This window comes from Marinobacter sp. LQ44 (assembly GCF_001447155.2).
Classification (GTDB): Bacteria; Pseudomonadota; Gammaproteobacteria; order Pseudomonadales; family Oleiphilaceae; genus Marinobacter.
Window position 1 is genome coordinate 2,689,902 of record NZ_CP014754.1, and the last position, 230,686, is coordinate 2,920,587.

203 protein-coding genes, 7 pseudogenes and 1 riboswitch are annotated in these 230,686 nt (G+C 56.9%); of the genes and pseudogenes, 100 read left to right on the plus strand and 110 right to left on the minus strand.

The annotated features are described in order from the left end of the window. Positions 1–31: 31 nt before the first annotated feature. From ASQ50_RS12340 to mnmH, 4 genes are all read right to left on the minus strand, one after another. Positions 32–1,327 carry an FAD-dependent monooxygenase gene (locus ASQ50_RS12340; protein WP_058091556.1) on the minus strand — a complete coding sequence of 432 codons (1,296 nt, stop codon included), beginning with the start codon at positions 1,325–1,327 and terminating at the stop codon, positions 32–34. A 77-nt stretch (positions 1,328–1,404) separates the two neighbouring features. After that, a complete protein-coding gene (locus ASQ50_RS12345; protein ID WP_058091555.1) occupies positions 1,405–1,962 on the minus strand; it encodes an aminoacyl-tRNA deacylase in 558 nt (185 codons plus the stop codon). A gap of 160 nt (positions 1,963–2,122) precedes the next feature. Then, positions 2,123–2,956 carry a mechanosensitive ion channel family protein gene (locus ASQ50_RS12350; protein ID WP_058091554.1) on the minus strand — a complete coding sequence of 278 codons (834 nt, stop codon included), beginning with the start codon at positions 2,954–2,956 and terminating at the stop codon, positions 2,123–2,125. Between the two features lie 135 nt (positions 2,957–3,091). Beyond that, complete coding sequence (mnmH, locus tag ASQ50_RS12355) at positions 3,092–4,201, minus strand: tRNA 2-selenouridine(34) synthase MnmH (RefSeq protein ID WP_058091553.1); 1,110 nt, start codon at positions 4,199–4,201, stop codon at positions 3,092–3,094. A gap of 106 nt (positions 4,202–4,307) precedes the next feature. Between mnmH and ASQ50_RS12360 the strand changes: the two genes are divergently transcribed. Next, positions 4,308–4,967, plus strand: coding sequence for a 50S ribosomal protein L11 methyltransferase (locus tag ASQ50_RS12360; protein ID WP_058091552.1), 660 nt, complete (start codon positions 4,308–4,310; stop codon positions 4,965–4,967). A 472-nt stretch (positions 4,968–5,439) separates the two neighbouring features. Here ASQ50_RS12360 and ASQ50_RS12365 read toward each other — a convergent pair whose 3' ends face one another. Further along, positions 5,440–5,844, minus strand: coding sequence for a VanZ family protein (locus tag ASQ50_RS12365; protein WP_058091551.1), 405 nt, complete (start codon positions 5,842–5,844; stop codon positions 5,440–5,442). A 95-nt stretch (positions 5,845–5,939) separates the two neighbouring features. On the opposite strand from ASQ50_RS12365, the gene cysZ reads away from it, so the two are divergent. The 5 genes from cysZ to ASQ50_RS12390 all read left to right on the plus strand — a co-directional run bounded on the left by cysZ (position 5,940) and on the right by ASQ50_RS12390 (position 13,017). After that, positions 5,940–6,689, plus strand: a complete 750-nt coding sequence (gene cysZ, locus ASQ50_RS12370; RefSeq protein ID WP_058091550.1) for a sulfate transporter CysZ — start codon at positions 5,940–5,942, stop codon at positions 6,687–6,689. Positions 6,690–6,707: 18 nt separating this feature from the next. After that, complete coding sequence (rapA, locus tag ASQ50_RS12375) at positions 6,708–9,569, plus strand: RNA polymerase-associated protein RapA (RefSeq protein WP_058091549.1); 2,862 nt, start codon at positions 6,708–6,710, stop codon at positions 9,567–9,569. Positions 9,570–9,706: 137 nt separating this feature from the next. Continuing rightward, on the plus strand, positions 9,707–12,154 hold the full coding sequence (locus ASQ50_RS12380; protein ID WP_197492685.1) for an acyl-CoA dehydrogenase: 2,448 nt from the start codon (positions 9,707–9,709) through the stop codon (positions 12,152–12,154). 14 nt (positions 12,155–12,168) lie between these two features. After that, the gene (gene crcB, locus ASQ50_RS12385) at positions 12,169–12,549 is read left to right on the plus strand and encodes a fluoride efflux transporter CrcB (RefSeq protein ID WP_058091547.1); all 381 of its coding nucleotides are present in this window, start codon (positions 12,169–12,171) and stop codon (positions 12,547–12,549) included. Between the two features lie 261 nt (positions 12,550–12,810). Beyond that, positions 12,811–13,017, plus strand: a complete 207-nt coding sequence (locus tag ASQ50_RS12390) for a cold-shock protein (RefSeq protein ID WP_008172950.1) — start codon at positions 12,811–12,813, stop codon at positions 13,015–13,017. Between the two features lie 90 nt (positions 13,018–13,107). Here ASQ50_RS12390 and ASQ50_RS12395 read toward each other — a convergent pair whose 3' ends face one another. Next, positions 13,108–13,911, minus strand: coding sequence for a dienelactone hydrolase family protein (locus ASQ50_RS12395; protein ID WP_058091546.1), 804 nt, complete (start codon positions 13,909–13,911; stop codon positions 13,108–13,110). Positions 13,912–14,155: 244 nt separating this feature from the next. On the opposite strand from ASQ50_RS12395, the gene ASQ50_RS12400 reads away from it, so the two are divergent. Together ASQ50_RS12400 and ASQ50_RS12405 are read left to right on the plus strand one after the other, a co-directional pair. Further along, a complete protein-coding gene (locus ASQ50_RS12400) occupies positions 14,156–14,767 on the plus strand; it encodes a Yip1 family protein (RefSeq protein ID WP_058091545.1) in 612 nt (203 codons plus the stop codon). 218 nt (positions 14,768–14,985) lie between these two features. Further along, a complete protein-coding gene (locus tag ASQ50_RS12405) occupies positions 14,986–16,728 on the plus strand; it encodes an alkaline phosphatase D family protein (RefSeq protein WP_058091544.1) in 1,743 nt (580 codons plus the stop codon). 38 nt (positions 16,729–16,766) lie between these two features. Here the strand turns inward: ASQ50_RS12405 and ASQ50_RS12410 are convergent, their stop codons facing one another. Continuing rightward, positions 16,767–19,532, minus strand: coding sequence for a cation-transporting P-type ATPase (locus ASQ50_RS12410; RefSeq protein ID WP_058091543.1), 2,766 nt, complete (start codon positions 19,530–19,532; stop codon positions 16,767–16,769). Positions 19,533–19,551: 19 nt separating this feature from the next. Further along, positions 19,552–21,972, minus strand: a complete 2,421-nt coding sequence (locus ASQ50_RS12415) for a xylulose 5-phosphate 3-epimerase (RefSeq protein WP_058091542.1) — start codon at positions 21,970–21,972, stop codon at positions 19,552–19,554. A 194-nt stretch (positions 21,973–22,166) separates the two neighbouring features. Here ASQ50_RS12415 and ASQ50_RS12420 point away from each other — a divergent pair, with 194 nt between their 5' ends. Next, positions 22,167–22,457 carry a type VI secretion system PAAR protein gene (locus ASQ50_RS12420; protein WP_058091541.1) on the plus strand — a complete coding sequence of 97 codons (291 nt, stop codon included), beginning with the start codon at positions 22,167–22,169 and terminating at the stop codon, positions 22,455–22,457. Here ASQ50_RS12420 and ASQ50_RS12425 read toward each other — a convergent pair. Next, positions 22,444–25,056: an EAL domain-containing protein gene (locus ASQ50_RS12425; RefSeq protein WP_058091540.1), complete on the minus strand. Its 2,613-nt coding sequence runs from the start codon at positions 25,054–25,056 to the stop codon at positions 22,444–22,446. The genes ASQ50_RS12420 and ASQ50_RS12425 overlap by 14 nt on opposite strands. A 225-nt stretch (positions 25,057–25,281) precedes the next feature. Here ASQ50_RS12425 and pbpG point away from each other — a divergent pair, with 225 nt between their 5' ends. Then, positions 25,282–26,214 carry a D-alanyl-D-alanine endopeptidase gene (pbpG, locus tag ASQ50_RS12430; protein ID WP_227513158.1) on the plus strand — a complete coding sequence of 311 codons (933 nt, stop codon included), beginning with the start codon at positions 25,282–25,284 and terminating at the stop codon, positions 26,212–26,214. 16 nt (positions 26,215–26,230) lie between these two features. Then, entirely contained in the window at positions 26,231–26,719 is a 489-nt protein-coding gene (locus ASQ50_RS12435) for an asparaginase domain-containing protein (protein ID WP_058091539.1), read from the plus strand. Here ASQ50_RS12435 and ASQ50_RS12440 read toward each other — a convergent pair. The 4 genes from ASQ50_RS12440 to ASQ50_RS12455 all read right to left on the minus strand — a co-directional run bounded on the left by ASQ50_RS12440 (position 26,716) and on the right by ASQ50_RS12455 (position 30,591). After that, on the minus strand, positions 26,716–27,417 hold the full coding sequence (locus tag ASQ50_RS12440; RefSeq protein ID WP_058091538.1) for a pseudouridine synthase: 702 nt from the start codon (positions 27,415–27,417) through the stop codon (positions 26,716–26,718). The genes ASQ50_RS12435 and ASQ50_RS12440 overlap by 4 nt on opposite strands. After that, a complete protein-coding gene (locus ASQ50_RS12445) occupies positions 27,417–28,445 on the minus strand; it encodes a metal-dependent hydrolase (protein ID WP_058091537.1) in 1,029 nt (342 codons plus the stop codon). The genes ASQ50_RS12440 and ASQ50_RS12445 overlap by 1 nt, the downstream gene beginning before the upstream one ends. 113 nt (positions 28,446–28,558) lie before the next feature. Beyond that, positions 28,559–29,296 carry a THxN family PEP-CTERM protein gene (locus ASQ50_RS12450; RefSeq protein WP_058091536.1) on the minus strand — a complete coding sequence of 246 codons (738 nt, stop codon included), beginning with the start codon at positions 29,294–29,296 and terminating at the stop codon, positions 28,559–28,561. Between the two features lie 158 nt (positions 29,297–29,454). Continuing rightward, positions 29,455–30,591: a lytic murein transglycosylase gene (locus ASQ50_RS12455; RefSeq protein WP_412535739.1), complete on the minus strand. Its 1,137-nt coding sequence runs from the start codon at positions 30,589–30,591 to the stop codon at positions 29,455–29,457. Between the two features lie 313 nt (positions 30,592–30,904). Between ASQ50_RS12455 and ASQ50_RS12460 the strand changes: the two genes are divergently transcribed. Further along, positions 30,905–31,798, plus strand: coding sequence for a response regulator (locus ASQ50_RS12460; RefSeq protein WP_058091534.1), 894 nt, complete (start codon positions 30,905–30,907; stop codon positions 31,796–31,798). Positions 31,799–31,819: 21 nt separating this feature from the next. On the opposite strand, the gene phoR is transcribed toward ASQ50_RS12460, so the two are convergent. The 5 genes from phoR to ASQ50_RS12485 form a co-directional block, all read right to left on the minus strand. After that, entirely contained in the window at positions 31,820–33,139 is a 1,320-nt protein-coding gene (gene phoR, locus ASQ50_RS12465; protein WP_058091533.1) for a phosphate regulon sensor histidine kinase PhoR, read from the minus strand. Positions 33,140–33,191: 52 nt separating this feature from the next. Then, on the minus strand, positions 33,192–33,884 hold the full coding sequence (gene phoB, locus ASQ50_RS12470) for a phosphate regulon transcriptional regulator PhoB (RefSeq protein WP_058091532.1): 693 nt from the start codon (positions 33,882–33,884) through the stop codon (positions 33,192–33,194). 104 nt (positions 33,885–33,988) lie between these two features. Next, positions 33,989–34,873, minus strand: coding sequence for a 4-hydroxybenzoate octaprenyltransferase (gene ubiA, locus ASQ50_RS12475; RefSeq protein ID WP_058091531.1), 885 nt, complete (start codon positions 34,871–34,873; stop codon positions 33,989–33,991). Positions 34,874–34,951: 78 nt separating this feature from the next. After that, positions 34,952–35,506 carry a chorismate--pyruvate lyase family protein gene (locus tag ASQ50_RS12480; RefSeq protein ID WP_058091530.1) on the minus strand — a complete coding sequence of 185 codons (555 nt, stop codon included), beginning with the start codon at positions 35,504–35,506 and terminating at the stop codon, positions 34,952–34,954. Further along, positions 35,487–36,044 (minus strand): hypoxanthine-guanine phosphoribosyltransferase, encoded by a 558-nt coding sequence (locus ASQ50_RS12485; protein WP_058091529.1) that lies wholly within the window; start codon positions 36,042–36,044, stop codon positions 35,487–35,489. The genes ASQ50_RS12480 and ASQ50_RS12485 overlap by 20 nt, the downstream gene beginning before the upstream one ends. A gap of 267 nt (positions 36,045–36,311) precedes the next feature. Here ASQ50_RS12485 and ASQ50_RS12490 point away from each other — a divergent pair, with 267 nt between their 5' ends. The 3 genes from ASQ50_RS12490 to tesB all read left to right on the plus strand — a co-directional run bounded on the left by ASQ50_RS12490 (position 36,312) and on the right by tesB (position 38,635). Next, positions 36,312–36,479, plus strand: coding sequence for a rubredoxin (locus ASQ50_RS12490; RefSeq protein WP_008173532.1), 168 nt, complete (start codon positions 36,312–36,314; stop codon positions 36,477–36,479). Positions 36,480–36,495: 16 nt separating this feature from the next. Then, the gene (locus ASQ50_RS12495; RefSeq protein WP_058091528.1) at positions 36,496–37,653 is read left to right on the plus strand and encodes an NAD(P)/FAD-dependent oxidoreductase; all 1,158 of its coding nucleotides are present in this window, start codon (positions 36,496–36,498) and stop codon (positions 37,651–37,653) included. A gap of 121 nt (positions 37,654–37,774) precedes the next feature. Next, entirely contained in the window at positions 37,775–38,635 is an 861-nt protein-coding gene (gene tesB, locus ASQ50_RS12500; protein WP_058091527.1) for an acyl-CoA thioesterase II, read from the plus strand. Here the strand turns inward: tesB and ASQ50_RS12505 are convergent. The 3 genes from ASQ50_RS12505 to ASQ50_RS12515 form a co-directional block, all read right to left on the minus strand. Next, the gene (locus ASQ50_RS12505) at positions 38,602–41,148 is read right to left on the minus strand and encodes an EAL domain-containing protein (protein WP_058091526.1); all 2,547 of its coding nucleotides are present in this window, start codon (positions 41,146–41,148) and stop codon (positions 38,602–38,604) included. The two genes, tesB and ASQ50_RS12505, sit on opposite strands and share 34 nt — an antisense overlap. Positions 41,149–41,256: 108 nt before the next feature. Beyond that, on the minus strand, positions 41,257–41,703 hold the full coding sequence (locus ASQ50_RS12510; RefSeq protein ID WP_058091525.1) for a flavodoxin: 447 nt from the start codon (positions 41,701–41,703) through the stop codon (positions 41,257–41,259). A gap of 76 nt (positions 41,704–41,779) precedes the next feature. After that, complete coding sequence (locus ASQ50_RS12515; RefSeq protein WP_058091524.1) at positions 41,780–42,883, minus strand: GGDEF domain-containing protein; 1,104 nt, start codon at positions 42,881–42,883, stop codon at positions 41,780–41,782. 200 nt (positions 42,884–43,083) lie between these two features. On the opposite strand from ASQ50_RS12515, the gene ASQ50_RS12520 reads away from it, so the two are divergent. The 3 genes from ASQ50_RS12520 (at position 43,084) to ASQ50_RS12530 (ending at position 46,488) form a co-directional block, all read left to right on the plus strand. Further along, positions 43,084–44,649: an inorganic phosphate transporter gene (locus tag ASQ50_RS12520; RefSeq protein WP_058091523.1), complete on the plus strand. Its 1,566-nt coding sequence runs from the start codon at positions 43,084–43,086 to the stop codon at positions 44,647–44,649. Between the two features lie 107 nt (positions 44,650–44,756). Then, positions 44,757–45,023: a hypothetical protein gene (locus ASQ50_RS12525; protein ID WP_058091522.1), complete on the plus strand. Its 267-nt coding sequence runs from the start codon at positions 44,757–44,759 to the stop codon at positions 45,021–45,023. A gap of 118 nt (positions 45,024–45,141) precedes the next feature. Continuing rightward, on the plus strand, positions 45,142–46,488 hold the full coding sequence (locus ASQ50_RS12530; protein WP_058091521.1) for an HD-GYP domain-containing protein: 1,347 nt from the start codon (positions 45,142–45,144) through the stop codon (positions 46,486–46,488). 7 nt (positions 46,489–46,495) lie between these two features. Here ASQ50_RS12530 and panP read toward each other — a convergent pair whose 3' ends face one another. From panP to ASQ50_RS12550, 4 genes are all read right to left on the minus strand, one after another. Further along, entirely contained in the window at positions 46,496–48,175 is a 1,680-nt protein-coding gene (gene panP / locus ASQ50_RS12535; protein ID WP_058091520.1) for a pyridoxal-dependent aspartate 1-decarboxylase PanP, read from the minus strand. Between the two features lie 196 nt (positions 48,176–48,371). Then, positions 48,372–48,719 (minus strand): DUF503 domain-containing protein, encoded by a 348-nt coding sequence (locus tag ASQ50_RS12540; RefSeq protein ID WP_058091519.1) that lies wholly within the window; start codon positions 48,717–48,719, stop codon positions 48,372–48,374. 203 nt (positions 48,720–48,922) lie between these two features. After that, complete coding sequence (locus ASQ50_RS12545) at positions 48,923–50,614, minus strand: isovaleryl-CoA dehydrogenase (RefSeq protein ID WP_058091518.1); 1,692 nt, start codon at positions 50,612–50,614, stop codon at positions 48,923–48,925. Between the two features lie 2 nt (positions 50,615–50,616). Then, a complete protein-coding gene (locus ASQ50_RS12550; protein WP_058091517.1) occupies positions 50,617–51,246 on the minus strand; it encodes a TetR/AcrR family transcriptional regulator in 630 nt (209 codons plus the stop codon). A gap of 272 nt (positions 51,247–51,518) precedes the next feature. Here ASQ50_RS12550 and ASQ50_RS12555 point away from each other — a divergent pair, with 272 nt between their 5' ends. The 4 genes from ASQ50_RS12555 to ASQ50_RS12570 all read left to right on the plus strand — a co-directional run bounded on the left by ASQ50_RS12555 (position 51,519) and on the right by ASQ50_RS12570 (position 56,468). Continuing rightward, positions 51,519–51,740 (plus strand): hypothetical protein, encoded by a 222-nt coding sequence (locus ASQ50_RS12555; protein ID WP_058091516.1) that lies wholly within the window; start codon positions 51,519–51,521, stop codon positions 51,738–51,740. 168 nt (positions 51,741–51,908) lie between these two features. Then, positions 51,909–52,940: a porphobilinogen synthase gene (gene hemB / locus ASQ50_RS12560; protein WP_171039992.1), complete on the plus strand. Its 1,032-nt coding sequence runs from the start codon at positions 51,909–51,911 to the stop codon at positions 52,938–52,940. 43 nt (positions 52,941–52,983) lie between these two features. Continuing rightward, positions 52,984–55,125 (plus strand): polyphosphate kinase 1, encoded by a 2,142-nt coding sequence (gene ppk1 / locus ASQ50_RS12565; RefSeq protein WP_058091515.1) that lies wholly within the window; start codon positions 52,984–52,986, stop codon positions 55,123–55,125. 50 nt (positions 55,126–55,175) lie between these two features. Continuing rightward, the gene (locus tag ASQ50_RS12570; protein WP_058091514.1) at positions 55,176–56,468 is read left to right on the plus strand and encodes a DUF945 family protein; all 1,293 of its coding nucleotides are present in this window, start codon (positions 55,176–55,178) and stop codon (positions 56,466–56,468) included. Positions 56,469–56,473: 5 nt separating this feature from the next. On the opposite strand, the gene coaD is transcribed toward ASQ50_RS12570, so the two are convergent. From coaD to ASQ50_RS12590, 4 genes are all read right to left on the minus strand, one after another. Then, entirely contained in the window at positions 56,474–56,956 is a 483-nt protein-coding gene (gene coaD, locus ASQ50_RS12575) for a pantetheine-phosphate adenylyltransferase (RefSeq protein ID WP_058091513.1), read from the minus strand. A gap of 291 nt (positions 56,957–57,247) precedes the next feature. Then, entirely contained in the window at positions 57,248–58,846 is a 1,599-nt protein-coding gene (locus ASQ50_RS12580) for a GMC family oxidoreductase (RefSeq protein ID WP_058091512.1), read from the minus strand. Positions 58,847–58,872: 26 nt separating this feature from the next. Further along, positions 58,873–59,508 (minus strand): hypothetical protein, encoded by a 636-nt coding sequence (locus ASQ50_RS12585; RefSeq protein ID WP_058091511.1) that lies wholly within the window; start codon positions 59,506–59,508, stop codon positions 58,873–58,875. 183 nt (positions 59,509–59,691) lie between these two features. Continuing rightward, positions 59,692–61,137, minus strand: coding sequence for a coniferyl aldehyde dehydrogenase (locus ASQ50_RS12590; RefSeq protein WP_058091510.1), 1,446 nt, complete (start codon positions 61,135–61,137; stop codon positions 59,692–59,694). Between the two features lie 177 nt (positions 61,138–61,314). On the opposite strand from ASQ50_RS12590, the gene ASQ50_RS12595 reads away from it, so the two are divergent. Then, a complete protein-coding gene (locus ASQ50_RS12595) occupies positions 61,315–62,025 on the plus strand; it encodes a TetR/AcrR family transcriptional regulator (RefSeq protein WP_058091509.1) in 711 nt (236 codons plus the stop codon). A 143-nt stretch (positions 62,026–62,168) separates the two neighbouring features. Here the strand turns inward: ASQ50_RS12595 and yihA are convergent, their stop codons facing one another. Continuing rightward, the gene (gene yihA, locus ASQ50_RS12600) at positions 62,169–62,807 is read right to left on the minus strand and encodes a ribosome biogenesis GTP-binding protein YihA/YsxC (RefSeq protein ID WP_058091508.1); all 639 of its coding nucleotides are present in this window, start codon (positions 62,805–62,807) and stop codon (positions 62,169–62,171) included. A 182-nt stretch (positions 62,808–62,989) separates the two neighbouring features. Here yihA and ASQ50_RS12605 point away from each other — a divergent pair, with 182 nt between their 5' ends. The 3 genes from ASQ50_RS12605 (at position 62,990) to ASQ50_RS12615 (ending at position 65,302) form a co-directional block, all read left to right on the plus strand. Beyond that, positions 62,990–63,598, plus strand: coding sequence for a c-type cytochrome (locus ASQ50_RS12605; RefSeq protein ID WP_058091507.1), 609 nt, complete (start codon positions 62,990–62,992; stop codon positions 63,596–63,598). A gap of 157 nt (positions 63,599–63,755) precedes the next feature. After that, entirely contained in the window at positions 63,756–64,391 is a 636-nt protein-coding gene (locus ASQ50_RS12610; protein ID WP_058091506.1) for a thiol:disulfide interchange protein DsbA/DsbL, read from the plus strand. Between the two features lie 50 nt (positions 64,392–64,441). Continuing rightward, positions 64,442–65,302, plus strand: a complete 861-nt coding sequence (locus ASQ50_RS12615) for an endonuclease/exonuclease/phosphatase family protein (RefSeq protein WP_058091505.1) — start codon at positions 64,442–64,444, stop codon at positions 65,300–65,302. A 91-nt stretch (positions 65,303–65,393) separates the two neighbouring features. Here ASQ50_RS12615 and rpmG read toward each other — a convergent pair whose 3' ends face one another. The 3 genes from rpmG to radC form a co-directional block, all read right to left on the minus strand. Continuing rightward, positions 65,394–65,549 (minus strand): 50S ribosomal protein L33, encoded by a 156-nt coding sequence (gene rpmG, locus ASQ50_RS12620; protein ID WP_008173465.1) that lies wholly within the window; start codon positions 65,547–65,549, stop codon positions 65,394–65,396. Between the two features lie 11 nt (positions 65,550–65,560). After that, positions 65,561–65,797 (minus strand): 50S ribosomal protein L28, encoded by a 237-nt coding sequence (rpmB, locus tag ASQ50_RS12625; protein ID WP_058091504.1) that lies wholly within the window; start codon positions 65,795–65,797, stop codon positions 65,561–65,563. A gap of 218 nt (positions 65,798–66,015) precedes the next feature. Next, the gene (gene radC, locus ASQ50_RS12630; RefSeq protein WP_058091503.1) at positions 66,016–66,690 is read right to left on the minus strand and encodes a RadC family protein; all 675 of its coding nucleotides are present in this window, start codon (positions 66,688–66,690) and stop codon (positions 66,016–66,018) included. Positions 66,691–66,864: 174 nt separating this feature from the next. Here radC and coaBC point away from each other — a divergent pair, with 174 nt between their 5' ends. The 7 genes from coaBC to argA all read left to right on the plus strand — a co-directional run bounded on the left by coaBC (position 66,865) and on the right by argA (position 75,996). Continuing rightward, a complete protein-coding gene (gene coaBC, locus ASQ50_RS12635) occupies positions 66,865–68,079 on the plus strand; it encodes a bifunctional phosphopantothenoylcysteine decarboxylase/phosphopantothenate--cysteine ligase CoaBC (RefSeq protein ID WP_058091502.1) in 1,215 nt (404 codons plus the stop codon). Beyond that, a complete protein-coding gene (gene dut, locus ASQ50_RS12640; protein WP_058091501.1) occupies positions 68,076–68,537 on the plus strand; it encodes a dUTP diphosphatase in 462 nt (153 codons plus the stop codon). Before coaBC ends, dut begins: the two co-directional genes overlap by 4 nt. 97 nt (positions 68,538–68,634) lie before the next feature. Next, on the plus strand, positions 68,635–71,274 hold the full coding sequence (locus ASQ50_RS21740) for a phosphomannomutase/phosphoglucomutase (RefSeq protein ID WP_058091500.1): 2,640 nt from the start codon (positions 68,635–68,637) through the stop codon (positions 71,272–71,274). A 39-nt stretch (positions 71,275–71,313) separates the two neighbouring features. After that, the gene (gene argB, locus ASQ50_RS12650; RefSeq protein WP_058091499.1) at positions 71,314–72,210 is read left to right on the plus strand and encodes an acetylglutamate kinase; all 897 of its coding nucleotides are present in this window, start codon (positions 71,314–71,316) and stop codon (positions 72,208–72,210) included. Between the two features lie 24 nt (positions 72,211–72,234). After that, positions 72,235–73,479, plus strand: a complete 1,245-nt coding sequence (locus ASQ50_RS12655) for a hypothetical protein (protein WP_058091498.1) — start codon at positions 72,235–72,237, stop codon at positions 73,477–73,479. A 22-nt stretch (positions 73,480–73,501) separates the two neighbouring features. Beyond that, a complete protein-coding gene (gene argE, locus ASQ50_RS12660) occupies positions 73,502–74,671 on the plus strand; it encodes an acetylornithine deacetylase (RefSeq protein ID WP_058091497.1) in 1,170 nt (389 codons plus the stop codon). Between the two features lie 17 nt (positions 74,672–74,688). Further along, positions 74,689–75,996 (plus strand): amino-acid N-acetyltransferase, encoded by a 1,308-nt coding sequence (gene argA / locus ASQ50_RS12665; protein WP_058091645.1) that lies wholly within the window; start codon positions 74,689–74,691, stop codon positions 75,994–75,996. On the opposite strand, the gene ASQ50_RS12670 is transcribed toward argA, so the two are convergent. Next, positions 75,970–77,040 carry an aminopeptidase gene (locus tag ASQ50_RS12670; RefSeq protein ID WP_058091496.1) on the minus strand — a complete coding sequence of 357 codons (1,071 nt, stop codon included), beginning with the start codon at positions 77,038–77,040 and terminating at the stop codon, positions 75,970–75,972. The genes argA and ASQ50_RS12670 overlap by 27 nt on opposite strands. Before the next feature lie 193 nt (positions 77,041–77,233). On the opposite strand from ASQ50_RS12670, the gene ASQ50_RS12675 reads away from it, so the two are divergent. Continuing rightward, positions 77,234–80,986, plus strand: a complete 3,753-nt coding sequence (locus tag ASQ50_RS12675) for a DUF1631 family protein (protein WP_058091495.1) — start codon at positions 77,234–77,236, stop codon at positions 80,984–80,986. 18 nt (positions 80,987–81,004) lie between these two features. Beyond that, positions 81,005–81,871, plus strand: coding sequence for a phosphoribulokinase (locus tag ASQ50_RS12680; protein ID WP_058091494.1), 867 nt, complete (start codon positions 81,005–81,007; stop codon positions 81,869–81,871). A 3-nt stretch (positions 81,872–81,874) separates the two neighbouring features. Here ASQ50_RS12680 and ASQ50_RS12685 read toward each other — a convergent pair whose 3' ends face one another. The 3 genes from ASQ50_RS12685 to ASQ50_RS12695 all read right to left on the minus strand — a co-directional run bounded on the left by ASQ50_RS12685 (position 81,875) and on the right by ASQ50_RS12695 (position 84,227). Next, the gene (locus ASQ50_RS12685; protein ID WP_058091493.1) at positions 81,875–82,735 is read right to left on the minus strand and encodes a pirin family protein; all 861 of its coding nucleotides are present in this window, start codon (positions 82,733–82,735) and stop codon (positions 81,875–81,877) included. Positions 82,736–82,868: 133 nt separating this feature from the next. Then, the gene (gene speD, locus ASQ50_RS12690; protein WP_058091492.1) at positions 82,869–83,660 is read right to left on the minus strand and encodes an adenosylmethionine decarboxylase; all 792 of its coding nucleotides are present in this window, start codon (positions 83,658–83,660) and stop codon (positions 82,869–82,871) included. A gap of 144 nt (positions 83,661–83,804) precedes the next feature. Beyond that, positions 83,805–84,227, minus strand: coding sequence for an OsmC family protein (locus ASQ50_RS12695; RefSeq protein ID WP_058091644.1), 423 nt, complete (start codon positions 84,225–84,227; stop codon positions 83,805–83,807). A gap of 280 nt (positions 84,228–84,507) precedes the next feature. Here ASQ50_RS12695 and crp point away from each other — a divergent pair, with 280 nt between their 5' ends. Next, positions 84,508–85,149, plus strand: a complete 642-nt coding sequence (gene crp, locus ASQ50_RS12700) for a cAMP-activated global transcriptional regulator CRP (RefSeq protein ID WP_007153756.1) — start codon at positions 84,508–84,510, stop codon at positions 85,147–85,149. Positions 85,150–85,223: 74 nt separating this feature from the next. On the opposite strand, the gene ASQ50_RS12705 is transcribed toward crp, so the two are convergent. From ASQ50_RS12705 to ASQ50_RS12715, 3 genes are all read right to left on the minus strand, one after another. Next, the gene (locus tag ASQ50_RS12705; RefSeq protein WP_156510008.1) at positions 85,224–86,105 is read right to left on the minus strand and encodes an alpha/beta fold hydrolase; all 882 of its coding nucleotides are present in this window, start codon (positions 86,103–86,105) and stop codon (positions 85,224–85,226) included. Between the two features lie 100 nt (positions 86,106–86,205). After that, on the minus strand, positions 86,206–87,141 hold the full coding sequence (locus tag ASQ50_RS12710; RefSeq protein WP_058091490.1) for an alpha/beta fold hydrolase: 936 nt from the start codon (positions 87,139–87,141) through the stop codon (positions 86,206–86,208). Between the two features lie 66 nt (positions 87,142–87,207). Next, positions 87,208–87,945 carry a glutathione S-transferase family protein gene (locus tag ASQ50_RS12715; RefSeq protein ID WP_058091489.1) on the minus strand — a complete coding sequence of 246 codons (738 nt, stop codon included), beginning with the start codon at positions 87,943–87,945 and terminating at the stop codon, positions 87,208–87,210. A 109-nt stretch (positions 87,946–88,054) separates the two neighbouring features. Here ASQ50_RS12715 and ASQ50_RS12720 point away from each other — a divergent pair, with 109 nt between their 5' ends. Both ASQ50_RS12720 and ASQ50_RS12725 read left to right on the plus strand, forming a co-directional pair. Beyond that, the gene (locus tag ASQ50_RS12720) at positions 88,055–88,495 is read left to right on the plus strand and encodes an META domain-containing protein (RefSeq protein ID WP_058091488.1); all 441 of its coding nucleotides are present in this window, start codon (positions 88,055–88,057) and stop codon (positions 88,493–88,495) included. A 403-nt stretch (positions 88,496–88,898) separates the two neighbouring features. After that, positions 88,899–89,876, plus strand: coding sequence for an META domain-containing protein (locus tag ASQ50_RS12725; RefSeq protein ID WP_058091487.1), 978 nt, complete (start codon positions 88,899–88,901; stop codon positions 89,874–89,876). A 34-nt stretch (positions 89,877–89,910) separates the two neighbouring features. Here the strand turns inward: ASQ50_RS12725 and ASQ50_RS12730 are convergent, their stop codons facing one another. Further along, positions 89,911–90,321: a hypothetical protein gene (locus ASQ50_RS12730; RefSeq protein WP_058091486.1), complete on the minus strand. Its 411-nt coding sequence runs from the start codon at positions 90,319–90,321 to the stop codon at positions 89,911–89,913. 151 nt (positions 90,322–90,472) lie between these two features. Here ASQ50_RS12730 and ASQ50_RS12735 point away from each other — a divergent pair, with 151 nt between their 5' ends. From ASQ50_RS12735 to ASQ50_RS12750, 4 genes are all read left to right on the plus strand, one after another. Next, complete coding sequence (locus ASQ50_RS12735; protein ID WP_058091485.1) at positions 90,473–91,573, plus strand: M14 family zinc carboxypeptidase; 1,101 nt, start codon at positions 90,473–90,475, stop codon at positions 91,571–91,573. 1 nt (position 91,574) lies between these two features. Continuing rightward, positions 91,575–92,312, plus strand: a complete 738-nt coding sequence (locus ASQ50_RS12740; RefSeq protein ID WP_058091484.1) for an alpha/beta fold hydrolase — start codon at positions 91,575–91,577, stop codon at positions 92,310–92,312. 74 nt (positions 92,313–92,386) lie between these two features. Next, positions 92,387–93,004, plus strand: a complete 618-nt coding sequence (locus ASQ50_RS12745) for a glutathione S-transferase family protein (RefSeq protein ID WP_058091483.1) — start codon at positions 92,387–92,389, stop codon at positions 93,002–93,004. Between the two features lie 19 nt (positions 93,005–93,023). Continuing rightward, the gene (locus ASQ50_RS12750; protein WP_058091482.1) at positions 93,024–93,623 is read left to right on the plus strand and encodes a DUF4202 domain-containing protein; all 600 of its coding nucleotides are present in this window, start codon (positions 93,024–93,026) and stop codon (positions 93,621–93,623) included. Between the two features lie 19 nt (positions 93,624–93,642). On the opposite strand, the gene soxZ is transcribed toward ASQ50_RS12750, so the two are convergent. The 4 genes from soxZ to ASQ50_RS12770 are packed head-to-tail and all read right to left on the minus strand — an operon-like array spanning position 93,643 to position 97,205. Next, a complete protein-coding gene (gene soxZ, locus ASQ50_RS12755) occupies positions 93,643–94,419 on the minus strand; it encodes a thiosulfate oxidation carrier complex protein SoxZ (RefSeq protein ID WP_068351661.1) in 777 nt (258 codons plus the stop codon). A gap of 37 nt (positions 94,420–94,456) precedes the next feature. Further along, on the minus strand, positions 94,457–95,521 hold the full coding sequence (locus ASQ50_RS12760; RefSeq protein ID WP_058091480.1) for a YeeE/YedE family protein: 1,065 nt from the start codon (positions 95,519–95,521) through the stop codon (positions 94,457–94,459). A 9-nt stretch (positions 95,522–95,530) separates the two neighbouring features. Next, positions 95,531–96,853, minus strand: a complete 1,323-nt coding sequence (locus ASQ50_RS12765; RefSeq protein ID WP_058091479.1) for an FCSD flavin-binding domain-containing protein — start codon at positions 96,851–96,853, stop codon at positions 95,531–95,533. Between the two features lie 28 nt (positions 96,854–96,881). Continuing rightward, positions 96,882–97,205 (minus strand): c-type cytochrome, encoded by a 324-nt coding sequence (locus tag ASQ50_RS12770; protein ID WP_058091478.1) that lies wholly within the window; start codon positions 97,203–97,205, stop codon positions 96,882–96,884. Positions 97,206–97,429: 224 nt separating this feature from the next. Here ASQ50_RS12770 and ASQ50_RS12775 point away from each other — a divergent pair, with 224 nt between their 5' ends. The 7 genes from ASQ50_RS12775 to ASQ50_RS12805 all read left to right on the plus strand — a co-directional run bounded on the left by ASQ50_RS12775 (position 97,430) and on the right by ASQ50_RS12805 (position 104,860). Further along, positions 97,430–98,134: a response regulator transcription factor gene (locus ASQ50_RS12775; protein ID WP_058091477.1), complete on the plus strand. Its 705-nt coding sequence runs from the start codon at positions 97,430–97,432 to the stop codon at positions 98,132–98,134. Continuing rightward, positions 98,131–99,465, plus strand: coding sequence for a sensor histidine kinase (locus tag ASQ50_RS12780; RefSeq protein ID WP_058091476.1), 1,335 nt, complete (start codon positions 98,131–98,133; stop codon positions 99,463–99,465). Before ASQ50_RS12775 ends, ASQ50_RS12780 begins: the two co-directional genes overlap by 4 nt. Positions 99,466–99,553: 88 nt before the next feature. Then, positions 99,554–101,527, plus strand: a complete 1,974-nt coding sequence (locus ASQ50_RS12785; protein WP_058091475.1) for a TonB-dependent receptor domain-containing protein — start codon at positions 99,554–99,556, stop codon at positions 101,525–101,527. Between the two features lie 8 nt (positions 101,528–101,535). After that, positions 101,536–102,684, plus strand: a complete 1,149-nt coding sequence (locus ASQ50_RS12790; RefSeq protein ID WP_058091474.1) for an ABC transporter substrate-binding protein — start codon at positions 101,536–101,538, stop codon at positions 102,682–102,684. Continuing rightward, complete coding sequence (locus ASQ50_RS12795) at positions 102,681–103,775, plus strand: FecCD family ABC transporter permease (protein ID WP_058091473.1); 1,095 nt, start codon at positions 102,681–102,683, stop codon at positions 103,773–103,775. The genes ASQ50_RS12790 and ASQ50_RS12795 overlap by 4 nt, the downstream gene beginning before the upstream one ends. Further along, positions 103,772–104,557: an ABC transporter ATP-binding protein gene (locus ASQ50_RS12800; RefSeq protein WP_058091472.1), complete on the plus strand. Its 786-nt coding sequence runs from the start codon at positions 103,772–103,774 to the stop codon at positions 104,555–104,557. Before ASQ50_RS12795 ends, ASQ50_RS12800 begins: the two co-directional genes overlap by 4 nt. 24 nt (positions 104,558–104,581) lie before the next feature. Then, positions 104,582–104,860 (plus strand): DUF2218 domain-containing protein, encoded by a 279-nt coding sequence (locus tag ASQ50_RS12805; protein WP_058091471.1) that lies wholly within the window; start codon positions 104,582–104,584, stop codon positions 104,858–104,860. A 136-nt stretch (positions 104,861–104,996) separates the two neighbouring features. Here the strand turns inward: ASQ50_RS12805 and trpC are convergent, their stop codons facing one another. From trpC to rpe, 6 genes are all read right to left on the minus strand, one after another. Next, positions 104,997–105,809 carry an indole-3-glycerol phosphate synthase TrpC gene (gene trpC / locus ASQ50_RS12810; RefSeq protein ID WP_058091470.1) on the minus strand — a complete coding sequence of 271 codons (813 nt, stop codon included), beginning with the start codon at positions 105,807–105,809 and terminating at the stop codon, positions 104,997–104,999. Positions 105,810–105,973: 164 nt separating this feature from the next. Beyond that, entirely contained in the window at positions 105,974–107,002 is a 1,029-nt protein-coding gene (trpD, locus tag ASQ50_RS12815; protein ID WP_058091469.1) for an anthranilate phosphoribosyltransferase, read from the minus strand. A gap of 17 nt (positions 107,003–107,019) precedes the next feature. Beyond that, the gene (locus ASQ50_RS12820; protein ID WP_058091468.1) at positions 107,020–107,598 is read right to left on the minus strand and encodes an aminodeoxychorismate/anthranilate synthase component II; all 579 of its coding nucleotides are present in this window, start codon (positions 107,596–107,598) and stop codon (positions 107,020–107,022) included. A 16-nt stretch (positions 107,599–107,614) separates the two neighbouring features. Then, a complete protein-coding gene (gene trpE / locus ASQ50_RS12825) occupies positions 107,615–109,102 on the minus strand; it encodes an anthranilate synthase component I (protein ID WP_058091467.1) in 1,488 nt (495 codons plus the stop codon). 236 nt (positions 109,103–109,338) lie between these two features. Next, on the minus strand, positions 109,339–110,028 hold the full coding sequence (locus ASQ50_RS12830; protein ID WP_058091466.1) for a phosphoglycolate phosphatase: 690 nt from the start codon (positions 110,026–110,028) through the stop codon (positions 109,339–109,341). Continuing rightward, on the minus strand, positions 110,025–110,711 hold the full coding sequence (rpe, locus tag ASQ50_RS12835; protein WP_058091465.1) for a ribulose-phosphate 3-epimerase: 687 nt from the start codon (positions 110,709–110,711) through the stop codon (positions 110,025–110,027). Before rpe ends, ASQ50_RS12830 begins: the two co-directional genes overlap by 4 nt. 95 nt (positions 110,712–110,806) lie before the next feature. Here rpe and ASQ50_RS12840 point away from each other — a divergent pair, with 95 nt between their 5' ends. Further along, positions 110,807–111,730 (plus strand): DUF3530 family protein, encoded by a 924-nt coding sequence (locus ASQ50_RS12840; RefSeq protein ID WP_082888485.1) that lies wholly within the window; start codon positions 110,807–110,809, stop codon positions 111,728–111,730. Positions 111,731–111,755: 25 nt separating this feature from the next. On the opposite strand, the gene ASQ50_RS12845 is transcribed toward ASQ50_RS12840, so the two are convergent. From ASQ50_RS12845 to ASQ50_RS12855, 3 genes are read right to left on the minus strand one after another with little or no spacing between them, the layout of a single operon-like run. Next, positions 111,756–112,511 carry a DnaJ domain-containing protein gene (locus tag ASQ50_RS12845; protein WP_058091463.1) on the minus strand — a complete coding sequence of 252 codons (756 nt, stop codon included), beginning with the start codon at positions 112,509–112,511 and terminating at the stop codon, positions 111,756–111,758. Then, the gene (gene murU, locus ASQ50_RS12850; protein ID WP_058091462.1) at positions 112,508–113,200 is read right to left on the minus strand and encodes an N-acetylmuramate alpha-1-phosphate uridylyltransferase MurU; all 693 of its coding nucleotides are present in this window, start codon (positions 113,198–113,200) and stop codon (positions 112,508–112,510) included. Before murU ends, ASQ50_RS12845 begins: the two co-directional genes overlap by 4 nt. After that, positions 113,197–114,243 carry an aminoglycoside phosphotransferase family protein gene (locus ASQ50_RS12855; protein ID WP_058091461.1) on the minus strand — a complete coding sequence of 349 codons (1,047 nt, stop codon included), beginning with the start codon at positions 114,241–114,243 and terminating at the stop codon, positions 113,197–113,199. Before ASQ50_RS12855 ends, murU begins: the two co-directional genes overlap by 4 nt. A 237-nt stretch (positions 114,244–114,480) precedes the next feature. On the opposite strand from ASQ50_RS12855, the gene ASQ50_RS12860 reads away from it, so the two are divergent. The 9 genes from ASQ50_RS12860 to slmA all read left to right on the plus strand — a co-directional run bounded on the left by ASQ50_RS12860 (position 114,481) and on the right by slmA (position 123,020). After that, entirely contained in the window at positions 114,481–116,802 is a 2,322-nt protein-coding gene (locus ASQ50_RS12860) for an LPS-assembly protein LptD (protein ID WP_058091643.1), read from the plus strand. 69 nt (positions 116,803–116,871) lie between these two features. Next, positions 116,872–118,215 (plus strand): peptidylprolyl isomerase, encoded by a 1,344-nt coding sequence (locus ASQ50_RS12865; protein ID WP_058091460.1) that lies wholly within the window; start codon positions 116,872–116,874, stop codon positions 118,213–118,215. Then, positions 118,212–119,222 carry a 4-hydroxythreonine-4-phosphate dehydrogenase PdxA gene (gene pdxA / locus ASQ50_RS12870; RefSeq protein ID WP_058091459.1) on the plus strand — a complete coding sequence of 337 codons (1,011 nt, stop codon included), beginning with the start codon at positions 118,212–118,214 and terminating at the stop codon, positions 119,220–119,222. The genes ASQ50_RS12865 and pdxA overlap by 4 nt, the downstream gene beginning before the upstream one ends. Further along, entirely contained in the window at positions 119,219–120,052 is an 834-nt protein-coding gene (gene rsmA, locus ASQ50_RS12875; protein ID WP_058091458.1) for a 16S rRNA (adenine(1518)-N(6)/adenine(1519)-N(6))-dimethyltransferase RsmA, read from the plus strand. Before pdxA ends, rsmA begins: the two co-directional genes overlap by 4 nt. Further along, complete coding sequence (locus tag ASQ50_RS12880) at positions 120,045–120,848, plus strand: symmetrical bis(5'-nucleosyl)-tetraphosphatase (protein WP_058091457.1); 804 nt, start codon at positions 120,045–120,047, stop codon at positions 120,846–120,848. The genes rsmA and ASQ50_RS12880 overlap by 8 nt, the downstream gene beginning before the upstream one ends. 31 nt (positions 120,849–120,879) lie before the next feature. Then, positions 120,880–121,233 carry a DUF423 domain-containing protein gene (locus ASQ50_RS12885; RefSeq protein ID WP_058091642.1) on the plus strand — a complete coding sequence of 118 codons (354 nt, stop codon included), beginning with the start codon at positions 120,880–120,882 and terminating at the stop codon, positions 121,231–121,233. 17 nt (positions 121,234–121,250) lie between these two features. Continuing rightward, positions 121,251–121,451, plus strand: coding sequence for a sulfur carrier protein ThiS (gene thiS / locus ASQ50_RS12890; RefSeq protein WP_058091456.1), 201 nt, complete (start codon positions 121,251–121,253; stop codon positions 121,449–121,451). A gap of 51 nt (positions 121,452–121,502) precedes the next feature. After that, complete coding sequence (locus ASQ50_RS12895; RefSeq protein ID WP_058091455.1) at positions 121,503–122,312, plus strand: thiazole synthase; 810 nt, start codon at positions 121,503–121,505, stop codon at positions 122,310–122,312. Between the two features lie 120 nt (positions 122,313–122,432). Next, positions 122,433–123,020: a nucleoid occlusion factor SlmA gene (gene slmA, locus ASQ50_RS12900; protein WP_058091641.1), complete on the plus strand. Its 588-nt coding sequence runs from the start codon at positions 122,433–122,435 to the stop codon at positions 123,018–123,020. Positions 123,021–123,460: 440 nt separating this feature from the next. Here slmA and ASQ50_RS12905 read toward each other — a convergent pair whose 3' ends face one another. From ASQ50_RS12905 to ASQ50_RS12915, 3 genes are all read right to left on the minus strand, one after another. Continuing rightward, on the minus strand, positions 123,461–124,285 hold the full coding sequence (locus ASQ50_RS12905; RefSeq protein ID WP_058091454.1) for an inositol monophosphatase family protein: 825 nt from the start codon (positions 124,283–124,285) through the stop codon (positions 123,461–123,463). Between the two features lie 48 nt (positions 124,286–124,333). Further along, positions 124,334–125,629 (minus strand): pyridoxal phosphate-dependent aminotransferase, encoded by a 1,296-nt coding sequence (locus ASQ50_RS12910; RefSeq protein ID WP_058091453.1) that lies wholly within the window; start codon positions 125,627–125,629, stop codon positions 124,334–124,336. Positions 125,630–125,759: 130 nt separating this feature from the next. Continuing rightward, complete coding sequence (locus ASQ50_RS12915) at positions 125,760–127,076, minus strand: substrate-binding domain-containing protein (RefSeq protein WP_082888486.1); 1,317 nt, start codon at positions 127,074–127,076, stop codon at positions 125,760–125,762. 207 nt (positions 127,077–127,283) lie between these two features. On the opposite strand from ASQ50_RS12915, the gene ASQ50_RS12920 reads away from it, so the two are divergent. Beyond that, positions 127,284–127,946 carry a response regulator transcription factor gene (locus ASQ50_RS12920; protein WP_058091452.1) on the plus strand — a complete coding sequence of 221 codons (663 nt, stop codon included), beginning with the start codon at positions 127,284–127,286 and terminating at the stop codon, positions 127,944–127,946. Here ASQ50_RS12920 and ASQ50_RS12925 read toward each other — a convergent pair. The 4 genes and pseudogenes from ASQ50_RS12925 to ASQ50_RS12940 form a co-directional block, all read right to left on the minus strand. After that, the gene (locus tag ASQ50_RS12925; protein WP_058091451.1) at positions 127,915–128,343 is read right to left on the minus strand and encodes a sensor histidine kinase; all 429 of its coding nucleotides are present in this window, start codon (positions 128,341–128,343) and stop codon (positions 127,915–127,917) included. The two genes, ASQ50_RS12920 and ASQ50_RS12925, sit on opposite strands and share 32 nt — an antisense overlap. After that, positions 128,343–128,855, minus strand: coding sequence for a hypothetical protein (locus ASQ50_RS21215; RefSeq protein WP_058091450.1), 513 nt, complete (start codon positions 128,853–128,855; stop codon positions 128,343–128,345). Before ASQ50_RS21215 ends, ASQ50_RS12925 begins: the two co-directional genes overlap by 1 nt. Before the next feature lie 7 nt (positions 128,856–128,862). Beyond that, positions 128,863–129,426 (minus strand): annotated as a pseudogene (locus ASQ50_RS12935) (triacylglycerol lipase); the annotation flags it as partial. A gap of 25 nt (positions 129,427–129,451) precedes the next feature. Continuing rightward, positions 129,452–129,763, minus strand: a complete 312-nt coding sequence (locus tag ASQ50_RS12940; RefSeq protein WP_058091449.1) for a DUF3301 domain-containing protein — start codon at positions 129,761–129,763, stop codon at positions 129,452–129,454. Positions 129,764–130,059: 296 nt separating this feature from the next. Between ASQ50_RS12940 and ASQ50_RS21455 the strand changes: the two genes are divergently transcribed. The 3 genes from ASQ50_RS21455 to ASQ50_RS12950 all read left to right on the plus strand — a co-directional run bounded on the left by ASQ50_RS21455 (position 130,060) and on the right by ASQ50_RS12950 (position 132,087). Further along, the gene (locus ASQ50_RS21455) at positions 130,060–130,500 is read left to right on the plus strand and encodes a PAS domain-containing protein (RefSeq protein ID WP_227513161.1); all 441 of its coding nucleotides are present in this window, start codon (positions 130,060–130,062) and stop codon (positions 130,498–130,500) included. Position 130,501: 1 nt separating this feature from the next. Next, entirely contained in the window at positions 130,502–131,629 is a 1,128-nt protein-coding gene (locus ASQ50_RS12945) for a putative bifunctional diguanylate cyclase/phosphodiesterase (protein ID WP_264754052.1), read from the plus strand. 122 nt (positions 131,630–131,751) lie between these two features. After that, positions 131,752–132,087, plus strand: a complete 336-nt coding sequence (locus tag ASQ50_RS12950; RefSeq protein ID WP_412535680.1) for an NnrS family protein — start codon at positions 131,752–131,754, stop codon at positions 132,085–132,087. A gap of 4 nt (positions 132,088–132,091) precedes the next feature. Here the strand turns inward: ASQ50_RS12950 and ASQ50_RS21220 are convergent, their stop codons facing one another. The 14 genes from ASQ50_RS21220 to ASQ50_RS21225 form a co-directional block, all read right to left on the minus strand. Then, positions 132,092–132,538, minus strand: a complete 447-nt coding sequence (locus ASQ50_RS21220; RefSeq protein ID WP_197492686.1) for a hypothetical protein — start codon at positions 132,536–132,538, stop codon at positions 132,092–132,094. Further along, the gene (locus tag ASQ50_RS20825; protein WP_264754053.1) at positions 132,480–132,815 is read right to left on the minus strand and encodes a hypothetical protein; all 336 of its coding nucleotides are present in this window, start codon (positions 132,813–132,815) and stop codon (positions 132,480–132,482) included. Before ASQ50_RS20825 ends, ASQ50_RS21220 begins: the two co-directional genes overlap by 59 nt. 113 nt (positions 132,816–132,928) lie before the next feature. Beyond that, positions 132,929–135,055, minus strand: a complete 2,127-nt coding sequence (locus tag ASQ50_RS12960) for a TonB-dependent receptor (protein ID WP_058091448.1) — start codon at positions 135,053–135,055, stop codon at positions 132,929–132,931. 117 nt (positions 135,056–135,172) lie between these two features. Then, entirely contained in the window at positions 135,173–135,787 is a 615-nt protein-coding gene (locus ASQ50_RS12965) for an ATP-binding cassette domain-containing protein (RefSeq protein ID WP_058091447.1), read from the minus strand. Next, positions 135,787–136,551, minus strand: a complete 765-nt coding sequence (locus ASQ50_RS12970; RefSeq protein WP_017679329.1) for an ATP-binding cassette domain-containing protein — start codon at positions 136,549–136,551, stop codon at positions 135,787–135,789. The genes ASQ50_RS12965 and ASQ50_RS12970 overlap by 1 nt, the downstream gene beginning before the upstream one ends. Continuing rightward, positions 136,544–137,356 (minus strand): alpha-D-ribose 1-methylphosphonate 5-phosphate C-P-lyase PhnJ, encoded by an 813-nt coding sequence (locus ASQ50_RS12975; RefSeq protein ID WP_047234949.1) that lies wholly within the window; start codon positions 137,354–137,356, stop codon positions 136,544–136,546. The genes ASQ50_RS12970 and ASQ50_RS12975 overlap by 8 nt, the downstream gene beginning before the upstream one ends. Further along, a complete protein-coding gene (locus ASQ50_RS12980) occupies positions 137,353–138,477 on the minus strand; it encodes a carbon-phosphorus lyase complex subunit PhnI (protein WP_227513162.1) in 1,125 nt (374 codons plus the stop codon). The genes ASQ50_RS12975 and ASQ50_RS12980 overlap by 4 nt, the downstream gene beginning before the upstream one ends. Next, entirely contained in the window at positions 138,399–138,953 is a 555-nt protein-coding gene (locus tag ASQ50_RS12985) for a phosphonate C-P lyase system protein PhnH (RefSeq protein WP_227513163.1), read from the minus strand. The genes ASQ50_RS12980 and ASQ50_RS12985 overlap by 79 nt, the downstream gene beginning before the upstream one ends. Positions 138,954–138,961: 8 nt before the next feature. Continuing rightward, on the minus strand, positions 138,962–139,399 hold the full coding sequence (phnG, locus tag ASQ50_RS12990; protein WP_017679333.1) for a phosphonate C-P lyase system protein PhnG: 438 nt from the start codon (positions 139,397–139,399) through the stop codon (positions 138,962–138,964). A gap of 5 nt (positions 139,400–139,404) precedes the next feature. After that, positions 139,405–139,923, minus strand: coding sequence for a hypothetical protein (locus tag ASQ50_RS12995; protein WP_017679334.1), 519 nt, complete (start codon positions 139,921–139,923; stop codon positions 139,405–139,407). Continuing rightward, positions 139,920–140,774 (minus strand): ABC transporter ATP-binding protein, encoded by an 855-nt coding sequence (locus ASQ50_RS13000; protein WP_058091444.1) that lies wholly within the window; start codon positions 140,772–140,774, stop codon positions 139,920–139,922. The genes ASQ50_RS12995 and ASQ50_RS13000 overlap by 4 nt, the downstream gene beginning before the upstream one ends. Then, on the minus strand, positions 140,774–141,823 hold the full coding sequence (locus ASQ50_RS13005) for a FecCD family ABC transporter permease (protein ID WP_082888488.1): 1,050 nt from the start codon (positions 141,821–141,823) through the stop codon (positions 140,774–140,776). Before ASQ50_RS13005 ends, ASQ50_RS13000 begins: the two co-directional genes overlap by 1 nt. Continuing rightward, positions 141,820–142,923 carry an ABC transporter substrate-binding protein gene (locus ASQ50_RS13010; RefSeq protein ID WP_058091638.1) on the minus strand — a complete coding sequence of 368 codons (1,104 nt, stop codon included), beginning with the start codon at positions 142,921–142,923 and terminating at the stop codon, positions 141,820–141,822. The genes ASQ50_RS13005 and ASQ50_RS13010 overlap by 4 nt, the downstream gene beginning before the upstream one ends. Positions 142,924–143,071: 148 nt before the next feature. Continuing rightward, positions 143,072–144,403, minus strand: coding sequence for a hypothetical protein (locus ASQ50_RS21225; protein WP_197492687.1), 1,332 nt, complete (start codon positions 144,401–144,403; stop codon positions 143,072–143,074). 104 nt (positions 144,404–144,507) lie between these two features. Between ASQ50_RS21225 and ASQ50_RS13020 the strand changes: the two genes are divergently transcribed. Beyond that, positions 144,508–145,428 (plus strand): LysR family transcriptional regulator, encoded by a 921-nt coding sequence (locus tag ASQ50_RS13020; protein WP_058091443.1) that lies wholly within the window; start codon positions 144,508–144,510, stop codon positions 145,426–145,428. Between the two features lie 393 nt (positions 145,429–145,821). Beyond that, positions 145,822–146,307 (plus strand): respiratory nitrate reductase subunit gamma, encoded by a 486-nt coding sequence (narI, locus tag ASQ50_RS13025; RefSeq protein WP_197492688.1) that lies wholly within the window; start codon positions 145,822–145,824, stop codon positions 146,305–146,307. Between the two features lie 166 nt (positions 146,308–146,473). Here the strand turns inward: narI and ASQ50_RS13030 are convergent, their stop codons facing one another. Then, positions 146,474–147,799 (minus strand): IS1182 family transposase, encoded by a 1,326-nt coding sequence (locus ASQ50_RS13030; RefSeq protein ID WP_068351502.1) that lies wholly within the window; start codon positions 147,797–147,799, stop codon positions 146,474–146,476. 127 nt (positions 147,800–147,926) lie between these two features. On the opposite strand from ASQ50_RS13030, the gene ASQ50_RS13035 reads away from it, so the two are divergent. After that, positions 147,927–148,886, plus strand: coding sequence for an AraC family transcriptional regulator (locus ASQ50_RS13035; protein WP_058092604.1), 960 nt, complete (start codon positions 147,927–147,929; stop codon positions 148,884–148,886). Positions 148,887–148,944: 58 nt separating this feature from the next. Here ASQ50_RS13035 and ASQ50_RS13040 read toward each other — a convergent pair whose 3' ends face one another. Both ASQ50_RS13040 and ASQ50_RS13045 read right to left on the minus strand, forming a co-directional pair. Continuing rightward, complete coding sequence (locus ASQ50_RS13040; protein ID WP_058092603.1) at positions 148,945–152,040, minus strand: efflux RND transporter permease subunit; 3,096 nt, start codon at positions 152,038–152,040, stop codon at positions 148,945–148,947. Then, on the minus strand, positions 152,040–153,137 hold the full coding sequence (locus tag ASQ50_RS13045; protein WP_058092602.1) for an efflux RND transporter periplasmic adaptor subunit: 1,098 nt from the start codon (positions 153,135–153,137) through the stop codon (positions 152,040–152,042). Before ASQ50_RS13045 ends, ASQ50_RS13040 begins: the two co-directional genes overlap by 1 nt. Positions 153,138–153,469: 332 nt before the next feature. Here ASQ50_RS13045 and ASQ50_RS13050 point away from each other — a divergent pair, with 332 nt between their 5' ends. Beyond that, positions 153,470–153,970: a DnaJ domain-containing protein gene (locus tag ASQ50_RS13050; RefSeq protein WP_058092601.1), complete on the plus strand. Its 501-nt coding sequence runs from the start codon at positions 153,470–153,472 to the stop codon at positions 153,968–153,970. Here ASQ50_RS13050 and ASQ50_RS13055 read toward each other — a convergent pair whose 3' ends face one another. After that, a complete protein-coding gene (locus ASQ50_RS13055; RefSeq protein ID WP_058092600.1) occupies positions 153,971–154,756 on the minus strand; it encodes a secretin N-terminal domain-containing protein in 786 nt (261 codons plus the stop codon). Positions 154,757–155,119: 363 nt separating this feature from the next. On the opposite strand from ASQ50_RS13055, the gene ASQ50_RS13060 reads away from it, so the two are divergent. Then, on the plus strand, positions 155,120–156,172 hold the full coding sequence (locus ASQ50_RS13060; protein WP_058092599.1) for a 3-deoxy-7-phosphoheptulonate synthase: 1,053 nt from the start codon (positions 155,120–155,122) through the stop codon (positions 156,170–156,172). Here ASQ50_RS13060 and ASQ50_RS13065 read toward each other — a convergent pair. Continuing rightward, positions 156,117–156,788 carry a LysE family translocator gene (locus ASQ50_RS13065; RefSeq protein ID WP_058092598.1) on the minus strand — a complete coding sequence of 224 codons (672 nt, stop codon included), beginning with the start codon at positions 156,786–156,788 and terminating at the stop codon, positions 156,117–156,119. The genes ASQ50_RS13060 and ASQ50_RS13065 overlap by 56 nt on opposite strands. 163 nt (positions 156,789–156,951) lie before the next feature. Between ASQ50_RS13065 and ASQ50_RS13070 the strand changes: the two genes are divergently transcribed. Beyond that, the gene (locus ASQ50_RS13070) at positions 156,952–158,391 is read left to right on the plus strand and encodes a dihydrolipoyl dehydrogenase (RefSeq protein ID WP_058092597.1); all 1,440 of its coding nucleotides are present in this window, start codon (positions 156,952–156,954) and stop codon (positions 158,389–158,391) included. A gap of 51 nt (positions 158,392–158,442) precedes the next feature. Here the strand turns inward: ASQ50_RS13070 and ASQ50_RS13075 are convergent, their stop codons facing one another. After that, positions 158,443–158,718: a DUF2061 domain-containing protein gene (locus ASQ50_RS13075; RefSeq protein ID WP_058092596.1), complete on the minus strand. Its 276-nt coding sequence runs from the start codon at positions 158,716–158,718 to the stop codon at positions 158,443–158,445. 230 nt (positions 158,719–158,948) lie between these two features. Here ASQ50_RS13075 and ASQ50_RS13080 point away from each other — a divergent pair, with 230 nt between their 5' ends. Together ASQ50_RS13080 and ASQ50_RS13085 are read left to right on the plus strand one after the other, a co-directional pair. Beyond that, on the plus strand, positions 158,949–159,422 hold the full coding sequence (locus tag ASQ50_RS13080) for a Dps family protein (protein WP_058092595.1): 474 nt from the start codon (positions 158,949–158,951) through the stop codon (positions 159,420–159,422). Positions 159,423–159,531: 109 nt separating this feature from the next. Next, entirely contained in the window at positions 159,532–160,746 is a 1,215-nt protein-coding gene (locus tag ASQ50_RS13085) for an IS256 family transposase (RefSeq protein ID WP_068351672.1), read from the plus strand. A gap of 52 nt (positions 160,747–160,798) precedes the next feature. Here the strand turns inward: ASQ50_RS13085 and ASQ50_RS13090 are convergent, their stop codons facing one another. The 5 genes from ASQ50_RS13090 to ASQ50_RS13110 form a co-directional block, all read right to left on the minus strand. Continuing rightward, positions 160,799–161,761, minus strand: coding sequence for an IS30 family transposase (locus ASQ50_RS13090; RefSeq protein ID WP_068351505.1), 963 nt, complete (start codon positions 161,759–161,761; stop codon positions 160,799–160,801). A 66-nt stretch (positions 161,762–161,827) separates the two neighbouring features. Next, on the minus strand, positions 161,828–162,625 hold the full coding sequence (locus tag ASQ50_RS13095; RefSeq protein ID WP_058092647.1) for a hypothetical protein: 798 nt from the start codon (positions 162,623–162,625) through the stop codon (positions 161,828–161,830). 358 nt (positions 162,626–162,983) lie between these two features. Then, positions 162,984–164,162 (minus strand): hypothetical protein, encoded by a 1,179-nt coding sequence (locus ASQ50_RS13100; protein ID WP_058092646.1) that lies wholly within the window; start codon positions 164,160–164,162, stop codon positions 162,984–162,986. Positions 164,163–164,260: 98 nt separating this feature from the next. Further along, positions 164,261–164,434, minus strand: coding sequence for a TonB-dependent receptor (locus ASQ50_RS21230; protein ID WP_197061332.1), 174 nt, complete (start codon positions 164,432–164,434; stop codon positions 164,261–164,263). 232 nt (positions 164,435–164,666) lie between these two features. After that, positions 164,667–165,752, minus strand: a complete 1,086-nt coding sequence (locus ASQ50_RS13110; protein ID WP_068351508.1) for an OprO/OprP family phosphate-selective porin — start codon at positions 165,750–165,752, stop codon at positions 164,667–164,669. A gap of 409 nt (positions 165,753–166,161) precedes the next feature. Between ASQ50_RS13110 and ASQ50_RS13115 the strand changes: the two genes are divergently transcribed. Genes ASQ50_RS13115 through ASQ50_RS13125 form a run of 3 tightly spaced genes read left to right on the plus strand, consistent with a single transcriptional unit; the run spans position 166,162 to position 171,800 of the window. Beyond that, positions 166,162–167,301 carry a TolC family protein gene (locus ASQ50_RS13115; RefSeq protein ID WP_227513165.1) on the plus strand — a complete coding sequence of 380 codons (1,140 nt, stop codon included), beginning with the start codon at positions 166,162–166,164 and terminating at the stop codon, positions 167,299–167,301. Positions 167,302–167,322: 21 nt separating this feature from the next. Next, positions 167,323–168,588, plus strand: a complete 1,266-nt coding sequence (locus ASQ50_RS13120) for an efflux RND transporter periplasmic adaptor subunit (protein ID WP_068351511.1) — start codon at positions 167,323–167,325, stop codon at positions 168,586–168,588. A gap of 14 nt (positions 168,589–168,602) precedes the next feature. Then, complete coding sequence (locus ASQ50_RS13125; protein WP_068351513.1) at positions 168,603–171,800, plus strand: efflux RND transporter permease subunit; 3,198 nt, start codon at positions 168,603–168,605, stop codon at positions 171,798–171,800. 53 nt (positions 171,801–171,853) lie between these two features. Here the strand turns inward: ASQ50_RS13125 and ASQ50_RS13130 are convergent, their stop codons facing one another. The 4 genes and pseudogenes from ASQ50_RS13130 to ASQ50_RS13150 all read right to left on the minus strand — a co-directional run bounded on the left by ASQ50_RS13130 (position 171,854) and on the right by ASQ50_RS13150 (position 177,477). Next, positions 171,854–173,242 (minus strand): sensor histidine kinase, encoded by a 1,389-nt coding sequence (locus tag ASQ50_RS13130; protein ID WP_227513166.1) that lies wholly within the window; start codon positions 173,240–173,242, stop codon positions 171,854–171,856. Continuing rightward, positions 173,202–173,873 (minus strand): response regulator transcription factor, encoded by a 672-nt coding sequence (locus tag ASQ50_RS13135; RefSeq protein WP_058092622.1) that lies wholly within the window; start codon positions 173,871–173,873, stop codon positions 173,202–173,204. Before ASQ50_RS13135 ends, ASQ50_RS13130 begins: the two co-directional genes overlap by 41 nt. A 152-nt stretch (positions 173,874–174,025) precedes the next feature. Further along, positions 174,026–175,578: pseudogene (locus tag ASQ50_RS13140) on the minus strand (IS3 family transposase). 597 nt (positions 175,579–176,175) lie between these two features. Further along, positions 176,176–177,477, minus strand: a complete 1,302-nt coding sequence (locus ASQ50_RS13150) for an IS1380 family transposase (protein WP_058092932.1) — start codon at positions 177,475–177,477, stop codon at positions 176,176–176,178. A 79-nt stretch (positions 177,478–177,556) separates the two neighbouring features. Here ASQ50_RS13150 and ASQ50_RS13155 point away from each other — a divergent pair, with 79 nt between their 5' ends. Next, a complete protein-coding gene (locus ASQ50_RS13155; protein WP_068351516.1) occupies positions 177,557–178,759 on the plus strand; it encodes a TolC family protein in 1,203 nt (400 codons plus the stop codon). A 78-nt stretch (positions 178,760–178,837) separates the two neighbouring features. On the opposite strand, the gene istB is transcribed toward ASQ50_RS13155, so the two are convergent. The 7 genes and pseudogenes from istB to ASQ50_RS13190 all read right to left on the minus strand — a co-directional run bounded on the left by istB (position 178,838) and on the right by ASQ50_RS13190 (position 187,412). Next, entirely contained in the window at positions 178,838–179,578 is a 741-nt protein-coding gene (gene istB, locus ASQ50_RS13160; protein WP_058092796.1) for an IS21-like element helper ATPase IstB, read from the minus strand. Positions 179,579–179,587: 9 nt separating this feature from the next. After that, a pseudogene (locus ASQ50_RS13165) lies at positions 179,588–180,493 on the minus strand (Mu transposase domain-containing protein); the annotation flags it as partial. 87 nt (positions 180,494–180,580) lie between these two features. Beyond that, positions 180,581–181,597, minus strand: coding sequence for a tyrosine-type recombinase/integrase (locus tag ASQ50_RS13170; protein ID WP_058092803.1), 1,017 nt, complete (start codon positions 181,595–181,597; stop codon positions 180,581–180,583). Continuing rightward, entirely contained in the window at positions 181,594–182,583 is a 990-nt protein-coding gene (locus ASQ50_RS13175; RefSeq protein WP_058092802.1) for a tyrosine-type recombinase/integrase, read from the minus strand. Before ASQ50_RS13175 ends, ASQ50_RS13170 begins: the two co-directional genes overlap by 4 nt. Continuing rightward, complete coding sequence (locus ASQ50_RS13180) at positions 182,580–183,842, minus strand: site-specific integrase (protein WP_068351350.1); 1,263 nt, start codon at positions 183,840–183,842, stop codon at positions 182,580–182,582. Before ASQ50_RS13180 ends, ASQ50_RS13175 begins: the two co-directional genes overlap by 4 nt. 165 nt (positions 183,843–184,007) lie before the next feature. Then, positions 184,008–184,646, minus strand: a pseudogene (gene istA, locus ASQ50_RS13185) (IS21 family transposase); the annotation flags it as partial. Between the two features lie 882 nt (positions 184,647–185,528). Next, complete coding sequence (locus ASQ50_RS13190; protein WP_058091440.1) at positions 185,529–187,412, minus strand: sigma-54-dependent Fis family transcriptional regulator; 1,884 nt, start codon at positions 187,410–187,412, stop codon at positions 185,529–185,531. 209 nt (positions 187,413–187,621) lie between these two features. Between ASQ50_RS13190 and ASQ50_RS13195 the strand changes: the two genes are divergently transcribed. The 4 genes from ASQ50_RS13195 to ASQ50_RS13210 all read left to right on the plus strand — a co-directional run bounded on the left by ASQ50_RS13195 (position 187,622) and on the right by ASQ50_RS13210 (position 193,256). Beyond that, positions 187,622–188,545 carry a transporter gene (locus tag ASQ50_RS13195; protein ID WP_082888489.1) on the plus strand — a complete coding sequence of 308 codons (924 nt, stop codon included), beginning with the start codon at positions 187,622–187,624 and terminating at the stop codon, positions 188,543–188,545. A gap of 39 nt (positions 188,546–188,584) precedes the next feature. Continuing rightward, a complete protein-coding gene (locus tag ASQ50_RS13200; protein WP_082040488.1) occupies positions 188,585–190,696 on the plus strand; it encodes a PQQ-dependent dehydrogenase, methanol/ethanol family in 2,112 nt (703 codons plus the stop codon). Between the two features lie 14 nt (positions 190,697–190,710). Further along, positions 190,711–192,225: an aldehyde dehydrogenase family protein gene (locus ASQ50_RS13205; protein WP_058091439.1), complete on the plus strand. Its 1,515-nt coding sequence runs from the start codon at positions 190,711–190,713 to the stop codon at positions 192,223–192,225. A 254-nt stretch (positions 192,226–192,479) separates the two neighbouring features. Continuing rightward, entirely contained in the window at positions 192,480–193,256 is a 777-nt protein-coding gene (locus ASQ50_RS13210; RefSeq protein WP_052479352.1) for a LuxR C-terminal-related transcriptional regulator, read from the plus strand. Between the two features lie 483 nt (positions 193,257–193,739). On the opposite strand, the gene ASQ50_RS13215 is transcribed toward ASQ50_RS13210, so the two are convergent. The 8 genes from ASQ50_RS13215 to ASQ50_RS20570 all read right to left on the minus strand — a co-directional run bounded on the left by ASQ50_RS13215 (position 193,740) and on the right by ASQ50_RS20570 (position 202,730). Further along, on the minus strand, positions 193,740–195,920 hold the full coding sequence (locus ASQ50_RS13215; RefSeq protein WP_058091438.1) for an ATP-dependent DNA helicase: 2,181 nt from the start codon (positions 195,918–195,920) through the stop codon (positions 193,740–193,742). Continuing rightward, entirely contained in the window at positions 195,917–196,351 is a 435-nt protein-coding gene (locus tag ASQ50_RS13220; protein WP_058091437.1) for a VPA1267 family protein, read from the minus strand. The genes ASQ50_RS13215 and ASQ50_RS13220 overlap by 4 nt, the downstream gene beginning before the upstream one ends. Before the next feature lie 2 nt (positions 196,352–196,353). Continuing rightward, a complete protein-coding gene (locus ASQ50_RS13225) occupies positions 196,354–196,977 on the minus strand; it encodes a hypothetical protein (RefSeq protein ID WP_058091436.1) in 624 nt (207 codons plus the stop codon). After that, positions 196,977–197,144 (minus strand): hypothetical protein, encoded by a 168-nt coding sequence (locus ASQ50_RS21040; protein WP_156510009.1) that lies wholly within the window; start codon positions 197,142–197,144, stop codon positions 196,977–196,979. Before ASQ50_RS21040 ends, ASQ50_RS13225 begins: the two co-directional genes overlap by 1 nt. Then, positions 197,141–198,967, minus strand: a complete 1,827-nt coding sequence (locus tag ASQ50_RS13230; RefSeq protein WP_058091435.1) for a site-specific integrase — start codon at positions 198,965–198,967, stop codon at positions 197,141–197,143. The genes ASQ50_RS21040 and ASQ50_RS13230 overlap by 4 nt, the downstream gene beginning before the upstream one ends. Next, positions 198,964–200,385, minus strand: coding sequence for a hypothetical protein (locus tag ASQ50_RS13235; RefSeq protein WP_058091434.1), 1,422 nt, complete (start codon positions 200,383–200,385; stop codon positions 198,964–198,966). Before ASQ50_RS13235 ends, ASQ50_RS13230 begins: the two co-directional genes overlap by 4 nt. Positions 200,386–201,140: 755 nt before the next feature. Next, entirely contained in the window at positions 201,141–202,151 is a 1,011-nt protein-coding gene (locus ASQ50_RS20565; protein WP_197492689.1) for a tyrosine-type recombinase/integrase, read from the minus strand. Positions 202,152–202,337: 186 nt separating this feature from the next. Then, positions 202,338–202,730, minus strand: a complete 393-nt coding sequence (locus ASQ50_RS20570; RefSeq protein ID WP_197492690.1) for a hypothetical protein — start codon at positions 202,728–202,730, stop codon at positions 202,338–202,340. 162 nt (positions 202,731–202,892) lie between these two features. On the opposite strand from ASQ50_RS20570, the gene ASQ50_RS21650 reads away from it, so the two are divergent. Together ASQ50_RS21650 and ASQ50_RS21045 are read left to right on the plus strand one after the other, a co-directional pair. After that, positions 202,893–203,021, plus strand: a complete 129-nt coding sequence (locus ASQ50_RS21650; RefSeq protein ID WP_264754018.1) for a hypothetical protein — start codon at positions 202,893–202,895, stop codon at positions 203,019–203,021. 311 nt (positions 203,022–203,332) lie between these two features. Then, positions 203,333–203,659 carry a hypothetical protein gene (locus tag ASQ50_RS21045; RefSeq protein WP_156510011.1) on the plus strand — a complete coding sequence of 109 codons (327 nt, stop codon included), beginning with the start codon at positions 203,333–203,335 and terminating at the stop codon, positions 203,657–203,659. 142 nt (positions 203,660–203,801) lie between these two features. Here ASQ50_RS21045 and ASQ50_RS21050 read toward each other — a convergent pair whose 3' ends face one another. Further along, on the minus strand, positions 203,802–203,948 hold the full coding sequence (locus ASQ50_RS21050; RefSeq protein WP_227507720.1) for a tyrosine-type recombinase/integrase: 147 nt from the start codon (positions 203,946–203,948) through the stop codon (positions 203,802–203,804). 179 nt (positions 203,949–204,127) lie between these two features. Beyond that, positions 204,128–204,769 (minus strand): annotated as a pseudogene (locus tag ASQ50_RS21055) (IS3 family transposase); the annotation flags it as partial. Positions 204,770–205,726: 957 nt separating this feature from the next. Here ASQ50_RS21055 and ASQ50_RS13250 point away from each other — a divergent pair. From ASQ50_RS13250 to ASQ50_RS13290, 9 genes are all read left to right on the plus strand, one after another. After that, positions 205,727–206,872: an acyl-CoA dehydrogenase family protein gene (locus tag ASQ50_RS13250; protein ID WP_053114414.1), complete on the plus strand. Its 1,146-nt coding sequence runs from the start codon at positions 205,727–205,729 to the stop codon at positions 206,870–206,872. Positions 206,873–206,910: 38 nt separating this feature from the next. After that, entirely contained in the window at positions 206,911–207,699 is a 789-nt protein-coding gene (locus ASQ50_RS13255; RefSeq protein WP_058091432.1) for an enoyl-CoA hydratase/isomerase family protein, read from the plus strand. A 39-nt stretch (positions 207,700–207,738) separates the two neighbouring features. Continuing rightward, positions 207,739–208,515 carry an SDR family NAD(P)-dependent oxidoreductase gene (locus tag ASQ50_RS13260; protein WP_053114417.1) on the plus strand — a complete coding sequence of 259 codons (777 nt, stop codon included), beginning with the start codon at positions 207,739–207,741 and terminating at the stop codon, positions 208,513–208,515. A 92-nt stretch (positions 208,516–208,607) separates the two neighbouring features. Beyond that, positions 208,608–209,669, plus strand: coding sequence for an MBL fold metallo-hydrolase (locus ASQ50_RS13265; RefSeq protein WP_058091431.1), 1,062 nt, complete (start codon positions 208,608–208,610; stop codon positions 209,667–209,669). 80 nt (positions 209,670–209,749) lie between these two features. Further along, positions 209,750–211,312, plus strand: coding sequence for a class I adenylate-forming enzyme family protein (locus ASQ50_RS13270; RefSeq protein ID WP_058091430.1), 1,563 nt, complete (start codon positions 209,750–209,752; stop codon positions 211,310–211,312). An 82-nt stretch (positions 211,313–211,394) separates the two neighbouring features. After that, positions 211,395–212,633 (plus strand): thiolase family protein, encoded by a 1,239-nt coding sequence (locus ASQ50_RS13275; RefSeq protein WP_058091429.1) that lies wholly within the window; start codon positions 211,395–211,397, stop codon positions 212,631–212,633. Positions 212,634–213,004: 371 nt separating this feature from the next. Next, positions 213,005–213,916 (plus strand): IS630 family transposase, encoded by a 912-nt coding sequence (locus ASQ50_RS13280; protein WP_197492691.1) that lies wholly within the window; start codon positions 213,005–213,007, stop codon positions 213,914–213,916. A 42-nt stretch (positions 213,917–213,958) separates the two neighbouring features. After that, on the plus strand, positions 213,959–216,757 hold the full coding sequence (locus ASQ50_RS13285; RefSeq protein WP_082888491.1) for a LuxR C-terminal-related transcriptional regulator: 2,799 nt from the start codon (positions 213,959–213,961) through the stop codon (positions 216,755–216,757). 139 nt (positions 216,758–216,896) lie between these two features. Beyond that, positions 216,897–218,030: a CaiB/BaiF CoA transferase family protein gene (locus ASQ50_RS13290; RefSeq protein ID WP_058091427.1), complete on the plus strand. Its 1,134-nt coding sequence runs from the start codon at positions 216,897–216,899 to the stop codon at positions 218,028–218,030. Positions 218,031–218,100: 70 nt separating this feature from the next. Here the strand turns inward: ASQ50_RS13290 and ASQ50_RS21235 are convergent. Together ASQ50_RS21235 and ASQ50_RS21815 are read right to left on the minus strand one after the other, a co-directional pair. Continuing rightward, positions 218,101–218,255, minus strand: a pseudogene (locus ASQ50_RS21235) (transposase domain-containing protein); the annotation flags it as partial. Positions 218,256–218,439: 184 nt separating this feature from the next. Beyond that, positions 218,440–218,553: pseudogene (locus ASQ50_RS21815) on the minus strand (transposase); the annotation flags it as partial. Positions 218,554–219,006: 453 nt separating this feature from the next. On the opposite strand from ASQ50_RS21815, the gene ASQ50_RS21460 reads away from it, so the two are divergent. From ASQ50_RS21460 to ASQ50_RS13335, 10 genes are all read left to right on the plus strand, one after another. Beyond that, positions 219,007–219,276, plus strand: coding sequence for an ATP-binding protein (locus ASQ50_RS21460; protein WP_058091426.1), 270 nt, complete (start codon positions 219,007–219,009; stop codon positions 219,274–219,276). A gap of 106 nt (positions 219,277–219,382) precedes the next feature. Beyond that, positions 219,383–220,189: an ABC transporter ATP-binding protein gene (locus ASQ50_RS13300; protein WP_058091441.1), complete on the plus strand. Its 807-nt coding sequence runs from the start codon at positions 219,383–219,385 to the stop codon at positions 220,187–220,189. Further along, complete coding sequence (locus ASQ50_RS13305) at positions 220,186–220,908, plus strand: ABC transporter ATP-binding protein (RefSeq protein WP_058091425.1); 723 nt, start codon at positions 220,186–220,188, stop codon at positions 220,906–220,908. The genes ASQ50_RS13300 and ASQ50_RS13305 overlap by 4 nt, the downstream gene beginning before the upstream one ends. Positions 220,909–221,008: 100 nt before the next feature. Next, positions 221,009–222,226 (plus strand): ABC transporter substrate-binding protein, encoded by a 1,218-nt coding sequence (locus tag ASQ50_RS13310; RefSeq protein ID WP_058091424.1) that lies wholly within the window; start codon positions 221,009–221,011, stop codon positions 222,224–222,226. Between the two features lie 104 nt (positions 222,227–222,330). Next, positions 222,331–223,218: a branched-chain amino acid ABC transporter permease gene (locus ASQ50_RS13315; protein WP_058091423.1), complete on the plus strand. Its 888-nt coding sequence runs from the start codon at positions 222,331–222,333 to the stop codon at positions 223,216–223,218. A gap of 2 nt (positions 223,219–223,220) precedes the next feature. Next, the gene (locus ASQ50_RS13320) at positions 223,221–224,216 is read left to right on the plus strand and encodes a branched-chain amino acid ABC transporter permease (protein WP_058091422.1); all 996 of its coding nucleotides are present in this window, start codon (positions 223,221–223,223) and stop codon (positions 224,214–224,216) included. Between the two features lie 414 nt (positions 224,217–224,630). Beyond that, a complete protein-coding gene (locus ASQ50_RS13325) occupies positions 224,631–225,779 on the plus strand; it encodes a DcaP family trimeric outer membrane transporter (RefSeq protein ID WP_058091421.1) in 1,149 nt (382 codons plus the stop codon). Between the two features lie 537 nt (positions 225,780–226,316). Continuing rightward, positions 226,317–227,501: a lipid-transfer protein gene (locus ASQ50_RS13330; protein WP_058091420.1), complete on the plus strand. Its 1,185-nt coding sequence runs from the start codon at positions 226,317–226,319 to the stop codon at positions 227,499–227,501. A gap of 173 nt (positions 227,502–227,674) precedes the next feature. Then, positions 227,675–228,310, plus strand: a complete 636-nt coding sequence (locus ASQ50_RS20585) for a hypothetical protein (RefSeq protein ID WP_197492692.1) — start codon at positions 227,675–227,677, stop codon at positions 228,308–228,310. A 746-nt stretch (positions 228,311–229,056) separates the two neighbouring features. Further along, on the plus strand, positions 229,057–229,389 hold the full coding sequence (locus ASQ50_RS13335) for a YnfA family protein (RefSeq protein WP_058091419.1): 333 nt from the start codon (positions 229,057–229,059) through the stop codon (positions 229,387–229,389). A gap of 297 nt (positions 229,390–229,686) precedes the next feature. Here the strand turns inward: ASQ50_RS13335 and ASQ50_RS13340 are convergent, their stop codons facing one another. After that, positions 229,687–230,244: a manganese efflux pump MntP family protein gene (locus tag ASQ50_RS13340; RefSeq protein WP_058091418.1), complete on the minus strand. Its 558-nt coding sequence runs from the start codon at positions 230,242–230,244 to the stop codon at positions 229,687–229,689. A gap of 8 nt (positions 230,245–230,252) precedes the next feature. Further along, positions 230,253–230,421, minus strand: a riboswitch (yybP-ykoY riboswitch). Positions 230,422–230,686 lie beyond the last annotated feature (265 nt).

Genomic DNA, 230,686 nt, shown 5'->3' on the forward strand with positions numbered 1-230,686 from the left:
TTTCGATTGTCCTTGGGGTTATTGTTCGGTGTTAAAGCTGATTCAGACCCGGAATCCGGGAAGTAATCTGCCTGACCACCGCCGGCAGCTCTTCATCCAGGCCCATGGCGTAGCGAGCTACACCGTTGCGGGCGAAGGGCAAAGCGCGGACGGCGCCCAGGCCCAGGTTGCGAGCCAGGTGTACTGGCGGGATGGTGTTGCTGAACAGGTGGTAGAACAGGTCCATGGCCAGCATCATGCGGCGGTTGGCGGGTCGGCGTTGCTTTTCATAAAGTGCCAACCAGCGTTCACCGGCCAGGTCATCGCCGCTGCGGCGAGCTTCTTTCAGCAGGCCCTGTAGGCATTGGGCGTCCTGAAAGCCGAGATTTACCCCCTGGCCGGCCAGGGGGTTGATGGTGTGGGCGGAGTCGCCGGCCAGCACCACGCGGTTCTGGAAATAGTGCCTGGCGTGCTGTCGGGCGATGGGGAAGCTGGCTTTGGCGTCGATGTGGGTCAGCGGCGGCAGGCGCGCCGGGAAAGCCCTTTGAATTTCCGCCATCAGGGTGCTGTTGTCCATGGCCTTCAGTTCGGCAAGGCGGGCTGGGCTGTCGTACCACACCAGTGATCCCCAGGTTTCGCCGGGGTGTTGCTCACCTGCATTGTGTAACGGCAGGAAGGCTCTGGGGCCGCTGGGGTAAAAGCCCTGCCAGGTAATGTCCTCGGGCTGGCCCAGGTAGCGGACCGACATCACCATGGCTTGTTGTTCGTACTGGTCACGGGTCACGCCAATGCCGGCCAGTTCCCGCACTCTGGACATGGCGCCGTCGGCCCCGACAATCAGTTGGGCGCTCAGTTCTGTACCATCGTCCAGGGTGATCGTTGCACGCTCGGCATTCTGTGACAGTGCCTTGAGCCCCTGGCCGGTAATCAGCGTGACGTTGGGCTCGTCCTGTAAGGTTTGCCACAGGGCGTTCTGGGTGATGCTGTTTTCGACGGTATGGCCCAGATGGCTTGCGCCGAGATCGGCCGCACTGAATTCCACTTCGGTCAACGAGCCGGGCAGCAGACGGCTGAGTGGGTGCGGGGTCTCGTCCCACACCGCCAGGCGGCGATAGGGTGTGGCGCGCATGGCCTGAATGCGGCGCCAGGCGCCCAGGCTTTGCAGATAGCGCTCGCTGCCGGCACTGAGCGCTGATACCCGGATATCGGGGCTGGCATCCGCGTCAAAGTCCGAGGGCTCGGCCTTGTCAATCAGGCCGACCGTGATGCCCTGCTGGCCAAGGCCATTGGCAAGGGCGGCGCCGACCATGCCGGCGCCAACGATGATGATGTCAAATGCTTGGGTCATATCCGGTTCCTGTCTGATGGCATCAGTTTACGCGATGCCACGGGCCAGACAAGCGACCGGGATCAATCCGCCGGGTTTCAGTACCCTGCGAGTCTGGAGACGGTCATTTCCTCAGTGGTTTCCGGCCGTTGACGGCCTTTCCTCAGCCAGGCCGGTTTCTGGGCGCCTGGTCGGGTGAAGCCCTGGTTGATCACCATGGGGTGGACCAGTTGCAGGAAATCTGCGGTTTTCATGTGAATGGATTCGGTGTGGGTGCCGGCGGCGAAGGCCAGTTCCGGCTGCTCCGTCAGCACTTCGGCGCAATAGACCGTCATGCCGAACAGGTTGCCGAACGGTGGCATGGCGCCCACCTCGCACTCGGGAAATCGGTCCTGGAATTCCTGTTCGTCGGCAAGATCCACGAAATCGGTGTCCAGCACTCGGGAGAGTCGATCCCAGCGCACCCGCCAGGTAGCGGGCATCACCAGCATGGCCATTTTGCCATCGAGTTCGATGATGACGGTTTTAACAACCCGGTCGCCGGCAATCTTGACGTGATGAGCCAGCTGCTGGGCCGTGAAGGCAGGGGGATGGGAGAGGCACATGTATTCCACACCTGCCTCGTCCAGGAACTCTGTTAACTGCTTCACCGGCATAGTCACAACCTCCTGACAGCATGGTCGGTGTTGTGGAGCCATCCGCCTTCCCGGGCCTGGCCCCGATGGCAAGAGGGGCGGGTGCCCCTTCTTACCGTCAGCTTAGCCCAGGTTGAGCTGTTTGCGAGTATCCATCTGTATGTGTGTGTAACCGTTCGCGTCATTCGGCCTTGTACATGTGTACATCGCGCTGAGGGAACGGAATGGTGATACCTTCTGCGTCAAAGGCCTTTTTCACCTTCTCTTGCATGTCCCAGTAGTACGGCCAGAGGTCGTCAGTGGCCACCCAGGCACGGAACATGAGGTCGACAGAGCTGTCACCGAGGGCGCCAACACAAATTCGCGGTGCCGGGTCTTTCAGCGAGCGCTCATCTTCGTCAAACAGGCGTTGAAGAATGGCTTTGGCCTTGTCGATGTCGTCGTCATAGTGAATGCCGAAGGTCATGTCGCAGCGGCGTTTGTCATAGATGCTGACGTTAACCAGCGTTGCGTTGGACAGGCTGCCATTAGGGATGACGATACGGCGGTTGTCGAAGGTGTTTACCACGGTGTAGAGAATCTGGATTTCCGCCACGGCGCCAAGGTAGCCCTGGGCTTCAATGGTGTCGCCCACCTTGAAGGGCTTGAAGATCAGGATCAGTACACCACCGGCAAAGTTCGCCAGGCTGCCTTGCAGCGCCAGGCCAATGGCCAGACCGGCGGCACCGATAACCGCGATGAACGACGTGGTCGCAATGCCGATCATGGAGGCGACCGAAATCAGCAGCATGATCTTGAGCACGGCGCCAATCAGGCCGCACAGGAATTTGTTCAGGGTGGGGTCTTTTTGGCCCAGTTTCTTGTCAAGAACCGAAACAAAACGGTTGATCAGCCACATACCCACGATCAGGGTTATGATGGCCAGCAACACCTTGGGGGCATAGGCTATGGTCAGGGCGACTGCCTGATCCATCCATTGGGTAGCCTGCCCGTCGGCACTGAAGAGGTCTTCCATAGGGGAACTCCTTGTTCGTTAGTGTTTTTGAGGTGTAACTGCCTGGACAATCGATTGCCGCAAGGGAATCTGACTCTACGCAGTATAGAGCACAAATGGATTAAACCTGCATTGCGTAGAGATGTTGTAATCGCTTTATTTCAGGAGCTTGTGGTGGTTTCTGGCGTAGTCGCGAATGGTTTCCGGATTGCCGCATACAAGAATCCGCCCCTGTTTCTGGTTGAGCTGGTAGTCGTACATCGGGTCGTAGTAGTCGTTGAGCAGAGTTTCGATCCAGGCATGGTGGTCGTCCAGGGCGCCGTTCGCCTGCTGCTGGTCGAGCGCGTGGATCATCAGGTCTCGGAGCTGCTGGTAGCGTTCACCACCCAGGCGCCGGCGTATCCGGTCCAGGGCGCTGAGCAGGTAATCCCGGAAGTTGAGCCAGCCGGCCTCTTCACCGTCTCTTGAAATGTAGTCCTGCAGCATGGCCTCTACGTAGTCGGCGCGAATGATCGCAACCCGCTCTTCCATGGGTTGTTCCAGAATCATCAACGGCGATTCCGCCATTCGTGCCCGCAGGGGCTCCGGCAGGGCGCAGCGGCCGATCAGTCGGCTTTCATCTTCCAGGTAGATTGAGCCACCAGTCAGATGATGCGCCTTCAGCATGGCAACCGCCACACGGTTCTCGAAGTCTATCTGGGAAGGCTGCGGCGTAACCTGTCGGCCAAAACTGGAGCCTCTGTGGTTGGCCAGACCTTCAAGGTCGACCGGATTGGGCAGGCCAAGCAGGACGCGGGTCTTGCCAGTGCCGGTGCGTCCGCTGAGAATCCGGTAATCACCGTTGGCAATCAGTTGGTCCAGGCTGTCGATCAGGAAACGCCGAAGCGCCTTGTAGCCACCCTTCACCAGGGGGTAGTCAATGCCTGCGTCTTTGATCCATTGCTGGGTCAGCCGTGAGCGTAGCCCGCCACGAAAGCAGAAAAGGTATCCCTCGGGGTGTCTGGCGATGAAGCGGTTCCAGGCTTCTATGCGCTGCGCCTTGATGTCGCCTGAGACCAGCTGATGGCCCAGCTTAATGGCTTCGTCCTGACCTTTCTCCTTGTAGCAGATACCCACCCGGTGCCGTTCTTCATCGTTCATCAGCGGTGCATTTTCAGCACAGGGAAAACTGCCTTTGGCAAACTCCACCGGTGCCCGCACATCCATTAACGGGATGTCGTTCAGGAACAGGTTGAGGTAGTCATCGGTGTCGGGTCTGCTGGCCATTTCCACGAGTCGCTGTTACTCAGAGTGAGGCGGCAGTATACCGGACTGTTGATATCCCGGCCAAAGGGTACAATGCCGCCTCGGAAACGGCCTGAAAGGACCACTGATGAATCCGGAAACACTCAATCTGCACCTGCGCAAAACCCTTAGTCGCGGCCGGGTGGCCCAATCGGCGCCGGCCGGCTGCCCGAGTTTGCCGCTTTACCTGTTTGATCCGTCTGTGCTTGAGGGGCCAATAAGTCATGACGAAGCTCAGGCGGTCGTGGCGGAGCCGGCCTATTGGTCGTTTTGCTGGGCCAGTGGCCAGGTGTTGGCCCAGTGGATTCTGGACCACCCGATGCTGGTGGCGGGCAAGACGGTGCTGGATTTCGGCTCCGGATCAGGTGTGGTCGCGGTAGCGGCAGCCCGGGCGGGGGCCGCGCGGGCCATTGCCTGCGATATTGATCCGGCAGCGCTGGATGCTGCTGCAGCCAACGCCAAGTTGAACGGCGTGCAGGTGGAGCTGTGCGCAGACTGGGCGCAGCGGCCCGGGCATCTGGACCTGATCACCGCGGCTGATGTGTTGTACGACCCGGGAAACCGGCCGTTGCTGGAGGCCTTTCGTGCGTCCGCTGAACAGGTGTTGCTGGCAGACTCCAGAATCAGGAACCTGGCCAATCCGGCCTATAAAAAGCAGGCAGTGATTGAGGCCAGAACCTGGCCGGATCTGAATGAATTCGAGGAGTTCAACAAGGTGCGCATTTATTTCGCGCGGGGCAGGGTGTAGCCGCAAGCCATCAGGCGTGGCAGAAAAAATAAAGGGCAACCCTCGGGCTGCCCTTTGCAGGTACTGAACCGCCATCCTGAGCAGTTCAGATTCGGAACAGGTTGGCGCCTCCGTGCGCGGTGGGCAACTGCCTTGTTGCCAGTCCTTGCGTCCGTTCCCTGGTGCCGGCGTCCGAGCCAGCCATCCAATTCGTTATCCCTTAAGCGAGGCGTCCCTGTGTCCTTGCCTCTCCCCACAATCCATGCAGGGGTGCGTCCGGTGCGTCGTCCTTTTCCCTGTCATCCTTGATGTTGAACATCATACCAATCCCACCTTTACAGACGTGTGAACTGTGCACGATTTGTTGAATACGAAACTGCGGGCATCAATATTTTTTGTTCAAAATCATTAACATAGATTAATTTTCTGGGTGAGCGCTCGCGTCTGCGCACGCTACGCGGCTACATGTTCTTACATGCTTGTAGGAAATGTCTCACACAGAGTCGGGCGAATTTCTCAAATCCACTTCGCCGGCATTGCGGATGCCCGGCCAGGGCAGCATGCCGATTGCAATGCCCAGGGCATCCGCCAGAACATCGGCCAGGGAAAAATCCCGATAGGGGAGGTTGGCCTGGACCGCTTCGAGCGCCAGGCCGAAGCCCAGCAGGGCAGGGGCGTACCAGAATGCACTCAGGCGAGGCCAGGCCAGCCGGGTGACAATGGTCAATTCAATAAACGCAATAATGTGGTTGACCTTGTCGTTGGCGGCTGCAGGGATGGGGTAGCTGGAGCTGGTTGTGGCCAGGTACAGGATGGCGGCCACCGAGATCAGCAAGACTGCCTGCCAGAGCCGGCGCATGCGCAGAAGGGTAGAGACGGTTTGCTGAAATGGGAGCATCAAGTCATCCGGGTGTGGTTGCAGGCTGTGGGAACGATCCTGACATGATATGCTTTGCGCCCCGTTTTTGTCATGGCAGCGGAGGATCATCGGTGATGCTCAAGGGTAACTTTTTCAGAGGACTGGGTTATCTGGGTGAAGGTTTCAGGCTGATCCGCCTGCCGGGCCTGCGCCTGTTTGTCATCATTCCCCTTGTGCTCAACATCCTCCTGTTTGGTGTGATGTTCTATTTCATGGCGGAGCTGTTTTCAGTCTTGATCGCCGGGGCCATGGCCTGGCTGCCGGATTGGGCCTGGTTGCAGGCACTGGACTGGCTGTTCTGGTTACTTTACGGCGTCGTGATTCTGCTGATGCTGGCCTACGGTTTCGTGATTGTTGCCAATCTTATCGGCTCGCCGTTCTACGGTTATCTGGCCGAACTTACCGAAAAGCACCTGACCGGCCAGGAAGTCAATCCGGACGAAGGCTGGGCGGCGCTGCTGAAGGATACCCCGCGAATTCTCTGGCGCGAGGTCCAGAAGATCGCCTATTACCTTCCCCGCGCCCTGGGCCTGTTCATCATAGGCCTGATTCCGGTCGTCAACCTGGTGGCGGCCTTACTCTGGTTCCTGTTCAACAGCTGGATGATGGCGTTGCAGTACGTGGATTATCCGGCTGACAACCATAAAGTCAGTTTTGCCCGTCTGCGCCGGGATCTTGCGGCCCAGCGGCTGTCAGCAATGGGTTTCGGCTTGCCGGTGGCCCTGGCGGCCATGGTGCCGGTGCTTAATCTGGTGGTGGTGCCGGCGGCAGTGTGCGGCGCAACCGCCTACTGGGTGCGGGAAAATACATCGAATCAACAGTAACTTGCTTGCGGAGGTTTCTTGGAAACATCGGAATTTGTCATCGGTCAGCGTTGGGTGAGCCACAGCGATACCGCTTTGGGTTTGGGTATCGTTACCGACATCTCGGGGCGCAGAGTTACCCTGGGGTTTCCGGCGGCCGATGAAGAGCGCACCTATGCCATCGATAATGCGCCTTTGTCGCGCATTGTCTATCAGCTGGGTGAGGAGATAGAGACCTATGACGGCGAGCGTTACATTGTTCGGGCCGTTGAGGATCTCCACGGTGTTCTGATGTACCACGCCGATGATGGCGAAAATATCCAGCAGATCTCCGAGGTAAAGCTGGCCGGTTCGGTCAATTTTTCGGCCCCGCACCAGCGCCTGTTCGCCGGTCAGTTTGACCGAAACGGCGCTTTCCGGTTGCGGGTGTCTACCCTTCAGCACCTGGACCGCCTGCGGGCCTCCCCGGCCCAGGGATTAATTGGTGCGCGCACCCAGCATCTGCCGCACCAGCTGTACATTGCCCATGAAGTGGCGCGCCGCCATGCCCCCAGAGTGTTGCTGGCCGATGAGGTGGGGCTGGGCAAAACCATAGAGGCTGGCCTGATCCTGCACTATCAGCTGCACACCGGCCGGGCCCGAAGGGCGCTGATTGTGGTGCCGGATTCGCTGATTCACCAGTGGCTGGTGGAAATGCTGCGCCGCTTCAACCTGCGTTTTTCTATTGTGGATCGTCGCCGCTACGACGACATCAAGGCCCAGGAAGACGATGTGGACGCGCTGGTAAACCACATCTTCGGTGACGACGACAGCGTCAACCCGTTCGAGGCAGACCAGCTGGTGTTGTGCAGTCTCGATTTTCTGGTTGAAAGCGAACAGGCCCGCAACCATGCCCTGGCGGCGGGTTGGGATCTGATGGTGGTAGACGAAGCCCACCACCTGGCCTGGTCGCCGGAGCAGGCCAGCCCGGAATATCAGGTGGTTGAAAGCCTGTCTGAGGCCAGCAAAGGCCTGCTGCTGCTGACGGCCACACCGGAGCAGGTGGGTGTGGCCAGCCATTTCGCCCGTTTGCGGTTGCTGGACCCCGCACGGTTTCACTCCCTGGACGCGTTCCGGGAGGAGGAACAGCAGTACGAGACGATCAACAAAGTGGTGCGCCGGCTGCTTGAAACCCCAGGCCAAATTAGCCCTGAAGACGAAACGGCCCTTGCCGGCTGGCTGGGTGATGAACTGGAGGAGCTTCTGGCCCGGGATGATGCGCATCAGGCGGTGATCGATGCGCTGCTGGACCGGCACGGCACTGGCCGGGTGCTGTTCCGCAACACCCGGGCAGCGATTCAGGGCTTCCCGGAGCGCCAGCCGCTGCCGGAACCTCTGCCGTGTCCTGCCCTTTACGATGACTGCCGTTACGGCGATGTTGGCCTGGCGCCTGAACAGACAGTGCCGGAAGAACAATGGCTGGCGGACGATCCGAGAGTGGCCTGGCTGGAGAAAAAACTGGCCAGCCTGCGACCAGCCAAAGTGGTGGTGATCTGCGCCCGGGCTGATACCGCTATGGCGCTGGAGCATTACTTGCAGCTGCGGGCCGGCATTCGCAGTGCCGCCTTCCACGAGCACCTGAGCCTGCTGGAGCGGGATCGTGCCGCCGCCTATTTTGCCGACAGCGAGCAGGGCGCCCAGGCGCTGATCTGCTCGGAAATCGGCAGTGAAGGCCGCAACTTCCAGTTTGCCCATCACCTGGTTTTGTTTGATTTGCCCGCCAACGCGGACCTGCTGGAACAGCGAATTGGCCGGCTGGACCGTATCGGTCAGAACGAAGCCATCCGGATTCACATACCCTACTTGCAGGGCACCAGTCAGGAAGTGCAGTACCGCTGGTTCCAGGAAGGGCTCAATGCCTTTGCCGAGAGCTGTGCCGTCGGTGTGGCGGTTCACGACCAGGTGGGTGACGAGTGGCAGAAAGCGCTGGAGGGCGATGACACCGTTCTGGAACCCATGCTGGCGAGCAGCGCCGAGGAAACTGCGCGGCTGAAAACCCTGCTGCACAATGGCCGGGATGCCCTGATTGAGCTCAACTCCTGCCGCCGGGATGAAGCCGAAGCCTTGATTGCCAGTATCGAACAGGAGGAAAGCTCGGCCCAGGTCCGTGATTACATGGTGCAGGCGTTCGATATTCTGGGTGTGGATATTGAAGACCACAGTGAGCATGCCGATGTGCTCAAGCCTGGCGAACAATACCAGGCTGGCCATGTTGCCGAGCTGCCGGAGGACGGCCTGACCGTCACCTGGGAGCGTGAACAGGCCCTGCAGCGGGAAGACATGGCGTTCATGAGCTGGGAGCACCCGATGGTGACCGGCGTGATGGATTCTGTCACCAGCTCGGGCCTGGGCAAGGCCGCGCTGGCCAATCTGTCCGTGAAGGCGCTGCCGCCCGGCACCCTGCTGCTGGAAGCCTTGTTTGCCGTACACTGCCCGGCGCCGGAGTCCCTGCAGTTGACCCGCTACCTGCCGGTTTCGCCGCTGCGCCTGGTGGTGGATGTGAATGGCCGGGACCTGTCCAACGCGTTACCTCATGATCGCCTGAATGAGCTGTGCTCCAACATTCGCCGGCGCACGGCACAGGCCATCGTGCCAAAGATTCGGGCCGAGGTGGAAACCATGGTGGACCACGTTGAGCGACTGGCAGAGCCGCATCTGGCGCAGCTGCAGGCGCAAGCCCTGGCGCAGGTTGAGGCGGGCTTTGTTCCCGAGGTGCGCCGGCTGGAGGCATTGCAGCGGGTAAACCCGGCCATTCGCAGTGAGGAAATCGATTTTCTGCGCGACCAGCTGGATGCTGCCCGGGAAGCGGTGGGCCACGCCAGTCTTGCGCTGGAAGGTATTCGGGTGATTGTAACCTCCTGAAGTGGACTAACTGGCTGAGTTGCGGGCGTTATCTGGCAACATGGCATCTGATAGAGTAAGTTGAACGTAACGAAGTGTTATAAGGCTTTGGTTATTGTCCAAAGACTCCAATCCACGGAAGACAGAGAGAACCTGTGATGACGTTGATACTGTTTCTGATCGCACTGGGCGGCCTGCTGTTTGTATTGCGCCGCGAATCCGGTGCAAAGCCTGCTATTGGTGTTATGGCGGTGGTGGGTGTGATCGCCCTTTTCTCGGGCTCTGGCTGGCTCGCGCTGGTGTTATTTGTCGGTGCTGCCATAACCGCAATGGCGGGACTGCCGCAGTTCCGGATCAACTGGCTTACCCCGCGGGTGTTCGCCATGTTCAAGAAGGTGGCGCCCAAGGTCTCGGAGACAGAAAAGGTGGCGCTGGAGGCTGGCACCGTCGGCTGGGACGGCGAGCTGTTTACCGGTCGCCCGGACTGGCATTACCTGCTGATTAACCGTCATACCGGGTTGAGCGACGAAGAACAGGCATTCGTTGATAATCAATGTACCCAGGCGATCTCCATGTGCAATGCCTGGGATCTGGCGGTGGAGCGGGCTGACCTGCCGAAAGAACTGTGGGACTTCCTCAAGAAAGAGAAGTTCTTTGGCATGATCATTCCGAAGGAATACGGTGGTCTGGAGTTCTCGGCCAAGGCTCAGACAGCAGTATTGCAGAAGCTGGCGGCCAACGAGATGTTGATGGTGACCGTAGGTGTTCCCAATTCCCTCGGCCCCGGCGAGTTGCTGGTCAAATACGGCACCGAAGAACAGAAAAACTACTATTTGCCACGCCTTGCCGATGGCCGTGAGGTGCCTTGCTTTGGTCTCACTGGCCCGCGGGCAGGCTCGGATGCAACGTCGCTGCCGGATACCGGCATCGTCTGCAAACAGAAAGTGGATGGCAAGGAAGTGCTGGGCATCCGCCTGAACTTCGAGAAACGCTGGATTACCCTGGCGCCGGTGGCCACCGTGGTGGGTCTGGCGTTCCGGATGTTTGACCCGGACGGTCTGCTGGGTGACACCAAAGACTACGGCATTACCTGTGCGCTGATTCCCCGGGACACCGACGGCATGGAAATCGGTCGTCGCCACTGCCCGATCGGTACTCCGTTCATGAACGGACCCATCAAGGGCAAAGATGTGTTTATCCCGCTGGATTACATCATCGGTGGCCAGGAAATGGCCGGCCAGGGCTGGCGTATGCTGGTTGAGTGCCTGTCTGTCGGCCGCTGCATCACCCTGCCGTCTGGTGCGGCTGGTGCTGCCGCCTACTCCGTGGGCACGGCTGGCGGTTTCACCCGCATTCGCCGTCAGTTCAATACGCCGGTGGCGGACATGGAGGGTGTGCAGGCGCCCCTGGCCCGCATTGCTGCGAAAACCTACATTGCCCAGTCGGCGGTGAACCATACCGCCAACATGATCGACCGGGGTGAAAAACCGGCGGTACCGTCGGCGATCCTCAAGTACCACCTGACCGAGTTCCAGCGTGAAATCCTGACCGACGCCATGGATGTTCACGGTGGTAAAACGGTTACCCTCGGCCCCCGTAACTATCTGGGGATCGGTTTCAGCGGTGCGGCGGTGTCAATCACCGTTGAAGGTGCCAACATTATGACCCGCAGCCTGATGATCTTCGGGCAGGGTGCGATCCGTTGCCATCCGTACGTCCTGAAAGAACTGGCCGCCAAGGATAATGACGACATCAAGGCGTTCGATGAGGCGTTCTTTGGCCATGCCGGCCTGATCTTTGGTAACGCCGCCCGTGCGTTCACCCAGGCCCTGGGCGTCGGCAAGGCCGATGTGCCGTTTGACAGCGCTTCGCGCAAGTATGCCCAGGCCCTGGCACGGTTCAGCTCCGCCTTTGGGCTGTGTGCCGATGCCGCCATGACCACACTTGGCGGTGAGCTGAAAATGCGTGAGCTGATCTCCGCCCGTCTCGGCGACATGCTGTCCAACCTCTATCTGGCATCGATGGTGCTGAAAAACTGGCATGAGACCCAGCCAGTGGAAGGCGAGAAAGAGCTGATGCAGTACAGCCTGGCATTTTTGCTACACCGTACTGAACAGGCCCTGGATGAGTTCCTGCAAAACCTGCTGAATCGACCGGTGGCCCTGGCCCTGCGGGCGGTAACCTTGCCGCTGGGATGTCGCTGGGATACGCCTCACGATGATCTGGCGCGCAAGCTGGCGCGGGCGATCTCTACCGATACGCCCATCCGCAACAAGCTGATGGCGGGTGCCTGGACCACCGATGGCGAAGGTACCGTGGAAAATCCGGTAGCCCGCTACAACGGTCTGCTCAAGGATTACGACAAGGCCGAGCAGCTCTACCGCAAAGCCACCAAGGCCTATGCCAAGGGTGAACTGCCGATGACGGCATTGCACCCGGAAGAGCGCTTTGAAGCGGCTCTGGAAGCGGGTATCTATACCAAGGAAGAGGCGGATTTCATGCGTCAGTATGAGCAGGTGGTGCTGGAGATGCTCACCGTGGATGATTTCCCGTTTGATGAGTTTGCCCGAAACAAGGAGACCCTGATTGACCACAACCCGGCCTGACGGAGCAGGATGAGATGTGGCTTTCAGTGGTTGCAGTCAGCGTTGGCGCCGTGATCGGCGCCAACCTTCGATGGGCGCTCGGCTTATGGCTGAATGCCAGTTACCACGCGGTACCTTGGGGCACTCTGGTGGCCAATCTCAGTGGCGGCTGGCTGGTTGGCTTGTTGATTGGTTTTTTTACCCAGAGTAACGCCCTGGCGCCGGAATGGCGTTTGTTTGCCATCACCGGGTTGTGTGGTGCGCTGACCACCTTCTCGACTTTTTCGCTGGAAATGTTCGGTGCACTGCAGGAAGGCAAGTGGGCCATGGCACTCACCGGCATTGTCGCCCATGTGGTGGGGTCTATTCTTATGACTGCCCTGGGCTTTTATACCTTCAGCCTGATCAAGGGCTGAACAGTACGTAGGCGCCGCCGGAACTGGGTATGACTACCTACATAAATTATTGAAAAGCCCCTTGGCAAGCCGGGAATTCCAGAGTAGAGTGGTTCGTGTAGGAAAGATTAGCCAAGCAGTTCATGAATAAGACGTACCTCCGCAGTTAGTAGTGACCGTCCTGTTTTTGATCCCGCGAGTTCAGTTTTTCCGTCAAACGCTGATCAACACCATGAAGGTGTGTGGCAGCAGATAATATGATTGATTTCAGGAAGTTTAAGTATGTCTACTACTACCGGTACTGTTAAGTTCTTCAACGAAGCAAAAGGCTTTGGCTTTATCACTCGTGAAGGCGGCCCGGACGTATTTGTTCACTACAGCGCCATTCAGGGCTCTGGTTTCAAGACCCTGGCCGAAGGCCAGCAGGTCGAGTTCACCGTAACTCAGGGCCAGAAAGGTCCTCAGGCGGAGAACGTTGTTGCTCTGTAATCCTAACGGGATTCAGCAATAACCAAGAAAAAGGCAGCCCCGGCTGCCTTTTTTGTTGGCATTTCGGGCCGTTAACCCGGCCCGACCGGGTCAGCGAGCGAAAATCTCACTGTAGAATTGCATGGTGCCGTTCCAGGACCGGGCAGCAGCGGTTTCATCGTAGGCGATGGGCATCCCGAACTGTTCGGCAACCTTGTCTGCGCCAGGGTTGGTGAAAGAGTGGGTTACTCCGGGGAAGCTCACCAGTGTCAGGTCCACTTCCGCGTTCTGCATCTCCCGAACCAGGCTTGCTACCTGCTCTGAAGGCACCATCGGGTCGGCGCCACCGGTGTAAACCTGCACTTTGGCTTTTACCTTGCCAGCTTCTGCCTGAACCGGGCTGGACAGCGCGCCGTGGTAGCTGACCACCCCTGCCAGATCAACGCCAAGCCGAGCCATGTTCAATACCACGGCACCGCCGAAACAGTAACCCTGGGCGGCAATACGGCCGGCATCCACGCTTTCGTGGTTCTGCAGCAGTTCTTTTGCCTTCATGAAACGGGCTTTCACCTGATCTATGTTTTTGGTGGCTTCCTGCATGAATTCCTGGGCGGTATCCGGGTGTTCAGCCAGCTTGCCGTCACCGTACATGTCCAGGGCAAAGGCTGTGTAGCCTGCTGCAGCCAGCTTTTCTGCCTGCTCACGGGCGAAGGCGTTATGACCCCACCACTCGTGAACCACCAGAACGCCGGGCCGTTTGCCCTCTTCTTCATCATCCCAGGCCATGTAGCCGCTGAAGGTCTGGCCATCCACTTCATAGGTGACCGTTTCGGTGCGAAGTTCCGCGTTGGCACTGGCGCCGGCAATGGCCAGGGCGAGCGCCGTGAGTTGAGTTGTTTTTCTGATTCCAGGCATGTGGGTCATCTCCTTGTGTGGTGTTGGATTCCTTGTCATACGAGTGTTCAGACATACCCGATGAATACTGCCTACAGAACTAAATGATCTGAGAACACCGGATTCGCGAACAAAATGGCATCAGGTGCTGCTTTCAACCTGACCATTCTTGACTATAGTTAAGAACAGGAACGGTGATAAGTCTGAACTCGTTCAGGCACCGTATCCACCCATACCAATAACATCAATAACGAGGGGGTGGTCTATGCTCCTGTCACACGCGTTTGGTCTGTTTACCCACCCGGACCAAGAGTGGGCATCCATAAAGAAAGAACACGAACATCCAACCCGGCTGTATGTTGCCTATGTGGTTATTCTGGGAGCTATCGCGCCGATCTGTGCTTACATCTCAACCGCGCATTTCGGCTGGTCCGTCGGCAATGAGCGATTGATCAAGCTGACGGAAATCAGTGCGTTGCAGCTGAGCGTCCTGACATACATTGCCATGCTGGTGGGCGTCTTTGCCCTGGGCTACGCCATTAACTGGATGGCAAAAACCTACGGTGCCAAAGAGGAACACGTACCTTCTAACGGTATTGCCCTGGCGGCTTATTCCTGCACTCCGCTGTTCCTGGCTGGCTTTGCGCTGTTGTACCCGGTGCCATGGTTCAACGCGGCTGTGTTTCTGGCGGCAGCCTGTTACGGTGCCTGGCTGATGTATGACGGCCTGCCCATCGTGATGGGGATCGAGAAAGAGCGTGCGGTCATGTACGGCGGGGCCCTGCTGACCGTTGCCCTGGTGATTCTCGTTTCTACTCGTGTTGGCTCGGTCATTCTCTGGAACTTCGGTGTCGGCCCGGTGTTTGTCAGCGGGTAGTCGTAACCTGCCAATCATCTGCCATCAAAGGGGAGCTTCGGCTCCTCTTTTTTTGTGACCTGGTGCCTGCCTTCCCCTAGTTGTCGGCATTTGCCACAGGGATGTCGCAATCCGGCAACGCGGTTTTCATCTGAGCAGTCTAGCGTTTGGTCTGCGGTCGCGAATCGGGCGGCCGCCCACAACAGGACAAGCTCAGAATGAATAATAAGGGGAACAGAATGGCACGGTTAACACGCAGGGATTTTCTGAAAGCCTCGGCCTTGGGGATGGGAGCAGTAGTTGTCTCAACCGGATTGGCGGGTTGTGTGTTCGACAGCAGCGATAAGCGCAGCGTTGAGTTCACCCATGGTGTCGCCAGTGGCGACCCGTTGCAGGATAGCGTCATACTCTGGACGCGCGCGGTGCCGGATAGGGCGACCTCGGTAGAGGTGGGCTGGGAAATTGCCAGGGACGCCGAGTTTGATGAGATCGTACACTCCGGCACCGCCGAGGCCAGCGCAGAGCATGATTACACGGTGAAGGTGGATGCCCGGGGCCTATCCGATGGCCAGCGCTACTTCTATCGTTTCCGCTCCGCCAACAGCACATCGCCTGTTGGCACTACCCGAACCCTCCCTGAGGGCAGCATTGATCAAGTGAAGCTGGCTGTTGTCTCGTGCTCCAACTATCCGGCGGGCTATTTCAATGTCTATCGGGAGATTGCCACCCGACAGGATCTGGACGCCCTGGTTCATTTGGGAGACTACATCTACGAATACAGCAGTGAGGCCGACAGCTACGCAGCAGCAGATGCCGAGGCATTGGGGCGCACCTTCCCGGAGGCCAATAATCTGGAGTTGATTACTCTGCAGGATTACCGCCAACGCTACGGCATCTATCGCAAGGACGATGACCTTCAGGAATTGCACCGCGTTATGCCGTTCATCGTGGTATGGGACGACCATGAGGTCACCAACGACACCTGGCGCGAGGGTGCAGAGAACCACAATCCGGAGCTGGGAGAAGGCGATTTCGGCGAACGCAGGATTGCCGCCCTGCGGGCCTTCTTTGAGTGGATGCCGATCCGCCCGGTAATAGAGGGTAGTAACGAAACTATCTATCGGAGTTTCCGGTTTGGTGACCTGGTTGATCTGCATATGCTGGATACCCGCATTATTGGCCGTGACCAGCAGCTGGATTACATGAACTACCTCGGGGAGGGTGGCCTGGATGTAGATGCTTTCCGGGCGGCAGTAGGGGATCCGAACCGCACCCTTTTGGGCGCCGAACAGCGTTTGTGGTTGCAGTCGGCACTTGCGCAGGGCACGGCTACCTGGCAGGTGCTTGGCCAGCAGGTGCTGATGGGGCGCATGAACCTGCCCGCCGAGCTGCTGATGGCCATTGCGACACAGAATCTGGAAAACCTGCCGGCATCACTGGCCGAACTGGCAACGCTGAAAGCCCGGGCGCTGCAGGATGATCCCACACTTACCGAACAGGAGCTGGCGCGGCTTGAACTGGCAGTACCCTATAACCTGGATGCCTGGGACGGCTACCAGTACGAACGGGAAGTGGTTCTCGCCACCGCCCGGCAGCTGGACAGGAACCTGGTGGTGCTGGCCGGTGATACCCATAATGCCTGGGCCAACAACCTCCGGGATGTGGAAGGGCGACAGATAGGCGTGGAGTTTGCCACGGCCTCGGTGACCTCGCCTGGGCTTGAGGGATATCTGGGACTGCCGGCAGAGATGATTCCGCAAGCCGAACAAGGCATCGGGCTGCTGGTTGATGATCTGGACTACCTCGACATTAGCCAGAGGGGATATATGCTGGTGACGTTTACCCCGACAGAGGCGCGTTCAGAATGGCATTTTCTGGATACCGTGAAAAGCCGGAGCTATGAGAGCCTCAGTCAGGCCACGATCTCTCTGCGCACATTGCCTGGTTCCGAGGGGCGCCGCCTGGAGCAACCGGCAGGGTGATGTCACCAAGGGCCCGGGCAATGCCCGGGTCAGTTTAATCACGGTTGTCGCTCGCGCCCGAGGCCCGAGGAAAGGCGGGCGATAATCCACTTCTCCAGCTCTACCACCAAGAGCAGAAAAATCCCGAACGTCAGGCTCAGTAACAGGTTAGTTGCACCGGGCCCCGTGGTGCCAAACAGCAACTGTAAGGGCGGCGCATAGGCAAAGGCGGCTTGCAAAATCACCAGAATGCCGATGGCGATCCAGATAGGACGACTGCCAAACAGGCCGCGCCAGTTGAGCACCGAGGAATACAGGTGGCGCACATTGAACAGGTAGAAAATCTGCCCGGCTACAAGCGTCATGATGGCTGCCGTACGGGCCAGTTCAAGGTCCGCTCCCAGGCCGGTGAGCCAGTAGAAATGACCGAAAGTGCCTGCCCACAGCAATAGCCCGACAAACGGTATGCGCCATAGAAACCCACCGGACATCAGGGCCTGGCGAGAACTGCGGGGAGGGCGCGCCATGGTGCCGGGTTCGGTGGGTTCAAAGGCCAGAGCCATGGCCAGCGTGACAGCCGTCACCATATTGACCCAGAGTACCTGAACCGGAGTCAGTGGTAATGGCATCGCAAGCAGGACCGCCATGAAAATGGTCAGTCCCTGGCCCGCGTTGGTCGGCAACAGGTAAAGAATGGCTTTGCGAATATTGTCGTAAACCGTTCTGCCTTGTTCCACGGCGCGGGCGATGGTGGCGAAGTTGTCATCGGCAAGCACCATCTCGGAGGCCTCTTTGGCAGCTTCGGTGCCTTTCTTGCCCATAGCTACACCGACATCGGCCTGTTTCAGCGCTGGTGCGTCGTTTACGCCATCACCGGTCATGGCCACGACATCTTCATGGGCCTGGAGCGCACGGACCAGCCGCAGTTTGTGCTCCGGACTGGTGCGGGCAAAAATGGTTACCCGGGAAACGGCTTCGACCAGTTCTTGCTCCGATAGGGCCTCAAGCTGCTGCCCCGTCATTGCCGGTTCCTCCCCGGCGATTCCGAGTTGGCGGCCGATAGCCTGCGCGGTGCCACTGTGGTCGCCGGTGATCATCACGACCCGGATTCCCGCTGCCTGACACTGTGACACCGCCTCAATGGCTTCCTGCCTTGGGGGATCCATGATGCCGTACAAGCCCAGCAGTACAAGGTCAGACTCGACTTCGTGCCATTCCAGATGAGTCAGGTCACCTGGCACTTTTCGGCAGGCCACCGCCAGAACTCGCTGGCCTTCATCGGCGATAGCCTGCATCCGATCATGCCAGTAATCGTTGTCCAGTGGCTCCGGTTCAGTGGTGCCCATTTGTGTGGAGCACCTTTCCAGAACTCGTTCGGGTGCGCCTTTTAGAAAGATCCAGTTTCCCGTTCCATGTTCGTCGTCCCTGTTCAGGGTGGCCATGAACTTATGCTCTGAGGCAAACGGTATGCGATCCAGTTGGTGCCAACGATGGTTCAGGTCGTCAGGGTTCAGCCCTGCCTTGCGCGCGACTGCCACCAGAGCGCCTTCTGTCGGTTCTCCATTGAGTATCCAGTCGCCGGCCCTTTCTGAAATTTCGGCATCATTACAAAGAAGTCCTGCCCGTAACATCTGGATCACGGTCAGGTCGTCGTTTGGATCGAACGGCTTGCCGGATTCCTCAAATTCCCCGACGGGTTCGTAACCGACACCGCTGACGGTCAGGCTCCGGTGAGCCATTTCTACCGTCTCGACTTTCATCTCATTGCGGGTCAGCGTGCCGGTTTTGTCCGAGCAGATTGTGGTTACGGCACCGAGGGTTTCGACCGCGGGCAATCGTCGGATGATCGCGTTTCGGCGCGCCATTTCCTGCACGCCAATGGCAAGCGTGATGGTGAGGATAGCTGGCATCCCCTCTGGAATGGCCGCTACGGCCAGGCTGGCCGCCGCAAGGAACATCTCTGCGAGCTCGGTTTGGCGAACCCAGTAGCCGATAGCAAACGTCAGGGCTGATACCATCACGATCACAGCACTCAACCATCGTCCGAAGATGGCGACCTGGCGCAGCAAGGGTGTTGTGACAGCTTCTACCGACGCCATCAGCTCACTTATGCGGCCAATCTCTGTTTGCTGGCCGGTGCCCACCACAACGCCGTAGCCATTGCCGAAGGTGACCAGTGTGCTGGAGTAAGCCATATTCGCCCGATCCCCGAGGGGCAGTTTTTCCTCCAGTTCAGCCTCCTCTTTATCTGACGCTTCGGATTCACCGGTCAGGGCTGCTTCTTCGATTCTCAGGTCGGCACTTTCGATCAGGCGAATGTCCGCCGGTACACGATCGCCGGCCTTGAGTCTGACAATGTCGCCAGGCACAAGCATTTCGGCGGCAACTTCCTGGCGCTTGCCGTCACGAATGACCTGGGCGGTCGGTGATAACATGTTACGAATGGCGCCGAGGGCGCGCTCGGCTTTGCCTTCCTGGAAGAAACCGACCAGGGCATTGATCAGAACGACACCGAGAATGACACCGGTATCCACCCAGTGCCCAAGCAAGGCTGTTCCGACCGCAGCCAGAATCAGGATGTAGATCAGAATGTTGTGAAACTGACGTAAGAAGCGGATGAGTGGGCCAGGGCCATCGACCGCAGGCAGCCGGTTATAGCCATAACTGGCAAGGCGTTGGCTGGCCTCGGACTCCGCAAGGCCGCGATGATCGGTTTCAAGGGCGATCAGGGCCTCTTCAGACCCGATGCTATGCCAGGGACGATTCAAGTCAGTGGTGTGGCCTGGTGCTCCTGCCGATGATGGCTGAGTCGGAACTTCGCTCATGTGGGGTCCCTCCGGGTGCTCAGGGCAAGCCCCGGGTTATCACCGAAGGATCTCCGCGACCTTCCACGGCTGCCAGCTCTGCGCTGGACAGCCACTCGCCCGGTGGTTTGTCCATGACGTCGGCACAGGCCGCCAGGGCGTGGCCCCAGGAACACTGGTTGGCGAACAGCATGCCGGCTTCGTTCAGGGTGCCACCGCGGTTGATGTATCCCAATACCCGTGAATGGGCGGGCTGGGGGAACAGAGTGTGCAGGTGTCCCCGGAACACTTCCGGGCGCATGTGGGTGAGTGCCACTCGCCGCTGCATCCGGTGCGGGAACAGCCGTTCCCGCTCGAACTCGGTCAGGCAGGCGGCCGCTTCGAGGGGATCCCGGGGCTGGCGGAACCGGCCCGGTTCCTGCAAGTAGACCAGACGGAACGGCGTTCCGGTTTCCCGCAAACGTTCGCAGGCGCGAATGGCCTCTGATAGTTGATAGGCACCATTGGCAATCAGCAGCAGGGGCTCCTCACCGGCAGAGGTGTCTTCGTCGACCACCAAGGCGCCGTGCCTTGCCAGGCGCTCAGCCTCGTGAGCATTGAACACACAGGGCCGGTCACGCTTCGGGATAACCATGCAGCTGATTCTCCCGCGTTCGGTGAATACCGACGGCAGAACCGCGAGGGTGCTGTTGTAGTCGGCAGGGAAAAGCACCCGGGATACATCGCTCATCTCGCCAAGCAAAGCCTCACAGAACGTAGTGTCCTGATGGGACTGCTCGTTCTTGCCGTTTTCCCAGGTGTGGGAGGTGGCTATGATCGGGAAGCCAAGCCAGCGCGCGGGCCGGCCCACCTCTTTCTGATGCCTGGCAAAGATCAGCTCCTGCCGCACCGCCCCGAGCATTTTTACGCAGAAGGCCTCATAACTGGCAACCAGATTCAGGCCGGCTTTGTTGGCCAGGCAGGCAGAGACCACGGCCTCCTCGTTAAGGGCGGTGATGATATGGCCGTGAATGGATTCGTCATCGCTTTCCGGGTCGTTCACTCGATGCCTGAGGTCTTTGAGAACACCCGTCAGCCGATTACTCGCCAGTTCATCCGGATTGCCCACCCTGGGCCGAAGATCCGGATTGCTCCTGGTCAGTGCCCGGAAGAAGGCATCCACGGCCGTCATCGGTGATGACTTGTCCTGACTGTATGGCAATACCGGAACCTGGGGTTCACGTGGGTTGCGCAGTGCCAGGGGGTGATCCCGCTCAAGGGGGCGTTGTTGCTGGCGATGCTCGTTCAGCGCAGCAACGGCCCACTCAAGTTCTTCCGGAGGTACCCACAGGGGCTGGATGTGCTCGTTGAACAGGTCCCGGGCCCGGGTGTCCAGCCGCGGGTTGCCCGGCAGGGGCAGGTTGTGGGCAGAATTTTGACCGGCACCGTAGAATCCGAAACCCTTGGTGGTTTCGGCGATACCGTATGGGATGCGGACGGGGTAGCTGGCTTCACCACGGCTGGCGGCGTTGCCATGGGCCGCCAGTGTCCGCTCCATATCAAACAGGGTGCAAACAAATGCCGCAGGGTCTTTGCCATCGAAACGTGCCGGCTCAAATCCGTGTGCCTCAAGCAGTTCGGCGAAGCGTTCCAGCCCTTCCCGGGTGCCCAGCTCGGTGCGCTGTTCAATTCTTCGGCCATTGGCAATCATGATCGGCAGAACCTGCCCGCAATCGTCCGCCCGCCACCAGCGCGGAATCCAGTCGCTTCCTCTTTGTTCCTCTGCGGCGCCGTCCGAGAGGAAGGCCACCAGTGATTCGCCCGGCAGCGGCATGTGGGCATACTGCAGTTCGGCGAAGCCCAGGTAGCCGCCCTCCAGGATGCCCCCGGCGGTGTGCGGATTGACGTGACTGCCCAGGGGGGAGGCCATGGTGCCGTCGGGCTTCTGGCGGTAGCTGTAAAAATCCGAGGCAAGCCGCGACAAACCGTCCGGTGCCAGGTAGCGGGCCCGCTGTTCCGGATGCAGGTTACCCGTCAACACGTTGAGGGCGTCGACGGCGGCAACGCAATGGCCCTGGCCCATCAGCCAGCTCCGGGTTTGACCGGTCAGGTTGTTCAAGGCCAGGTAAGCAGCGTAGGCAGGCACCATATTGAGGGCGCCACCGGTATGGCCTTCGGGTGATGCTTTGAAATCCTGTGCAGCCAGTGGTGCCCCGGAGATGTCCACCCGGTTGCAGTAGGTCATGTGCACCACCAGCCAGAGCCCTGCGCTGGTGAGACGGTCCAGGTAGGCCAGTTTCTGGTAGACGGTATCGGTATCGGGCTGGAGGCCGTTCGCCACCAGTTTTTGGGCCAGAGCCTGAACCCTGGCTTCGGTGTCTTCCGAGTGGCGGATAACCCCATAGCCCTGCTGCCAGCGTTGGTAGGCTGCACTGTTGTATGCAGGAGCCGGCGATGGAGCTTGTACGTTGGGCGATGGCATGGTGCGGCCTCCATGGCTTTTGAGCTTGAGAGTGTTAAAGAAGTGTAAAACGCCCGGCCCGGGGATCCCTTGATTCAGGTCAGTCGTAATTGCATCTTTTCGGAAGCGTCACAAAGCCACGAGCGATGGGTTGGGTTATCGGTAGAAACGTTATAGGATGTTTCTTCCAAACTTGTCCTGAAAGGAATCAGACAATGAGCAAAGCTATCGTGCTGTTGGGAGATCTCGGTTCAGACCATCAGGGATTTCCGCCTACCCCGGTTCTCGCCGGTTCTCCGGATGTGCTTGTGGATGGCAAACCGGTTGCCCGCCTTGGCGACCCCCTGGCACCCCATTCCAAGCCCAAGCATTCCAACCACCCCAGAGTGATTGCCGAAGGGTCATCGTCGGTGATGATCAATGGCAAACCGGCTGCCATTACAGGTAGCGCTGTATCCTGCGGCGGGGTGACGATCGGCAGCGGCTCTGTGATTATCGGGGGCTGACCAGCGCTGCTCTGACCCTTTCGGGTCGTGCCCAGTAGTAGCCCTGGCCGTGCAGGCCGGGGAACTGCTGCAGCCACAGGGCAATGGCTTCATCTTCTACCCCTTCAACAACCACATCAAGGTCCAGCGCCTCGCCCAACTCCAGGGCTGCTCTCAGAATTTTCTGGCGGACCGGGTAAAGCAGTACGTCTTGCAGGAAACTGCGGTCAATCTTCAATTCATCCAGCGGGAAACTGGCCAGGTTGCCCAGGGATGAGTGCCCGGAACCGAAGTCGTCAAGGGCAATGCGGAACCCCATGCTACTGAGGGTGCGGATGGCGCGCCGGGCCACTTCCGGGTCGGCCATGGCGGCGGTTTCTGTGATTTCCAGAATGACCCGGTCCGGGCTGACCCCGTGCCGGCGGGTGATGGCGCCGGCTTCCTCATGGAACAATGGATGGGCAACGTCTTTGGCGGAGATGTTGACGGCAACACCGATGCTTTCCCCGTAGCGCTGCTGCAATGGGGCAAAATCCTGGCAGGCCTGGTCCAACACCCACAAGGTCACGGAGTGAATGATACCCACCTGTTCGGCCAGGGGAATCCAGTGATCCGGAGGAATTCGGCCGAACTCCGGATGTTGCCAGCGAATCAGCGCCTCAGCGGAACGCACCTTGCCATCCCGAATGCTCACCTTGGGCTGGTATTCCAGCCACATATCCCCACAGCGCAGGGCGTCTTCAACATCCAGCATCAGGATTTGCTGTTGGTACTGCCAGTCGGCAATGGCCGGGTCGTAGACCGCCATCGGGCGGGTTTCATCCAGTGATGCAAAACCGGCCGAGGAGAGCACACTGGCGGCATCGGTACCATGCTCAGGCGCATAGGCGACCCCCATCGATGCCGCCCAGGAGAACGAAAACCGCCCCTCGCGGAAATTCTCTGACAGCCAGTGACTGATGGTTTCCAGTAATTCGCGATCCTGTGCCGGATCACTGCCGCGATCCATGGCGAAGGCGTGGTTGACGGTGTCGAGTGTGGCGATGCCGTAGCCGTTGATCATGATCAACCGATCACCAAGGGTGCGCTTGAGGTAGCGGTTCAAACGGCGCAAGTATTGTTTGAGCAGGTCTTCGGCTGTCCGGTAGCCCAGGGCCTGTTCCAGTTCGTTGAATCGTGCCAGGCGGATGAGGCACAGGTTGTAAGGGGTTTGTTGGCAGTCGATGTTGCCCAGGGTTTCTTCCAGCATCGGTCGGTTCGGTTTGCCGGTGACCCGATGAGTTTTCAGTACCCGGTCGTAATCCCTTTCGATGCGGGCTCGCAGTTTCTGTTCCTCCTGCACCCGAATATCCGAGCTCAGGCGACGCTTGCGCTCTTCCAGCAGCAGGCGGCCAACACCGCTGGTCAGGATCAGCGATCCCGCGGCTGCCCCGAGAAAGAAGGCGGAATCGGTCAGCGGCGTGACCGGGAACCAGCCGATCGTCCTCAGTGAACTAATCACGGCGCCCAGCACAATGGCAAGCACCGACAATGCGTAATAGCGGGCGTAAACGTGTTTGCGCAGCTGGCTGAGGACCAGGGCCAGAATGAAGGCGCCACCGGCGGCGCTGATGATCAGAAAAACGTCCTGTCCCAGTAATGGCAGTGTTAACGGGGCGGCCAGCAAATGCAGCCCGGCTGCGATGCTGAAGCCCCGGAGAATTCTACGCCCCGTGCGGTGGATGGCCATGAAATGGGGGGTGAATTCGCACAGCGCGATCAGGCACAGGGACAGACTGACCGAGAGCAGTGAATTGAGCTCCGGCATGCCTGGCCAGAATAGCCAAAGCCCAAGCCCGTCCATAACCAACTGGCTGTAGATCACGCCAATCATCAGCACACTGAGCCAGGCAAGTCCGGGGCGCTTCAGTTTGGCGACGATGCTCAGGTTGAGCAAAAGGGCGAACACCAGCAATCCGGTAACAAACGATTTCCACGCGGTGCTGAAGGTGCCCTCGCTGACAACCTCATTGCCTCCGGCAACAGACAGCGGCAACATCACCGGGCCGCTGTTTCTCACCTCCATCAGCAACACCGTTTCGCCGGGCTGAAGGGTGACCGGCCAGATCCACTGGGGCAGGGCCACGTAGCGGTTATCAAACGGGTATTGGTCGCCCATTACCGGGAGCGTCTCGATGGTACCGTCCGGATGAATCAGCGCCGGCTGGAGGTGATCCAGATAGGGCGCCGGTACCACCAGTTGGCTGTTGACCGGTTCCTGTCCCTCGGTTGTCAGTGTCATCCGGAAGGTGGCGGGCATTCTCGGATAGCCGATGCCGGCACGGTCTATTGACAGTGGTTCCCAGGCCCCGGAGTGCCAGCGTTGCTGCTCCAGTACCTCGGCCAGTGGGGCGAGCAGGTAGTGGGACTGCGGGTGCAGTCTGACCTGAGCAGCGCTGCCGATGGTCGCCGTCAGGGTCTGTTCGGGAGTGGCGGACGGTACACTGAGGAGCGCAGCGGTTAGACCGTAGCCGGCGGCCAGGAACAGGATAAGAAAGGGAAACCAGCGGTTCAGTGATTGCAAAAAAGGCAGCCTGGTCAGCGGGGCGCGGCTGGTCTGGTTCGCGGGTTCGGAATCCATTCGGTGAACATCCTGGCAACGTGATCGGCTGAAATTACCTAAAATTACAACCGTTAACGAATTGTAACAATATGAATTTCAACAAATTTTAATGTATTTGATCGTATTTTGCATTTGCTGTTTAAAACGCATGATTAAAATGAGACCTGCGCAACAGATGGCTGGCGCTGGTATAGTAGGTGTTTCGGCGAGGCGACAGGATAAGGTTCGGGAGTGCAACGCAGTATGATGTTCATCAAGCGGTTATTCATTGTGCCGGTGCTGCTGGCGGTCATGTTTTTGCTGTCTGCAAGCCCGGCGCTGGCGACGGGTCAGGGGATGCCAGCACTGGCATCGGTCAATGCCGCCGCCGCCATTGCCGGAGAAGACGCGCTGTTGTTTGGTAAAAATGCTGATCGGCCGGTTCCGATTGCGTCAATCACCAAGCTGATGACCGCCCTGGTGGTTGTAGAATCCGGACAGGACATGAATGAATGGCTGACCTTCGAAGAGCGCCACGTGCCCGCAGCGGCCAATGCCTGGACCCGTATTCGGGTAGGCTCGCGATTGAAGCGCGGTGACGTGCTGAGAATTGCCCTGATGTCGTCGGAGAATTTTGCCGCCTACACCCTGGCGCGATCCTATCCCGATGGTTTCGACGGCTTTGTTGCCGCAATGAACGCCAAGGCCGCCGAACTGGGTATGGATAACACCCGGTTTGTTGATCCCACTGGTCTGTCTATCGAGAACGTATCGAGCGCCTCAGATCTGGTGCGTCTGGCCAATGCGGCACTGGCGTACCCGCTGATCGGCGAATACTCGACCACCGGCTATTACCGTGCTGAATTCAGGGGTCCCAGGTACAGCTTGTCGTTTGGAAACACCAATGCCTTGGTGCACCGCCAAAGCTGGGGGGTGGGGCTGAGCAAGACGGGTTACCTGACGGACGCCGGCCGGTGCCTGATCATGGTTTCGGACATGGACAGCAAGCCGGTGATTACGGTACTGCTGGATTCGTTGGGCACCCGATCGCCGATGGGCGATGCCGGCCGCATCAAACGCTGGCTGGCGAGTGGCGACCCCGGGTCTGTAGCCGCTGCGGCCAAACGCTACGAGCAGGAGAAAAACGCTGCCTTGGCGGCGACTGAGGGAAGCCAGACCGCGCGTATCAACCAATAACAGGGTTCAGGTGACGATGATCCAGATACTGACGACCGGCGGTACCATCGACAAGGTGTACTTTGACGCCAACAGCAAGTTTGAAATTGGTGAGAGCCTGCTCCCGGAGTTGCTCAGAGAATCCAATATTCATGAGGGCTATAGGATTCGCGAGCTGATGCGCAAGGACAGCCTGGAACTCACTGACGATGACCGGGCGACCATTCTGGAGGCTGTTCGAATCTCGGACTGCTCCAGAATCCTGATTACCCATGGTACCGATACCATGGCCCAAACCGCCCAGGTGCTGAAGCCGCTGGCGGATCGCACCATCGTGCTGACCGGTGCCATGCAGCCCGCCCGTATGCGCCGAACCGATGCCATCTTCAACATCGGTTTTGCCTGGGCGGCGACGCAGCTTCTGCCACCGGGAGTCTATATCGCCATGAACGGTGAGGTTTTTGAGGCCGGTGCAGTGCGCAAAAACCTCGAGGCCCAGAAATTCGAACGTATCGCCGCTGATTAATCGGGTTCGACCACAGACTGTATTTCCTGCGCGGTCAATGAGCGGTAGTGCCCGGGTGCCAGACCCGGATCGAGAACAATATCGCCAATCCTCTGCCGGTGCAGTGCCTTTACGTGGTTACCTACCGCTGCCAGCATGCGCTTTACCTGATGGTACTTGCCTTCCCGGATGGTCAGTTCGATCTCGGTGGCCGAGTGTTGCAGCACCCGGGCGGGTAGTGTCGGTTTGTGCTCGCCTTTCAGTTCAACACCTTGCTCAAGTGCCTGGCAGGCGTGTTTGTCCAGCGGTTCGGCCAGGGTGACCCGGTAGGTTTTCGGGCAAGCCCGGCGTGGTGACGTTATCTGATGAGACCATTGGCCGTCGCTGGTCAGAAGTAACAATCCGGTGGTGTCTTTGTCGAGCCGGCCAGCGATATGAACCTGTCGGGCCAGTTCAGGTGGCAGAAGATCAACAGCGGTAGGCTGGTTGCTGTCGTTGGTGGCACTGATAACCCCGGCCGGCTTGTTCATCATCAGGTACAGGCCACCGGGCAGGGCCAGCGCCTGGTTGTCCAATGTTACCTTTGCGTGCTCCGGAACCTGGCTGTTGGCACCCTTGGTCATTTTACCATCCACCGACACTCGCCCAGCTGAAATTGCTCGCTTGCTGTCCTTGCGGGAAAGCCCGCTGCTGTTGGCGACAAACTGATCCAGGCGCATCAGCAACCGTGTCCTTGCGGAGGTGCAGACAGGGTTGCCAGGCACAGCACCGGCGTTCGTCCTGTCAGTCTTGACCAGAGCAGCGGCAGGGCGTCCCGGTTAACCGATGGCCGCGGCAGGCGGCCGCTGGGGATGGGAGTAACACCGGATTCGGAGGTCTCCGCCAGAATGAAGGTAAAGGGGTGAGCACCGGGGATGCCCAGGCGAATGTCTGTGGCGGTGATCTGGTTGCCGGCTAGCCGGTAGTCCAGAAAGCCTCGGGTAAACCATTCAAGACGTCGGGCCTCCGGCAAGGAGGCAACCGATTGCGCCAGATCGGGCCGGCGGGGGAAATGCTCCAGATTCAGTTCATCGCTGCCATCGAGAAACCCGGTTACTATTTCAACCCTGTGTTCGTCAGTGATGGCAGTTACCCGCCATAAAATCGTGTTGAATGGCATCGGCTGAACCAGCAAGGATGCCTCGTTCATACCGACCTCCGCCAGAGCGGGTTGAACCCTGTCGGTGGTCCACTGCTGGGCAACCAGGGTCCAGCCCAGGTACAGGGTCGATAGCACCAGGCCGGTGGCAACGGCATTGGTTGCCGGGGGGCGAATCAGGAACACCAGGCAACCCGCCAACAAGGGCAGGGTATACAAAGGGTCAATGATAAAAATGCTGTTGAGGGCAACCGGGTCTCCCAGGGGCCAGAACAATTGGGTGCCATAGGTGGTAAAGGCATCCAGCAGCGGGTGAGTGACCAGAATCAAACCTACCAGGGCCAGCCACCGTTGATAGGAAAGCTGCGGTTTCCATCGCCACAAGCCCCAGGCAATCAGAAACGACAGCGGGATAAGGATAAACAGGGAATGGCTGAAGCCCCGGTGCTGGGTGAAATTGGCCACAGCGCTGCCGTAGTCGATGACCACGTCCAGGTCAGGCAGGGTGCCCAGCAATGCGCCGGTGAGCAGGGCAGAGCGACCGAGTGTCTTGCCGGCAACCGCACCGGCAATGGAGGCGCCGAGAGCGGCTTGGGTAATGGAATCCATGAATCTCCGCGACAATATCGTGAGGGATATGGCAGATATTATGCGCTGATTCCGGAATCAGATCACTGGTTGGGAGGAAAGACAGCGGCGGGCAGGCCGCCGGTGTGGGAGCATCAGACTTTACGGCGACGGGCCAGGCCAAGACCAGCCAGACCAAGGCCGAGTAAGGCGAGGGTGCCGGGCTCTGGCACGGAGCGAACGTTCAGTTTCGCCAGCAGGTTAACCGAGGTAGCCTTGCCTTCTGCGGTATAAATCTCATCAACGCCACCCTCAAAGCCCAGCAGGGTCAGCGAGTAGATGCTGGAGCCGAACTGGAACTCTGAACTTTCAATCATGTTGTCCAGGCGCACAATGTCATCAACGTCTTTGGTTGAACAACCGAAGATAAAGGACAGTGGGCCACAATAGACATTTGGCGTTTCGTTATGGGAAAACTGGAACGTGTAGGGGCCAGTGACATTGCCGTTATCCGGGGTTGTCGAGAAGGTTGCGTAAACATCCAGATCTACGGCAGTGATGCTGTCGCCGGTAATCCGGTTGTTGAAGTGGGTGAAGCTGCCAAGAACAAACGGGTCGCTGGAAGCAATGGTTTCAGGCAGGTTGGTGGCACCCTCAAACCCATACCCGCTTTGCGGCCCTTGTGAACATTCTTTCCACCAAAGTTTGCCGGAACAGGTAACCAGACCTTCACCCCAGCGCAAATTATCAGTTCCCACGCCCTGGATATTGCTGCCGCCAGTGGGGCTTCCCCAGGCACCGGATACGTTTTCCAGGTCAACCGGGAATGCTGCTGCTGTCGCCGCAAAGCCCATGGCTGCAGTTGCAACGAGTCCTTTCATCAATGTGTTCATGATCTTCACCTTGTTACCAGCTAATCAGTTTCTCCCGTTGGCTCCGGGAATCGCTGGAACATGTAGCCAGATCTGTGCCAGATGTATAACTGGCTGTTAATAAAGGATTAGTAGTCTGGCTAATGAAGAGTGTGTAAAAAAAGCCGACGCAATGGGCGTCAGCTTCCACTGGTCATGTTCAGTTTCTCGAGCAGGAGTTCCGACGGCATGCCGTCGGCAATCAGGCCCTGGGATTTCTGGAACTCGCGAATGGCCTTACGGGTGTTTGAGCCGAGGATGCCATCAGGGTTGCCGCTGGCAAAACCCTTGGTGTTGAGGTTCTCCTGAAGCTGGATGATCTGGTCACGGGACAGGGTGGGCTGATCTTCCGGCGGTGGATTCTGTAACCCGCCTGCGCCAGCAATTCGATCGGCCAGGTGGCCAACGGACACGGCATAGAACTCCGAACGGTTCCAGCCCATGATGACCCGGAAGTTGCTGTAAACCAGGAACGCCGGGCCCCGATGGCCGCTGGGCACCACCAGTGCCGCTTCAATTGGTTCGTTTGCCAGGGCGTTGCCAAAGGCATCTGTGATGCCCATACCACGCCATTCGGCCAATGGTAAACGGCGGCCATCGGACAGGCTGAAGTCAAAGTTGGCTGGCAGAAGGACCTCCCGGCCCCAGCGATACTCGCCGTCCCAGCCCATGGATTGGAGGAACTTACCCGCAGACATCATGGCATCCGGCAGGCTGTTCCAAAGGTCCCGGCGGCCGTCGCCATCGGCATCGACCGCATGTTGCAGGAACACAGTGGGCATGAACTGGACGTGGCCCATGGCGCCGGCCCAGGAGCCTTCCATCTGTTCCGCGGGAATGGCCCCTTCGTCAATGATTTTCAGGGCCGCAACGAACTGCTCGGTAAAAAAAGTGCTGCGGCGCTGGTCGCAGGCCAGGGTTGCCAGTGAGCTGGGCACCGGCATCTTGCCGAAGTAGCTGCCATAGTTAGTCTCAAGGCCCCAGAACGCCAGCAGGTAGGGCGCCGGGACTCCGGTTTCACGGGTAACCCGGTTGAGCAGATCCCGATGCGTTTCGAGTAACTCCCGGCCTTTGGTAATTCGGGACTCATTCACGCGGCGGTTGAGGTAATCGGCAAACGTGGTTGTAAACTCCGGTTGCCGGCGGTCGAGCTCAATCACGCGCTCAATATAGTTAACGTTGGCCAGCACGTCCCGGGCGGTAGCCTCGCTGACGCCGGCACCGACAGCCCTGGCCTCGAGGGTTTGTTTGCACTCGGCAAATTGCTCGTCGGTCATGACCGGTATGCTCTGGCCCTGAGCGCTAAAGGCCAGGGCCGATAGTGACAGGGCAGCCAGGGTACGGCGGATGTTCGGCCGTGTAATCAGATGAGCCACAGTAAACCTCTCGGGACGAAGGTAAGCGATCGATGTCGCCATGTTAGCCTGTTTTCCAGCCGGGAAAACACTGCATGAGGGCCTGGTGTGTGACAATTCTTTAATGCCTGATGGCATCTGTCGTGTTTGTCGTCTTTTTGTTGCGGGTGGGTCACGCTGAGCCCGTGATGTTCTATAGTTTACGGATGCACGCAAGCCCGGAGTGGATGGTTTTATGGCAACACTGAAAGCGCTGGTGGTGGACGACGCCAGTTTTGTGAGGGATCTGGTAAAACGCACCGTACGCCAGCGATTCCCGGTGATCGAGACTACCGATGCCCAGAATGGTCGCCGGGCCCAGTCGCTGATGTCCCGGAGCAATTTTGATCTGGTTCTGTGTGACTGGGAAATGCCCGAGATGTCCGGGCTGGAACTGCTGCAGTGGATGCGCCAGCAGCCTCAGTACGAGAAAGTGCCATTCATCATGATTACCAGCCGGGGCGATAAGGACCATGTGATTGAGGCGGTCAAGGAAGGGGTGTCCGAGTACCTGGGCAAGCCATTCAGTCCTGAGGGGTTGAGCAAGAAAATTATCAAGGTTATGGGGCGGCGCCTGAAAGACGCCATGGAGAAAGGCGGCAAATCCATGGAGGGGCCGGCGGATGCCTTCAAGGAATCAGCGGCGCTACTAACCCAGAAGCGGGATGCTCCTGAGCCTCGAAAAGAACCGGCCGCTGGTGCCGAGGAACAGGACAATCCGCTGTTGGCGGGAGGGCGTCGAGAAGCCACGTCCAGACCGGCCGCTCGCGGGCCCATGAGCCTGGCCTCGGTCAGGTTTTCCGACAGCACGCTGAAATCTGTGGTGAAAGATGTCAACTTGATGGAAGTTCGGGTGATTGCCAAGCGGGACCAGGAGTTTCCCGGCATCCTGGATCAGGCGGTGGTGGATATTGATATTGGCGACGGGCAGATGGCTCGCCTGAATGGCTATGTGCACCAGTTGCAGGCAGTCGACAAACGACAGGATACCGACTTTGTCAGCGTCACCATCCGGTTTGTCGACGAGGATCCGAAAAAACTGGAAGATCTGTCACGATTTGTGGCGCGATTCCGTGCAGGTAGCCGCTAGGTCGCCCTGGTGTCGGGCGAATCAGCGGTCGTTGGTTTCCGGAACCCGTTCCACCAGTCGTTCCCGGGGGAAGTGGCAAATGAATTCGCTGCCTTCGCCAACCTTACTGCGAATTTCGAGATTGCCGTCGTGGTTGATCAGTACATGCTTGACGATGGCCAGGCCCAGACCAGTCCCGCCGGTATCTTTGTGTCGGCTCGGGTCGGCCCGGTAAAAACGCTCGGTCAGTCGGGGAATATGAACCGGGTCAATACCGATGCCGGTGTCCTTTACCCGCAGGTGAGCGCCGTCCCGGTTGGTACTCCAGGAGACTTCAATGTTGCCGTTGGCCGGGGTGTATTTGACGGCATTGAAGATCAGGTTTGAAAAGGCGCTCCTTAGCTGACTCTCGTCGCCCCGTAACAGACGGTGGTCTGTGACCTCTACCAGAATTCTGTGATTTCTCTCGCCACTGAGCGCCCTGGCATCGTGGCAGATCTGCTCGATCAGCTGTTCGACATCGGTCAGGGCATCGTCGCTGGTGTGTTCCCCGGTCTCAATTTTTGACAGCAGGATCAAGTCGGTTATCAGGGCCTCCATGCGGGAGGACTGCGCCGCCATGGTGTTGATGGCCCGTCGCCACTTCGGGGGCAGTTCGTCACCGTGATCAACCAGGGTTTCCAGATATCCGCTGATGACGGTCAGCGGGGTACGCATTTCATGGGAGACGTTGCCGACAAAATCCCTGCGCATCTGTTCCAGTTGGTAAAGCCGGGTGACGTCCTTGGCGACGATCAGCCGGTCGTCATCGCCAAACAGGCTGATCTGGATCTGCAGGTGGATGTGGGGCCGGGCTGGTGAGTGGATTTCCAGTGGCTCCCGGTAATCCCGGGCGTCGAAGTAGGCTTTGAAGGTCGGGGTGCGAATCAGGTTGTGAATGTATTGCCCCTGGTCGGTGCTGCGCCGGAATCCGAGCAGGTATTCCGCCGAGCCGTTCCACCACTCCATGGCGCCCCGGGCGTCGGTCATGATGACCCCATCGCGCATGGCGTTGGTGGATTCCTGCACCCGGTTGATCCGGGCACGCAGCCGGTCCTGGGTTAGCAGGTGGCCCTGGTGAAGTTTGTGCAGGTTGTCAAAGATGTCACCCCAAAGGCCGATACTTTTGGGTGGCTCGCCGGTGGCGCTGGGGTTGGCCAGCCATTGGTAGAGGTGGCGTGCCTGGCCCAGCGTCCACAAGAGGTAGGCCATCAGTCCCGCAAGCAGGCCATACAATGGGTAGCCGAAATACCAGCCCACCAGGGTGGTGCCAGCAAGGCCGGCGATGATCAGCCGCAGATATCTTGACCAGTTGTGTTGCATCAAAGTCTGCCTTGTTGTGTGTCCGGCGCTGATGCGTGACGGCCGGTGTGGATCAGGCGGCCCGTGTTGAGAAGCGGTATCCGGTGCCCCGTACCGTCTGAATCAGGTGATCGTACTTGTCGCCGAGCGCCTTGCGCAAGCGCCGTATGTGCACGTCAACGGTGCGTTCTTCAACATACACATTGCCGCCCCAGACCTGGTCCAGCAACTGGGAGCGGGTATACACCCGTTCCTGGTGAGTCATGAAAAACTGCAACAGCCGGTATTCGGTGGGTCCCATGGTCAGTGCGCCCTCAGGGGAAGTGACCCGATGGCCGACCGGGTCCAGGGTCAGGCCCTCCACTTCAATAGGGCTGTCGACGCCGGCTGGCGTTGCGCGGCGGAGTACGGCCTTCAGACGTGCCACCAGTTCCCTTGGGCTGAAAGGCTTGGTGATGTAATCGTCGGCACCCACTTCAAGGCCCTGGATCTTGTTGTCTTCCTCAACCTTGGCGGTCAGCATGATGATCGGAATGTCCGCCGTGGCCTCTTCTTTTTTCAGCCTTCGAGCCAGTTCAACGCCACTGGTGCCAGGAAGCATCCAGTCCAGCAGAATCAGGTCGGGCTGTTTATCAACGATCAGGGCATGCGCTTCGCGGGCATCCGCTGCCTCTAGGTAGTCATAATCAGCCATTTCGAGCGCAACCGCGATCATCTCGCGGATAGGTGCTTCGTCATCGACGATCAGGACAGTTTTTCCAGTCATGAGCATTAACCTGTGTCAGACCCCGGGAGCAAAATGGCTCCCCAGTAATGTTGCTGGGTCATTACAACGCGTCTTTGTTACAAGTATATGACATGGCTGGATGGTCAGAGCATCAAATCCAGGGCCAGACCGGCGAACACCGCAAAGCCGGCCCAGTTGTTGTTGAGAAAGGCCCTGAAGCAGCCGTCCCGGGAGCGTTCCCGTGCCAGGTACTGGTGGTAGACAAACAGGCTGGCCATAGCAGTAACCCCCAGGTAGTAGAAGGTGCCGAGTTCGGCCTGGTTGCCCACCATGATCAGGATGACAATCACCATCGCCTGCAAGGCACCGATAATGACCCGGTCTGCCTCGCCAAACAGGATGGCGGTCGATTTGATCCCTACCTTGACGTCATCATCCCGGTCAACCATGGCGTAGAGGGTGTCGTAGGCGACAGTCCAGAGCACATTGGCGGTGAACAGCAGCCAGGTGAGCTGGCTCAGTTCATTGGCCTCGGCGGCCCAGGCCATGGGGATGGCCCAGGAGAAAGCGGCGCCCAGGAACAGCTGGGGCAGGTGGGTATAGCGTTTCATGAATGGGTAGATGAACGCCAGCAGGGCGCCACCGAATGACAGGTACAGGGTCAGCGAGTTGGTAAACAGCACGACCATCAGTAACGACACCAGGCACAGGCCGGCAAACAGCGCGACGGCTTCCCAGGCCCGGATGCGACCGGTAGTCAGGGGGCGGTCTTTGGTGCGTTTGACATGACGGTCCCAGTCTCGGTCAGCGAAGTCGTTGATGGCACAGCCTGCCGCCCGCATGAAGAACACACCCAGGGTGAAGATCACAATGTTGGCCAGGGACGGCATTCCGCCCGCGGCAAGCCAGAGTGCCCACCAGGTGGGCCAGAGTAACAGCAGGCTGCCAATAGGTCGGTCGATGCGCAGCAGCTTCGCGTAGTCGGCCAGACGGCTCTGGACGTGTTCTGGCAGGGCGTTCTGCAGCATGGCAAGGGTCTTCCATCGGTCGGGTGCGTGGGCAGTGGCTGATTATAGCCAGCCTGGCGGCGCCGGTTAAACCCGCGTTTACCGCTGGTAGAGTGTTGGCAGCAGGTACTCGCCCACCATCAGGGCCTCGTTGCCCCGGTGAAACAGGGAGCGCCGGGCCAATTGTGGTTGCTGGTCATCGGTGTTCTGGCACAGCCCGGTTTCCAGTGGGCCGCGCAGCCATTCAGGACGGCTGAAAAGATAGGCACCAAGAGGCTTGTTGCCGAGGTTACGAAGGCGTCGGCCCTTGCCTTCGAGGCAGGCCAGGGGAATGACGGTGCGGGCAAGAACCCAGGGTTGGCTATCGCCGCACAGGCGAACTTCCCTGATCCAGGCCCGCTGTCGGGGCGCGAGGCCGAGGCGCCGGGCTTCCTCAAGTGTTGGCACGGCGAAGCCCTCGTTGCAGACTTCCACGTGAAAGCGGTAACGGCACTGTTGTTGGAGCACCCGGGTAAACGAGCCCTCCACCTGGAGCCAGTGCCGAGCCGGGCCGTGCACCGCCGGATTGTGAAGCCCGGCGGCAGCAAGAGAACGGTACCAGCGCGTGGGGGGGATGATCGGCCCGTTGCGGTGGTCAGAGTCCTTTGACGGCATAGATTCCGGGCGCGTTGCGCCAGTATCCCTTGTAGTCCATGCCATAACCGAACAGGAATCGGTCTTCCACATACAGGCCGGTGAAGTCTGCTTTCAGGCCAGGGCGGGCCTTGCGATCATGCTCCTTGTCGACCAGAACTGCGGTCAGGACTTCTCGGGCACCATGAGCCAGGCAGTAATCCGCAATGGCGTAGAGGGTCGTACCCTCGTCGAGGATGTCGTCGACAATCAATACCGTGCGGCCTTTCATGTCGGCCTCAGGCTGGAGCTTCCATTCCAGGATGCCGCCGGTGGTTTCCTGGCGGTAGCGGGTTGCGTGCAGGTACTCCGCCTGAACCGGGAACAGAAGCCTGGGCAGCAGTTGTCCGGTCAGTATAAGACCGCCGTTCATCACACAGAACAGCAGTGGGTTGCTGTCTTTAAGGCGCTCGGTAATGGCAGTGGCCATCGTGTCGATGGCGGCGCTCACCTGCTGCTCATTCACCAGGCAGTCGGCTTCGGCCATGACCTGGTTCATGTCGGCGACGGTATCGGTCATAACGGTCGGATCCTGTCGTAAAACCGGCGATTATACCGAAGTGGGCCGATTGAAGGGAGGGGGTGGCACCAGTTAGCTATCTGTAGTTACAGCTATTGGCACAAATATACCGGGACGAGCGTCCGTGCTGGCATTGGTCATCGGCAATGGGGCGAGTATTATGGCCCTTTGCGGTTGTCTGGCCTGTCCGGACAAATCTTTTAAGTGATGCTTGATTGTTGCATTGTCAGACAATAATATTCCGCCAACATTGATGGGAGATATAGCATGAAGAAGTGGCAGTGTGTGGTTTGTGGCCTGATCTACGATGAGGCCGAGGGTTGGCCGGAAGATGGAATCGAGCCGGGTACAAAATGGGAAGACGTGCCCGAGGATTGGGTTTGCCCGGATTGCGGCGTTGGCAAAGAAGACTTCGAGATGATCGAAATCGGCTGATAAACGGAGCAGATGAATGACCAACCAGGCACCGATTGTGATTGTAGGCACCGGGTTGTCGGGCTATTCGCTGGTGCGCGAATTCCGCAAGCTGGACAAAGACACCCCGGTCGTCATGGTCACCGCCGATGATGGCGTAAGCTATTCCAAGCCGATGCTGTCTACCGGGTTTACCAAAGACAAAGACGCCCAGGGCCTGGCCCAGGCCGATACCGAAGCCATGGCTGAGCAGCTTGGGGTGGAAATACGCACCTACACCACCGTGACCGGCATAGACACCGGCAAGCACGAGTTGGTCCTGGGTGATGAACGGCTAGGTTACAGCAAGCTGGTGCTGGCCTGGGGGGCTGACGTTATCCGCCTCGGACTGGCCGGGAATGGCCTGGACCGCGTGCACTCCATCAACGACCTGCTGGACTACCGGGCATTCCGCAAAGCGCTGGAAGGCGGTAAGCGGGTAGCGATCATGGGGGCCGGGCTGATTGGTTGTGAGTTTGCCAACGATCTTCGCAATGGTGGTTATGAGGTCGACGTGGTTGCACCGGACGCCACGGTGATGCCCAGCCTTTTGCCGGAGCCGGCGGCTGAGGCTGTTCGCCATGAGCTGACGGAGCTCGGGGTTCGTTTCCACCTGGGAACCGTTGTCGAGCGGGTTGATGAGGACGGAGACGGCGTCCGGCTGACGCTGGGTAACGGTGAAACACTGCAGGCTGACCTGGTGATTTCGGCCGTCGGTTTGCGGCCGCGAACCGAGCTGGCGAAAGCCGCGGAGCTGGACACCGGGCGGGGTATACAGGTGAACCGTGCGCTGGAAACCTCTGCAGAGGATGTCTATGCCCTGGGCGACTGCGCCGAGGTGGACGGCCAGGTGCTGCTTTATGTTCTGCCTCTGATGGCCTGTGCCCGTGCGCTGGCGAAAACTCTTACGGGCGAACGCACCGAGGTCCGTTATGGCACCATGCCAATCATGGTCAAGACACCGTGCTGCCCGACAGCCGTATGCCCGCCACCGGTCGGCGCCGAAGGGAACTGGCAGATTGAACAGGAAGCCTCGGACGTGAAAGCGTTGTTCAAGTCGCCTGATGGCGAAACACTCGGTTTTGCAGTGACCGGACGCTTTGCCGTTGAAAAGCAGGCGCTGGCGCGGGAAGTGCCGCCTCTCCACCAGGATTGATCAGCCTGCCATCGGGGCCGTCCGGCCCCGATATTCTTCCTTGCCTTGTTGTTGTCGTTGCGAAATTTTGCTGTCTGGGGTAGAAAACCCGTTCGTGAGCTAACAAAACACAGGAGCAGGCATGCTAGAGGTAACCCGTAAGCTGGTGGAGCTGTTGGACTTGTCCCCCATCGGTGATGATCATTTTCAGGGTGAGAGCGAAGACCTGGGATTCCCCCATGTGTTTGGTGGTCAGGTGCTGGGGCAGGCCCTGATGGCAGCCAGTCGCACCGTAGAGGACCGGCTGTGTCATTCGCTGCACGCCTATTTTTTGCGCCCGGGCAACCACAGCATGCCGATTGATTACGAGGTGCAGCGGGTGCGTGATGGCGGTACTTTTTCGGTGCGTCGGGTGATTGCCCGCCAGGATGGCAAGGAAATTCTGACCGGCTCCATGTCGTTCCAGGTGGCCGAGCCCGGGCTGGATCACCAGTTGGAGATGCCTGAGGCACCGGAGCCTGATTCACTGCGGTCTGAGCAGGACTGGGGCAAGATGATTGCCGAAAAACTGCCGGAAAAGCTGCGGGATGTGATGACCAAGGATCGTCCGATTGAAATCCGCCCGGTCAATCCAATGAACCCGTTCAAGCCAGAGAAGCGCCCGCCCCATCGGCAGAACTGGTTCCGGGCGGCCGGCCCTCTGCCGGACGATCCGGTATTGCACCGGTGCCTGCTGACCTACGCTTCTGATTTCACCTTTCTCGGTACGTCGCTGAACCCCCATGGCCGAACGTTTATGAGCAAGGGGATGCAGGTGGCTAGTCTGGACCACGCTATCTGGTTTCACCGGGATTTCCGCATGGACGACTGGCTGCTGTACGATAAGGACAGCCCCAGCGCGTCTGGTGCCCGGGGCTTCAACCGGGGCAATTTCTTTACCCGGGACGGTGTTCTGGTGGCGTCAACGACTCAGGAAGCGCTGATTCGCGAGCGCCTGGGCTGACCGGACATCCAGTCAACCAACCCGTCAAAGGGCAGCGGTCTGGTCAGAATGTATCCCTGGATCAGGTCGCAGCCCATGTCTTCCAGCAGAGCCAGCGTTTCCTCGTCCTCAACTCCCTCCGCAACCACCGTGTAGCCCAGGCTGTGGCACATATCGATGGTAGTCCGCACGATCACCCGGTCTTCCTCCCGGTGTGACAACTCGGTGATCAGTGACCGGTCGATTTTGATCTCACTGGCTGGCAGCTGTTTGATGTAAGACAACGAGGAATAGCCCGAGCCGAAGTCGTCGATCGACAGGGGGATACCTGCCGCGTTCAGGGCATTCAGCGCCTTCAGAGAATTTACGGGGTCCTGCATCATGGAGGTTTCCGTTACCTCAAAGGTGATGGCCCCCATATGGGCATGAAAGCTCTGCATCAGGCGCTGAACAAATACCGCGAAATCCGGCTCCCGGAGGTTGTTGGGTGAGATATTCACCGCTATGCCTGCGTCGAAGCCCAGCTCCAGCAACCGGCTGCGCAGGTGCAGGGCTTCCTGCAGTACCCAGCGGGTCAGGGGTTTGATCAGTCCGCTTTGCTCCGCCAGGGCAATGAGCTGGTCAGGTGGGACCGGTTGTTCGCGGTCTGGCCAGCGGATCAGGGCTTCATATCCGACGATCTGGCCGGACTTGAGCGACAGCTTGGGTTGTAGATACAGCGCCAGCTTGTTGTTGTCGATGGCGTGTCGGAGTTCCGATACCAGGGTCAGTCGTTCCGCGCTGTAGGAATCCCGGGACGGCTTGTAGTAGGCAATCCCCCGGTCCCGGGCACGGTCAGAGCCTTCGGCAATCACGGCGCGACGGATCAGGGTGTTGGCGTCTGTACCGTGTTCGGGATAGATCGCGACCCCGAGTTGCGGCGCCAATGGTACCTGCATACCCAGGAAATCCACCGGGTAACGGACTTCCTCAATGCTGCGAAGCACAGCCCTGGTGGCAGCTTCCGCTTCGCTGGCATCAACCAGGAAGGCAAAGGTTTGCGGGTCCAGGCTGGCTAGGTAAAAGTTGCGGACGTCGCTCTGTTCAATGGCAATGGCGCCCGGTACATCTCGAATCACCGCATTGTAATGCTTGGACGCGAGCTCCAGGATGCGATCGCTGTTGCGATGGCCCAGGGTCTTGGTCACCGAATTCAGGTTGTTGAGGTGAATAATCACCACGCCATAGCGTTTGCGGTCGTTCGAGTGGGTGAGCTCACTCAGTTTCATTTCAAAGCTGCTGCGATTGGGCAGGCCTGTCAGTGGGTGATGCAGGGCCTGGTCCATCAGCCGAAGCTCGGCTGACCGCCGGGCTTCCAGTGCCCTTAACTCGGCTTCCCGGGCCAGAACCTTGTCCTGGCGTTCCCGGTAAATACGTACCGCCAGTGCCAGGCTTAGCAGAATGGCCTCCAGAGCGGAGCCTACTTGCATGCCGTAGGCGGTGATGAAGTTGGTAGGGATCAGGCCATACTTGTTGGCTGCGGTAATAGCACTGCCCAGGGTTAGAGCGCCCCAGGCCAGGGTGTAGTAGACCGCCTGGGGATTGCCGCGAACCCATTGGAGCGGCCCCACCACCGTCAGCAGCAGGCAGCTGGGAATGGCGAGTGCAACCGTCAGGCGGCTGCCGGTGCTGTAATCGGTGAAGAAGGTGATGACCGCCGTCAGAACATTGAGGGTAATGGTTAACAGAATCAGCCGGTCAAGCCCTGGGCTGGACCGTTTCAGCCTCAGGAACGAGCGTGAGAACAGTAGGGTGAAGACCATAGCAAACGGCACGGTCAGCAGCATGGCCCGGTTCTGTATAGCTGGGAGGTTTGGCCACAATAACTGATAGGTGATGCCGTTCAGGCTGCCCACAAGAATCAGGTAACCGAGGGTGGATAACACATAAAGTAGGTAGACCGGTTCCCTCAGTGCCAGAAACACAAACAGATTGAAGCAGATAACGGTAATCAGAATGCCGTAGTAACCGGCGTGCAGCTGGCTTTCGACAGAGGCCTTTTCAAAGTAGCTGCGGCTGTTCCAGAGCTTCAGGGGAATCTGCATGGCGCCCTGGGTCTCTACCCTCAGCAGGATCTGGTAATTGGCGTCAGGCTGAAGCTGAAACGGAAACAGGAAGTGAGGGTGTTGAACCGGTCGCTCCCGGAAGGGTTTCTGGTCGCCCGTGCTTTCATGGTGAACAATGTTGCTATCCCGGATCAGGTAAAAGTCGACATGATCCAGTTGCGGGTAGCTGATTTCCAGCAGGCTGATGAGTTCCGGGTTGCTGACCGGAAAGCGAAGCCAGATATGGTCTCGGATGTAGCCGAAATTGGGTGTTTTCTCCGGCAGTACCTGCCAATCGTCCGAGGCCATTGCTTGTTGGGGCGTGAGCTGAACGCCCGGCGCCAGGCGGAGATACTCCATCTCCGGAATATACGAAACGCTTGCCGGCTGCGCCTGAAGCGGCAGAGTTATCACCAGAAACAGCAGGGCCAGAAGCTTAGCCGGGTTCATCAGAGTCACAGGTTACCGTTATTGTCGTTATGCTGACGAGTATGGCCTGTCGCTGGAGGCGGCTCAAGCGTCGCGGCAGGGAGATTTGGTAACTTGTGTAAAGATTGGTCAAATACCGTTAACCCAGTTTTTGACCCAGGGGACCGCCTCGGTTTCGGGCTCCATGGTTTCCAGGGCATCAACCCTCAATGTTTCACCCACTTTGCGGGCACCGGTCTCGTAAAGAGCTTCTTCCATAAGGTCGCCGGCGCCGCAAAAGGTGTCTCCATAGGAGCTATCGCCCAGCACGATGACCCCGAACGGCCGGCCTGGTTGCTGGGGGAGTTGGTCCCGAAGGTCAACATAGAGCGTTAGAAGGTTGGCCGGAACTTCGCCTTGGCCCGTGGTGGAGGTGCAGACTAACAGGGCATCATCGTTGGAGGTTATGTCATCCAGGGTCGGATTTTCCAGGACCGCCACCTGGTGACCGTCGACTTCCAGTTCCTCGCGAATCTTGCGGGCTGTCAGCAGGGCGCCACCATAAACACTGCCAACCAGAACTCGAATTGCTGCCATGTCACCACCTATGCTTTGTCAGGACTTTGGCCCTTTGGCCAACCGGGGCTGATCATAGCGATGGTGTCCTGTGGGCTCAAGCCCGGGTTTCGGTTGCTTCCGGGGTGTCCTGGCTTCGTACCCGGGGTGCAATGCGGTTTCGGCCCGCGTCTTTGGCGTTGTACAACTGGATATCAGCCTGTTTTAGTAGCTCAGTTACTGAACCCGCCTTGGAAATGGAACAGACTCCGGCACTGATGGTGACCGGCAGGGTCTCGCCCTGATACTGGAACTGTGTACTGGCCACCTCCGCTCGAAGCCGCTCGGCCAGGGCCAGGGCCTGCAGCAGGCTGGTGTCTGGCAGCAGCAGGAGAAATTCTTCCCCGCCCCAGCGGGCCGCCAGGTCGGATTGCCGCACCACAGTATGGGTAAGGTCGGCGAACTGACGGAGCACCGAGTCGCCAGCGTTGTGGCCATGGTCGTCGTTGATGCGCTTGAACAGGTCCAGATCAATCAGCACCACAGAGAAATGGTGGCCCGCGCGTTTAAACCGGGAGAACTCGGTATTCAGCCGGTTCTGCATTTCCCGACGGTTGGCCAGCCCGGTCAGTTCGTCAGTTCGGGCCGCACGTTCATGGGCTTTTGCCAGGGCCAGAAGCCTGTTCCTGGCCCGCAGGCGCCCCGCTTCCAGTACAAAGCAGAAAATGGATTCAAAGGTCAGGGTGGCGAAAAAACGAATCTTGAAGTCGGTGGAATATTCCGCAGTCACCAGTGGCAGCCCGGGGAACTGGAAAACAATGATCGCCAGCAGATAACAGAACAGCAGAATGGCGGTGCCGCCTTTCAGACTGGTCAGGTAGAACAGCAAGGGCGGGAATACATAGAACCACAGCGGGCCGGTGTTGCCCTCGCCGCCGGATGCCAGCAGGTAGGCAAACAACAGGCCGACGGTGGTCAGCAGGCCGGCCTTCTGCACAACCCGGTCCCGCGTCCAGGCGTACCAGATCATGTTGAACGCAACAGGAACAATAAACAGCCAGAGCACCCAGGCATGAACCGGGTGCTCCGCATACCAGGCCTTGGTGCCAATGCCCGCCAGAAACACGACGGCCATCACGGACAGGCCATTGAGCAATCGGGAGATTTGCCGCTCTTCTTGTTCTCGGGAGCTGGCGTGGTCGGCTAGGGTGTCGTGGGTCATGGGCGCTTTTATCGTTTTTTGACGCTCTTTCCGGAAGTATGCGCCAAATTATATAGCATTTGCAGTCCCTCTTTACGGGAGTGTGACGCCTGCCTAGTGTGTCAGTTTTGTTTCAATTTTATGGCAAAAATTTTATAGTTTGCCCCCCCCGTGGCATGACTGCCCGATGTCCATTCAGCTCACAAGAGATGACATTGCTTATGGCCCGCTCCAGCAACTTTCTGGATACCCTGCTCACCAGCCCCGCCACGGAACGGTATCGGGTCGGGCTGAGCGTTCTGTTCCTGCTTATCGTCTGGCTTGTGGTTGGTTCCTTTAGCCAGGGCCTGCCCAATAATATGCTGTTGATGGCTGCTGCTGTTATTGGTGGGTACATGGCCATCAACATAGGTGCCAATGATGTCGCTAATAATGTCGGCCCGGCAGTTGGCTCCGGTGCCCTGTCGCTGGGTGCTGCGGTTTTGCTGGCGGCGGTGTTTGAGGCCGGTGGCGCGATCATTGCCGGTGGCGATGTGGTCTCAACCATCAAGGGTGGCATTATTGATCCCACCAGTCTCGATGACCCGCGCGCCTTTGTCTGGCTGATGACGGCAGCCCTGCTCGCAGGCGCCCTGTGGTTGAACCTGGCCACCTGGATGGGCGCGCCCGTGTCAACTACCCATTCAATTGTTGGTGGCGTTCTGGGGGCCGGTATTGCCGCTGGCGGCTGGGCCATCGCCGACTGGTCGGTGATGGGCAAGATCGCTGCCAGTTGGGTGATTTCCCCGGTGTTGGGTGGTGCCCTGGCGGCGTTGTTCCTGATTGTGATCAAAAAAACCGTGCTGTACCAGAAGAACCTGGTGTCAGCGGCCCGCACCTTCGTGCCCTGGCTGGTGGCCATCATGGCCTGGGCTTTTGGCACTTATCTGATGATCAAAGGTGTGAGCAAGCTGGTGAAGCTGGACTTCACCCAGTCCGCCTTGATTGGTCTGGCATTGGCGGCAGTGGTGTTTTTCACCATGAGAGCCCTGGTTGGCCGTAAGGCGGCGACGATGGAGAACAGCATCGATGGTGTGAATATGCTGTTCACCTGGCCGCTGATTTTCGCGGCAGCACTCCTGAGTTTTGCCCATGGCGCCAACGACGTGGCCAACGCTATTGGCCCGCTGGCGGCCATTAATGATGCCATCCAGGCTGGTGGCGGTGTGGTCACCTCGGCCAGCATCCCGCTTTGGGTGATGATGGTCGGTGCTCTGGGTCTTGCGGTGGGCCTGATGCTGTTTGGCCCGCGCCTGATCAAGACGGTTGGCAGCGAAATCACCGAGCTGGATAAAACCCGTGCGTTTTGTATTGCATTGTCCGCAGCACTTACCGTTATCCTTGCTTCCCAGTTGGGGCTGCCGGTCAGTTCCACCCATATTGCCATTGGTGGCGTATTCGGGGTTGGTTTCCTGAGGGAATACCTGAAATCCAACTATGCCACCCAGTTGCATAAGATCATGGAGCACCATGACCCGGCGGAGCAGGAGCGACTGAAGCCGTTCCTGGATGATTTCCGGAATGCGTCTGTCGAGGAAATGGAGAATCTGCTGAAGCAGGCCAAGCAAAAGAAGGATCAGGTGCCGCTGACCAAGTCTGAACGCAAGCGTCTGAAGAAGATCTACAAGGAGGAAATGGTCAAGCGCTCGCACCTGTTCCGGATTGCTGCGGCGTGGATCATCACTGTGCCGGCGTCTGCCCTGATGGCGGCGTTCCTGTTCTTCACCCTGCGTGGTTTGATGATCTGATGGTTTATGCGGGGCTGGTTACCGCCCCGCGGATTGGCCATACTATAGGCATCAGGCCCTGAGCGGGCCGGTTTGCTTTAACGCTATCCATAATCGGGGAGTCAGGAATGAGTTCATCTTCCGAGAGCCGTCAGGCCAAGATGATTGAAGAGTTGCGGGTGTTCATCAAGAAGGTGATGAGCGAGCCGACGATTGCGGTTAAATCCATGGATATTGCCCGTAAGTACAAGGGCCAGCCGAATTCAGATGAGTTGATCGCGCGTGAGATCAGTGCCAACACCACCATCCGGATTCCGGAGAACTGGAGTGAGGCGGACAAGATGTTCCTGGAGATCCTGCACGAGGTGCTGGATGACGAAGAGGCCCTGTACTGAAGGCTGTTCGCGGTTGTCGACGGCGTTAGCGGTTTGCAAGGTTTTACACGCGGATTTGTCCGTTTACGCTACACTCTCATTGGGTCATGGTCATACGCTGTAAAATCTGGTGGCGTTCATGGGAGAGACAATCGTCGAGCGGCAAGTTCCAGTCACTGATCTCGAGATCGGTATGCACGTCGTGCGGCTGGATCGCCCCTGGGAAGAAACCTCCTTCTTGTTGCAGGGTTTCATTGTAAAGTCCGAGTCCGACATATGGGCTCTGCGGGATCAATGCGACTTTGTCTACATTGAGGGTCGCGAAGTCAGTCCGGCAAGTGGCCCAAGTAAATCCGTAAGAAATCAGCCAAGCAAGCAAAGCAAGACCTCCTCTCTATTCAATTTTTTTGGCCGACATAAGGGCCGCCCTTCAACGGCGGATGCTCCCCGGGGAGGGGGCAAAAAACCTATCAGGGTGAACTACATCAACAAAGTGGCCCTTGGTGATGAGATTGGGCGAGCCAGTCAGTTCCATCGAGAGGCAAAAACGGTCGCGGACAGTATCATGTCAGGCCTGCGAGTGGGGCGGGCATTGGATCTCAATAGCGCCCGCAAGGTCGTCAACCAGTGTGTGGACAGTATTCTCAACAACACCGACGCCATGCTTTTGCTGACCAAGCTCAAAGAGCGTGATGATTACACTGCTGAGCATTGTATGAACGTGGCGATCCTGTCCGCAGCTTTCGGAAAACACCTGGGCCTGCTTGAAGGTGAAATTCGCACCTTGGGTCTTTGCGGTCTGTTGCACGATGTGGGCAAAGCGAGAGTCCCTTTGGACATCCTCCAAAAACCGGGCGCACTGACGCCGGATGAATTCGCCGCTATGCGGCGTCACGCGGATTATGGTCGGGATATCCTGATGTCGTCAGGACGTTCTCTGAATGCTGCTGTGGATGTGGCTTACAATCATCATGAGCGGCTGGATGGCAAAGGTTATCCGCGATCACTCAAGGCAGCGCAGATCCCCTATTTTGCGAAAATAGTCGCCATCATTGACACGTATGACGCCATCACCAGCAATCGAGTTTACGACACCTGTCGCTCCTCCATGACCGCTCTGGAAATCATTTACAAACACCGGGGCGCCCAATTCGATGGCGAGTTGGCAGAGGAGTTTATCCGATTTATTGGGATCTACCCACCGGGGTCGCTGGTAGAACTCCAGACCGGGGAGCTTGCCGTTGTCACCGAGGCCAACCCAAGAAACAGACTTCGCCCAAGGGTGCTTCTGGTAACCAGCCCCGACAAAAGCAGGCTTGCTGAACTCAAAGCATTAGATCTGGCCTTGGCTCTTGCCGATGAAAAGAACGCTCTTTACGCCATCAAACGCGAACTTCCGGACGGGAGCCACGGTATATTACTGAAAGAATTGATGGATGCCGGTTTGAAGCTGGCTTTGCCAGTGACGGAATCTGCCTCGGACTGACCATGGGTCAGCCATTAGCCCGTTTGTCTCTGTTATTTTGGGTCAGTACCGTGGCTGCCATCTGGTTCAGAACAGCCATTTCGTCGCTGATGCCGTTTTCCCACGACAGCTCTCGCTGCTCCTCAAGAATGTCCTCCAGAATATCCGGTGTTGTTAACGGGTTGGCCAGGACCACCCGGAAAACGATGCACGGGAAGTGGTAGTAGCGGGCCGGCTCCAGTCGGGTTCGGGAGACAAATGCCTTGCCTCTCTCCCGCTGGGTTTTCTGGATGAATTTTGTGATACGGTTCAGGCAGGTGTTCATTTTCTCTGCCTGCAGTTCGTCGGCCATGGCCAGTGCCTGGCGTACGTCTTCCGGACAATAACGGTAAGTCAGGATGTTCAGTTCCGGCCGGGTAACCAGTTCGAAATCCGGTTGTTCATCGATCATGTTGGCAAAGGTTTTGGCTTTGTCGATGCCCTGGTCGATGAGAATTTCGTAGCCTTCTCTTGCGAGGATTTTCAGGCCTGAGTGGATCAGCATGGCCATGCCCGGGCGGGAGCCTTCCAGGGTGGTGCTGCCGAGGTCCCGGGAACCTTTTCGGATGATGTACTGGGCGTGGTGTTCTACCGCGCTGGCGAGGCTGGGGTCTTTGAAGACCACCAGACCGGCGCCCATGGGTACGTAGAGCTGTTTGTGCGCGTCGAAGGTGACCGAGTCGGCTTTCTCGATGCCGCGCAGCAGGTGTTTGTGGGTGCGGGAGAACAGGGTTGGCCCGCCCCAGGCGGCGTCGACGTGGAAGTGGGCGCCGAATTCCCGGGCGATGTCGGCCATGGCGTCCAGCGGGTCGACGTTGCCGGTTTCGGTGGTGCCGGCCACGCCGCAGATAGCCATGACCTTGATTTTCTGCTTTTGCAGTTCCAGGCATTTGTCCCGCAGGGCATCGGGCTGGATACGGTTGAATTCGTCGGTTTCCACCGGCACCAGGGCATCCCGGCCCAGGCCGAGTACGTCGGCGGCTTTGCGCAGGGAATAGTGACCGCGCTTGGAGACAACGATGGCGGCGCCTTCGCAGCCATAGTACCTCAGTGCCCGGAACAGGCCTTCTTCGTGCAGGCCGCGGAAGCTGCCTTCGGCGGGGAAGGCGCGGTTGCGGGCGACCCACAGGGCGGTGAGGTTGGCGACGGTGCCGCCGGAGCACATGGCGCCCAGGGCGTGCCGGGGGTCGTGCATCCATTTTCGGTAGAAGGAGCCGTCCTGCTGGTACACCAGCCGGTGGATCATGCCCAGTACCTGGCGCTCCAGGGGGGTGAAGGCCTTCGAGGTTTCGGTTTTGACCAGGTTCTGGTTCAGGGCAATCATGATTTTTGACAGCGGCAGCATGAAGTAGGGCAGTGCCGAGGTCATGTGGCCGATGAATGCCGGTGAGGCGGTGTGAACCGAGTTGGCCACCAGTTTGTCGAGCAGGAACTGGGCCTGTTCGGAGACGAATACGGGCTTTTCCGGAATCACGGAGTCGGCGAAGTTTTTTTCGACATCGCTCAGGTCGCGTTCAACGGCGACGATGTGTTCCTGGAGGAAGCCGGCCAGGTTCCGGGAGATGTTCTGATCGATGCGGCTCAGGGTGGATTCCGGCGCCTCGGGCACCGTGAATACGCGATACATGGCCTCAACGGAGGCCTGGGCGGATTTTTTCTTTCCGGTCATAGAGCCACACACTTCTTTCAGTGGTTATCCGCAAGGTCGGTTCCGGAAACCCGGCGGACGAAGCCGGGCGTTGCCCGACACTCGTAGTATAGCCTGCGTGATTACAGGTCATGTATTCCCTGAGGGGCGGTAGTATAAGGCCTGAACAGCAATGACGCTATGCCCTGCGGGCGCTGGTGTTACGGCGCCGGGGCTATCAGAGGATTTCCCGGTGAACATCCAGGATGGCGGCGTCGATGCGCTCCTGGATGTCTTTTTCGACCTGGTCGAGGCGCTGGGTGATTTGCTGGGCGCTGGCGCCGAGGGCGGCGATGGTCCAGGTGGCGCAGTCCAGTGCTTCCTGGTCGGCGGTTTCGGCAACGGCCAGGTCGGGTTCTTTGCCCCAGATGGCTTTCATGGCGGTGAAGGCTTTGCGTTTGGCTTTGAGGTCTTCGCAGGCGTAGAGCTGGAAGTGCAGGGTGAGTACGCCTACGTGGGGGGTGATGTCCTGGTGCTGTTGTGGGTTTTTGCCTTCTTTGAGCAGTTTTCTCAGGGCTTCTGACATGTCTGGTTTGGCTCGTTTGGTGCAGGAACCGGTGAGGGTGGGCTGTTCAAAACACGCTGTGGATACGTCCTTGTACGCTCTGCTCCGCCATCCCTGGCTCCGCAAGGTTTTGAACAGCCCACCCTCACCGCTTCCCGAACGGTATACGGGGAGTCGCTTCAGCCGGTTGCTCTGGCTTTCGTGACAGGCTGTCTGGATTTTCCCTAGCCTACTACAGGTGTCGCCCGTTTGATAATCGCCGCCGGGTTGGTGCCGGAGGGCAGGTTGCCGTAGTTCATACCTCCGCTGGATTGCAGTCTTGAGGCGCAGAAGGCGTCGGCGACGTGTTTGTCGCCGAAGCGCAGTAGCAGGGAGCCTTGCAGGGTCAGGGCCAGGCGGTCGACGAGGTTGCGGGCGCGGTACTGGAAGTCGCTGATGTCGGCGAAGTCGTGTTGCAGTTGTGCCAGGTACTGGTCGAAGCGGCGGTCGGTGCCACGGGCTTCGGCGGCTTCTTTGAAGAAGGCGTCCAGGGTTTCGGGCTCTTTCTGCAGGGCGCGGAGGGTGTCCAGGCACTGGACGTTGCCGCTGCCTTCCCAGATGGCGTTGACCGGGGATTCCCGGAACAGCCGGGGCATGATGCAGTCTTCCATGACGCCGCTGCCGCCGATGCATTCCATGGCTTCGTAGGCGTGGTTGGGGGTGCGTTTGCAGATCCAGTATTTGCCGACGGGGGTGGCCAGGCGGGCCAGCAGGCGTTCGTGTTCTTTGTTCTGGTTGTCCATGGCCCGGGCTACGCGCATGGTGTAGGCGAGGGCGGCTTCGTTTTCGATGATCAGGTCGGCCAGGACGTTCTGCATCAGCGGCTGGTCGCTTAAGGTTGCGCCGAAGGCGCTGCGGTGGTGGCAGTGGTGGGTTGCCTGGGCCACGGCCTGGCGCATGCCGGCGGCGCTGCCGATCATGCAGTCGAAGCGGGTCATGGCGACCATTTCGATGATGGTGCGTACGCCGCGGCCTTCTTCACCGACCATCCAGGCCAGGGCGCCGCGGATTTCCACTTCGCTGGAGGCGTTGGCGACGTTGCCCATTTTGTTCTTGAGTTGCTGTACCTGCCAGGGGTTCTTGGTGCCATCCGGGCGCCACCGGGGCATCAGGAAGCAGGACAGGCCGCTGGTGGTCTGGGCCAGCACCAGGAAGGCGTCGCACATGGGGGCGGAGACGAACCATTTGTGACCAACCAGCTCATAGGGCTGGCCCGGGCCTTCCTGGCCGGTCGGGTAGGCCACGGTAGTATTGGCACGTACGTCACTGCCGCCCTGTTTCTCGGTCATGGCCATGCCGATGGTGACGGAGGTTTTGTCACCGTCTGGCACGTTGCGGCTGTCGTATTCGTTGGCCAGGATTTTCGGGGCCCAGAGTTTGGCCAGGTCAGGCTGGTTCTGGATCGACGGGATCGCTGCGAAAGTCATGGTGATCGGGCAACAGTGCGCCGCTTCTACCTGGGAGTGCAGGTAGTATTTGGCGGCGCGGGCGACGTGGGCGCCTTTGCCGGGGTTAGTCCAGGGCGAGCTGTGCAGGCCGTTCTCCAGGGCCACGCGCATGAGTTCGTGGTAGGCCGGGTGGAAGGTCACCTCATCTACCCGGTGGCCGTAGCGGTCGTGGGTGCGGAAGGAGGGCTTGTTGGCGTTGGCCTGATTACCAAGGTCAATGGTATCCGCCTGGCCGGCCCAGGCGCCGAACTGACTCAGGTCGTCGTTGGCGAAGCCGGCGCCCTCGCGCAGTACCGCCTCCCGCAGCGCGTTGTCCTGTTCGTAGAGGTTGTAGTTCTCCAGCGGCCGTGGCTGGTTGATCACCTCGTGGGTGGCCGACAGGTAGCGGTTGTCGGCGGTGGACTCGGTCTTGCGCTGCGGGCTGTTCATGGTTAGCTCCTGGTGCCGGTCAACCCCCGTATGCAGAAGCAGACGATGGTGTTGACCAGCTCATCTTCGTTGTTGTCTTGCCCCGGCGGTATGTCTGTCTGTGTTGGTGACAGAGGCCCCACCAGGGATTCTGATATCGCGCCCACCAGGCAGGTACTGGCGAGCCGTGCGTTTTGGTCCGGTATGCAGCCTTCGGCTATGCCATCCCGGATCGCCTGTTCAAACAGGCTGGCGTAAGCCTTTCGGTAAACCAGTCGCTCTTCTTCTACCTTCGGATCCACCGGTTCGGCGATCAGGGCCCAGGCCTTCATGGGGCCTTTGAGGGCCCTCTGGGCAAATTTCCTCAAGGCGTTGTCTAGGCGTTCAACGGCGTTTCCGGATACGTTGAGCGCTTCGGCCACCTTGTCGACTTCCCGCTGGGTGGCCAACCGGAAGATTTCGGCAAAAAGGTCCTCGCGGGACTCGAAATGCCGATAGATGGTGCCGGTGGCAACGCCGGCCAGGCCAGCAATCCGGGTGATACGGGCGCTTCGGAAGCCGCCTTCAGCGACACATTCCCAGGTGCGCTCGATGATGTTCTGGCGTGCCCGGGCTTTCCGTTCGCGCATCTTTTCGGTTTCACGATAGGCCATGCCGGCTCCTTACAAGTAGTGAATCACGGTTCATTCTTTGTGTCAATTTGCGGTTGTTTGTTTTGTCATGCAAGACATCTTTAAAATCATGGGCTTGAAATTGGATACAAAAAGTTACAAAAAAGTGGTTGTCAGGAAATAGCGTCGTCACCAAAACCGGATTATAAAGACGCCAAGACGGGGCCGCAGGCGGCCGGCGGTCGAGACGGGGTGCTGTCAGGCGCAGAGCCAACAGTGCTTGTAGTTCTGTTTTCGTTGATGGAGAAAATACCATGAGTGAATTCGACGAAAGCAATCTGGAGCAGTCCGGTAACTGGACCAGCGACAGTGATGATAACCATTCCATTGCCGGCAGGGCACGGGTCAGGGCCCAGTTGCAGGCTGATATCGAAGCATTCCTGCAAAGTGGCGGTCGGATACAGGAAGTGGACACCACGTTCCGTGCGGACTCCCCACGCAAGGTGGAAGTAGGGTTTAACAACCGATCCGTCTGATTCCCTTCATTGGCGGGCGGCGACTGCCATCCTGAGGCAGGGCCGTCCGTTTTTTGTCACTGGATTGTCATCGGTCAACGGCACACTGGGCTCAAACCTGCAATGCGTGGCCTCTGGGGTGTATGATGTCATCACTTTCCAAGGCCATCCATATTCAGGAGGTTATCCGTGTCCAAACAGCGCCCGCCGATTTCAAGCCGAGCCTATCCGTCGACTCGTTTGCGCCGTAATCGCGCCAGCGATTTTTCCCGCCGTCTGGTTCGTGAAAGCCAGCTGTCGCCTGATAACCTGATCTACCCGGTGTTTGTGCTTGAAGGCGAGAACCAGCGTGAGGCGGTGCCGTCCATGCCGGGGGTGGAGCGCCTGAGCGTCGATCTTCTGGTGGAGCAGGCTGCGGAACTGGTGGAGCTGGGCATTCCAGCGGTGGCGCTGTTTCCGGTCGTCCCTGCTGAGAGGAAGAATCTGTCTGGCTCGGGTGCCTGGGATTCGGACGGCCTGGCTCAGCGGGCGGTTCGTGCCCTGAAGAAAGCTCAGCCGGAACTGGGCGTGATCACCGACGTTGCCCTGGACCCGTTCACCACCCATGGTCAGGATGGCATTATTGATCACAACGGTTATGTGTTGAACGATGTCACCGTTGAAGCTCTGGTGAACCAGGCGTTGTCCCATGCCGATGCCGGGGCTGACGTGGTTGCCCCTTCAGATATGATGGACGGTCGCGTGGCGGCTATCCGCGATGCCCTGGAAGGCGCCGGTTATGTGAATACCCGGATTCTGGCCTACTCTGCCAAGTATGCCTCCAGCTATTACGGCCCGTTCCGGGATGCGGTCGGTTCTGCCGCCAACCTGGGCAAGGCTGATAAGGCGACCTATCAGATGGATCCGGCCAACAGTGACGAAGCCATTCATGAAGTGGCGATGGATCTGGCCGAGGGTGCCGATATGGTCATGATCAAACCGGGCATGCCCTACCTGGATATTGTGCACCGGGTGAAAACCGAACTGCAGGTGCCAACGTTTGTCTACCAGGTGAGTGGTGAGTACGCCATGCATATGGCCGCTGCGCAGAACGGCTGGCTGGATGGCGATGCGGTGATGATGGAGAGCCTGATGGCCATGCGCCGTGCCGGTGCTGACGGCATCCTGACCTATTTTGCAGTGCGCGCGGCGAGACTGATGAGGGATCGTTCGCGGGCATAGAGGGGCTTGAAGGCGCCCGAAATAACCATGGATATATAGAGTAATGACAACCGAGAATGCGCAAACCGCAGAGATCAGTGACCTGAGTGTGCCTGCGCCGGTAGATGTACCGCCGGTGGGCGAAGACATCAATCTGGACGCCAGTGAAAACTATTTCAACCGCGAGCTGAGCCAGCTTCAGTTCAACTACCGGGTGTTGAAACAGGCGCTGGATACCACTCATCCGCTGATCAACCGGTTGATCTTCTGCTGCATTTTCAGCAGCAACATGGACGAGTTCTTTGAAATCCGGGTGGCGGGCCTGCGCCAGCAAATGAAGTACGGCCGGGAGACCGTGGGCGTGGACGGCATGCAGCCAGACCAGGTGCTGGCAGAGATCAGCCGGGTGGCCCACGACTACATCCACGAGCAGTACGACATCATCAATAAGGTGCTCATTCCCGAGCTGGAAAAGGAGAACATTCACTTTGTCCGGCGCCGTGAGTGGACGCCGGCCCAGGCAGAGTGGGTGCGGAACTACTTCGAGGAAGAGATATTACCGGTGGTCAGCCCCATCGGGCTGGACCCGTCGCACCCGTTCCCTCGCCTGGTGAACAAGAGCCTCAACTTCATCGTTGAACTCGATGGCAAAGACGCCTTCGGTCGGGAAACCGGCATGGCCATTGTGCCCGCACCCCGCTCCCTGCCTCGCCTGGTTCGGCTGCCGGATGACGTCTGTGACGGCGGCGACAACCTGGTGTTTCTGTCGTCCATGATTCACGCCCATGCGGACGAGTTGTTCCCGGGCATGGAAGTGAAAGGCTGCTACCAGTTCCGGTTGACCCGTAACGCTGACCTTGAGCTGGAAGACGACCTGGAAGACCTGGCCTCGGCCCTGCGCGGCGAATTGTTGAGTCGCCGGTTTGGTGACGGAGTGCGTTTGGAGGTGGCCGACAACTGCCCGGAGGAGTTGGTGCAGTTTCTCTTGCGGGAGTTCGGTCTGACCGAGCGGGACTTGTATCAGGTGCATGGACCGGTCAATCTGACCCGTTTGATGGCCGTTGGCAGCCTGGTGGATCGCCTCGACCTGACCTATTCCAGTTTTTCCCCCTCGATTCCGCGCCAGATTCGCAGCAAGGAATCCATGTTTGATGCCATCCGCAAGCGGCCATTGCTGTTGTTGCATCCTTATGAAAACTTCAGCCCGGTAGTCGACCTGCTGCGTCAGGCGGCGAAAGATCCCCATGTGCTGGCGATCCGCCAGACCCTGTACCGTACCGGAGCCGACTCTGAAATTGTCGAGGCATTGGCGGATGCGGCCCGGCGGGGTAAGGAAGTGACCGCCGTTATCGAGCTGCGGGCCCGGTTCAGCGAGGCCGAGAACCTGGAGCTGGCAAGCCGTCTGCAGGAGGCGGGGGTGATTGTGGTCTACGGCGTGGTGGGCTACAAAACCCACGCCAAGATGATCCTGATTGTACGCCGGGAAGAAGGCCGGCTGCGCCGTTATGTGCACCTGGGTACCGGCAACTACCATGCCGGTAACGCCCGGCTGTACACCGATTACAGCTTCATGACCTGCGACGAATCCATCGGTGACGATGTCAACAAGCTGTTCCAGCAGCTGACGGGCATGGGCAAGGCATTGAAGATCAAGAAGCTGTTCCACGCCCCCTTCACCCTGCACAATCGCCTGATCAGTCTGATTGAGCGGGAAGCCGGGCTCGGTGAGAACGGGCGCATTATCTTCAAGTTCAACGCCCTGACCGAGCCGCAGGTGATCAAAGCCCTGTACCGGGCGTCCCAGGCCGGTGCCAGTATTGATCTGATCATTCGCGGTATCTGCTGCTTGCGTCCCCAGGTGCCGGGCCTGTCGGAGAATATCCGGGTGCGGTCCATCATCGGGCGCTTTCTTGAGCATACCCGGGTATATTACTTCGGCAACAACGGCAAACCCGACGTTTACTGTTCCAGCGCCGATGGTATGGAGCGGAACCTGCTGAGCCGGGTTGAGACCGCCTTCCCGATCGAAGAGCCGGCGCTGATCGAGCGGGTGACCGAGGATCTGGATACCTATCTTTCTGATAACTGCCAGTCCTGGGTATTGCAGTCTGATGGCAGTTATCTACAGAATCAGCCAGAAGAAGGAGAGGAGCGCCTGGCTTCGCAGCTGGTGTTGCTGGACCGGTTAACCTCTAAACCGAATTGATACGCTGGCCACCGGCCGGCAGGAAATAAAAACACAACAGGATTGGAACCTTGAATCTTAAACGTTGGACCATCGCCGGCACGGCGATACTGGTAGTGGCTGGCGTAGCCCCCTGGGGCGTGGGCTATCTGACTGAGCAACATTGGCAGGCTGCGACCGAGGAAGTCAACAATGCCCAGCCGTTCCTGCGCATGGAAACCGATCGTTACCGGCGCGGTGTGATGAGCTCCGAAGTCTCTGGTACCGCCACCTTTCTGGACCCTGCCACGGGCGAGAGTAACCGCATAGACTTTGAGGTTCAGGTTTCTCACGGCATTACTGGCAGCCACTTGAATTTCAGACCTACGGAAGGCTGGCAGCCGGAGGGGGCAGGCTGGTTCCCCAACGACGAACCAAAACTGACACTGGAAACCCGGGTTTGGGGTTCCGCCACGCTGGAATTGCAGGCCCCTGCTATCGAGATAAGCGAGCCACACGGTGGTGGTGTTTTGCGCAGCAGCGGTGGTCTGGCACGGATTGATGTTGGCCGTTTGGGTGAAAAAGCCGACATGCTGATGGTCTGGCCGGCGGTGGTGCTGTCCGGGCCGGAGATGAACGTCACCATTGAAAACGTGCACATGGAGCAGAGCCTTGCCTGGTTATCCGGTGATATCTGGACCGGCGCCGGTGCGGTCACGATTGATGCCTTGACCATGCAGGGTCCTCAGGTGCCGCCCATGGCGTTTAACGGTATCGCGCTGAGCAGTCATAGCGAGGCAGACCGAAAAGGCGAGCGACTGGATTCCTCGATTGCCCTGGCGCTGGACTCCGTTGTCTTTGATGACGGTACCTTCGGCCCGCACCGGATTGAGTTCGCTGTAGATGGTCTTGATGTTGCCAGCTGGAATGAGTTCAGTTCGGTGATGACCGACATGCAGCTGATGGCGGCGCAGGCCAGTCAATCCCCGCAGGCGGCGTTCGAGCAGCAGATGGCCCTGATGCAGCGGTTTAACGATTCGGTTCGCGGGCTAGCGGCCGCCGGATTTTCCGCAGGCATCCGGGAGTTGAGCCTGGATACGCCCGAAGGAGCTGTACAGGGAAGCCTGGACCTGTCCCACCCGGAGTTGTCTGAGAGTGAGCGGGCCAACATGCTGATGGTTATGCAGGGTTTAACCGGGGCGCTGGACTTCCGTATGCCGTTGGCCCTGGCTGAGAACTATCCGGCCGTGCGCATGCAGGTGGCACCCTTGATCAAACAGGGGTTGCTGGTGGATGCCGGCGACCAACTGGTCATGACTGGCCGCCTGCGGGATCTGGTTCTGGATATCAATGGCATCGAGATTCCGATGCCGCCACTGCTTTAATCCCTTCAGGACTTGCTGAACTTCTCTTTCAGGGCATTTGCCACTGCGGGGTCGACGAATTCGGAGATGTCGCCACCGAGCGAGGCGATTTCCCGGATCAGGGTCGACGAGATGTACGACAGGTGGTTGGCGGGTGTCAGGAATACGCTCTCCACTTCCGGGGCCAGGCGGCGGTTCATGTCGGCGAGCTGGAATTCGTACTCGAAGTCGGAGACTGCGCGCAGGCCGCGGAGTATGACGGTGGCGTTCTGCTCCCGCACGAAATCGGCGAGCAGGTTGCTGAAGCCGGTGACGCTGACGTTGGGGAGGTGGGCGGTGGCTTGCCGGACCAGTTCGCAGCGTTCTTCGAGGTTGAGCAGGGGCTGTTTCTTCGGGTTGTAGGCGACGGCGACGACGATTTCGTCGAACATGCGGCCGGCGCGTTCGATGAGGTCGGTGTGGCCGTTGGTGATGGGGTCGAAGGTGCCTGGGTAGATGACTTTTGGCATGCACAGCTCCTTTTGTTGATGGGCCGTAGGATAGCAGGAACCGTTTACATGCTGTAGTCCGCGTGGTGTACCGGGCCTTTTGCGAATGGTGCCTTGTTTCGGTGCTGGCGCCGGTCGGGGGTGGCCTCCCGGGAGACGCTACGAGCACTTCCCTGTGCGCTTCTTTCGGGCCGTCCATGGCCCTCAAGACTCCCGGGAGGACACCCCCGACCAGCGCTACCCAACTGAGTGCAGGTCTCCCCGGAATCTCTGGGAGTTTTCCACGTTTTCATCTTATTGCAGGAGCGAAGGCTAGCCTTGCTTTCTTAGCTTCTGCGCCAACCGGTTACTGTTCCTTGCCGCCAATGCATACACCGACAACTGCGGGTTCGCACCAATGCTGGTGGGGAAGATGGACGCGTCGTGGATGCTCAGGTTGGCTACCTGGTGGTGTTCGCCGAAGCCGTTGACCACGGAGTTTTTCGGGTCGGCGCCCATGCCGCAGCCGCCCATCTGGTGTGCGGTGAACAGGCGGGCGCGGTGGGGTTTCATGGGGAGTTGGTTGATGGCGTCTTTGGCCTGGGTCCAGCTGGTGTACCAGCCGGAGTCCAGGTGTACCGCCTGGACGGCTTCGGCGCCGGCGGCGAACTGGATTTCGGCCATGTCCAGGTAGGCCTGGCGGATGCCCTGCCAGAGGTAGTCGGTGATGGGGTAGTCCAGTACCGGGCTGCCGTCGTCCCGCAGGCTGACGGTGCCGCCGGGGCTGTCTTCGTGGAAGCCGTCGCGCAGCAGGGCGATGACGGATTGCATCCAGGGCAGTTGGCCGAGGTTGTCTTTCTGTTCCTGGCCGTGGCCGGGAACCACGCCGGCGGCCATGGCGGGGTGCAATGGAGGGACTTCCAGTTTGTAGCCGACCGGGCCATCGACGCCGTGTTTGAAGTTGAATTCATCGGAGTAGATGGACTGCGGCGCGCCGTAGAAGGGATCAACCTTGGCGGGCATGCGGGCGACGGTGGCGTTGACCGGGTGGATGAACGAGCGCTTGCCGACGCGTTTGTAAGGGTCCGGCAGTTCCGAGCGCAGCAGCAACCCGGGAGAACCGATGGCGCTGGCGGCGACTACGAAGTGCCGAGCTTTAAGGGTGACGGTAACGCCGGATGGCGTGACACCGTTCGGGCCCATGGCGCTGGCCTGCAGGTGGTCGATGCGGTCCTGGTTCATCACCAGCCGGTCGGCGCGCAGGCCGTGGAACAATTGGGCGTTGTTGTTCAGGGCGCCGGGGATGGTGGTCATCAGTGCGCCCTGCTTGGCGTTGGTGGGGCAACCGACGCCGCAGTAACCCAGGTTCCAGCAGCCTTTGACGTTCCGGGGGATCACCTGCCAGGAGTAGCCGAGCTTTTCACAACCTTGCTTGAGAATGTCGTTGTTCAGGTTCGGCGGTGTCATCCAGGGCGCCATGGTGTGGCGCTCTTCCCGGCCCTGGAACCAGGGGGCCATGGTGTCCGGGGCGAGGCCGCTCAGGCCGAGGTTCTGGCTCCAATAGTTCAGGGTTTCGTCTGGCGTGCGGAAACTGCTGGTCCAGTTCACGGTCGTCGAGCCGCCCACGCAGCGGCCCTGAAGAATGGCAATGGCGCCGTCTGCGGTGACCCGGCTCATGCCTTCCTGATACAGGCTGGCGTAGGACGTCAGCTCATCCATCTTGAAGTCTTTCTGGTAATACAGCCGGCCTTCTTCCACCAGAATCACCGACAGCCCCTGCCGGGCCAGAATCTCCGCCGTGGTGCCGCCACCGGCACCGGTGCCGATGACCACCACATCCGCTTCCACGGTTTGATCGGTGGTCAGTTTGCTGGCGTCAGTCACATTCCAGCCAGAAGCCAGACCCCGGGCGATAGGGTCGTTCATGGACATACTGCTCTCCGTAATCTGCGATGGGGTCAGGCGTTGTGGAACTGGGGCAGGGCATCAACCGCCCAGGCGGGTGGCCCGGGGTAGCCAGACAAGTGCCAGTGCGTGTCGTGGCCATAAAACGCCACGTTACTGATTTTGGTCAGGGCGATATAGCCGTTGTTCAGCAGACCAATCCGGCTATCCCGCCACCGATTGAGAAACGCCTCAGCACTCTCGGTAGTCACCGAGGGCCAATCCGACCACACCCGCGCCAGGGTTATCCGGGTGGGTGCGAAATTCAGCAGATCAAACAGCTTGCGCAGCTCCTTCTGGTTCGCCGGCCCAAACATCACAATGCCCTGATCAATCCGCTCGATGGTCCCGGCAATCGCATGTTGCCGCTGATTCGGCTCCTCCGGCAGCGCACCGGCAAACATCGCCGGTAACAGTGCTTCAAACAGGGCAATATCATCCCGGCTCAAAAACTCGAACTGGTAACTGGCGTCCATCCGGGAATCAACGGCACTTACCCGCCCGGCGGGGGCGGTAGCGCAGCCCGTGAGGCCGGCGGTCATGCTGACGGTGCTCAGGAAAATGGCGCCGCCGAGGCCGGTTTTCAGGAAACTGCGTCGGCTAAGTTCCGGCTGATGGTCTGGGTGGTATTCCGGGGAGGGTTTGGTCATTGTAGAGGCTTCTTTCGACGTTGTTGTTATAAGGCGGCAGGCACTTTGCCGGTGGCTGGGGTGTGGTGCGTCTTTCCAAGACTGTGCAAAACATGGATGTTTTGCTCAAGCCTACATGGAAGTATTCACGGCGTGTCTTGGAAAGACGCACCACACTCCAGCCCTGCACCAAGCAATCAGGCTTCAGCGAATAAACAGCTTATAAACCATCCGATGGGCCGCCGTTCCGTGCGGCGCATAAACAAACTTGCCGCTGTTGAATTTTTGCTTGGTAAAGATCGCCCGATGATGGGAGAAAGTCAGGAACCCTTCCTTGCCATGGTAATGGCCCATACCGGAATCACCGATACCACCAAACGGCAGATCATCCTGCGCCACATGCATCAACGCATCGTTGATACACATGCCGCCAGACAGCGTGTTATCCACCACAAACTGCTGGTGCGACTTGTCATAGCCAAAGAAGTACAGCGCCAGCGGACGCGGCCGATCATTGATGTAATGCACGGCTTCCTCCAGACCACCGTAGCTCACCACCGGCAGAATCGGCCCGAAAATCTCATCCTGCATCACCTTCATATCCGGCGTGGTTTTCAGTACCAGCGTCAGCGGAATCTTTCGGGTGCCGTCCTTCATGTTCTCATTGGCCGGATTGATCTCCACCAGCTCGGCACCTTTGGCCCGGGCGTCCTCCAGATAGCTCTGCAGGCGATCGTACTGGCGCTCATTGATGATCGCCGTGAAATCATCGTTATCCCGCAGGCTCGGATACATCTCCGCAAACCTGGCGCGGAACTCATCCACAAACCCCTGAACCCGATCCGCCGGGCACAGCACGTAATCCGGTGCCACACAGGTCTGGCCCGCGTTAAATGCCTTACCAAAAGCAATCCGCTGGGCCGCGTCTTCCATCGGCACATCCGGAGACACAATCGCAGGCGACTTGCCGCCCAGTTCCAGGGTCACCGGCGTCAGGTTTTCTGCGGCCGCGCGCATCACCAGTTTGCCTACCGAAGTGGAACCGGTGAACAGCAGGTGATCAAAGGGGCGCTGGGAGAAATCGGCGGCCACGTCCGCCTCGCCAGTAATCACCGAGACCAGATCCTCCGGGAACATGGATTCAATGATTTCCTTGAACAGTGCGGAGGTGTGCGGAGTGAATTCCGACATCTTGATCATGGTGCGATTGCCGGCAGCCAGAGACGCCACCAGTGGACCAACGGCCAGATACAGCGGATAGTTCCAGGGCACGATCACACCGACCACACCCTTGGGCTGGTAATGCACCTTGTTACTGGCGGGCTGGAACAGAACGGAGACGTGCCGCTTGGACGGCTTCATCCACTCGTTCAGATGTTTGAGCGTGTAGTTGATACCCTGGATGGATGGCATTACCTCTGCAATCAGGGTTTCATCTTTGGAGCGGCAGCTGAAGTCCCTGTCAATGGCCTCTACCAGACGGTCCTGATGGCATAGCAGGGCACGCTTGAGTCGTTTCAGATTCTCCTTGCGTTCGGTCAGAGACGGCATCGGGTTGTTCCGGAACGCCTTCTTCTGGTCCTCAAACACGCGATGGGTGTGCTGAATCTGCTTTTTGCTCTCAGTGAGCTGGACGACAGTGGCTCCCATGTTTCTCTCCCCATTGGCTGCAGGGCGATACCCTGAGCCTGTTGTTTTTGGTTGGCTAAAATCTGGACGATTTGCACTTGAGGCTATTATTAGAGTATATACTCTAGGCAGTCAAGAAATGACGGTTGGCTCATCGGGCCATCCGTGATGCAGATAACAACAATCACTGGCGGGACGATGAAAACCAGAGACAAGATTCTGCTATCCAGTCTGGAGCTTTTTAACGAGCGGGGTGAAAGGAACATCACCACCAATCACATTGCCGCGCACCTGGCGATTTCTCCGGGCAACCTGTATTACCACTTCCGGAACAAGTCCGACATCATCTACGAAATCTTCCAGGAGTATGAAAAACTGGTGGATTATTACCTCGATATTCCGGAGGATCGGCTGCTGACGCTTGACGACCTGACCTTTTACCTGGAATCGGTGTTTGACGGTTTGTGGAGTTACCGCTTCTTTCACCGGGACCTGGAATACCTGCTGGACAGCGATACCAGGCTGCGCCAGGACTATCGGGAATTCACCAATCGATGTCTTGCTGCCATCAACCGTATCTTCGGCAAGCTGGCGGAGGCGGGTATTATTGAGCCGCAGCCGGAAGATTTACGTTCGGCCATGTCGCTCAACGTCTGGCTGGTCATCACCAACTGGATGGCTTTTCTGAAGACCGCCCACGCCAGTGACGAGCCTGCCAGTCTCACCCTGACCGAACTCAAGCAGGGTATTTATCAGGTGTTGACTCTGGAATTGCCTTATCTGACCCCGAATTATCGCGAGCAGGTGCTGGCGTTACGTGAAAAGTATCGGCCAACGCTGCCGGAAAATCCGGAGCAGAACGGTGAGTCCTCGCGGGCTGAAACCGGGGTTTCTGTCCGGATTGGTTAAAAATTGAACTTTTTTCCGCGATCGCGTTCAAAGGTAGTGACGTGGGAAACCGGACATTTCCTGCGTCTCCTGAGTGAGTTCTCAGGTGCGTCGCAAACCCTGACGTTTCACCGGCCTGTCTGATGGCAGGCCGGTTTTTTTCATCAGGGGGTTTCCGATTCCGGCGCCTCCAGCCAGTCTGTCAATGCTTCCCGGCATTCATCCACGCCACGTTTTGAGGTGGCGGAAAACATGATCAGGTGTGCTACGCACGCATAGGGTTTCAGCTTCTGGGCAATGCCCAGCATGGCCGTTTTCGCTTGCCCAAATTTCAGCTTGTCGGCTTTGGTGGCAAGAATCATCAACGGCAGGTTGTTATGCTCGCACCATTCCACCATCATTTGGTCGAAGTCGGTGAGTGGGTGCCGGATATCCATCACCAGCACCAGGCCTCGCAGGCAGCGGCGATCATTCAGGTAATGCCCCAGATGCTGTTGCCAGTCGTCTTTCATGTCCCGGGAGACTTTGGCGTAGCCGTAACCGGGCAGGTCGACCAGGCGCAGGTTCTCTTTATTGAGTGTAAAAAAGTTTATCAGCCGGGTGCGGCCGGGTGTTTTACTGGTCCGGGCCAGTTTGCCGTTGGCAGTAATGGCGTTCAGCGCGCTGGACTTGCCGGCATTGGAGCGCCCAGCGAAGGCAACCTCGGCACCGATGTCGGGCGGGCACTCGTCCAGTTTGGACGCGCTGATCAGAAAACGGGCACTGTTGAACGAAACGCTTTTTTGAGTCAGATCAGGGTCCACGATGGTTGGTATTCCTTTGGATTTCAGTTATCGGCGATTAATGTATAATGCTACACCAATTTCCGGCGGGACGCTGCGCGTTGCCGCTGTCAGTCCCGGTGATAAGCCAGATAGATTGGCGCCTGCCGGCTGCACAACGAAGAATACTTTCAAGATGCAAAGATGAGAGAAGCGGAGCGAGCATGAAAAGACTGATCGCAGGAGTTGTTCTCGGAGTTGGCCTGACGGCAATGGCTCACGGGGCAGGGGATCCGGCAGCGGGTGAACAGAAAGCAGCGGTGTGTGCCAGCTGCCACGGGCAGGGCGGAGCCAAGCCGATTATGGCGGTGTATCCGAAATTGTCCGGATTGGGCGAGAAATACCTGTATCGCCAACTGGTCGATATCAAAAACGGAGACCGTCCGATTCCGGAAATGACCGGCTTGCTGAATAATATGTCTGATCAGGACCTGTGGGATCTGGCTGCCTACTATAACGAGCAGGAAATGGTTGTTGGCCAGGCCGATCCGGACCTGGTTGAGCGTGGTCAGGCGCTGTTTCGTGGCGGCAACATGGCCTCTGGTGTTCCCTCCTGTGCCGGGTGTCACAGCCCGACTGGTGCCGGTAACGAGCCGGCGGGCTATCCGCGCTTGGGCGGCCAGACTGCCGAATACGTAGAGAAGCAGCTGAAAGCCTACCGTGACGGCGAGCGTGCAGGTACCACCAACGCCAACATCATGGTGGACGTGGCTAGCCGTCTGACCGATGCCGAGATCAAGGCCTTGGCAAACTACGTTTCCGGCCTGCACTGAGTCCGGCTTGACGTAGTGAGTTGTAAAAACCCCGCCAAGGCGGGGTTTTTACTGCTTACCTTTCCGTAACCATTCCCTTCTGGCCAGCAGTGGAACTTTCCCGGTTTGCTGGGTCATAATCGTTGTCACATCAGAACATCGAACTCGGAGACTCCCGATGATAAGAACACTAGGCACAGTTGTTGTTTTCGCGCTGTCTATGGCGGTTGGTGCTGTTGCGCAGGCTCAGTCATGGGTTGAGAACACTCATTACCGCACCCTGGATAATCCGGTTCGCACCGCATCGGACGAAGGCGTAGAAGTTGCCGAAGTGTTCTGGTATGGCTGCCCTCACTGCTATACCTTCAAGCCGCTTATCGAGTCTTGGGCCGACCAGGCGCCTGACTACGTGAATTTCGTGAAGCTGCCGGCAGCACTGGGTCAAAGTTGGGAGCCTCACGCTTACGCCTTTTATGCTTTGGAGGCCATGGGTGAGCTGGACAAGGTGCATGACGCCCTGTTTACGGCGCTGGCTGGCGAGCGTCGCCCCCTGAATTCCCCCGAAGCTCTGGCGGATTTCGTTAGCGGCTACGGCGTTGATGCCGAGGAGTTTCTTAACAACTACCGCAGCTTCGGTGTTCGTGCGCGGGTTCAGCAGGCCCAGGCCAAGATCCGCGGCGCGCGCATCACCGGTACACCGACTATGCTGGTAAATGGCAAGTACGTGGTCAGCGCCTCCATGGCAGGTGGTCATGAGGCCGTGCTGTCTGTGGTTGACTACCTGGTCGAGCAGGAACGCGCTGCGGCAGAGTGAGCCGCCGGTATTGAGGGGCGCGTTCAGGTTCAGCGTGGGAATCCCCTGTTATGTATAAGCGTCTGCGCAATCAGATTAATGGCATTCTCCGGGGGCCGGAAGGTCCCCGGGGGGCCTGTTCTGGTAGCGAGCATGTGCCTGAGTTCGAGCCCCATCGTCATATCCGGCTGCTCACTTTCAATATCCAGGTGGGCATCAATACCTCGTCTTACCATCACTACCTGACCCGCAGCTGGCAGCACTTTCTGCCTCATCGTCGCCGCATCGAGAATCTCGACCGTATTGCCACCCTGTTGCGGCAATACGACGTGGTGGCGTTGCAGGAATGCGACGGTGGCAGTTTGCGCAGTGGCTATATCAACCAGGTTCAGTATCTGGCAGAAGCCGCCGGTATTCCCTACTGGTATCAGCAATTAAACCGCAATCTTGGTCAGATCGCGCAGCACAGTAACGGTCTGTTGAGTCGGTATCGGCCTCTGGATGTCACTGAGCACAAACTGCCCGGCCTGATTCCTGGCCGTGGAGCGATCATTGCCCGGTATGGTTCGGAAGACGATCCGCTCATACTGGTACAAATGCACCTGTCCCTCAGCAAGGCGGCACAGCAGCGGCAACTGGGTTACGTGCGGGATCTCATTGCCGACTACCGGCACGTAGTCCTGATGGGGGATATGAATGCTCATGCAGAGCAGCTGCTGACACAAACGCCCTTGAAAGAAACCGGCTTGATACCCCTGCCGGGCACGGCTCACAGCTTCCCCAGTTGGCGGCCCGAAAAGGCTCTGGACCACATTATGGTCAGCCCTTCCCTGGAAATCCGGCGTGCCGAGGTGATCAGTTATCCGGTATCGGATCATTTGCCCATCGCCATGGATGTGGCCTTGCCGAAGGGGTACCTGGAAACTTTTTAAGGCCTGCGAGGCCCTTTCGGTGCAGGGGTGTTTTGCTCAGGTATAAAAAAACCCGGCTCGCAGGCCGGGTTTTTTGTGGAGGCAGGACCAATTACTTGATCTTGGCTTCCTTGTACGCAACGTGCTTGCGGACAACCGGATCGTACTTTTTGATCTCGATTTTTTCCGGAGTGTTACGCTTGTTCTTTTTGGTCGTGTAGAAGTGACCAGTGCCTGCTGATGAGACCAGCTTGATTTTCTCGCGCATGATGCGGCTCCTTAAACTTTCTCGCCGCGGGCACGAAGATCGGCCAGCACAGCGTCGATGCCTTTTTTGTCGATGATGCGCATGCCCTTGGTGGAAACGCGCAGCTTCACGAAACGCTTCTCGGTCTCAACCCAGAAACGATGGTTCTGCAGATTCGGCAGAAAACGACGACGAGTGTGGTTCATCGCGTGGGATACATTGTTACCGGTAACCGGACGCTTACCGGTAACCTGACAAACTCTGGACATACTTGCCTCCGACCTGAGCAATGGTCTATCAATACGAATTCGTTTTTTAATGCGTCTCTGGTTGCTCCGGAGCAATAACTGCCACCGGTTCGCGCCTCTAAACTGAACGCTGCTCGCCAGACGCCGCCAGAAAGGGACGCTTTTATACCAGAACTGGCCGGCCAACGCAAAAAATTGTTGGGAATTTGGCCAGTTTTCCGGAATCGACCCTGCTGCAGCTACATCAACCCTCTTTCAGCCAGGGATACTACCTCACCATGGCCGATAACCATATGGTCAAGAACCCTGATATCCACCAGTCCGAGCGCTTCTTTCAGTCTGCGGGTCAGGGAAATGTCCGCCTGGCTGGGCTCCGCGACGCCAGAGGGGTGATTGTGGGCAAAAATGACAGCGGCGGCGTTGTCTTCGAGGGCCTGGCGAACCACTTCCCGGGGATACACGGCGGCGCCGTCAATGGTGCCGCGAAACAGTTCCCGGTACTGGATCACCCGGTGGCGGTTATCCAGAAACAGGCCGGCGAACACTTCGTGGGGGTAAGTGCCCAGCCGGCTGGTGAGAAAACGGCGGGTGTCGGCCGGTGAGCGTAGCGGATCGCCCTGGCGAAGTGGTTCGTCCATCACCCGGCGGGCCATCTCCATGGCGGCCTGAACCTGGGCGTATTTGGCCGTGCCCAGGCCTTTGACCTCACAGAACTGCCTGCGGGAGGCGGTCATCAAGCCCCGCAGGCCGGAAAACTCGGCGATCAGATGGCGGGCCAGTTGCATCACCGGCATGCCGGTGGTGCCGGTGCGCAGGAAAATGGCCAGGAGTTCGGCGTCAGACAGGGCTTCCGGGCCGTGGGCCAGAAGGCGCTCACGGGGCCGTTCATCGGTTGGCCAGGCAGGGTTGGTCATGCTGTGCTTCCTTGCGTGTCAGATTGTGATGCATCCTGCATCGGTTCTCAGAATTACAAAGGTTACTCCAAAAAGTAACCTTTGGTAAACGAACGGGTGCTCTTGCAGGCTGCCTGCCGGGCCCGGGCGTGCTATCTTATAACCCTTTCATTTTACGGGATTACGGAGCCCTTCATGGCTGCCAAACGAATTCTGATGGGAATCACCGGTGGCATTGCTGCCTATAAAAGTGCCGAACTGGTCCGGCTGCTCAAGAAAGCGGGCCTTGAAGTGCGGGTGGTGATGACCCGGGGTGCCGAGGCATTTGTGACGCCGCTGACGTTTCAGGCTCTCAGCGGCGAGCCGGTGCGTACATCGCTTCTGGACCCGGAGGCCGAGGCCGGCATGGGTCATATTGAACTGGCCAAATGGGCCGATCAGGTGGTGGTGGCGCCCGCGTCTGCGGATTTTCTGGCCCGTCTGGCCCAGGGCATGGCGGATGACCTGCTGACCACGGTTTGTTGTGCCACTGAGGCGCCCATTGCGGTGGCCCCCGCCATGAATCAGGCCATGTGGAAAAATTTCCGGACCCAGAGAAACATGTCCCTGCTGGCGGAAGACCCGCAGATCACCGTCTGGGGGCCGGATCAAGGCGAGCAGGCCTGCGGTGATACAGGTCCTGGCCGGATGCTGGAGCCGGACGCCCTTGCCAGCCGGATTCTGGCTGATGCAGCCCGGGCCACTGTCGGAGCGCTGGCGGGAAAACGGGTGGTGATCACAGCAGGCCCTACCCGTGAACCCATTGATCCGGTGCGTTATATCTCCAACCACAGCTCCGGCAAAATGGGTTATGCCCTGGCTCGGGCGGCAGCAGATGCGGGTGCCCAGGTGGTACTGGTGAGTGGCCCGGTTAACCTGCCGGTGCCGGATGGCGTGGCAGTCCGACCGGTGATGACGGCACAAGACATGTTGCAGGAAGCCGAGCGGGTAGTGGCGGAGGGCTGCGACATTTTTATCGCCACAGCGGCGGTGGCTGATTACCGGCCTGCGGCCTGTGCCGGCGACAAGATCAAGAAAACGGACGAAGCGATGACACTGTCGCTGGTGCGCAATCCGGATACGCTGGCGACCATTGCCGCCCGCAAGAATCCTCCGTTTACCGTGGGTTTCGCCGCTGAAACCACAGATGTCGCCCGCTATGCCCACGATAAAATGCAACGCAAGAAGCTCAATATGATCGTGGCCAACGACGTGTCCGTCCCGGGGCTGGGCTTTAACAGCGATCAGAATGCCGTCACGGTATTCTGGCCGAGCGGGGAGCAGGCGATTGGCCCGGACAGCAAACAGGCCATCGCAGACACATTGGTGGCGTTGATCGCCGAACACAGCAACAAGGTCGGGAACTCATGACGCAAAAGAAACTGCAGGTACGAATCCTGGACGATCGAATTGGCACCGACATACCGTTTCCGGAGTATGCAACGCCGGGCTCGGCCGGCCTGGATCTGCGTGCTTGCCTGAATGCGCCATTAACGGTCGAGCCGGGCGAGACTCACCTGATTCCGACCGGGCTATCCGTGCACATTGCCGACCCGTCGCTGGCGGCAATGATCCTGCCGCGCAGCGGTCTTGGTCACAAGCACGGCATCGTACTGGGCAACCTGGTGGGGTTAATCGATTCCGATTACCAGGGTGAATTGATGGTGTCATGCTGGAACCGGGGCCAAACCGCTTTCACCATCGCCATCGGTGAACGTATTGCCCAGCTGGTTCTGGTGCCGGTTGTGCAGGCAGACTTTGAAGTGGTCTCTGAATTCGGCGCCAGTACCCGCGGCGAGGGCGGGTTTGGTTCAACCGGAACGCACTGAGTCGGTTACCGGAGGCTGGCAGCGTTTATGCAGGTCGGCGTCTATACTTTGCTGGTAACTGATTGTCCGGGACGTAAAAATCATTGCGGGAAGCACTATGAAACTCGGTAAAAAGAAAATCAAAGAGCCGTCGGTGGATGATAATCCCGAAAAGAAGCCGGGAAAGAAAAACAAGCGAAAAACAGAATCCTCAGGGTCTGGCCTCAAACGACTCAACACCGTTGCACTCAATCAGTCGCTGGTGGTGGTTCTGGCCGGCGTGGTTGCGGTGGCCCTGCTGCATTTCCTGGTGGTTGTGCCCGCCGGTGAGCGCAGTTACCAGCAGGCCCGGGTGGTTGAGGCCGACGGCGCCCAACAGAGGCTGAACCAGTATTTTAGCGCCCAGCAGGAACAAGTGCGTGCCCTGGCCAATCAGCGCTATGTGAGTAATCAGCTTGCCGAACAAGGTGACCGGGACGAGCTGGCGCGCCAGCTGCAGGCGGCGTTGCCGGGAGCCCTGGCGGTTTTTGTTTTCCGTTACCGTGATATTCCCCGTACCGGCAGCAGCGACGGCCTGCTCGGGTTTGCCGGCCTGGAGCTGGCCCGGCGGGCAGAGAACGGGCAGTCACTATTGCCAGACGCCTTTCCCCGTAACGATCAGTGGTATCTTCAGTACGCCGCGCCAGTTCGACATCCGGTCAGCAACGCAGTGCAGGGCAGTGTGCTGGTGGTTTACGGCGCGGATCAGCTTCGGCCCCTTCTGACCGTTGGCAACCGCCAGTTGGGAGGCCAGTTGTCGCTGGTGCAGGCGGCATCGGGTTCCCAGCGCACCGTGGTCAGCGCCGGCCGGGGGACGGGCCCTTCTGAAACCAGAACCCTGTCGAATCCTGACTGGTCAGTGGTATTCCAGCCGGCCCGGGCGCCAGAGGCACCGGTCAATACCATCTTGGCCGCCGTGCTGGTCGGCATTCCGGGACTGGTGGCCGCAATTGTTGTCTGGGTGTTGTTGGGCGGCGCCCAGCGAGGCATTCGCCAGGATGTGACGGCCTTGATCCAGTGGTCGCACAAGGTGTTTGGCGGCGAGCGGGTGAAACTGCCGACCTTCCGTTGGGATATGGTGGCATCTACCGGCGAGGTGCTGTTCCGCCTGTCGCAGATGGTTGATAAACGGCTGGCAAAAGCCGCCGAGAGCGCAAAACCGCAGCCGGCGGCAGCCGGTGCCAGAAAGCCCGCTTCCGGCGAAGAAGAACCCCTGCTCCAGGACAAGGACATGCCCGACATCGATATGCTCGATGGCGACGAGGATGTGCTTGGTTTTGGCAGTGGCGATGATGCCCTGTTTGATGAGGATATCCCCGAGGTAGTGGAAGCCGAGCTGCCGTCGGTCGAGGTTGCCCCTGAAATCTTCAGGGCCTATGACATCCGTGGCATTGTTGGCGAGACCCTGTCGCCCGAAGTGGTGAGGGTGATTGGTCTTGCCATTGGTTCCGTGGCCTCGGCCCGTGGAGTTACCTCCATCTGCATTGGTTACGATGGTCGCCATTCCAGCCCGGACCTGGCCGATGCATTGGCCAGTGGCATCATGGCTACCGGTTGTCATGTGATCCATGTGGGCGCGGTGCCCACGCCGGTGCTCTATTTTGCCACACACCAGTTGCAGACTGGCTCCGGCGTGATGGTGACCGGTAGCCACAATCCGGCCAACTATAACGGCCTGAAGATCATGCTCGGCGGCGAAACCTTGTCTGGCGAGGCGATTCAGAAACTTTACCAGCGTATTCAGACCGCCGACTTCACCTCTGGTCAGGGCGCCCAGTCCCGGGAAGATGTGCGCCGGGCCTATCTGGATCGGATTGTCGGTGACATCGCCGTGGCCGCGCCGCTTAAAGTCGTGGTGGATGCTGGCAATGGTATCGCGGGCGAACTTGGCCCCATGCTGATCGAAGAGCTTGGCTGTGAGGTAACCCCGCTGTACTGCGAGGTGGATGGTGACTTCCCCAATCACCACCCGGACCCCGGCAAGCCGGCCAACCTGCAGGATCTGATCGCCAAAGTGCAGGAAACCGGCGCCGATATCGGCCTGGCCTTTGATGGTGACGGTGATCGCCTGGGTGTGGTAACCAACACCGGAAAGATCATCTGGCCGGACCGGTTGCTGATGCTGTTCGCCCGGGATGTGGTGTCCCGAAACCCGGGGGCGGATGTCCTGTACGATGTGAAATGCAGTCGTCGCCTGGCAGGCGTGATTTCCGAAGCCGGTGGCCGGCCCATCATGTGGAAGTCCGGCCACTCACTGATGAAAGCGAAAATGAAAGAAAGCGGCGCGCTGTTGGCAGGTGAAATGAGCGGCCACGTATTCTTTGGTGAACGTTGGTACGGCTTCGATGACGGCCTGTATTCAGCCGCCCGGTTGCTGGAAATCCTGGGTATTGAGGATCGTCACAGCGACGATGTCTTTGCCGATTTCCCCGAGGATATCAGCACGCCCGAGCTGAATGTCGAGGTGACGGAAACCGAGAAGTTCGCGATCATTGAGCGCCTTGGCAAGCTGGGTGAATTTGGTGACGGCAACATCAGTACCATCGACGGCATTCGGGTAGATTATACCGATGGCTGGGGCCTATGCCGGGCGTCCAACACCACGCCGGTTCTGGTGCTGAGGTTTGAGGCTGAAACCGACGAGGCCCTTGAACGGATCAAGGCCGTCTTTCGTGAGCAATTACAGAAGGCCGCACCCGAACTGGTTGCGGACTTCTGACAAGATACATTCTCTGACAGCAAGGAATTACACATCACCATGGCGCTGGATCGTGAAACAGCAATGCAGGTGGCCTCGGTACTGAGCCGGGGCCTGCCCTATATCCAAAGATTTACTGGCAAGACCGTTGTGATCAAATACGGCGGTAATGCCATGGAAAACGAAGAGCTCAAAAGCAGCTTTGCCCGGGACGTGGTACTGATGAAACTGGTGGGCATCAACCCCATCGTGGTTCACGGCGGCGGCCCCCAGATTGGCGAGCTGCTGGAGCGTTTGAACATCAAATCCCGCTTTGTGAACGGCATGCGCGTGACCGACGCCGAAACCATGGATGTGGTGGAAATGGTGCTGGGCGGCCAGGTAAACAAGGAAATTGTATCCCTGATCAACGCCCAGGGCGGCACCGCCGTGGGCCTGACCGGTAAAGACGCCAACCTGATTCGTGCCCGCAAGCTGGAGGTAGTTGACCGTTCACCGGAACTGGAACGACCGGAGATCATCGACATTGGCCACGTGGGGGAGGTTGCCAGTGTTAATGTCGATGTGATCGACATGCTCACCCGCAGCAACGTGATTCCGGTGATTGCCCCCATCGGTGTGGGCCCGGATGGCGCCTCCTATAACATCAACGCTGACCTGGTGGCCGGCAAGGTGGCGGAAGCCATGAAGGCGGAAAAGCTGATTCTGCTGACCAATGTCTCCGGCCTGAAGAGCAAGGAAGACAAGGTGCTGACCGGCTTGACCGCCCAGCAGGTTAACGACCTGATTGATGATGGCACCATCCACGGCGGCATGCTGCCGAAGATTCGCTGCGCGCTCAGTGCAGTGGAGAACGGCGTGCGTACCTCCCACATCATTGATGGCCGTGTTGCCCATGCCTGTTTGCTGGAAATCTTTACCGACGAAGGCGTTGGTACCCTGATTTCCCGGAACTAAACAACCTGACCCGGGAGCAACCGGATGAAGCGCCTGTTGTCATTTCTGATCACGTTGGGAATTGTGGCTTTTGTCGGTTTCAAGGCCGGCGTCTGGTGGCTGACGGATCAGCGCATGGCACAAGTGCGGTCGGAGCTCTCCAGCTATGGTGTGCTGGAGCGAGGCCAGATCGGCTCGGCTCTGGACGGCCGGGTGACCTTGAGGCAGTCCCGTTGGGAAGACTTTCGACTGACCCAGCCGTTGCAGCTGGGTCTGATTGAATTTGATGTCGGTTCGCCTGTGACCCTTCTGACCACCCTGGCCAACCCGTCACCGCTGCCAGCGACCTGGTCGCTGACGGCAGAGCAGGCCAGCATGGCTCTGGAGCCGACCATGTTCCGGAACTGGCTGACCGCGGGTACCGAATCACAATCACGGCTGCCGCCGCTGGTGTCGCTGGCCTGTGCGCCTGATCCCCGGCAGCAACTGGGCAGTGGCGACCTGATGCGCATGGGGATTTCGGCTATTCGCGGGGACGTGCACCTGAGGCAGGGCCCTGAAGGTGTCGGGTTGGAGATCAACAGTGCAGAAACCGGCAGCCTGGAAGCGGAATGGCCGGACGCCCGGGTTAATCTCTCCGGCCTGGCGGCCACCCTGGAGAGCAGTGCTGAACCAGTTCGTATCACCTTTCGGGACGCTGGTTTGATGCGCCGCCTGTCGGCTTACTGTGCCCGGGAAACCGGGCAGGACGTGAACCAATGGGCCAGTAACGCTGTCTCTGTGATGGCGGCAAGCCTGCAAGCTCGTGGCTACGATGGCAGCGATCAATTGCTGGCACTTTACCGCCAGTGGCTGTTGGAAGGTGGCGAGCTGCAATTTGCCATTACACCCGGCTCTGGCACTTTTGGCATACCCGTACGCTCTGAATCGGCGCCCGAAGCCGCCTGGCCGGTTGACTATAATGGTGCCGGGGTTCCCGATATCTACCTGACCGAAATGGAAGCCCCCGAGCCACAGTTGCCTCTGGAAGCACTGGAACCGGTGATCCCCCGGGAGGAGCCCGGTGTTCAGCAATGGTACCCGGCGGACCTGGAAGGGGCGCAGACCTGGCTGGGGCGGCAGGTGAGGGTAACGCTGTCTAACGGCAATCAGGTAGAGGGTCGCCTGGTCAGCGCGGGGGAGCGTGAGCTGGAAGTGTCACGCACCGTTGCCGGCGGAGAGGTGGCTTATCCAATATTGATTCGGGCCATCACCCAGTTTGATGTCTGGCGGCGAGGCAGGGCAGACTGAGATCAACGACCGGGAGGCTACCATGGCGCACAGCACTGACAAGTTACAGACCATACCGGACATCCGGGACATGCTGACTCGGTTGATTTCGCTGCCCTCCATCAGCAGCGCATCACCGGACTGGGACCACAGTAACGAAGCGGTTGTAAGAACCCTGGCCGAATGGCTGGAGCCCATGGGGTTTGCGGTGGAAATCCTGGAAGTGCCGGGTATGCCGGGCAAATACAACCTGATTGCCACGCTTGGCAGCGGCCCGGGCGGGTTGGTGCTGTCTGGCCATACCGATACCGTTCCGTTCGATGACAAGCGTTGGCAAAGTGATCCGTTCACCCTGACCGAAAAGGACAATCGCTGGTACGGCCTGGGTACCTGCGATATGAAAGGCTTCTTTCCGCTGGCCATTGAAGCGGCCAAAACTTTTGTCGACCAGCCGCTTCAGCAACCATTGATCATCCTCGCCACGGCGGACGAAGAAAGCTCCATGAACGGCGCCCGGGCACTGGCGGAGGCCGGCAAACCGAAGGCCCGGTATGCGGTCGTCGGCGAGCCGACCAACCTCAAGCCGGTGCGCATGCACAAGGGCATCATGATGGAGCGGCTGCGGTTTGATGGTCAATCCGGCCATTCCTCCAACCCGGACCTTGGTCGCAATGCCCTGGAGGGCATGCACGAGGCCCTGGGGGAACTACTGAATCTGCGCACCGAATGGCAGGAAAAATACCGAAACCCTAACTTTAAAGTGCAGGTACCGACGCTGAACCTGGGCTGCATTCACGGGGGTGACAACCCGAACCGGATCTGCGCCCAGTGCGAACTCCACTTCGATTTGCGTCCGTTGCCGGGGATGAACATGGAAACCCTGCGCCAGGCGATCCTCAACCGGATGCAGCCCCTGGCAGAACGTCGGCAATTGAACCTGACTTTCGAGCCCTTGTTCGACGGCGTGCCGCCTTTTGAAACGCCGGCCGATGCGGCCCTGGTCAAGGCGTGTGAAACGCTGACCGGCCATACCGCCCACGCGGTTGCCTTCGCCACCGAGGCGCCCTGGTTGCAGAAGCTGGGCCTGGAAACCCTGGTGATGGGGCCTGGTTCCATTGACCAGGCGCATCAGCCGGATGAGTTTCTTGAGATGTCGCAATTACAACCCACCGTGGATATTCTGCGCGGTCTGATCAAGCAGTTTTGTCTGTGATGGAAGGGGAGAAAGGTTTGAAATCGAACGAATGGCTGCACGGATTCCGCCACTCATCTCCGTACATCAATGCTCATCGCGGCCGAACCGTCGTGCTGACCATGCCTGGCGATGCCATCGAGCACCGGAACTTCATCAATATCATCCACGACATTGCCTTGCTCAGCAGCCTGGGTGTGCGCCTGGTGGTGGCCTTTGGTGGTCGCCCGCAGATCCAGTCCCGGCTGGACGACGCCGGTCTTGAATCGGCCTTTGCCCGCGGCTTGCGCATCACCCCGGATAACCACTTGCCCCTGGTCATGGAAGCCATTGGGGGCTTGCGGGCCTATCTAGAAAGCCAGTTGTCCATGGGTCTGGTTAACTCGCCCATGCACAATGCCAGAATCCGGGTCACCAGCGGCAACTATGTTACTGCCAAGCCGGTGGGGGTGCTGGATGGCGTGGATTTCGGCTACACCGGGAAAGTGCGCCGGGTGGATACCCGGGGTATTGAACAGCTGCTGGAACAGGGCCACATCGTTCTGTTGCCGCCCATGGGGTACTCGCCCACCGGTGATGCTTTCAATCTGTCTTACGAGGACGTTGGCAGCCAGGTGGCGGCTGCCTTGCAGGCAGAAAAACTGATCGTGTTCATCGATGACGAAGGCCTGCTTGAGGAAGACGGTTCACTGATTCGGGAGCTGTCGGCTCGCCAGGCGTCGGAACGCCTCAATACCAATGTGGTGACCGGCCATGACGCGGCACTGCTCAAAGCAGCCTGTGATGCCTGTGTGAAAGGCGTGCGCCGGGCCCACATCATCAGCTACGTGGAAGATGGCGCGTTGCTGGAGGAACTGTTCACCCGGGACGGTTCCGGTACCCTGGTCAGTGGGGATAACTACGAGCAGATCCGCCAGGCCAGGGTGGAAGATATCGGGGGTATTCTGGAGTTGATCCAGCCCCTGGAAGAGCAGGGTATCCTGGTGCGCCGCTCCCGGGAAATGCTGGAAACCGAAGTGGACCGCTTCGTGGTGGCCGAGCGGGATGGCACGATCGTTGGCTGTGCCGCACTCTACCACTACCCGGACGAAGGCTCCGGTGAGTTGTCCTGTTTTGCGGTCGACCCGTCGTACCGGCGTGCCGGGCGTGGTGACGACATTCTGGCGATGATTGAAAAGCTGGCGAAGGCCCAGGGTATCCGCAAACTGTTCGTACTGACCACCCAGACCGAACACTGGTTCCGGGAGCGGGGCTTTCTGCCCACGGCGGTGCAGGATTTGCCTGGGCCAAAGCTGGCGTCCTACAACACTCAGCGCAACTCAAAGGTGTTCTACAAACCGTTGTGACAGGGCGCTGAGTTGTTGTTCCCGCTCCTTCGGCGTGGCCCTGGACAAGATCTTGACCGAGTCATAGAACTGTTCGAAGTCGTAGTGGTGATCCCGCAACAATTGCCGGAATGCCGGCACATGCTGGTTGTATTGCTGGAACAGAGCCAGGTTGGCGTTGTTCAGGCGCACCGGCGGTGTGCCAAATGGGCCAGGCTCCGGGTAGTGTTCTGATAGCTCGGCGTAGGCGTGGGCCAGTTCCTCCAACAGGGTTGCCTTGCGGCCCCTTAGCACGTCGGCGGCCAGTACCTGTTGTTGCTGATAGAGCTGTCGGAGCTGTGCGCCGACGTCGTTGACCAGGTCCAGGGTCCGATTACGGTGCTCCAGCCGCTGCAGGGCGCGGTCAAAACCGGCTTCGGACGCCTGCTGTTCCAGCCAGATTCTCAGGCCTTCCAGTTCAACGGCGGTGGCAAAGCTTTCGTTAAACGCGGTGTCTTCCTTGATATACACCACCTGATGGGCCAGTTCGTGGAACATCAGTGCCACCATGCGGTCATCTGGCAGGCTGGTAAAACCGGTGTGCAGAGGGTCATTGAACCAGCCCAGGGTAGAGTAGGCAGTGACGGCGCCGATGAAGGTGTCGTAATCCTGTGCGTTGAACCGGGCCTGCTCCTTGCGCGCCCGCTCCAGATTGAAGTAGCCTCGATAGGCTTGGCAGCCCACCACGGGATAACACCACTGGTGAGGGTCCAGCGAGAATTCGGGTACAGCAACCAGGTTGACCACAACCCAGGGCTGGTCCAGCTCAACGTATTTGGTAAAGGCCTTGCCGACGGGTAGCTGAAGTACGTCATTTGCGAAGGTGCGTGCGGACTGTGCAACGGCCAGTTTGCGTTTCAGTTCCGGGTCGGTTTGTGGGTCGCGGGCAACCGATTCCACGGGTTGTCCCCGCAGCATCAGTGAAAGATGGCCGCCCACTGCCTGGCCATAGTAGCCAATGGTCGAACACCCCTGGAGCCCCGTTAACAGTAGCAAAAGAAGATAGATCTGACTAAGCTGTCTCATGTATCCGTACGTTGTGATTGATGGACTTTCCGGCTCCGCCCTGGTACTCGTCGTGACAGGCTCGCTGGCTGTTTTCCGGGGCTGGCTATATTCTTTTTATCATAACAGCAGATCACAGCCACTAACTCAGGGATGTTCGCCAGGGCGACGGTCGTTGGCGACCAGGCCGGCTTATCAATTGGTCAGGTAGTTCATGGATCCGAGAGAACGTCGTAGCAGTACCCGACAGCCCATTAAACTTGCGGCACAGATCGACGCAGGTGGCGGTAATACCTGGCCCTGCCAGATTGCTGATTTTTGCGCCGAAGGCCTGTTCATCCGCTATTCCGGTGAAACCTCACGAAAACTGGACCGGGTGTTCGATCAAAGCCAGCCGTCCGAGCTGGTGGTTCGGTTTCGCGGTGTGGACGGCCAGCGCCGATATGAATTGCATGTCAGCCCCGTGCGGCGCATAGATGGCGCTATGGGGGTGAACTTAACCCGCTCCAATCCGGACGCCCTGAATGCCATGCTGCAGCTTTGCGGCAGCAGTGGTGATCAGGCCAGGTCGTCGTTGCGGGCGCCCAGTGAGCGGGTGCAGTTTGTGCTGCATCAGTCTGCCAAAACCGTGACCAGTTTCATCGAACCGCTGATGGATGCCTGTTTCGTGCAGATGGTCGATGCGCTCCGCAAGGCTGCCCAGAAGGCTCCCAGCGATCAGTTGGCCAATGAGTATATGGACGCCTCAGGGCAGCTCCAGGCACGCCAGAGGATTCTTTGGCACCATATGGCGAGGTTTCTGGAATCTCCTCTGAAACCAGCCCAGAAGGGGGTGCCGGGGGCTGAGTTGTCTGTGGTCGACAAGAACGAGTTCGAAGACTGGCTGGCCATCCGGGTAATGGTCACCCGGGCCGATACCCAGTACCGGGGCGATCTGCTTCAGCTCAAGCTGCGACTGGACAAGCTCGGTATCGCCAATCGCACCGGCCACCACAACCCGCTTGGGCCAGCGCTGGTCTGTGAGGCCTTCCATCATGCCCTGTTACAGCTCAAGGCAACCAGAGAGGTGGAGAAAGTCTGCCTGAAGACCTTTGAGCAAACCGTGCTTAAACAACTGGCGCCGCTGTACCGGGAACTGAACAACATTCTTATTCGTCATGGCGTACTGCCAGACCTGGACCTGTCCAAATACCTCAGTGAGCAGGCACCGGCAAAGGACGAACCCACGCCCGCGCCGACAGTCACCAGACCAGAAGAGCCCCCAGCCGAGAGCCCGGCCCAGCCCGCCGAGGAATCCCGCGCCACGCCCGGAAGCCGAGCCCTGAAGAGCCGGTTATCCGGTGAATTCCGCGGCTACGCCCAGGCCGCCCAGACGGCGTTTTCCACCGTTCGCAATCTGCTCACAACCCTGCAGGCAAGCCGGGTTTCCCGAGGGGAAAGTCCCCGGGAGGACTTTGCCCCCAATGCGCGCCCACTGTCGACCGGTGAACTGCACCGGGAATTGCAGGAGTTGCAGGTACGCGCGGCGGGCCCGGAAGAATCCGCCGCCCCGCTGAAAGAGCGGGTGGTCGAGAAGATCAAGGAAATCGGTGAAGCCCGGCTGGATGACGAGCAGCAGCAAACCCTGGATGTCGTTGATCGCTTTTTCAAAAGTGTCGTGGAAAGCCCCAAACTCAGTGACTATGTGCAGGCCCGGATGCGTCAGCTGGAAGTGCCGGTGCTCAAGGTGGTGATGCGGGATCCGGCGTTTTTTGAGGATCAGGACAGCCCTGTCCGCGGCGTGATGAACCGTTTGGCCCAGCTGGGGGTCAAGGGTGGCCGCCTGAACCCGGTGGTCCAGCGACGGGTCGACGAACTGGTTCAGCGCATTGCCACGGATTTCGAGCAGGACACCGGCGTGTTTGAACAGACTGTGACCGAGCTGGACACCCTGATTGACCGGCAGAATCTGGTCTACCGCCGGAACGTCGAGCGTGTAACGGCAGCGGCCGAGGGTGCCCAGAAGGTGTCTGAGTCCAAGGCGGCGGTGAGCGCCGCGATTGATCAGCGCATTGCCGGTCGCAAGGTTCCCCGGGCGCTGGTCAGTTTGCTGGAAGGCGGCTGGCGGGACCTGTTGTCACTGACCTGGATTCGCCAGGGGCCAGACAGTCAGCTCTGGCAGGACTACCTGGCGGTGATTGATTCGCTGCTGGCCTTTGCCGATGATCCGGAGAGCAGTATCAACCTGCCGGAGCTTCTGCGGCTGATCCAGGACGGCCTGGCGTCGATATCCAGCAATCACATGCCGTCTTCCCAGATTCGCGATGAATTGAAGCACTTCCTGGTTCGCCGGCCCGATAAAACCCCTGAGATGGTCGAAGTGCCGCGGGCAAAACCAGCGGAGAAAGACCCGCAAACCCTCAACGAGCGGGAACAGCGCAGCCTTCAACGCTGGATCAACCGGTCGCAGCAGCTGCGTACCGGCGACTGGCTGCGGGACCAGACCCGGCCTGACGAACCCCAGTATATCCGGCTGGTCTGGATCGCCCGGGGCTTTAGCCGCTTTGTCTTTGTCAATCATCAGGGCATGCGGGTGGTTGAGCTGGAGCTGGACGCGCTGGCCCGACAGATGCGCAAGGGCATCATCGTGCCTGATAACCAGTACGACCGACCGCTGGTGGATGAAAGTATCGACCGCATGGTCCGCAACGTTTATGACCAGCTGTCCTGGGCGTCCACCCATGACGAGCTGACCCGTTTGCTTAACCGCCGGGAGTTCGAACGGATGCTGGAGCAGCAGTTGGCCCGTCGTGAAGACAGCCGCACTCTGTTGCATCTGGACCTCCGTGGCTTCCGTTTGCTCAATGATACCGCTGGCTACCAGGCCGGTGACGAAACCCTTAAACAGGTGGCAGAGCTGTTGTGCCACCATGTGGGTGATGGCATGCCGGTGGCGCGCCTGGCGGGCAATGAATTCGCCATGCTGGTTGCGGAAGAGCAGGGTCAGGTTGTGGCCGCGGCCCTGATCGAGGCCATTGAATCGGCTGAGTTTGCCTTTGGCGGCCGCCAGTATACGTTGTCGGCCAACGTTGGCCTGGTGGCCGAGTTACCGGCTCTGGTGAGTGCCGAACGCTGGCTGAGAAGTTCGGAGCAGGCGTTATCCCAGGCCCGGAAGATGGGGCCGGGCAAGATCGCCGAATTTACTCTGGATGCCGATGACCAGGCCCGCCAGGAGCAGATCGCCGCGCGCGTCGCCAGCCTGTCGGATCCGGATGAAGAACGCATGCTGCTGCGCTGCCAGAAGATCATACCGCTTCATGCCGAGGCCCGGATGACGGCCCAGTATGAGATTCTGATCAGCATGTACGATGACAGCGGCGCCCTGATAACCGGCCAGGATTTCGTGCGCATGGCTGAGCGCTATGATCGCATGCAGGCGGTGGACCGCTGGGTGGTCGGGCATATGCTGGACTGGCTGAGGGACCAGGCACCGGACCCCCGACACGTCGGTGGCGTGTGTATCAACCTGTCTGGGTATTCGTTGAATGATCAGAGCTTGCTGGAATTTATCTACGAGAAGCTCAGTGAAAAAGACGCGCCCATCGAACGGCTGTGGTTTGAGCTGACCGAGGCATCTGCCATCAGCGACGTGCAGGCGGTGGCCGATTTCATCCTGGAGATGAAAGAACTGGGCTGCCGGTTCTGCCTGGGTAATTTCGGCAGTGGCCCCAGTTCGTTCCAGTTCATGCGTTCCCTGCCGGTGGATCTGATCAAGATTGACAGTGCCTTCACCAGCCAGCTGGTGTCGAGCCAGACTGACCAGGCAATGGTGAGATCCATGGTGGACATGGCGCATTACATGAAGCGGGAAGTCATTGCCTCCCAGGTTGAATCCCGAGACGTTCTGGATATGCTCAGGCAGCTGGGTGTGGACTATGCTCAGGGCTTTGTTGTTGAAAAACCACGCTTGCTCACCAGCCTGACCTGATCCGGGAAATTGCTCATTATGTCCAAACGCCACCCTATCATTGCGGTGACCGGCTCCTCCGGGGCCGGCACGACCACCACCGGCCAGATTTTCAGGCGGCTGTTTGCCAGTGAGGAGTTGAACGCCGCCATGGTGGGTGGTGACAGTTTTCACCGGTACACGCGGGAACAGATGGCCCGGCTGGCGGCCAAGGGCCAGTTTGGCGAGCGTAACCACTTCGCCCTGGCGGCCAATCATATCGACCGCCTGGAAGCCCTGTTCTACGACTACAGCCATACCGGCAACGGACGATACCGTCAGTATGTTCATGATGAAGATCGCCAGCTGGTTGAGGCCGGTCATAAACCGGGGACATTCACCGCCTGGGGACCACTACCGGCAGACACGGACCTGCTGTTCTATGAGGGGCTGCATGGAGGCGTGATCAGCGAAAGCTTCAACATTGCCCAGTACGTTGATTTGCTGATCGGCGTGGTGCCCATTGTAAACCTGGAATGGATCCAGAAAATCCATCGGGATACCAACCAGCGAGGGTATAGCCAGGAGGCGGTGGTGCAGACCATCATCAACCGCATGGAAGATTACGTACACGATATCGTGCCCCAGTTTTCCCATACCCACATCAACTTCCAGCGCATACCCCTGGTGGATACCTCCAACCCCTTCATCGCCCGGGATGTGCCCAGTGAAGATGAAAGCATGGTGGTGATCCACTTCCGCGACTCTAACGAGGTGGACTTTTCCTGGCTGTTGCAGGCGATTCCCCAGAGCACGCTGTCACGCCACGACACGCTGGTGATTCCGGGGCCAAAGATGGCGTTGGCCATGGAGTTGATCATCCGCCCCATGATCCAACGCCTGATGGCGGGCCGAACCTTCGCCTGATGTTCAGGCGGCGGTTAAGCGCCCGGTCTGGTAATCCCTGAGTGCCTGCTCGATTTCCTCCCGGGTATTCATCACGAACGGCCCGTACTGAACAATCGGCTCACCTATCGGGCGGCCCGCAATCAACAGCACGCGGGCACCGGATGAGCCTGCGGCCAGCAGGATCTCGTCGCCGTCATCCAGCAGGTTGGCAGCCGATAGCCGCAGTTGGCTTTGCGCCTCACCAGTCACCAGGTTCGCGTTGCCCTCGTAGAGGTACAGCATGGCGTTCAGGGGCTGTGCGACGGGCAGCGAAAGCTGGGCATTGGGCTCGAGGTGAATGTCGGCGTATAGCGGTTCGGTAGTGCCGCCGGTCACGGCGCCGGATACCTGCACGCCGCTGACGTTCATCTCGCCGGCAATCAGCTTTACGGAGGCTCCGGGCTGATTGAACACGGGGATGTCTTCGGGCTGAATATCCCGGTAGCCGGCTGGCTTCATTTTCTCGGCTGCCGGCAGGTTCAGCCACAACTGGAAGCCCCGCATGGCACCGGATTCCTGTTGCGGCATTTCAGAATGCACGATGCCCCGGCCGGCGGTCATCCACTGCACGCCACCATTACGAAGGTTGCCCCGGTTACCCAGGTGGTCTTCGTGCAGCATGTGCCCTTCGATCATGTAGGTGACCGTCTCGAAGCCCCGGTGCGGGTGTGCGGGAAAGCCGGCGATGTAGTCCTGGGGCTGGTCGGAACCAAATTCATCCAGCATCAGGAACGGGTCCATTCGAATGGCCTGGCTTTGACCCAGTGAGCGTTTGATTTTTACGCCGGCGCCATCAGAGGTGCCAAGAGCGGGAATAGTCTGTTTCAGGGAGCGAAGCGTCATGTCGTCCTCCTCTCGTTAATGATGGTTCTATTAAACCGGGGAGAGACGAAGGATGAAAACGCAGAATTCTGGCGGGACAGATCAAAAAAACTGAAGAAGAGCGGCGGTGGCCGGTGGGCACCGCCGCTCAGGCTTATTCCACGTTTCGGGAATAGAAGATTTCCAGCATCTCGCGACGCAGGCGGTCTTCGATGGACTGGGCTTCGGCCGGGTCCAGTTCGTCGGCGTTCACGCCAAAGACATAGTTATCCAGGTTGAACTCTTTCAGCATCATCTTGGTGTGGAACAGGTTTTCCTGGTACACGTTCACATCGATCATCTGATAGGCGTTCTGGGTGTCTTCGGTCAGGTAGTTCTGGATCGAGTTGATGTCGTGGTCGATGTAGTGCTTGGTGCCATCGACATCGCGGGTGAAGCCGCGCACCCGGTAGTCCACGGTGACCACATCGGAGTCAAAGCTGTGGATCAGGTAGTTCAACACCTTCAGTGGTGAAATCAGGCCGCAGGTGGACACGTCGATATCGGCGCGGAAGGTGCTGACGCCATCGTGGGGGTGGCTTTCCGGATAGGTGTGAACGGTCACATGGCTCTTGTCCAGGTGCGCCACGATGGTATCGGGCAGCGGGCCGGGGGATTCTTCATTGTTGGCTTCGCTGTCGGTGAGTTCATGCTCGGCAATCAGCATGGTCACAGAGGCGCCGTGGGGCTCGTAGTCCTGGCGGGCTATGTTGAGGATGTTGGCACCGATGATTTTGACCACGTCAGACAGGATCTGGGTCAGACGCTCGGCGTTGTACATCTCGTCGATATAGTCAATGTAGGCTTCACGTTGTTCTTCGGTCTGCGCGTAACAGATATCGTAGATGTTGAAGCTCAGGGATTTGGTCAGGTTGTTGAAACCGTGCAGCTGGAGTTTGGTTTCCATAATAATTGCTCACCTTTTGCGCAGACCTGCGGAGAAAGTTGCGTATTATGCATACCGTGTGTGTCAATGAATAGTATCTACAATGACATTTTTGGTTACGGTGGCCCCACTGGCGGCATGGGGCGCGCTGGCTACGGAAATCGCTTACTCTGCGGCGCGGATTTCGTGACTGTGGGTGATCTCGACGCCGGCTTTTCCGAGCATGATGGACGCTGAGCAGTATTTTTCAGCTGACAGGCTGACTGCCCGCTCGACCTGCTTCTCTTTGAGGTTGTGGCCGGTGACCACGAAATGCAGGTGAATTCTGGTAAAAACGGCCGGTACGGCATCGGCGCGCTCCGCTTCAAGCTCGGTATGGCAGGCGGTGACCTCCTGCCGGCTCTTTTTCAGGATGGTCATCACGTCAAAGGCCGAACAGCCACCCACGCCCATCAACAGCATTTCCATGGGGCGTGGCCCGAGGTTTTCGCCGCCATGATCGGGCGGACCGTCCAGCTGCACGCTGTGACCGCTGCCACTGGTAGCTCTGAAGCTGGCGTTGCCGGTCCAGTCGACAGTTGCTTTCATCAAGTTCTCCCATGGGTGATGGTTCATGGCCGGATGTCATCAAGGATGCTCCGGAGCCTGATGAGGGATGCTAGCACAGTCTGATAGTGGCGACAGCTACCGCTTGCGACCAAAGAGGCATTGATCTCAGATACATCTTGTATCCGCTTTCGAGTTGCCGAAAGATGACCTTCTTGTTATAAGTTGCGCTGCAAACAATAAAAATCGTGAAACCCGCAAGGAAATGCGGGGCAGAAAAACATCAGGAATCGCCAGACTCTGAGGAGGCATGTCCCGCACTATGGCTACCATCGTCAAGCCGGTTGAGCAAAAAACCAAACACCTGGATTATTTCCTTTCCCAATGCCACCGTCGGCGTTACCCCGCCAAAAGCACCATTATTTATGCCGGTGACAAAAGCGACTCCCTGTTTTACATCGTCAAAGGTTCTGTCACCGTCATCATTGAGGACGATGATGGCCGCGAGATGATTATGGCCTACCTGAACGCCGGCGACTTTTTCGGCGAAATGGGCTTGTTCGACAACATGGACTCCCGCAGCGCCTGGGTCAAGGCGAAGACCGAGTGTGAAGTGGCGGAGATCAGTTACACCAAGTTCCGCGAGATCGCCCAGCAGGACCCGAGGGTGCTCTATTTCATCGGCGAGCAGATGGCTTCCCGGCTACGCCAGACCACCCGTAAGGTAGGTGACCTGGCGTTTCTGGATGTGACCGGCCGGGTGGCGCGCACCTTGCTGGACCTGTGCAAGGAGCCAGACGCCATGACTCATCCTGATGGTATGCAGATCAAGATTACCCGCCAGGAGATCGGCCGTATTGTGGGCTGTTCCCGAGAAATGGTGGGCCGTGTTCTGAAAACATTGGAAGATCAGGGCCTGGTTCGGGTCAAGGGTAAAACCATGGTGGTATACGGCACCCGCTGAGCGATTCCCGCCTGGCAACTGCCCAAAAGGCCGCTGAATTTCAGCGGCCTTTTGCGTTGTGGTGGTCGCCCATATCAGCGATGGGCTTCGACAAACTCCCGCACCGACCGTGATACGGCCGCCGGTTCGGTGATGGGCGCCCAGTGCGTGGTGTCCAGTTCCTGCAGGGTCAGCTTGCCGGTCCAGCGGGGCAGGTTCTCGGTGAGTTGGCGGCCCACATAGGCGTCCCGGGTGGGGATGATCACCTGCACCGGGCAGCCTGCCAGTCGCGGTTCTGGTCGCAGCAGCTTGCGGATAAAGTTGGCCCGGTAAAGTTTGACGCCATAGCGGCCGTCGGCTTTCTGGTATTCGCTGAACTGGGCATCGGCAATCTGTTCGTGTTTGCGAAGATACCCCGGCCACAAGCGGTCGAGGCCGGCCTTCCACAGGGTTTCTGGCAGCACCGGTAACTGGAACATGAACACATACCAGGAGCTGGCCAGCTGCTTCAGGACCTTGGTGGTGCCCCCGGAGCGGGGTGCCATGATCTGGTCCCGCAACCAGTAGCCCACGTGATCCAGGCAAGGTCCCGAAATGGCGGTGTAGGATCGAATGCGCCCATCCAGGGCCCCGGTGGTCACCGTTTCCCAGCTCTGGATAGAGCCCCAGTCGTGGGCCACCAGGTGGAAGCTGCGATCCGGGATCACCGCGTTAGCCACGGCCTTGAGGTCCTGCGCGAGCCACTTCATTCGATACGCGCTGGTCCTGGCAGGCTTGTCAGAGCGGCCAGCGCCCCGAACGTCGTAGCGGACGACCAGATAATCCTTTTTCAGTTGCTCGGTCACCCTGTCCCAGACACTGTGGTTGTCCGGGTAGCCGTGTACCAATACCAATGGCGTGGCCTGGGGATTACCTTCGACTCTGGCGTACAGGAGCAGGTCACCGCTGGTCACCCAATGTTCTTGTTCGATACTCACGCTGATCATTACCTTGTGGTTGGCGTTGAAGTCTGATCAGGTTAGCGGTATCCGGTGGCAGGCTCTGCGGCCAAACAGGCCAGAAACCATGCCGGTGATGTCAGCCTGCCAGGGCCTGGACGCGGCGGAGGCCCTGGCTTCGGCCGGGCAAGCATTGCAGCAGATGCTGCCAGACCACCTCAGCATTGGTTTCGTTCAGCGTTTCGTGACGCCCGCCCTCAAACAGCCGGAGGGTGACTTGTTGCACGCCGGCCTCCCGAATGGCCTGAAAGTGGCGGCGTATGCCTTTGCCCATTTCGCCCACCGGGTCATCGGTGCCGGCGAACAGGTGAACGGGCAGGTCCGGGCGCCACTGGTCGGGATTGATCGACAGCATACCCTGGATAAAGTCTTGCCATAGCCCGGTGGTGCATTCAAATCCGCACCACGGGTCGGCCAGGTACAGATCCACCTGATGCGGGTCCCGACTGAGCCAGTCGCAGGGCGTGCGGTTGGGTTTGAACATCCGGTTAAATTTGCCAAACGTCATTCGGGCAATGGTCTTGCTGGCGTGCCGCTGCCCACGCAGCGCCCGTATCAGGCGCACCAATAGCAGCGAGAGCCGAAGTTCAGCTGTGTGGATTCGGTTGGTCGCGCTGAGAATCAGCGTATCCAGGTTCTGGCCGTATTGTTGGGCGTAGCTTTGGGCAATGAACGAGCCCATGCTGTGCCCCAGCAGGGCGACCGGAATGCCCGGCATCTGTTCCCGGGCGTAGTGGACCACCTGGTTCAGGTCGTCCACCACTTTCTGCCAGCCGTCCGAGTCTGCGTAGTGTCCAGGGTGACCACTGCCCGGGCCATGACCGCGGTGGTGATAGCTGATGACCGCCACCCCCTGGCCGGCTAGCCAGGAGGCCAGGGCAGCATAGCGGTTGCCATGTTCGGCCATGCCGTGGCTGATGATCAGGCAGCAGTTGGGTGACGGCTCTGGTTCAAACAGGGTCGCGTTGATCTGATGGTTGTCAGGGGTTGTCAGTAGCAGGGTCTGTTTGCGCATGTTCCTGGCGGGGTTCCTTTGCGGCCGGGCGTTGCCACTCCGGCGGTTTCCGACACATCAACACCCTCAGCGATGCTTCTGGTACAGGGCTTCGATCGGCTCGAGTTTGGGGCGCCACTCTTCCAGCCAGCTCTGTACCGGTTTGGGAATACGGGCGGGTTTTGGCCAAGGCACCGGATACTGGGGCGGTTGGAACAGCGGCGCCAGCAGGGCTGCGGCGGCCAGATCTGCCCGGCTGAACCGGTCGCCCCCCAGGTAGGGCCGCTGGCGGTAGATGTCGGTCAGTTCCGTGACCAGCTGTTCCAGGGTCTGTTGCGACGCATCTGCTGTTTTCTGGTTGATCTTCATCCACTTGCGCATGATCTCATCCACCCGGCTGAAGGCCAGGCTGAGCAGAATCCGGTTATAGAACGGGGTGCCGGCGGCGAGCAAAGGAACCACCACTTTGGGCCGTTGCAGAAAGTAGTGATAGACCCAGGTTCGAATAGCAGGCCCAGCCTGTTCATCCAGCTTTTTTTCCCATTCCAGGGCTTGCTCACGAAGTATGGGGTCTGCCGGTGTCAGTGGGTTGTCGGGGAACATCTGGTCCAGATAATCCACGATCTGCGCTGAACCCTGAATGATCTGGCCGTCATGGTCCAGCACCGGCACCGAGGAATCCGCCCTGGTCATTTGTGTGATGGTTCGCGCGTGTTGGCCCGGGAGCAGATTGATCGGCTTGTAGTTGACGCCTTTGTAGTCCAGTGCCCAGCGGGCTTTCTCCGAATAGTGGGAAATACAGAACTGGTAGAGCTTGACGGTCATGGGTGTGCTCCCGGTGTTTTGATGACGCAAGATTAACGCTTCTGTCAGCGATTTCCCACCAGGCGAGGCGTAGACTTTGAGGGTTGTTCCATAAATTTCAGGGGGTTATATGAGTCTTGCAAAGAATATCCTCGCTATGTTGTTGGTCACTGGGTCGTTATGGGGATGTTCCCTGTCCCAGGAGCGGGCGACGGGAAAAACCATGAACCTGGCAGGGAGTCAGTGGCAGGTCGAGGAAATTGATGGCGACCCGGTGGCAGAAGGCAGTGATGTCACCATTGCCTTTACTGACGAAGGGCGGGTTTCCGGAAGTTCCTCCTGCAACCGCTACCAGGGTGGCTGGGATGCCAATGGCAACCAGCTTGAACTCTCTCGCATGGCGGCCACCCGCATGGCATGCCCTGAACCTCTGATGCAGCAGGAAAACCGGTTTTTGAAGCTGCTGGGGGATATACGGCATTATCAGTTCGAGGCTGACGGCCGATTGGTGCTTGAAACGGCCGATGGAACAAAAATGACTGCGGTACCACAGCCCAGCGGTAAGGAGTAATCCGCTCCGCTGGTTGTCTGAGACACGTCGAAGGTTGTTTTCCGGGATGCAAGGTTCCCGTGGCCGCAATGATGGTTAATCGGGCCGGGAATCTCTAAACTAGTGTCCCGTCTGGCTAATTCCTTAATCTACTGAGCTCCTGAGAAGCCGAAGAGCTAGGCGTGCTGGTGAAGGTTTGGTGGTTCCAAATCGAGACAGCAGAACGACGCTTTTCGGCTTCTCAGAAGCTCCCGAAGGGCTTGCCTCTGAGGACTCTGAGCCGGTGTTGTCAGTCCTTGATGTGGAACCACCACATCTGCAGACTGACGCCTTGGTCAGAGTCCTCAGAGGCAAGCAGTAGATTAAGGAATTAGCCAGACGGGACACTAGCGACCTGTAGTATGGAACAACAGAGGATGTGTTCATGTTTTTGCGACGAGTATTGCCGTTGTCCGTCGTGGCGCTGACGGGCCTCACCCTGGCAGCCTGTGCCTCCCATCCACAAACCGAGGGCTTGTCCGATTTTGGCCAATATCGCTGCGGTCAGCTGGATGTCCGGATGACCAGCTCCGAAGGCAGTGACCTGGTGGGGCTGGAATACCTGAACAAGCGGGTACTTCTGAAGCCGGCAGTGGCTGCCTCCGGTGCGCTCTACAAGGCGCCGGGCGACCCGGATACCAGTTTCTGGGGCAAGGGAGAGCGGGGCACACTGACATTGCGCGGACAGGTCTATCCCGAGTGCCTGGAGCCGGGGGCGATCGAAAGCTCGTTTCGTGCCATCGGTACCGAGCCATTCTGGTCGGTGCAGATTGAGCAGAACCAGATGACCCTGAGCCGTCCATACGATCAGCAGCACAGCGAGCAGATCGTGCTGAATGAAACATTGGCCAACCGGCACGGGCGAACCTACGAGGCACGGTTCGACGGTCAGGTACTGGAATTCCGTATAGCCCACCAGCTGTGCGAGGACGATATGGCCGGGGCCCAGTATCCGGCGCAGGTTCGGTTAACCCTGGACGGTGAAATCTTCATGGGCTGCGGTGGTGACCGGGAACGTTTGTTTCGCGGTGCAGAATGGGTTGTTGAGGATCTTGCCGGCAGCGGGATCATCGACCGGTCTCGGATCACGATCGAGTTTCTTGACGAAGGGCGGGTTGCTGGCCGGGCCTCCTGTAACCGCTATTCCGGTGGTTTCCGGCTGACCGGAGAAGGCCTGAGCTTTACGCCGCCGGCCACCACGCTGATGGCCTGCGCGCCGGCATTGATGAACCAGGAGCGGCGGTTTCTCGACCTGATGTCAGAGGTGGTCGATGGCCGAATTGGCCGCCATGGCGAACTGCTGTTGCGGACGGCGTCCGGTGACACGATTACCGCTTATAAATCCGGGTCAGAGAGCCTGTAAGCCGACAGGATGGCGGCGAGCCTGCCATTGGCCGTCAGCCGGGCCAGGCCGCTGTCCAGCAGGTTTGCCAGTTCGGCTGCGTCAGGGTTTTCCGGCGGGAAGGCAATAAACAGGGGTGCCTCGTAGGCCAGCCCCGCGTTTCATACTCCCATTGACTTTGCGGGTGGGTATATAGCGTAATGCGGGCTTCGCCAAGGCTGGTCTCGGGGAAGATGAAGTCCGGAGCATCGCCCTTCAGCGCGCCTGCCAGGCAGTTGTGGGGGCACCATGGGTCTGCGGCGAGTATCACGCGCCGAATGGCGGCACCGGCTGCTGTCGCCTGCTTGGGAGCGGCACTGGAAAGGTCGGCCTGGTTCGGAGCGTCGGTTTCTGGTGAATCCGTTGGCGCCTGGTCAGAGCAGGCCGATAGCAGGAAAAACGCAGAGAGTAACAGGGTTCTGAACATGAAAGGTTAAACCGCCATCAGTATCGGGGCAGATACCTTAATCATATCGCTTCCTGAATAGTTTGTATTGCATATTTGGGGCTGTAACGCTGTCAATCTATTGCAGCATTTCGGAGGTAGACTCCGGGGCTCAGCGACCAGAGATTGCACCATGACCGAACTACGGGCCCTGACTCCCCACAGCGTCATTCCGGCTGAACAGGCCAGCCGGGATCGCCATCAAAAACGACTGCTCAGAACCTTTCTGCCGGAGCTGGTACAACTGGAGCGACAGTTGGCTGAAGCACCGGATTTCGTCAGCACCCAGGTGGCTGGCCGAGTGGTTGTTGGCCCCATGGGGTTGCCGATCTATCGGGTGGATCTTGGCACACCCGCGACGGATGTGCCGGTGGTGTTGATTGTGGGCGGGGTGCATGGGCTGGAACGTATTGGCAGCCAGGTGGTGATGGCCTGGCTGGATTCCCTTTTGGCCCGCCTGGGTTGGGACCAGCATCTCAACGCCCTGCTTGAGAAAGTCCACATTACCCTGTTACCGATCGTGAACCCCGGTGGCATGTATCTGAACCAGCGCAGCAATCCCAGCGGAGTGGATCTGATGCGCAACGCGCCCATTACCGCGCAGGACGGCAGTGCCTTTTTACTGGGCGGCCAGCAATGGTCGTCTCGGTTACCCTGGTATCGGGGCCGGCCAGAGCAGGGGATGGAGGTGGAAAATCAGGCGCTGGAAGCGGTGATTCAGGACCTGTTGCCAAACCGACCGTTCAGCCTGGCACTGGATTGCCATTCCGGTTTTGGCTGGCAGGACCAGATCTGGTTTCCTTATGCTTATCGCCGCCGCCCGATGCGACGTATTGATTCGGTTATGGCGCTTAAACTGATCTGGGAGCAGGCCTACCCCAATCACAACTACCGGTTTGAGCCCCAGTCTGCCCACTACCTGACCCATGGCGATCTGTGGGACTATTTCTACAAACAGGTCAACCGGGAAAACAGCGGCGTGTTTTTACCCCTGACCCTGGAAATGGGGTCCTGGCGTTGGATACGCAAACGCCCACGGCAACTGTTCCGGCTGGATGGATTTTTCAACCCTCTGGTGCCACACCGGCATCAGCGCGTACTGCGCAGCCATCTGACCTGGATGGATTTTCTGATCAGTGCGGCGGCCAGTCACCAGAACTGGTTGCCCATCGGTGAGCAGCAGTCCATGCTGAGAGAAGCGGCCATCATGCACTGGTACAGGGATACCCGATGATATGCACTGGATACTGCTCAGGGGTTTGACGCGCGAACACGGTCACTGGGGCCCCTTTGCCGAGCAATTGCGAGCGGCGATGCCGGACGACCATGTGCATCTGGTGGATCTGCCTGGTACCGGTATTCACTATCGGGATGACAGCCCCGGCACTATTGCCGGTATCCGGCAGAAGGTGCTGGAGCAGGTTGGTCACATCCCGCGCCCGTTCTCCATCGTGGCGTTGTCCATGGGCGGAATGGTGGCGCTGGATTGGGCGCAGCATGCTGAGCCCGGTGAACTGCAGCATCTGGTTCTGATCAATACCAGTTCAGGGTTCAGCCCACCCTGGCGCCGGATGCGGCCAGGCACCTGGCCCCGGGTACTTCGATTGCTGGCCAGGCGGGAGCTGTTCCACCGGGAGCGGGATATCCTTGAGCTGACCTCCAACCGCGAGGTCCCGTTGTCTCTCTGTAAAGCCTGGTACAGCATTCAGCGTCAGCGCCCGGTGTCGTTCCACAACGCGATACGGCAGTTGGCGGCAGCGGCCCGCTATAAGCCTCAAACCAGGGCACCGATGGCCGATGCCTTGCTGTTGGCCAGCCAAGGGGACCGGATTGTGCACTGGCAGTGCAGTGCGGAGCTGGAAAAGCGCTGGTGTTGGACCCTGAAAGTGCATCCGGATGCGGGTCACGACCTGCCCCTGGACGAGCCCGCCTGGGTTATCAGGCAGATTCGGGAATGGTTGCCGGGCCAGTAGCAGTTGCTTGACGCAACCGTTTTTTCCGTTCACTCTCAAGGCCTTGATGTCAGATCAACGGAGCCAATAACAATATGAAAATCTTTGAGACCAAGTCTGCCCCCAATCCCCGTCGCGTGCGCATATTCATGGCGGAGAAGGGCCTTCTGGATAAGGCCGAGTTTGTACAGGTGGATATCGAAAAAGGCGAGAACCTGACACCGGAATACGTAGCCCGCAACCCGATGAAGAAAGTGCCGGTCATGGAGTTGGACGATGGCACCTGTATTGCGGAAACCATGGCCATTTGCCGTTACTTTGAAGAAGCCTATCCGGACACGCCAAAACTGCTGGGGCAAACCCCGGTCGAAAAAGCGCTGGTGGAGCAATGGCTGCGCTGGCTGGAATTCTATTTCTTCATGCCCACCGGTATGTGCTTCCAGCACACCACCGGATACTTCAAGGACCGGATGAACCCGATCAAGGAATGGGGTGAGGAATGCGGGAAGGGCGTGGAGAAATTCATGCACTTCCTGGACAAGCATCTGGACGGCAAAGAGTACATCTGCTGCGACCGCTTTACCGCCGCAGACATCAATGCCTTCACCACCATCGCCTTTGCCCGGGTGGTGAATATCCGCATCAAGCCGGAACAGGCCAACCTGCAAGCCTGGTATGACCGGGTCAAGGCCCGGCCCTCCGCCCAGGTATGAACCAACAGTAAAGGTAATCATGAGCCAGAAACTGGATTGCACCCTGAGCGCCATTGATCAAGCTAACCTGGCCGATCCGAATCGGGAGTTGTTAGAGGGAGAAACACTGCCCAGGGAATATGCCTACAGCCTGCACATGACGCGTTGGCTGTTCGCGCTGGAACCGGAGCCTTCCGAGCGTATGCAGATTGCCTGCCGGGCCCAGCATATTGAACGCTGGACCATGCCCCGTAGTGATTACGGGGAGGGGCGGCAAAACTATTACCAGTGGCGCCAGGCCTGTGGCCGCATGCATGGCCGGCGGGCGGCGGAGATTATGGCCCAGTGTGGCTACCCGCCGGAGGAATGCGAGCGGGTGGCGCTGATTCTCACCAAGCGCAAGCTGCGGGAGGATGAAGACACCCAATTGCTGGAAGATGTCGCTTGCATGGTGTTTCTGGAACGTTACTTCGCCGACTTTTTCGACGAGAAACCCGATTACGACAAAGAGAAGTGGCTGCGCATTGTGCGCCGAACCTGGGGCAAGATGACCCCTCGTGGCCACGAGGCGGCGCTGAAGCTGGCCGGCAATCTGCCAGGCCACCTTCAGGAATTACTGCAGGAGGCCCTGGCCGAATGACGCCAGCTGTTGGAGCGGTTCAGAACCTGACCGGCTGGCTCGCTTCCATCTGTTCACCCTTCTGATCCTGCCAGACCAGCTTCAGCTCGCCTTCCTCTTCCGGCGTCAGCTGGAACTGCAGGTAGGGGTTGGCAGACGTGCCCGTGAAAAAGCGGGCGGTCAGTACCGGCTCGTCGTTCAGGGTGGCGGTCAGGGATTCAACCAGCTGTTGTTCAATGCTGTCATCAGCCTGGCCGTCCGGCCGCAGGCCAGTTTCCATAGGATGATTGATCAGCGAACGCACGGTCACCGGCTGGCCCTGGCGGACACTGCCGGCAAGGGCCAGGCGGGGGTTCGCCATGGCCATGGCAGACGCATCACCGCCGCCCACCAGACAGCCGCTGACGGTCACTCTTACATCCCGGGTTGTCAGAAAGGCGCGATCCTGGTTGGTGATGGCCAGGGCCACCACCTGCTGGGTTTCGCTGAGGCGAATCCGGGTGGCAATGTTGGCGGGTGAAGCCAGCGGGCCCAGGGTAATATCGGCTACCTCTGGGCGTGGATTGCCGGGGGCAAACAGGCGGATTTTTTCGATGTGTTCGCCATCTTCCAGGCTACCGGTAAACGACACGGACAACGCAACACTGCTGCCGTCTTCCGCCACCAGGGGAAGCTCAAGGCTCAGGCCTTCCAGTTCAGGTACCCGGTTGTCGAGTGCCTGGGTCACGGCTTCTACCCTTTGCCAACGCTGATCGGCGTTGGCGGTAGCCATCACGAACATCAGGGCAAGAGCAGCGAGCAGGAAACGGGATATCATGACTACCTCGAATTGATCAGAACCATTGGCCGTGCGCTTAGCGGCCGGCAGAACTGCCGCCACTGAAACGAAGCGCCAGGCGTGAGCCTGCTACTATACCGGCAAGGGCCAGAAAACTGGAAATTGCCAGGGTGGAAAAGCCACTGAGCCCCTGCCCCAGTGTGCAGCCTATCGACATGATGCCGCCCACGCCCATCAGGAATCCGCCGACGATGGCACGGCCATTGTGGCCTGGGCTGGTGAAGCTTTGCCAGGCAAACTCCCGGGTGAGCAGCGACACCAGAAGACTGCCCGCTACAATGCCCGCTACCACGGTAACCCCGAAGCGCAGAGAGGTGCCGGTGGAGAGCATCAGGTACTGAAGGCTGTCGCCCACCGGTGCGACAAAGGTGAGAGACGCCAGCCGAACCGGGTCAAAGTCGTCTGCGCCCAGCACCCCGGTGATCCACCAGCCTGCAGCCACCAGAAGCCCGATCAGCAGCCCGCCCAGCCAGTCCCGGGGCGAGGTCCGGAATGCCTGGGAAGACAGTGCCCAGGCAGTCAGCGCCAGAGAAAGCAGGCCCGCCAGAACCAGGCGACCGGTCTCTGTGTCGAGCCCCAGGGGCGCCGTCACAAGGGTTAGATCGGTGGCAGGAAGGGTAGGGCGGTACAGATCTTCCATCCATAACCGGAATTCAGCCAGCACGCCGGACATGGTCATATAGGCAGCAATGCCAAGCACCAGCAGCACCAGTAACGAGCGCAGATTGCCGGTGCCCAGCAACACCAGCGAGCGGGCGCCACAGGCGTTGGCCAGGGCCATGCCATAGCCAAACAGCAGGCCGCCAACAATCAGCGCGACCACTGGTAAACTGGTCGGGTGGTAAGGTGTGCGGGTGAGATTGATACCCGCCTGCCAGGCCAGCCACTGGCTGCTGACCAGCGCGACCGCCATGGCCAGGGCGAAGGCCCTTAGCCGGCGGCTGTCGTTCTGCTGCCAGCGATTAAACAGGCCCCGCAACAGGCAGAACCGGCTCCACTGGGCGATCATGCCGTACACTACGCCGAGCAGGGCGCCGGCCCAGAGCACGGCGCTCAGGTGGTTTGCAAACAGGTTACCCATCGTCCCGGCCTAGCGGCGCGTGCCCCAAGTGTCCTGGGTGATGGCGCTGTACCAGCCCGACGCGTAATCGGCTTCCAGTTTGCGGAAGGTGGCATTGGCATCGCTGGGGCTGACACCGCCGGAGGACTCGTGAATCAGGCCTTCCTGAATCCGGTACACCGCAGCCACGGAAATGCCGTATTCCGGGTTGATCAGGCTGTAACAGGTGTTGGCCCAGGACGGCTCCAGCGGCCGCTGCCCTTCCAGGGCGGCAATAATGGCCGCCGCGGCCACCTTGCCCTGGGCGTTGGCGGCAAAGCCGGACTTCGGCATCGGCGCGGCAATGGTGGCGTCGCCCACCACGTAGATGTCTTTTACCTGGGTGGACTCGAAAGTAACCGGGTCCACCGGCACCCAGCCGGACTCATTGGTTACGCCCGCCCGGTCAGCAATAAAGCCGGCCTTCTGGGGCGGCACCACGTTCAGCACCGAGGCCTTGTGGATGGTGCCGAATTCGGTTTCCACTTCCCGCTTGCCGGCATCAACGCGAGTTACCTTGCCGTCGCCAGACAGCCCGACCCACTCAATTCGGTCGCCGTGCACGTCTTTCCAGCCCTGCATGAACAGGCCCTGCTTGGAGAAGTTGTCCTTGGCGTCCAGGATCAGCACCTTTGAGCGCGGTTTGTGCTGGCTCAGGTAATGGGCCACCAGGCTGGCCCGTTCATAGGGCCCGGGCGGGCACCGGAACGGATTGGCGGGCGCCGTCAAAACGAACACCCCGCCGTCGTCCATGGCTTCGATCTGGCGGCGCAGGAGTCGGGTCTGGTCGCCGGCCTTCCAGGCATGGGGCGCCTGTTCTGCCGCGGCCTGGTCATAACCTTCGATGGCGTTCCAGCGAATATCAATGCCCGGAGACAACAGCAGTTTCTCATAACGGATGCTGCTGCCATCGCCAAGGCTGACCGTGCGGGACACCGGGTCAACGTCCTGGGCCGTGGTGTGAACGACCCGGACACCCAGCTCACGCAGCTCGTTGTAGTTGTGGCTGATGCTGTCCATGGTGCGCATGCCCGCCAGTACCAGGTTCGAGAACGGGCAGGTGTAGAACACCTTGTTGGGTTCAATCAGAGTGACGTCCAGATCCGGTGCGTTGCGCTTCAGGTACTTGGCGGCGGTGGCGCCACCAAAGCCGCCGCCCACCACCACAACCCGTGCCGACAGGTCTTTACGGCTTGGCCCGCCAAGGCTGCTGCAGGCGCCCAGCAGAGGCAGGGCAGAGGCCGCGCCCATCAACTTGAGCAGATCACGACGGGACGAGTTCAGGCCCTGATTCTTGATGTTTGATTTGGTCATGGTCTCGATTCTTCTGTCGTGGTGATAATCAGCGCTGCTGGGCGGAGCCGATGCGCGAGAAATACTGGGCCAGGGCTTTCAGCTCGTCATCGGAATAGCCCTTGGCAATCCGCGGCATGACGGTGGCCCGGGTGGAGTCACTGTGCTTGAACTCCATCAACTGGTTTTCAAGCGCTGTGGCGGGCCGGTTGGCGATTGCCGGGATAACACCGGCCAGCTTGCCATCGGTGCCATGGCAGTTGGCGCAGGACGCGGCGAGCAGCGCGGTTTGCGCGGCATTTGCCTGGTCGTCAGCCAGCGCCGGCAAGGCCGGCAGCAGCAAGGCAAAGGTCAGAGCGAATCTTGTTTTCATGGAGTGGTCTGCCCGGATTAACTGGATGATAGAACAGCTAATTTACTGGGCCAGACCTTGGGTAGGCCAATAATATGGGGGTATATGATATTCGCTTTGGTTATTAGAATTCCTGGTTATTTCGGGTTCCTGGGAATAAGTCTCAACGTTGGCAGTCGCGTGATTGGTAAATGATAATCAACTGCATATGATAAGGTGAGTTGATAAGCTAAGGTTGCCTGGTAATGTCCTCTGGTACCCAGTCCCGCCCAAGAATCCTGATTGTTGAAGACGACCAGACCCTGAGCGATCAGCTATCAGGGCTGCTGACCAGCAAGGGGTATCAGGTTCAACAGTGCTTTGAGGGCGACCAGGCCCTGCTTGACGCGCTCAGCCTGCGGCTGGACCTGATCCTGCTGGATGTGTTGTTGCCCAGGATGAACGGGTTTGATGTCCTGGAGCGCCTGCGAAAGACCCGCCAGACGCCGGTCATGATGTTGACCGCCTGTGGCGCCGAGGAGGAGCGTATCCTGGGTTACCAACAGGGTGCGGACGATTATCTGCCCAAGCCGTTCAGCTTTACCGAATTGCTGCTCAGGATCGAAGCACTGCTCCGGCGCACCCTCAAGGCAGGCGACCAGCGTGCCGACCCCACGGAACTGGTGGTTGGTAATCTGACGCTCAATCGCGCAAGTCTGTCGGTGGTTTGCAACGGCGAGGTAATTTGCCTGACGCCCATCCAGTTTCGACTGCTTTGGATGCTGGTCCTGCACCAGTCGGAGACTCTCAGCAAACCCTACCTGTACCAGGTGGTGCTGGAAAAGGAGTTCAGCCGTTATGACCGGAGTCTGGATATGCATTTGAGCCGGGTGCGCCGCAAGCTGGTTGAGGCCGGCATGGCGGCTGACCGCCTGCAGACTGTCCATGGCCGGGGGTACTGTTTTCTGTGAGCCGCAAACTCTGGTGGCGCCTTTGCGGCACCCTGGCCCTGGGTACGCTGGTGCTGGTCTGGGTGATCTCCTTTCTGGGGGACACCACCGAACAGCAGATGAGCTTTATCGCCAAGCACCATCAGGACACTCTGAAGCAATGGGGGCGAACGGCCGAGCGACTATACCTATCCGGCGATGAACAGGCGCTGGCAGACTGGCTGGAAAACCTTCAGGTGCAGGAGGATACCTGGGCGGCGGTGGTGCAGCCGCTGGCTGGAAGTGAGTTGTCCGGGCAGTTTATGGAAGGCTTTCGTCTTGGCCGGAACGTAGAGTGGAAAATCCATCTCTACTTCGCGGACAACCCGATCATGGACATGACCTTTGCCGATGGCCACACCCATTTTCTGATTACCCTGCCGCAACGGATGCGCCCGGGCACCTACCTGCCGGAGATGAAGCTGTTCCTGAAAGTGGCCTTGCCGTTGGTGGTACTGTTGGTGCTGTCGCTGGTCATTTACCGGCATGTGATGAATCCCATCCGTCAATTGGAACTGGCTACCCGTCAGTTCAGTGAAGGTAACCTGGGAACCCGGGTGCGTGCCCTGCTGGGTAATCGCAATGATGAACTCACCGCTCTGGCGGATACCTTTGACCGCATGGCGGAGCGTATTGGCGATCTGATCCTGTCCCAGCGCCGTCTGATTGCTGACCTCTCTCACGAGTTGCGAACCCCGCTGACCCGGATCGATATGGCCGTCAGTTGCGTTGAGGAAGGCATTGATACTCACCATTTCCTGCCGCGTATCCGGCGGGAGTGTGATCTGATGCGGGCGTTGGTGGAAGATACCCTGACGCTGGCCTGGCTCGAGAACGAACAGCCGGACCTGGGCAACGAATACCTGAACCTGACCGACCTTGTGGACACCATCGTTGAGGATGCCCGTTACGAGAACCCCAGCCGCAGGATTGTGGCCGAATTGCCCGATCAGGCCATGCTGGCGGGGAGCAGTCACCGGGCCATAGCCCAGGCGGTTGAGAATGTCGTGCGTAATGCCTGTCACTACACCCCGGCGGAGGGCTGTATCCGGATCGTGCTGGAGCCCCAGGACAACGGATACCGGCTGTCGGTCAGCGACCAGGGGCCGGGCGTGCCGGCCGAGCAGCTTGATCTGATCTTCAAGCCATTCTTTCGGGCCTCCCGCACCGGTCAGTCCGGGCCAGGCGGGCATGGACTGGGGCTATCCCTGGCTCGTCGTCAGGTTGAGGCCATTGGTGGCTGGATTCAGGCCCGGAATCGGCCCGGCCGGGGACTTCAAATGGATCTGTGGTTTCCTGCGTCACGTTTGTAACAAATGTAAAAGTCGTTCACTTCCTCGATTTTCTAATCGAGAATGCGCCCCAAATAGGAATCATTTTCAGTATTGGAGCGCAGTACCCATGGCAAATCTAGGAACTGAATCCCGAGTGGGTGGTTTTCGTCGCAACGCCTTATGGCTTGCCCTGGCCGCATCCCCCCTGGCCCATGCAGACCCGGTGTCCCTTGAGCCGATACAGGTGACCGCTGAACGGGAAGCTGCCAGCGATATCGTCATTGACCGGCAGAACCTGGATCGTTACCAGGCGGATGATCTGAACGACGTGTTTGCCGGCCGCCCGGATGTCAATGTGGGGGGTTCGAACAGCATTGCCCAGAAAGTCTATGTGCGGGGCTTTGAAGATCCCCTGCTGAACGTGTCAGTGGATGGCGCCACCCAGGCCGGGGCGCTGTTTCATCACTCCGGCCGTCTGTCGGTGGAACCTGAGCTGCTCAAACAGGTTGAGGTCAACGCCGGGGCCGGTCGGGCCACGGATGGCGCCGGTGCCCTGGGTGGTTCAATCCGTTTCGTGACCCGGGATCCGGAAGACCTGTTGCGACCGGGAGAAAACGCTGGTGCCCTGGTCAAGCTGGGTTCTTTCTCCAACACCGACGGCTACAAGGCAAGCGGCACAGCCTTTGGCCGGCTGAGCGATAACTGGAGCACCCTGGTGTCTGTCAGCCAGAGTGATCACGAGCCCTTCAAGGATGGGAACGGTGAGCGTGTTGCCGGCAGCGATGCCCGTCAACAGCTTGGCTTTGCCAAACTGGTGGGCCAGTTGCCGGCCGATCAGACCCTGAAACTCAGTCACGAAGTCCGCACCGACAAGGGAGAACGGCCCCAGCGCCCACAGTGGATCGTCAGTGGTTTCAATCGCCTGTACGACCTTGATGGCCGCCGGGATACCACCACTCTGAATTACGGATTCGCACCCTCCGGCAATGCCCTGGTGGATCTGGAAGCAACCGTTTACCACACCGAGTCCGACATCGAGCAGAACGTTGAGGACCGCTGGGGTCGCTACTTCGGGTTCAGCAAGAACACCGGCGGCGACCTCCGCAATACCAGCCGTTTCGGCGAGCACAGCCTCACCTACGGCGTGGACTACCGGGAAGACAAGGTCAACGCCGGCTACGAGGACGACAAGAAAGCCGAACAGCAGACCGGTGAAGTGCTGGGTATCTACCTCCAGGGTGATGTATGGCTCACCAGCCGTCTGCTGTTCAGTGCCGGTGCCCGCTATGATGACTACCGGCTCAAGGACAACAATGACCAGCGCTTCAGTGAGGACGAGGTCAGTCCGAACGCCAACCTGGCCTGGGAGGTGGTCGACGGTTTGACGCTGAAGGCCGGCTATGCCGAGGCATTTCGTGGGCCCACCACCCAGGACTCCTTCAAACTGGAAGGCTCGGAAAACGATCCCGACCTGAAGGGGGAAAAGGCCCGCAATACCGAAGTCGGTTTCGACTACCGCTATGACCGCTTCCGCCTGTCTGCGGAGGTGTACCGTTCCGAGATCAAGGATGCGATTGCCGACCCGCTGCTGCCTTTCCGGGAGTCCATCTACAAGAACATCGGTGACCTGGAGTCCGATGGTTACCTGATTTCAACCGGTTACCAGTGGCAGGCGCTGTCCGCCGGGCTCAGTTTCCACAGCAACGATGCCGAAGTGGATGGCCAGCCGTTGACCGTTTACGAGCATAACCTGCTTGGCAACACCATGGGCGACACCTGGATTGCTGATCTGGCCTACCGCTGGGACCGCAACCTGGAGTTCGGCTGGCAGGGCCGGTTCGTCAGGGGTATTGATGGCCTGGAAACCTCTGTGGGTACCATCGACAAGCCCGGCTACGGCGTACACGACGTGTTTGTCCATTGGCTGCCCACCGGCAGTGAAAACCTGAGACTGACCCTCACGGTCAAGAACGTCGGTGACAAGCAGTACCTGGATCATGCCAGTAACGCCGATTACCAGCATATCGAGGACTACGAAGGCATTGTCGGTATGCCCGAACCCGGTCGTGACATTCGCCTTGGCCTGGCCATGCGGTTCTGAGGTCGCTGATGGCATTGTCACCGTTTGTCGCCGCCCTGCTGGGCGGCGTTCTTCTGATCCAGGCTGGCGTGGTCCAGGCGGCGAGAACCGTCACGGACCTGGCCGACCGGCAGGTGTCCATCCCCGAGTCCGTGAACCGGGTGATACTGGGTGAGAGCCGCTATATACCGGCGCTGGCGATTCTGGACGGCGATGCAACGATTGATCGCCTGGCCGGCATATTGCCGGATTTCGAACAGACCGACCCCGGTGGTTATGCCCAGTATCTGGAACGCTTTCCCGCATTGGCGGAGGTGCCCAAGGTGGGGCATGCATCTGCCGACAGTTTCAGTCTGGAATCGGTGCTGGCCATCGGGGCCGACCTGGCCATCTTCAGCCTGGAGGGCCATGGTCCCGGCGCCCACAACAGGGCGTTGATTGAGCGCCTTGAGCGGGCTGGCGTGGCGGTCGTGTTTGTCGATTTCCGACAGCAGCCCCTGGTCAATACACCCCGAAGTATGGCCCTGCTGGGAGATGTGCTTGGCCGAGAGCAGGAGGCGCAGAGGTTCAACCGTTTCTACCGGGAGGAGCTTGCACGGGTCAGTGAGGTGGTATCTGACATCCCTCCGGACAACCGGCCCAGGGTGTTTCTCCACAGCCGGTTAGGCCTGCATGACAGCTGCTGCGAAACCATGGTCCGGGGAATGATGGGGCGCTTCATTGACGCCGCGGGCGGGCGCAATGTGGCGGCAGACCGGGTGCCCGGGGTTTCCGGTGTGATGAATCTGGAGTATCTGCTCAGTGACCCTCCCGATCGCTATCTGGCCACGGCCATTGGTTCGCGCAAGTACCAGGTGTCCGACGCGGATCAGCCCTATGTGATGCTGGGGGCAGGTGTTGATGGGCCGATGGCCCGCGAGTCGTTCCGCCGAGCGACGGATCGGCCCGGGCTTCGGGCCCTGGAGCCAATCCGGGAGCAGCGGGCCATGGCGATCTGGCATCACTTCTATAACACACCGATGAACGTGGTAGCGGTTCAGGCGCTGGCTCGCTGGCTGCACCCGGAGGCGCTGTCTGAACTGGACCCGGAGCAAACCCTGGAAACCTTTTACCGGGAGTTTCAACCGGTGCCCCTGGATGGCCGTTACTGGATCACGCTTGGCGAGGAAACGCTATGACGTCGCCGAGTGCAGGCGCTGCCGCCAACCGGACAGGCACGCCGGCGGATGGCGGGCTGGCGAGCCAGTACCGCCGTTTTGTGTTCCGGCGGGTACTGTGTCTGGCCGGTCTGGTGACTGCGGCGGTGGCTGCTTTGCTGGTGGACATCGCCTCGGGGCCGGCCATGCTGGGTTTGCTGGACGTGATTCGCGGGCTGTTGAATCCTGAAAGCCTTAATGCCGGCACCCGGGTGATCATTCAGGACATCCGGGTGCCCTACGCGTTGATGGCGGTGGTGGTAGGCGCCTGCCTGGGCCTGGCCGGCGCCGAGATGCAGACCGTACTGAACAACCCCCTGGCCAGCCCGTTTACCCTGGGCGTCGGCGCGGCTGCCACCCTGGGGGCGTCGCTGGTTATCGCCTTCAATATCTCGGTATTGGGGTTGGCGGCCCATGTGCTGTTGCCGCTGTCGGCCTTTGTGTTCGCTGCGGCCGCCTCGTTACTGATTCTGGTACTGTCACGTAGCCTGGGCGCTTCGGTGCATGCGGTGGTGCTGTTCGGTATTGCCCTGTTATTCGGTATCAACGCGGTGGTGGGACTGATCCAGTTCATGGCCGACGCCGAGTCGGTCCAGCAGATTGTATTCTGGACCATGGGCAGCCTGGCCAGGGCCAGTCTGGACAAAGTGGCTATCGTGGCCCTGGTGCTGGCGGTGTGCCTGCCGTTTTCCCTTCGTAATGCCTGGGCCATGACCCTGCTGCGCAGTGGTGAAGAGCAGGCCCGCAGTCTGGGCATCCGGGTGGAGCGCATGCGCCTGGTGGTGCTGATGCGGGTGAGCCTGTTGACGGCGGCGGCCATGTGTTTCGTTGGGGAAATCGGTTTTATAGGCCTGGTGGCACCCCACATTGCCCGGTTGATGCTGGGGGAAGATCACCGTTTCCTGCTGCCGGGCAGCGCCCTGGCCGGGGCCGTCCTGCTGTCGTTGTCATCCATCGCCAGCAAGCTGCTGGTGCCGGGAGTGGTATTGCCGGTGGGGATTGTGACCGCCCTGGTAGGTATCCCGCTGTTTATCACGCTGATCATCGGCCGCAGCAGGAGGGCTGCGTTGTGACCCTGAAACTGCAATCCGTGACCGCCGGCTACCGGAACCGATCCGTCTTCACCGGACTTACCATGCCCGAGATACCCGCGGGCTCACTGGTGGCCGTGGTTGGCCCTAATGCCGTGGGTAAGTCCACGCTGCTGAAATCCATTGCCGGCCTGCTGCCGATTGCCGGCACCATGACCTTTGCCGGGGAAAACCTGGCGGCGATTACCGCCCACCAGCGCATTCGTCGTGTCGGCTACCTGCCCCAACCACTGCCCCAGGCCATTCCCCTGGTGGCCTACGAAACTGTGTTCAGCGCCTGCCGCTCTGCTCGCGGCGACTGGTCCCGGGAAGAGACCGAGCTGGCGATTGAAGAGATCTTCGACACCCTGGGTATCCGGCAACTGGCGCTTCGGCGGCTGTCGGAAATGTCTGGTGGTCAGCGCCAGATGGTAGGGCTGGCCCAGGTTCTGGTGCGCCAGACGCCATTGATGCTGCTGGACGAGCCCACCAGCGCTCTGGATCTGCACTGGCAGCTCAACGTGCTCAACGCAGTGCGTGACGCCACCAGCCGGACCGGCTCGATTGCCTTGGTGGCCAGCCATGATCTCAATCTGGCCCTGCGCTATTGCGACCAGGTTCTGGTGTTGTCTCCCGGCGGCCAGGCCGTGCTGGGCTCCCCGGCCCAGGTACTGACGCCGGAGCTGCTGGCCAAAACCTATGGTATCGAAGCCCGAATCGAACAATGCTCTCGTGGACACCCCATCGTGCTGGCGGATCGTCCGCTATCCGCCAGTGTTAACTGACGCACTGATATCGAGGAAACTGCCATGCCAACCATGAACGCCCAAGTGGCCAGCACCGATCCCGGTCGCCTGATCAATCGCCTGTGCAAACACTTTCGCCACAAGATTGAGGCTGAGTGGAGCGAGACTGATGGCAGGCTGACTTTCTCCATTGGCGAATGCCGGCTCGAAGCAGCAGACGGTAAGTTGCTTATGCGGTGCCAGTCACCCACCGAGACAGAGCTGGAGGAACTGGGCCAGGTGGTAGCTTCCCACCTCATCCGCTTTGCCGGCGATGAGGTGGATGAGGTTCATTGGAGTTAGACGGACGACGGGATCAGTTTTGTCGGACGAAAACGCAAAAACAGCGCCACGGCCAGAAGGGGGCGGTCAGTATCGGGTTGTCGGAATCCTTGCCGGTCTCTGCGTCCATACTTGCCTCACCCGTTTATCCTGTGAATCAGCCAAACAGCTCCTGCAGTTTCTCACCCGGGTCTGGCGCGCGCATGAAAGATTCACCCACCAGAAACCCGTAAATGCCCCGGCTGGTCATGGCCTCAACATCTGAACGGGTCATGATCCCGCTCTCGGTAATGGTCAGTCGGTTTTCGGCAATCCGGTGGTGCAGTTCAAAGGTGGTGTCCAGCGACACTTCGAAGTTGTGCAGGTTGCGGTTATTGATGCCCACCAACGGTGTGCTCAGGGTCAGGGCATCGTCCAGTTCTTCGCCGTCGTGTACTTCCACCAGCACATCCAGGCCAATCTCGTGGGCAATACCTTCCAGCTCCTGCATCTGGTCTTTGGTCAGGCAGGCGGCAATCAGCAGAATGCAGTCGGCACCAATGGCCCGGCTTTCATACACCTGATAGGGCGCCACCATGAAGTCCTTGCGGATCACCGGCAGGCTGCAAGCCGCGCGGGCTGCTTTCAGGTAGTCTTCGTGGCCCTGGAAGAAGTTTTTGTCAGTCAGCACTGACAAGCAGGCGGCACCGCCTTTTTCGTAGCTTTCGGCAATGCGTTCCGGTTCAAAGGGATCTCGCAGGATGCCTTTGCTGGGTGAAGCCTTCTTGATCTCGGCAATGACCGCCGGCCTCTGAGCTTCGATGCGGGTGCGCAGGGCATTGGCGAATCCACGCGCAGGAGCTTGGTCGCCCGCCATGGCTTTCAAATCCGCAATCGAAACCTTAGGCTTACGTTCATCAATTTCTTCCCATTTCCGGTCAACGATTTTACGCAGGATGGTGGGAGTCTTATCCAAATGTCTGTCAGTCATAGCAGGCCCGTCTAAAGTATGCGAGACCGGTTGCGGGGAGGCTTTCCAAAACTCTCTGTAGCCAGGGATGGCTACAGCGAAGCCCTACAGGGACGTACTTGTGGGCGTGTTTTGGAAAGCCTCCCCGCAGCCGGTCGCCCAGCAGCAAAGTTAAAGGCGCGTGATTAAAAGCACTGTGAAAAATCAGCCAGCTCCGACATCTTGCCAGCCGCGAGTCCCGAACCCATGGCATCGAGTGCCATATCAACCCCTTCTCTGGCGGTCCTGGCCAGGCCGGCGACATAAATGGCTGCGCCGGCGTTCAGGGCGATCATGTCGCGGGCCTTTTCGGTGGTTTCGTCGTGGCTGCGGCCGAAAGCGGCGCGAATGAGTTTCAGAGATTCATCGGCACCATCCACCGACAGACCCACCAGCGACTGGCTCTTGATGCCCAGGTCTTCCGGCGTCAGGTCGTATTCGCTGATTTCGCCATCTTTCAGTTCGGCTACGTGGGTGACGGTGGCCAGGCTGATTTCATCCAGGCCGTCCTTTGAGCAGACCACCATAATGTGTTCTGCGCCCAAACGCTGCATCACTTCTGCCATCGGGCGGCACAGTTCCCTGGTGAACACACCGATCAGCTGGCGAGTGACGCCGGCCGGGTTGGTCATCGGGCCAAGGATATTGAAGATGGTCCGGCAGCCCAGCTCCCGGCGCGGTCCGATAGCATGTTTCATGGCGCCATGGTGGGCCGGCGCAAACATGAAACCGACGCCGATCTGTTCGACACAGCGGGCCACTTCTTCCGGTTTCATGTCCAGATTGATGCCGGCCTTTTCGATCAGGTCGGCGCTGCCGCTCTTGGACGATACGCCCCGGTTGCCGTGCTTGGCGACGAAGCCGCCGGCTGCAGCCACCACGAAGGCTGAGGCAGAGGAGACGTTGAACAGATTGGCGCCATCGCCCCCGGTGCCGACGATATCCACCAGCGGGCTGGCGTTAATGCTGACCTTGGTGGCCAGTTCACGCATCACTTCGGTGGCGCCGGTGATTTCGTCGATGGTTTCGCTTTTCAGGCGCAGGCCCATCAGAAATGCGCCGATCTGGGCGTCGGTGGCTTCGCCATTCATCACGATGCGCATCACATCCTTCATCTCGTCCCGGGACAGGTCCAGGTTGGAGGCAATGCGGTTCAGTGCTTGTTTCATGTCCATGGGGCGTCGGCCTCTTGTTATGTTCTCAGGAAGTTGCGCAGCAGTTCGTGGCCCTGTTCGGTCATGATCGACTCGGGGTGGAACTGCACGCCTTCGATGGGCAGGGTCTTGTGGCGCACGCCCATGATTTCTTCAACGGAGCCGTCGTCGTTGCGGGTCCAGGCGGTCACTTCCAGGCAATCGGGCAGAGTGTCTTTGTCAATCACCAGGCTGTGGTATCGGGTGGCCTGCAAGGGATTGTTCAGGCCCCGGAACACGCCGATATCCTTGTGGTACACCGCCGACACCTTGCCATGCATGACTTTGCCGGCACGGATAATATCGCCGCCGAACACCTGGCCGATGGACTGGTGGCCCAGACAAATGCCCAGAATCGGCAGCTTGCCGGCGAAGTGGCGAATGGCGTCCATAGAGATGCCTGCCTCGTTGGGCGTGCAGGGGCCCGGGGAAATCACCAGCCGTTCGGGCTTCAGGGCTTCAATCTGCTCGATGGTGATTTCGTCGTTCCGGTATACCTGCACATCGGCACCCAGCTCCGCCAGGTACTGCACTACGTTGTAGGTGAAGGAATCGTAGTTATCGATCATCAGCAACATAATCTGTTCCTCCGCCTCAATGGTCGTAGTCGTTGTAGGTCATGGCCACGGCCTTGAAGATGGCGCGGCCCTTGTTCATGGTTTCTTTCCATTCGAGGCGGGGAATGGAGTCTGCCACCACGCCGGCGCCGGCCTGGATGTGCAGGGTATTGTCCTTGATCACCGCGGTGCGGATGGCGATGGCGGTGTCCATGTTGCCGTTGAACGACAGGTAGCCAACCGCGCCGCCGTAGACGCCACGCTTCACCGGTTCCAGCTCGTCGATGATTTCCATGGCGCGGATCTTCGGTGCGCCGCTGAGGGTGCCGGCGGGCAGGGTGGCTCGCAGTACGTCCAGGCAGCTGGTGTTTTCTTTCAGCCGACCGGTCACGTTAGAGACAATGTGCATGACGTGGGAATAACGCTCCACGATCATCTTGTCGGTCAGTTTGACGGTGCCGGTTTCCGATACCCGGCCGGCATCGTTGCGCCCCAGGTCGATCAGCATCAGGTGCTCGGCGATTTCTTTGGGGTCGGCCAGCAGTTCTTTTTCCAGGGCCTTGTCCTCGGCATCGGTGGCGCCGCGTTTGCGGGTGCCGGCGATGGGGCGGACGGTGACTTCCTCATCTTCCACCCGGGCCAGGATTTCCGGAGAGGAGCCGACAATGTGGAAGTCTTCCAGGTCCAGGAAGTACATGTACGGCGACGGGTTCAACACCCGCAGCGAACGATACAGGTTCAGGGGCGGTGCCTCGAACGGGATCGACATGCGCTGGGAGATGACGGTTTGCATCACGTCGCCGTCCAGCACGTAGCCCTTGATTTTGTCCACCGCGGCTTCGAATTTGTCCTGGCTGAAGCCGGAAATAAAGTCGCTCTCGTCCACCACCTTGCCGCGCAGATGTTCCGGTGTGCGGGGGGCGTTGGCGGTCTGGCGGTGCAGCTGGCTTTCCAGTTCGTCGATGCGGGCCTGTGCTGTCTGGTAGGCACCGTCAATTGACGGGTCCGCGTGCACAATCAGGTGCAGCTTGCCGCGCAGGTTGTCGAACACCACGATTTCATCGGACACCATCAGCAGGATATCCGGGGTGCCGATCTTGTCGGGCGGGCAGCTGTGGCGCAGGCGTTTCTCGATGTAGCGCACGGTGTCATAACCGAAGTAACCCACCAGGCCACCATTGAAACGGGGCAGTTCCGGCAGGTCCGGGGCATGGAATCTCTTCTGGTAGTCGTCCACGAAAACCAGGGGGTCGTCCACTTCGGCCTGTTCAACCACCTTGCCGTTGCGGCTGACCTCAATGCGATGGTCGAAGACTTTCAGCACTTCCCGGCTGGGCAGGCCAATAATGGAATAGCGGCCCCATTTCTCGCCACCCTGTACCGATTCAAACAGGTAGGAGTAAGGCCCACTGGCCAGTTTCAGATAGGTGCTGAGGGGCGTGTCGAGGTCCGCCAGTACTTCGCGGTACACGGGGATACGGTTGTAGCCGGCTTCAGCGAGCTCGTGGAATTGCTCGGGTGTCATGGTTCGGTTTCCTGAAATCTGATCTGCGTTTTGTCAGAACGGTGTTACACCGCTGTGACCGGTGGTGCGGGCAAACAGGCATGCGCCATCAGCCCCGTGGCTTGCTCAGCCGGTGCGCCATCGCCACCATCGTGTTGCGCGGGTTGTCAGGATGCCTCGCGCTGCAGTCAGATTCAGTCCCTGCACGGCAGGAATCTCCCGAATTGATGTGTTCAAAATAAAACGTCCTTGTGAGATTACAAAAGCTCGGCCAGCGAATCAACAACAGCATCTGCACCGAGACTGTCTACTGGCCCGCCAAAGTTGTAGCCGTACCGCACGGCTACGCATGGGATGCCCGCGGCCAGGGCGGCTTTTACGTCGGCTTTGGAGTCCCCGACCATCACCGTGGTGCCCCGTGTGCCGCCCAGTTTTTCCATGGCGTGCAGCAAGGGCGCCGGGTCCGGTTTTTTCACTGGCAGGGTATCGCCACCGACCGAGAGGTCGAACCACTGATCCAGACCGGTTTTTTCCAGCAACGGCTGAACAAACTGGTCAGGTTTGTTAGTGACCACGGCCATCCGGCAGCCCAGTTGCCTCAGGTGGTCCAGGCAGTCATGGACGCCGGGAAATACCTCTGAATGCCGGCCATTCAACTGGCCGTAGGCGTGATAGAAAATGGTCAGGGCGTCGTTGAACAGCGCCTCATCTTTAGCGGTGGCGGGTTCCCAATCGGTTTTTCCGGCCAGGGCCCGGCGCACCAGAACCTGGGCGCCGTTGCCAACCCAGGTGCGCACCTTGTCCAGGCCTGCCGGGCTACGCCCCAGGTGCTCCAGCATCTGATCCACGGCGGCGGCCAGATCCGGTGCGCTGTCTACCAGGGTGCCGTCCAGATCAAACAGGGCCACGCCCGGCCAGCGGGCGTTGAACAGGCCTTTCAGGCTCATCCGCCGATCACCTTGCGGGCCTGTTCCAGTTCGGCGCGCATGGCGTCGATGGTGGCCTTGTAATCCGGGGTGTTGAAGATGGCGGAGCCGGCCACGAAGGTGTCGGCACCGGCCTCGGCGATTTCCCGGATATTGTCGGTTTTCACGCCGCCGTCGATTTCCAGGCGAATGTTGTAGTTGCTGGCATCAATCTTCTTGCGGGCTTCCTTGAGCTTGTCGAGGGTGCCGGGGATGAACTTCTGGCCACCGAAGCCCGGGTTGACCGACATCAGCAGCACCATATCGAGCTTGTCCATCACGTAATCCATGTGGCTCAGCGGGGTAGCCGGGTTAAACACCAGCCCGGCCTTGCAGCCGCCGTCGCGGATCAGTTGCAGGGAGCGGTCTACGTGGTTGCTGGCTTCCGGGTGGAAGGTGATGTAGCTGGCACCGGCGTCAATGAACATGCGGATCAGGTCATCCACCGGGGAGACCATCAGGTGCACATCGATGGGTGCGGTCACGCCATGCTTGCGCAGGGCCTCGCACACCATGGGGCCGATGGTCAGGTTGGGGACATAGTGATTGTCCATCACATCGAAGTGAACCACGTCGGCACCAGCGGCCAGTACGTTGTCGACTTCCTCGCCCAGGCGGGCGAAATCAGCGGAGAGAATGGATGGGGCAATCAGGTAAGGGTTCATCAAAGGCTCTCTTGATCAGGTGAGTTATCGGCGGCACAGGAACCCTGCTAGTCTATCAGTTTGCCAGGCATTTTCGCAGCGCGAGGTAAGCGGTTTTGATCACAGGTCGAGCAGGTATTGGGGTTCTCTGGTTGCTGTTGGCCGGGCTGGCATTGACGGTATCGGCCCAGGAGAGCGAGCCGGAACCGGGTCAGGGCACACAACAGGCTATGGAAAGCAGGGCGACGGCGGTGACCGGCCTGGGCGAGTGGTCGTTGGCCCGGATGTTTCCTGAGCGGGCGGTGTGGCTGGATCTGGATGACGATAGCCGGGCACTGGCGCTGTTCCAGCCAGAGCTGAAAACACCGGCACGTGGCGCGCTGATTGTGCTGGCAGACGAGGGGCAGGCAGCGGCTGAAGGTCTGGCCGGCGGGCTTCTTGATACCCTGGCGGAGCGTGGCGTGGCAGTGATGACACTGGGGCTTCGGCCGCCTCCGGAAAGTGTGGTTCGGCGCCGGCAACAACGGCTGGTGCCAGAGCCGCAGGAGACAGCTCCGCCTGAGGATGACCAGCTGCAATCCTCGGTGATGATTGACGTGGCTGAGGAAGAAGCCCTGGAGGAGGTGATGTCAGACTACCGCGACTCTATCCGCGAGCTGCTGGATGCCGCCGCTGGTGAGCTGCAGCGGCGCGGATACGAGCGCCCGGCGGTGTCGGGTATTGGCTGGTCGGCCGATTATGTGACGGCCTGGGCACTGGGCCAGGGGGCGTTGTCCGGGGTGATCTGGCTGGCGCCACATTTCTCCGGTGAACGGTTGCCGGAATTGCCCGCTATGTTGTCGGCAGACAGGCCGTGGCGGGTTCTCGACCTGCACGCCATGGATGACGCCGGCCGGCATCCGGCGGTTGCGCGGGCGGCTGCCCTGGCGCGGGAGCAGGTCAGTGGTTATCGGCGCCAACCCATGGCATTGTCAAACCCACCACAACGGGCCGATGCGGAGCGGGTGGCCAGCCGGATTCAGGCATGGATGAATCGCTGACCGGTCCGGCGGCTGCGGCGACGGCTTACAGTGGGCGGTGGCGTTGTTTGATCAGTTCCCAGGCCTGCTGGTAGCGAAGCAGTCGATCCTTGGCCATGGCCAGTTCTGATGGTGTCAGTTTCTGCTGGGCGAGTTTGTCTGGATGACATTCGGACACCTTCTTTCTGTAGGTCCGTTTGATGGATTGCAGGTCTTCCCGTCGGGTCACACCGAGGATCTGGCAGGCCTGTTCATAGGTATCCGGTTTGGCTGCAGGGCCGGCGTTACGGATCCAGACTTTGCTGGCGTAGCTTTCAAAGATGTCGTCGCTGACCGCCACGGGCAGGCCGATGTGATCGATGGCATCTTCGCAGCGGTAGCGCCGGGCTTTGCCGGGCTGGCCCAGTACCTGGGCACCGTGGCACAGGCAGATGGCCGTCTTCAGGGCTGGTCCGGGCCATATCGCTGCCAGCAAACGGAACAGCAGGCCCTGCCTCAGGGGTAACTGGCTGGCGGCCTTGCCCCGCTGGAACTGGTCAATGGCCTTCTTGCGCTGGCGGTTGGAGAGGCCAAGGGCTTTCATCAGGGCCTCGGCGTAGCGGATGTCTGCTTCCATCACCCGGCCATCGGCCTTGGCAATGTAGCCGAGGAAAAAGAACAGGGGTTTGCGGCACCAGCGCGGCAGCCTCGCTCTCTCCATCAGGGTGCTGGCCTGGTGCCCGCAACTGGACAGCTCCTTGAGCAGGTCGGAGAACACCGACTCCAGTCTGGCGGGTAACGGTGGCGTGCTGGCTTTGCTCATACCTGACGCCTGCCGTCGGCGAGTTGCCTGTCCAGCTCGTCCAGTCTGGCCGGGGTCCCAACATCCACCCAGCGGCCACCATGATAGAGGCCTCGAACCTGATGGCTTGCCATGGCCTTGCGAAGCACCGGGCCCAGCTTGCCGGACGTGTCATCCAGGCCATTGAACAGCTTTCGGTGCAGCAGGCTGATACCGGTGAAGGTGAGTTTGCTGCCGCCGCTTGTGGTCAGGGCGCCATCGGCTTCGAGGTGAAAATCCCCCTCCGGGTGGTGCTCGGGGTTATCCGTCATCACCAGAACGGCAAGGCAGTTATCCTGTTCCGGAGGCCGCAGGTCCGATAACGAGACATCGCTCCAGATGTCGCCATTGATCACCAGAAACCAGTCGTCTCCCCGGTCGGTCAGCAATGGCAGCGCCCGGACGATGCCGCCGGCGGTTTCCAGTGGCTCGCCCTCGGCGGAGTAGCGAATGCTCAGGCCAAACTGCTTGCCATTGCCCAATTGCTGCTCTATCTGCTCACCCAGCCAGGCGTGGTTGATGACGACGTCGCGGAAGCCCGCGTCACGCAGGTGTTCCAGGTGATGAACGATCAGCGGCTTGCCGCCGGCGACCAGGAGTGGTTTCGGGGTGGTCAGGGTCAGCGGGCGCATGCGTTCGCCCTTGCCGGCGGCCAGGATCATGGCTTTCACTGCTGGCTGCTCTCCTGCCCGGGAACGGGGCCAATACGCTGTTCAATGGCGGGCAGTACGCGGTCGCACAGCCATTCATGGAAGTGTCGGAGCGCCGGTTGCCGGGCGCTGGCGTCTCGCAGGTAAGAAACGGTGCGGGGGATATCATCCAGGTACCCGGTTTTACCATCCCGGATTGCCAGGCGGGCAAAGATACCGGCGGCCTTCAGGTGCCGTTGCATGCCCATCAGCTCAAACCATTGCCGGAAGGTATCCGGGTCGGCGCGATGCAGGCCGGCCGCGAGGCCGGCGGTGCGGAAATATTCGAGCCAGTCGGCGATCTGGTGTTCGGGCCAGCGCACGTAGCAGTCTTTCAGCAGGGAAACGACATCGTAGGTGACCGGTCCGCGCACTGCATCCTGGAAATCAATCACCCCCGGGCGCGCGCTGCCGGCAAGTACCAGCAGGTTCCGGGAATGGTAGTCCCGGTGCACCGTGACCTCCGGTTGTGCCAGGGCGCTCTCCTTCAGAAGCGCAAAGGTGGTGTCCAGCAGCGCCCGTTCCTGATTGCTGAGTGTCAGTTGCAGGTGTTGCTCCAGCAGCCAGTCGGGGAACAGCGCCATCTCCCTGTCCAGCAGGGCTTCATCGTAAGGTGGCAGCGGGTAATTGCCCGGCGAGGACACCTGGCCGATCCTGACCAACTCATCCAGTGCCTGCCGGTACAGTGTCTCGGCGTTGGTCTGGGCCAGGGCTGGCAGCATCAGCTGGTCGCCAAAGTCTTCCAACAGCAGGAAACCCTGGGCCAGGTCTTCATCGGCAATGGCCGGGACCATAATGTCTTGCTGGCGCCAGTGCCGGGCAATAGCCACAAAGGGCTGGCAGTCTTCGTGCTCGGGCGGGGCATCCATAACGATAAACGGCACCGGGGCTTTGCCAGTGGTGCTTTGCCAAACCCGGAAGTACCGGCGGAAGCTGGCGTCACCGGAAACCGGCTCGGGGCTGGCGGTTTCAAAACCGGGTATGTGCCTGACCCATTCGGTCAGCCGTTGCAGGCGGATATCCATGGTGATGCTGCGCTTCCTGAGTTCAATGACTGAGTGCAAACGTTAGCAGAGCAGTATAAAGAGCGTAAAACGGATTTGCAGCGGTGTTTCCGTTAACAAGCCCGTGGGGCGCGTGTAAACTAGGCAGCTGTTTTTCTTCAAGCCCCATTCACCCGGAACAGGAACTTCGCTACCGTGCCCAGCCGTTACCGTTACCTGTCGTGGCCCCAGCACCGGTTCGCCAGGCTCCTGTTGGCAATGGCGCTTTTGCCTGTTTCCGGAGTAGCAAATGCCCAGGACCAGGCTCCCAGTGCGGCGGAAATCGACTGGCGTCCCCGCAGTGAGCTGCCGCCCGAGGTGAGGGATCGATTACCGGTATTTTGTGAAGGCGGATACCTGCCATCGTCGGCGGCTGGCGGCCAGATGCCGTTGCTGTCCGGCGCGGAGACCGGGGAAGCACCGCTGGAGGCCAGCGCTCTGAATGCTCGCTATCAGCTGGATTCCGAGCTGTTCCTGCAGGGCGATGTGCGCCTGCGCCAGGGTGAATTTCAGGCCACGGGCTCCGAAGCCCGCTATAACCAGCAAACGGGGCAGCTGGACCTCGTCGGCCCACTGGTCAGCCGTGGCGAAGGGTTTTTGCTCACCGGCGACAGCGCCCGTTACTCGGTGGAGTCCGGGCAGCTGGATATCAATACCGCCACCTTCCTGTTGCATGAGTCTGAGATGCGGGGCCGGGCTTCGTCCTTGTCCCGGGTCGGCGAGCATCAGGTGCTGATCACCGATGGCATGTTGACCACCTGTGGGCCCCATCAGAACGACTGGTCTATCGTGGCATCTGATATTGCCCTGGATCAGGAGGAAGGCTTTGGCACCGCCCGCCACGTTCGCCTGGAGGTGCTGGATACCCCGGTGTTCTACTGGCCCTACATCACCTTTCCCATTGATGACCGCCGCAAAACCGGTTTCCTGTACCCCCAGTTCGGTTCCTCCAGCGCCGGCAGCGGCGGCTATCTGGCCTTACCGTATTACCTGAACCTGGCGCCCCATTACGATGCCACGCTGACACCCCAGTACATTCATGGCCGTGGGCTGTTCACCGAAGTAGAAGGGCGTTACCTGAGCCGTTTTGGTGAATCGGTCCTGCAACTGGGTTATATCGACAACGATTCCGCCTTCAAGGCTGACAATCCAGGCGAGGGTGGCGATCGCTGGGCGCTGGATTTCACCACCCGAGCCCGGTTTGGCAGCGGCTGGACCGGTTACGGGGACTACTCGGTGGTCTCTGACCAGGACTACCTCAGCGACCTCAACCGCTCCCTGGAAATCGATCAGGCAACGCACCTGCAACGGCGCGGTGGTGTGCGTTATTCCGGCAATAGCCAGTATTTCGAGGCCTACCTGAACGGTTACCAGACCATCCGGGACCGGATTGCCGATGTCGACAAACCCTACGCCCAGTTGCCGGAGATTCTCTACGCCGGAACCGGCGAATTCGGGCTCGTTGAGGCCAATCTCGAGAGCCAGTACACCTGGTTCTATCGTGACAACGAGAATCTGACCGGCCTCGACCGGGCCAACGGCCAGCGGGTTCGAGCCATTCCGGAACTGGCCCTGCCTGTGCGCAGGCTCTGGGGTTTCACCCGACCGTCGGCCAGTCTGGATTACACCCGCTATGACCTGGAAGATTACACTCAGGGCAGCGGCAGCTTTGACCGAACGGTGCCGGTGTTTGAGTGGGATAACGGGCTGTATTTCGATCGCCGCTCCAGCCTGTTCGATGTGCCTTACAACCAGACTCTGGAGCCCCGGCTGTATTATGCCTGGGCCGATGCCGATGCTGACCAGAATCACATCCCGGACTTTGATGCCGGGCTCAAGAGCTTCCGCTTCGACCAGTTGTTTGAGCGGGATCGCTTCACCGGCGGTGACCGGGTGGGTGACGCCAACCAGTTGACCGTCGCCCTGACCAGCCGGTTCAATGACTTGGTGACCGGGGCGGAGCGTGCCAGGGTCAGCATCGGGCAGGTGCGCTATTTCGATGATCGGGAGGTGGACCTGTTCGGCCAGGGCGCCTCCGACAGAAGCCGCTCACCGCTGGCCGGTGAGCTGGTATTGAATCCGCTGGAGAATCTGGAGATTCGCAGTGCCGGCCTGTGGGACCCCGACACCCAGCAAACCGAAGAAGGCCGAAGCCAGCTAATCTTCCACTCACAGGATTATCGTTACCTGGCCACTCTGGGCCACACCTACAGCCGACCAGACGAGCTGGAACAGAGTGATGTTGGTGTTGTTTTCCCAGTGACCAACCGTGTTAGCGGAGTCGGTCGCTGGGTTTATGATTCCGGCCTGGACCGTACCGTTGGTACCCTGGCGGGTCTTGAATACAACAACTGCTGCTGGAGCGTTCAGGTAGTTCACCAGAACTACCTGACGGACGATGAACAGCTGGATAACCGTGTGCTGTTCCGCATTGAACTGAAAGGGCTCGGGGGTAGTGGTGGCGCCTCCGACAATATTTCTGATGCCATCTACGGCTATGACGAACGCGAGCGCCGCCGCTTTGGAACTCCGCGCCGTTAAAACGAACCAATGTCATCAGCCAGCCTGTTCTGAAGGCCTGGCTGGGAATGTACACATCAAGAGGTGATTATGAAGGCGACGTTACGCCACGGACTGACACTGCTGCTGACCATGGCCATGCTGGCTGTGTCGGTTTCTGCCCACGCCGAGCGACAAGTGCTGGACCGGGTGGTTGCCATTGTGGATGACGATGTCATCCTCCAGACCGAACTGGATGCGCGGGTAAATACCATTGTTGGCCGTCTCAGTGCCCAGGGCACCGGCCTGCCGCCCCGGCAACTGCTGGAAGAGCGAGTATTGGAACAGCTGATTTCCGAGTCTCTTCAGTTGCAGATGGCGGACCAGATGGGGATGCGCATCAGCGATAACGAGCTGAACGAGACCCTGGCCAATATTGCCCGTAGTAACGGCTTGAGCCTGGAGCAGTTTGAAGAGCAACTGGCGGAAGAGGGCGTTACCTACCAGCAGGCCCGGGAACAGATCCGTAATGAAATGTTGTCTGGCCGGGTGCAGCAGCGCCGGGTTGGCAACCGGGTCCGTATCACTGACCGGGAGGTTGAGAATTACCTGCAGGCCCAGGCCGGCCGGGGGCCGGATGCTGAGGAATACCGCCTGGCTTATATCTTTATCCAGGTAGATGACCCCGGTAACGAGGATTCCGTTGAGCAGGCTCGCGCAAAAGCGGAAAACCTGCGCCAGCAGATCATCGATGGTCGCGACTTCCGGGAAGTGGCGGTTGCCGAATCGGATGCTGGCAACGCTCTGGAAGGCGGCGATATGGGCTGGCGTACAGAGAGTCAGTTGCCATCACTGGTTGCGCCGGTGGTGCCGAACATGGAAGTAGGCGTGCCCTCAGAGGTGCTTGAGAACAACAGCGGTTTCCACCTGGTGACGGTGATGGACAAGCGCGGTGGCGAGCAGCAAACGGTGATCCAGCAGCACCGGGTGCGCCATATCCTGATTCGCCCCTCCCAAGCGGTAACCGAAACCCAGGCTGAAAACCGCATTCGCGATATCTACCAGCAATTGCAGGACGGCGCGAACTTTGCTGCCCTGGCCCGGGAGTTGTCGGATGACCCGGTGTCCGGCTCCGATGGCGGCAACCTGGGTTGGGTCAGCCCCGGCCAGATGGTTCCGGCTTTCGAGCAGGCCATGATGGAAGCCGATGTGGGCGAGATATACGGGCCGGTGCGTTCACAGTTTGGCTGGCACATTCTTCAGGTAGAAGAACGCCGGCAACAGGACGTGACCGCTGAAAACCGGGAGTCCCAGGCCCGGCAAGCTATCTACCAGCGCAAGTTTGAAACCGAACTTCAGAACTGGCTCAGGGAAATTCGCGATGAAGCCTTTGTCGAGTTCAAAGGGGACTACGCCGATCTGAACCCGGCCAGTGAGGAAAACAACGCGTCATGACGACACCGGTGATTCTGGCTTTGACTGCCGGCGAGCCAGCGGGCATTGGGCCGGAACTGTGCCTGCAACTGGCGCTTGAACCGCGCCAGGCCGGCATCGTGGTGGTGGCCTGCAAAACGCTGCTGGCAGACCGTGCCCGGCAGCTTGGCCTGGCCGTAGAGTTGCACGACTGGCACCCGGGCCAGACGCCGGACACCCGGGCTGGCCATGTGTCGGTGCGCCATGTGGAAGGCTGCGAGTCCATAGTCGCGGGCCGGTTACACGCCGGCAACAGTCAGTATGTGCTCGATACCCTGACCACCGCCGCCAGGGGCTGCCTGGATGGCAATTTCGACGGTATGGTGACCGCGCCGGTTCACAAGGGCGTAATCAACGAAGCCGGAATCGCGTTCAGCGGCCACACCGAGTTTCTGCAGGAACTCTGCGGTGTTGAACGGGTGGTGATGATGCTGGCTACTGAGGAATTGCGGGTGGCGCTAGTAACCACCCACTTACCCCTGAAGGACGTATCTGCGGCCATTACCCCCGAACGGTTGACCCAGGTAACGCGCATTCTTAACGCCGACCTGAAAACCTTTTTTGGCATCGACCAACCGCGCATTCTGGTAGCGGGCCTGAACCCCCATGCTGGTGAGGGTGGCCACCTGGGCCGGGAAGAGATCGAAGTGATCGAGCCGACCCTGGATAAGCTCCGGGCCGAAGGTATTAAACTGACCGGCCCGTTGCCGGCCGATACCCTGTTCACCCCCCACTGGCTGGATAACGCTGATGCCGTGCTGGCCATGTACCACGACCAGGGCCTGCCGGTACTGAAATTTCAGGGCTTTGGCCGGGCGGTCAACATCACCCTGGGCCTGCCCATTGTCCGTACCTCGGTAGACCACGGCACCGCCCTGGACCTGGCCGGCACCGGCAAGGCCGACGCCGGCAGCCTGCACACCGCCATTCGCGTCGGCGAACACATGGCCCGCTGCCGCCGGGCGGCTATTGCCGGAGAGTCATCATGAGTAACCATCCGGGCCACATGGCCCGTAAACGTTTCGGCCAGAACTTTCTTCATGATCCGGGCGTGATCGAGAAGATTGTCCGGTCGATCAATCCGAAACCGGATGATGCCATTGTCGAGATTGGTCCTGGTCTCGGTGCGATTACCGAAGAGATCCTGGCGGTTAATCCGCGCCTGCAGGTGGTGGAGCTGGACCGGGACCTGATTCCGGTGCTGCGCACCAAGTTCTTCAATTACCCGGAGTTCCGGATTCACGAAGCCGATGCCCTGAGTTTCGATTTCAGCCAGCTGGTGGTCGATGGTCGCCCACTGCGAATTGTCGGCAACCTGCCCTATAACATCTCAACACCGCTGATTTTCCATCTGCTGGCGCAGTCCGGGGTGGTCCAGGACATGCACTTCATGCTGCAGAAAGAAGTGGTGCAGCGGCTGGCGGCCACGCCGGGTGACAATAACTATGGCCGACTGGGTATCATGGCCCAGTACTTCTGCAAGGTGCAGCCGCTGTTTGAAGTGGGCCCGGGCGCTTTCCGGCCGGCTCCGAAAGTGGATTCTGCCATCGTTCGCCTGGTGCCCCACAAGGAATTGCCGCACCCGGCCAAGAACCTCAAGACCCTTCAGGCCGTGGTGCGCACCGCTTTCAACGCGCGCCGGAAGACCCTGCGCAAGGCACTGGCGGCTCTGGTGACGGTGGAACAGTTGCAGTCTGTGGGCATCAACGACGGCCTGCGGCCGGAAAACCTGAGTCTGGCCGACTACGTCAAGATTGCCGACCTGCTGGCGGACGCAGGCCCGCTTAATGTCGAGGTGGATGAGGTAAGTAATGACTGATTACGCCATTGGCGATATTCAGGGCTGCTATGACCGGTTACGGGATGTTCTGGCGAAAGTGGATTTCTCGCCCTCCCGGGACCGGCTCTGGGTGGCGGGCGATCTGATTAACCGCGGGCCCGCCTCACTGGAAACCCTGCGCTACATTGAAAGCCTGGGCGACGCTGCCGTGGTGGTGTTGGGTAACCATGATTTGCACTTGCTGGCGGTTGCCCTGGGTGGCCACAGCCCGAAGCGCAAAGACACCCTGCACGGTATCCTCGATGCACCGGACCATGACCGCCTGATCCACTGGCTGCGCCAACGATATCTGTGCGTGCACGACGAAAAACGTAACCTGGTTATGGCCCATGCCGGGCTGCCTCATATCTGGAGCGTGGACCAGGCAGTGGCCTGTGCCCGGGAAGTAGAAGCAGTGATCCGGGGCGGGCAGGCGCAGGAATATTTCAGCCAAATGTATGGCAATCAGCCGGAGCGCTGGTGTGATACCCTCACTGGTATGGAGCGTTGGCGAGTGATCACCAACTACTTCACCCGGATGCGCTTTATCGCCGAAGACGGCAGCCTGGAGCTGGCCACCAAAGAGTCGGCGGATAATGCACCGCCGGGCTTCGCGCCCTGGTTTACCTACCCCCGGAAAGACGATGTAAAGGTGATCTTCGGCCACTGGGCTGCGCTGCAAGGCAACACCGGCAGTGACCGGTTTATCGGCCTGGATACCGGCTGTGTCTGGGGTGGCGCCCTGACCCTGATGAATCTGGATTCCGGGGAGCTGATTCACTGTGACTGCGCTTAAACCCTCAGAAGCGGTGATTCGCTGGGCTCTGATGATGGGGGCTTTGGCCGGCCTGTTGGCGGTGATGGCGGGTGCCTTCGGTGCCCACGGTTTACGCCACGTGGTGAGCGAGCGGGGCCTGGAAGTGTTCCAGACGGCTGTCAGTTACCAGATGTACCACGCCCTGGTGCTGGTGGTAGCGAGCCTGATGCCGGCCCTGGGCTTGTCCCAGCGCTTACTTGGCGTCGCTTGCGGCTTCTGGCTCGCAGGCATTGTGCTGTTCAGCGGCAGCCTGTATCTGCTGGTGTTGTCCGGCCATCACTGGCTCGGGCCGGTTACGCCGATTGGTGGTGTCTGCTTCATGATTGGTTGGGCCCTGCTGGTTGCGGCGGCCCTGAAAAAGTAACGGAGGTGATCCGAACCATGCAGGTTCAGGTAAATGGTGAGCACATGGAACTCCCCGGTGGAGCAACCATTGCGACCTTGATTGAGCATCTCACGCTGGCCGGGAAACGGGTCGCGGTTGAGGTCAACGAAGATATTGTGCCCCGCAGTCAGCACCCGAGTTTCACCCTGAGCGATGGCGACCGGGTGGAAGTGGTGCACGCCATCGGCGGCGGTTAAGTTTGCGTTCAGCTGAACGCGCCCCCTCTTTTCAATGAACTCAGGTAGGTTATGACAGATACCCCGGAAATCCAGCTCCCCGAAGACAAACCCCTGGAAATCGCAGGCAAGGTTTACCAGTCCCGCTTGCTGGTGGGCACTGGCAAGTATCACGACCTGATGGAAACCGGCCACGCCATTGAGGCCAGTGGCGCCGAGATCGTGACCGTGGCGGTGCGCCGTACCAATCTCGGCCAGAACCCGGACGAGCCGAACCTGCTGGATGTCATTTCCCCGAGCACCTACACCATTCTGCCCAACACAGCCGGCTGTTACACCGCCAAAGACGCGGTACGCACCTGCAAGCTGGCCCGGGAGCTGCTGGATGGCCACGACCTGGTGAAACTGGAAGTGCTGGGTGAACACAAAACCCTGTACCCCAACATGCCGGAAACCCTGACCGCCGCCGAAGAGCTGATCAAAGACGGTTTCAAGGTGATGGTGTACTGCTCCGACGATCCGCTGCTGGCCATGCGTCTGGAAGAAATGGGTTGCGTGGCGATCATGCCTCTGGGCGCCCCCATCGGCTCAGGCCTGGGTATCCAGAACCGCTACAACATCCGGCTGATCGTCGAGAACGCCAAGGTACCGGTACTGGTAGACGCTGGCGTTGGTACCGCCTCGGATGCCACCATCGCCATGGAGCTGGGCTGCGACGGCGTACTGATGAACACCGCCATCGCCCAGGCCAAAGACCCGATCAAAATGGCCAACGCCATGCGCCTGGCCATCGAAGCCGGCCGCGAGGCCTACCTTGCTGGACGTATGCCGAAGAAGCTGTACGCCAGTGCGTCGTCACCGATTGACGGCACTTTTTTCTAAAAAAATCATAAAACATTAGCCACGGACGGCACGGACCTGCACGGACAAAAAGCGTAGCCGGAGTGTCCGTGCAGGTCCGTGTTGTCCGTGGCCAAAAAAACAGAGCGCTGTAGTACTGATATGACCACTCAGAAACCCAGCCGGCGGGAGACCATCCTGCAGGCCCTTGTTGAATTGCTGCAAAATGACCCGGGGTCCCGGATCACCACCGCCGGCCTGGCTAAAACCGTGGGCGTTACCGAAGCGGCCTTGTACCGGCACTTTCCCAGCAAGCGGAAAATGTTCGAAGCCCTGATCGAATTTGCCGAGGAGGCGGTGTTCTCCCGTTGCCAGCTGGTGCTTCAGGAGCAGGAAGATGTGCGGGTTCGCCTTCAGCAGCTGGTGCATCTGGTGTTGGTGTTCGCTGAGCGTAATCCGGGTTTGTGTTGCATGCTGACGGGCGATGCCCTGATGGGCGAGGATGAGTCCCTGCGCAAGCGCGCATCCCAGTTCTTCGAGCGTTTGGAAACCCAGTTTCGCCAGACCCTGAAGGAGGGCGAAATCCGTCAGGGCCTGCGGCCTCGAACCAGCGCGGCTCGCGGTGCAGATTTTGTGATGGTGTTCCTCGAAGGCCGCATCCAGCGGTTCGTTCGTTCCTCTTTCTCCCGCTTGCCCTCTGCTGATTTCGACGAGGCTTGGAGCTTGGTTTCCGAGGCTGTTTGGGGTTGAGGCTTGGTGTTCGTCTACCCCTAGCCTGTCGAATTTGGGAGTGTTGTGTGCGGGGTTTGCCTTCGCAGAAACGCTACAAGCACGTCCGTGTGCGCTTCGCTCCGGCCATCCCTGGCCTTCGAGATTCTGCGAAGGCAAACCCCGCACACAACGCTCGGATTTCAGTGATATACCCAATTCACTGACACCGAACTGGATTTATCGCTGGTTTACAGAGAAAAGTGGCGCTGTTAATGCGATTCCCGTGAAGTTCGAAAGGCACTGGCTGGAGGCCCTTTCCCGAAATCTCGGAGGCCAGGGATGGCCGGAGCGAAGCGCAAATGGATGTGCTCGTAGCGTTTTCGGGAAAGGGCCTCCAGCCAGTGCCTAACCACGCAGATTGCACAGGCTAGGCGTTCCCAAACTCCAAATCCAGACTGCCAGAAACAAGCACCTCAGTCTCAGTCATAACCCGAGGCAGAACGGAGTATGGACCGCACGGGCTCCCATACCGCCGGTGCAGAGATCAGGATGTCGCGCCCCCAGAGGTCGGCCGGGTAGCCATCGGGCACGTCGCCGAAGTGGCCCACCGTGGCGCCGGCTTCCCAGGCGATCAGGCGGGCGGCGGCGAAGTCCCAGGGGCTGACGTTCTCGTAGTAGATATCCAGACGGCCGCAGGCCACCCAGCAGATGTCCAGGGCCGCCGAACCAATGCGGCGCAGGTCCCGGCATTGGTGAATCATCGCATCCAGCCGCCTTACCAGCGGTTCCAGGTTGTCCTTGGTGTAGGGGAAGCCGGTGGCAAACAGGCTTTGCCGGGGTTCCGTAGCGCCGCTGTGGCGAATGGCCTGGCCGTTCAAGGTGGCGCCTTCGCCTTTGGTGGCCCGGAAGGTTTCATTCGGGAACGGCGCGTGTACCACACCTACCTGCACCTGCCCGCGCTCCGCATAGGCAATCGACACCGCCACCTGCGGGTGACCGTAGGCGTAGTTTACCGTGCCGTCGATGGGGTCGATGATCCACAGCGGCGTGTCCAGTTCTTCTGCCTGGGACAGGTCCGGCATGGTTTCTTCAGACAAAATGCGGTGATCGGGGAAGCGTTCGCGGATGGCGCTGGTGATGAACTCGTCGGCCATCACATCGGCGTGGGTAACCAGTTCCGTCTGCTGCTTGTAGTCGGTGCGCAGGGTGTTTTCCTGGCGCTCGTGGCGGATCAGCTCGCCGGCCTCTCTGGCCAGGGCTTCGGCAAAATCGGTGATTTCGCGCAGAGAAACAGAATCAGACATGGCACCCCCGGTTCGAAAACGTGAGGGTGCCAGTCTAACACGGCAGGCTTACAGGCTGTTCAGCCACTTCTCCATCTTGTCCATGGCCAGCACAATGCGTGGGCAGGCCTGTTTGACGAAGTCTTCGCCCAGTTCCTGGTCGGCATAGTCTCCGCCGGCCAGTTCCAGTGCCTTGGTGCCGTCGAAGTCCACGAACGCCAGGCGCGCGCCCAAGTGGTCCGGCACAAAGCCGAAATCACTGGAGGGCAGGATGGCGACGCCGGTGTCTGCCAGCAAAGCCGTGCAGAAGGCCTGGGCGGTTTTGATGTCCCTGCGGGCCAGCTTTTCACTGAAGGCGGAGAAGTCCGGGAACAGGTAGAAGGCACCTTCGGGCTTGCGAACCACCGCACCTATGGCGCTCAGGCGGGTGTAGGTGTACTCGCCTACTGCCTTCAGTACCCGGCGGGATTGCTTCAGGTATTCGTCGATATCCTCGCCGCCATCAAACGCGGTGATTGCCGCATGCTGGATAGGCGCGCTTGTGGAGGTGAAGGTCTCGCTTGCGATGATCGCCATGGCGTCCTGCAGCGGGCGCAGCTCCGGCGGGAAGATAAAGGTGCCCAGACGCCAGCCACCGGCGCCCAGCCATTTGCTCATGCCGGTGCTGATGATGGTGCCCTCCGGGTAATAACGGGCGATGGATTTATGCTTGCCCTCAAAGTGCACTTCACCGTAGATCTCATCCGATAACAGTATCAGGTTGTACTTGCGCGCCACGTTGGCGATGGCCAGCAACTGGTCATCGGTGTAGGTGCAACCGGTGGGGTTGGACGGGTAGTTCAGGATCAGGATACGCGGGCGCGACGGGTCATCCCGGCAGATGATGTCCAGCTCTTCTGCGGTCAGCTGCCAGTTGTTCTCCGCATGGGTGGGCAGCCAGTGTACCGAGCGGCCGATGATTCGGGCCTGGGGCGCATAGGATACCCAGCTCGGGCGCGGAATCAGCAGGTCACCGTAGTAGGCCAGCTGCAGAATAAACAGCAGCTCTTTCGAGCCCGGGCCGATCAGCACGTCTTCCCAGGTGCAACGCATACGCTCGGCCCGGTTAATGTAACCGGCAATGGCCTCGCGCAGGCCCTTGAGGCCTTTCACCGGCAGGTAATCTTTCTCGTGGGCGTGCGCTTTGAGGGCATCAACCACGCGCCCGGGCACCGGGAATGGCGACTGGCCCAAGCCAAGTTTGATGATGTCCTTGCCCTCGGACCGAAGCTGGTTACTCAGCTCGTTGATACGCAGGGTGGAAGAGGGCTGAATGCCCCGAACGTTCAGGTTGATGGCGAAGCGGTGATCGTTTTTGATGTCCATTGTCCCGGTCTGTTGGTTGGAGGTGACAACGGCAGTATAGGAAACCCAAACATATCTGTGATACCGGTGCGGATAGGGGATTGCCGAAGGCTTGGGCGAAACTTTCGTCAAATCCCCTGTCTATCCGGTGTTAACGGTCTTTGATCCAGACTTCCACTCGGCCGTTACGTTGATTGCCGGTGCCGCCCACCGGCATATAGTGCCCATAACCAGTGTAGGCGACCCGGGGCAGGCCTGCCTCGTTTAACGCCTTGCGTACAGAGAGCGCCCGCAGTTCGGAGATCATCTGGGCCCTCAGTTCATGGCTCTGGGTGTCGGCGAAACCGATCAGCAACAGGTCTTCCGCTGAGCCTCCTTGCGCTTCGAGATAATGCTTCACTCGCATCAGGTCCCGTTGTGCCTTGTTGTCCAGTTTGGTGCGGCCCTCGGCAAACCGGAAGTTTACGGTCAGCCGTTGGTAGTTCTCGGTCAGGCGACGGAAGGTGAGTGGCACGGAGGCATCGAAGTCCGGTTTCACCGCAATCGGGTTCTGGGAAATAAACCCGGACTCGGCCACCAGGGCCTGGCCGTTGGTGCCCAGGGTAAACTCGATCAACTGGGTGGCCAATTCCGGCGTGCGATCACCCATGGTGTACATGAACAGCCGCCTGGACAACGGGTAGTCCTCGCTGGCGACGGTCAGCTGGTTCGGTTTCAGGGCCGGTGCGTTGCCGTCGGAAACTGCCAACAGCTTGCTGTTGCGTACCGAGGCCAGGCCTGAGAAACCGATTCCACCCGGGTCTCGGGACACATCATCAGAGAGCTGATCATTGGATTCGTAACGCATTGCCGAAGAATCCAGAGGGTATTTCTTGCCCAGCACCAGGGATTTGAAGGTGTCCCAGGTACCGGAGCGGTCGTCCCGCGCGTACAGGGTGATAGCCCGGTTACTGCCTCCGAGCTCTGACCAGTTGCGAATCTCACCGGCAAAGATCTGGCCGATGGTGTCGATGCTGAGCTGATTGATCGGATTGGATGGGTGCACCAGGATGGCGAGGCCATCAATGGCAATCACATGCTCGCTTTCCAGCGCGGTGAGATCGGCTTGCGCACGCACCTGGTCGGCCTCGGATGGCTTCACCGGTCGGGATGATGCCCAGATGCCGGCCCGGCCGCTGGCGAGGGTTCGAAAGCCGGTGCTCGAGCCATGCGCCGCCACCAGAACACTGAGATTCCGGCCGCCGGCGTTGGCACTGAGGATTTGTTCATTTTCCTCACCAGTGGGCCGGCTGCTGGGGTTGCCGTCGCCAAGCTGCTGTAGATACCCGGAGACCAACATGGGGGCCAGCGTGGCGCCAACGGTGTTCGACCCATGTATTTCAAGCTCATGGGCGGATGCTGGAGACAGCACGACCGCCGTGAGCACGAACAGGCAGAGAGTTAAAAACTTCCTTGGTGGTTTCGCCATTAGTTGAAAAACCTATTTATAACAGATGGTTGAGTAATGGGAAGCATGCTTCAGAATTATGACATTTGTGTTTCAGTCGGCTGCAGTGAGCAGATAAGAACAGGCACCTATGTAATAAAGTGTTAAGCAGGCCGCTGAGTGATTGGTCTGGCTGGCTTATAGTGGCGTATCCCCGGAAACAAAAATAAACAGTGCGGGAGACTGTGAATGATTGCGACAACGCTTGGTCGGGGTGCCGAATCCGCCCCGGCATCGGCAGTATCACTCTTCGGGAGGGTGCTGTTGGTGGACGACCATGCGCTGTTTGCTCAAGGACTGGCGGGTCTGATTCAGCAGGAGATGCTGGCAGCGCAGGTGAAAATTGTCTCGTCGGTTGAACAAGCTGCCGATGCCTTGAGGCACGATGACAACATTGATCTGGTGCTGCTGGATGTCGCCCTCAACGGTGAGGTGGGGCTATCTCTGTTCGCCCGGCTGTCTGGTCAGAGTGCCAAACCGCCCATTGTCATCATTTCCAGCAGCGATGACGAAGGGACGGTGCGAGCCGCCAGGGCCGCCGGTGCCAAAGGTTTTCTTGCCAAATCCGCAAGCAGGGCATCACTGGTGCGAATGATGCGAGCAGTGGGACAGGGGCAGAGCTACTTCCCCGGGGGGCTGACGGCGTTCGCTACTGACGACCTTCCCCTGACGCCACGGCAGCGGGAGGTGTTGTCCCTGCTGGCTCAGGGGTTCCCCAACAAACGCATCTGCCAAAGCCTGGACCTGACCGAACACACCGTGAAAGCCCACCTGAAGGCGATCTTCACCCAGCTTGGTGTTCACAACCGGACAGAGTGCGTTAACAAGGCCCGGGCGCTTGGCTGGTTGTAGTGGCCGGTAGCTCAATCCAGAACACGCTACCCTGGTTGGGCCGGGAGTTGACACCGCACCGGCCATCCATCAGGCCGGTGAATTCCCGGACGATGGTCAGCCCCAAACCAAGCCCCGGGCAGGGCGCCGGGCTGTTGCCACGGACGTAGGGCTGGAACAACTGCTCCCCCAGCTCTGGCGCCACCCCTTTGCCGTTGTCGGCTACCCGCAGCGTTACCCAGTGGTCCTGGCATTGGCTGCTGACGGTAATGGCATTGCCACCGCTATGGTCGGCCGCATTGATCACCAGGTTCTGCAGTATGCGCAGCAACAGGCCCGGGTCAGCCAGAACGGGGTATCCGGCAGGCTGTGATTCGATGGTCAGAGTGATATTGCGTTGGCCGAGCGTCTCGTTCATCAGGTCGTGTAGTTCCTGAACCATGGCCTCGAGGCTGAGTATTGGTCCAGTAACGCGAGGGCTTGTTGTGCCGCGCTCTCGGGCAGGTGTTGGCGAGCCATCTGCTGAATCTGGCCAATGGCGGTCTCCGGTGACACCTCGCCGACGGTGCTCAGGAAATAATCGAAGAAATCCCTGACCTCCAGATTCACCACCAGCTGACCGTTGTCGTCGGCCTGTAGAACGCCTTCTATATCCGTGCCCTGCAATGACGGCGCAAACGGGTTTGGTCCGAGCGACTCCGGTGTTCGGGTTCCAGTAACCGATGGGGTGGGGGCGTCAACGGGTGCCGCGTCGTGGCTGGCTGAACCAGACTGCTGAGCGGTCTTTTCAGTTGCCTGCTGAGGTGTTGTGCTGGCGGTGACCATGTTTGCTTGCGGCGTCAGTGCCCACCAAAGGCCACTGCCGGCCACAACGGCCAGCAGTGCCCCGGGAAGCACCCATCGACGCAATGCGATGGGTTGTTTCGTCATACTGTTCTCACAATCCGCGGTTCTTCAAACGGTTGGCGTGGCTGCGGTACAGGCTGACCGGGTTGGTCCAGAGTGAGCGTGCACCCAGCAGGTGGTTGATGGCATCGACATGGTTCATGTCGTAGTGGGTGCCGATGACGTTGCCCATCATGGTGGAGCAAACGCCCACCAGGCCATCGCTCGGCTCACTGCCGAAAGCCAGAGAGGTGACTCCCAGGAACGGATCGGTAATGTCGAACACGTTGGTCCAGATGCCGCGCCCGGTCCAGGAGAAGAACTTCACCCGGTTACCGTTGATCCAGACGTCTTCAGCGGTGCCGGCGCAGGCGTTTCGGTTAACCCCTTTCCAGCCCAGGGCGTTGTTCAGGCTGGTGGTGCCCGGGGTGGTCAGGGTTTCCAGCGCGGCGACGCCATCCTGCGGGTTGTTGGAACCGGACAGAGCGTTGATCAGTCCGCCGAGAGCATTGGCGATGGCGTCCACCCCACCTTCCACGTAACTGCCGGGTGGCAGTACGCCCCGGATTACATCGGCGACTTTCGAGCCCTTGTTAACACCATTGATGGAGGTGACGTGGAAGGATGTACGTGTGCTGGGGTCAGAAACGGTGGGGTTCCAGTTCCATGTGCTCAATCTGTCGGCCGAGCATGATGATGCGCCCGGTATAGCGTTCTTCGCCAGTGGTGGTGAAATCAAACAGGAAGCGGCGCCATACCCGGAGTTTTCCGTTGCGGTCGCGTTTGAACCAGAGCCCGCGAAGGTAAACGGCATCATCCAGTAACAGCACGTCCATGGTTTTACAGTAACGGTGTGCGGCCTGTAGCACGAAGTCTTTGATGTCCTTGGCTTTCCACCAATACCAGATGGCAAAACCGGCGACAAACAGCCAGAAAAGATTTCCGAGGGTCAAGGTGCTGGCGATCCTGAGCTTTTGTGGGTTGGGCTGGTTTCACCAGCCGACAGATCGCCAGACTACCCTATTGCGCCGCCTCGGGAAATTACTGTTCGTCGGTAACCGGTTCGTTTCTGCGCATGGGTCGCTCCTGGATCTTTTTATCGAACTCGCTGGAACACAATCGACCTGTCGCCGTGTGCGGGGTATCCCAACATTGCAAATCGCCAAATACGAGTCACATTTTTCTACTCCTTTGGTCAAAGGCTGGTTTCTTTTGCAGGATATGGATAGGTTTACGACAGTTTGTCCCTATGCTGGAAACAAACGTGTTTGGTTTCGGCGGGCCCGGTATGGATGGGGGGCAGACAATGCAGGTGTTGAAAGAACAAGACTTCAAGGCCCTGGTGGACAACCACCCGAGGGCCATCATGCTGTCAACAGCCGATGCCCGGATTGCCTACGTCAACCTTATGTTCCAGGCGGTGACCGGCTATCTGCCAGAAGAAGTCGTGGGGCAGAAGCCATCGGTGCTGAGCTCCGGGCTGCATTCGCACGAGTTCTATCAGACCATTTGGCGCAGCCTGAACCAGACCGGATGCTGGGAGGGACTGATCTGGAACCGGCGCAAAAATGGCGAGAACTATCCGCAGTGGCTCAATATCTACCCGGTAGACTACCGGACAACGCAAGGCAGGCAACGGCTGTTTCGCCGTAGTCTACATCGATCTGGATTTCTTCAAAGCAGTCAATGATCTGCATGGCCATGACTGTGGCGATCGAGTGCTTCAGCAGGCGGCGGCCTGTGTGAAGAGTGTGCTTCGAGATGGGGATGTCGTTGCTCGGCTATCCGGGGACGAATTTGCAGCCATTGTCGAGCTGGAGGATGAGTCTGAGTTACCCGTGGTTTGCCAGCGCATGAGCGGGATATTCCAGGCGCCAATGCTGGTGGAGCACCGGGAGCATTTCCTGTCGGCCTCTGTGGGGGCTGCGGTGTTTCCAAAGCATGGGGAAACGGCTTCGGCCCTGCTGCAAAATGCTGACCGTGCAATGCACGCGGCCAAGCTCTCAGGCCGCGCCTGTTATCGAATCTACAGCGCCGTGGACGGTGAGGAGGGGCAGTTCCATCAGCGCTTGTCTGAAGCATTGATTGCTTCGCTCAAAGTGGCTCCGGAGGAGTTTTCCGTGGTGTACCAGCCCCAGTACGACCTGGCAAGTGGCTCCATGGTAGGGCTGGAGGCCCTGTTGCGTTGGCACCACCCTGAACTCGGGGCAGTATCGCCGGCGGATTTTGTCCCGGTGGCAGAGCAGCGTGGCCACATACATGAGCTTACTGAGCAACTCGTACGGCACATCATGGCGGACCTTCAGCGATGTGAAGTCGGTTGGGGCAGTGGGTGTCGGCTAGCGATTAATATTTCCGCCCGGCAGATTTCGGACGGGCGGCTGGAGCCGATGCTGGAGCCGCTGTTCTCAAGCCTGGAGGCCCGGGGGTGGTGCCCGGAAATCGAGATTACCGAAACCAACCTGATGAATCTGTCGCGCCGCTGCCTCGCCAAGCTCCAGTCGTTTGTGGACCGGGGCATCATGGTTGCCATCGATGACTTTGGTACCGGCTATTCATCATTGGCCTACTTGCATGCCTTGCCGGTCAAGGTTCTGAAGATCGACCGTCAATTTGTCCATCGTCTCGGGCCGGATGGTCGCGACTCGCGCATCGTGTCAGCCATTCTGGCCATAGCCGAGGCGCTGGACCTGGAGGTCGTTGCCGAAGGTATTGAAACGGAAGAGCAGCGCCGCAGGCTGCGGGAACTGAACTGCCATCGTGGTCAAGGCTTTCTGTTGGCAAGGCCGACGCCACTGGCCGACCTGTCATTGGCCTGACTGTCTCTGCAATTTTGACAACTATCAATAAAAACATAACTTTTGTTCAGCTTTTGCGCATTTTGCAAGATTTGGCTAGGGGGCTGCACTGCAGCTACGCCTGTATCCCGCTAGGGCTTATCATGTGGGTCTTGGCACTCATGGGGCTGATGCGCACCGAGCTTGCCGTGCACGCCCTGACCATTGGTGGCATGGGCACCATGATGCTGGCAATGATGGCCAGGGTTTCGCTAGGTCATACTGGCCGCCCCATACGCACTTTGCCCGGTATTGGTGTGGCGCTGGGCTTAATGCTAATAGCCGCCTTGGTGCGTTCACCCGTACTAGCATTTTTCCCTCAAATTACCCACTGGACCTACACGCTGAGCATCATTTTCTGGTGCATGGCCTACACCATATTTCTAATGCACTACACATGGCCACTGATGCAGGCGCGCGTCGACGGGCAGGATGGCTGACGTATTAACGATCGACGAGGGTGACCCGCGCACCGCCAAAGGCAAGGCTGCGTGGGTTTGCCACAGGGCGGTTGTTGGTGAGGTGCGTGATGCCTACCCCGCAACGGCCCACCATCCAGATCAGGCAGGCAGTGAAATAGAGGTAACCCAATGCCCAGGGGGCCATTGCCGGTAACCCAATCCACCCCAGTAAGTGCCAAATAGCCGTGAACGCTACCCCGCTAAGTAAGCCGCTGCCCATCGCCATGCCGCCCCACTCGTGCCAGCGGCGGCGGGCGGTCTTCTCGTCGTCGGCAAACCATAGCGTCTTGAGCAGGTACACCGTGGCCAGTGGCGCATTGGCCGCCAGCAACGCTTCCAGCTTCACCACCTGCTCGGGCTCGAGGTTGCCCTCATTGACCACATGGAAACGATCGTAGACCACCTCGGCGCTGGGGCGCTGAGCCTTCACCTCCAGATCGACTCGAAGAACGGACGAATCGCCTCGCGGGAGCGCCCTTCTCCGATCCAGATCGCCTGTTGGGTGTCGGCGCAGGCAACCACGGTGGCGTAGCGCTGCCCCTTGTGCGGGCGAACTCGTCCATCATCAGGTGTCGCAACCGTGTCGGATCCGGGGCTGGCAGATCGCGCTGCAGACGCCGCTTGTCGATGGTCTTGACGGTATGCCAGTGCAGGCCGACCAGGTCCGCAACATGGCGAATCGGCAGCAACGTCACCAGGCGTTCCACCCACTGGCGCAAGGTGGTGGTGACCGGAGAACGCCCCGGTAACCAGTCGATGCGCTCTCGTGTGGGGCCACAGGCCGGACAGGCGCGCTATGCGGTCTATGTGGTCGATGGCCTCAGTAGTCCATCTGTAGCTTGACCAGCGCGGTGCGACCCGGCTCGACCAGCGGGTTGCCGATCAGGTCGTTGGAGTAGGCCAGGTCTTCAGCCCCGGTCGGGTTGCGTCCGACCCGATCAAACAGGTTTTCCACGCCTACGCTGATCTTCCATTGCTTCCACTGCGCACCGAACAAGCGGCCCAGATGGCTGCCAGCATACAGGTCGACCATGGCATAGCTGGCGGTTTCGCGCTCCTGACTGTCGTCGATACGGGTTCTGCCCCGATAGCCGCGCACCTTGCCCTCGGTGTACCAGTGGTCGGCCTGGTAGCGCAGGGTCAGTTGACCGCTGAGCGGCGCGATGCCAGCCAGCGGCTTGTCTTCGCTGTTATTGGTGCCGCGGGTGGCCGCCAGCGAATAGCGCATGCTCCAGGGACCGGTCAGTTGGGTCTCGCCATCCAGTTCGATTCCCTCGATGGTTGCCTTGCTGATGTTCTGCTGTTGCCTTATGTCGCTGCTGACCGGGACGAGGGCGATCAGGTCGTCGTAGCGGCTCTGGTAAGCGGTCAGGCTGGCATGGCTCTGTTTGCCATACCAACGCACACCTAACTCGGCTGTGAGATTGGTTTCAGGCTCCAGATTCGGCGCGGGAATGGTGGTGATGGTGGAGGAGACACTGGTTCGCGCCATCTGCTGGCCCGAGGGCGAACGGAAGCCGCGACTCAGATTGCCCACCAGATCCCAGTCGGGCGTCAGTCGGTAAATCCCGCCGAAGCTGCCAGTAAGCGCGCTGTGGCGATTGTTGGTGTTGCCCTGGTAGGCCTGGGTGACGACTTCACTTTCGCCAGCGATGGCGCTGCCGATCTTGACCTCAACCACGTCGCCACGCAGGGCTCCGGTCAGCGACCAGCGCTCGTTGAGGTACCAGTCGCCGTTGATGAACAGGCCGAAATTGGTCTGTTCGGTATCCCGCTCCAAGGTATTCCAGCCTCTCTCGGCCAGCGGTGTGCCGTCCTTGTTGTAGCGCCGCCGTCTGTTCTCGCGCCCATCGGCCACCTCGTTGAAGAAATCGCCGCCAAAGCTCAGCTGATGGTTCCCGACCTGCCGGGTGGCGGTCAGGTGGCCACCGAATACTGTCGGAGAATGATTCTTCTGGTGAGTCGCCACATCGAACTCGGAATTTCTCCGGTTGACCTGATAGCTGTCGGTGGTGATGTGTCGGACGTAGAGGCTGGCATCGAGCGAGTCGGCCCAGTCGCTGAAGGCCTGGCTGTTGTAGTTCAGGCGCAGGTAGCGTTCGACCAGAGGATCTTCGCGGACTTCCAACAGGTCAGGCCCTGGAGCGGCCCCCTGGCCGCCGGCACGACCGGAAGTGACGTTTTGATAGCGTCCGGACAGTTCCCAGCGCGCCGTATCGCTGGTGCGATAGCCGATATTGAAGTCCAGCCCCCGGCTGTCGTAGTCGCTGTTGTCCACCTTGCCGAGGGGGCTGTCGTAGTCGTTGGCGGTACGCTGGTTGACGCCGACCAGCACGTCGAAGCCATTGCCGCCGCCGACCAGCTCGCCGCGCAGGCCGTACATGTCGCCATTGCTCGACCACTCGGCCGCCCGTAGCCTGGGCGCCAGCGAGAAGTCCTGGCCTTTTTCGACATTGGCGCGGCGGGTGATGATGTTGACCACACCGCTCATCGCATCGGAGCCATACAGTGCCGACGCCGGGCCGCGAATGATCTCGATCCGCTCGATGGCGTTAGGGTCGAGCAGGTTGAATTCGAGGGTTCTGCGACCACGGTGGCGGTCGCCGTCGATGGCCAGAACCGTGCGGCCGCTTCTGCTGTTCTGGCCGCGCATGACCAACTGCCCGCCCAGACCGCCGCTGCGCGCGTACTCGATGCCGGGCACTTCATCGAACAGGCGCTGGATACCGCCGGCATTCAGATACTCGCGGACCTGCTGCGGGCCGATGACCGTGATGGTGCGTGGAGAGTCCTCGATACTGACTGCCGAGCGACTGGCAGTAACGGCCACCGCCGGCAGTTCAACAGCCTGATTCTGTGCCGCGATGGCAATAACCGGGGCGGCCAGCAGCAACAGGCCACTGAACGAGGGAGCCAGTAACAGACGGGCGTATGGTGTGGTGGGCACTTGAAATCCTCCTTTATGCTATTGATGCAAAAAATAATTCTTATGAGACGTATTTCTTTTTGATTGAACAGTGCTGCAACGAGGTCTGGCTGATTACAGAATCATGTGTATGGCCGCCTAGTCAGGCAGACCGATTTTCTGATCGGCCCAGCAGCTCGGCGCATGGCTGGTGTAGATCACCAGCCGCTGGCTACCTCTGGCCTGCTTGAGCAATTCCACAACGCGCTCGTAGCGCTCCCGATCCAGCCCGGTGCAGGGCTCGTCCAGCAGCAGAATCGGTGTCGGCGAGCAAAAGGCGCGCAGCAGTGCGAAGCGCTGCAGCTCGCCGCCAGACAGGTCGGATGAGCAGCGCTGCAGCAGACCGGACGCCAGATCGAGTTGCTCAAGCCCCGCCTGTAGTTGCCTAGCAGAGCAAGCGCAAAGCCAGTCGCGCATCCTGATGCGCGGCAGCACGGTGGGACGCTGCTCCACATAGGTCATCAGGCGTGGGCGGACAAACGCCAGCCGGGCGGCTGGCATGCCGGCCAGATCCAGCGTGGTGCCGTCTATCTCTACTCTCAGTTGGCCGCCGCCCATGCTGCGGCTGCCCCAGATACGCGAGAGCAACGTGGATTTACCCGCCCCGGATGCCCCCCAGATATGGACGATCTGGCCGGAACCGGCTACCAGGTGGGTGGCCGGGCCTTTGAGCATGTCGCTGTAAACACTAAGTTGCACGGTGGGCCGGTTCATCACAGCACCGCCTTGACCAGTGCTTGGGCAGTGGGGTGATCCGGCTCGGTCAACAGTCGGTCGATAACCGCCTCGCTGACGATCCGGCCCTGATCCATGACCAGCGCCCGGTCGGCAATCAGCCGGGCCAGGCGCAGGTCGTGGGTCACGAACAGCATCGAGGTGGCGCGCTCATGCTTGAGCTGCATCAGTATGTCGATGAGCGCGGCCTGGGCCACCGAGTCCAGCCCCGAGGTGGGCTCATCGAGAAACAGCACAGACGGGCCATGCACCATGGCGGCAGCAATCTGGATGCGCTGGCGCATGCCGCCGGAAAACTGGATGACTGGCTCATGTGCGCGCCCGGGCGCCAATCCCAGGCGCTCGATCCAGCTCCTGGCCTGTGTCAGCGCATCGCCGGCATGGTTCAGGCCTAGGTCGAATAGGCGCCGCGCGATATTGGCGGCGGCGCTCAGGTGCAGATCCAGGGCCTGGTGGGCATCCTGCGCGACATACCCGGTCGCGCGGCGGCGCAATTGCAGGACGGTATGGTGCTCACTGGCTCGTACATCCTGCCCCTGCAGTTGGAAAAGCGCGCAGGTGCTGGGTGCTTGTCGGCCCGACAGAACGTTGAGCAAGCTGGATTTGCCCGCCCCCGAAGGGCCGACAATGGCCAGCACCTCGCCGGGGTACAGGCACAGATCACAGTGCTTCAACACGCGCCGGTTACCCAGGTTCAGGCAGGCATCGCGCAGCTCCAGCACCGGTGGTGGCAGTTCAAACACGGGAGCGGCTCCGGCAGGCTTCTGAGTCCGAGCACACCCAGTGGGGGGCTGCGCCGGTCCCGATGTTGTCGAGGTAGTGCTCGGTGCTGCCACAGATCAGGCAGTTGCCGGGCACCTTCGGTGGTATGCAGTCCACGTCTTCGAATGCCAGGCTTTGCACCGGGCAGTAGGCGGGCAGGGCGTAAACTCGGCGTTCGCGGGCCGCGCCGAAAATCTGCGGAGCGGGCATCAGGTGCAGGCGGGCGTTGTCCATGGCCGGTACCGGCGAGGGCGACATGAGCGCGCCGCCTGCGACGACCACCGGATGGTCATAGCCCAAGCTGGCCTCGCCATGGCGCGACCACATCTCGAACAGCGCGGTGCGTACCAGCCCGTAGTCGTGGTGAGCGTGGCGCAGGCGCGCCTCGCGAGCGCTGTCGATAAAGCCGCGCAGTGGGTCGGGGCGCGGCACCTGATAAATCAACACCTGGCCTTCGCACAGCGGCATTTCGGGCACCCGCTGGCGTGTTTGGATCAGGCTGGCGGTCGCCGTTTCTCGGGTGGTTTCAATACCGGCGGTCCTGGCGAAGAAGTCGCGGATGTTAAGGGCATTGACGGTCTCGTCCGAGCCGTGGTCGGCCACCTTCAGGCGGTCGCCCGGATGCAGCAGCGCAGCGGTGATGGCCATGCCGCCGACACCCCAGCCATAGGCTATCGGCAGCTCCGGTGCGCTGAAGGGAATTTGCCGGCCCGGCAGGCACAGTGCCTTGAGGATCTTGCGACGGATTTCGCGCTTGGAGGGCTGGTCGAGATAGGCGTAGTTCATGAGTCGCTCTGGTTCGGTTCGCGGTTCGCGCTTGCCGCTTGCTGGGCGCGTATCCTTCGCAGCCGGGCGATATCGGCATCGAAGTCCGAGTAGTGCGGCAGCTTGAGATGGCTGACATAGCCCGCCGCCGCCACACCATCGCAGTGCATCAGCACATCGGCATGGGCCTGTCCGGCCTTGATGTGCTGGTCCACCACCGCCATCGCTACCGCCTTGCGCTCATTGGCGCCGAAGGCAATGCCAAAGCCGCTTTGCAAGTGTGGCGTGTCGCCAAGATTGGGTTGCAGGCTGGTGCAGATCGTCAGCGGCAAATCACCGATGGACACGCTCAGGCCGATGTCCTCCAGCTCCACCACCACCTCCACGCTGCCCATGGCCAGCTCGGCCACATAAGGATGGGCTGCCCCAGCCTTGCGCAGGCGCTCGTAGGCCAGCCCGGTCAGATAGCCTTCCTCGCCGCGCGCCAGGTGAGCCAGCCGCTCGCTGGGCGTGGCCTTGGCTGACAATGGGGTGCGGGTGATGTCCACAGGGTCTTGTGCGGCCTCCTGGGCAATCAGCTCGGCATGATCGTTCAGCGGAGACTCAAACGCTTGATCCGCGCCAACGACTGACGGCTCAAGCTCCGGACGAGGCTGTGTGGTTTCCAGCCTGAAATCCAGCAGCCGGTGGGTGTAGTCGTAAGTGGCCCCTAGGATCTGCCCGCCGGCCAGCTCTTTCTGGGTAGCCGAGATATACCGTTGATAGCGCAGTTGCGTCAGGTCGATCGGCGCGGCCAGACCGAAATCGGGCAGACGGGCGCGGTGCGCGCGCAACAGGAAAATCGCTTCGGCCAGATCACCCTGGGCCTGCTTGAAGGCAATGGCGGCCAGGCGCGGGTCGTAGAGCCCTCCTTCGCTCATGACCCGGTCGAGTGCCAGGCCCATCTGCGCGATGATCTGGGCAATCTCGATATCGGCCAGCGATTCGTCGCCGCGCCGCGCCCGCTCCACGGCCAGGCGGGACGCCGCAACGGCCTGCTCGCCACCCTTGATCGGGACGTACATCAACGTAGCTCCAATGTCAGATGGCGGGGCAGGGCCACAACCTGACGCCCCGCGCATAATAGAAGGTCCACCCCGCACGGGTACTCGCCATGCCAGGCCTGGTGGTGTTCGATGACACCGCGCTTGAGACCGCTGACAAACAGCAGTGTAGGCTCTTTCAGGCCCGCGCCCCGGGCACCGATGCACAGCTCGCCGGGGGTGTGCAAGGCGGTTTCGGACAATGCCTCAACGCCGATCACCACTGTGGCACCCTCCTCGGGTACCTCGCGACTGCCGGTCGGAATGCTGTCAAGATCGGCCAGTGCTGGACCGGCGAACACCCACTCGGGCTGTGATGAAAGCATGGCTCCGGTGGCCAGGATTCGTTCGCACCAGGCATGGCTGCCAACACTCAAGGCAACCCGGGTCGCGGTGTCCAGCAGGCAGTCGATGCAGGCCTGCATGGCGCCTACCTCCAGTTGCTGCAGGCGAGCGGGGTAAGCAAAGGCCATCAGTAACGTGCGATAAGCTCTGGCCTGCTGGTGCTGGAACGATAAGGATGCAGATGCCTGCAAGGGGATTCTCATGAGGCACCGGAGGTCTTGGTGGTGTAAAAGTGCACGCGGGTCGCCGCTACCAGGCGCTCGCGTTCAGCCTGTTGTTCGGCGAGGCGTAGGCTTATCGGCTCCAGGCAGGCGGCGCGCTCGGTGGGCGCCATACCCTGGAACAGTGCGTCGAGGCATGCCGAGAGCTGGGCCTTGCGCAGGTCGGAGCCAAGCTGCACCGCGTAACCGCGGTGCAGCCCGATCTCGACCACGCAGCGGCTGCAGGTGGCTTCGCCAAACTGGAAGCCCACCGGCGAGCCGCTGGCCTGGGTGGTCAGGCGCAGCATGCCGGTCTCAGGTCCGGCCAGCATCCGGGGCTGCAGGTGCTGCTCCAGTTGCAGCCAGAGCTGCTCCAGCCAGGCGCAGTCAGCTCGGGACAGAAGCCCCAGCCACTGCGTGCGCTCCTGCTGCGCCATTCCACTCATGCGGCAATAACCTTGGCGTCGTAGAGCTCTTCGCTGGGCATCCTGATCAGTCGGCCACTCATCTCAAGTTTCATCTTGACCAGTGCAGCTTCCTCCTCGGGAGTGCGGTCTTGCTTGCGTGCCAACTGGATGAACTCGGGGCGTACATGACCCGGACGAATGGTGATTTCCACCGCCTTGCCACGGTATTCGAAGCGGAAGTAGTAGCGCCCGCCTGGAGATTCTTCCACGCCTTCACCCAGCGCTTTGTCAACGATATAGCGCCCTTCGGTCAGGCCTCGGGTGACGAACTCAATTGCATCGCGACCGCCGGGGCCGCCAAAGGCGGTCACGCAGCGTACTTCGCGACGTTCAGGCAGGCGGCCCTCGTCGAGCAGTGGCCAGGCGCGTTGCATCACCTTCAGTCCATGCACCACGCCGCCCGGATAGCCCGGTCCGTGGTACTTGAGCAGCTCATCGCAGGTGACGGTGAACTCTTCGCCGTTTTCCAGATAGGAAATAGCATCGTGTTTCATTGGAAGCTCCTTTGGGTTCCAGGGGAGGAAGCAGGGGTAATCCCCCGCCGGGATATCTCGTGAGGGCATTGGCAGTTCTGTTTGCGCAAGCCAAACAGCGGGAACACGGTACTTTGCTGGTACTCGCCTGCTTGCACCTGAAGGCGGCGCAAAGGCATGCCATAGAGCTGGGAGAGCTCGCTTTCGCTCAGCAGCTCGCTGGCCATGCCAAAGCGCACGTTGTCACCTTCGTGCATCAGCAGTGCCTTATCGGCCAGGTAGAGTGCGTGCTGGGGATGGTGGGTGGTGAAAATCACGGTATGGCTGCGTTGGCGACGCAGCTCGAACAGCACCCCCAACAGCAGATCCTGGTTGGCCAGGTCCAGCGCCGCGGCCGGTTCGTCCAGCACCAGCAGCTCTGCGCCGGTTGCCAGGGCTCGTGCCAGCAGTACGATCTGCCTCTCACCGCCGGAGAGGCTGCCAAAACACTGCTGAGCCAGATGCCTCGCGCCGACATGATCTAGCGCGCGCAGCGCTAGATCGTGATCATGCCGTGAGGGTACGGAGAACATCGGCAGCAACGCGGCTCGGGCCATCAGCACCACATCGATGCAGTGGTGATTTTCGCCGCCATGGTGGTGCTGCGGCACATAGCCGATCAGCCGGGGTGCCTCGCGCCGGCCTTGGGTCAGGCGCTGCGAGCCGAGCAAGGCCTTGAGCAGGGTGGTCTTGCCGCGCCCATTGGGGCCAAGAATGGCCATGGTCTCGCCTCTGGGTATGGCAAAGCTGAGATCGCGAAAGATGCAGCGTGGGCCAAAGCGCACTTCGGCCTTGCACATGCGCACGTGGATGCCGTGGTCTGTGGTGTGCATCAGAACCCCCTGCGCTTGCGTGTGCAGAGCAAATAGATGAATACCGGGGCGCCGATCAGCGCGGTCAGCGCGCCCAGGGGGATTTCCGAGGCGGTCAGGCTGCGTGCCAGGGTGTCGGTAAAGACCATGAAGGACGCCCCCAGCAGCACGGTGCTCGGGTACAGGCGCATCTGGTCCTCACCCACCAGCAGGCGCGCCATGTGGGGAATGACCAGCCCCACCCAGCCCACTACGCCGGAGGCCGTCACGCAGGCGCTGATGACCAGCGAAATCAGCAGGAAAACCACTATGCGTGACTGCCCAACGCGGATACCAATGGACCGCGCCTCGTCGTCGCCCATCGCCAGCACGGCAATGCGGAAACGCATACGATGCAGCAGGAAAATGCTCACCAGCAGTACCGGCGCGACCTGCTGGAGCTTGTCCCAGCTGGCCGAGGCAAAACTGCCCATGAGCCAGAAGACGATGGCTGGCAGGCTGCTTTCGGGGTCGGCTGCGTACTGCACCAGCGAAACCCCAGCGGCAAACAAGGCATCGATGACAATGCCTGCCAGCACGATGGCGACCAGCGTACGGCCAGCCACATTGGCAATCAGCACCACTAGAAACAGCGCGCCAAAGGCCGACAGGAAGGTCGCTCCCATCAGCAGCGGACCACTCAGCCCGGCCAGAATGGCCAGAGTGCCGCCCAGCGCCGAGCCCGACGACAGGCCCAGCACCTTGGGCGAAACCAGCGGATTGCGAAACAGGGTCTGCAAGGCTACGCCGCAGATGGCCAGCCCAGCACCGGTCAGGGCTGCCAGAAGAATGCGCGGTAGGCGCACATTCAGTACCACCAGCGTATCGACGCTGCCGTCTTCAAGGCCGTGCGGGGCATCCCAGAGCACCTGCAGTATCTGCCCGGTCGTCAGTGGGTAACGACCGGTGGTCAGACCCAGCAACACGGCTGATAGCAAAAGGCCTACCAGTAACGGCCAGTGCAACGTGCGCAGCAGGTTCTGGATCAGCCGTTGCGCGGGTGGGACGAGGAAATCGGTCGATGCACTCATGGCGAGGAAAACACCTGGTAGCCGCGCGCTCCGGCATTCACGTCCAGGCGCAGGATGCGGTCGATATCAGCGTCCGACAGCTCAAAATCGTAGAGCAGCCTGAACCCCTGACGCAGCTCCTGACGCAGGTCGAAGGCAAAAAGCTCCGGGTGGGCAAGATTGGCCAACCACATCCAGGTGAACGGGTTCTCCGGGGAAGCGCTGTCCCAGATGTAACCACCCTGGGGCGTTTTGTAGATGCGCTGCTGTTGTGCCGCCGGCAGGCGGGACAGCAAGGGATCGTCGTACACCCGTTGCGGCAGGGCCTCGGGGTCGGCGGAGGACAGCAGAATGATGTCGGGCTTCCAGGCCAGGATCTGCTCGCTCGTGACAGAACTTTCAACCCCCAGCTCGGCAGCCACGTTCTCTGCGCCCACCAGTTCGATGAAGGTGTGCTGATAACTTTTCCGGCCGGTGGCGGTCAGGCGGGCGCTGGCCGCCCGCAGGTGCAGGATGCGCGGCTTTTGCACTCTGCCCGCCTTGGCCAGGGTTTCACCGATTTCCGCCATGACCCGGTCACGCCAGTCGAGGAGCTGTGCCAGCTTGGGAACCTGGCCAGTGATCTCGGCGACCATGCGCATGTTCTCGCGCGCCAGTGCTTCCGTGCCGCCACTGCCGCCGCCCACCATCAAGGCAACGGGCAGCCCGGCATTGCGCAGAGGCGCCACGATATCGTCGCCACGGCGACCCCACTGGATGACCAGATCCGGCTTCAGGGCAGCAATGGCCTCGACATTGGGCAGCCAACCGCCACTTTCGGCCAGGATGTCGCTGGTGATCGTGGCGGCCTCAGGGAACATCACCCCCATCATCCCGCCTTCAAAGGCACGCCTGGATATCTGATTCATGCCCACAATGCGTTGGGCACTACCATCGAGGGCAATCAGCGTTGCTGCGGCCGGGTTGGGGAGTGTCACGATGCGTTGCGGCTGCGCATTGAGCGTAACTTCATTGCCCACGACATCCCTGAAAACAAGGGGCTGCGCATGTACGCCCGTAGCCGTGAGCAGCATGGCGGCCAACAAGCCCGCCAAGCTGAGTTTTTGGTATCGGTCCGTCATATGGGCCACCTGTTTAATATCCAACATATCGAACATCATAAATATAAATGATTATTATTTGTACTTGATTGTAGTGATCAAGCCCGCTAAGTAAAACGTAATGATTGGAACGGCTCGTGAAGTGATTTCGAATCGCTGGCCGGGAGGGCTAACCAGTCGATCCGGCTTGCGCCGTGTGTTCGTGCAGCCAAGGCAGGAAGCCCCGCAGGAAGCGTGTGGTGGCTGGCATAAAGTAGCTGCCGTGGTGGTAGCAAGGATCCAGCGAGGTGACGATCAGGCGCCCGGGTGTGGAGTGCCTGTCTTCATAAAGCACGGAGCCATGCCCCTCCTTGTCGATAAGCGAGCGCGCCCCTTCCGGGATAGCAAACGAGCCGTGCTGGTGCCAGGTGGCATCGGCCAGCGTGATGTAGTTGAACAGCGAGTGCTCGGGCCAGAGCAGGCGCAAGCCGGAGTCCGCTCCGGGAGTGATCCACCACCAGAAGTTGGTGGGGCAATCGGTCCAGCTAACCTGTGGCAGCCATTGCTGCGGGTTGGTGTTGCCCATGGCCACCACGGTCTTGCCCTGATCCAGAAACCGGGTAATGGCGCTGCGATGGCGCGCGATCAGGTCGCCGCGGGTCTCACAGCAGAACACCAGGGTATCGGCGGCAGCGAAGTCGTCCGGGCCCAAATCGAGCACATGACGGCGCATCTGGAGGTAGGGGGCAAACTCGGGCGTATGCAGGGTACGGTGATGAAAATAGGTGCCACCCTCTACAAAGCACACGCGCGCGGCATGGGGGGCGTCGGTGCGGGCCGGACAGCTTGTTGCGGATTCTGCCCGCAAGGCCGGTTCGGCGAAGTGTCGTGGAGCTTGAGTATCTGTAATCCCTGCGCCGGGTACGGGCGCGGCGGCGGCCCAGTCGTAAAAGGCCTGGCGCATGCCGTGCGCGGAGGGCGCGTTGCTGAAGGACAGAAAGTCATTGCCGGCATGCACCAGCAACTGGCCGCCGCCGGGGTATGGGTAGGTCCAGTCCAGCGGCAGGCGCGCCTGCTTGCCCAGTTCGTTCAGTACTTGCGCCCCCGCTGGCGGCGGATTGAAACCACGGCCATAAAAACCGGCAACTCCCTTGCGGTAGGTCAGCTCGCTGCTTTCGATACCTGCAAAGATCGGGTGAGCATTGAGGTTGTGTACCTGTAAACCCGCCAGACCAGGCTCGTGCGTCGGCCTGTAAGGCCGCAGCTCGTCCAAGAAAGGATGTACCACGTGCCCATTGAAAACCAGTTTTCCACCTTGCTGCAGATAGCACTGCAATTGCTCCCTGCAGCGCAGTAGCTCGCGCTGATCGGCGTAATTGGTGATGACGATGCAGCAAAATGCCGAGAGGTCGGTACTGGCCAGGGCATACATGGGAATGCCGACCGAATCGCCGTGCGGGTAGTCGGCAAATACGTTTGTACGAGGCAGATCGCTGTTGAGTATCAGGGCAATGTTGCTCATGCTCGCTCGCCAAATAATAAAAAGAACGATAATCGTATTTGCTTTCATTTGAGAAATAGATTCTAATGCCTTCTCCTGTTAAGAAAAACTCAATGATTTGAACGATGCGTGAAGTAATTTCGAATCGCCTGGCGTCGATATCCATCCGCGACCTGCTGCTGGTAGAAGCCGTAGCCCAACAACGCAGCTTTCGCCTGGCGGCCGAGGCAATGGGAATTTCGGCTTCCGGGCTGTCCTACCAGGTCAGGAAAGTCGAAGAAGTTCTGGGCAGTGCCATTTTTGAGCGGGGCGGCAAGACCACGCCAACCGCCTACGGCATGGTGGCGCTAAATGAAATGCAGGCGATTCTGGAGAGCGCCACCCGCCTGGAGGCGCTGCGCGATGACTCAACCACACCCTTTGGGCAGGTGCTGCGTCTGGGTGTCATCTCCTCCCTGGCCCCGCGGGATTTGCTGAACATCCTGAAACTGTGCCGTGAGCACTCGGCGCAGACCAGGGTGGAGATCGTATGCGGCATGCACCAGGGGCTGTTGCGCCGACTGCTCAACCGTGAGGTCGACATCGTGATTACAGCAGGGCAGGAAATCCCCGATGGCCTGGCGTACACCGAGCTATTCCGCGAGGGCTTTGTATTGCTTACCCGATCGGATCAACAACCACTCCAGTTGGAGCCGGCTTCCCCCCCCGAACTTGGATTATTGCCGCTGAACGAGGACGACTTTGTGCCATCCAGCGTTGCTCAGGGCCTGGAGTCCCTGCTGACTTCTGGCCTGGCACGGGCATTTGGCCTGAGCGTGGGGCACCGCATCGCGCTGGTCTCCGCGGGCTATGGCCATGCGCTCCTGCCACGCGGCTGGGTGCAAAGCATGCCGTTGCCGCCGAATCTGACCCTGGTCCCCCTGCCCGATAGCATGTCCGAGGAGCGAGTACTGGGCTGCATCTGGCGCCAGTCCTTCCCGTTGGGGCCGGAGATTGCGAAGACATTTTGTACGCTCAAGCTGGGGGGCGTGCAGAGTCATGCGTAACCCGAGCTGTTCGATGTAGCTGACGGTGATGCGGTACTTGTGGCTTTTCATGGGCTTTCCATACGGCTGGTCGCAGCCTGAAGGCTAGATTTGATCCGCCCTGTGATAAATACCCAAACCGTTTTCATATTCAAAACCGAGGATTTCCAATGGGGCGAACCACCCAGGCTGCGATACCCACACCAATCCTAGCCAGCGCTCAAATGGACGGCGGCAATCGCTCGCCTAACCAGAAAGTCCGAATCTGAAACTGCAGATGGGAAGCAACCCACTCCTCTGCATCGTTTTTTTTCAGATGGGCGATAAGCACTCCATCCGTTAAGAGCGAGGCTGTTCGCATTATGACGGCCACCTCGCCAACCCCTTCTGCCAATCGTTAATAGGAGAACCGCTATGAATGACGCGATTGCGCACTACGTAACCCATCTTATCTACGGTTACTACCGCTACCTTGCCGGCACGGTGTTCCTGCTGGGTAGTCTGCTTCGTTTCGATCATGGTCAGTACACCTGGAAGACTGGCTCCAGCCAGATGCTGTCATCCAAGAACATGCGCCTGGGCAGCAACCTGTTCCATATCGGTATTATCGTGATTTTCTTCGGTCACTTGGTGGGCATGCTTACACCGCACTGGGTTTATGAACCGTTCCTGCACGCCGGCACTAAACAGCTAGTGGCTATCGTGGTCGGCGGTATTGCCGGTGCCATGTGCGTGGTGGGCGGCGCCATGTTGCTCTATCGTCGTCTGGCCAATCCACGCGTAAAGGCGTCGTCGAGCATGATGGATACCTTGATCCTGGGCTTGATTGTCTTACAGGCATGCCTTGGCATGGTGACCATCATCTTCTCGCTAGGAGTCTGCGCGGCAGAAGTGTTTTGAGCAAGTGCCTCCGCCGCGCCGAATCACGGTTGTGCCCGAGAGTATATGCGCAGTATCCAACCGGATAGAGTCACGATTTTCTATTCAGGCAATCAAGACGGTTATAAGCAAGTTCACAACCGTAACCCGACCACTCAGCACGGCCCAGCACGCCGCCTCAGATCGCCTATGTCAGCCTCATCAGCGAACTCATCCGCCTGAGGTTAAGCGACAGGCAGGCCAGATCCCATTCGCCTTGCACGGCACTAAGCCCCCTCAGGCTGAACTGCCGGAAGCCCAGAATATGCTTGATCCAGCCATTAACCGCCTCAACCAGATGCTTGCGCCGGGCGTAAACCGATCGCCCCGTCGCGGTGGCCAGTTTCTCGGCCATCCGTGATGTGGCGGGATAACCGCTCGCGTCTATCTCTGCGCTCCTTTTACCTTCCCGACGCAGCGAGACATAACCGTCAATCCTTTTGTCCTCCAGGGACTGTAAGTCGTCTTCTTTACGGTAACCGGCATCCGCTAGGCATTGTTCCGGGTAGGTTTTCAGGATGTCTTTCACGTCATCCAGTAGCGGTATCAGGCAACCCTGATCACTGGCATTGCTGCCCAGATGATTAGCGACAATCAGTTGGAATTCACCGTCCACGGCGAGTTGGCCGTTGTAGCATTGCTGGAACCCATCGGCGGTTTTCATAATCCGGCTTTGCGGGTCGGTAAAGTTGCTTTGATCTTTGTCGTCCGGCACCCCGTAATCTCGCTTGAAGTTCCGGCCACCGCGGGGTGGGCGGCGATCATCGTCCGGGTGCCGGCCTTTGGCTGTATCCCGCGCTTTCTGATCCGCTTCCAACTTCTCCTTGGCAGCGCGGATCTTGTCCAGTCGCGCCTGTCGGTACTGCAACTCCTCAGGTAGCTCATCACCCCGCTGATCCGGGCCGAACTGCCGATCTTCCGACTCATCCGTTCGACGGGCCTGACGACATAGCCCATCGATCTCTTTCGATAAACGATCTTCTTCCTCGCCCATGCGGCCATAGCTCATGGCCTTGTGCTTACTGGCATTAGCCCGAATCTTTGTGCCATCAATCGCCAGTGTTCCCAGCGTGATCAGCTCCGCCTCCCGGGCAATCCGTACGACTTGAATGAAGATGGCCTTGAAGGCGACCAGATGGTGTTTGCGGAAATCACAGATCGTGCGGTGCTTGGGAAAATTACCCGCAGCCAGAACCCGAAAGGCGACGTCTTCCTCCAACTTCCGGGCAATCTTGCGTGAGGAGAATACGCCGGTGGCGTAGGCGTAAATAAGAACCTTCAGCATCATCCGCGGATCGAACGGCGAGTTACGCCGACCGTTGCCTTCGTAGCGGGCGTAAAACGCACTCAAATCCAGCTCCTCGACAACATCACTGACAAAATAGGCCAGGTGGCCATCAGGCAGCCACTCGTTCAGGCTTGGGGGAAGGAGCAATTCCTGGTCGGGCGAGTACGGGCGGAAAGTGGTTCCCATCAGACGTCCTGTTGCCGAAAAATTTTGGTTTATTATGCCAGAAACGGGCTTCTGCCGCGCAGACTCCTAGGGCTTTGTCCGCAGCTACTTTAAAACGGCAGGCTCACTAATTGCCTTTTTGAGCTATATGCGAACTCTGAATGCCAAACCGGAATTGGAAGCCTACCTGCGATTGAGTGGTGCAGGTTGTGGAGAGTGGCTGGCCGCCATGACAGAGCTGCTCGGGTGCGGGGGAATAACCTGTGGCCTGACTCGTCCCCAGGGATTGGTGGGTTCGTTGTCAGCCCTTGATGTAGAGGCTGGCTTGGTCTGTGTGCTTGATGTCGCTCAGGATATGCTGCTTGCCGACTGCTGCATGCCTCAGAGGCTTCTGGTAGCCACCATTCACGGATCGGCTCAGGTATCGTCAAAAGGTGGCCCTGGTGTGTCTGCCTTTCCGTTGATCATGATTCCCGCTGGCCAAACATTCAGCTTGAGAATCAGCAAGAACAGTCGGCTGGTACTGGTGTATCCGGTGGGTGAGCTGGTACCAGTGTGGCCCCGGCCAGGCCTGGACGTGGCGTTGGCTGGTCATATCCATCGTTTTCTAATGAAGGCGGATTATTTTCAGGATCATCAGGATGCCAGTCGGGAGACACTTGCTCTGTTTGAACGCCTGGAACAGCAACTGGCGACGGGCAGGGTTGAACTGCCCGAAGAACTGCCAGTACTGGACCGGAGGCTGGCGAGGGTGATTGAGAAAATTCGTAGCGAACAGGACTGGGATTTTGATCTGCAGGAACTGGCTAACCATTCCGGGGCCAGCGAACGTAACCTGTATTACCTGATGAAGCGGGAAACCGGCATGACCCCTTATCGCTTCTATCAGCGCTGTCGTCTGATACGCGTGCGTAAACGCCTGGTGGATTGCCAGTGCGACGTGCCACACATCTCCTGGTATGCCGCTGACGAGGGCTTTACCCATCTGGGCCGCTTCGCCGCGCTGTATCGGGAACACTTCGGCGAGCTACCCAGTGAAACTGTGCAGTGGCGACGGCGGCTGCTGGTTGAGCCAGTGATGGAACCCGCCGACTTTGCCATGACCTGACGCCACATAGCCCGCAGCGGATGACCGGAGCGGGCTCTGTAGTAACACCAGTCAGCATTTAATGGCTGCTGGATGTGGCCGGTGCCCCGTCGTTGTTGGCAGCTTCCGTATACTCATCGGCCGCAGAGCCATGATGGTCCCGTGCCAGCAGAATGTAGAAGGCCGGCAGCACGAATACGGTAAACAACGTGCCGATACCCAGTCCGGCACTGATGGTCAGGCCAATCGCAAACCGGCTCTCGGCCCCCGGGCCCACCGCAATCAGCAGCGGCACCATGGCAAAGATCAGTGCCAGGGAGGTCATGATGATCGGGCGCAGGCGAATGGCTGCAGCTTCAATCACTGCATCCACCTTGTTCAGGCCTTTCTCTTTCTGCAGCAGGTTGGCGAACTCCACGATCAGGATACCGTTTTTCGACACCACACCAATCAGGGTAATCAACCCCACCTGGGTGTAGATGTTCATGGAGGCAAAGCCGAGCACGATAAACGCCATGGCACCGGCGACGGACATGGGCACCGACACCAGGATGATGATCGGATCGCGCCAGCTTTCGAACTGTGCGGCCAGTACCAGGTAGATAACCAGCAACGACAGGAAGAAGGTCACCATCAGAGCGCTGCCCTGGGTGGCCAGCTGCCTCGACTCGCCGGTATAGTCAAAGCTGAAGCCTTGCGGGAATACCTCGGCTGCGGCCTGCTCCATAAAGTCCATGGCGGAGCCAGCTGCCACGCCGGGCATGATCACGCCCTCAAGAGTCAGCGAGTTCAACTGGTTGAACTGGGTCCGGTTGGAAGGTTCCACCTCTTCACTGAAGCTGACCACACTGGATAGAGGTACCAGTTGGCCATTGCCGGCGCGGATGTAATAGTCGTCCAGTGCTTCACGGCTGGCACGGAAGTCATTACCCACCTGCGGAATTACCTGATAGGAGCGGCCTTCCATATTGAAGCGGTTGATGTATCCGCCGCTGAGCATACTGGCGAGCGACTGGCCGACATCACGCATGGACAGGCCCAGGTCTGCCACCCGGTCCCGGTCTACGTTGATGCGGGTAACGGGCTTGTCGAAGTTGATGGATTTCTGCAGGAACATGAAGTTGCCGCTCTGCATGGCTTTGCCAAGAAGTTCGTCGGCGACTTCATTCAACTGTTCGTAGGTGCCACCGGTGGTCACCACGAACTGGAACGGCAGGCCGCCACCCGAACCAGGCAGGGCCGGTAACGGGAACACCGCCGTCTGCAATCCGGTCACTTTTTTGAGTTCGGAATCCAGCATGGGCTGTACCTCGAACTGGCTGATTTCCCGCTCACTCCAGGGTGCCAGCTTGAAACCGCCAAACACGGCGTTCGGGCTGGTGATACCAAGAATCATGAAATCCTCGTTGTAGCCGGGCACGCCGGACATCCGCTCCTGAACCTCCTGGCCATGATCAAACAGATACTCCAGCGTCGAGGTTTGCGGCCCCAGCCCCTGGTAAAACAGGATGCCCTGGTCCTCGGTGGGGGCCAGCTCATTCTGGCTCATCATCACCATAAAATAGATCGAACCCAATACCACGACGGCGAAGAACACAACCACCGACTTGGTCTGCATCAACGAGGTAAGAGCAGCTTTGTAGGCATTGGCGAGGCCATTGAAGGTTTTTTCAACCAGCACCTCGAAGCGCCCGGGATTGCCATGGGGTTTCAGCACCTTGCCGGAGAGCATGGGTGAGAGTGTCAGGGCAACAATGCCGGAGATCACAACCGTACCCGCCAGGGTGAAGGCAAACTCAGTAAACAGCGAGCCCACCAGGCCGCCCATAAACCCGATTGGCGCATACACCGCCACCAGCGTGGTGGTCATGGCAATGATGGGTGTGGCCATTTCACGGGCGCCATTGAGGGCAGCGTCAAACCGTGATTCGCCCTGCTCAATGTGTCGGTGCACGTTCTCCACCATGATAATGGCATCGTCCACCACCAGACCGATGGCAAGCACCATGGAGAGCAGGGTCAGCAGGTTCAGGGAGAAACCGAAGATCAGCATGATAAACGCGCCGCCAATCAGCGACAGCGGCACTGCCACAGACGGCACGATGGCCGCTCGAATCGAGCCGAGGCAAAGGAACACCACCACCAGGACAATCAGCATGGCTTCCAGCAGGGTACGGATGACTTCGTTGATGGAATCTTCAATGAAGTCGGAGGCATCGTAGGCCAGGCGCACATTCAGGCCGCTGGGTAGCTGGCTTTCGATGTCCGGTAATTCGTCTTTCACCAGGCCGGCGACGGTCAGCGGGTTGGCTCCCGGCGCCAGTTCGATGGCGACATAGGTGGCGGGCTCGCCCTTATAAAGCGCAAGCTGATTGTAGGTTTGAGAGCCAAGCTCCACCTCGGCAATGTCCCGCAACCGAATCAGGGTACCGTTTTGCTGCTTGACCACCAGGTTACGGAAGGCTTCTGGATCGGCAATGTCGGTATCACTGGTCAGGGCAATCTCGGTGTACTGACCCCGGGTGGTGCCGACAGCGGCCTGATAGTTGTTGGCACGTAGCTTGTCTGCCACTTCGACCGGGGTAAGATCCACCGCGGCCAGCTGCTCCGGGTCCAGCCACACTCGCAGGGCGAAAGTACGCCCCAGCAGCTGGGCCTTGCCAACGCCAGACAACGCCTGCAGCTTGGGCTGAACCACGCGGGTCAGGTAATCGGTAATCTGGGGGACTTCCAGCTCGGTACTGTAGAAAGCAATATACATCAGGGCCGTGTCGTCACCGGTGGTGGAGGTGATCACCGGGTCTTCTGCATCGCCGGGCAGCACGTTGCGCTGGCTGGCAACCTTGGCCTGAATTTCAGCGAGGGCGTCGTTGGCATCGTAATTCAGAACCATCTTGGCCTGAATCGTTGACACGCCCTGGGAACTGGTGGAGGAGAGGTAGTCGATGCCGCTGGCCTCAGCAATGGCCTGCTGCAGGGGCGTAGTGATAAAACCTTTGATCAGGTCAGAACTGGCACCGGGGTACGCGGTGGTGACCGTCACTGTGGTGCTCTCGAGTTTCGGGTACTGGCGGACTTCCATTTCCATGGCTGCCCGGGCACCGATCAGCAGAATCAGCAGGCTGACCACGGTGGCCAGCACCGGCCGGTGGACAAATATGTCGGTGAATTTCATTACTCAGACGCCTCCCGCCCGGACTCGTCCTGGATTTCCACCCGCTGGCCTGCCCGCAGCCGCAGCAAACCTTTCGAGACCACGGTCTCGCCGGATTCAAGGCCTGAGAGAACCGCAACCCGTTCGTTCCGGACCTCGCCCGTGGTGACGGTACGGCGCTCAACGACCAGTTCGCCGTCATTATTCTCCTTCACGGCGAACACGAAGTTGCCGTAAGTGTTATAGGAGATGGCGGTTCTGGGGACCGTGACCACTTCGTTGTCCCTGGGCTGGCCTGTTTGAATCGTTGCGAACATTCCCGGGCGCAATTTGCCATCTTCGTTGTTGAGGGTGGCGCGGATACGAACCGTACGAGTCTCCGGGTTGACCGATGTGTTGATGGCACTGACTTCACCACTGAATGCCTCATCGGGCACCGCAGCCACCGTGACCGTTACCGGGTAACCACGGTCAACCTCCGGCAGGTACTTCTCGGACAGCGTGTAATCCACGTAGATAGGGTTCAGCATATTGATCTCGACAATAGGTGTACCCGTCGGGAGGTACTGCCCCTGGTCGACCATCCGGATGCCCAGGGTGCCGTCAAACGGTGCCCGGATCACTTTTTTGCTCAGTTGAGCCTCGGCTTCGTTTACCCGGGCTCGTGCGGCATCGTAGTTGGCCTTGGCCTCATCGTACTGTGATTGTGATACCGCGCGTTTGGGCAACAGGTCAGACACCCGCTTGAATTCCTGCTCCGCCAGTTGGGCCTCTGCCCGGCGGGTGCGCAGCGCCGCTTCGTCGATGGCGGCATCCAGGCGAATCAGTACGTCACCTTTCTGCACGGTATCGCCGGATTCAAAGTTGATGGACTCAATGACCCCCGGCACCTCGTTGGCCACCTCGATACCGTTAATGGCGTTCACACTGCCCACGGCCTTGATACTCGGCTGCCAGTTTTCCGTGGTGGCGTCGGTCACGGAAATGATGGCCGGCGGCTGTGGCTGGGAGAACATCTCCTGCATCTGGCCGAATTCATAGAACTTGTAACCGAAGATGCCGCCGAGGACGACACCCAGAAAAATGATGACGATGACAAAACGGGATGCGGTGCGCATAGGTCTGTTCCTGGGCTAGGATTCTTAAAAAGGATAATGTCGCCGGGATGGGAAGGCTGACAGCTTTCCTTGCGCATCAGGGGGCGGCGACAGGCGGACGCTTGTTGAGAATGCGTCAGCTTAACGATAACCTGTAGGATGCTACAAAAAGCACTTCGGTTTGTCACCAGTTTGCCTCTAAATCTCAGTATATCTACTGCTATGAAACTACGATGACGTCGCCTTGCCGGATCTTGTGCTTTACGGATGTAAAATCGCAGTTTCGCATACATAATGGCACGGGAGTGTATCTGTTATGCTCCTGTCACGATGTGAACGGGTGAGAGGATGTAATGCAGCTAATTCTCGGCCTGGCCCTGGCGGCCGCCGTGTTTGTCATCTTGAAAAAATGGGGCGCTCTGTCACCGGAAGGCCAGAAAGCCGCCATATGGAAAGCGGTGCTGGTGGTGGGCGGCGCCCTGTTGTTGTTTATGGTGCTGACCGGGCGGGTCCATGTGTTGACGGCAGCGGTTGCCGCGATCATTCCGTTGCTGCGCAAGCTGCCGGCGCTGTTGAAGTTTGCCCCCCTGGTTCGCCGGGCGATGGGCGATAACAAAGGGCCAGCTCCGGGTGGAGCGTCAGGTGCCCGAGCCGATGTGGCAACTCAGGGCCCGATGACCGAACAGGAAGCTTGTGACATCCTCGGTTTAAAGCCCGGCTGCAGCCGGGAGGAAGTGACCGCGGCCCACCGGCGGCTGATGCTCAAGGTACACCCGGACCGGGGTGGTAACGATTACCTGGCGGCCAAGCTCAACGAGGCCCGGGACCTGCTGCTCGGTAAACGGGCAGCGTAATCAGGGCAGAATGTCCACTTTCACGTCCACCGACTGGTTTTCAGAGCGGTTGCCGGTTACCCGGTAAGTAATGCCATCCTGACGATGATTCTGGGACGTGCTGGTGCCACCCAGGGACACCCACTGACCGGGTTCAACCCGTCGAATGGTCATCAAGGCTTCGGTTTCATAGCCCTGGATACTGGCCGGATCTTCCTCAAACGAGACGATATTCAGCTCTACCGTCTGGTCGGATATGGCCTGGGGTGTCACGATAAAGCCGCTGCGGGTTTCTACCTGTTCGAGTATCGCCGCCGGGTTGCGCCCGCCCTGGACCGCAAACGGTATGGTGCGCACATTGCCGGAGGTGATGTGGGCGGACTGGCCATCCTGGACCACCAGTTGCCGTTCAGTGCTGGAATTGGTGCTTATGGTGCGGCGTTCGACATTGGCGCCGGCCCGGTTGTCGGAAATCGTCACGCCACCGCCGGACTGCTTGCCGCCGATGTCCTGCCGGTAGCGAACGCTGATACGCATCTGCACGGGTGGTACGTCGATGGAGTCAATCAACATGCCAATCTCATCCAGCAATCCCGGCTCACCACGAACCACCAGTTGCTGTCCCCGGGCGGAGACTGAGACGGGAGCCTGCTGATAGAGTTCTTTAATCTGGTTGGCAACGTCAGCAGAGGTGCGGTTGTTGAGCTGGTAAACGCGAGACTCCTGGGCGAGGGCAAGGGTTGAAAACAGGGCAAACACCAGTGCCAACAGGCTGGTTGTGATGGAGTGGGTCGTGCGTTCAGTCATCGGGGCCTCCGGAGCCGTTACACATACCCGCCAAAAATATTCCGGATTGCGGGTTGCCAATCTGAAAACCGCGGGGTTATAGTGAAAAGCATGAAGACCACACACGCAGCCTGTCAATTGAATGTTTTGAAAGCTTTCGGTGAGAAACTGAAGGCCGCAGGTTCTGCTGTGTATTTTTGGTGGTTTGGTTATGGCTTTTATTTTAGCCAGAGCCCGGGCCGCCCGTAAGATCTTCATCGACCGAATTTAACGAGGAAGGCAGCCCGGCAAGCAACCCAGGCTGCCACCGGACTCAAAAAAGCCCCGACTGGTAGCCCAGCCGGGGCTTTTTTGATTCTGACACAGGGAAACGGGAACACAGACATGAACATGCCGCTGAAATCCGAAACGCTGGGCGAGCAAATCGCAAGTGCCTGCCAGCACCGACAGGAAGCCACACTGCCCACCGCGGGCGAGTTGCGCCAGCAGTTTCCTGCCGGTGAGCACCTGGTTCGGGCCATCGCCAGTTACCGTGAGCAGATCCGCGCCGTACTGCACGGTCAGGACGACCGAACCCTGATTGTGATGGGTCCGTGTTCGATTCACGATGAACAGGCCGCCCTGGATTACGCTACCCGTCTGAAAACCCTGACGGACGAGGTGAGTGATCGCTTCCTGATAGTAATGCGCGCCTACCTGGAAAAACCACGCACCACGGTGGGTTGGAAAGGCCTTTTATACGATCCCGAGCGCACCGGCCAGGGCGACCTGAAGCAGGGCCTGGAACGTTCCCGCAAGCTGTTGCTGGCGCTCTCTGAGCTGGGTTTGCCGCTGGCGACGGAAGCCCTGAGCCCGTTCATGATGGATTACCTGGGTGACCTGGTGAGCTGGACCGCCATCGGTGCCCGCACCACCGAATCCCAGATTCATCGGGAAATGGTCAGCGGTTTGCCCATGCCAACCGGGTTCAAAAACGGCACCGATGGCGGGGTAGCGGTGGCCACCCACGCCATGCAGTCTGCCTCTTACCCGCATCATCACTTGGGTATTTCCCACGCCGGGGCGCCGGTGATGGTCACGACGGCGGGCAATCCGGATACTCACCTGGTGCTGCGTGGTGGCCGGGGCGTGACCAATTACGACGCCGGGAGTATTGCCAGGGCCGTGGCGGAATTGCAGAAGGCTGGTGTGTCGACCGCGGTGATGGTGGATTGCAGTCACGATAACGCCTGCAAGCAGGCGGAGCGGCAACTGGACATTGCCCGTGAGGTCATGGCCCAGAAGCGCGCGGGCAATACGCACATCAAGGGCTTGATGCTGGAAAGCTTCCTGACCTTCGGCCGCCAGGATGACGGTGACGATCTGATCTATGGCTGCTCGATCACCGATCCGTGCCTGTCGTGGGAACAGACAGAGGCTCTGATCCGGTCACTGTAGACAGCAGTAGTTGCCCGGCCAGCAGCACCAGAATGCCCCCCATCAGCCTGTCCAGCCAGTGTCCGAACCGGCTGAATCCCCGGCGGACGCGGGGCTGAGTGAAGAACACGGCTACCATGGCAAACCAGAGCCCGGTTGCGAGCGCCATGTAGAGGCCGTAGCCGGCCTGCAGCAACAGGGGAGTGCCGGGGTTGATCACCACTGAAAACAGAGACACAAAAAACAGTGTGGCCTTGGGATTCAGGGCGTTGGTCAGAAACCCCAACCGAAATGCACCCCAGCCGGTCTGGACTTTGCTGCCCTTTGCCTCGACGTGAACACCTCCCGGTTTTGCCCGCAGGCAATGCCAGGCAATCCAGAGCAGATACAGTGCCCCGACCACTTTCAGTACGGTGAACAGCATAATCGACTGCTGAATGATCAGCCCGATGCCCAGCAACGAATACCCCACATGCAGCAAGATACCCAGGCCTATGCCGCCGGCACTGAGCAAGGCATTACGGCGTGACTGGGTCAGCGCCTGCCTTAGCATGATGGCAAAGTCCGGGCCCGGACTGGCCACTGCCAGCAGGTGGACCAGTGCGACGGTTAGGAATTCCAGCCAGTAATTGTGCACCTGAGATCTCCGGAAAGCGTGTGTAGGTTACTAAGCAGCTTGCTCGTGACTCGCAAGCATAAGCGGATTTTTTCCCGGTTTCACCTGTCAGGTACCGGTAAGGTTTCTATACTTGCAGTTTAACTGGCCGAAATATCGGGTTTTTTGATCGCCGGGAGGCATGATGGACAAGCGAGAAGTGGATGTAGCGATTATCGGCGCGGGTACCGCCGGCATGGTCGCCTATCAGCGAGTGCGCAAAGTGACCGACAGCGTGGTGCTGATCGAGGGTGAGCAATACGGCACCACCTGTGCAAGGGTTGGTTGCATGCCCAGCAAGTTGCTGATTGCGGCCGCCGAGCGGGCCCACGATGTTGCCACGGCGGATCGCTTTGGGGTGCTGGCCGGGGAGGTCAGAGTCGACGGCCGACGAGTGATGGAACGGGTTCGTGCCGAGCGGGACCGGTTTGTCGCGCCGGTTGTTCGTTCCATGGAGTCTCTGCCTGCTGAACACCGCCTGATGGGGCATGCCCGCTTTGTGGATAGCCATCGACTGGCGGTGGGGGATCACACCGAAGTTACGGCGGGGCGCATCATCATTGCCACCGGGTCGAGGGCCAATATTCCAGGCGCTTTAAAAGAGGCTAAAGACCGCCTTATCGTGAATGACGATGTGTTCGACTGGCAGGATCTGCCCGGTTCGGTTGCTGTCTTTGGTCCTGGCATCATTGGTCTTGAGCTGGGCCAGGCGTTGAGCCGTTTGGGTGTGCGTGTCCGGTTGTTCGGCGTCAGCGGCGGCATTGGTGGCCTGCGGGATGAAAAGATTCGTGACTATGCCCTGAACACGTTCCGCGAGGAATTTGCCCTCAGCCCGAAAGCCGACACCAAAAAGGTGGAGCGCACAGAACAAGGGGTTGAGGTTACCTGGGTGGAGGATGGCATAGAACATAAGGAATGCTTTGATTACCTGCTGGCCGCCACCGGTCGGCGCCCGAACGTCGATAACCTGGATATCCAGAATGCCGGGATTGAGCTGGATGACCGGGGCATGCCGGATTTTGACGACCACACTCTGCGCTGCGGCGACAGTCACATTTTCATTGCCGGTGATGTGAACAACCATCGGCCCTTGCTGCATGAGGCCGCCGATGAGGGTCGCATAGCGGGAGACAACGCAGCCGCCTGGCCGGATGTGCAGGCCGGATTACGCAAAACGCCGCTGGCGGTGGTGTTTGCCGACCCGCAAATTGCCTCGGTCGGGCTGACTATCCATCAGGTTGATGAGAAGTGCCAGGGCTGTTTTGCCGTGGGTGAGGTGTGTTTTGAAGATCAGGGCCGCAGCAAGGTGATTGGCAAAGACCGTGGCCTGTTGAGAGTATACGGGGAGCATGGCAGCGGCTTGTTCATGGGTGCGGAAATGTTCGGGCCGGCGGCAGAGCACATTGCTCACCTGCTGGCCTGGTCGGCGCAGCAGCGACTGACAGTCAGTGAGATGCTGGAAATGCCCTTTTACCACCCGGTGATTGAAGAGGGCCTGCGCACGGCGCTGAAAGACCTGAACCGCAATCTCAAGATTGGCCCCGCGCCAGCCGAAGGCTGCATGGATTGTGGGCCAGGGGTTTGACCCGGCCTACGGACCCGGACTGCAATCAGGGCGCAGCTGACTTGACCTGAATCAGCAACCCGGTGCGGTATTGTGCCGTAAGCTGGGGCCTTCGACGGTTGCATTTCGCTGGTGCCGGGCCCATATCTTCTCGTGGAAGAAGTAGGCTACAGTGTTGATGGCAGGTTCGACCATCGCTATCAAGCTACCGATCAAGATATCGCCGGTCAGCAGGTAAGCAACGGAGAACGCCACGATAAAGTGGGTGATGGCAAAGGTGATTGTTTTCAGTAGTGACTGGTCACCTTTTGCACCGTGATTGTGAACAAAGTCTTTCAGTGCGCTCATGATCAGCTCCGCATCATTCGGGTCGTTATATCCATTTAAGGATAAACGAGAACTATTTCCAAATAGATTGTGCGATCCTCTTTGATAGCTGAGAACTATTATTTTTGATTTTTCAATATAATCTCATGCTATCACCGGGATTAAACAACTAAACTTCAGTCATCAGGCGCTCGGGCCTAAGCTGGGTGTCATAGGAAGTAAAAACCCTAACGCGAATCAGGAGGTTCAATATGGGTAAGAATTTCATCGGTCTTGATACAGACAAGACTCAGAAGCTTGCAGATTCCCTGAACGGGCTGTTGGCCAACTACCAGATTTTCTACATGAACGTGCGCGGTTACCACTGGAACATCAAGGGTGACAATTTCTTCGAACTGCACGCCAAGTTTGAGGAGTTGTATGACGACCTGCTGCTGAAAATCGATGAGATCGCAGAGCGGGTACTGACCTTGGGTCACCGGCCTTCACACGCCTACAGCACCTACATTGAGACATCTGACGTGCCAGAGCGCAAAGACGTTGCCGACGGTAAAGAAGCGGTAGGCAATATCGTAGAAAGCTTCGGCAAGTTGATCGCCAAGCAGCGTGAACTGCTGAGCCTGGCCGGCGATGCCGACGACGAGGGCACCGCAGCCCTGATGAGCGATTATATTTCTCAGCAGGAAAAAACGGTGTGGATGTACCGGAGCTATCTGGGCCAGTAACTGCTTGGCTGAAAACGCTTTGAACGCATGGCGGGAGGCTGTAAACCAAATTGTGTAACTGCTCACGACTGAGTAATCTTTTCAAAAGGATACCATCGTGGGTACACAAGTGGACCAAGAAAAACTCAAAGCTATGGCCGCCGAGCTGGCCAAGGACATCAAGTCTGAAAAAGATCTCGGAGCCCTCACTCAGCAACTGGTCAAGCTGACGGTCGAGACCGCCCTCAATGCCGAACTGGACGAGCATCTCGGATACGAGAAGCATGCGCCTGAAGGCCGTGGCACCGGCAACAGTCGAAATGGCTATACCGCCAAGCGCCTGAAGGGCCAGCACGGAGATGTGCCGATAGAGGCTCCCCGTGACCGTGATGGCTCTTTCGAACCTCAGTTCGTCCGCAAGGGCCAGTCCCGCCTGACCCAGATGGATGACCAGATCCTGGCGCTATACGCCAAGGGCCTGAGCACCCGGGATATCGTGGACGCCTTCAAGGAGATGTATGACGCCGACATCTCGGCCACTCTGGTGTCCAAGGTGACGGAGCGGGTGATCGAGCAGGTTCAGGAGTGGCAGAACCGTCCGCTGGATCCGATCTATCCCATCGTCTATCTGGACTGCATCGTGCTGAAAATTCGTCAGGACAAGAGGGTGATCAACAAGTCCCTATACCTGGCCCTGGGCATCAACATGGAAGACCAGAAGGAGCTGCTAGGCCTCTGGCTGGCCGAGACCGAAGGCGCGAAGTTCTGGTTGTCGGTACTGACGGAACTGAAGAACCGTGGTCTGGAGGACATCCTGATCGCCTGCGTGGACGGCCTCAAGGGCTTCCCGGATGCTATTGCTGCTGAGTACCCTCAGACCAAGGTGCAGCTGTGCATCGTGCACATGGTTCGCAACTCGCTGCGCTACGTGTCCTGGAAGGACTATAAGGCCGTGACGGCCGATCTGAAGCAGATCTACCAGTCTGCCTCGGAACACGAAGCCCGGCAGGCGTTGGAGGCCTTCGGAGAACGCTGGGACGGTCAGTACCCACAGATCTCCCGATCCTGGCACAGCCATTGGGACAACCTGATCACCATCTTCGAGTATCCTCCGGCCATCCGAAAAGTGATCTACACCACCAATGCCATTGAGTCGCTGAACAGCGTCATCCGCAAAGCCACCAAGCGCCGTAAGCTGTTCCCCAGCGATGACTCGGCACTGAAAGTGGCCTTCCTGGCGATCCAGCAGGCCTCAAAGAAATGGACGATGCCGATCCGTGATTGGAAGCCGGCATTGAATCGCTTTATTATCGAATTCGGTGACCGTCTGGACGGTCACCTGTAATGGGATGGGCAGTTACACAGATTTATTTACAGGCTCCCGCAGCACCGCTCATTTATAGTGCCCCGGAATATTCACCCCAGAACACCTCTGCCGGTGTCCGGTAACCCAGCCGTTTCCTGGGTCGGTTATTCAGCTGCTCAACCACTCGATTGATATGAGTTTGGGACAGCTTGGCGAAGTTCGTCCCTTTCGGGTAGTACTGGCGTAGCAAACCATTCGTGTTCTCATTGGTGCCTCGCTGACCCGAGCAATACGGATCACAAAAATAGGCGTCCAAGTTCAGCGCTTTGGCCATGTGTTCATGCTCTGAAAACTCACTGCCGTTATCCAAGGTCAAAGTTTGAGCCGCGCCCCGAATCGGCTGCAGAAGACGAATCACGGTTCGCGCTGTCTGTTTGGCCGTGAACTCGGGTAGACGACCTGCAAGCAAGTAGCCGCTCCGACGCTCAACCAGAGTTACTACACCAGATTGCTTGTGGCCCTGAAGAACTGTGTCGCCTTCCCAGTGCCCCAGCGCGCCGCGGCTTTCAACTTCTTCCGGGCGATGTTCAATGCCCGTGCGATTGGGTATTTTGCCTAAGCCTGCATCCTTGGCATTGCGCCTACGACCGCGGCTGTTTCTGTGCCGGCAATAGCGCCAGAGATTGCCGCCGCTGAGCCGGTCACGATGGATCAGATCATAGATCCACTGGTGACTGACACGAACCGGCGTCTTCATGCGATTCATGAAGCCGGCGATCTGTTCAGGGCTCCAGTGTTGCTTTAATCGTGTGCTGACCCACTCTGTCAGCCACTGCAATCTTTTGTGCCATTTAAAGGCTCGGCTGCGCCTGGCGTTCGACTGTTGCTGCGCGTGCTCGGGGTCATAGCCCGAGGTGCTGTTTCGCCTTAACTCACGGCTAACGGTGCTGCTGTGGCAACCGATTATTCCGGCGATCTGTCGTTGGCTTTTGCCGGCCACACGCAAGGCCGAAATCTGATATCGTTGTGTCTGGGTCAGTTGTCGGTACTTCATCACTGCTTCACTTTGGTCGGTAAAGTCCGTGAGGGTACCGGCAACGGCCCTCCCATCTCTACCTGGTTACACCAAAGTGCTGCAGTTATTATCTGAATTCACGCCTGAAAGAGGGGTGAAGGTTACGCCCTCTATCGTGCCCGTCTGGTAAATGGCCGTGCCTTTAACAAACAGGTTGCCGCCAGAGGACGGGCTTCTGTAGTCAAAGGTTCCGCCAACGTTTGACACGTCGTACCTGGAATTGTCAGCAATCGCTTTGAGCTCGTAGCCAATGCTGTTGATGTTTCCCTGACCTTCTGAGATCTGATCATTAGTCTGGTACAGCAAGAAGCCACCGAGCTTAAGGTTAGGACTCATTGCGCCGTCAATATTGATGGCGAAGTTGTCCGCACCGTCAAAGCCGTCATCAGCAGATTCCGCGGTGTTTTCGTTAGACGAATCACCCCGTCCCCACAAAAGCTGATAATTCCACATGTGGGACAGTGGGCCCTGGGCCATCACACCCGTTGCCGTTTCATTCCACAAGTGCTTGTCAACGGATACCGGTTGCAAGCCCATCTTGATTCGGTGGTCGCTGTTGGAAGGTGCAGCGAAGTCAACGTATGCCCAGCGGGTCTCTACGTTGACGCCGTCGCCTGAGAAGTCGCCACCTGAGCCCTCGCCGTAGCGAATGCCACCAATTTCCGTGGCGTAAACACCCTTGACTTCATCGTTATCCGTTGCCGCTTCAAACCAGAAACGATACTTAAGTTCGCCGAAATTTTCGGTTTCACCGTCGTCTTTCAGTGTGTTTTCTTTACCCGTCAGGCCGGACCCATTAAACCAGTCGCGCTGATTGCTGTAGGCCTGGAACCGGTTATTCATGTCACCGTGAAAACAAATTTTGCTGCCTGGACTGATACGCTATAACCCATTGCGGCGTTCGCGATAAGAATCGCCGAGCACAGCCTTGCTTTGCTGAAGTTGGACACTTTTATTCCCCCGATAATTCACGTGCACAGAGCCGTCAACGTGTCAGGCTGTGTGGCCTCATGATTGCCAAACTGGACTTTTCGCTTGAACGAGAGTTGTTTAAGCACTCTCTTTGGCGGAAAGGTCTGAATCTATGACCAAATAGTCAATACCGAAAAAATCTTTACCGTGAAAACCTTCGGCGCCCCAACCCTAAAATGTTCAGAGTCAAAGCGCCGAAGACTAGTCTTTCGGCTGTCGTTACGACAGTTTAAAAGTTGTACTGAGCGGCAAACAGCAACCGGCTCGCATCCCCATCGTCACCATCAACCTCGTCAACCGCGAAGTAGCTGTATTCAATACCCATGGTCACTGCTTTCACAGGAGACCACTGGTAGTTAATCATCGCCATGGTGTTGGTTTCCTGTTTGTTACCAATACCGGCTGAACCGGGAAGATCGCGCAGCGCGTCATCCCAATCTACCTCCACCATGCCGACGCCCGTGTTTATTGAGCGGCCACCGCCAAGGTCAAAGGACGCGCCAGCTGAGGCACTGTACCCGCTGATCAACTCAATGCTGCCTGAGCTATCGACATAGCCGTACTCTACGGCATAATTTTCACCGGACCGGTACAGGTAGATGTCGCCACCGTTTACGTAGTTGAAAACGCCATACAGTGTCACTGTGTCCGTGGCTGCGAAGGTGAGCGCGCCAAAAGCGCCGTAAGCGATTTCACTATCGTCCTGTGTGCCAGTATCGTAATCAATTTGGCGCAAAAATGCGGCAGTTGAGTAAGAAACGGCACCAGCGCTATCCTCCAGGCGTGCGGTTACAATTGGCAGACTCGTTTTCTGCTCAATGGATGGATCGGTAGCGATGAGGCTTGCGAAATTAAAGGGCTGTTCGAGGGAGACGGACAATGGACCGCTGGTATAACGCAACTGAGCTGTCCGGAACTGGCTACCTGCGTTGCCTGGCATGCCGTCAAACTCGAGTGTCGGGATGAAGCCGACAAAGCTGTTATAGTTTGACCAGTTTTGGCCCGCCATCACACCCTCGTACTCGCCATACGCGTGACGAAGCCGGAGGTTGCCGTACCGAAAGCCGCCCTCAACGACTATCTTGACTCCCTGGGGAAGCGTCGCTTTCACGCCGAGCCTGCTTTGCGTCGCGTCAGCGCCGAAATAGCCAGTGGCCTCGTTGATTTCGTCTGCTCCAGTATTAATCTTGCTGAAGTCGCCCGCCCGAGTTGGTTCCGCAATGTCCTCGTCAATGTCGTAGCTGGCGTTAAGACGGGCGTAACCGTACAATTCTATTTCGTAGCCCTTCAGATCGCTCATATGGTCGGCATCGCCCATAAGCTTCATGGCACTAGCTGGACTCGCCATGCCCAAAACCAGCAGGGAGGTTGCTGCCTGGATGGAAGTTCTCAGTGTTGATCTTTTCATTTGTTGTCTCCGAGTTCTATTACTATTGGACCCGACGATGAGGTTAGTTAGCAATCGGTAACAATTCAAATGAATTTGCATTTTATTTAGACGAAGGTCTATGAGTTTTTTTCGTTGTGATACAGATATCTGCGGTTACCTGAGCAGCCAGTATCGCTGTAGTGGCTGTAGAAACCGATGGCTTCGACGTTGAGCGCGCCATAGCGCAAACGGGCACCCAGTTCGTAGTTCACGTTGATTTCCGGGTCTAGGTCGGTGTCAATGGCACCCACTCCGGGCAGCAGCTCCGTGTTAGGGCAGCAGTTCCGTGGTGCCAGGCTGGTGCGCACCTTGGTGAGAAAACCATAAAAAAAGGGCAGAAAAATCTGCCCTAAAAACCTGAGTAACTCATTTACTCGCAAACAAGTCTAGCAGGGTAGTCTGAATCCAGCTTGAATTTTCAGATTATTTTTTACAACGATTCTCACTTACTGGCGTCAAGTTAAACATGCGCTCGATCAAGGATTAGAATGCGTACTGGAACCTTGCGCGAACTTCATCTCCGCTAGCGCCATTGGCTTCTTCGCCATCCATGTAGCTCATTCCAAGTCGAACATTCTTGTTGGCGTAATAGTTAACGCCCAGTGTTGTTTGCTTACCGTCGGTCGTGGTCAGCCCCACATCATTGTATTTTCCGTCACCATCCTCAAAGCGGGCAATAACTTCCCAGGCTCCTTTGGGCGATGACGGTTCCACTCGCTTGAACGCCCCAGCCTTGTAAGGACGGCTTTCGCCGGTGACAACCCAACCAAGCTGTACGTAATAACCATCAACATCCACCTGGCCTTCCTCGGAATCGAAATATTCGGCCTGGGCATGGAAGGGCCCGAAAGCGCCGGCGAGCTCCAGATTAAACGTATCGACCTCATCGGCCTGAGTGTCGGCATCACGCGTGGTATAACCCGCACCAAGATGAACAACCATATTGTTCGTTTGAATCGGTGCAACCGTGCCCCGTGCGGTTACTGCCGTGTTATTGAAGTCGTCGCTGCCATCGCCGTCTGCCTCGAAATAGCCGATACCGTAGGTCCAGTTGTCGCCTTTGCCACTGAGCTGGATGCCGCCGTTGCGACCGGGGGTATAACGCTCGGTCATGGCGGATCGCTCAAGGGCCGAGATGTCTTTTGAACTCGTTAATTGTTCCAGGCCGAATGGCTCTTTCTGCTTACCAATAGTCACGGTTGCAGCTGAGCCAAATCCCAGGTAGCGAATGTACAGGTCCTCAGCGTCCCCGCCGTCGGCGCCATCACTCTCAGCCACGTTGAACTGGGCTTTGTACGCCCAGTCGCCAAAGTGGCCCTTGGCGTAGAGGCGTGCCCGGCGCACGTCGAAATCGGTAGTGTCAACACCGTTGGCGTCAGACTGCGTGGCGTCGTAATCCCATTGAAGGCGCCCGCCGAGCTGAAAAGACGCAGAGTTATCCGACACTTTCACTTTGATACCGCTGTCGGTATCGATCACAAGGTCTTTGCCGCTGGTCGTAACAGTTCCGGCCTGTGCGGCGGAAGCTGCAGAAATCGCCAAAGCCAAGCCCAAATATTTCCTGCTCATAGTGGTTTTTTCCTTTCAGTTTGCTTGTGGGTATTGAAGAATCAATGGAAAGTCTATTTGGTAAAGATTGCAGTTTGTTTACAAATGATGCATCGAAACAGGGCATCGGTTCGGGCCTGTGACAGGTTTTGGCGCGCTGCGTGTTGCGGCCCTATTCTTGGTCAAGCTAAGAGTTCGCCGCTTAAGTCCCAGGACTCTGACAAATAACAATGGATGACGCTTCGAATTCAAGTTCGTTTCAACCTTTTCACTTACTATCTCCACCTACCTTGTCATGGGCGTCTCGCCCCCATGAATTGTGGCTAACAACCCCTTCGGGAGAAAGTCGATGAAGGCAAGCAAGCACTCGCCCAGGGCGTTGCTGTGTTCAGTACTATTGTCTATTCCTCTGTTCGGTCAAGCGGAGACTGTGAATTGGACAAATTGGCTCACTGGCCAGATAAGCAAGCATCCGGATGTCATGGCGGCGACAGAGCAGGCGGCAGCCCGGGATGCGGATGCTGAGGCAAGCGAACAACCGCTGTATAACCCGGAGCTGTCTGTTGGAGCAGACAGAACGGGCAGTGAAAACAACTTTGAGGCAGGGCTATCACAAACGATCGATTGGTCTGATCAACAGGGTGCGCTAAAGGACAAGGCAAAGCTGATCAGGCTTTCCGCTGAAGCTGATTTGAACGAGGCGGTTTTGGCACAAACGTCCGAGTCGCTGTTTGCGCTTGTCGAGTGGCGCGCGGCGACGCGTGCCGAAGAAATTGCGGAATCCCAGCAACACCGTCTGGATGCCTTGCTGGAGCAGGTTGAGCAACGCCAGCAGGCGGGCGACCTGGGGAGTACCGATGCAGAGCTGCTTTTTTTAAGCCTTTCTCAGCAGCTCAGTGAACTCGCCCAGGCAAAGGCTGCGGTTGATCAGGCGCAAGCCCGGGTCAGAGAGCTTCTGCCGGATTGGCGGCCTCAGGATGGGGGGATCCCCGGGCACATTTGGCCGGCTCTTGCTTCCAGGGTCGATAACGACAATTTGCTGGATCATCCGTCAATTGCTGCTGCCCGCGCGAGGTGGCAGGTGTTGCGGAGCGAAGCCGAGGTGGTCAGTCGCAGAGCGGCGGCATCTCCCACGGTCGGGCTGAGCGGAGGGCGTGATGGCGGTGAGAACCTGGTTGGCCTGACGTTCTCGATCCCTCTGAATGTCCGTAATAACTACCGTGCCGAAATCCAAGCTGCCAACCGACGATCATTAGAGGCCGAAGCTCGGTTTCAGGCACTTTATCGGAAGCAGCAGTATGATCTGGCGGGCGCCCGAGCTGCCTGGAAGCGATACGACACCCAACTTCGTCGATGGACAGAACTCTCCCAGGGGCGTGTACAGCGAAGTGCTGATTTGCTTGAGAAGCAGTGGCAGGTCGGCGACCTCTCCACCTCCGAGTATCTCCAGGCGCTGGGCCAGCGCGCGGAGAGCCTGAAAACCGGTATTGAACTGGAAAAGCTGGCCCAGTTGGGTCTGATTGAGCTCTTGAGCCAGTCTGGCGAACTGATCACCCTCTTCCAATACTAGTCTGGAAACTGGATATTCATTATGAAAAAAACTCTGATTTCTGTATTCGCATTGACGTTGCTTACAGCCCCACTTTCTTTTGTACAGGCAGAGGAAGATGCTCATCAGGAAGTCGGTCATGATCATGCTGCCAGTGGCGACGATCATCAGGAAGTCACCGGTGAGGAGGGCGAGCATAAGGAAGATCATGGTGAAGAAGGTGAGCATGAGGAGGAAGGTGATCATGAAGAGGAAGGGGGGCACGGCCACGAAGACGAGAACGGTGGCCATGAAGAAGCGGCCACCGCAAGCATCAATGCCAAACAGAAAGAGCTCGCCGGCATTGAAGTAGCAACCCTCGAAAGCAAGCACGTTGACTATGAAATCTACGCTCCCGGTGAGCTGCTGACCAACGGCTATACCAGCTATCACGTGTCCCCCCGGGTTGCCTCAGTGGTGCTGCGGCGTCACGTGGAACTGGGTGAGCACGTAACCAAGGGCCAGCCGCTGGTAACCCTGTTCAGTGAGACGGTGGCACAGGCGCAGGCGGATTACAGGAAAGCTTTTCCTGAATGGAAGCGAATCAGCGGGCTGGGTCGTTCCGTGGTTGGCGATCAGCGGTTCAATACAGCGAAAGCCAACATTGAAGCAGCAAGGGCGACTCTGCTTGCTTACGGGCTGAACGATGATGACATTGGTGCGTTGAAGGCCAGCGGGGTGGATAGTCTCGGTGAATACATGCTCAGGGCTCGCGTGGATGGTGCAGTACTGACCGATGAGTTTGAGCAAGGACAAAGAGTTGAGGCTGGCCAGCCGCTGGTGACTCTTGCTGATGAGAGTGAGCTTTGGGTAGAAGCCCATCTGCCAGCAAGCTCCGACATTGTTCTAGAGAAGGGCGCGGAAGCCGAAGTCAGGGCAGCGGGTCGTGTGGGCGTGGCAACGGTGTCCCAGGAAGCCCACACCATTGATCCTGTGACCCGCACGCGGATTGTCAGGCTGGAGCTGGACAATCCTGAAGATCGTTTTCATCCAGGAATGTTCGCAGATGTGTATTTTCGTTTTAAGACCAGCGAGCCGGTGCTTGCCGTGCCGGAGACTGCATTAATGCGTGGCGCGGACGGCGACTGGACGGTCTATGTGGAAGAGGCCGAAGGCGAGTATGAACCCGTGGAAGTGGAACTGGGCCGCTCAATTGGCGGGCTCCGTGAGGTTTCCGGCCTGGCTGCGGGCCAACGAGTCGTTTTGCGGGGCGCATTTTTTGTGGCCTCTGAGATTGCCAAAGGCGGCTTTGATCCGCACAACCACTGATTCCGGGAGCCATTATGTTCAACCGAGTTGTCGACTGGGCGGTTCAGAACCGCCTGTTGGTTCTTATTGCGCTTGCAGTGCTTATCGCCACGGCCGCGTTTCAGATACCAAAACTGAATCTTGATGCTTTCCCCGACGTTACAAACGTCCAGGTCGCTGTTAATACAGAGGCGCCCGGACTTGCGGCTGAGGAAGTCGAGCAGCTGATCACCTATCCCATTGAAGCGGTGATGTATGCGTTGCCGGATGTTGAGGAGGTTCGGTCCATCTCCAAAACCGGGTTGTCCGGTGTCACCGTGGTCTTTAAAGAGGGCACGGATATCTATTTCGCGCGCCAGTTGGTGTTCGAACGGTTACAGGCCGCGCGGGAGCTGATTCCGGATGGTGTCGGTGTGCCTGAAATGGGCCCGAATACGTCCGGTCTCGGCCAGGTCTACCAGTACCTGCTGATAGCGGACCCGGATTCGGGGTACGACGCAATGGAACTACGCAGCCTGCACGACTGGCTGGTCAAGCTGTTGCTGATACCGGCTGAAGGGGTTACGGAGATCCTGTCGTTTGGCGGAGAGGTCCGCCAATACCAGGTGAACCTGAATCCGGCTCGAATGCTGTCCTATGACCTATCACAGAACGACGTCATGGAAGCCCTGGAGAACAACAACTCCAATGTCGGTGGTTGGTACATGGGCCGCGGGCAGGAGCAACTGGTTATCCGTGGTATGGGCTGGTTGGGCAGTGGCGAGGAGGGCCTGGAGCAGATCCGACAAGTACCCGTGAAAACCAGTGATGGCATTACGGTGACCGTGAGCGACGTCGCTCAGGTGACGCTGGGCACTGAGATTCGTCAGGGTGCGGTGACCATGACCCGGAAGGGTGAAGACGGTCAGGTTGAACAACTGGGTGAAGTGGTTTCCGGCATTGTACTCAAACGAATGGGAGCCAACACAAAAGCCACCATCGACGGCATCGAGGCCCGCGTTGATCGCATAAACCAGGCGCTTCCGAGTGGGGTTCGTTTTGAGCCCTATTACAACCAGGCGGATCTGGTGACCAAGGCCGTAGAGACGGTGACCAATGCGCTTATGTTGGCTTTTGTGTTTATTGCGATTGTGCTTGCCCTGTTCCTGATGAATCTGCGGGCAACTACGCTGGTGCTGCTTTCAATACCGATTTCCATCGGTATTGCGCTGATGATCATGGCCTGGTTCGGTCTCTCGGCCAACCTGATGTCTCTGGGCGGTATTGCTGTGGCAATCGGCATGCTGGTGGATGGCTCTGTTGTTATGGTTGAGAACATGTTCAAGCATCTGACCCATCCTGATGCTGAGCATGACGCCCATCGGGATGAGTTGGCTGGAGATGACCCCGATCCATTGAACGCGTCACACGATGATCATGGCATTGCCCTTCGTCTCCAGGAAGCCGGCCGGGAAGTGGCGCGGCCGATTTTTTTCGCGACGGCGATTATCCTGGTCGTTTTCATGCCTCTGTTCAGCTTCGAAGGTGTGGAAGCCAAGCTGTTCCAGCCAATGGCAATCAGCATCATGCTGGCTATCGTGTCGGCGGTGATCGTCGCTCTGGTGGTTGTACCCGCGCTGGCGTCATACATGTTCCGTAAGGGTATCCGGGAGCGGGAAAGCTTCATTCTAAAACCCCTGGAAAAGCTCTATCGCATGGGGCTTGCCTGGTCACTGAAGCATAGCCGCGTGGTTGTTGGCGCGGCGGCGGTTCTTGTTGTACTGGCGGCGCTGATTGTTCCACGACTGGGCACGGAGTTCGTGCCTGAACTGGAAGAGGGCACGATTAACCTCCGGGTGACCCTGGCCCCTTCATCAAGCCTCGATACGGCGCTTGAAGTGGCGCCGAAACTGGAGGCCATGCTGATGGAGTTTCCAGAGGTGACCTACGCCCTGTCCCGGGCGGGCCGACCGGAAATAGGCGGCGATCCGGAGCCCGTCAACAACATCGAAATCTACATTGGCCTCAAGCCAACAGCCGAGTGGACCAGCGCCAGTAATCGCTATGAATTGCAGGCCCTGTTTGAGGCGAAGCTCGAACAGCACCCGGGGCTACTGTTTAACTTTTCTCAGCCTATTGCAACTCGGGTTGACGAATTGTTGTCTGGTGTCCGCGCGCAGTTGGCCATCAAACTCTTTGGCCCGGATCTCAAGGTGCTGGCCGAGAAAGGCCAACAGATCGAAGCGGCGGTCCGAACTGTTCAGGGGACCCGGGACGTGGCCATGGAGCAGATTGCCGGTGAAGCGCAGTTGGTGGTTCAGCCAGACCGTCAGGCACTTTCCCGGTACGGACTCGCCGTGTCTGATGTGATGAGTGTCGTCCGGGACGGACTGGGTGGTGCCGCCGCGGGCCAGATCATCAACGGAAATGAGCGGTACGATATCTATGTGCGCCTGGCCAAACGTTTCCGGGAAGACCGGGATGCCATTGCTGATCTCAGGTTGCAGGCGCCTTCCGGAGCCTGGGTGAGACTCGGTGATGTGGCCGATGTGTCTATTGAGTCCGGCCCGCCCCAGGTGCGCCGCGACGACGTTCAGCGCCGTGTGGTCATTCAGTCCAATGTGCAGGGTCGTGACATGGGCAGTGTGGTTGTCGATATTCAGGATACCATCGCGTCAGAAGTGAACCTTCCCCCCGGCTATTCGGTGGATATTGGTGGTCAGTTCGAAAACCAGCAGCGAGCTCAGAAACGATTGACCATTGTGGTACCTGTATCTCTGGGGCTAATTGCGCTGTTGCTCTACTTCGCTTTCAGTTCGGTTGGTCAAGCGCTGTTGATTCTGGTCAACGTGCCGCTTGCCGTAATTGGTGGTGTCTTTTCGCTCTGGGTCTCCGGCCAGTATCTTTCAGTGCCCAGTTCCGTTGGATTTATCACACTGTTTGGTGTGGCGGTGCTTAACGGGGTCGTTATGGTCGAAAGCATCAATCAGCGAATACAGGATGGGTTGAACGTGGATACCGCGGTGTTTGAAGGTGCCGTCTCCCGTTTACGTCCTGTCTTGATGACAGCAATAACCTCGGCGCTCGGCTTGATACCGATGCTGTTGTCGACGGGCGTGGGAGCGGAAATCCAGAAGCCACTGGCCAGCGTGATTGTTGGTGGTCTCGTGACTGCAACTTTCCTGACACTCTTTGTTTTGCCGGTTCTGTTCGGTCGCTTTTCAAGAGCCAAGGTGGGTGATATCCAACGGTAAAAAATGGGGGGAAGCCGTGCTGCGTCATCAACTGTGGCCTTTCCGGAGGTTTTCTAATCCGGAAGTGGCAGTAGAACTACAATGCTGGCTCCCCCGTTTTCTGAGATTCCCATGTCCATCTGTCCGAGGTTGTCTTCGACAATCTCAGACACGATGGACAATCCGAGCCCAAAACCCGCGACCGTTTCATCCAGCCTGGCACCCCTGTTCATGACAGTGGCTGCCGCCTCGGGAGAAATTCCGGGGCCATCGTCCGCTACTTCTATGGAGAGCCCTGATGACGTGCGGACGATTGTAACGTCGACGGTTGTCTGGCACCACTTCCCGCCATTTTCGAGTAAATTGCCAAGCAGCTCTGAAAGATCCTGCCGTTCCATTGGCCAGTTGAAGTTTTCAGGTAAGGTGGTGTGGATGCGAAAAACCTTATCGGGAAATATTCTTTCCATAACGGTGATGACACTTGCCGTGATTTTAACCGGCATGCACGTCCGTCCCATCTGTCTGCCTGATATGTCTGCTTTGCTCATCCGGTAGTTCAGGGATTTGTTAAGCTCCCGCAAGTTAGAGGCCATGAATACAATATCCCCCCGGGACGGAGGCAAGGCATCGATATCCGACAGAATGGCAAGATTGGCAGAAATGGAGGTTTTGACCAGGTGAGAGAGGTCGGAGTTCAGGCGGCGGTGGCGGTCCAGCCGCCGGTTTGACAGCTCGAGCAAATCATTGAGCTGCCGGATCAGCGGACGAAACTCTTCCGGCACGTGAGGGTTCAGGCGACTTTGTTTCCCGGATTGGAGCCGTCTCAGATCCTCTTTTATCTTACTGATGGGCTTTAACGTCAGATGTGTGGTGGTTCCAATCAGAGCCAGCAGTATCGCCAGCAGAACGGCCGAGGCGCCGAGCAAAGTCAGGTGGGCCTTCAGCGGTCGTTCAGAGAGCGCCCCCTCGGTTTCAAGAACGGTGATTGAGGCCAGCTTTTCAGTAGCGGTGAACGTACGTCTAAGCCCAAAAAGCGTGTTCGCGCCCTGCGCTATGTGAATAAAACCCTCGGGCTTCTCCACAGCGCCCTGCGTTTGGCTCAGGTCAAAGTTATTGCTCGCCAGGACGCTTCCGCTTGCCGTTTCGATGACGATGGCATGCCCCAGAAGCATTTCAAACTGATGGATCATGTTCCTGATGTCGTCAGTTGTCGGGGCCTCGGCTTCAATGATTGCCTGAAAGTTTTCCAGCTCTTTACTCAGGTGTTGCTTCCTGGACTCGTCCGATAGTTGTTTTATCACGTAGGCATGTGAAAAAAATATCAAGGTGAAATATACGAGGCTGAAAACAGCCCCATACTGAATGGCTGTTCTTCGGATACTCTTTGGAGCTGGCATATGTTGACCTGGTTCGTTCGGGCGTTCAGCCAGTGGGATCTTTTTCGAAAAAGTAGCCCTGGCCACGCAAAGTCTTGATTTTATTTCCCCCTATTATTTTTCTGAGCCTGGCTATATAGACCTGAACAACATTTCTGGTGGGGCATCTTTCTATGTTGTAGAGGGTTTCAACCAGGTCGTCCTGGGAAAACACCCGGTCCGGTGAACGGAGGAAACACTGCAAAAGGCGGAATTCCGTAGCTGTCAGTCTGAACTCTTTCTGGTCGGGCGTGGTAAGCGTTCGGTAGGTGGCGTTGAGATGAAATCCGTCGACGCTGATCTGGTCTGTCGTTCTGCCGTCCTTTCTGCGGATAATCGCACTGAGCCGGGCTTTCAGTTCATCAAACTCAAACGGTTTGGGAAGGTAATCGTCGGCACCCGCGTTCAACCCTTCTACTCTCTCAGTCCAGTTGGAGCGTGCGGTCAGAATAAGGATGGCCTCTTTTTTCCCGTTTTTTCTCCATCTTTGCATTAAAGACAGTCCATTTTCATCGGGCAGTCCGATATCGAGAATAACGGCCTGGTAGGAGCTTGTTTCAATCAACGAGTCCGCTTCTTTGCCGGTTTTGGCGATATCGACTGTGTAGTGCGCCTGCGCAAGCCAGTCCGATATTCTTTTGGCAAGTACCGCATTGTCCTCAACAATCAGAATTTTCATTTGTAAGCGCCGTTTTTCGAGGTGGGAAAGTTTCGCCAGTCTGCCATGGATTGTAACAGTAACGAAGGAATCAGGATCTGAAAAGCCGGTTATTAGCGTTGTCCAGGTTGGCTCTTGCGAGCGATGCCTGTCAAGCTTGTTGGAACCTGGAATCAGGCGGCTTCTAATCGCTGATCGCGTTGAACCAGCGGGTCTTCCCGGTCCGGGTTCAGCCAGACCGTCCGGCGCGGTGTCCAGTTCCGAGTGGCACCGCTCCACCGACCGGGATGTTGTCGTTTCGCCTCGGCATAGATGGCGTCTCGCCTGGCTAGCACTTCGTCATCCTGGCCAGCATGCCGCTCACCCGGGGTAACGAACCGTATCGCGCTGTGGCGGTGCTCGTGGTTGTACCAGTGAACGAAGCCGGGCACCCACTGCTGCGCCGCTGTCAGGTTCTCGTAGCCATCCACCGGGTAGTCAGGCCGGTACTTGCAGGTCCGGAACAGCGACTCCGAGAAGGCGTTGTCATTGGAAACTCGGGGGCGGCTGTACGACGGGGTGATGTTCAGCCGCTGCAGCGTCGCCTGGAGCGTCGAGCCCTTCATGGCGGAGCCGTTATCAGCGTGTAATACCAGCGGCTGGCTGATACATCCCTCGCGCAGCACGGCCCGCTGGATGACCTCGCTGCTGTTGGCCATGGACTCCTGATCAAAGACCTCGGCATCGACGATCTTGCGGCTGTAGATGTCGACGATCATGTAGAGGTAGTAGAACTGCCCACGCACCGGGGTCGGAAGGTATGTCACGTCCCAGCTCCAACAAGCATTTGGGCGCGTTACGCGGTGTCTCTGTGGATCACCCTTGGGACGTGGGGCACGAGCCCGGCCACGATGGTGCTGCTCGCCATGCTCCCGGAGGATGCGGTAGTAGCTGGACTCTGACGCCACATAGAGGCCTTCCTCGTCCAGCAGCCGCGGCACGATCTGCCCCGGCGGCAGGCTGGCAAACTCAGGACGATGGCAGATCTCCAGCACCTGCTGACACTCCTCAGGCGACAGCGCGTGGCGCGGGACAGGCCGCACGGCCTCAGGCCGGCGGTCCTGATCGCCCCGTACCCAGCGACGGTAGGTGTTGGTACCAATGCCGAGCTCTGCACAGGCAGCCTGCAGGCGGGCCCCTGCGGCGCGGGCTTCATCGATCAGCTCTACGGCGTCCTGGCGATCTGAAGTGCTGATCATTCGTCCTCGTCCCCCCAGATCGCTCGGGCCTTTTTTCTCAACGCCAGCAGCGCAGCGGTTTCCGCGAGAGCAGCCTCCTTGCGGCGGAGCTCACGTTTGAGCTCCTTGTTCTCCTGGCGCTCCGCCTTGCGGGCTTCGCTGACCTGCTTCGACGCGGCATCGCTCCGGTCATTGGCACCCTCGCAGCTCGCCCGCCAGCGCTGAATCTGCTCGGGGTAGAGGCCCCGCTGCCGGCAGTACTCGGCACGCTCGGCTTCACTGAGGGCCGCCGTTTCCAGTACGGCGTGGAACTTGTCCTGCGAGCTCCAGCCCTCAGGATCATCACTCTGGTCAGGCAGGAGGCGGCCTGCTTGCCGAGCCTTCTTGCGCCAGGTGTACAGCGTTGCCGCGGAGATGCCTTCTTCCTGGGCCACCTCCGCCACCGTGCGGTTATGCGGCGGGAGCAGCTTCTTGAGGATGGCTTCCCGGCGCTCGTCGGAGTACTTCATCGGAACCTCGTCACGCCCCACATCGTTCAGAGTCTAACAGCCGTTGACACTCCAACTAGCTTGACAGTGTGGGAGGTGTCGCCAGGCTGAAAACGGTAAACAACCTCTCCCTGATTACTCGGTCTGAGGGTGATGCCGTGAGCCATCCTGGCGCCCCGGTTGACCTGCTGGCCAGTCGGGCGATGAACCGGTTCAAAACATGGCAGGTCAAAAGCTTCTGTCGCGCAGGCCCTAGGCGATTTTTCTAAAATAAGCTGCAAATTCAAACTCATTTCAAAGTTTACACTTAACATTTCGATCACTTCCTACCTCGCCACGGGCTTCTTACGCCCATAATTTTTGGCTACTAATCGCTTCGGGAGAACGATGATGAAGGCAAGCAAGCACTCGCCTCGGGCGTTGCTGTGTTCAGTACTATTGTCCATTCCTCTGTTAGCCCGGATTTCTCATAGCTACCCAGCCAGCCTTGCAGGTTGGGCGGTTTACCGCCATGACAGCTCAGGCGCGGCCATTATTGGCCAATTTGTGATCATTTTCTGTTGCCTGGACACACTTCCCCCTTTCCCCCATTGCGTCGGGCCGGGGGAGCCCGGGCATCTACCCCGGAACCAGGCGGCGTACCAGATCTGTGAGTTCATCTTTATAGGGATAGCTGTCGCTCATCAGCACCCGGATTCGGCGGGTATTGCGGATGATGACCGCGCCAACCTTGATCAGCTTCAGCCGCAGATTGCTGGCGCTCATCCGTTCGAAGGGTGTCTTCTTCAGGTGCGCTCGTAATCGCTCGAACAAGGTGTAAGCGAAGCCGGATAAGATCAGCCGCCATTGATTGGTCCACCACTGAACGCTCGACGTTCGATCCGCGAACAGATACAGCTGCTGATCCTTGATCCGGTTTTCCATGTCGCCTCGGGCGCAGTACTGTTCGTAATAGAGCTTAAAACCGTCGTCATAGCGGGAGCTGATCACGAAGCGAGGGTTGGAACCCAGCTCGCCTTCTTCCAGGCGAGCCACCACCCAGCGAGGGAACTTCCAGGAATGCGCCTGATACCGGAACCGATAAGTGGCGGAGACTTTTTCACCGACTTTCTGGTGCGTGTCCCGGACCAGTTGTGACGGCGCTTCCACGTCCTTGAGCAACCGGCTGTTTTTGCTGATGCCGACCAGGTAATCCACGTTATTCCGGTCGCACCAGCTCAGCAATCGGGGACGGTAGAAGCCGCTGTCACCCCGGAACATGATGCGGGTATCAGGCCAGTACTGCCGAATGAACTTCACCAGCAGGGCCAGAATGGCCCAGCTGTGGCGGCTGTCACTGCGGTTACTGGTGCGCAGGTAGCTCACCAGCAGGTGGCGACCACAGAACACGTACAGCGGAAAGTAACAGTGGTGGTCGTAATAGGCGTTGAAGAACTTGCCGGGCTGGTCGCCATGAACCGGGATATCAGTGCCATCAAAATCCAGCACGATTTCCTTCGGCGGTGTCTCATGCTGTTCGATAAAGTGATGCCAAAGTAGTTCGTGGGCTTTAACGACCGATTGCCTGTCCACCTGCTGCTCCATTCGGCACAGCGTGGACTTGCCGGCTAAATCGCTCTCTCGGCCAACAGCGGTTTGCAGAGCTTGGTCAAAACGCAGTGCCTCGTGATCGTTCAGGTCTTCATATCCGGCGGCTACGCCGAAGACCCGTTGTCGAGTCATGGTTTCCAGCTTGTGACGAACCAAGACCGGATTCCGTGAATCGTTAAGCACCGAGGCCAGGCGCTGAGTCAGACGGTGTTGCTTGTCGATTTCCCGAAGCAGGAGCAACCCGGCATCGGAGGTGATATGACCACCGGAGAAATCGGCTTCAATTTTACGGCGAACGAGTGGCGAGAAGGTCAGCTTTTCGGGTACCATTTTGGATAGCGGCGGTTAGTGTTGGTTTTTTGTGTAGGAGCTTGAAATCATAACACTTTCAGCCGCTTCTTCCTTCCTTATGCTACCTTCTCATGAGAAATCCGGGTTAGGTCAAGCGGAGACTGTTAATTGGGCGAGTTGGCTCACTGGCCAGATAAGCAAGCACCCGGAGGTACTGGCAGCGACAGAGCAGGCGGCAGCGCGGAAAGAGGACGCTGAGGCAAGTGAACAACCGCTGTATAACCCGGAGCTGTCTGTGGGAGCAGACAGAACGGGCAGTGAAAACAACTTTGAGGCAGGGCTGTCACAAACGATCGATTGGTCTGATCAGCAGGGTGCATTAAAGGAGAAGGCAAAGCTGATCAGGCTGTCTGCGCAAGCTGGCTTGAGCGAAGCAGTTCTGACACAAACGTCTGAATCATTGTTTGCGCTTGTCGAGTGGCGCGCTACTACGCTGTTTGAGGAAATTGCTGAATCCCAACAGCAGCGCCTGGATGCCTTGCTGGACCAGGTTGAACAGCGCCAGCAGGCAGGTGATCTGGGGCGTGCCGACGCAGAGCTTCTGTTTTTAAATCTATCCCGTCAGTTGAGCGAAGTCGCCCAGGCAAAGGCCGCAGTTGATCGGGCAGAAACTCAGGTTAGAGAACGTCTGCCGGACTGGAGGCCTCAGGATGGGGGAATCCCCGAGTATATCTGGTCAGCGCTGGAGTCCCAGATTGGTGAGGCTGATCTGTTGGCACACCCGTCAATTGCAGCCGCTCGAGCCAAGTGGCAGGTGTTGAAAAGTGAGGCAGAGGTTGCCAGACGCAAAGCGACAGCATCGCCGACAGTAGGGCTGAGCGGAGGGCGTGACGGCGGCGAGAACGTGGTTGGCCTCACATTCTCGATCCCTCTGAACGTCCGTAATAACTACAGCGCTGAAATCCGGGCTGCGAATCGACGGGCTCTGGAGGCCGAAGCGCGGTTTCAGGCGCTCTACCGGAAACAACAATACGACCTGGCGGGCGCTCGCGCTTCCTGGAAGCGATACGACAAGCAACTCCGTCGATGGAAAGAACTGTCCCAGGGGCGTGTACAGCGAAGTGCCGATTTGCTTGAGAAGCAGTGGCAGGTCGGCGACCTCTCCACCTCTGAGTATCTCCAGGCGCTGGGCCAGCGCGCGGAGAGCCTGAAAACCGGTATTGAACTGGAAAAGCTGGCGCAGCTGGGCCTGATTGAGCTCTTGAGCCAGTCTGGCGAACTGATCACCCCCTTCCAAAGCTGCGTATTCCGGCGAACGTGAACGCCCATTCTGGCTGAACGTGAACACCCTTTTTCTTAACGCATCACCCACCGAGGTTTGTACCCCGGGTGTTCACGTTCAGTCAATTTCCTGAAGTCGTTTTCTCATCGACTCTCCCTTCAGAGCCCAGCGATGGGCGTTGTGCATGAGCCGATCCAGGATGGCGTCAGCCAGGGTGTTGTCACCGATGGCGGCGTACCATTGATCGGTGGGCAGTTGGCTGATGATCATGGTCGAGTGCGTGCCGTGCCGGTCATCCATGATCTCCATCAGGTCGTTCCGGTGTGCCGGTTTCAGGGCTTCCAGGCCCCAGTCGTCCAGTATCAGAAGCTTTACTTTGGCCAACTGGCCGAGGGTTTTCTGGTAGGTGCCGTCGGCCTTGGCCTGAGTCAGTTCCAGTAGTAATCGGGAGATTCGGTAGTACCGGGCGCTGAAGCCGTTCAGACAGGCCTGGTGCCCCACTGCACAGCCCAGGTAAGTCTTGCCGCTGCCGCAGGGGCCGGTAATCAGCAGGTTCTGTCCCCGTTCCAGCCAGTCTGTCTGGGCCAACTGGGCGACCTGTGCTTTCTTGAGGTTGCGCGAGTGCTGGTAGTCAATATCCTGGACTGAGGCCCGGAGCTTTAAACGGGCCTGGCGAACCAGGCGGTCCTGTTTCCGGTGCTCCCGGCTCTGGAACTCCCGGTCGAGTAACAACTCCAGGCGTTCGGTGAACGACAGCTCGTCATAGGTGCCTGGCTGGTTTTGTTGATGCTCCAGGGCGGCAGCCATGCCGCCGAGCTTCAGGTCTCTCAGTCGTGTCAGGGTCTGTAGGGTGCTCATAGTGGTGTCCTAGTGGAAGCTCTTCGGGCCACGGATGTTCTCGTGATGCTGAGGCAGTTCGGTGTTCAGGGGCAGTTGTTCCGGCAGCTTGTCGCGGTTGCTCCGGAGGATGGCCTTGACGTGTTTCAGTCGGTCCAGGCCCTCGCGGTTGGCAATGCGACTTGCCGTGTTCAGGCGCTCGCTGGGGTACTCCTTGCTCAGGTTGAGCAACCCAAGACAGACCCGGTAGGCCTGTTCCGGATGTTCCCGCTCATCCAGCCGGCTACTGACCCAGATCAGGGTGTCTGGCCCGATGTCACGGGCCCAGTTCTTGAGACGCCCTGGTGTCCACTGTTGTTGTTTTCGGTGGCGTGTGGGCATGTGCCCTGACTCGGTGGTGATGCCGTACTGATGACTGCGTGGGTGGCTGGCGATCTGGCGCTGCCGGAAGTAGATCTGTACCAGTCGCTCACTGGCGTGGATGTCTACCTGCTCTCCCACATACTGGTGTGGCACTGAGTAGTGGTGCTGCTGGAACTCGATGTGGTAGTCGATGTTGACCCGGCAACGCCGGATCTCGATGTACTCATAGGGGTGTTTGGGTAATGCCCTCAGGGCCGGCTGATCGAGCATCTTGAAGGCCTCCTGCCGGTTGCCCGGCAGCCGCCGGAACAGTCGGCTGTTCAGGTCTTCCAGCAGGGACCGGATGCACTGATTCAGGTCGGCCAGGGTGAAGAAGGTGTAGTGGCGCAACCGGGCCAGGATCCAGCGCTCAACGATCTGTACACCCACTTCCGCTTTGGATTTATCCTTGGGTTTGTAGGGCCGTGCGGGCAGCACCGCGACCTGGTAGTGCGCCGCCAGTTGCTGGTAGCTGGGGTTCAAGTCCGGATCGTACCGACAGGCTTTGCTGACACCGCTGCGCAGATTATCCGGATTATGTTCCCTATCCCATTATGTTTCGTTCACTTTGGAAGACCTTGAAACCATAGGGAGGCCCCCTTGCACTGGGGCACATAACGATCACAGGGATTCCAGCCATTGCAGCAGCTCGGAATTGGATCGCCATACTGGCTTTCGGTGGGACTCCGCCGGAGAATCCCAAATAGGCTCACAGGTGCGGAGCGCGTCCACTTTCATTCGGAGGGTGATCTCGGCGTATCGGTTGGTGGTCTCCAAACTGACGTGTCCAAGCCAGGCGCGGATGACGTTGACCTCGACACCTGCTTCAAGCAAATGCACGGCCGTCGTGTGGCGTAAGACATGGGGTGAGATGTGCCGCACTGTGCCATCTGCGCTTTTCTTCACCACCTTGACGGTATGACGCCGCACGATCTTGTAGATACCAAATCTGGTCAGCGGCGCACTGTTGCGGGCTAGGAAGACAGCGTCATTGGAGTGGCGTCGTTGCCGATTTTGCTCCAGTAAGTCCTGCATCAGACCCGCCGTTCGCGTCCACAAAGGACAGGTACGCCATTTGTCACCTTTACCATGCAGCCGTACTCGGGGCTCAGAACCGAGTTCCAGGTGCGTTGCGCGCAGATCCGCTACCTCCTGTACGCGTGCTCCGGTGTTATAAAGGAAGCGAAGCAAGGCTTGGTCGCGCAGAGCCTGAGGGTGGTCGGTGGGCAAGGCAGCGAACAGAGCATTAATCTCGTCGCGTTCGAGATACAGAGTCTCGCCCGGTTGCCAGCGTTTGACGGGAATGGAAGCAATTTGCTGTGCTTCCCCGAGCACGCAGGGCTCACGGCCGGCAAGATACTCGAAGAAGGTATGCAGCGCCGCCAGGCGCTGGTTTCGGGTTCTAACCCCATTACCACGTTCCTGTTCAAGGTGTTGCAAAAAATGGCGCACTCGCTCGCCAGTGAGATCAGCCAGTTCCAAGCGGGTGATCCGGCAATGCTTATCCTTTGCAGCGAATTGCAAGAACAGGCGCAGGCTCTCCTTATAACTTCGGATACTGGCCGGGCGCAGCCCCCGTTGGCATTTAAGGTGATCCTCTACGAAGGCAAAGACGAGACGCCCCAATTGATCCGTCATGATAGCTCCTCCTCTCTGCGGGGATCGGCGAATCGCTCGAACCGTTGGCTCGCCTCCCGGAGCAGTGCTTCGGTGATGGTCAGATACCAGGCAGTCGATGCCGGGTCGGCATGGCCCATGAAGGTTGATAGATGAAAGAGCCGTTGATTGGGATCCACGCCGGTGCGATACCAGCGGAGCAGAGTTGCGACCGCGAAGGAATGGCGCAGGCAGTGCAGATGAGGTTGGCGTACGCCAGGTGGCACGTACGGATCCATCTTCAGTATCAAGTGGTGAAATGTCTGACTGACCGTCTCAATACGCATTGGCTTGCGCTCTGGGAAAAAGCTGAAAGAAAATACCGGATCATCCGGCTGCCATGGCCCATACCGATCAACGCCAAACTGTAGATAGACAGCGATCTGTTGCGCCATGCGCGGGCCAAAGGGGACCAAACGCGTCTTGCCAAACTTGCTCTTGTCGATCACCAGAAGGCTGCGCTGGCAATCGACGTCGCGATACCGAAGATGCACAATCTCGCCGACACGCAGGCCCAAACCGTACATCAGCGAGAAGATTGTTCGGTAGACCATGCCACGACAGGGTGCCCGGGAATTGTCCGGAAGCTGTGACGCCAACGTCAGGATGTCTTCCACCTGAGCCGGTTCGAACAGGAAGGGTTTAAGCTGGGAAGTCACCGGCTGAGGGTGAGCACGAACCGGAGAATGCGCTAGCCGCTCCTGGGCCACCTGCCAGGCAAAAAAGCAGCGGAGCACCCCCAAGAGGTGGTTATAGCTGCGTGGGCGAGTGCGTGGCCGCGAAGCGAGAAAGGCCTCAATCAACGCCGGTTGCACTAACGCCGCATCACTCACCCGTTCCTCGACCAAAAAGCGATCGAATAATTGCAAGGCGAGCTCTTCAGTATCAAATTTTCGGCCCAGCGCGCGCTTGTAACTCAAGTAAGCCGAAAAATCCTTGCCCAGTACGCTGTGGAAGGAGGCGGTCATGGCAGCACCTCCTCGTGGCCCAGCGCCACCATGCGCAGGGTTTCCACGTCCACCTTGGTATAGATGCGGGTGGAACTTGGCGATGCATGACCAACGTAATCGCCGATGACCTTGAAGTTGAACTCGGCATCGACCAATCGCTGTACGCAAGTGTGGCGCAAGGTGTGCGAACCTGGGCGACGGACATTAATACCCGCTTTGCGCAGGTAGTGCGTCGCGCGGCTGGACACAGTAACCGCCGTCACAGGTCGGACGGGCGCCAGAACCCGGAAAAACAGCCTTCGCTCCTCGACGTGTGGGCGTGCATTTTTTAAGTAGTCGAGAATAGCTTCGCCTACCACTGAAGAGAGAGGGTACGCAGTGGTGTGTCCCGCCTTGCGCTGCGGCACCAACAGGCGTTCTCTCTTCCAGTCAATATTCTCCAGTGTCAATCCGGCCACCTCATGGCCGCGCAGTCCATACGTGACGAGCAAAAGTAGAATGGCATAGTCGCGCTTGCCCAGAGCACTGCGCCGATCAACAACATCTAGCATGCGCCGGACGTCGTCCCAGGAGATCGAACGCGGGAGATCGGCCAGCTGATACCGACGCGGGGACTCTACGGTAGCGCCGAGATCGCGATTGATCAGCTGCTCGCGGTACAGGTAGCGCAGGAAGACTCGCAAGGAGCTGCACAGCCCCGTCATAGAATGCGGGCTCAATCGGCGACCGCTCTCCACCACAAATGCACTGAGTATGGCTGGAGTGAGCTCGGACAAATGCAGCAGGTTGATTCGCGCCAGGTAGGCTTCCAGGTTATGCAGATAATGGCCATAGTGCCGGAGAGACAGCTCGCGCAGGCCCCGTTCTTCACGCAGATAAACAAAGAACCCCGGTGCCTGAACCAGGAAGGGATCTTGACTGGTCCGTCTCCGACCTGTTCCGCGGAAATCGGGCAACATCAGGGACAGCAATTGCTCGATCGGTGTACGAGCATCATTAGCCACCCATCGCTTTGCCTGGTATGCGTTCTTGGCGTGAACCTTTACCCAGTGCTTTACATAAGGCTCGACATGAGTCGGAAGCTCGCTCCACTGCGTGGCACCATGATCGCGAGCAAACTCGCCAAACTGCCTCAGGAGTGGGACTCGCCGCAAGATTACCCTGGGCCTGTATCCGTGCCCGGCTAACCACGCAACGTACTGCTCAATCGGTTCCGCGATCCAGGAAGCGCGGATCGCATCGATGGTATCGGGCTTAACGAAGTAATGTTCTAACATGACAATCTCCTTTCTGGATGTAGGAAAGGAAATCATGCGCCCAAACGGCATCTGTCGTTATGTGTCCTTTTACACGGGATCCTCCCTATGGATTCAAGGTCTTCCAAAGTGAACGGAACATAATGGGATAGGGAACATAAGCCGGATTATGTGTCCCGGCACATAATCCGGAACCACCAGTTCCGGCACTCCGCCCAGGAACTCGAAGGTCCGGATGTGGGAGCCGACCCAGTCCGGCAATGTCTGGCTCCAGGTGGCTTCGGCATAGGTGTAATTGGATGCACCCATCACCGCGACAAAGACTTGTGCCTCGTGGATCTCTCCGGTGGTGCGGTCAATGACGGGCACGGTCTGGCCGGCATAGTCCACGAATAGCTTCTCACCGGCCCGATGGTCCTGGCGCATCACCAGGTCCAGCTTGCCCCGCCAGGCCCGGTAGTGCTCGCAGAACCAGCTGTACTGATAACCGTCCGGGTTGGCTTGCCGGTACTCCTGCCAGAGCAGGAACAGGGTGACGTTCTTGCCCGTGAGTTCGTCACGGATGTGTTGCCAGTCGGGTATACCTCTGGCCTGTGCTGGCAGGTCCGGTGGCGGCGGGAACAGCAACCGCTCCAGGTGGGCCTCATCCAGATCCGCTGGCAACGGCCAGCTCAGACCGGCCTCAACCGTGCGGCGCAGGTAGTCGCTTACGGTGGGGCGGCTAACGCCACAGGACGCCGCAATCTGGCGGTTGCTCAGCCCTCGCTCCCACTTGAGGCGAAGGACTTCTTTGATTTTACGCATGGATAACCTCTTCGCTGGCATCTGGCCCATCTCCGGATGAAAAGGGTCAGAGTACCGTTAAGTTATCCCGCGCCGGACGATTTTGATGGAGCTTCAGGCAGTCTGCTGGGGTGGCAGCTTTGCCGTGGAATTAGTGGCAGCTTTCGCGTGGAATGGGTGGCAGACTTCGTCTGGAATCAGTGGCAACCTTGGTCTGGAATACGCAGTAAAGGCGCTCACCCAGCGGCCGTTGACTACCTGACAACCGCGATCCGAGGCAAATCGAACCTTGGTGGTTGAACTGGCAACCAAAGCCTCTGCACGGCTGTTACGGTTATCACTGAACTTTTTTGTTGACTGGAAGTGAGTGAGTGACTGGACACCCTTGTATGCTTGAGTTGGAGCCGTGATTGATTTAGAAATCCAGGTGTCAACGATGACAGTTCTAGAACGTTTCCCCGCAGAAACAATTAGCGTCTCCAAAACATTCCTCCAAAACATTTTTGTTGACTGATCGACTCATCAATTTAACCTATTCTCGGTATCCAAGGGCTCTGCCCTCTCGCCGCAAGCGGCGATTCACCCGAGGTATTTAAGGACCAGCGATGTTCTGGTATTCCGACCATAGATTGGCCGCTTTGGCCAAACTATGGAGTCATAGGTGAGCAGAATTGGCCGCTTTCTGATAAAAGCGGTCCTTTTTCAAATAGGGGTTTACCCGGTCCGCTATTCGGAAACAAGGCACGCTGAGGTCGCAAAGCGGACATTTAGAATAGGCGGACAGCGACCGGCACAGCCAAGCTAATGGCCCACAACTGGAAGCCGGATGCACCTGACAAACTGTAATGCCCGGGCGCTTGCTCGCTGAAAAGAGCGGCGCGTTTTATCCTCTCATGAGAAATCCGGGCTACTCCATGAATTACCTCAGAGACCAAAATGTTTTATTTTTCGATAGAGAGTGGCTCGTGTTATCCCTAATTCTCGAGCTGCGGCACTGACGTTGTGATTGTGTTTCTCAAGCACACATCGCACCGCCTCGCGCTCTGCAGCGGCGAGTGTGCCGCCCTCGCCAAGGTCCACCTCCGCAGTGTCATTTTGGACCTTGATGTCTTCGGGCAAGTGTTCAACATCGATAATTCCCTGAGTAGACAGCGCCTGACCAAGATTCAGTGCCTGCTGGAGCTCTCTGATATTACCTCTCCACGAATGGTGCCTTAAGAGATTACGAGCCTCGGATGTCAGAATCGACGGGGAATCTTCCTGTGAAATTGATGCCAGCAAGTGATCAATCAAAGCGTCGAGGTCTTCACGCTCCCGCAGAGCAGGGAGCTGCACCCTGAGGCCATTGATCCGGTAATAAAGATCGCTCCGAAAGTCTCCGCTTTCCATAAGCTCATCAAGGTTCCGATGTGTCGCACAGACCAGAGAAAACGAGACGGGCCGAGGCTTCTCTTCTCCAAGTCTTGTGACAGTGCGTTCCTGCAAAACACGTAGCAAACGTGCTTGAAATTCCAATGGCATATCGCCTATTTCATCCAGGAAGAGCGTACCGCCGTTCGCCTCCTCAAACTTCCCCCTGGCGCCACCACGTCTGGCACCGGTAAATGCACCGTCTGCGTAGCCAAACAACTCTGATTCGATCAACCCGGCAGGAATAGCCGAGCAGTTCACGGCAACAAACGCGCCTTTTGAAGAGGGCCCATTGGCATGTAACGACCGTGCTAAAACCTCTTTGCCCGTTCCGGTTTCCCCAGTCACCAGAACCGGAACTCCAAACTGAAAAGCCCGATGCGCCTTGTCGAAAAGTGGTTTTGTAGGCTCGCCCACGTAAAAAGACTGAACGATGTCCGGCCGTCTTTGCTGTGGCATCGAGTTGACGCTCAAAGGCCCTTTGCGAAGACTTTCAACTTTAAGAAAAAGCCTTGCCCCATTGTGACATTCAACCTCAAGAGGGCTTTGTTGTGATCCCTCAATCTCGGCAGCGCGGCATGAGAATAAGTCTTTGAAACAGACATGACTCTGCATCTTCTCGAGAGAATCGATATCCAGCATCTGCCTGGCCGAGGGGTTTGCACCTAAAACTTCACCATCCTCGCCGAAATGTATCAAACCACGCATAGGTGACTGCGTAAGCTCCGGGCGATAGTGAAGCGCGAGGACTAAGGCGCCACGCAAATCGTCGACCATTCGATTCTCAACAGACCGAGTTGCGAGCGCAACTGCCTCAAGAATCCCGACCGGTCGGCCATCATAAGGTTTCGAAGCATTCAAAGCCCCGACCAGCGTCCCTGCAGGGTCAAAAATGGGCACTGCCACGCAGGATAGATCGCGGAGAGAATGCAAGAAATGCTCACTTCCACACACAAGCGACGGCCTGCCTTCTATCAAAGCGCAACCGGGGGCATTGGTTCCAGCTATATCCTCTGAAAGGTCCATACCAGGATTCAAAGCGGCTCCCAGCAATTCGTAGCAGGGACTGTCATTGCCGAAATATTTAATGCTGTGGCCTTCTCTTTCCACACACGCCAAAACCCAACCTGCAGAACTGATTGCACGAAACAACCGATGCATTTCAGGCTCCGCAAATGTCATGAGACGCTGATGTTGATTGCGGATATGAGAAATCTGGTCGAATTGCGCGGCCTCAAGTAAGAGCTGATCAGAGGGGGACACGCCATGTTTTCTGCATCTTAGCCAAGAGCGCAAAACCTCATCCCGCACCCACTGGGATGGTACAACACGCCCTTCGTCAAACAACTCACGGGCTTGCTGGACCTGAGTGTTCAGATCAACGATCTTTTTATGCATAAGGACACCCACCACTCTGTATTTTTTTTATTCAACCATCCAATTTTAGTGTATCGAAACGATCCATTTTTTTCCAAAAACTAAAACATAGATGCTATAAAGCCGCATAAGTAATTGTTTCATAATAATTTCCTAAGGATCAATCGATCTGGCATATTGATTGCTTAACTTCGAGTGCAATACCAACAAAACTAATAAGAGGCTGCATCATGTCATCTGTATCAAACTATAAGCACAAAAGTTTACTCCGTTCCAGAATTGGGAATTTCTGCGTCGCTTCTGCTGGCCTGGCCACTATGTTGCTGGCTTCTGGTAATGCAGTAGCTATTGACGTTGATGCCGGGGATTACACAGCATTGCCCGCCGGCACCAATCTTGGAATGGTCTACTATCAATACGCCACTGCCGATTCCCTCTACTCGGATGGAGACAAGGCCCCCATTAACGCTGGATTGGACTCACAGGTAGGAATCCTGCGTGGGGTGCATTTCACTGAAATTGGCGGTTATACAGTAGACCCTCAATTCCTCCTTCCATTCGGCAAGGTAGAGGGAAAAGACGATACCTCTGCCCTCGGTGACACCAGTGGCATTGGCGACCTGATACTTGCCGCAACCGTTTGGCTTGTAAACAAGCCCGAAAGTAACACCTACTTCGGCATTACTCCGTTTCTGTATGTTCCTGTAGGGAGTTACGATCGGAATGACACATTAAACCTCGGCGAAAACCGATGGAAATATGCATTGCAGGCGGGTTACATCACCGGTCTTACCTCTAAAATCTCGTTAGACCTGATTGGTGATGTCACTTTTTTCGGCAAGAATGACGAACTTGGTGCCTCCAAAGCCACTCTGGAACAGGATCCCTTGTACCAGTTCCAAGGCTTCCTACGTTATAACGTAACACCTCAATGGGATCTTCGCACCGGCATTTCTCATACCCTCGGCGGTGAGACACAAGTAAACGATATAAACCAGGACAATGACCTTGCAACTACCAAGATGACTATCGGTACGGCATGGTTTGCGAATCCGGGACTGCAACTAATCGCAAATTATGGAAGAGATTTGTCCGTAGAAAATGGATTTAAAGAACAGCACCGACTCAACTTTCGTATTCTAAAAGCGTTTTAAAATCCCATAAAACAGTAATAACAACGAAAGGATATAAAAATGAAACTGACTAATAATCACTACAGAAAACGTCTATCAAAAAAACTAACAAGTAGTGCATTAGTTCCATTTTTCGTAATCGGAGCCAGCACTGTTATTGCGGCTGATCAGGTAAATCAAAGCTATATCATTGAAAACGCCAAAACCGGCAAGGACTGGCCAACCCATGGTTTTGATTATGCGGAGACGCGCTTTAGCCCTCTCGCCCAAATTTCGGCCGATAATGTCGAAAACCTCGGGCTTGCATGGTCCTACAACCTCGAGTCTACCCGAGGAGTCGAGGCCACTCCGCTTGTCGTGGATGGCGTGATGTACGTCACTGCTTCCTGGAGCATTGTACATGCACTCGATGCAAAGACCGGCAAAAAACTATGGACCTACGACCCTGAAGTACCCGGGGAGGCGGGCTCAAGGGGTTGTTGTGATGTTGTAAACCGCGGTGTGGCAGTGCACTACGGAAATGTCTATGTTGCATCCTACGATGGTCGATTGATCGCTATTGATGCAAAAACCGGCGAAAAAGTCTGGGAAACGAATACTCTGCCCGACAACGACATGAGCTATACGATTACCGGCGCACCTCGAGTTGTTAACGGCAACGTGATCATAGGCAATGGTGGGGCCGAATTTGGAGTCAGGGGCTACATCACAGCTTACGACGCGAAAACCGGCGCACAGAAATGGCGTTGGTATACCGTGCCGGGAAATCCGAACGAACCGTTTGAAAACGAAGCCATGGCTCGCGCCGCGAAAACCTGGGACCCAAGTGGAAAATACTGGGAGGCCGGTGGCGGTGGCACCGTATGGGACTCCATCGTTTTTGATCCGGACCTGAATCTCTTATATATCGGCACAGGTAACGGCTCTCCATGGTCACACAAGAAGCGGAGCCCGGAAGGTGGAGATAACCTCTATCTCTCCTCAATTGTTGCTCTCAATGCCGACACTGGTGAGTACGTGTGGCACTACCAAGCCACGCCCGGGGATAACTGGGACTATACTTCAACGCAGGACATGATTCTCAGCGAGCTCATGATTGATGGGGAGCGTCGCAAAGTAATCATGCAAGCTCCCAAAAACGGCTTCTTTTTTGTTCTCGACCGGACAAATGGTGAATTCATATCGGCCGATAATTACGTCGATGTTAATTGGGCCACGGGATACGATAGCAATGGTCGCCCAATAGAAGTTCCTGAAGCACGATCCATGGACGAACCCTTCGATATCATCCCTGGGCCTTTTGGTGGACATAATTGGCACTCAATGTCTTTTAACCACCAAACCGGCCTGGCTTACTTCCCGTCTCAGCACATCCCGATCACAATGGTCGAGGACCCCTCCTGGGAAAGCATAGAAAGCAATGAGCCGGGACAACCCATGAGTGGCATAGGTTGGAACACCGCCTTCCAATTTAACGTAGCGCCACCATCAAGCAAGCCGTTCGGGCGACTTACAGCCTGGGATCCCGTTACACAGCAGGAAGCCTGGCGTTACGAACACGTCTCTCCCTGGAACGGCGGAACCCTGACAACGGCCGGCGATCTGGTATTCCAGGGAACCGCAGACGCTCGCTTTATGGCATTCAACGCTCGGACGGGTGACCCCCTCTGGGAATCCCCAATGGGTACCGGCGTCATTGCAGCGCCCATAACCTATGAAGTGGACGGCACTCAGTATGTCTCTATTGCGGCAGGCTGGGGCGGTGTTTTTGGAAAATCCCAGAGGGCCTCCGACCTCAAGACCGCCGGCACTGTCTATACATTTGTCCTGAACGGTGATGCCGAGATGCCTGAGTTCACCCAGTATCAGCTGAACTCTCTGGTTTCGGGCGTTGAATACAATCCCGACTTCATTGGAGAAGGCACGGCTCTTTACGTCAGTAATTGCGTGTTCTGTCATGGCGTTCCCGGCGTAGACAAGGGCGGTAATATTCCAAACCTGGGTTATTCAAAGAAATCAGTCATTGAAAACCTGGACGCCTTCCTGTTTCACGGTCCATTCGTTTCCAGTGGCATGCCCGATTTTACCGAAACGCTGAGTAAGACAGATGTCGAGAAAATCAAAGCGTTTATTCAGGGTACTGCAGACGCTATCCGTCCAAAAAGTCAGTGATTTGGGGGAAACTAATGAATACGTTCACAAAACATCCACATGGTTTAGAGAATAAAACCCAGGCGTTCCTGGCACGTCAAAATCACCGTATGCTGATAGGCGGCCAATGGGTTGATGCTCTGGAAAACAAACGCATAGAGGTAGAAAACCCGGCTGAAGAAACGGTTATAGGAAGCATACCCCTTGCACATCCTGATGACGTTAACAAAGCGGTTAGCTGCGCAAAAAGTGCGTTCAATAGTGATGACTGGGGCCGAATGAGACCCTCCGCCCGTCAGAACCTGCTTCTCAAACTTGCAGATCTGATCGAGCGAGATGCCAGAATCATTGCTGAGCTGGACGCGATCGACAACGGCAAGTCTGTTGCTGTTGCCGAAGCTGTTGACGTAAGCCTGGGACTGGAATTCTTTCGCTACATGGCCGGATGGGCAACAAAAATTGAGGGCTCGACTCTTGACGTGTCCATGCCCTTTGCCCCGGCTGACTCTGACTTTTCTGCTTATACCCGACGCGAACCCGTCGGTGTTGTTGCCGCGATCATACCGTGGAACTTTCCATTTCTGATGGCCTGCTGGAAACTGGCTCCGGCACTTGCAGCGGGCTGCACGGTTGTGTTGAAGCCTGCGGAACAAACATCGCTCTCTGCCCTCTATCTGGGCGAGCTGATCGAAGAGGCAAACTTTCCTGACGGGGTTGTCAACATCATTACTGGCGAGGGCCAGAGCACCGGGTCAGCACTGATAACTCATCCTGACATCAACAAGATTAGTTTTACCGGATCCACTGAGGTAGGTCAGATCATAGGCCGTGCTGCGATGGATAATATGGCGCGAGTTACCTTGGAGCTGGGGGGCAAGTCTCCAATGATTGTTCTGGCTGACTGTGATGCGGAAAAGGCTGCGCAAGGAGCAGCGGCAGCAATCTTTTTCAACCATGGACAAACCTGCAGTGCCGGCTCCCGACTTTACGTTCACCGGAGCATTTCTGACAAGGTCCTGGATCGGCTCGCCGAGTTAGCAGAGGCCATCCCGCTGGGGCCTGGCCTGGATCCAGATGCTCAAATGGGGCCACTCGTGTCCCGGGTTCAGCTAGACCGGGTTTGTCACTACATTGAGACGGGGCGGCAGGAAGGTGCACGCCTGGTTACCGGCGGCGAACGTGCTGACCGCAAAGGTTATTACGTCAAGCCCACCATATTTGCGACCGAAGACGACTCTCTGGTCATAGCCAAGGACGAGATCTTTGGTCCCGTTCTGGTGGTCATCCCGTTTGATGATATCGAGGACGTCGTAGCCCGGGCCAACGATAGTCGATATGGGCTGGCAGCGAGCATCTGGTCAAACGATCTCTCTGAGGTGCAACGCTTAATCCCGAAATTAAAAGCAGGCACTGTCTGGGTAAACGGGCACAACATGCTTGACGCCAACATCCCATTCGGGGGCTATAAACTCTCCGGGGTTGGACGTGATATGGGTAAGCAGTCACTCGATTCATATCTTGAAACAAAGTCGGTTGTCATTGCCCTTTAGGAAGAATGCTAAACCCCGGCCCTGAGAAGCCGGGGTTTAGCTTTGATTGGTCGACCATTCAACTTCCGAGAGTCGAATACCACCTTCCTCACAGGTGAGCCACAAAGCTTCATCGATATGGGGATCAACAGAATGACGCAGGTCTGCTGTATGGCTCCTTGCGCGATGCCGCTCGAGATAGTCAGGTATCCATGCGGCGAGGAGTGCGAGCAGCACACCAGTAAATGTATGTACAGTTTGGCGAGGAATAACAAATGCTAGAAGAAGCCAATAACCTCAGAAGCTTGTCAAAGAGCCAAACCACGCTGCACTCCCTCCCGGTTCCTGACATTGGCCAGGAAGAAGTCGGCAAAACGTCATTATTCAAGGCTATGATTGCTGATTGTCAGCCGCTTTTTCGCGATGCCTTAAGGAGCATTATTCAGAGAAATCATGATTGCAAACATGTCTTCGAGGCATTCAGCTTGGAAGACGCCATGGAAATCGTGAGTGAGCATGGCAGCCTTGATCTCATCTTCTTCGATCTCGACATGCCTGATATGAGAGGGCTTGGTGGGCTTGGTCGTTTAAATGAGATCGCGCCTTCGCTCCCCACCATAGTCATGTCGGCTAGAGTAAACAGATATGTCACGTCTCAGGCGATCGGTCAGGGGGCCATGGGGGTCATAGCAAAAACTGCATCAAGAGATGAAATTGTCGACGCTATTCGACAGGTTTTGGATGGCAAGATTTGCGTTTGTGCAGGCTCTGACGAATTCGAAAATGGTAACGGCCGTGGTGCTGTCATGGCCGGCTCAGAAGCAGAGGTTGATCCGAGCCAGTTTCAATCTTTAACGAAGCGACAGCTGATAGTTTTAGAGAGAATGACACGCGGAGAGTCTAACAAACAGATCGCGTACAACTTGCACTTGGCGGAAACCACTGTTAAGGCTCATGTTTCGGCTGTCCTACGTAAACTGAATGTTCAAAATCGCGCGCAGGCTATCCTTGCAGCGAGTTGCCTCGACCTAGTTTCTCAAATGCGTAAATAGCCAGTTGTTTCGATTCAGCGCAGACCTAAAACGAAGCCAGAGTCGAAAACTGACTGAAAACTCAAATCAGCCGGTGGGTGACGATGTAAGCATCCCTGTTTTAATTGCGCCGCGAATTAGAGTTCTCCACACGATTGTGTTTTGCCAAAAACTCCAATGTCAGAGGGACTTTCGGTGACTCCGGAGGGGGGGGGGGGAGGCAATCAGATCATGAAGCGCCGAAGAAAAGGGCCGTTTTGGGTCAAATTCGGTCGTTTCTGAATGTTCGCTTTTGTTTAGGAGAGGATCTTTTACTCTGGCTTGATTCTGTGGTGAAACGGTCAGTCGCGGCACCGTAAAAAAGGACCGCTTTGAGAACAGAGCGACCAACTTAACGTGACAGTGGGCGGCCAAACTATGGTGTCGCTATCAGTTCCGCTATGATCGGATTGCGGTACAGGGAGAGGTCCCGATGGCCGCGACCGGCGATGAGGGGGCGTGCCGTCAATGGCTAACCCCCGAATCCCTCTTCCCTTCGAGCAACAAATCTTTCAAGTAGCTCGCTCGCCTGTTGGCATTACTCACTGACTTCGCCATTGAAGCAAAATCGCTGCTGTTCCCCACGATATGAACCTCGGCTTCTGCACGAGTCACCGCTGTATAGAGCCAAGCTCGATCTGAGATCCGCCCCTTCTGGATTGCGACTACGATTCTTGGGAACTGGCTACCTTGGGCCTTGTGCAGCGTAATGGCATAGCCCAGTTCCATACAATCGAAGATTTCCTCCGTGATCGGAATTTGCTCACCTGTATCCAGCGTCACCACGCCATAGGTGTCCTGATCGTCCTGATAGCCACGTTCTGTCGAGGTCAAGACGCCCAACGAGCCGTTCTGAATACCGAGGTTGTAATTATTTTTGGTGAACAGGATAGGGTCACCCAATCGGAGATCCAGGTAGAAATCCTCGCCATAGAGGGTAAATTGCAGACGCTCACCATCTGGGTTAATCAGCCGCTGACACTCCTGATTCAGCTCTCTGACTAAAGCCTTGGTTGCCCCGACGATTTGAGTGGGCTGAGGAGAATCTGCATAGAGCGCCTTGCACCGATCAACAATCTGTTCTGAACTCGCCTCATGGAACGTAATCGCTCCACAAGACAACGAGCGAGGGACCTCGCCACGATTGATGGTGGCTGAGTATTCAGGTATTCCTGTCGCACCTTCCTGACGCTTCACAATACGAAGTGCCTGAGTCGCCACCGCACCTGACTCAACGATGTCCGACAACACTTTGCCGCAACCGATTGGCGGGAGCTGATTGGGGTCGCCAGTGAGAATGATCCGAACTGATGGATCAAGATGCGTAATGAGTCGGTACATGGTCGGAAGGTCAATCATGCTCGCCTCATCGATGACGAGGACATGCTTTGGGCGATCCAGCGTGGGCTCTATCGGCTCCTCTCGAAGCAACCGGGCAATGGTCATGGTGAAGAAGCCAATGCTCTCGTGCAGCCGCATTGCCGCTCTGCCAGACAAGGCAACCGCATGAACTTCATATCCCAGTGAGTTGTACGCCCTGAGAACTGTCCTCAGCACCGTCGTTTTGCCCGTTCCGGCACCACCGATAATGCAGGACACAGAGTTGGTCAGACTGGATTCAACGGCCTGCACCTGTTGTTCCGTGAGGTCATAAGGCAGATCCAGAACCGCATCGGTTAAGGCTTTGAATACCTCCTCATCTGAGTCAGTCATGCTGGCCATGGATTTCAGGCGTTTGGCAACGACCGACTCCATCATGATTTGAGCGGTAGGATGGTAGGTGCCGTTATCGGGTCGGAGGATAAATTGGCCGCTCTGATGCCCGTTTTCGAAAGCGGCCGTTGTCAGTTCGGCGTCCTGTAAAAGCTCGTTAACCAAAGGCTTGAGGGCTTTGTGGGTGGCGTAAGTATGCCCCTTTTCAACCTGTTTGCGGATTGCCGTCTCCAGTGCCCCGGCAAGGCGCTGGGGCGCAGATTTCGCAAAGCCTAATCGCTCTGAGATGGTATCAATGTCCGTAAACGCCATCCCAAATCCAAGAAGTGCATAGGGATTGCTCTTGAGGACATCGACAGTGCGTTCATCGTGGTATTTCAGAATGCGTTGCTGGATACGCAACGGGATTCCGAGCGAGGCCAGCCAATTAGCGTGTGCGAGGTTTCGGTATTTGGCGTAGCCGTTGTATAGGGCGTCTACCGATACATCACTCAGAATGCCCTTCAGAAGCTCCCTGTGATCCGCTGTGTCGTATCGCAGCATCTGGTGTAGTTGGCTGCCGAAGGCGTCCCAGAGCGCCCGTGCTTTCGCCTCACCAATGCCGGTGAAATCTCTGTCTGACGCAATAAAGCGGATCAGTGCCTCACCGGATTCTGGCAACGTGCATTCCATTTCAACCGGCGCGTTATAGACATGCTGCTGTAGTTCAAAGTCGCCTGCCTGAACCGCCTCCAATACCCGCTCACCACGCACGCGCCATTGCTGGCCTACAGATGGTTTGATGGGCAGAGACTGGTTTTCGCACCGGATGGAGATGATGTATTTCCCGCTGTTGATGCGGTAGCTGTTGGCTTTCAGCGGGACACCAGAAAAGATCGTGTATTTTGCGCCTTCATGCTGACAACTGGTTACGCGGAAATAGTCTTCATTCATGGGGCGACACCAAATTCCGTCAGCACCTCAGATAACTCGCCATAGCGCTTGAGTTTGGCTTCCAGCGTTGCTACGCGGGCTTTCAGCTCAATGTTTTCCTGCTCCAGAACGGAGACTCGTTTTGACTGCAGTGACCGCTGATTGGCGCTGGCATCGTAAGGCTTTGGCGCAGACCGTTGTTGCTGTGCGGATTCTAGCAGTGGCGGTAATACGCCTCTTTCACGGAGGTCCGTTTCGAGATGCTCCAAGGCCGTTTTTATCGCCGGATTCTGGCGCAAGGCGCTCTTTCCGATACCGATAGCGTTGGCAACTTCGCCACGGTTTAGCTGGCCGCGAGAGACGATCTGCTTGAAATCATCATCGGTTTGCGTAACGGCCCAACGCTGAAAGGCAACAAGGTTTTCCCGCGCTTTCTGCTGTCCGTTTGCCATGGTCAACTCCCACCTTTCGTCTGGGCAACCAGTCGTCTTAACTGATCTCTCTCTTCCGCCAGTTGCGCAAGCTCTTTAATAAGCTCACGGTTAGATTCGGACAAACCGGCATTCCGTCTGCGGCATGCGCTCAACTCAGACTCCAGAGCTTCGTTTTTCTCTTTCAGGTTGCGTTGCGTCGAAAGCAAATCTCGCTCAATAGCCGCTTCCAGAAATTCCTTCATTTTCAGGTTTTCCATTTCGTGGAGCTGCCTTTGCAGCACCAAATTCTCTGTCTCTGTCTCTGACTTTGTTTTATGACGTCCACGACGCGCCTTAAGCTTTAAAGCCTCATAACGATTGATTAATTTTTCATTTTCTCGCTCGATAAAATCAATGAGTTCCGGTCTTCGCGAAGACCTAATATTGCTCTTATCGATGTTCAATGAGAGAGCGATTCTCGAAGCGATTACTGTGCGCTCTCGCAAACTCAATTCATCGCCCTGGTCAATCAAGCCCTCAAGTTCTTTGACTTCTTCCACCACTTTTGAGTAGAGCGCTTTAGTTAGACTGTTTCCTTCTGCTACCCATGAAGGTGCATCGTTAACTAACGGGGATACGAAGTTCTCCAAATCAAAAGTGCTCATTATATCTCTCCTAATTCACGGAGAATCCGCTCTGCATTTTTGATAGCTTTTTTGCTCGCATCGACAGCCTTGCTCCGGATTTTGAGAGGATGTTTTTGAATGAAATTTTGATGGGCGACACCCAACCTTTTAATAGCTTCGGCATGGGGTTGAAGTACCAGGTTCATCGGACAGCCTGAACAAACAGAAAAACCCAAAATCGGTGTGGATCGGGAAGATTAGTTCTTGGGTCCCTACAAAGAGCTTGACTTTTTCTCTTCGAACTGAACATGCAATAGCCATATTCATGAGCATTGATGATGTCAAAATCCCTGGCAATTTCATCGACTGCTTCCTCAAACTCGCCTACTGGAAGGAATACATGACTATCGCCAATAATTTCAGTGACCCGCTTCCTTATGTAGAGTGCGACGCCGCCAACGAATTCGTATTGGTCTTCAGACGTCGCAATTCTGGCAACCAGCTCATTAATGTAATCTCGCTCTAGCTGGTTCATTACGCTTGGGGTGAGTTTGCCGTCAGTGTACTTCTTTGTATAGCCACTGCCTTCACCGTGTAGAAAGTGTTGCCGAATAGCCTCCAGAACGTTTCCATCAAATCGTCGTAAGGCGAACGCAGCAAAACTGTGTCTGAACTGATGGGGACTGATTGAAGAATTTTTCGTTGTAACAGCATCTCCGTGTTTATCAATAAAACGGGCGTAAAACCTTTTTACATAGGACGAAACTGTATCCTTTTTTGGGTGGAAGTACTCTCCTTCTTCACCCCTGTCCACCATGTTTTGACATAAATTCCGGCTAAATAAACCAACATTGTCTGTCCGTTTGTCCGAGTAGCTCAGCGCCTCAAGCACATCGGCTGCTTCTGCGACCAAGCCGTGCATGACTCTAATCTCGCTTCCTCCAGCGTGGGTTTTATCTACTTGGCTTTTGAAAATCCACTCACCACTGTTTCTCTTCTCGTAATCGCTTACCTTTATTGTGCAAAGCTCAGAAACACGAATGCCCGTAAGACAGAGAAATATAACCGCGCAAGCCTCATATACCTCTGCACAATAATTAACGAACTCGCCGTGTGAGTTCCAAAATAGCGCAGACAGTTCTCGCCCAATTACTTCCGTGAATAAAGCATCAAGTCTCAGAATTTTTTCTCTGGCATTCCTTCTATGACCATGATTTCTAAACTCCGGAAAGATTCTACCTTGTTTCATGTATTTATTCAGACTGACCCGATTGCCTGATTCCCTTCCATAGACTAAATCATGCCGAATTTGATCAGGCGATCTCTGCACTTTACAGAGGGCGACTGCCGCCCGCGTCTGGTCAGATCGAAGCACCGCAATTGCTTCTGCTAGAAGAAGCATCGCAACTTCAGTAGCAACCTCACCGAAACTCCCTCCCTTAAAATATGCATCTATGTGGACGCCATGCTTTTTAAGAAGGTCGCCAAACATAGCATTCGCCGAATTTCTCCGGTTATGAAAGCAGATCGCGAAACCATCAGAAATTGCACCCTCTGAAAAAGCGTGATTACTAACATTTATAACAGTGAACAAACCATTTGTGCTTCCACGAGAAGCCAAACCGTCTGGTTTATCCTGCGCAGTCAAAAACAATTCCCCAAGAAGATTAGCCCGAAACATCTCTGTGATCAGCTCCCTGTCCCATCGATGAAACTCAAGCGTTATATTACGTTGACTAGAAAATAATAGAATTTTTCGGAGATCAACGACAAAGCCCTTTATCGTACTTTTACGGGCGACAAGCTTTCCGTCCTCCGATACGTAACCACCCGAATAGAAAACAACCATTTCCTTTGCCCACAGTTTCTTTACATACGAGCCTTCATAAGATGCCCAATTTAACACCAAGATATCGGATGACGTTTCATCAGTGATATACCATTTCTCATCGCCCAGACGATTGAAACGCGGCGTTTCGAGATCTTTCTGTTCTTGCGAACCTGATGCTTTTGAAGAGACGGTGCTCATGAGTGTGCCTCGAACAATTCTGGAAACTCAAAATTCAGCCTTGCTTGAAGTTCTGAACCTGCCTTTTTAAGATGTGCCGGAAACTGGTCGAGAATTTCCAAAAGGTAGATTTTCTTTGTCATAAGGCTCTGGAAAGTTTTCGTATTTTTTTCAAAAACCGAACTCAGGACTGAATCAAGCTTCTTCACATATGCCTGTATGAGAGCGCTGGTTACCTCACTTTTAATAATAACAGTCTTGTCAGAAAAGGTTAGCTCTCCAAACAAGCCAAATTCTAGATCATCGATCATCTTCTGAGAAATTTCTTCCAAGCTTGCAGCGGGCGCCTTTAAACCCAGTAGTGACGATGCTTTTTCCAGATCGACAACTTCAGTGTTCTCAAGCATAAATGACAACTTTGACGCATCCTCCATCATTTTCTCGCCAACCTGCCTGGGAAAATGGGATTGCTTTATAATATGTTCAGGTTCTCTTGACCGAGCAAGATATACTTCTCGTTTTGTTTTCTGAGTATGTTTTGTAAGTGCAGCGGCAACCTCAGGGTCGTCTAGTTCCGCGTCGTCAAAGGTCGACTGATCAAGTAAAACACGGCTTCGCCCAATATTATCGACGCTTAAAGTTGTTTTGATGACATTTTTTATCCGCTTTTTTACAGTGCCGTAGTTTCGGCGATAATCTTCTTGTTTAATCCGTTCCTTTACAGCCTCATGGTTTGATAAAACATTCTCCATTAACCACAAGAATGGTTTTTCATCACCCAGTAAATCCATTTCACATTGGTTTCGAGGGATTGAGTCCGCGACGCAAAGATCACCAAATAAATACTCATAAGAAGTTAACGGACCGAGCGCAAATCTCCAGAATTGCCCACAATGCGGATTGAAGAGATTTCTTTCTGCGTCGGCGATATAAGATTCGCTTTGTTGCGTTAACTCAACAAAGTATTTAATTGCCTGATAAATGTAGGACTGCCGCTTATACTCTGGCGATGTAAACGGAATAGTCTTATTTGACCGAAATTTATAATGACTGTAGACCAATGTCCTTTCCGATATGGAAAAGTCATCAACCCTCATAGATTGCAAGGCAGCGGTCTGGACTCGGTCCGACGCTAGAATATAAGCAAGGGAAAGGTTCTCGACATACGTCGGTAAGACCAGATCGCGTATTGTGAAGCTATAGTTCGTTGAGAAACCACCGTGGGAATTTCCGAACTCATTACCGAATGATTTACTGTGTTTTTTGATCAAATTAAAACTAAAGCCAGTGTCGAATTTGATACAGTCGTTTAAGAGCTCTCTCATGCGTTGAACAGAAGGCGATCTATAGTTTCGATTCTTCAAACCTGCAGGTATTATTGACCGAAACGCTCTGTTCACGAGCATTGAATTTTTGCTCTGGGCTGCCGTCTTGAGCATCTCTCCATAGATTTTTCGTGCTGAAAGTTCCTGTGAGGAGTTTAAGGTTCTTTGTCTCGAACTCAACGAACTGTTCAATATGATGGGATAAGAGGAAAAGCATAGGTCATCGAATATATGGCGTAGCTCCCCAACAACGTTTTCGTTATCCAATAATTCGTTTCGCTCTTGCGCAGTTCGATTTATTATCCAGCTACAGACTATTCGTAAAGAGTGGAGGAGCTCAAGATTAGAGTATGGACAATGCGGGAAAATCTCGCTCATTGACAATTTTGGCCTTTTAGGCGAAGGTTTTTTCAGAGCGCGATTGGTTGGAATCAATCTTTGAGCTATTCCTATATCGCCTTGATTCGATGATTGTGATAAGAAATATTTAAGGGCTTTTGAGACAATATTTACTTCGCTACGAATCGAATTCGTAGTCGCCGTTTTTTTGTTTTTTAGGTAATTGAAGTAGTTCGGGTATAAAAGTGTTTTTGCGCTTAGAGCAACAGGATAATCTAGGGTTCCTAAATAATCAAAAAAATTCCTAATCTTCAAAAACTCGTTTCTTCTTGTCGAAGGCCGTAAATTTGCAAATTTCGCAGAACACAAATATTTGAGGCACGCTCTGATAACAATGTAGCCGATCAGCTCCGATTTTATTTCAAAAGTTCTATTAATTCCATCTACATTGGTTGAGTACAGGCCTCTGGATATCTCAACTATAATGCTTGAGGTACTTTCAGTGAGGTTTAACAAGTTTGGCCCGCCCGCTATTTATATTGATTATTAAAAGGTGGTAACTTTCTATCGTTTCCCGCAAGTTTCTTTAATATATTATTTCTTTGATTCATAACTGCGTCAAAAAAGACATATATGAACGTGGTTTGCTTGTCGGTGTGACCCATATATTCGGGAACGATTACCCAAGGGTCGAAGCCATTTTCGTAACTCCAACTCACTAAATTCGTGGCGTAGCATTTTCGGAGTGTATGGAATCTACTTCTGCCCCAGGCAATGTCTGACCTTCCTTCAGTGCTGAGGATTTTGCTTCGGCAAAACGCGAATACATCGCTAGGTAATTGGTCTGAGCTTCCGAGCCATGATCCATTTTTTTTGCAAATTAAGGGGCCAGGCGGAAGCTTCCCCCTCTCTCCATTTATAAACTTTGATATAGATGACACTAACCGTGGCGGACAGGGAACTGTTCTCAACTTTTCGCCCTTTCCTATAATTTCGATTTCGATTGCGGCGTTGAGTGTTGACCTCGCATTTAATTTGGCTTCCAGGACAGTTGTATCGAGATTTCTCGGATCGATAATTTCTCGCGCTCTCAATCCCGCATAATAACCAAGCATTAGAACTAGTTCTGCCCTTTGCCTGGTAAAGGTTGATTTTGAAATTAATTGAGACGCTGGTAGTACAGTATTTTGAAAATCGTCCTCGGAAATGTGTGTCTCCCGTAATTTTGCGATCGAATCTGCTGAGAGCGTTGATGTTTTAAAATCAAAATTTGACAGGTTGATTTCAAAGTTTGGAATATTTTCTATCAGCCCGATGGATCTTGAAAACCGGTAGAACCGGTTAAGTGCTGCAGTGTGATTTTCGACTGATTTTCGTTTTAATCCTTTCTCTTGAATGAGGTAACTATGGACATAAGCAGAGATATCTCGATCAGTAAGAGCGTTCCATTGGTCCACTCCTTTCCAATCCTCCAATGCTGTGAAAAAAGTCCTTAATCGGTCTTTGTAGCTTCTAACTGTGTTCTCTGATGCGCCGCGCATAGATTCACTTAAGGCGAAAAGTGTGGGAGCCAACAGAGGTTTTTTTCGATGCCAAAAAAAATAGCTGGAGATGTGTAAGGAGGGCGTTAGTTCAATGCCAGTAACTTTTTGAACAGTTATCATAATTATCACATAGTGCTTTTTGATGACAATACAAAAGAGCTGGCTTGCTGTCAACAAATAATCTCATGCTCGCGCACAGTGATAATTACGGCAATCACCATTCGCATCGTCCCAGCCATGGCCGAAAGCCGGCCGCCGATAGTCGCCCTGAGCGCCTGAGGGCTCACCTACGGGCTTTTTTGCCTCACCCCTCGCCTGAATCGATATTCCTCTCAGCAGCCGCCCTTTCGCGCCCAGACACGCCTCAACGGTATCGAACGGCGTGAAGTTCTGAGTGCGGTCATACCAACTGCTTTCCGGTGGATGACACAAACCGCTTGTCGATTGTTTTACGATGCCGGCGGTGACTGCTCCGCTGATAGCCAACAAGGCGGCAATGACTGTAAGGTGAAAACAAACAACAACGTGTTTCATAGATCCGTTGAGCTCAGGTACGTGATAGGTTGTGAAATACATTAAAGCACCAGATTCTGAACGCTTTCGCAATCCATGGCCATCTGCATTCTACGGCCAACCAACGCTTCAACGGTGTCGGCACCATGATCGAAGTGAGAATTCTCCCAAAGCGTCGTAAGATGAGGATGAACCACGACACTCGCGCAATTAAGAGGGCCAGTTATGAATCTTTTGGCAGGCTTGTTGGGATACTCCGCGTTCGTGCTCACGACACTTGCCATCGGCGGTCTGGGTTACCTTTACGCTGATGACTTGGAACGCTGGGCAAAACGGCAACTGGAGAATGAGTGATGCCCGCCGAAAACCGCGTGCTGGATCTCAGTTCCGATGAGGTTGCTTTGATGGGGCGGCTGGGCATCGCCGAAGCGCGTATCCGTGAGATCCTCGCCGCGGAGGTAGATTCCACTTCAGAACCTAAGTCGGAGGCCCCGAGCCCCCATCCAAGCGGCCTTTCAGCCACGGAACGGGAGATCCTCCGACGCGGGGGCGCTCGCGGCCTGGACGAACCGCCGGCCGTCCATCGTCGGCGTCAAAGGGAGAATCTCGAAGCCCTCATCCAAGCGTGTCGGGCGCTCATACAGACCGCTCACGATACCGCGACTGTGGCCTCGCGGCTTCGTCTGTCACAAGCATCCGTGGTGAACCAGGCTCACCAGGCTCCTCCCCAGCTGTCTGCGTTCGAGCTGAGCTCCGGGGCTCTGCACTTTCCAGCCTGGCAATTCACCGAGACGGGCACCATTCCGCACTTGTCGGATCTTCTGACGGTCGCGGGTGCAACACTCCCTCAGCTCGTGTTGACTCGATTTATGGTCACGCCCCACTTGGATCTGGACGTCGGCAACGGACGGTTGAGCCCCAGAGACTGGCTGGTTCGCGGTCTCAATCCTGAGCCCGTTCTGGAGGCCGTACGAGCGATCGTAGACGAGTGAGGCTTCACCATAACTTCATATTATGCGTAGCGTAGATGACCTAGATATAGGTGGCTGAAAGGATTGCCATTAAACAAAAGCGAACATTCATGGCGCCTGTAATCCTCGGCTCTGTCTGCCTAGTTGAGCGCTTGGTCATTCTTCAAGAACCTAGCAAACGGTCAAATGGACTAACTGTTCCAGCTCGTCGATCGCCAATAACGTGGGTGTAGATTTCAGTCGTGCGAATATCGCTGTGGCCGCGGATCTCCTGAACCGTTCGGATATCACTTCGGGATCTCAGTACCAAAAGCGTGGCGAAAAGTATGCGCCGTCACCCGATTGGTAATTCCGCTCGTTTGCACAGCCTGCCTTAATTGCCTCGCGTGTGTAGAATGATGAGAGTGATGTCAGCAAACATAGGCAGCGATGAGGTGAACGCATCTTGTTGGGGGCGTGAATAGATAATGCCTGACCTGCCCCCAGTCTTTAATCCAACTGCTTCCTAGTAATGTCCGTTACTGCTGAATCAGTTTTGCCAAGTCGGAGAGCGGAGGCAAACTCCAGGGGTGTCTGATACCCCAGGGATGAATGCGGACGCTGCTCACTGTAGTCCAAGCGCCAATTGCTGATCTTCTCCCGGGCGTGTGCGAGATCTCGGAACCAGTGTTCATTCAGACACTCATCCCGGAATTTTCCGTTAAAGCTCTCGACGTAACCATTCTGCATCGGCTTTCCGGGCTGAATCAGCTTCAGTTCAACGCCATGACGGTAGGCCCATTGATCGAGTGCTTTGCCAGTGAATTTCGGCCCTTGGTCGGTTCTAACGGCTTTCGGGTAGCCTCGGAAGGCCGCAATGCCATCCAGGGTACGGGCTACCTGTTCACCCGAGATGCCCATGGCCACGGGAATGTCGAGGCATTCCTTGGTGAAGTCATCCACGATAGTCAGGCATTTGATCCTGCGCCCGTTGGCCAAGGAATCCATCACGAAGTCCATGGACCACGTATGATTCGGTGCATCGGGCAACACCAGGGGCTGTCGTTCCACCATCACACCTTTACGGCGCTTGCGTTTGCGGACGGCCAGGCCTGCCTCCCGGTAAAGCCGATAAACCTTCTTGTGATTCACCTCAGCAGCAACGCCAATCAGGGCGGAATTCATGGGAGATCGATCGGGACTGATCACCAGCAGAGCGCAGATGGCCAGAATTGCGCAATTAAAGAAGATGGAGTAGCCCACACCAAGAAAGTACATCAGCACCGAAGACGTCAGCAGGCAGCCAACAACATTGCCGATTGTGCTCAAGGCTGTAGCACTACCGGCGGCTTCGCTTTTTCTCGTATTCTGGTCTGCCGCGTTAAGTAGCAATGGCACGGTCTGGCCAAGAAAGAATATTAGCCGTGCCATGATAGTCGGACAGAAGGCTAGCAGGTGGGTTAGAGCATTGCTGAGTACCGGGATTACCGCAGTGAGGTCCGTCACCGTCAGAACATACCAGCTGAAGAACGGGTAGGAGAGACCAATACCGAATAATCCTGTGGCGAAAACGAGGTTGATCAGCAGGGCACTGGAAAATTTCTCGGATGATCTCTTCCCAGCCTGATAATAGCCAAGTCCAGGGCCGCCAAAAAGCAAGTTATGAAAATTGAGGTGTAAGGCACTGATCTGCCGATAAACGCGATGGTTTGACGGTTAGTGACCATCTGAATACCTGCACTGGCCAAGCCAGGGACCGCCCCTTCCGGTCGTTTCATATGTTCCAGAAACGCCTACCAAAAAATGACGCTATCTAGCAATTGGGATTGTCAAAGCTGATAAGGCCTGGAATTCCCGCGCCCTCTGCTAGTTTTGTCTTGCCGTAGCAGAGTTACTGCACCCCCGGATGTCCTGGGAACGCCCACGAGCTGGCTAATCGACCGTTGTTGATAACAGGCCTCTTAGAAAACTAAGTATCTAGAAAATTGATCATTGGCCCTACCCCCGCTTTTGAGGGGGGTGAAGCCAAAACGATTGAGATACGGTTAGAAATATCCAACAAACCCGAGCTGCCAACGATAGCTCTCCCTTAGTTAGAAAGGCGATTTTATGACCATGCAGATGACAGAAGAACAAAGAATGGCCACGGACGGCTTGAGGAAGGTTCTCGACGCTGAGATTGAGCCAAAATTGAGAGCCCACGGTGAAAAGTTTATTCCCAAAGAGATGATGAAGGGCTTCATCAAAACGTTGACAGAATATGGTCTGATCAGAGCGCCGTTCCCAGAACAGTGGGGGGGCTTAGAGATGGATTGGGTCACACATTTGCGCTTGTGGGAGGAGGTTGGTGTCAGTGCAATCGATCTGGCGCTACCAATCCTTATCAATGTTTCCGGCGCAGACATGTTAATCAGAAATGCTTCTGATTCCGTGAAGGAAAAATATGTCCCTGGACTGCTCTCTGGTGAAGTTTTCATAAGCATGGGGATATCTGAGCCTGACGTCGGTTCGGACGTTGCTGCTGCAAAGACGCGTGCAGTCCGTGATGGGGATTATTGGGTCATTAATGGAGAGAAAACGTGGATTTCCAATGGAGAGCATATGGATATCTTCGTATGCACCTGTAAGACCGGCGAAGGCGAATTGACACACATCCTTATCGAGGCAGATACACCGGGCCTCGAAGTGCGTGGCATTCCTAAAATGGCGTTGAACGGACAATCAACCTCTCAAATTTTCCTCGCGGATGTACGCGTACCCGTCGAGAACACTGTCGGGGAGATCGGGCAGGGATTAAAGAACACGCTAGTAACCTTTGAGCGTGCCCGGTGTCACATGGCCGCGTGGGGCTATTCGATTGCAAGACGGGCGATGGAAGAGTCAATTAAATACAGTCAAACCCGATCTCAACATGGGAAATTGATTGCAGGTCATCAGCTGATTGCAGAGAAAATTGCCAACATGGCTACGCAGATTGATGCCGCTCGATTACTTACGCTCAGGGCAGCAGAAATGATTGATCAAGGTTTGCGGTGTGACAAAGAGTGTGCGATGGCAAAGTGGTTTAGCACAGAAATCGCGGTAAAGGCCTGTCGAGATGCGGTTCAGATCCACGGCGGTAATGGTGTTACTAAAGAGTTCATCGTAGAGCGACTAGCGAGGGAGGCAATAATTGGCCCTATTCCAGATGGAACGACTGAAATCCAAAAGCTGTTAATCGCCCGATCACTAACTGGTGTACCGGCCTTCAGTTAAAAAGCCACCAAAACAAGATGACTTGGCGAGGTAATCAAATGACGAACAGTGCCTTACTTTATGAGCAATCTGGACCCGTTGGGTGGATTAATCTAAACCGCCCGAATGAAATGAATGCGATCAATCTGCAGATGCTGGATGAGTTTGAAGAGATTTTGCCCAGGATCGCTAATGATGATGCCGTAAAAGTCATTGTTTTGACTGGAAAGGGGAGAGCCTTTTGCGCCGGAGCAGATCTGAAAGAGATCCTTAATTCTGCTCGCTTACAACCCGGAGAAGCGGATTTTATCGATCGATTAACTGAGCGCGTTTTGAATGTACTTCGTGACTTCCCTAAGCCGGTAATCGCGGCCTTGAACGGCATCACGATGGCTGGAGGCCTTGAAACCGCCATGTGTGCGGACATCGTGGTTGCGGCTGATTGCGCAAGAATCGGAGACGCGCACGCCAACTACGGCGTATACCCTGGAGCTGGCGGCGCAGCAGTTTTACCAAGAATCATTCCTCTTAACGTAGCGAAATTTCTGCTTTTCACCGGTAGCACGCTTTCTGCAGAAGAAATGAAAATTTACGGATTTGTGAATCAAGTGGTGGATCTTAATTCCCTGCGAGCTGAAACACAAAGGATTGCAGAGTTAATCGCAGAGAAAAGCCCAATTGCGCTTCAACGTATGAAAACTGTGGCGAATGAAACAGGCAGCAAGGCTCTTCACGCTGCGTTGGAGCATGAACAGGTACTCTTCCGACGCCACATGCGTTCATATGACGCTATGGAAGGCCTTAATGCATTTAGTGAAAAGCGAAGGCCTCAATTCAAAGGTTACTAATTCACATTTAGGTCTCAAATATTCAAACAGGAGTAGATCATGAATTTGGAAAATAAAGTAGTTGTGATTAGCGGAGGTGCATCGGGTCTAGGGCTAGCAACTGCGCGCTATCTTGTGAAAAAGAAAAAGGCAAAGGTCGCTTTACTAGATATGAACCGAGAAGCCGGACTGAGTGCTGTAGAAGAGCTCGGTGATGAAAACGCGATTTTTATAGCCACTGATGTCACCGAAGAGAACGATGTGGATGCCGCGATTAGCGCAACGATCCAAAAATTTGGCGCAATCCATGTGGACATAAATGCGGCGGGGATTGTAGCCCCAAAAAAGATTCTCGATAAAAATGGAATTGCGGGCTCGATCAATAATTTTAGAAATGTAATAAACGTCAATCTAGTGGGCCTATATACAGTAATGGCTAAGTGTGCAGAAAAGATGGCACTGAATGAACCGGATCAAAATGGTGAACGGGGCGTCATTATTAACGTTTCATCGGGCGCTGCTTGGGAGGGACAGCTTGGACAGTGCGCTTATGGCGCTTCCAAGTCCGGGGTTAACGGAATCAATATTCCAGCAGCACGTGAACTAGGTTCAATCGGTGTTCGAGTCAATTCAATTGCCCCAGGATTATTCGCAACTCCGATGGTAGATGCGCTGGATTCAAAGGTGAAAAATGCCTTGATCGAAATGTGCGAAGCACCCAAACGGATGGGTAATGTTGATGAGTTTGCTTCAGCCTGCGTATTTCTAGTTGAAAACGGATATATGAATGGTCGCTATATCCGTCTTGATGCTGCAACAGTTATGCAGGCGAAATAGCGGTAAAAGGATGTGTCCCTTTAGCCCTCCAAAATGGGGGGCTCTTTTTAAATTAATTAAATAAAATTTAACAGTTCGTTGAGGGATAAATTGTGCATACCACCAATAGAAGCGTTGCTCAGGGAAACATAATAAATATAGCTCCTCCTAAATTTGGAGAGCTGGTTTCTATCAGTGCTGGTCTGCTCTGGACAAGGCTTACAATTCCCTCAAAGCTTGACCATATAAATATCTATCTGATTAAAGATAAAGGCGGTTGGTTTGCCATTGATAGTGGCCCAAGTTCGGATGCTAATCGGGAAATTTGGGAAGAAATAGTACAAAAACTACCTGAGCCAAAAAAGCTCACTGGATTGTTGGTTACACACTGTCATCCTGACCATATTGGCCTCTCCGGCTGGATTCAGCAACATTTCCAAGTACCAGTCTATGCCTCCGAGAATGAAATTTCCAAAGCCAGGCGTGACGAGTTTAGCAGGTTATCCAGTGACCATGAAAAGGATGACTTTTTCTATAGAACTTTGGGGGTTTCGAATACAGAAATACCTGAGTTAAAGAAATACGCAAGAGTAATGGATAACCTTTATGGTCCTCTCCCAGAGAAAGTAAAAATAATTGAAAAAGGCGAATCTATAATTATAGGCGAAAATGATTGGGATATTTGGTCCGGATCTGGTCATTCCGTTGAGCATATATGTCTTAAAAACGACAAGCTAGGAATATTTATCTCTGGGGACCAAGTGCTTCCAGGCATAACGCCTCATGTAGGTACGAATATAATAAGCTTAAATGACAATCCTATAAAAAATTGGCTCGAAAGCTTAACCGATCTAAAGTCATGGGTTAACCCAGATTATTTAGTTTTACCAGCGCATGAAAGGATATTTTTCAATGCAATAGCTAGGGTTGACGTGATTTTAGAGCATCATCACAACCTGTTAAGAAAGTTAATTCGAAAGCTTGATCAATGGCTGACTACAGATGAATTGATATCTTTTGTAGGTTGGGGCGCGGTGAAAGGCTTCGGTCGCTGCCTCGCACTCGAGGAAACATTTGCACACTTAATTTTTCTGGTCAATTCGGGAGAAGTAAAGGTTCAGAAAAATGAGTCTTCTGACGCTATAGAGTTTCGCTCAACGTTAGTTGAAAAATAGTTATTTTGCTGTTTTCAATTAAACAAGGGCCTGAGACCATAGCTTATATAAAAATAAGTCCTAACAAGTGAGGAATTTTCATGAAAATTAATTTTAGTAATCACATGGAAAATTTGGCAAATCGATATGGTGAATGTGAAGCTATTGTAAATATTGAGCGTAATAGGCGATACACCTTCGCAGAGTTTCATGCACTGACTAATAGAATTGTAAACATGATGACGTCGTTAGGGCTAGGTGCTGGTGATAGGTTCGTTAATATTTTGGATAACGACAATCTTTCGTTACTTCACGCTCCTACTATTTTTAAAGGTTGTGTGACCGGAGCTTTTACAAACTTCAGAGATTCCTTGGAAGAACATACTTGGCAAGTTGAAGCGTCTGGTGCCAAGGTGGCGTTTATTGAAAATGAGCTCCTCGACTCTCATTACAAGATGTTACGAGGTAGAGATGTTACTGTGATTGTAATGGATGAGCCTAAAGAAAGTCTTGATGGTGTTTTCTATTTCTGGGATTTGGTTAACCAGGCTTCGGATCATAACCCAGATATAGTTGTTGATGACAGAGAACATTGCGCAATAATTCGCTTTACAGGAGGTACCACAGGTAAGGGTAAGCCGGCAATGTACAGCATTGATAACTGGCTTAGCTGCCGTGATACAGCATTTGCCTTGCAAGATAAGGAGGCATGGATCAGAAATCCCAGATGCATTCATATTGCACCAATAAGTCACGGGAGTGGTATGTTATTTTTGCCAACGTTGTATTCTGGTGGTTGCACCATTACACAAAATGAAGCGGACTTGAAACTATACTGCAAAAATATTGAAAAAGAAAAAGCGACGCTCACGTTTCTTGTTCCGACGATACTTTACCGTATGCTTGAGATCGATACAGATTTGAGTTCCCTGAAGTTTGTGATCTATGGCGCCGCGCCTATGAGTCCCGGAAAGCTTAAACAGTTGCAAGCAAAACTTGGGAATATTTTTGTTCAGTGTTATGGCTCTACCGAACATTTTGGTTTTGCATCGAACATGGGGACGAGTCAGCATTTGATTAATAAAGAAGAAGATGAGGTTAGGCTTAGTTCAGCTGGGCAGCCGACCCCTGGCGTTGAGTGCATAATCGTGAACGAAAAAGGTGAGAAGGTCCACAAGGGAGAAACCGGTGAGGTTTGGCTACGTTCCCGAAGTATCTGTCTCGGATATTTGAATGCTCCGGAGCAAACCGCCAATGAGTTTAAGGACGGATTTTGGAAGTCGGGCGACCTTGGTTATATGGATGATGAAGGGTTTATTTACTTGGTTGACCGAAAAAAAGATATGATTATTTCAGGTGGCTTTAACATTTATGCTAATGAAGTCGAAGCGGCACTTAATAGCCATCCTTCAGTTTTAATGTCGGCAGTTGTTGGTATCCCGCATGAAGAATGGGGCGAGGCGGTTCATGCTGAGGTTACTTTACGCGAAGGTTTTGATGTAGGTGAAGATGAATTAGTTGCGCATGTTAAAGGTCTGATTGGTGGGTACAAAGCACCAAAATCTCTAATGATTGTCGACCAGCTTCCTACTAGTGTGGTTGGTAAGGTCTTACGTAGGAAAGTGCGTGAAAAATACTGGAAAGGTGAACGGAAAATTTCGTAATAGCAAGGTAAAAAAGTCATAAATCATAGTGACAATAAATGTCAAATTTGTGATTTAAAAGTTCTAATCTCGGAGAAATATAATGGAAGATATTTTTGTCGCCGGCGTTGGTATGACAAAATTTGGTCGTCATTTTGATCATAGTTATAAGGAACTGGCGAGAGAGGCTATCGAGCAGGCGCTTACTGATGCTGGAGCTAGCAAGGCTGATGTAAAGCAAGCATTTTTCGCCTCTTGCGTTATCGGTTTAATGCATGATCAACATATGATTCCTGGTCACGTTGCTTTGCGGTCGATGGGATTTGAGGGCATTCCTATCTTTAACCTTGAGGGGGCTTGCGCATCTGCTAGCACAGCCCTTCATTTGGCCGAGAACGCTATTAGGAGCGGGTCTTGTGACATCGCAATTGCTGTGGGCGTAGAGAAAATGAACAGCCCTGATAAGGCAAAAATGTTTTCGGCGTTTGACTCTGCTTGGGATGTTGAAACCGTGAGTGATAACCGGGACATCCTCTTAAAGATGGGGGAGGGAGTCGAATGCCCGGAGGGCTCTCAGTCCCCTAGACCATATTCCATGTTTATGGATGTGTATGCAGCGTTCTCCCGTTTCCATATGAAAACATTCGGAACGACCCAAAGACAAATCGCTGCCGTATCCGCAAAAAACCATCGACACTCTGTTCATAATCCTCTCTCGCAGTATCAGGTTGCGTATACTATCGAGGAGGTTTTGGCTGCGCCGCCTATAACCTACCCACTTACATTGCCGATGTGCGCTCCGATTTCGGATGGCGCGGCGGCTGCGGTTTTGTGTAGCGCCGAGGGGCTAAAGAGGCTTAAGGGGGAAAGCTCAAGAGCCATTAGGCTGCTTGCCAGTATTGTGCGATCTAGCTCAGATAGAAGTTTCGATGATTTTGAAAATCACCTAACTGCTTTAGCTGCTAAAGATGCTTATGAAAAGGCTGGCGTTGCTCCAAGCGATGTTGACGTTGCCGAGGTTCACGATGCGACTGCGATGGGGGAAATAATACAGGCCGAGAATCTCCAGCTAGCGCCATACGGTGGGGCTGGGTGGGCTGCTGAAGCTGGCGAGTTCACTGTAGGAGGCCGAATTCCCATCAATCCATCGGGCGGTCTGGAATCCAAAGGGCACCCGATTGGCGCAACCGGAATCGGGCAAGTTTATGAGCTAGTGACGCAATTGAGAGGCGAGGCTGGAAAAAGGCAAGTCGAAGATGCTCAAATCGCCATTCAAGAAAATGGCGGCGGCATTTACGGAGTTGAGGAAGCTACAGCTGTAGTAAATATTTTTTCTAAATAGTACAAACTTAGCATGGGCCATGTCGGGGCGCATATAAAATGTCCCGCCATGGCAACTCAAGCTTGTCAACCTGTTGGCTCAATGGATCAATTGGATTATTTGAGCCTGAAGCTTTTGTGTTGTCGTTCCCCAACTCTACAGGATGATTTAGTGCGCCGTCTGATTAATATGAGCTAGGATAGAAATTTTTCTGTCAGTAAGAGAGGTATTCGATTGTGCCCATGCCGATAGCTCCATTCAATCTGACCCTATACGGTCAATTGAAACTCAATGGCGGGTGTCGAGCCAGCACTTTGATCAAACGCCTAGTTCATCGTGTCAGTCTTCATTTCTTAGGGAATGCATGCGAGACGGTCCCAAGGATATCAAGCTTGCTTCAGGTTAACACTCAGATGGTATTCAAGTGGCGCAAGCGCTACAGTGTGCATGATTTTAAAGGGTTTTATGATTCCCCGCGCCTGAGCCAGCACCGAAAACTGAACCGTGGAGACGTCAAAATTTATGAGCACACGGTTCACCAGGTTCCGATACAAGCCTTGCACTGGAGTATCAGCCTCACGCGAACATGCCGGGGGGGCGTGTTGGCAAGTGCATCAGCTGAAGAATGCGTTAAATTTGAAGCCGCAACGGCTCATTACGTTAAAATCACGAATAATCCGTATTTTCTCGAGAACGTTTGTGGCATTGTCGGCCTCTATCTGAATCTGCCGGACAATGCGCTGGTCCTCTCTGTTGATGAAAAGACCCAAATTCAGACGTTCGATCGAACACACCCAAATCTACAGCTCAAGCCAGGCCAAGTTGAGCGTCATACTTACGATTACGAGCAACATAGCACGACAAGCCTTTACGCGGACCTCAACATTTTGACGGACGAAGTGATTGGCCGTGTCACCCAGCGTCATCACGCCTTGGAATTTTTAGATGTTTTAAGACAGATCGATTGGGAAGCCCCGCAGGATCTGCAGCTATATGTCATCCTAGATAGCAACTCTTCTCACAACACCTCGGAGGTCAAAGCCTGGCTCGCCAAGAATCCTCGGTTCAAGGTGCATTTCACCCCAACCAGCGCGTCGTGGTTGAATGAGGTTGATAAGTGGTTTGGTCAACTGGATCGGCGCGAACTTTATCGAGGAAATTTAACCAGCGTTGGTGAATCGAAGCCAGGGATTAAGAAGTGTATCAAGGTTCACAACGAAAAACTGGCCAATCCCTTCCGGTGGAATAAAAGTACTGCACACGATTGTATCATTGGCATGGGCAAGTTTGCGCTTAATCGATAATAAGCGTGTAAATTTAATAGGCGCTATATTTGGTGGGCTGGAATGAGGCAAAAACAAGATCTAAGAGGCATGCGACATCATCTGAGTTCGAATTGGCGCCTGCCGTTGATTCCGACCAAACTTTCGCCGCCAAGGAGGTCTCAGCCTCTCTTTTCCCGAAAACGGCTGGAGAGTCTTGCCCCGGCAATCATGAAGCATGCTTTGACACTAGTCCAGGCGCCTGCAGGGTATGGAAAGACTACACTCGTTGGCCAATGGGCGGACAAGTATCGAGGTGAAGATAAGCTTGTAGCTTGGTTAAGTCTCTCAGAAGAAGACAACTCAGAAAGGCGATTCTTATCATATCTCATTGCCTCACTGTCAATAACGAAGTCGAATTTCTGCAATGAATCTATTTTAGCGATTAACTCTGAACTATCTTCATCGATTGAAGTTGTTGAATCGATTTTGCTCGCCGAGTTAGAGGCCTCTCGTGAGGAAATCCTACTTACATTTGACGACTACCACTGCATTACTAATCCTGAAATTCACTCGCTAATGTTGCGTCTGATAAAGAATCGACCCGAAAATCTCCATATTATCATTGCAACCAGATCCGAAATTCCCATACGTCTATCTAAGCTGAAGTTGGAAAACCAATTGTTAATCTTGGGTGTCTCTGATCTTCGAATGGATTTTAGTGAGCTTGAGATTTTTCTAAACGAAGTTGTTGAGTTGGATCTACCTAAGAACGTCGCGAGATTGCTTTACGAAGTTAGCGAGGGATGGGTTGCCGGCGTGCAAATGGCGGCTTTGTCACCAAGGCTTCGCAAAGAACCAAAACAATTCCTTAATGAATTTGCAAGCGGATCGAAGGATCTTAAAAACTACCTCCATGAGGTATTAGTGGAACTATTACCTTCAGATTGTGAGGAAGCCCTTGTACGCTGCTCAATTTTAGAGCGCTTCAACGTATCGCTATGTCAGGTGGTTGGTGGGGTAAGCGATGGGAATGCCTTTTTAGAGAAATTGTCTCGGTTGAATTTGTTTATATTTTCGCTTGATGACAATAATGAGTGGTTCCGGCTTCATCGGTTATTTTCTGATTTTCTTCGAGAACGTTTGGGTCAGTTAGGTAAAAAGGAGGTGTTAGCCCTTCATCGTCTTGCTTGCAACTGGTTCGTCGCTCATGAGTTGTGGTCTGAAGCAGTGAGTCACGCTTTAGCCATTGGTAATTCAGATCTTGCTAAAACGTTCATCGAACGCTGTGCATCGGAAATGCTAGAAAAAAGCCGAACGGCCACACTGGTCAATTGGGGAAAGCAAATACCAGAGCATGAGTTGAGCAAGAATATTGACATACGCTTGGCAATCGTCCGGGCTCAGATGCTAATGATGGAGCTTCCTCCCATTCATGGCTTGCTTCATGAGTTAGAGTCTGATTTGCAGAAAAGTGATGATGTTGATTTGATGGAAAGAAGAGAGGATTTGCAAAAACAAATACAGACAACGTCATCGCTACTTGCACTACTTGAGGACCGATTGGAAGACGCTAGGCGCTCTGCGGAGCCATTGATGGAAGCGCCTAGCGAGCTCAATAGATTTGAGTACGAAGTGGTCTTCAATGTCCTAGGCTATATTTATCTCCATCAAATGCGCTTTGATGAGATAGTTGAGGTACAGCGGCAAGCAGCTCGATTGACCAATAAGCTTCACTTCGGTGAGGGATACCGAAAAAGTTTTGAAGGCTTGGCCTGGTTCTGGCGTGGACGCTTAGATAGAGCTGAAGCATTGCTAGGAGAGTCTTTAGCGATTTCTGAGAAAATCGCCGGTCGGCGTTCGATGGCTTCTGTGACAGCCATCGCGAGCTTGGCCGAGCTTTGCTATGAGCGTAACAAAATAGAGGAGGCGGAGGAATTATTGGCATCTGCAATGACGGGCTCTTTGGACGCCTGCCTATTGATAACAGCACAAACCATTTATTCGCTTCTTGCTCGAATAAGTAAGCTGCGCGGAGAAAAAGCAGAATCTTGGATATTACTGGATAAGCTCGAAAAGGTTGCCATGAAACGAGGGTGGGTCCGACTGGAGGGCCACTGCTATGCAGAGCGTATTCAGTCTGATATATGGGAGGGTGATGGAATATCAGCAACTAGAGAGCTAGGGCGTTTTGAACAGTATCTTGAGACCGTGAATCCGGATGTTATTGCTAAAGAACTCCTACATGATGATTGGCTAATATCGAAGGCACGAATTGAACTCCTTAATCAACCATCCAAGGGTTTTATAAAGGAGTTGCATGAGCGTATTACTGTTCTAGACCGTCAGGGTGCGCTTTATCGTAGTGCTAAATTCAGAATGCTGGCTGCGCTTGGAGAGTGGAAAATTGGCCAAACCAAGGCGGCTAAGAAAAGCTTAATTCCAGCACTCGCACTAGGTCAAGCGCAAGGCATGTTTAGAACCTTTGCAGATGAACTTCAAGGTGGGCAGTGTCTTCTAAAAAATATTGCTTCAAGTTTAGACGCACACGAAATGCGGTTGATGCCTTATATTGAAGGCTTAGTAAACAATATGGAACCTGTACCAAAATTGTTAGGCAATTTTGAAAAAGACCTTGAATCTGACTCGTTACCATCTGACATTTCTGATCTCGAACTCTTGAGTGCATCAGAGGTTACTGAAAGGGAGCGTGAGATTCTGGAACTAATTGGGGATGGTCTATTTAATAAGGAAGTTGCGAACCTATTAGGAATATCCGAGGGTACTGTCAAATGGCACCTAAAAAACCTATACAGTAAATTGGGCGTTTCCAGCCGAACTCAAGCCTTAAAAAGGGCGCATAGTCTAAAACTGATAAATTAACCTTCCGTCCCTGTCCCGCCCTTTCGAGGGGGGGAAGGTTGTTTATTTTTGGTTAGTATTTTGGGTCGCGAGAGTAAAGTAATACTGCTGAATTAAATGCCATTTCGATCGAAAACATCTCGGAATATTAGGAGTTTTTATGGGGCCTCTTGAGGGAGTCAAAGTTGTAGAGTTTGCAGGGATTGGTCCAGCACCGATAGTGGGTATGCTGTTAGCTGACTTGGGAGCCCAAGTTGTGCTAATTGAACGCAAAGTGATGAATTCAAACGCTGCAACAGTTGATCCCACTTTGATGGGAAAGGCTGCATTTTTTAAACGAGGTAAGAAGTCAATCACACTAAACCTCAGCAAATGTAGTGATGTTGAGGCTGCTTTGAGTTTAGTTGCAAAGGCTGATGTGCTCGTGGAGGGTTTCCGCCCTGGCGTTATGGAGAGATTGGGGATTGGACCAGAGGTATGCCTCGAAAAAAATCCAAAACTAATCTACGGTCGGATGACTGGATGGGGACAGACGGGACCGCTGGCGCCTTCGGCCGGTCATGACCTGAACTTTTCTGCCATCACAGGAGCTCTTGTTTACGGCGGTTTGCCAGGGGATATTCCGTTCCCGACGCCAACTTTGCAGGGTGATGTGGGGGGAGGGAGCATGTCTTTGGCGCTCGGTATCCTATCTGCACTGTTTCATGTCAATAAAACTGGCCAAGGTCAAGTGATTGATGCGGCTATTTCTGATGGTGTAATTTATAACATGATGCTTCTGGCCAGTTTGAGGGAACAAGGAGTCATTAGTGATGGCGACCGTAATGACTTTTTCAGTGGTGCGGCTCCGTGGTGCAGCACTTATCGGTGTGCCGATGATCGCTTTGTTACCGTTCAAGCATTAGAGCCTAATTTTTACCAAAAGCTAATTTCTATTTGTGGTTTTAGCGATGATCCAGACTTTGTAGACCAATACGATAAGAGTTGCTGGCAGATAGCGAAGAAGAAGATGTCAGCGTTTTTTGGCTCCCGAACGCAGGCTGAATGTTGTTCGCTTTTGGAGGGAACAGACGCTTGTTTCGCTCCGATTTTGAATCTTTCTGAGACTGCAAATCATCCTCATAATCAGGCGCGTGAAAGCTTCATTCGTATCGACGGAGTGCTGCAGCCTGCACCCGCACCTAAGTTTAGTCTCACTAAGCAGGTGGTTGGTAGTATACCTGATTTGGGTGAGCACAATGACAATATTTTGGGACCGCTAGGTTTGTATAACAAATCCAATCTCTCTGATTGATATCAGAATCTTAGAGGCGAAAGGTCAGAGTGATTGGGTGTTCCAAAACATAACGGCAAGCGGCCGCTGATCACACCTGGTCAGGTATAGCCGACTTCCAGTTGTGGGGCAATAACTCTTCGATGGCGCTGTTCCTCTGCGTCGGCAGGCGGCTCAGTACATCCTCCAGATAAGGGTATACGCATCATGCCCGTTCAGCTCGGCTGACTGGATCAGGGTCATTACTGGAGGCCCCGCCAGGGGCTCGGTGGCCAGCCAGATCTCGTCGATTCGGATCATCCCAATAGATCCCGCAGCAAAGTTGCACATTGATGGGCCTGCTCCGCAGGCTACTCCACCATGACCGCACCGCCAGTGTGGGGAATTTCGATGTGGATGGTGCTATAGACCCTCAGCGCACCTCGCTTATCTAACGCTGGACCATATTAGCATTGAGGCCATTATCCAGAGAAATTCTGGAAACTGATGCATCGGGCTCCAGGCATTGGGCAACAATCTCAGCTTTGAATTCCCGGGAGAAGCGGCGACGGCGTTGATAGGGTTTGGTTACGCTTAATTGGTTATCCTGACGGCAGCAGCACCTGACTCAAGATGAGGTTACCGGACAGTTACATATAACGAGCATTCACCACGGATGAAGATGAGCGGTTTCCAGTTTTTTCCTTAATCGGTATTGGCGATACTGAGATCTGAACTTATGTCCCCAGAAGTATAGGCTTCTTTCATTTATTAGCTAGTGCCAAATGGACGTGTCGCTACCGCTTTTACCTATTTAAGCTTTGTTGAAGGATCACCATCGATTTAAATCGGCGGAGGATTATTCGTCCGTTCTCTAATTTGTTAGTTAGCGGCCATTTAAAGAAACCCACTACTAGCCATTAATTTTGATCCACCTCGGAGTGGCTGTAGCCCCCAGGCCACAGAGCCAGCTACTTTCCTTGCTGGATTAGCAGTTCCTCGACGAACGGAAAACCTGGTGTTCATCAGCTCGTCGGGTGTGGGCAGGTCAACCCAGCAGGCCCGCTACAACCTGCTCCAGCTGATCGATAGCCTTTACGAATACCGGTCGATCATCCTGACCACCACCAAGAACCTCATCAGTTGGGGCGAGTTCTTCCACGACGACAACGTGGAGGTGCCGATCATCGACAGGACGATACACCACTCACACTTCTTGTGTTGGGAGGCGAAACTATCGACTGAGGCAGAAAGCTACAAGATTCACGATGAAGAGTGGGCAAAGTAGATGGCCATTGGAAAATCTTTACGCGGCCCCTTCTTTTGGGGGGGGTGTCATGTGATTTATGAAGATACTTTGGACAAAGTTCAAAAACAAAAATGGTAGGCAAGAAATGAGTAATCCATATGTATTGGAAACCCGAGGCCTCGTAAAGAAGTTTAGGGGATTTCAGGCCGTTGATCATGTCGATCTACAAATTCGGCAGGGCGATATTCATGCCTTAATTGGCCCTAACGGTGCTGGGAAAACAACAGTCTTCAACCTATTAACCAAGTTTCTTACTCCCACTGGGGGGAGCATTCTTTATAAGGGCGAAAATATCACTGCCCTAAATTCGGCCGCTATCGCACGCAAGGGTATTGTCCGATCCTTTCAAATCTCTGCTGTTTTCCCTTACATGACCGCACTCGAAAACGTCCGCGTGGCTCTGCAGGCGAGCGATGGTTATTCCTTTAATTTTTGGAGATCAGGCAGTTCTTTGCAGCATTTGAATAAACGTTGTATGGAACTGCTTGAGTCGGTCGGTCTTGCCGAGTTTGCCCATACCACTGCTATTGAGCTGTCTTATGGTCGTAAGCGTGGGCTTGAGTTGGCTACAACGCTTGCGATGGATCCCCAAGTGTTGTTGTTAGATGAGCCGACTCAAGGTATGGGCTCGGAAGATGTCGATCGTGTGGTGGATTTGGTGCGTGAAGCTGCCAAGGGTCGCACCGTGCTGATGGTGGAGCACAACCTCAGTGTCGTAAGCAAGCTTTGCGACCGAGTTACGGTACTAGCCCAAGGCGCCGTTCTGACTGAGGGGGATTACCTGGCCGTATCCGAGGACCGGCGAGTTCGTGAGGTTTATATGGGGCATGATGGTAGTGGCGAGCGGAGTGCGTCACCTCTCAAAGCCTCCAATTATGGGGCAGTCTCATGAGCCAGAGTCAGGGGACCAAATACGAGCAACTCCGAATTTCCGGTCTGAATGCCTTTTATGGTGAATCCCATATTCTCCATGGTGTCGATTTAGTGGTGCATCGTGGTGAGTTGGTCACTTTGCTAGGCCGAAATGGATCGGGTCGGAGTACAACACTTAAAGCGATCATGAATATGGTGGGGCGCCGCACCGGTTCGATCATGATTAATGGAGAAGAAACTACAAAGTGTGCTCCTCATAGTATAGCCCGACTGGGTGTGGGCTATTGTCCTGAACATCGAGGTATTTTTTCGTCCCTCAGCGTTCAGGAGAACCTGACTCTACCGCCGTTGGTTCATAGCGGTGGCATGAGTCTGGACGAAATTTACACCATGTTCCCTAACCTTTATGCGCGCCGATTCAGTCAGGGTACCAAGCTCTCCGGTGGAGAACAGCAGATGCTGGCCATGGCTCGTATATTGCGCACCGGCGCCAATATGCTCCTGCTTGACGAAATTACAGAGGGTCTGGCGCCTGTCATCGTGGAAACGTTGGGTGAGGTGTTGGTGGCCTTGAAGAAAAAGGGCCTGACAATCGTTCTAGCTGAGCAGAACTTTCACTTTGCAGCGTCCCTCGCAGATCGCCATTACGTTTTGGAGTACGGCCAGATTGTGGAAGAGATTAACTCACACGAGCTGAGTTCTAAAAGGACATTGCTGGATCATTATCTCTGTGTATAGCGAAAGCCAACAATAGGAAAAGAAGTTTGGAATATTGACGTGCAGTAACTCACTAGTTTTGAACCACAATACAATGAGCGACCTAGTTGGAGATATAAAAATGATAAATATGAAAAAGTCTTTCTTGGCGATGATTTTGTCCGCAGTGATCGTTAGCGATGCGCAAGCAGAAATTTCTGACGATATTGTGAAAATTGGCTATCTCGCTGATATGTCCGGTACCTACCGAGATTTGGTTGGGCCAAATGGCCTTGCTGCACTGGAGATGGCGGTGGATGATTTCGGCGGCAAGGTTGGCATGGCTGATATCCAAATCGTTAGCGCTGATGATCGTAATAGCCCCGACGTGGCTTCAAGCACAGTGCGCCGGTGGTTAGAGAATGAAGACGTGGATATGGTAGCGGGATTTGTAGCCTCTTCTGTATCTCTAGCGGCCATTGAAGTTATAAAAGAGAATAATAAGTTAGGCATCGTGTCGGGCTCAATCGCATCAAGTATCACGAATGAGCATTGCTCTCCGAACCATATTCATTATGTATACGATACATATCCGTTAGCTGTTGGAACTGCCCGTGCTGTCGTAGAGGAAGGAGGAGAGTCATGGTTCATTTTGACTGTCGACTATAGTGGAGGCCATGAACTTGAAGCGGCGGTTTCAAGTGTTGTCGAGGCGAGTGGAGGTGAAGTTATAAAGACCCTTCGCCATCCGTTTCCTACACCAGATTTTTCTTCATTCATCCTTCAAGCCCAGGCCTCAGGAGCAGATGTGGTCGCTCTAGCCAACACCGGAGCTGACGCGATTAACGCTATCAATACCGCTGGCGAATTTGGCTTGACTCAATCCGGCCAGAAACTCGCAGCATTGCTGCTCTTTCTTACAGAAGTGCACTCGCTTGGAGTTGAGACTGCTCAGGGGATCCAACTCACAACAGGTTGGTATTGGGATATGAATCCGGAAGCTCGCGCTTGGGCAGACCGATTCTTTGAAAAAACAGGTGTGCGTCCGACAATGGTCCATGCCGGTATCTACTCCAGCACAATACATTATCTTAATGCTGTCGAAGCTACGGGCTCCGACGACTCACAGATCGTTCGCACTCAGATGATTAATACCCCCATCAACGACATGTTCGCAACTAACGGAAGGATTCGTCAGGACGGTCGTATGGTCTATGATATGTATTTGGCTCAGGTTAAGACCCCGGAGGAATCCCAAGGGGAATGGGATCTATATAAGATTGTCCGCACAATCCCTGCCGAGGAAGCGTTCCGTCCCCTTTCAAATAGTGTTTGTCCTCTAGTCACCGACAACAGGTAATTTTTCGACATGGGCTCTTGAATATTGAGTTTGAAGAGCCCTTGCCGGTCGGTTCGAATAACTTTTGACTATACATTTTTATTAGCTGATTTGGAGTCCGTTGCATGTCAATGGTGTTCGGCGTTCCTCTTGCTGTGCTGTCCGGCCAGCTCGTGATCGGGATTATTAACGGTGCCTTTTACGCCCTGTTAAGCCTCGGCCTTGCGGTTATCTTCGGTCTGTTGAAAATCATCAACTTCGCCCATGGCGCAATGTATATGCTCGGTGCCCTGGTCACCGTGGTTCTGTTTGACCTGCTGAGCGTCAATTACTGGGTAGCTCTGTTTGTGGCCCCAGTCCTGGTTGGCGCTTTCGGCTTGTTGATTGAATACTTCCTGCTCCGGCGCATTGCTGGTCAGGATCACATCTACAGCCTGCTGCTCACCTTCGGGGCGGCCCTGATCATCCAGGGCGTCCTCACCAACATCTACGGAGTGTCCGGGTTGCGCTATTCCATGCCGGATATGTTCAAAGGGGGCATCAACTTGGGTTTCATGTTCCTGCCGTACTACCGGGCCTGGGTGATCGTGGTGGCCCTGCTGGTGTGTTTCGGCACCTGGTTCATCATCGAGAAAACCAAGCTGGGTTCCTACTTGAGGGCGGGCACAGAAGACTCGCAGCTGATGCAGGGCTTCGGCATTAACGTACCCTTGCTGGTGAGCCTGACCTACGGATTCGGCGTCATGCTGGCGGCATTCGCCGGTGTGCTGGCGGCACCCATTTATTCGATAACTCCGGTGATGGGGTCCAACATTCTCATCGTGGTCTTTGCGGTGGTGGTGATCGGGGGCATGGGCTCCATTGGCGGGGCCATTATCACGGGCATCCTGATGGGCGTGATCGAAGGCCTCACCAAAACCTTTTACCCGCCGGCGTCCTCGGCCGTTATCTTCCTGGTGATGGTGGTGGTGCTGATGATCCGACCCACTGGCCTGTTCGGTAAGGAGGCATAATCATGAACCAGCCTGTTAATCCTGCCGATATCCACAAAGCCATTGTCGAGCAGCAAAAGATCCAGGACCGCAAGAAATTGATGGTGAACGGCGTTCTGCTGCTGTTGCTGCTGGCCGCGCCCTTCGTGATGTACCCGGTCTTCCTGATGAAGATCCTGTGTTTTGCCTTGTTTGCGGTGGCCTTTAACCTGCTGTTCGGGTTTACCGGTTTGCTGTCCTTCGGCCATGCCGCCTTCCTGGCCACCGGAGGCTACACCACGGGCTACCTGCTCAGTAATTTCTCCGGCCTGACCACGGAGATGGGGATTATTGCCGGTACCGCCATGGCCACCCTGTTGGGGCTGGCCTTTGCGTTACTGTCGATCCGCCGGCAAGGCATATACTTTGCCATGGTGACCCTGGCGTTGGCACAGCTGGTGTTTTTCTTCTTTGTGCAGTCGGAATTCACCGGCGGCGAAGACGGCATGCACGGCATCCCCCGGGGCGAGCTGTTTGGTCTGATTAACCTCGAAGACAACCTCAACATGTACTACTTCGTGCTGGTGGTGTTTATCGCCTGTTACCTGCTGGTGCAGCGCATTGTCGGCAGTCCGTACGGGCAGATCCTGAAAGCCATCAAGCAGAACGAACCTCGGGCGGTCTCGCTGGGTTACAACGTGGATCGCTACAAGATCCTGGCCTTTGTGATCTCCGCCGCGCTGGCGGGTCTGGCCGGCTCCATGAAATCCGTGGTGTTCCAGCTGGCGTCACTGAACGATGCCCATTGGCATATGTCGGGCGAAGTTATTCTGATGACACTGGTTGGAGGTATGGGCACGCTGCTCGGACCGGTGGTGGGCGCCACCTTTGTGGTGAACATAGAGTATCTGTTGTCGCAGGGCCCGCTACGTGACTGGGTAGACCCCATCCTGGGTGGCACCTTTGTGCTAACCGTTCTGGCGTTCCGCAGCGGTATTGTGGGTGAAATCCAAAAATTCATAAAAAAGAACTTGGGGTGATTTAAACAGGATGTGGCTGGTTTTATTTTGGCGAATTGAGCTACTAGTCATTCTAAATAACGAAATTTATAGCTTACTGCAAAAATCCATAAAGACAGTATTTCTATAAGTAAAAGCTACGTGACTAAAAGACATTATCTCAGTTCTACTGATATTCTGAAGTTGAAATTAAATTCGTGGGTATTCGATTTATTCCGGCAGTGGGCATTAATTTTTGGTGCCCTGAAAAATTAGTGTACGGATCTAGATTTTCTAAATGTTAGACATATACGTTGAAACCGAATATATGCATCAAGCCGCCCCCCCCCCTTTGAGAGGGGAGCCCATCAGAGGGGTGCATTACGATTGCTTGAGCATCACAAATTAAGTTTGAGATGCAAGTAGGTTTCAATAATTTCAAAAAGGAAATAATTAATGCACTATAACAAAACCAATATCTATAAACTAAGCGCCCTTGCAGCAATTACTATGTTTTCTACATGTTCGGTATCTGCCTTTGAACTAGATGTGGCTGATATGAAGGCTAGCATTTATGGATATGCGAAGCTCGACATGATTTATGACGTTGACGGGTATATTGGACCTACTGTTACCCACCGTCTAATTTCCCTCGACAGTCAGGAGGGAGCGGAGGGGCATGCTAATCTTCACGCCTTTGAAAGTCGATTAGGGTTTAAGACTTCCACTCCCGTCGCCGGAAGCACGCTCAACACAACTATCGAGGGCGATTTTTACGGAGGTGGAGGCGGTCAGTTCCGACTGCGACATGCATATGGTGAATGGAATGGAGTTCTTGCAGGGCAAACATGGACGAATTTTGGAGGTTTCCTGGGTTTTACGCCGGTTGTTGATTTCACTGCTCAGTTTGGACAGGGGAACATTACACGCCAAGCACAGTTGCGATATACGAGCGGTGGATTATCCATAGCATTGGAGGACCCCGGAAACATCGGAAGCAATGTTGATATGACTAATAGCCCCAGTACTGATGATGAGTTAAAGAATGGATATCCCGATTTAACTCTTCGGTATGGAGATCGTTATGGCGCTATTAGTTATGGCGTCTCCACGGTTTTAAGAGAGATCGCATATTACAATTCGGCTAGTAATAGCGATGAAAGTATTCTGGGCTGGGGAGTAAATTTTGAGGCTGCTTCAAAGGTGACGGATAGATTTACCCTTAGGGGCGCATTTACTCATGGTGATGGGTTGGGGGGCTATCTTTACGGGTCACCTAGTGGTTCCGGATTTATTGACGCTAGCGGCTCTGTAGAGGGAATTAAGGGTGTTGGCGGCACTGTTGGAATGACGATTTCGGTTGGTACCGGAAACGTGAATGTTGCCTATGGAATTGCAACGGTGGACTTGGATGATGCAGTTGGCCAGGGTGCAATGTCTTCGCTAGCGACCGACAGAGCGGAAAGCATCTACCTAAATTATATTTGGTCACCTGCTAAGCGTATCAACTATGGCGTTGAGGCCGGTTATCACAGTCGTAGAACACAAAGTGGCGAGGAGGGTGATGCAGTTCGTCTACAAGGAATGGTGAAGTATGTTTTCTGACGTGCCGTATATGAAAATGTTTGGATAGAATAAAGTCTTATCCCGAATATAAAGAGGCATTTTGCCCTCGTTGGTATCTTGCCAACGGGGGATTTTACTTGGTGGAGTGTAGAGTTTAGCAAATCTATTAGAAAGTCAAAGTATTCATTTTAATATTTTAATAATATATTGTGCTAGTGTTTGTGATAATAATAAATAAGTAAAAGTGTAAATTCACGATAAGAATAAAATTCTCTCAATAACAATTAAGTTTGAAATTGGCAAGATCGAATATATTGACTTAATTAAATTTACCTTGCAAAACGTGCCCGCCCCCCCTTTTTGAGGGGGGATGATTTGGAAATAGGAAACTAATATCCGTTTGTGGCGTAAAGAATGGTTTGATATCGGTGCCTTTGGTGAGTCAGACGTCTTCGATAGAGTTAATACAATTTACCGGCTTTCGCATTGGTTGAGTGCGGAAAGTGTAGCTAGCTAATAACTAAGGGTCGGTATTTTTATAAGTTTGAAATATTTATTTTGATAGGAGGCTTTCAAATGGCGGCGTTCATCGCTGGTACAAGTCTTGTGCCGTTTGCGAAACCGGGCTTGTCTGAAATGTATGACAGAATGGGCTCCGATGCACTTTTTCTGGCATTAAACGACGCCGGACTCTCACTCAAGCATCTAGATCAGGCTTATGTTGGGTATGTCTACGGCGACAGCACTTCAGGGCAACGAGCCGTTTACCGTGTTGGAATGACCGGAATTCCCATTATCAATGTAAATAACAACTGTGCGAGTGGATCAACCGCCCTGTTTTTAGCGCGACAGGCTGTAGAAAGCGGTGTTGCCGACTGTGTCTTAGCTTTAGGCTTTGAACAGATGAAACCTGGCGCACTTGAGCAAGTCTTTAGCGATCGACCCTCTCCTTTAGAAAAATTTGAAATGATTGCTGATGAAGCCTTTTTCGATAAGCGTGATTTGCCGGTAACTTTAAAGTTGTTTGGCGGGGCAGGGAAGGCTCATATGGATCTTTACGGAACAAAGCTCGAAACGTTCGCTCGAATTCGCGCAAAAGCCAGTGATCATGCTTTCAACAATCCTCAGGCGCTTTTTCGAAAAAAAGTTTCTACAGAAGAAGTGCTTTATGCTCAATCAATTTGGCCAGGCGTAATGACGAAAATGATGGCATGTCCGCCAACCTGTGGAGCTTCAGCTGCTGTCGTGGTTTCGGAAAGATTTGCGTTGAAGCATGGGTTAGATGCAACTGTTCGAATCAGGTCGCAGGCGATGGTTTCCGATTTGCAAGATACCTTCGAAGGTCCAGACATGATTAAGTTGGTTGGAGCCGGCCTAACGGAGTTGGCGGCCGAAAAAGTATATGAGCAAGCTGGAGTGGCACCTGAAGATATTGACGTAATTGAGTTGCACGATTGCTTTGCTCAAAACGAACTTATCACCTATGAGGCTCTTGGTCTTTGTTCTCCAGGAGAGGGTGAGCGTTTAGTTGAAGATGGTGATAATACATACGGTGGAAAGTTCGTTACAAATCCTTCCGGTGGTCTTCTTTCAAAAGGACATCCTTTGGGCGCAACTGGGCTCGCTCAGTGTTTTGAGTTGACTCAACAATTGCGCGGGAACGCTGGAGCTCGTCAGGTCGACAATGCCCGATTTGGATTACAGCATAACTTAGGGCTTGGTAGCGCAGCTGTAGTTACATTATATGAACGAACGAGATAAGGCTTTCAGAAATCCTATAATATTTTTGGTAGAAGCTGAATTAACAAAACTAATAAAGGAGTTAAAGCAATGATTAACATAAAATACATACAAAAAAAATTAAGTCTGGGACTGCCAAAAAGTTGGCATTAAGGTTAGTACTGTTGGGTGGTTTTTGTAGCGGTGCAGCGCCCGTGTCATCTCAAGAGATTGAGCGTGTGCGGTGGCAAGTTCCTACTGGCGCACCCACTACAGTTCCCGGTCTTGATGCAATAGTTCATGCTTCAAAATGGCTCAGCGAAATTTCGAATGGCCACGTTACCTTGAGAACCTATGAGCCGGGTGAACTCATACCGGGATTTGAGGTAAGCAGTGCTGTTGAAAAAGGAACGTATCCAGCAGGGTTCACTTATACAGCATATGATCAGGGTTCTATGCCTGAAGCTTCACTTTTCTCATATATCCCTTTTTATTTGGGTCCAATAGACTATATCGCCTGGCATTATAGCGGCGGCGGTGAAGAACTGCTAGTTGATGCTTATAGTAAGAGAAATATACACCCAATTCTTTGTGGTGTTACCGGACCTCAATTGGGTGGGTGGTTTACATCACCTGTCAGTTCTATCGAGGATCTTAAGGACCTGAACTTCAGAATTGCAGGCTTTGGCGCAGATGTTCTTTCTGAACTTGGAGTAAATGTATCTTCAATTTCTGCAGCGGAGACTTATCAGGCGTTGGGAGTTTCAGCGAACCTGTCTGGGCTACATACTATGGTTGGATGCGAAGGGAGGGCGAAAATCATTGAAGTGAAATGCGGAGGACCAGTGTGAGGGATGCTGCGTTCAAAGGCTGCCCGACGGGTTAGGGATGTGCATCGAGGCGCTGCGGGGACACATTGGCTTGGTAAGGGAGCAGAGAGATACTGTGGCGGCCGATTGCCAGAGTGCTAGTACCCGGACGGATCGGTTGATACAGACCGGCAGCCAGGCCTATCCTCTATGCCGGCACGACAGAGATGTGCAGGCAGGAAGGCATACTATAGTCTGAACTGTTTGATGAAGCATGATGGGCAGTTGTTGTTCTCTTATACGGGCCAGGTTTACCAAGGGTGCTGTCATAAGGGCCAGATCATTGCATAAGCCTGACCTTCGCTGGTTCTTGGATTGCCTTAAGAATCGCTACTGGAACCTCGTTGCATAACCATCTATCAACTAACCTGTGGCTGTTGGCGAACGCTCCTACGCTGTCGCTCCGGCACGCCGCAAAGCCAAGGCGTTATTCCAAAATCTGAATGTCCGCTTTGCGACCATGAATGCCTTCTCCTTCGCGGAATACCGGCGACGACGCAATCCGGTTATAACTTCGACTTCCTCCACCTTGGACACGCTTTTGCACTAGGTCTATGCCTAGGCCTTTGCTTCTACCAAGGTGTCCGGTTTAAATGGGGGCTACTACAGTAATGGTGGTTGTCCTTCGGTACTATGGCGTGGGGCTTTAAATATCGTATGTTGTCGGACGCATCTACGCTGGCGCTGGCACGCCGCAAAGTCAGGGTACTGCCAAGAGGTCAATTTCATTGCCTGAGTTGAAAACGGTTGGTCTTTTTCTCGTCACCGCTTTGGCAGAGATCGTGGGTTGTTATTTGCCTTATCTCTGGCTTCGAGAAGGTAAAACCATCTGGCTCCTGGTGCCAGGTGCGTTGAGCCTCGCGGTATTTGCGTGGCTGCTTTCACTGCACCCCACCGCTGCTGGCAGGGTCTATGCTGCGTATGGCGGTGTGTATATTTTTATGGCAATTGTGTGGCTTTGGGTGGTCGATGGGATTCGACCAACAGTTTGGGATTTAGTTGGTTCAGCTGTTGCTTTGGTGGGAATGGCGATCATCATGTTTGCGCCTCGCGCCACATAACCAACTGTTGTAGTTCGTTCCGGGCCGTCGGTCCTACACCCGAACGCCCATTTCGCTGCGGTACATGGGCGCCACTATACTAGTGCTTATCGTCCTACCCGAATGTTCGCTTTGCAACCGTCCCCTATTCCATGCAAACCAAACAAAAGCGAATGTTGGCACTGCGACGCAGTGCTGACAGTATGACGAGCGTTGGACGCATTTCTTCTGGTGAATGCCGGAATCATCAACCCACTGCGTCGGGTCTGTGGTTGGATTTCAACGGAGACAATACTCCTATCACCCCCATGGGGGATATTACAGATGGCCAGATAAGATCCACACACCTACAGCGATTAACGTAACGCCGCCAAAAATTTCTGCTCGATGTCCTAATACAGCTCCGACAGCGCGCCCCAGCATGATGCCAAGGGTCACCATGAGAGTGGTTGCTAAGCCAATCAAAGCTGCGGCCACCCAGATGTTCACGTTGATGAGTGCCAAGCCTACACCAACTGCCAAGGCATCAATGCTTGTCCCGAAGGCTGTAAGGCAGGTGCGGAGCAATGACTGCTTTAATGGCTTTTCTACCTCATCTTCTTCCGGCTTAATGCCCTCAGAAATCATATGCAGGCCAAGAATCATCAGAAGGGAAAACGCAATCCAATGATCCCAGGCTTCCACATAACCTGAGGCAGACTTACCGATCAGCCAGCCGACCAACGGGGTTAAGGCTTCAATCGAACCGAAGATGAGTCCGATTTTGAAAGCTTCGGTTAACCGGGGATGCTTAAGGCTTGCACCTTTACCAATCGCCGCAGCAAAGGCATCGGTGGACATCGCAAAGGCAAGCAAGAGAAGGGCAAAAGGGCTCATCAAACGGGCTCCGGTCGGGCATATTGAGTCCACGATATAACCACACGCCCGACCTTGGGCATGGATATATCGATGGTCTCGCCAACCGAGAGGTGTTCGCACCATGGCATGTGGCCAAGTATGTTGATACGAACTCTTCCGAGCATCGGAAGCAGGCTACTCCCCAACAAAACGGTAATTTAGCAAGCTTCTATAGCCAATACAAACTTGCCTCTGATTAGCATTGATTCGGCAGTTCCTCTGGCATTGATTCATGATTGGTACTGCACTGGTTTAACTCAACGGTTACATGAACCAGAGATTTAGGCTGGGCTTGAATACGATTCCTGTACGCTGTGGGTGACTCAATACGGTGTGAAACCAAAGATACTATGCAGCGTGTATGTTTGAACCAATCGTCCACACATGCAGGTCAGAGACTTTTGCTTCGTCGTCTTCGACA

Excerpts from the sequence above, each read along its gene's own strand:
- ASQ50_RS13020 (WP_058091443.1), top strand. The coding sequence starts at position 144,508 with ATGCGTGAAGTAATTTCGAATCGCCTGGCGTCGATATCCATCCGCGAC.
- trpC (WP_058091470.1), bottom strand. The coding sequence starts at position 105,809 with ATGACTGACAGACATTTGGATAAGACTCCCACCATCCTGCGTAAAATC.
- ASQ50_RS13095 (WP_058092647.1), bottom strand. The coding sequence starts at position 162,625 with ATGAATAACCGGTTCCAGGCCTACAGCAATCAGCGCGACTGGTTTAAT.
- ASQ50_RS12910 (WP_058091453.1), bottom strand. The coding sequence starts at position 125,629 with ATGGACATCAAAAACGATCACCGCTTCGCCATCAACCTGAACGTTCGG.
- dut (WP_058091501.1), top strand. The coding sequence starts at position 68,076 with ATGACGCAAAAGAAACTGCAGGTACGAATCCTGGACGATCGAATTGGC.
- ASQ50_RS13180 (WP_068351350.1), bottom strand. The coding sequence starts at position 183,842 with ATGTTAGAACATTACTTCGTTAAGCCCGATACCATCGATGCGATCCGC.
- istB (WP_058092796.1), bottom strand. The coding sequence starts at position 179,578 with ATGAGCACCCTACAGACCCTGACACGACTGAGAGACCTGAAGCTCGGC.
- ASQ50_RS12915 (WP_082888486.1), bottom strand. The coding sequence starts at position 127,076 with ATGGCGAAACCACCAAGGAAGTTTTTAACTCTCTGCCTGTTCGTGCTC.
- ASQ50_RS12725 (WP_058091487.1), top strand. The coding sequence starts at position 88,899 with ATGTTTTTGCGACGAGTATTGCCGTTGTCCGTCGTGGCGCTGACGGGC.
- ASQ50_RS12720 (WP_058091488.1), top strand. The coding sequence starts at position 88,055 with ATGAGTCTTGCAAAGAATATCCTCGCTATGTTGTTGGTCACTGGGTCG.
- ASQ50_RS13255 (WP_058091432.1), top strand. The coding sequence starts at position 206,911 with ATGACGAACAGTGCCTTACTTTATGAGCAATCTGGACCCGTTGGGTGG.
- ASQ50_RS13235 (WP_058091434.1), bottom strand. The coding sequence starts at position 200,385 with ATGCTCAAGACGGCAGCCCAGAGCAAAAATTCAATGCTCGTGAACAGA.
- ASQ50_RS13090 (WP_068351505.1), bottom strand. The coding sequence starts at position 161,761 with ATGAAGTACCGACAACTGACCCAGACACAACGATATCAGATTTCGGCC.
- ASQ50_RS12460 (WP_058091534.1), top strand. The coding sequence starts at position 30,905 with ATGGCAACACTGAAAGCGCTGGTGGTGGACGACGCCAGTTTTGTGAGG.
- ASQ50_RS13050 (WP_058092601.1), top strand. The coding sequence starts at position 153,470 with ATGCAGCTAATTCTCGGCCTGGCCCTGGCGGCCGCCGTGTTTGTCATC.
- ASQ50_RS12380 (WP_197492685.1), top strand. The coding sequence starts at position 9,707 with ATGACGTTGATACTGTTTCTGATCGCACTGGGCGGCCTGCTGTTTGTA.
- ASQ50_RS13330 (WP_058091420.1), top strand. The coding sequence starts at position 226,317 with ATGGCGGCGTTCATCGCTGGTACAAGTCTTGTGCCGTTTGCGAAACCG.
- ASQ50_RS13110 (WP_068351508.1), bottom strand. The coding sequence starts at position 165,752 with ATGAGCAGGAAATATTTGGGCTTGGCTTTGGCGATTTCTGCAGCTTCC.
- ASQ50_RS13315 (WP_058091423.1), top strand. The coding sequence starts at position 222,331 with ATGTCAATGGTGTTCGGCGTTCCTCTTGCTGTGCTGTCCGGCCAGCTC.
- ASQ50_RS13010 (WP_058091638.1), bottom strand. The coding sequence starts at position 142,923 with ATGACGGACCGATACCAAAAACTCAGCTTGGCGGGCTTGTTGGCCGCC.
- ASQ50_RS12795 (WP_058091473.1), top strand. The coding sequence starts at position 102,681 with ATGACGTCGCCGAGTGCAGGCGCTGCCGCCAACCGGACAGGCACGCCG.
- ASQ50_RS13250 (WP_053114414.1), top strand. The coding sequence starts at position 205,727 with ATGACCATGCAGATGACAGAAGAACAAAGAATGGCCACGGACGGCTTG.
- ASQ50_RS12715 (WP_058091489.1), bottom strand. The coding sequence starts at position 87,945 with ATGACCGTCAAGCTCTACCAGTTCTGTATTTCCCACTATTCGGAGAAA.
- ASQ50_RS13290 (WP_058091427.1), top strand. The coding sequence starts at position 216,897 with ATGGGGCCTCTTGAGGGAGTCAAAGTTGTAGAGTTTGCAGGGATTGGT.
- ASQ50_RS12735 (WP_058091485.1), top strand. The coding sequence starts at position 90,473 with ATGACCGAACTACGGGCCCTGACTCCCCACAGCGTCATTCCGGCTGAA.
- ASQ50_RS13000 (WP_058091444.1), bottom strand. The coding sequence starts at position 140,774 with ATGCACACCACAGACCACGGCATCCACGTGCGCATGTGCAAGGCCGAA.
- ASQ50_RS12360 (WP_058091552.1), top strand. The coding sequence starts at position 4,308 with ATGAATCCGGAAACACTCAATCTGCACCTGCGCAAAACCCTTAGTCGC.
- ASQ50_RS12920 (WP_058091452.1), top strand. The coding sequence starts at position 127,284 with ATGATTGCGACAACGCTTGGTCGGGGTGCCGAATCCGCCCCGGCATCG.
- ASQ50_RS13220 (WP_058091437.1), bottom strand. The coding sequence starts at position 196,351 with ATGGCAAACGGACAGCAGAAAGCGCGGGAAAACCTTGTTGCCTTTCAG.
- ASQ50_RS12775 (WP_058091477.1), top strand. The coding sequence starts at position 97,430 with ATGTCCTCTGGTACCCAGTCCCGCCCAAGAATCCTGATTGTTGAAGAC.
- ASQ50_RS13135 (WP_058092622.1), bottom strand. The coding sequence starts at position 173,873 with ATGAAAATTCTGATTGTTGAGGACAATGCGGTACTTGCCAAAAGAATA.
- ASQ50_RS12495 (WP_058091528.1), top strand. The coding sequence starts at position 36,496 with ATGACCAACCAGGCACCGATTGTGATTGTAGGCACCGGGTTGTCGGGC.
- ASQ50_RS12595 (WP_058091509.1), top strand. The coding sequence starts at position 61,315 with ATGAAAACCAGAGACAAGATTCTGCTATCCAGTCTGGAGCTTTTTAAC.
- ASQ50_RS13040 (WP_058092603.1), bottom strand. The coding sequence starts at position 152,040 with ATGAAATTCACCGACATATTTGTCCACCGGCCGGTGCTGGCCACCGTG.
- ASQ50_RS12745 (WP_058091483.1), top strand. The coding sequence starts at position 92,387 with ATGAAAATCTTTGAGACCAAGTCTGCCCCCAATCCCCGTCGCGTGCGC.
- ASQ50_RS12550 (WP_058091517.1), bottom strand. The coding sequence starts at position 51,246 with ATGGCCTATCGTGAAACCGAAAAGATGCGCGAACGGAAAGCCCGGGCA.
- ASQ50_RS20570 (WP_197492690.1), bottom strand. The coding sequence starts at position 202,730 with ATGTATTTCACAACCTATCACGTACCTGAGCTCAACGGATCTATGAAA.
- phoR (WP_058091533.1), bottom strand. The coding sequence starts at position 33,139 with ATGCAACACAACTGGTCAAGATATCTGCGGCTGATCATCGCCGGCCTT.
- thiS (WP_058091456.1), top strand. The coding sequence starts at position 121,251 with ATGCAGGTTCAGGTAAATGGTGAGCACATGGAACTCCCCGGTGGAGCA.
- ASQ50_RS13155 (WP_068351516.1), top strand. The coding sequence starts at position 177,557 with ATGCTACCTTCTCATGAGAAATCCGGGTTAGGTCAAGCGGAGACTGTT.
- ASQ50_RS12415 (WP_058091542.1), bottom strand. The coding sequence starts at position 21,972 with ATGCCATCGCCCAACGTACAAGCTCCATCGCCGGCTCCTGCATACAAC.
- narI (WP_197492688.1), top strand. The coding sequence starts at position 145,822 with ATGAATGACGCGATTGCGCACTACGTAACCCATCTTATCTACGGTTAC.
- ASQ50_RS12340 (WP_058091556.1), bottom strand. The coding sequence starts at position 1,327 with ATGACCCAAGCATTTGACATCATCATCGTTGGCGCCGGCATGGTCGGC.
- phnG (WP_017679333.1), bottom strand. The coding sequence starts at position 139,399 with ATGGCGCAGCAGGAGCGCACGCAGTGGCTGGGGCTTCTGTCCCGAGCT.
- ppk1 (WP_058091515.1), top strand. The coding sequence starts at position 52,984 with ATGACAACCGAGAATGCGCAAACCGCAGAGATCAGTGACCTGAGTGTG.
- ASQ50_RS13035 (WP_058092604.1), top strand. The coding sequence starts at position 147,927 with ATGCGAACTCTGAATGCCAAACCGGAATTGGAAGCCTACCTGCGATTG.
- ASQ50_RS12540 (WP_058091519.1), bottom strand. The coding sequence starts at position 48,719 with ATGTCAGAAGCCCTGAGAAAACTGCTCAAAGAAGGCAAAAACCCACAA.
- coaD (WP_058091513.1), bottom strand. The coding sequence starts at position 56,956 with ATGCCAAAAGTCATCTACCCAGGCACCTTCGACCCCATCACCAACGGC.
- ASQ50_RS12695 (WP_058091644.1), bottom strand. The coding sequence starts at position 84,227 with ATGAAAGCAACTGTCGACTGGACCGGCAACGCCAGCTTCAGAGCTACC.
- rpmB (WP_058091504.1), bottom strand. The coding sequence starts at position 65,797 with ATGTCCAGAGTTTGTCAGGTTACCGGTAAGCGTCCGGTTACCGGTAAC.
- coaBC (WP_058091502.1), top strand. The coding sequence starts at position 66,865 with ATGGCTGCCAAACGAATTCTGATGGGAATCACCGGTGGCATTGCTGCC.
- ASQ50_RS12895 (WP_058091455.1), top strand. The coding sequence starts at position 121,503 with ATGACAGATACCCCGGAAATCCAGCTCCCCGAAGACAAACCCCTGGAA.
- ASQ50_RS13175 (WP_058092802.1), bottom strand. The coding sequence starts at position 182,583 with ATGACCGCCTCCTTCCACAGCGTACTGGGCAAGGATTTTTCGGCTTAC.
- ASQ50_RS12530 (WP_058091521.1), top strand. The coding sequence starts at position 45,142 with ATGGGAGAGACAATCGTCGAGCGGCAAGTTCCAGTCACTGATCTCGAG.
- tesB (WP_058091527.1), top strand. The coding sequence starts at position 37,775 with ATGCTAGAGGTAACCCGTAAGCTGGTGGAGCTGTTGGACTTGTCCCCC.
- ASQ50_RS12445 (WP_058091537.1), bottom strand. The coding sequence starts at position 28,445 with ATGGATTCCATTACCCAAGCCGCTCTCGGCGCCTCCATTGCCGGTGCG.
- ASQ50_RS12845 (WP_058091463.1), bottom strand. The coding sequence starts at position 112,511 with ATGAGCAAAGCCAGCACGCCACCGTTACCCGCCAGACTGGAGTCGGTG.
- cysZ (WP_058091550.1), top strand. The coding sequence starts at position 5,940 with ATGCTCAAGGGTAACTTTTTCAGAGGACTGGGTTATCTGGGTGAAGGT.
- ASQ50_RS12880 (WP_058091457.1), top strand. The coding sequence starts at position 120,045 with ATGACTGATTACGCCATTGGCGATATTCAGGGCTGCTATGACCGGTTA.
- phoB (WP_058091532.1), bottom strand. The coding sequence starts at position 33,884 with ATGACTGGAAAAACTGTCCTGATCGTCGATGACGAAGCACCTATCCGC.
- mnmH (WP_058091553.1), bottom strand. The coding sequence starts at position 4,201 with ATGGCCAGCAGACCCGACACCGATGACTACCTCAACCTGTTCCTGAAC.
- ASQ50_RS12975 (WP_047234949.1), bottom strand. The coding sequence starts at position 137,356 with ATGAACTACGCCTATCTCGACCAGCCCTCCAAGCGCGAAATCCGTCGC.
- ASQ50_RS13270 (WP_058091430.1), top strand. The coding sequence starts at position 209,750 with ATGAAAATTAATTTTAGTAATCACATGGAAAATTTGGCAAATCGATAT.
- ASQ50_RS12670 (WP_058091496.1), bottom strand. The coding sequence starts at position 77,040 with ATGAGACAGCTTAGTCAGATCTATCTTCTTTTGCTACTGTTAACGGGG.
- ASQ50_RS12830 (WP_058091466.1), bottom strand. The coding sequence starts at position 110,028 with ATGAGCCTGAAAGGCCTGTTCAACGCCCGCTGGCCGGGCGTGGCCCTG.
- argB (WP_058091499.1), top strand. The coding sequence starts at position 71,314 with ATGGCGCTGGATCGTGAAACAGCAATGCAGGTGGCCTCGGTACTGAGC.
- ASQ50_RS21650 (WP_264754018.1), top strand. The coding sequence starts at position 202,893 with ATGAATCTTTTGGCAGGCTTGTTGGGATACTCCGCGTTCGTGCTCACG.
- ASQ50_RS13005 (WP_082888488.1), bottom strand. The coding sequence starts at position 141,823 with ATGAGTGCATCGACCGATTTCCTCGTCCCACCCGCGCAACGGCTGATC.
- ASQ50_RS12765 (WP_058091479.1), bottom strand. The coding sequence starts at position 96,853 with ATGACCAAATCAAACATCAAGAATCAGGGCCTGAACTCGTCCCGTCGT.
- ASQ50_RS12885 (WP_058091642.1), top strand. The coding sequence starts at position 120,880 with ATGATGGGGGCTTTGGCCGGCCTGTTGGCGGTGATGGCGGGTGCCTTC.
- crp (WP_007153756.1), top strand. The coding sequence starts at position 84,508 with ATGGCTACCATCGTCAAGCCGGTTGAGCAAAAAACCAAACACCTGGAT.
- ASQ50_RS12345 (WP_058091555.1), bottom strand. The coding sequence starts at position 1,962 with ATGCCGGTGAAGCAGTTAACAGAGTTCCTGGACGAGGCAGGTGTGGAA.
- ASQ50_RS13225 (WP_058091436.1), bottom strand. The coding sequence starts at position 196,977 with ATGAGCACTTTTGATTTGGAGAACTTCGTATCCCCGTTAGTTAACGAT.
- ASQ50_RS12590 (WP_058091510.1), bottom strand. The coding sequence starts at position 61,137 with ATGGGAGCCACTGTCGTCCAGCTCACTGAGAGCAAAAAGCAGATTCAG.
- ASQ50_RS13230 (WP_058091435.1), bottom strand. The coding sequence starts at position 198,967 with ATGAGCACCGTCTCTTCAAAAGCATCAGGTTCGCAAGAACAGAAAGAT.
- ubiA (WP_058091531.1), bottom strand. The coding sequence starts at position 34,873 with ATGCTGCAGAACGCCCTGCCAGAACACGTCCAGAGCCGTCTGGCCGAC.
- ASQ50_RS12805 (WP_058091471.1), top strand. The coding sequence starts at position 104,582 with ATGCCAACCATGAACGCCCAAGTGGCCAGCACCGATCCCGGTCGCCTG.
- ASQ50_RS13305 (WP_058091425.1), top strand. The coding sequence starts at position 220,186 with ATGAGCCAGAGTCAGGGGACCAAATACGAGCAACTCCGAATTTCCGGT.
- ASQ50_RS13170 (WP_058092803.1), bottom strand. The coding sequence starts at position 181,597 with ATGACGGATCAATTGGGGCGTCTCGTCTTTGCCTTCGTAGAGGATCAC.
- ASQ50_RS13120 (WP_068351511.1), top strand. The coding sequence starts at position 167,323 with ATGAAAAAAACTCTGATTTCTGTATTCGCATTGACGTTGCTTACAGCC.
- ASQ50_RS20565 (WP_197492689.1), bottom strand. The coding sequence starts at position 202,151 with ATGCGCGGCGCATCAGAGAACACAGTTAGAAGCTACAAAGACCGATTA.
- ASQ50_RS12400 (WP_058091545.1), top strand. The coding sequence starts at position 14,156 with ATGCTCCTGTCACACGCGTTTGGTCTGTTTACCCACCCGGACCAAGAG.
- ASQ50_RS13205 (WP_058091439.1), top strand. The coding sequence starts at position 190,711 with ATGAATACGTTCACAAAACATCCACATGGTTTAGAGAATAAAACCCAG.
- crcB (WP_058091547.1), top strand. The coding sequence starts at position 12,169 with ATGTGGCTTTCAGTGGTTGCAGTCAGCGTTGGCGCCGTGATCGGCGCC.
- ASQ50_RS13100 (WP_058092646.1), bottom strand. The coding sequence starts at position 164,162 with ATGAAAAGATCAACACTGAGAACTTCCATCCAGGCAGCAACCTCCCTG.
- ASQ50_RS12525 (WP_058091522.1), top strand. The coding sequence starts at position 44,757 with ATGAGTTCATCTTCCGAGAGCCGTCAGGCCAAGATGATTGAAGAGTTG.
- ASQ50_RS13310 (WP_058091424.1), top strand. The coding sequence starts at position 221,009 with ATGATAAATATGAAAAAGTCTTTCTTGGCGATGATTTTGTCCGCAGTG.
- ASQ50_RS12785 (WP_058091475.1), top strand. The coding sequence starts at position 99,554 with ATGGCAAATCTAGGAACTGAATCCCGAGTGGGTGGTTTTCGTCGCAAC.
- ASQ50_RS12615 (WP_058091505.1), top strand. The coding sequence starts at position 64,442 with ATGTATAAGCGTCTGCGCAATCAGATTAATGGCATTCTCCGGGGGCCG.
- ASQ50_RS12520 (WP_058091523.1), top strand. The coding sequence starts at position 43,084 with ATGGCCCGCTCCAGCAACTTTCTGGATACCCTGCTCACCAGCCCCGCC.
- ASQ50_RS13200 (WP_082040488.1), top strand. The coding sequence starts at position 188,585 with ATGAAACTGACTAATAATCACTACAGAAAACGTCTATCAAAAAAACTA.
- ASQ50_RS12485 (WP_058091529.1), bottom strand. The coding sequence starts at position 36,044 with ATGACCGATACCGTCGCCGACATGAACCAGGTCATGGCCGAAGCCGAC.
- ASQ50_RS12710 (WP_058091490.1), bottom strand. The coding sequence starts at position 87,141 with ATGCGCAAACAGACCCTGCTACTGACAACCCCTGACAACCATCAGATC.
- ASQ50_RS12505 (WP_058091526.1), bottom strand. The coding sequence starts at position 41,148 with ATGAACCCGGCTAAGCTTCTGGCCCTGCTGTTTCTGGTGATAACTCTG.
- ASQ50_RS12655 (WP_058091498.1), top strand. The coding sequence starts at position 72,235 with ATGAAGCGCCTGTTGTCATTTCTGATCACGTTGGGAATTGTGGCTTTT.
- ASQ50_RS12820 (WP_058091468.1), bottom strand. The coding sequence starts at position 107,598 with ATGTTGCTGATGATCGATAACTACGATTCCTTCACCTACAACGTAGTG.
- ASQ50_RS13260 (WP_053114417.1), top strand. The coding sequence starts at position 207,739 with ATGAATTTGGAAAATAAAGTAGTTGTGATTAGCGGAGGTGCATCGGGT.
- ASQ50_RS12740 (WP_058091484.1), top strand. The coding sequence starts at position 91,575 with ATGCACTGGATACTGCTCAGGGGTTTGACGCGCGAACACGGTCACTGG.
- ASQ50_RS12605 (WP_058091507.1), top strand. The coding sequence starts at position 62,990 with ATGAAAAGACTGATCGCAGGAGTTGTTCTCGGAGTTGGCCTGACGGCA.
- ASQ50_RS13195 (WP_082888489.1), top strand. The coding sequence starts at position 187,622 with ATGTCATCTGTATCAAACTATAAGCACAAAAGTTTACTCCGTTCCAGA.
- ASQ50_RS12865 (WP_058091460.1), top strand. The coding sequence starts at position 116,872 with ATGAAGGCGACGTTACGCCACGGACTGACACTGCTGCTGACCATGGCC.
- trpE (WP_058091467.1), bottom strand. The coding sequence starts at position 109,102 with ATGACACCCGAGCAATTCCACGAGCTCGCTGAAGCCGGCTACAACCGT.
- ASQ50_RS12435 (WP_058091539.1), top strand. The coding sequence starts at position 26,231 with ATGATCCAGATACTGACGACCGGCGGTACCATCGACAAGGTGTACTTT.
- ASQ50_RS12760 (WP_058091480.1), bottom strand. The coding sequence starts at position 95,521 with ATGGGTAACCTGTTTGCAAACCACCTGAGCGCCGTGCTCTGGGCCGGC.
- ASQ50_RS13210 (WP_052479352.1), top strand. The coding sequence starts at position 192,480 with ATGCTAGAAGAAGCCAATAACCTCAGAAGCTTGTCAAAGAGCCAAACC.
- ASQ50_RS12855 (WP_058091461.1), bottom strand. The coding sequence starts at position 114,243 with ATGGATATCCGCCTGCAACGGCTGACCGAATGGGTCAGGCACATACCC.
- ASQ50_RS13285 (WP_082888491.1), top strand. The coding sequence starts at position 213,959 with ATGAGGCAAAAACAAGATCTAAGAGGCATGCGACATCATCTGAGTTCG.
- ASQ50_RS12770 (WP_058091478.1), bottom strand. The coding sequence starts at position 97,205 with ATGAAAACAAGATTCGCTCTGACCTTTGCCTTGCTGCTGCCGGCCTTG.
- trpD (WP_058091469.1), bottom strand. The coding sequence starts at position 107,002 with ATGGACATGAAACAAGCACTGAACCGCATTGCCTCCAACCTGGACCTG.
- ASQ50_RS12610 (WP_058091506.1), top strand. The coding sequence starts at position 63,756 with ATGATAAGAACACTAGGCACAGTTGTTGTTTTCGCGCTGTCTATGGCG.
- ASQ50_RS12545 (WP_058091518.1), bottom strand. The coding sequence starts at position 50,614 with ATGAACAGCCCGCAGCGCAAGACCGAGTCCACCGCCGACAACCGCTAC.
- ASQ50_RS13320 (WP_058091422.1), top strand. The coding sequence starts at position 223,221 with ATGAACCAGCCTGTTAATCCTGCCGATATCCACAAAGCCATTGTCGAG.
- ASQ50_RS12950 (WP_412535680.1), top strand. The coding sequence starts at position 131,752 with ATGTGGGTCTTGGCACTCATGGGGCTGATGCGCACCGAGCTTGCCGTG.
- ASQ50_RS21740 (WP_058091500.1), top strand. The coding sequence starts at position 68,635 with ATGAAACTCGGTAAAAAGAAAATCAAAGAGCCGTCGGTGGATGATAAT.
- ASQ50_RS12395 (WP_058091546.1), bottom strand. The coding sequence starts at position 13,911 with ATGCCTGGAATCAGAAAAACAACTCAACTCACGGCGCTCGCCCTGGCC.
- ASQ50_RS21455 (WP_227513161.1), top strand. The coding sequence starts at position 130,060 with ATGCTGGAAACAAACGTGTTTGGTTTCGGCGGGCCCGGTATGGATGGG.
- ASQ50_RS12365 (WP_058091551.1), bottom strand. The coding sequence starts at position 5,844 with ATGCTCCCATTTCAGCAAACCGTCTCTACCCTTCTGCGCATGCGCCGG.
- ASQ50_RS12510 (WP_058091525.1), bottom strand. The coding sequence starts at position 41,703 with ATGGCAGCAATTCGAGTTCTGGTTGGCAGTGTTTATGGTGGCGCCCTG.
- ASQ50_RS13045 (WP_058092602.1), bottom strand. The coding sequence starts at position 153,137 with ATGCGCACCGCATCCCGTTTTGTCATCGTCATCATTTTTCTGGGTGTC.
- rsmA (WP_058091458.1), top strand. The coding sequence starts at position 119,219 with ATGAGTAACCATCCGGGCCACATGGCCCGTAAACGTTTCGGCCAGAAC.
- ASQ50_RS13075 (WP_058092596.1), bottom strand. The coding sequence starts at position 158,718 with ATGAGCGCACTGAAAGACTTTGTTCACAATCACGGTGCAAAAGGTGAC.
- ASQ50_RS13325 (WP_058091421.1), top strand. The coding sequence starts at position 224,631 with ATGCACTATAACAAAACCAATATCTATAAACTAAGCGCCCTTGCAGCA.
- ASQ50_RS12405 (WP_058091544.1), top strand. The coding sequence starts at position 14,986 with ATGGCACGGTTAACACGCAGGGATTTTCTGAAAGCCTCGGCCTTGGGG.
- ASQ50_RS12675 (WP_058091495.1), top strand. The coding sequence starts at position 77,234 with ATGGATCCGAGAGAACGTCGTAGCAGTACCCGACAGCCCATTAAACTT.
- ASQ50_RS12580 (WP_058091512.1), bottom strand. The coding sequence starts at position 58,846 with ATGTCCATGAACGACCCTATCGCCCGGGGTCTGGCTTCTGGCTGGAAT.
- ASQ50_RS13340 (WP_058091418.1), bottom strand. The coding sequence starts at position 230,244 with ATGAGCCCTTTTGCCCTTCTCTTGCTTGCCTTTGCGATGTCCACCGAT.
- ASQ50_RS13125 (WP_068351513.1), top strand. The coding sequence starts at position 168,603 with ATGTTCAACCGAGTTGTCGACTGGGCGGTTCAGAACCGCCTGTTGGTT.
- ASQ50_RS12410 (WP_058091543.1), bottom strand. The coding sequence starts at position 19,532 with ATGAGCGAAGTTCCGACTCAGCCATCATCGGCAGGAGCACCAGGCCAC.
- ASQ50_RS12420 (WP_058091541.1), top strand. The coding sequence starts at position 22,167 with ATGAGCAAAGCTATCGTGCTGTTGGGAGATCTCGGTTCAGACCATCAG.
- radC (WP_058091503.1), bottom strand. The coding sequence starts at position 66,690 with ATGACCAACCCTGCCTGGCCAACCGATGAACGGCCCCGTGAGCGCCTT.
- pdxA (WP_058091459.1), top strand. The coding sequence starts at position 118,212 with ATGACGACACCGGTGATTCTGGCTTTGACTGCCGGCGAGCCAGCGGGC.
- ASQ50_RS13030 (WP_068351502.1), bottom strand. The coding sequence starts at position 147,799 with ATGGGAACCACTTTCCGCCCGTACTCGCCCGACCAGGAATTGCTCCTT.
- speD (WP_058091492.1), bottom strand. The coding sequence starts at position 83,660 with ATGGAAACCAAACTCCAGCTGCACGGTTTCAACAACCTGACCAAATCC.
- ASQ50_RS21215 (WP_058091450.1), bottom strand. The coding sequence starts at position 128,855 with ATGACGAAACAACCCATCGCATTGCGTCGATGGGTGCTTCCCGGGGCA.
- ASQ50_RS12425 (WP_058091540.1), bottom strand. The coding sequence starts at position 25,056 with ATGGATTCCGAACCCGCGAACCAGACCAGCCGCGCCCCGCTGACCAGG.
- rpmG (WP_008173465.1), bottom strand. The coding sequence starts at position 65,549 with ATGCGCGAGAAAATCAAGCTGGTCTCATCAGCAGGCACTGGTCACTTC.
- ASQ50_RS12450 (WP_058091536.1), bottom strand. The coding sequence starts at position 29,296 with ATGAACACATTGATGAAAGGACTCGTTGCAACTGCAGCCATGGGCTTT.
- slmA (WP_058091641.1), top strand. The coding sequence starts at position 122,433 with ATGACCACTCAGAAACCCAGCCGGCGGGAGACCATCCTGCAGGCCCTT.
- ASQ50_RS12790 (WP_058091474.1), top strand. The coding sequence starts at position 101,536 with ATGGCATTGTCACCGTTTGTCGCCGCCCTGCTGGGCGGCGTTCTTCTG.
- rpe (WP_058091465.1), bottom strand. The coding sequence starts at position 110,711 with ATGAACCCTTACCTGATTGCCCCATCCATTCTCTCCGCTGATTTCGCC.
- ASQ50_RS12965 (WP_058091447.1), bottom strand. The coding sequence starts at position 135,787 with ATGAACCGGCCCACCGTGCAACTTAGTGTTTACAGCGACATGCTCAAA.
- pbpG (WP_227513158.1), top strand. The coding sequence starts at position 25,282 with ATGATGTTCATCAAGCGGTTATTCATTGTGCCGGTGCTGCTGGCGGTC.
- ASQ50_RS12480 (WP_058091530.1), bottom strand. The coding sequence starts at position 35,506 with ATGCCGTCAAAGGACTCTGACCACCGCAACGGGCCGATCATCCCCCCC.
- ASQ50_RS12440 (WP_058091538.1), bottom strand. The coding sequence starts at position 27,417 with ATGCGCCTGGATCAGTTTGTCGCCAACAGCAGCGGGCTTTCCCGCAAG.
- soxZ (WP_068351661.1), bottom strand. The coding sequence starts at position 94,419 with ATGATATCCCGTTTCCTGCTCGCTGCTCTTGCCCTGATGTTCGTGATG.
- ASQ50_RS13055 (WP_058092600.1), bottom strand. The coding sequence starts at position 154,756 with ATGACTGAACGCACGACCCACTCCATCACAACCAGCCTGTTGGCACTG.
- ASQ50_RS12730 (WP_058091486.1), bottom strand. The coding sequence starts at position 90,321 with ATGTTCAGAACCCTGTTACTCTCTGCGTTTTTCCTGCTATCGGCCTGC.
- ASQ50_RS21225 (WP_197492687.1), bottom strand. The coding sequence starts at position 144,403 with ATGAGCAACATTGCCCTGATACTCAACAGCGATCTGCCTCGTACAAAC.
- ASQ50_RS12685 (WP_058091493.1), bottom strand. The coding sequence starts at position 82,735 with ATGACGCTTCGCTCCCTGAAACAGACTATTCCCGCTCTTGGCACCTCT.
- ASQ50_RS12680 (WP_058091494.1), top strand. The coding sequence starts at position 81,005 with ATGTCCAAACGCCACCCTATCATTGCGGTGACCGGCTCCTCCGGGGCC.
- ASQ50_RS12390 (WP_008172950.1), top strand. The coding sequence starts at position 12,811 with ATGTCTACTACTACCGGTACTGTTAAGTTCTTCAACGAAGCAAAAGGC.
- ASQ50_RS13060 (WP_058092599.1), top strand. The coding sequence starts at position 155,120 with ATGAACATGCCGCTGAAATCCGAAACGCTGGGCGAGCAAATCGCAAGT.
- ASQ50_RS12455 (WP_412535739.1), bottom strand. The coding sequence starts at position 30,591 with ATGACCGACGAGCAATTTGCCGAGTGCAAACAAACCCTCGAGGCCAGG.
- panP (WP_058091520.1), bottom strand. The coding sequence starts at position 48,175 with ATGACCGGAAAGAAAAAATCCGCCCAGGCCTCCGTTGAGGCCATGTAT.
- ASQ50_RS12750 (WP_058091482.1), top strand. The coding sequence starts at position 93,024 with ATGAGCCAGAAACTGGATTGCACCCTGAGCGCCATTGATCAAGCTAAC.
- ASQ50_RS12350 (WP_058091554.1), bottom strand. The coding sequence starts at position 2,956 with ATGGAAGACCTCTTCAGTGCCGACGGGCAGGCTACCCAATGGATGGAT.
- ASQ50_RS12860 (WP_058091643.1), top strand. The coding sequence starts at position 114,481 with ATGGCGCTTTTGCCTGTTTCCGGAGTAGCAAATGCCCAGGACCAGGCT.
- ASQ50_RS12995 (WP_017679334.1), bottom strand. The coding sequence starts at position 139,923 with ATGAAACACGATGCTATTTCCTATCTGGAAAACGGCGAAGAGTTCACC.
- ASQ50_RS13190 (WP_058091440.1), bottom strand. The coding sequence starts at position 187,412 with ATGCATAAAAAGATCGTTGATCTGAACACTCAGGTCCAGCAAGCCCGT.
- ASQ50_RS12555 (WP_058091516.1), top strand. The coding sequence starts at position 51,519 with ATGAGTGAATTCGACGAAAGCAATCTGGAGCAGTCCGGTAACTGGACC.
- ASQ50_RS12490 (WP_008173532.1), top strand. The coding sequence starts at position 36,312 with ATGAAGAAGTGGCAGTGTGTGGTTTGTGGCCTGATCTACGATGAGGCC.
- ASQ50_RS12925 (WP_058091451.1), bottom strand. The coding sequence starts at position 128,343 with ATGAACGAGACGCTCGGCCAACGCAATATCACTCTGACCATCGAATCA.
- ASQ50_RS13215 (WP_058091438.1), bottom strand. The coding sequence starts at position 195,920 with ATGAATGAAGACTATTTCCGCGTAACCAGTTGTCAGCATGAAGGCGCA.
- ASQ50_RS12515 (WP_058091524.1), bottom strand. The coding sequence starts at position 42,883 with ATGACCCACGACACCCTAGCCGACCACGCCAGCTCCCGAGAACAAGAA.
- ASQ50_RS21040 (WP_156510009.1), bottom strand. The coding sequence starts at position 197,144 with ATGAACCTGGTACTTCAACCCCATGCCGAAGCTATTAAAAGGTTGGGT.
- ASQ50_RS13070 (WP_058092597.1), top strand. The coding sequence starts at position 156,952 with ATGGACAAGCGAGAAGTGGATGTAGCGATTATCGGCGCGGGTACCGCC.
- ASQ50_RS13150 (WP_058092932.1), bottom strand. The coding sequence starts at position 177,477 with ATGGTACCCGAAAAGCTGACCTTCTCGCCACTCGTTCGCCGTAAAATT.
- argE (WP_058091497.1), top strand. The coding sequence starts at position 73,502 with ATGGCGCACAGCACTGACAAGTTACAGACCATACCGGACATCCGGGAC.
- ASQ50_RS13080 (WP_058092595.1), top strand. The coding sequence starts at position 158,949 with ATGGGTAAGAATTTCATCGGTCTTGATACAGACAAGACTCAGAAGCTT.
- ASQ50_RS13300 (WP_058091441.1), top strand. The coding sequence starts at position 219,383 with ATGAGTAATCCATATGTATTGGAAACCCGAGGCCTCGTAAAGAAGTTT.
- ASQ50_RS12585 (WP_058091511.1), bottom strand. The coding sequence starts at position 59,508 with ATGACCAAACCCTCCCCGGAATACCACCCAGACCATCAGCCGGAACTT.
- ASQ50_RS12905 (WP_058091454.1), bottom strand. The coding sequence starts at position 124,285 with ATGTCTGATTCTGTTTCTCTGCGCGAAATCACCGATTTTGCCGAAGCC.
- ASQ50_RS13275 (WP_058091429.1), top strand. The coding sequence starts at position 211,395 with ATGGAAGATATTTTTGTCGCCGGCGTTGGTATGACAAAATTTGGTCGT.